General features: G+C 35.2%; 221 protein-coding genes and 4 tRNA genes (1 of these 225 only partly in view). 125 read left to right on the top strand and 100 right to left on the bottom strand.

The features are described 5' to 3' along the window. The first annotated feature begins 19 nt into the window (after positions 1-19). Positions 20-1,372: an acetyl-CoA carboxylase biotin carboxylase subunit gene (gene accC / locus NCE97_RS01815; RefSeq protein WP_353777162.1), complete on the top strand. Its 1,353-nt coding sequence runs from the start codon at positions 20-22 to the stop codon at positions 1,370-1,372. A gap of 50 nt (positions 1,373-1,422) precedes the next feature. On the opposite strand, the gene NCE97_RS01810 is transcribed toward accC, so the two are convergent. From NCE97_RS01810 to NCE97_RS01760, 11 genes are all read right to left on the bottom strand, one after another. Then, positions 1,423-2,016: a hypothetical protein gene (locus NCE97_RS01810; RefSeq protein WP_353777161.1), complete on the bottom strand. Its 594-nt coding sequence runs from the start codon at positions 2,014-2,016 to the stop codon at positions 1,423-1,425. Positions 2,017-2,153: 137 nt separating this feature from the next. After that, positions 2,154-2,582 carry a phage holin family protein gene (locus NCE97_RS01805; RefSeq protein ID WP_353777160.1) on the bottom strand — a complete coding sequence of 143 codons (429 nt, stop codon included), beginning with the start codon at positions 2,580-2,582 and terminating at the stop codon, positions 2,154-2,156. After that, positions 2,567-3,004 carry a TIGR02594 family protein gene (locus NCE97_RS01800; RefSeq protein WP_353777159.1) on the bottom strand — a complete coding sequence of 146 codons (438 nt, stop codon included), beginning with the start codon at positions 3,002-3,004 and terminating at the stop codon, positions 2,567-2,569. Before NCE97_RS01800 ends, NCE97_RS01805 begins: the two co-directional genes overlap by 16 nt. A 486-nt stretch (positions 3,005-3,490) precedes the next feature. Further along, positions 3,491-3,991 carry an endonuclease V gene (locus NCE97_RS01795; RefSeq protein WP_353777158.1) on the bottom strand — a complete coding sequence of 167 codons (501 nt, stop codon included), beginning with the start codon at positions 3,989-3,991 and terminating at the stop codon, positions 3,491-3,493. A 17-nt stretch (positions 3,992-4,008) separates the two neighbouring features. Continuing rightward, on the bottom strand, positions 4,009-4,374 hold the full coding sequence (locus NCE97_RS01790) for an immunity 22 family protein (RefSeq protein ID WP_353777157.1): 366 nt from the start codon (positions 4,372-4,374) through the stop codon (positions 4,009-4,011). A 4-nt stretch (positions 4,375-4,378) separates the two neighbouring features. Beyond that, complete coding sequence (locus NCE97_RS01785; protein WP_353777156.1) at positions 4,379-4,591, bottom strand: hypothetical protein; 213 nt, start codon at positions 4,589-4,591, stop codon at positions 4,379-4,381. A gap of 129 nt (positions 4,592-4,720) precedes the next feature. Continuing rightward, the gene (locus NCE97_RS01780) at positions 4,721-5,164 is read right to left on the bottom strand and encodes a hypothetical protein (RefSeq protein WP_353777155.1); all 444 of its coding nucleotides are present in this window, start codon (positions 5,162-5,164) and stop codon (positions 4,721-4,723) included. Positions 5,165-5,327: 163 nt separating this feature from the next. After that, positions 5,328-5,591, bottom strand: coding sequence for a hypothetical protein (locus tag NCE97_RS01775; protein ID WP_353777154.1), 264 nt, complete (start codon positions 5,589-5,591; stop codon positions 5,328-5,330). 227 nt (positions 5,592-5,818) lie between these two features. Continuing rightward, positions 5,819-6,124 (bottom strand): hypothetical protein, encoded by a 306-nt coding sequence (locus tag NCE97_RS01770; protein WP_353777153.1) that lies wholly within the window; start codon positions 6,122-6,124, stop codon positions 5,819-5,821. Position 6,125: 1 nt separating this feature from the next. Beyond that, positions 6,126-8,828, bottom strand: a complete 2,703-nt coding sequence (locus NCE97_RS01765) for an ADP-ribosyltransferase (protein ID WP_353777152.1) — start codon at positions 8,826-8,828, stop codon at positions 6,126-6,128. Positions 8,829-8,887: 59 nt separating this feature from the next. Next, entirely contained in the window at positions 8,888-12,547 is a 3,660-nt protein-coding gene (locus NCE97_RS01760; RefSeq protein ID WP_353777151.1) for a hypothetical protein, read from the bottom strand. Between the two features lie 346 nt (positions 12,548-12,893). Between NCE97_RS01760 and NCE97_RS01755 the strand changes: the two genes are divergently transcribed. The 4 genes from NCE97_RS01755 to NCE97_RS01740 are packed head-to-tail and all read left to right on the top strand — an operon-like array spanning position 12,894 to position 16,617. Beyond that, on the top strand, positions 12,894-13,703 hold the full coding sequence (locus NCE97_RS01755; protein ID WP_353777150.1) for a S24 family peptidase: 810 nt from the start codon (positions 12,894-12,896) through the stop codon (positions 13,701-13,703). Positions 13,704-13,718: 15 nt separating this feature from the next. After that, on the top strand, positions 13,719-14,096 hold the full coding sequence (gene rnpA, locus NCE97_RS01750) for a ribonuclease P protein component (RefSeq protein ID WP_353777149.1): 378 nt from the start codon (positions 13,719-13,721) through the stop codon (positions 14,094-14,096). Between the two features lie 10 nt (positions 14,097-14,106). Next, the gene (locus NCE97_RS01745) at positions 14,107-15,741 is read left to right on the top strand and encodes a S41 family peptidase (protein WP_353777148.1); all 1,635 of its coding nucleotides are present in this window, start codon (positions 14,107-14,109) and stop codon (positions 15,739-15,741) included. A 42-nt stretch (positions 15,742-15,783) separates the two neighbouring features. Beyond that, positions 15,784-16,617, top strand: coding sequence for an OmpA family protein (locus NCE97_RS01740; RefSeq protein WP_353777147.1), 834 nt, complete (start codon positions 15,784-15,786; stop codon positions 16,615-16,617). Here NCE97_RS01740 and NCE97_RS01735 read toward each other — a convergent pair. The 4 genes from NCE97_RS01735 to rpiB are packed head-to-tail and all read right to left on the bottom strand — an operon-like array spanning position 16,614 to position 18,810. Beyond that, positions 16,614-17,018 carry a VOC family protein gene (locus tag NCE97_RS01735; RefSeq protein WP_353777146.1) on the bottom strand — a complete coding sequence of 135 codons (405 nt, stop codon included), beginning with the start codon at positions 17,016-17,018 and terminating at the stop codon, positions 16,614-16,616. The genes NCE97_RS01740 and NCE97_RS01735 overlap by 4 nt on opposite strands. A gap of 2 nt (positions 17,019-17,020) precedes the next feature. Then, on the bottom strand, positions 17,021-17,467 hold the full coding sequence (locus tag NCE97_RS01730) for a GNAT family N-acetyltransferase (protein ID WP_353777145.1): 447 nt from the start codon (positions 17,465-17,467) through the stop codon (positions 17,021-17,023). After that, positions 17,467-18,375 (bottom strand): cation diffusion facilitator family transporter, encoded by a 909-nt coding sequence (locus tag NCE97_RS01725; RefSeq protein WP_353777144.1) that lies wholly within the window; start codon positions 18,373-18,375, stop codon positions 17,467-17,469. Before NCE97_RS01725 ends, NCE97_RS01730 begins: the two co-directional genes overlap by 1 nt. Next, complete coding sequence (gene rpiB / locus NCE97_RS01720) at positions 18,376-18,810, bottom strand: ribose 5-phosphate isomerase B (protein WP_353777143.1); 435 nt, start codon at positions 18,808-18,810, stop codon at positions 18,376-18,378. It lies immediately after the preceding gene. Positions 18,811-19,364: 554 nt separating this feature from the next. On the opposite strand from rpiB, the gene rnr reads away from it, so the two are divergent. From rnr to NCE97_RS01695, 5 genes are read left to right on the top strand one after another with little or no spacing between them, the layout of a single operon-like run. Further along, positions 19,365-21,590, top strand: coding sequence for a ribonuclease R (rnr, locus tag NCE97_RS01715; protein ID WP_353777142.1), 2,226 nt, complete (start codon positions 19,365-19,367; stop codon positions 21,588-21,590). 21 nt (positions 21,591-21,611) lie between these two features. Further along, positions 21,612-21,911, top strand: a complete 300-nt coding sequence (locus NCE97_RS01710) for a heavy metal-binding domain-containing protein (RefSeq protein WP_353777141.1) — start codon at positions 21,612-21,614, stop codon at positions 21,909-21,911. A gap of 56 nt (positions 21,912-21,967) precedes the next feature. After that, positions 21,968-22,639, top strand: a complete 672-nt coding sequence (locus NCE97_RS01705; RefSeq protein WP_353777140.1) for a head GIN domain-containing protein — start codon at positions 21,968-21,970, stop codon at positions 22,637-22,639. 24 nt (positions 22,640-22,663) lie between these two features. Further along, positions 22,664-23,224 carry a hypothetical protein gene (locus NCE97_RS01700; protein ID WP_353777139.1) on the top strand — a complete coding sequence of 187 codons (561 nt, stop codon included), beginning with the start codon at positions 22,664-22,666 and terminating at the stop codon, positions 23,222-23,224. Positions 23,225-23,257: 33 nt separating this feature from the next. Beyond that, positions 23,258-23,962, top strand: a complete 705-nt coding sequence (locus NCE97_RS01695) for a LysE family translocator (protein ID WP_353777138.1) — start codon at positions 23,258-23,260, stop codon at positions 23,960-23,962. Positions 23,963-23,992: 30 nt separating this feature from the next. On the opposite strand, the gene NCE97_RS01690 is transcribed toward NCE97_RS01695, so the two are convergent. The 3 genes from NCE97_RS01690 to NCE97_RS01680 form a co-directional block, all read right to left on the bottom strand. Beyond that, positions 23,993-24,066, bottom strand: a tRNA-Cys gene (locus tag NCE97_RS01690). Positions 24,067-24,119: 53 nt separating this feature from the next. Then, complete coding sequence (gene folB, locus NCE97_RS01685) at positions 24,120-24,482, bottom strand: dihydroneopterin aldolase (protein WP_353777137.1); 363 nt, start codon at positions 24,480-24,482, stop codon at positions 24,120-24,122. Between the two features lie 180 nt (positions 24,483-24,662). Then, entirely contained in the window at positions 24,663-24,872 is a 210-nt protein-coding gene (locus NCE97_RS01680; RefSeq protein ID WP_353777136.1) for a zinc ribbon domain-containing protein, read from the bottom strand. A 95-nt stretch (positions 24,873-24,967) separates the two neighbouring features. Here NCE97_RS01680 and NCE97_RS01675 point away from each other — a divergent pair, with 95 nt between their 5' ends. Beyond that, positions 24,968-26,995 (top strand): glutamine--tRNA ligase/YqeY domain fusion protein, encoded by a 2,028-nt coding sequence (locus NCE97_RS01675; RefSeq protein WP_353777135.1) that lies wholly within the window; start codon positions 24,968-24,970, stop codon positions 26,993-26,995. A 7-nt stretch (positions 26,996-27,002) separates the two neighbouring features. After that, positions 27,003-28,307, top strand: coding sequence for a hypothetical protein (locus NCE97_RS01670; RefSeq protein ID WP_353777134.1), 1,305 nt, complete (start codon positions 27,003-27,005; stop codon positions 28,305-28,307). 62 nt (positions 28,308-28,369) lie between these two features. Here the strand turns inward: NCE97_RS01670 and NCE97_RS01665 are convergent, their stop codons facing one another. After that, on the bottom strand, positions 28,370-29,302 hold the full coding sequence (locus NCE97_RS01665; RefSeq protein ID WP_353777133.1) for an SPFH domain-containing protein: 933 nt from the start codon (positions 29,300-29,302) through the stop codon (positions 28,370-28,372). A gap of 74 nt (positions 29,303-29,376) precedes the next feature. On the opposite strand from NCE97_RS01665, the gene NCE97_RS01660 reads away from it, so the two are divergent. The 3 genes from NCE97_RS01660 to NCE97_RS01650 all read left to right on the top strand — a co-directional run bounded on the left by NCE97_RS01660 (position 29,377) and on the right by NCE97_RS01650 (position 32,713). Then, a complete protein-coding gene (locus tag NCE97_RS01660; protein WP_353777132.1) occupies positions 29,377-30,060 on the top strand; it encodes a hypothetical protein in 684 nt (227 codons plus the stop codon). Between the two features lie 84 nt (positions 30,061-30,144). After that, entirely contained in the window at positions 30,145-31,383 is a 1,239-nt protein-coding gene (locus NCE97_RS01655; protein ID WP_353777131.1) for a choice-of-anchor B family protein, read from the top strand. 4 nt (positions 31,384-31,387) lie between these two features. Then, the gene (locus NCE97_RS01650) at positions 31,388-32,713 is read left to right on the top strand and encodes a hypothetical protein (RefSeq protein ID WP_353777130.1); all 1,326 of its coding nucleotides are present in this window, start codon (positions 31,388-31,390) and stop codon (positions 32,711-32,713) included. Between the two features lie 14 nt (positions 32,714-32,727). Here NCE97_RS01650 and gltX read toward each other — a convergent pair whose 3' ends face one another. Both gltX and NCE97_RS01640 read right to left on the bottom strand, forming a co-directional pair. Continuing rightward, positions 32,728-34,473, bottom strand: coding sequence for a glutamate--tRNA ligase (gltX, locus tag NCE97_RS01645; RefSeq protein ID WP_353777129.1), 1,746 nt, complete (start codon positions 34,471-34,473; stop codon positions 32,728-32,730). Between the two features lie 119 nt (positions 34,474-34,592). Next, positions 34,593-35,636 (bottom strand): alkane 1-monooxygenase, encoded by a 1,044-nt coding sequence (locus NCE97_RS01640; RefSeq protein ID WP_353777128.1) that lies wholly within the window; start codon positions 35,634-35,636, stop codon positions 34,593-34,595. 127 nt (positions 35,637-35,763) lie between these two features. Between NCE97_RS01640 and NCE97_RS01635 the strand changes: the two genes are divergently transcribed. The 5 genes from NCE97_RS01635 to NCE97_RS01615 all read left to right on the top strand — a co-directional run bounded on the left by NCE97_RS01635 (position 35,764) and on the right by NCE97_RS01615 (position 43,136). Continuing rightward, positions 35,764-39,195 (top strand): DUF4175 family protein, encoded by a 3,432-nt coding sequence (locus NCE97_RS01635; protein WP_353777127.1) that lies wholly within the window; start codon positions 35,764-35,766, stop codon positions 39,193-39,195. After that, positions 39,188-39,598, top strand: a complete 411-nt coding sequence (ybeY, locus tag NCE97_RS01630) for an rRNA maturation RNase YbeY (protein WP_353777126.1) — start codon at positions 39,188-39,190, stop codon at positions 39,596-39,598. Before NCE97_RS01635 ends, ybeY begins: the two co-directional genes overlap by 8 nt. Positions 39,599-39,682: 84 nt before the next feature. Further along, positions 39,683-41,554: a tRNA uridine-5-carboxymethylaminomethyl(34) synthesis enzyme MnmG gene (gene mnmG, locus NCE97_RS01625; protein ID WP_353777125.1), complete on the top strand. Its 1,872-nt coding sequence runs from the start codon at positions 39,683-39,685 to the stop codon at positions 41,552-41,554. A 12-nt stretch (positions 41,555-41,566) separates the two neighbouring features. Further along, positions 41,567-42,418 (top strand): class I SAM-dependent methyltransferase, encoded by an 852-nt coding sequence (locus tag NCE97_RS01620; protein ID WP_353777124.1) that lies wholly within the window; start codon positions 41,567-41,569, stop codon positions 42,416-42,418. Positions 42,419-42,620: 202 nt separating this feature from the next. Beyond that, positions 42,621-43,136, top strand: a complete 516-nt coding sequence (locus tag NCE97_RS01615) for an OmpH/Skp family outer membrane protein (RefSeq protein WP_353777123.1) — start codon at positions 42,621-42,623, stop codon at positions 43,134-43,136. 27 nt (positions 43,137-43,163) lie between these two features. Here the strand turns inward: NCE97_RS01615 and NCE97_RS01610 are convergent, their stop codons facing one another. Further along, on the bottom strand, positions 43,164-44,327 hold the full coding sequence (locus tag NCE97_RS01610) for a DNA polymerase III subunit (protein ID WP_353777122.1): 1,164 nt from the start codon (positions 44,325-44,327) through the stop codon (positions 43,164-43,166). Positions 44,328-44,425: 98 nt separating this feature from the next. Between NCE97_RS01610 and NCE97_RS01605 the strand changes: the two genes are divergently transcribed. Genes NCE97_RS01605 through NCE97_RS01590 form a run of 4 tightly spaced genes read left to right on the top strand, consistent with a single transcriptional unit; the run spans position 44,426 to position 49,276 of the window. Beyond that, positions 44,426-45,490, top strand: a complete 1,065-nt coding sequence (locus NCE97_RS01605; protein WP_353777121.1) for a DUF2652 domain-containing protein — start codon at positions 44,426-44,428, stop codon at positions 45,488-45,490. 6 nt (positions 45,491-45,496) lie between these two features. Further along, the gene (locus NCE97_RS01600; protein WP_353777120.1) at positions 45,497-46,684 is read left to right on the top strand and encodes a phosphoglycerate kinase; all 1,188 of its coding nucleotides are present in this window, start codon (positions 45,497-45,499) and stop codon (positions 46,682-46,684) included. 48 nt (positions 46,685-46,732) lie between these two features. Continuing rightward, complete coding sequence (locus tag NCE97_RS01595) at positions 46,733-48,274, top strand: lytic transglycosylase domain-containing protein (protein WP_353777119.1); 1,542 nt, start codon at positions 46,733-46,735, stop codon at positions 48,272-48,274. Positions 48,275-48,295: 21 nt separating this feature from the next. After that, positions 48,296-49,276 (top strand): DUF4837 family protein, encoded by a 981-nt coding sequence (locus NCE97_RS01590; RefSeq protein WP_353777118.1) that lies wholly within the window; start codon positions 48,296-48,298, stop codon positions 49,274-49,276. Between the two features lie 49 nt (positions 49,277-49,325). On the opposite strand, the gene tatA is transcribed toward NCE97_RS01590, so the two are convergent. Next, on the bottom strand, positions 49,326-49,505 hold the full coding sequence (gene tatA / locus NCE97_RS01585; protein ID WP_353777117.1) for a twin-arginine translocase TatA/TatE family subunit: 180 nt from the start codon (positions 49,503-49,505) through the stop codon (positions 49,326-49,328). Positions 49,506-49,620: 115 nt separating this feature from the next. Here tatA and NCE97_RS01580 point away from each other — a divergent pair, with 115 nt between their 5' ends. The 33 genes from NCE97_RS01580 to NCE97_RS01420 all read left to right on the top strand — a co-directional run bounded on the left by NCE97_RS01580 (position 49,621) and on the right by NCE97_RS01420 (position 85,062). Beyond that, the gene (locus NCE97_RS01580) at positions 49,621-50,484 is read left to right on the top strand and encodes a M23 family metallopeptidase (protein WP_353777116.1); all 864 of its coding nucleotides are present in this window, start codon (positions 49,621-49,623) and stop codon (positions 50,482-50,484) included. Continuing rightward, a complete protein-coding gene (locus NCE97_RS01575) occupies positions 50,485-51,987 on the top strand; it encodes a GH3 auxin-responsive promoter family protein (RefSeq protein WP_353777115.1) in 1,503 nt (500 codons plus the stop codon). Positions 51,988-52,015: 28 nt separating this feature from the next. Beyond that, positions 52,016-53,704, top strand: coding sequence for a DUF6909 family protein (locus tag NCE97_RS01570; protein WP_353777114.1), 1,689 nt, complete (start codon positions 52,016-52,018; stop codon positions 53,702-53,704). A gap of 8 nt (positions 53,705-53,712) precedes the next feature. Next, positions 53,713-54,771, top strand: coding sequence for a hypothetical protein (locus NCE97_RS01565; RefSeq protein ID WP_353777113.1), 1,059 nt, complete (start codon positions 53,713-53,715; stop codon positions 54,769-54,771). Continuing rightward, positions 54,761-55,813 carry a dTDP-glucose 4,6-dehydratase gene (rfbB, locus tag NCE97_RS01560; protein WP_353777112.1) on the top strand — a complete coding sequence of 351 codons (1,053 nt, stop codon included), beginning with the start codon at positions 54,761-54,763 and terminating at the stop codon, positions 55,811-55,813. Before NCE97_RS01565 ends, rfbB begins: the two co-directional genes overlap by 11 nt. A 6-nt stretch (positions 55,814-55,819) precedes the next feature. After that, positions 55,820-56,677, top strand: a complete 858-nt coding sequence (gene rfbA, locus NCE97_RS01555) for a glucose-1-phosphate thymidylyltransferase RfbA (protein ID WP_353777111.1) — start codon at positions 55,820-55,822, stop codon at positions 56,675-56,677. A gap of 7 nt (positions 56,678-56,684) precedes the next feature. Beyond that, positions 56,685-57,230: a dTDP-4-dehydrorhamnose 3,5-epimerase gene (gene rfbC / locus NCE97_RS01550; RefSeq protein WP_353777110.1), complete on the top strand. Its 546-nt coding sequence runs from the start codon at positions 56,685-56,687 to the stop codon at positions 57,228-57,230. After that, complete coding sequence (rfbD, locus tag NCE97_RS01545; RefSeq protein WP_353777109.1) at positions 57,227-58,099, top strand: dTDP-4-dehydrorhamnose reductase; 873 nt, start codon at positions 57,227-57,229, stop codon at positions 58,097-58,099. Before rfbC ends, rfbD begins: the two co-directional genes overlap by 4 nt. Continuing rightward, a complete protein-coding gene (gene gmd, locus NCE97_RS01540) occupies positions 58,100-59,218 on the top strand; it encodes a GDP-mannose 4,6-dehydratase (RefSeq protein ID WP_353777108.1) in 1,119 nt (372 codons plus the stop codon). Between the two features lie 202 nt (positions 59,219-59,420). Further along, entirely contained in the window at positions 59,421-60,587 is a 1,167-nt protein-coding gene (locus NCE97_RS01535) for an SGNH/GDSL hydrolase family protein (RefSeq protein ID WP_353777107.1), read from the top strand. A gap of 4 nt (positions 60,588-60,591) precedes the next feature. Next, a complete protein-coding gene (locus NCE97_RS01530; RefSeq protein WP_353777106.1) occupies positions 60,592-61,635 on the top strand; it encodes a GDP-L-fucose synthase family protein in 1,044 nt (347 codons plus the stop codon). Beyond that, positions 61,628-62,419 carry a 3'(2'),5'-bisphosphate nucleotidase CysQ gene (gene cysQ / locus NCE97_RS01525; RefSeq protein WP_503065163.1) on the top strand — a complete coding sequence of 264 codons (792 nt, stop codon included), beginning with the start codon at positions 61,628-61,630 and terminating at the stop codon, positions 62,417-62,419. Before NCE97_RS01530 ends, cysQ begins: the two co-directional genes overlap by 8 nt. A gap of 5 nt (positions 62,420-62,424) precedes the next feature. Further along, the gene (locus NCE97_RS01520; RefSeq protein WP_353777104.1) at positions 62,425-62,877 is read left to right on the top strand and encodes a DUF2061 domain-containing protein; all 453 of its coding nucleotides are present in this window, start codon (positions 62,425-62,427) and stop codon (positions 62,875-62,877) included. Beyond that, entirely contained in the window at positions 62,874-63,476 is a 603-nt protein-coding gene (gene cysC, locus NCE97_RS01515; protein ID WP_353777103.1) for an adenylyl-sulfate kinase, read from the top strand. The genes NCE97_RS01520 and cysC overlap by 4 nt, the downstream gene beginning before the upstream one ends. Continuing rightward, on the top strand, positions 63,469-64,374 hold the full coding sequence (gene cysD / locus NCE97_RS01510) for a sulfate adenylyltransferase subunit CysD (protein WP_353777102.1): 906 nt from the start codon (positions 63,469-63,471) through the stop codon (positions 64,372-64,374). Before cysC ends, cysD begins: the two co-directional genes overlap by 8 nt. Positions 64,375-64,407: 33 nt before the next feature. Continuing rightward, the gene (cysN, locus tag NCE97_RS01505) at positions 64,408-65,661 is read left to right on the top strand and encodes a sulfate adenylyltransferase subunit CysN (protein ID WP_353777101.1); all 1,254 of its coding nucleotides are present in this window, start codon (positions 64,408-64,410) and stop codon (positions 65,659-65,661) included. A gap of 27 nt (positions 65,662-65,688) precedes the next feature. Next, complete coding sequence (locus tag NCE97_RS01500) at positions 65,689-66,213, top strand: hypothetical protein (protein WP_353777100.1); 525 nt, start codon at positions 65,689-65,691, stop codon at positions 66,211-66,213. Continuing rightward, positions 66,197-66,823: an inorganic diphosphatase gene (locus NCE97_RS01495; protein ID WP_353777099.1), complete on the top strand. Its 627-nt coding sequence runs from the start codon at positions 66,197-66,199 to the stop codon at positions 66,821-66,823. The genes NCE97_RS01500 and NCE97_RS01495 overlap by 17 nt, the downstream gene beginning before the upstream one ends. Beyond that, positions 66,820-67,704: a metallophosphoesterase family protein gene (locus NCE97_RS01490; RefSeq protein WP_353777098.1), complete on the top strand. Its 885-nt coding sequence runs from the start codon at positions 66,820-66,822 to the stop codon at positions 67,702-67,704. Before NCE97_RS01495 ends, NCE97_RS01490 begins: the two co-directional genes overlap by 4 nt. 53 nt (positions 67,705-67,757) lie before the next feature. Further along, positions 67,758-70,364 carry a hypothetical protein gene (locus tag NCE97_RS01485; protein WP_353777097.1) on the top strand — a complete coding sequence of 869 codons (2,607 nt, stop codon included), beginning with the start codon at positions 67,758-67,760 and terminating at the stop codon, positions 70,362-70,364. After that, positions 70,361-71,083, top strand: a complete 723-nt coding sequence (locus NCE97_RS01480; protein WP_353777096.1) for a VTC domain-containing protein — start codon at positions 70,361-70,363, stop codon at positions 71,081-71,083. Before NCE97_RS01485 ends, NCE97_RS01480 begins: the two co-directional genes overlap by 4 nt. Positions 71,084-71,097: 14 nt before the next feature. After that, entirely contained in the window at positions 71,098-71,778 is a 681-nt protein-coding gene (locus NCE97_RS01475) for a DUF4956 domain-containing protein (RefSeq protein WP_353777095.1), read from the top strand. Between the two features lie 9 nt (positions 71,779-71,787). Further along, the gene (locus tag NCE97_RS01470) at positions 71,788-73,617 is read left to right on the top strand and encodes a phage head spike fiber domain-containing protein (protein ID WP_353777094.1); all 1,830 of its coding nucleotides are present in this window, start codon (positions 71,788-71,790) and stop codon (positions 73,615-73,617) included. Positions 73,618-73,627: 10 nt separating this feature from the next. Then, the gene (locus tag NCE97_RS01465) at positions 73,628-74,452 is read left to right on the top strand and encodes a sulfotransferase domain-containing protein (RefSeq protein ID WP_353777093.1); all 825 of its coding nucleotides are present in this window, start codon (positions 73,628-73,630) and stop codon (positions 74,450-74,452) included. 10 nt (positions 74,453-74,462) lie between these two features. Beyond that, positions 74,463-75,794: an MATE family efflux transporter gene (locus NCE97_RS01460; protein WP_353777092.1), complete on the top strand. Its 1,332-nt coding sequence runs from the start codon at positions 74,463-74,465 to the stop codon at positions 75,792-75,794. Positions 75,795-75,974: 180 nt separating this feature from the next. Further along, a complete protein-coding gene (locus NCE97_RS01455) occupies positions 75,975-77,255 on the top strand; it encodes an O-antigen polymerase (protein ID WP_503065108.1) in 1,281 nt (426 codons plus the stop codon). Positions 77,256-77,742: 487 nt separating this feature from the next. Then, the gene (locus NCE97_RS01450; protein WP_353777090.1) at positions 77,743-78,483 is read left to right on the top strand and encodes an O-antigen ligase family protein; all 741 of its coding nucleotides are present in this window, start codon (positions 77,743-77,745) and stop codon (positions 78,481-78,483) included. After that, the gene (locus NCE97_RS01445) at positions 78,476-79,576 is read left to right on the top strand and encodes a glycosyltransferase family 4 protein (protein WP_353777089.1); all 1,101 of its coding nucleotides are present in this window, start codon (positions 78,476-78,478) and stop codon (positions 79,574-79,576) included. The genes NCE97_RS01450 and NCE97_RS01445 overlap by 8 nt, the downstream gene beginning before the upstream one ends. 2 nt (positions 79,577-79,578) lie before the next feature. Beyond that, complete coding sequence (locus NCE97_RS01440) at positions 79,579-80,142, top strand: putative colanic acid biosynthesis acetyltransferase (protein WP_353777088.1); 564 nt, start codon at positions 79,579-79,581, stop codon at positions 80,140-80,142. 3 nt (positions 80,143-80,145) lie between these two features. Then, complete coding sequence (locus NCE97_RS01435; protein WP_353777087.1) at positions 80,146-81,351, top strand: glycosyltransferase family 4 protein; 1,206 nt, start codon at positions 80,146-80,148, stop codon at positions 81,349-81,351. Positions 81,352-81,420: 69 nt separating this feature from the next. Then, positions 81,421-82,719, top strand: a complete 1,299-nt coding sequence (locus NCE97_RS01430) for a UDP-glucose dehydrogenase family protein (RefSeq protein WP_353777086.1) — start codon at positions 81,421-81,423, stop codon at positions 82,717-82,719. Beyond that, a complete protein-coding gene (locus NCE97_RS01425) occupies positions 82,719-83,705 on the top strand; it encodes a UDP-glucuronic acid decarboxylase family protein (protein ID WP_353777085.1) in 987 nt (328 codons plus the stop codon). Before NCE97_RS01430 ends, NCE97_RS01425 begins: the two co-directional genes overlap by 1 nt. Position 83,706: 1 nt before the next feature. Further along, positions 83,707-85,062, top strand: a complete 1,356-nt coding sequence (locus tag NCE97_RS01420) for an undecaprenyl-phosphate glucose phosphotransferase (RefSeq protein ID WP_353777084.1) — start codon at positions 83,707-83,709, stop codon at positions 85,060-85,062. On the opposite strand, the gene NCE97_RS01415 is transcribed toward NCE97_RS01420, so the two are convergent. Both NCE97_RS01415 and NCE97_RS01410 read right to left on the bottom strand, forming a co-directional pair. Continuing rightward, positions 85,059-86,222, bottom strand: coding sequence for a glycosyltransferase family 4 protein (locus NCE97_RS01415; protein ID WP_353777083.1), 1,164 nt, complete (start codon positions 86,220-86,222; stop codon positions 85,059-85,061). The two genes, NCE97_RS01420 and NCE97_RS01415, sit on opposite strands and share 4 nt — an antisense overlap. Next, positions 86,223-87,566, bottom strand: a complete 1,344-nt coding sequence (locus NCE97_RS01410) for a phenylacetate--CoA ligase family protein (protein ID WP_353777082.1) — start codon at positions 87,564-87,566, stop codon at positions 86,223-86,225. A gap of 69 nt (positions 87,567-87,635) precedes the next feature. Between NCE97_RS01410 and purD the strand changes: the two genes are divergently transcribed. After that, positions 87,636-88,907 (top strand): phosphoribosylamine--glycine ligase, encoded by a 1,272-nt coding sequence (gene purD / locus NCE97_RS01405; RefSeq protein WP_353777081.1) that lies wholly within the window; start codon positions 87,636-87,638, stop codon positions 88,905-88,907. Here the strand turns inward: purD and NCE97_RS01400 are convergent. After that, positions 88,902-89,129 carry a DUF6341 family protein gene (locus tag NCE97_RS01400; RefSeq protein WP_353777080.1) on the bottom strand — a complete coding sequence of 76 codons (228 nt, stop codon included), beginning with the start codon at positions 89,127-89,129 and terminating at the stop codon, positions 88,902-88,904. The genes purD and NCE97_RS01400 overlap by 6 nt on opposite strands. 38 nt (positions 89,130-89,167) lie before the next feature. Here NCE97_RS01400 and NCE97_RS01395 point away from each other — a divergent pair, with 38 nt between their 5' ends. After that, the gene (locus tag NCE97_RS01395) at positions 89,168-90,091 is read left to right on the top strand and encodes an LTA synthase family protein (RefSeq protein ID WP_353777079.1); all 924 of its coding nucleotides are present in this window, start codon (positions 89,168-89,170) and stop codon (positions 90,089-90,091) included. Here NCE97_RS01395 and upp read toward each other — a convergent pair. Further along, positions 90,080-90,739, bottom strand: a complete 660-nt coding sequence (upp, locus tag NCE97_RS01390) for a uracil phosphoribosyltransferase (protein WP_353777078.1) — start codon at positions 90,737-90,739, stop codon at positions 90,080-90,082. The two genes, NCE97_RS01395 and upp, sit on opposite strands and share 12 nt — an antisense overlap. Before the next feature lie 70 nt (positions 90,740-90,809). Here upp and NCE97_RS01385 point away from each other — a divergent pair, with 70 nt between their 5' ends. The 7 genes from NCE97_RS01385 to NCE97_RS01355 all read left to right on the top strand — a co-directional run bounded on the left by NCE97_RS01385 (position 90,810) and on the right by NCE97_RS01355 (position 98,115). Beyond that, on the top strand, positions 90,810-91,418 hold the full coding sequence (locus tag NCE97_RS01385; protein WP_353777077.1) for a DUF4254 domain-containing protein: 609 nt from the start codon (positions 90,810-90,812) through the stop codon (positions 91,416-91,418). Positions 91,419-91,496: 78 nt separating this feature from the next. Further along, positions 91,497-92,522, top strand: coding sequence for a glycosyltransferase family 9 protein (locus tag NCE97_RS01380; protein ID WP_353777076.1), 1,026 nt, complete (start codon positions 91,497-91,499; stop codon positions 92,520-92,522). Between the two features lie 64 nt (positions 92,523-92,586). Then, positions 92,587-94,062 carry a DUF5687 family protein gene (locus tag NCE97_RS01375; RefSeq protein ID WP_353777075.1) on the top strand — a complete coding sequence of 492 codons (1,476 nt, stop codon included), beginning with the start codon at positions 92,587-92,589 and terminating at the stop codon, positions 94,060-94,062. Between the two features lie 18 nt (positions 94,063-94,080). Beyond that, positions 94,081-94,788, top strand: coding sequence for an ABC transporter ATP-binding protein (locus NCE97_RS01370; protein ID WP_353777074.1), 708 nt, complete (start codon positions 94,081-94,083; stop codon positions 94,786-94,788). A gap of 104 nt (positions 94,789-94,892) precedes the next feature. Then, the gene (gene porW, locus NCE97_RS01365; protein ID WP_503065162.1) at positions 94,893-97,451 is read left to right on the top strand and encodes a type IX secretion system periplasmic lipoprotein PorW/SprE; all 2,559 of its coding nucleotides are present in this window, start codon (positions 94,893-94,895) and stop codon (positions 97,449-97,451) included. 21 nt (positions 97,452-97,472) lie between these two features. Beyond that, positions 97,473-97,916 carry a bactofilin family protein gene (locus NCE97_RS01360; RefSeq protein ID WP_353777072.1) on the top strand — a complete coding sequence of 148 codons (444 nt, stop codon included), beginning with the start codon at positions 97,473-97,475 and terminating at the stop codon, positions 97,914-97,916. Then, a complete protein-coding gene (locus NCE97_RS01355) occupies positions 97,852-98,115 on the top strand; it encodes an AtpZ/AtpI family protein (RefSeq protein ID WP_353777071.1) in 264 nt (87 codons plus the stop codon). The genes NCE97_RS01360 and NCE97_RS01355 overlap by 65 nt, the downstream gene beginning before the upstream one ends. A gap of 189 nt (positions 98,116-98,304) precedes the next feature. On the opposite strand, the gene NCE97_RS01350 is transcribed toward NCE97_RS01355, so the two are convergent. Next, a complete protein-coding gene (locus NCE97_RS01350) occupies positions 98,305-98,451 on the bottom strand; it encodes a hypothetical protein (RefSeq protein WP_353777070.1) in 147 nt (48 codons plus the stop codon). Between the two features lie 178 nt (positions 98,452-98,629). Here NCE97_RS01350 and atpB point away from each other — a divergent pair, with 178 nt between their 5' ends. The 14 genes from atpB (at position 98,630) to NCE97_RS01280 (ending at position 112,361) form a co-directional block, all read left to right on the top strand. After that, entirely contained in the window at positions 98,630-99,730 is a 1,101-nt protein-coding gene (gene atpB / locus NCE97_RS01345) for a F0F1 ATP synthase subunit A (protein ID WP_353777069.1), read from the top strand. Between the two features lie 23 nt (positions 99,731-99,753). Further along, positions 99,754-99,960 (top strand): ATP synthase F0 subunit C, encoded by a 207-nt coding sequence (gene atpE / locus NCE97_RS01340; protein ID WP_103050608.1) that lies wholly within the window; start codon positions 99,754-99,756, stop codon positions 99,958-99,960. A gap of 78 nt (positions 99,961-100,038) precedes the next feature. Next, positions 100,039-100,533, top strand: a complete 495-nt coding sequence (locus NCE97_RS01335; protein ID WP_353777068.1) for a F0F1 ATP synthase subunit B — start codon at positions 100,039-100,041, stop codon at positions 100,531-100,533. A gap of 7 nt (positions 100,534-100,540) precedes the next feature. Then, a complete protein-coding gene (gene atpH / locus NCE97_RS01330; RefSeq protein WP_353777067.1) occupies positions 100,541-101,080 on the top strand; it encodes an ATP synthase F1 subunit delta in 540 nt (179 codons plus the stop codon). Positions 101,081-101,139: 59 nt separating this feature from the next. Beyond that, positions 101,140-102,717, top strand: coding sequence for a F0F1 ATP synthase subunit alpha (atpA, locus tag NCE97_RS01325; protein WP_353777066.1), 1,578 nt, complete (start codon positions 101,140-101,142; stop codon positions 102,715-102,717). A gap of 12 nt (positions 102,718-102,729) precedes the next feature. Continuing rightward, on the top strand, positions 102,730-103,590 hold the full coding sequence (gene atpG, locus NCE97_RS01320) for an ATP synthase F1 subunit gamma (protein ID WP_353777065.1): 861 nt from the start codon (positions 102,730-102,732) through the stop codon (positions 103,588-103,590). Between the two features lie 157 nt (positions 103,591-103,747). After that, positions 103,748-104,266 carry a hypothetical protein gene (locus NCE97_RS01315; protein WP_353777064.1) on the top strand — a complete coding sequence of 173 codons (519 nt, stop codon included), beginning with the start codon at positions 103,748-103,750 and terminating at the stop codon, positions 104,264-104,266. A gap of 48 nt (positions 104,267-104,314) precedes the next feature. Next, on the top strand, positions 104,315-105,958 hold the full coding sequence (locus NCE97_RS01310; protein WP_353777063.1) for a hypothetical protein: 1,644 nt from the start codon (positions 104,315-104,317) through the stop codon (positions 105,956-105,958). A 32-nt stretch (positions 105,959-105,990) separates the two neighbouring features. Beyond that, positions 105,991-107,445, top strand: coding sequence for an oligosaccharide flippase family protein (locus tag NCE97_RS01305; RefSeq protein ID WP_353777062.1), 1,455 nt, complete (start codon positions 105,991-105,993; stop codon positions 107,443-107,445). Between the two features lies 1 nt (position 107,446). Continuing rightward, positions 107,447-107,881 carry a dUTP diphosphatase gene (dut, locus tag NCE97_RS01300; RefSeq protein WP_353777061.1) on the top strand — a complete coding sequence of 145 codons (435 nt, stop codon included), beginning with the start codon at positions 107,447-107,449 and terminating at the stop codon, positions 107,879-107,881. Positions 107,882-107,925: 44 nt separating this feature from the next. Continuing rightward, positions 107,926-108,945, top strand: coding sequence for a sugar nucleotidyltransferase (locus NCE97_RS01295; protein ID WP_353777060.1), 1,020 nt, complete (start codon positions 107,926-107,928; stop codon positions 108,943-108,945). A gap of 40 nt (positions 108,946-108,985) precedes the next feature. Beyond that, positions 108,986-110,350 carry a tetratricopeptide repeat protein gene (locus NCE97_RS01290; protein ID WP_353777059.1) on the top strand — a complete coding sequence of 455 codons (1,365 nt, stop codon included), beginning with the start codon at positions 108,986-108,988 and terminating at the stop codon, positions 110,348-110,350. A gap of 5 nt (positions 110,351-110,355) precedes the next feature. Further along, the gene (lolB1, locus tag NCE97_RS01285; RefSeq protein ID WP_353777058.1) at positions 110,356-111,138 is read left to right on the top strand and encodes a lipoprotein insertase outer membrane protein LolB1; all 783 of its coding nucleotides are present in this window, start codon (positions 110,356-110,358) and stop codon (positions 111,136-111,138) included. Then, entirely contained in the window at positions 111,138-112,361 is a 1,224-nt protein-coding gene (locus NCE97_RS01280) for a murein hydrolase activator EnvC family protein (protein WP_353777057.1), read from the top strand. The genes lolB1 and NCE97_RS01280 overlap by 1 nt, the downstream gene beginning before the upstream one ends. Here NCE97_RS01280 and NCE97_RS01275 read toward each other — a convergent pair whose 3' ends face one another. Together NCE97_RS01275 and NCE97_RS01270 are read right to left on the bottom strand one after the other, a co-directional pair. Continuing rightward, positions 112,362-112,574, bottom strand: coding sequence for a DUF6515 family protein (locus tag NCE97_RS01275; RefSeq protein ID WP_353777056.1), 213 nt, complete (start codon positions 112,572-112,574; stop codon positions 112,362-112,364). A gap of 49 nt (positions 112,575-112,623) precedes the next feature. Next, the gene (locus NCE97_RS01270) at positions 112,624-113,139 is read right to left on the bottom strand and encodes an acyl-CoA thioesterase (RefSeq protein WP_353777055.1); all 516 of its coding nucleotides are present in this window, start codon (positions 113,137-113,139) and stop codon (positions 112,624-112,626) included. Between the two features lie 155 nt (positions 113,140-113,294). On the opposite strand from NCE97_RS01270, the gene NCE97_RS01265 reads away from it, so the two are divergent. Next, a complete protein-coding gene (locus NCE97_RS01265; RefSeq protein ID WP_353777054.1) occupies positions 113,295-113,990 on the top strand; it encodes a hypothetical protein in 696 nt (231 codons plus the stop codon). A 15-nt stretch (positions 113,991-114,005) separates the two neighbouring features. After that, entirely contained in the window at positions 114,006-114,395 is a 390-nt protein-coding gene (locus tag NCE97_RS01260; protein ID WP_353777053.1) for a hypothetical protein, read from the top strand. A 60-nt stretch (positions 114,396-114,455) separates the two neighbouring features. Here NCE97_RS01260 and NCE97_RS01255 read toward each other — a convergent pair whose 3' ends face one another. Continuing rightward, positions 114,456-115,394 (bottom strand): HU domain-containing protein, encoded by a 939-nt coding sequence (locus tag NCE97_RS01255; protein ID WP_353777052.1) that lies wholly within the window; start codon positions 115,392-115,394, stop codon positions 114,456-114,458. Between the two features lie 100 nt (positions 115,395-115,494). Here NCE97_RS01255 and dprA point away from each other — a divergent pair, with 100 nt between their 5' ends. Beyond that, on the top strand, positions 115,495-116,598 hold the full coding sequence (dprA, locus tag NCE97_RS01250) for a DNA-processing protein DprA (protein ID WP_353777051.1): 1,104 nt from the start codon (positions 115,495-115,497) through the stop codon (positions 116,596-116,598). Here the strand turns inward: dprA and trpS are convergent. Beyond that, positions 116,595-117,566 (bottom strand): tryptophan--tRNA ligase, encoded by a 972-nt coding sequence (gene trpS, locus NCE97_RS01245; RefSeq protein ID WP_353777050.1) that lies wholly within the window; start codon positions 117,564-117,566, stop codon positions 116,595-116,597. The two genes, dprA and trpS, sit on opposite strands and share 4 nt — an antisense overlap. 119 nt (positions 117,567-117,685) lie before the next feature. Between trpS and NCE97_RS01240 the strand changes: the two genes are divergently transcribed. Continuing rightward, a complete protein-coding gene (locus tag NCE97_RS01240; RefSeq protein WP_353777049.1) occupies positions 117,686-118,426 on the top strand; it encodes a lysophospholipid acyltransferase family protein in 741 nt (246 codons plus the stop codon). An 81-nt stretch (positions 118,427-118,507) separates the two neighbouring features. Here the strand turns inward: NCE97_RS01240 and NCE97_RS01235 are convergent, their stop codons facing one another. The 4 genes from NCE97_RS01235 to recA all read right to left on the bottom strand — a co-directional run bounded on the left by NCE97_RS01235 (position 118,508) and on the right by recA (position 122,176). After that, positions 118,508-120,088, bottom strand: coding sequence for a hypothetical protein (locus NCE97_RS01235; RefSeq protein ID WP_353777048.1), 1,581 nt, complete (start codon positions 120,086-120,088; stop codon positions 118,508-118,510). Next, the gene (locus NCE97_RS01230; protein ID WP_353777047.1) at positions 120,088-120,630 is read right to left on the bottom strand and encodes an RNA polymerase sigma factor; all 543 of its coding nucleotides are present in this window, start codon (positions 120,628-120,630) and stop codon (positions 120,088-120,090) included. Before NCE97_RS01230 ends, NCE97_RS01235 begins: the two co-directional genes overlap by 1 nt. Before the next feature lie 20 nt (positions 120,631-120,650). Continuing rightward, positions 120,651-121,061 (bottom strand): hypothetical protein, encoded by a 411-nt coding sequence (locus tag NCE97_RS01225; RefSeq protein ID WP_353777046.1) that lies wholly within the window; start codon positions 121,059-121,061, stop codon positions 120,651-120,653. A 116-nt stretch (positions 121,062-121,177) separates the two neighbouring features. Then, the gene (gene recA, locus NCE97_RS01220; RefSeq protein ID WP_353777045.1) at positions 121,178-122,176 is read right to left on the bottom strand and encodes a recombinase RecA; all 999 of its coding nucleotides are present in this window, start codon (positions 122,174-122,176) and stop codon (positions 121,178-121,180) included. A gap of 409 nt (positions 122,177-122,585) precedes the next feature. Here recA and trhO point away from each other — a divergent pair, with 409 nt between their 5' ends. The 10 genes from trhO to NCE97_RS01170 all read left to right on the top strand — a co-directional run bounded on the left by trhO (position 122,586) and on the right by NCE97_RS01170 (position 134,740). Next, positions 122,586-123,659, top strand: a complete 1,074-nt coding sequence (gene trhO / locus NCE97_RS01215) for an oxygen-dependent tRNA uridine(34) hydroxylase TrhO (RefSeq protein WP_353777044.1) — start codon at positions 122,586-122,588, stop codon at positions 123,657-123,659. Beyond that, complete coding sequence (locus NCE97_RS01210; RefSeq protein ID WP_353777043.1) at positions 123,659-124,663, top strand: radical SAM protein; 1,005 nt, start codon at positions 123,659-123,661, stop codon at positions 124,661-124,663. The genes trhO and NCE97_RS01210 overlap by 1 nt, the downstream gene beginning before the upstream one ends. A gap of 145 nt (positions 124,664-124,808) precedes the next feature. After that, complete coding sequence (locus tag NCE97_RS01205) at positions 124,809-125,984, top strand: PSP1 domain-containing protein (RefSeq protein ID WP_353777042.1); 1,176 nt, start codon at positions 124,809-124,811, stop codon at positions 125,982-125,984. Then, positions 125,968-126,465, top strand: a complete 498-nt coding sequence (locus tag NCE97_RS01200) for a gliding motility lipoprotein GldH (RefSeq protein WP_353777041.1) — start codon at positions 125,968-125,970, stop codon at positions 126,463-126,465. Before NCE97_RS01205 ends, NCE97_RS01200 begins: the two co-directional genes overlap by 17 nt. 2 nt (positions 126,466-126,467) lie before the next feature. Continuing rightward, positions 126,468-128,804 (top strand): penicillin-binding protein 1A, encoded by a 2,337-nt coding sequence (locus tag NCE97_RS01195; RefSeq protein WP_353777040.1) that lies wholly within the window; start codon positions 126,468-126,470, stop codon positions 128,802-128,804. Positions 128,805-128,876: 72 nt separating this feature from the next. Continuing rightward, positions 128,877-129,578 carry a CoA transferase subunit A gene (locus NCE97_RS01190; protein WP_353777039.1) on the top strand — a complete coding sequence of 234 codons (702 nt, stop codon included), beginning with the start codon at positions 128,877-128,879 and terminating at the stop codon, positions 129,576-129,578. A 2-nt stretch (positions 129,579-129,580) separates the two neighbouring features. Continuing rightward, a complete protein-coding gene (locus NCE97_RS01185) occupies positions 129,581-130,234 on the top strand; it encodes a 3-oxoacid CoA-transferase subunit B (protein WP_353777038.1) in 654 nt (217 codons plus the stop codon). Positions 130,235-130,309: 75 nt separating this feature from the next. After that, complete coding sequence (locus NCE97_RS01180; RefSeq protein ID WP_353777037.1) at positions 130,310-131,653, top strand: deoxyguanosinetriphosphate triphosphohydrolase; 1,344 nt, start codon at positions 130,310-130,312, stop codon at positions 131,651-131,653. A 15-nt stretch (positions 131,654-131,668) separates the two neighbouring features. Continuing rightward, positions 131,669-134,437 (top strand): T9SS type A sorting domain-containing protein, encoded by a 2,769-nt coding sequence (locus NCE97_RS01175; protein WP_353777036.1) that lies wholly within the window; start codon positions 131,669-131,671, stop codon positions 134,435-134,437. Between the two features lie 126 nt (positions 134,438-134,563). Further along, the gene (locus tag NCE97_RS01170) at positions 134,564-134,740 is read left to right on the top strand and encodes a hypothetical protein (RefSeq protein ID WP_353777035.1); all 177 of its coding nucleotides are present in this window, start codon (positions 134,564-134,566) and stop codon (positions 134,738-134,740) included. Here NCE97_RS01170 and dxs read toward each other — a convergent pair. Both dxs and NCE97_RS01160 read right to left on the bottom strand, forming a co-directional pair. Continuing rightward, positions 134,737-136,503 carry a 1-deoxy-D-xylulose-5-phosphate synthase gene (gene dxs / locus NCE97_RS01165; protein ID WP_353777034.1) on the bottom strand — a complete coding sequence of 589 codons (1,767 nt, stop codon included), beginning with the start codon at positions 136,501-136,503 and terminating at the stop codon, positions 134,737-134,739. The two genes, NCE97_RS01170 and dxs, sit on opposite strands and share 4 nt — an antisense overlap. Before the next feature lie 18 nt (positions 136,504-136,521). Then, entirely contained in the window at positions 136,522-137,475 is a 954-nt protein-coding gene (locus NCE97_RS01160) for an energy transducer TonB (protein WP_353777033.1), read from the bottom strand. 78 nt (positions 137,476-137,553) lie between these two features. Here NCE97_RS01160 and NCE97_RS01155 point away from each other — a divergent pair, with 78 nt between their 5' ends. Further along, positions 137,554-138,003 carry a nucleoside deaminase gene (locus NCE97_RS01155; protein WP_353777032.1) on the top strand — a complete coding sequence of 150 codons (450 nt, stop codon included), beginning with the start codon at positions 137,554-137,556 and terminating at the stop codon, positions 138,001-138,003. A gap of 153 nt (positions 138,004-138,156) precedes the next feature. On the opposite strand, the gene NCE97_RS01150 is transcribed toward NCE97_RS01155, so the two are convergent. Beyond that, a complete protein-coding gene (locus tag NCE97_RS01150) occupies positions 138,157-138,450 on the bottom strand; it encodes a F0F1 ATP synthase subunit delta/epsilon (protein ID WP_353777031.1) in 294 nt (97 codons plus the stop codon). 43 nt (positions 138,451-138,493) lie between these two features. Then, positions 138,494-140,002 carry a F0F1 ATP synthase subunit beta gene (gene atpD, locus NCE97_RS01145; RefSeq protein WP_353777030.1) on the bottom strand — a complete coding sequence of 503 codons (1,509 nt, stop codon included), beginning with the start codon at positions 140,000-140,002 and terminating at the stop codon, positions 138,494-138,496. A 145-nt stretch (positions 140,003-140,147) separates the two neighbouring features. Here atpD and NCE97_RS01140 point away from each other — a divergent pair, with 145 nt between their 5' ends. Both NCE97_RS01140 and NCE97_RS01135 read left to right on the top strand, forming a co-directional pair. Beyond that, positions 140,148-141,257 carry an NAD(P)/FAD-dependent oxidoreductase gene (locus NCE97_RS01140; protein WP_353777029.1) on the top strand — a complete coding sequence of 370 codons (1,110 nt, stop codon included), beginning with the start codon at positions 140,148-140,150 and terminating at the stop codon, positions 141,255-141,257. A gap of 2 nt (positions 141,258-141,259) precedes the next feature. Next, positions 141,260-141,709: a 3-oxoacyl-ACP synthase gene (locus NCE97_RS01135; protein ID WP_353777028.1), complete on the top strand. Its 450-nt coding sequence runs from the start codon at positions 141,260-141,262 to the stop codon at positions 141,707-141,709. Here NCE97_RS01135 and NCE97_RS01130 read toward each other — a convergent pair. From NCE97_RS01130 to NCE97_RS01090, 9 genes are all read right to left on the bottom strand, one after another. Next, a complete protein-coding gene (locus NCE97_RS01130; RefSeq protein ID WP_353777027.1) occupies positions 141,693-142,397 on the bottom strand; it encodes a DUF434 domain-containing protein in 705 nt (234 codons plus the stop codon). The genes NCE97_RS01135 and NCE97_RS01130 overlap by 17 nt on opposite strands. Continuing rightward, complete coding sequence (locus tag NCE97_RS01125; protein WP_353777026.1) at positions 142,397-143,131, bottom strand: ATP-grasp domain-containing protein; 735 nt, start codon at positions 143,129-143,131, stop codon at positions 142,397-142,399. Before NCE97_RS01125 ends, NCE97_RS01130 begins: the two co-directional genes overlap by 1 nt. Before the next feature lie 15 nt (positions 143,132-143,146). Next, positions 143,147-143,218: transfer RNA gene (locus NCE97_RS01120), tRNA-Gly, on the bottom strand. An 18-nt stretch (positions 143,219-143,236) separates the two neighbouring features. Continuing rightward, positions 143,237-143,309 (bottom strand) — tRNA-Asp (locus NCE97_RS01115). Between the two features lie 12 nt (positions 143,310-143,321). Continuing rightward, positions 143,322-144,677: an SDR family NAD(P)-dependent oxidoreductase gene (locus NCE97_RS01110; RefSeq protein ID WP_353777025.1), complete on the bottom strand. Its 1,356-nt coding sequence runs from the start codon at positions 144,675-144,677 to the stop codon at positions 143,322-143,324. A gap of 8 nt (positions 144,678-144,685) precedes the next feature. After that, a complete protein-coding gene (locus NCE97_RS01105; RefSeq protein WP_353777024.1) occupies positions 144,686-145,387 on the bottom strand; it encodes a tRNase toxin domain-containing protein in 702 nt (233 codons plus the stop codon). Continuing rightward, positions 145,377-146,051 (bottom strand): hypothetical protein, encoded by a 675-nt coding sequence (locus tag NCE97_RS01100; RefSeq protein WP_353777023.1) that lies wholly within the window; start codon positions 146,049-146,051, stop codon positions 145,377-145,379. Before NCE97_RS01100 ends, NCE97_RS01105 begins: the two co-directional genes overlap by 11 nt. Before the next feature lie 131 nt (positions 146,052-146,182). Beyond that, positions 146,183-146,740: a metallophosphoesterase family protein gene (locus tag NCE97_RS01095; RefSeq protein ID WP_353777022.1), complete on the bottom strand. Its 558-nt coding sequence runs from the start codon at positions 146,738-146,740 to the stop codon at positions 146,183-146,185. Positions 146,741-146,777: 37 nt separating this feature from the next. Further along, positions 146,778-147,338, bottom strand: a complete 561-nt coding sequence (locus NCE97_RS01090; protein WP_353777021.1) for a tetratricopeptide repeat protein — start codon at positions 147,336-147,338, stop codon at positions 146,778-146,780. A gap of 496 nt (positions 147,339-147,834) precedes the next feature. Between NCE97_RS01090 and NCE97_RS01085 the strand changes: the two genes are divergently transcribed. After that, complete coding sequence (locus NCE97_RS01085) at positions 147,835-148,863, top strand: helix-turn-helix transcriptional regulator (protein ID WP_353777020.1); 1,029 nt, start codon at positions 147,835-147,837, stop codon at positions 148,861-148,863. Between the two features lie 38 nt (positions 148,864-148,901). On the opposite strand, the gene NCE97_RS01080 is transcribed toward NCE97_RS01085, so the two are convergent. The 7 genes from NCE97_RS01080 to NCE97_RS01050 all read right to left on the bottom strand — a co-directional run bounded on the left by NCE97_RS01080 (position 148,902) and on the right by NCE97_RS01050 (position 160,304). Then, positions 148,902-149,198 (bottom strand): S26 family signal peptidase, encoded by a 297-nt coding sequence (locus tag NCE97_RS01080; protein ID WP_353777019.1) that lies wholly within the window; start codon positions 149,196-149,198, stop codon positions 148,902-148,904. Positions 149,199-149,297: 99 nt separating this feature from the next. Continuing rightward, positions 149,298-150,212, bottom strand: coding sequence for an ABC transporter ATP-binding protein (locus NCE97_RS01075; RefSeq protein WP_353777018.1), 915 nt, complete (start codon positions 150,210-150,212; stop codon positions 149,298-149,300). Between the two features lie 64 nt (positions 150,213-150,276). After that, complete coding sequence (locus NCE97_RS01070; protein WP_353777017.1) at positions 150,277-152,730, bottom strand: FG-GAP-like repeat-containing protein; 2,454 nt, start codon at positions 152,728-152,730, stop codon at positions 150,277-150,279. A 79-nt stretch (positions 152,731-152,809) separates the two neighbouring features. Further along, positions 152,810-154,882: a T9SS type A sorting domain-containing protein gene (locus NCE97_RS01065; protein WP_353777016.1), complete on the bottom strand. Its 2,073-nt coding sequence runs from the start codon at positions 154,880-154,882 to the stop codon at positions 152,810-152,812. 68 nt (positions 154,883-154,950) lie between these two features. After that, positions 154,951-157,119 carry a prolyl oligopeptidase family serine peptidase gene (locus NCE97_RS01060; RefSeq protein WP_353777015.1) on the bottom strand — a complete coding sequence of 723 codons (2,169 nt, stop codon included), beginning with the start codon at positions 157,117-157,119 and terminating at the stop codon, positions 154,951-154,953. A gap of 109 nt (positions 157,120-157,228) precedes the next feature. Further along, entirely contained in the window at positions 157,229-157,939 is a 711-nt protein-coding gene (locus NCE97_RS01055; RefSeq protein ID WP_353777014.1) for a DUF6503 family protein, read from the bottom strand. Between the two features lie 67 nt (positions 157,940-158,006). After that, a complete protein-coding gene (locus NCE97_RS01050) occupies positions 158,007-160,304 on the bottom strand; it encodes an inorganic phosphate transporter (protein WP_353777013.1) in 2,298 nt (765 codons plus the stop codon). A 288-nt stretch (positions 160,305-160,592) separates the two neighbouring features. Here NCE97_RS01050 and NCE97_RS01045 point away from each other — a divergent pair, with 288 nt between their 5' ends. After that, the gene (locus tag NCE97_RS01045; protein ID WP_353777012.1) at positions 160,593-160,949 is read left to right on the top strand and encodes a toxin-antitoxin system YwqK family antitoxin; all 357 of its coding nucleotides are present in this window, start codon (positions 160,593-160,595) and stop codon (positions 160,947-160,949) included. 71 nt (positions 160,950-161,020) lie between these two features. Here NCE97_RS01045 and NCE97_RS01040 read toward each other — a convergent pair whose 3' ends face one another. The 6 genes from NCE97_RS01040 to NCE97_RS01015 all read right to left on the bottom strand — a co-directional run bounded on the left by NCE97_RS01040 (position 161,021) and on the right by NCE97_RS01015 (position 171,530). Beyond that, positions 161,021-163,906 carry a TonB-dependent receptor gene (locus NCE97_RS01040; protein ID WP_353777011.1) on the bottom strand — a complete coding sequence of 962 codons (2,886 nt, stop codon included), beginning with the start codon at positions 163,904-163,906 and terminating at the stop codon, positions 161,021-161,023. 84 nt (positions 163,907-163,990) lie between these two features. Then, positions 163,991-165,304 carry a beta-helix domain-containing protein gene (locus NCE97_RS01035; protein WP_353777010.1) on the bottom strand — a complete coding sequence of 438 codons (1,314 nt, stop codon included), beginning with the start codon at positions 165,302-165,304 and terminating at the stop codon, positions 163,991-163,993. Between the two features lie 253 nt (positions 165,305-165,557). After that, positions 165,558-166,862 (bottom strand): TlpA family protein disulfide reductase, encoded by a 1,305-nt coding sequence (locus NCE97_RS01030; protein WP_353777009.1) that lies wholly within the window; start codon positions 166,860-166,862, stop codon positions 165,558-165,560. Between the two features lie 32 nt (positions 166,863-166,894). Further along, on the bottom strand, positions 166,895-170,314 hold the full coding sequence (gene mfd, locus NCE97_RS01025; protein ID WP_353777008.1) for a transcription-repair coupling factor: 3,420 nt from the start codon (positions 170,312-170,314) through the stop codon (positions 166,895-166,897). An 81-nt stretch (positions 170,315-170,395) separates the two neighbouring features. Continuing rightward, complete coding sequence (locus NCE97_RS01020; protein WP_353777007.1) at positions 170,396-170,932, bottom strand: redoxin domain-containing protein; 537 nt, start codon at positions 170,930-170,932, stop codon at positions 170,396-170,398. A 4-nt stretch (positions 170,933-170,936) separates the two neighbouring features. After that, complete coding sequence (locus tag NCE97_RS01015; protein ID WP_353777006.1) at positions 170,937-171,530, bottom strand: NAD(P)H-dependent oxidoreductase; 594 nt, start codon at positions 171,528-171,530, stop codon at positions 170,937-170,939. A 106-nt stretch (positions 171,531-171,636) separates the two neighbouring features. Between NCE97_RS01015 and NCE97_RS01010 the strand changes: the two genes are divergently transcribed. Then, entirely contained in the window at positions 171,637-171,996 is a 360-nt protein-coding gene (locus NCE97_RS01010; protein ID WP_353777005.1) for a winged helix-turn-helix transcriptional regulator, read from the top strand. A gap of 6 nt (positions 171,997-172,002) precedes the next feature. Here NCE97_RS01010 and NCE97_RS01005 read toward each other — a convergent pair whose 3' ends face one another. The 5 genes from NCE97_RS01005 to NCE97_RS00985 all read right to left on the bottom strand — a co-directional run bounded on the left by NCE97_RS01005 (position 172,003) and on the right by NCE97_RS00985 (position 176,546). Beyond that, positions 172,003-172,770, bottom strand: coding sequence for an MBL fold metallo-hydrolase (locus tag NCE97_RS01005; RefSeq protein ID WP_353777004.1), 768 nt, complete (start codon positions 172,768-172,770; stop codon positions 172,003-172,005). A gap of 77 nt (positions 172,771-172,847) precedes the next feature. Next, complete coding sequence (locus tag NCE97_RS01000; RefSeq protein WP_353777003.1) at positions 172,848-173,660, bottom strand: SDR family NAD(P)-dependent oxidoreductase; 813 nt, start codon at positions 173,658-173,660, stop codon at positions 172,848-172,850. A gap of 4 nt (positions 173,661-173,664) precedes the next feature. After that, entirely contained in the window at positions 173,665-174,630 is a 966-nt protein-coding gene (locus NCE97_RS00995) for an LLM class oxidoreductase (RefSeq protein WP_353777002.1), read from the bottom strand. Positions 174,631-174,667: 37 nt separating this feature from the next. Next, positions 174,668-175,540 (bottom strand): DUF4437 domain-containing protein, encoded by an 873-nt coding sequence (locus NCE97_RS00990; protein WP_353777001.1) that lies wholly within the window; start codon positions 175,538-175,540, stop codon positions 174,668-174,670. Between the two features lie 19 nt (positions 175,541-175,559). Further along, the gene (locus NCE97_RS00985; RefSeq protein WP_353777000.1) at positions 175,560-176,546 is read right to left on the bottom strand and encodes a zinc-dependent alcohol dehydrogenase family protein; all 987 of its coding nucleotides are present in this window, start codon (positions 176,544-176,546) and stop codon (positions 175,560-175,562) included. A 114-nt stretch (positions 176,547-176,660) separates the two neighbouring features. On the opposite strand from NCE97_RS00985, the gene NCE97_RS00980 reads away from it, so the two are divergent. Then, on the top strand, positions 176,661-176,990 hold the full coding sequence (locus tag NCE97_RS00980; RefSeq protein ID WP_353776999.1) for a winged helix-turn-helix transcriptional regulator: 330 nt from the start codon (positions 176,661-176,663) through the stop codon (positions 176,988-176,990). 33 nt (positions 176,991-177,023) lie between these two features. On the opposite strand, the gene NCE97_RS00975 is transcribed toward NCE97_RS00980, so the two are convergent. The 3 genes from NCE97_RS00975 to NCE97_RS00965 form a co-directional block, all read right to left on the bottom strand. Continuing rightward, on the bottom strand, positions 177,024-177,512 hold the full coding sequence (locus NCE97_RS00975; RefSeq protein ID WP_353776998.1) for a VOC family protein: 489 nt from the start codon (positions 177,510-177,512) through the stop codon (positions 177,024-177,026). Positions 177,513-177,575: 63 nt separating this feature from the next. Beyond that, positions 177,576-178,709 carry a hypothetical protein gene (locus NCE97_RS00970; protein ID WP_353776997.1) on the bottom strand — a complete coding sequence of 378 codons (1,134 nt, stop codon included), beginning with the start codon at positions 178,707-178,709 and terminating at the stop codon, positions 177,576-177,578. Between the two features lie 137 nt (positions 178,710-178,846). Then, a complete protein-coding gene (locus NCE97_RS00965) occupies positions 178,847-179,191 on the bottom strand; it encodes a winged helix-turn-helix transcriptional regulator (RefSeq protein ID WP_353776996.1) in 345 nt (114 codons plus the stop codon). Between the two features lie 94 nt (positions 179,192-179,285). Between NCE97_RS00965 and NCE97_RS00960 the strand changes: the two genes are divergently transcribed. Together NCE97_RS00960 and NCE97_RS00955 are read left to right on the top strand one after the other, a co-directional pair. Further along, positions 179,286-180,047 carry a type 1 glutamine amidotransferase domain-containing protein gene (locus tag NCE97_RS00960; protein ID WP_353776995.1) on the top strand — a complete coding sequence of 254 codons (762 nt, stop codon included), beginning with the start codon at positions 179,286-179,288 and terminating at the stop codon, positions 180,045-180,047. Between the two features lie 3 nt (positions 180,048-180,050). Beyond that, on the top strand, positions 180,051-180,680 hold the full coding sequence (locus NCE97_RS00955) for an NADPH-dependent F420 reductase (RefSeq protein WP_353776994.1): 630 nt from the start codon (positions 180,051-180,053) through the stop codon (positions 180,678-180,680). Between the two features lie 49 nt (positions 180,681-180,729). Here the strand turns inward: NCE97_RS00955 and NCE97_RS00950 are convergent, their stop codons facing one another. The 10 genes from NCE97_RS00950 to NCE97_RS00905 form a co-directional block, all read right to left on the bottom strand. Next, positions 180,730-180,972, bottom strand: coding sequence for a DUF2798 domain-containing protein (locus tag NCE97_RS00950; protein ID WP_353776993.1), 243 nt, complete (start codon positions 180,970-180,972; stop codon positions 180,730-180,732). Positions 180,973-181,040: 68 nt separating this feature from the next. Next, positions 181,041-182,441, bottom strand: coding sequence for an aldehyde dehydrogenase (locus tag NCE97_RS00945; RefSeq protein WP_353776992.1), 1,401 nt, complete (start codon positions 182,439-182,441; stop codon positions 181,041-181,043). Between the two features lie 43 nt (positions 182,442-182,484). Continuing rightward, positions 182,485-183,264, bottom strand: coding sequence for an SDR family NAD(P)-dependent oxidoreductase (locus NCE97_RS00940; RefSeq protein WP_353776991.1), 780 nt, complete (start codon positions 183,262-183,264; stop codon positions 182,485-182,487). A gap of 86 nt (positions 183,265-183,350) precedes the next feature. Beyond that, the gene (locus tag NCE97_RS00935; protein WP_353776990.1) at positions 183,351-183,908 is read right to left on the bottom strand and encodes a Crp/Fnr family transcriptional regulator; all 558 of its coding nucleotides are present in this window, start codon (positions 183,906-183,908) and stop codon (positions 183,351-183,353) included. A gap of 131 nt (positions 183,909-184,039) precedes the next feature. Then, a complete protein-coding gene (locus tag NCE97_RS00930) occupies positions 184,040-185,062 on the bottom strand; it encodes an alpha/beta hydrolase (RefSeq protein WP_353776989.1) in 1,023 nt (340 codons plus the stop codon). Between the two features lies 1 nt (position 185,063). Then, entirely contained in the window at positions 185,064-185,552 is a 489-nt protein-coding gene (locus NCE97_RS00925) for a nuclear transport factor 2 family protein (RefSeq protein ID WP_353776988.1), read from the bottom strand. Between the two features lies 1 nt (position 185,553). Then, positions 185,554-186,066, bottom strand: coding sequence for a nuclear transport factor 2 family protein (locus NCE97_RS00920; protein ID WP_353776987.1), 513 nt, complete (start codon positions 186,064-186,066; stop codon positions 185,554-185,556). A gap of 87 nt (positions 186,067-186,153) precedes the next feature. Then, the gene (locus NCE97_RS00915) at positions 186,154-187,056 is read right to left on the bottom strand and encodes a helix-turn-helix domain-containing protein (RefSeq protein ID WP_353776986.1); all 903 of its coding nucleotides are present in this window, start codon (positions 187,054-187,056) and stop codon (positions 186,154-186,156) included. An 88-nt stretch (positions 187,057-187,144) separates the two neighbouring features. Next, entirely contained in the window at positions 187,145-188,050 is a 906-nt protein-coding gene (locus NCE97_RS00910) for a nuclear transport factor 2 family protein (protein WP_353776985.1), read from the bottom strand. A gap of 95 nt (positions 188,051-188,145) precedes the next feature. Next, on the bottom strand, positions 188,146-188,964 hold the full coding sequence (locus NCE97_RS00905; RefSeq protein ID WP_353776984.1) for a helix-turn-helix domain-containing protein: 819 nt from the start codon (positions 188,962-188,964) through the stop codon (positions 188,146-188,148). A gap of 146 nt (positions 188,965-189,110) precedes the next feature. Between NCE97_RS00905 and NCE97_RS00900 the strand changes: the two genes are divergently transcribed. Beyond that, positions 189,111-189,542, top strand: a complete 432-nt coding sequence (locus tag NCE97_RS00900) for a tellurite resistance TerB family protein (RefSeq protein WP_353776983.1) — start codon at positions 189,111-189,113, stop codon at positions 189,540-189,542. A 52-nt stretch (positions 189,543-189,594) separates the two neighbouring features. Here the strand turns inward: NCE97_RS00900 and NCE97_RS00895 are convergent, their stop codons facing one another. The 4 genes from NCE97_RS00895 to fbp all read right to left on the bottom strand — a co-directional run bounded on the left by NCE97_RS00895 (position 189,595) and on the right by fbp (position 192,743). After that, on the bottom strand, positions 189,595-190,518 hold the full coding sequence (locus NCE97_RS00895; protein WP_353776982.1) for a TolB family protein: 924 nt from the start codon (positions 190,516-190,518) through the stop codon (positions 189,595-189,597). Positions 190,519-190,586: 68 nt separating this feature from the next. Next, the gene (locus NCE97_RS00890) at positions 190,587-191,366 is read right to left on the bottom strand and encodes a helix-turn-helix domain-containing protein (RefSeq protein ID WP_353776981.1); all 780 of its coding nucleotides are present in this window, start codon (positions 191,364-191,366) and stop codon (positions 190,587-190,589) included. 40 nt (positions 191,367-191,406) lie between these two features. Beyond that, complete coding sequence (locus NCE97_RS00885) at positions 191,407-191,703, bottom strand: hypothetical protein (RefSeq protein WP_353776980.1); 297 nt, start codon at positions 191,701-191,703, stop codon at positions 191,407-191,409. A 35-nt stretch (positions 191,704-191,738) separates the two neighbouring features. Further along, positions 191,739-192,743, bottom strand: a complete 1,005-nt coding sequence (gene fbp, locus NCE97_RS00880) for a class 1 fructose-bisphosphatase (protein WP_353776979.1) — start codon at positions 192,741-192,743, stop codon at positions 191,739-191,741. Positions 192,744-192,865: 122 nt separating this feature from the next. Between fbp and NCE97_RS00875 the strand changes: the two genes are divergently transcribed. The 5 genes from NCE97_RS00875 to NCE97_RS00855 are packed head-to-tail and all read left to right on the top strand — an operon-like array spanning position 192,866 to position 198,126. Continuing rightward, positions 192,866-193,345 (top strand): GNAT family N-acetyltransferase, encoded by a 480-nt coding sequence (locus tag NCE97_RS00875; RefSeq protein ID WP_353776978.1) that lies wholly within the window; start codon positions 192,866-192,868, stop codon positions 193,343-193,345. Continuing rightward, positions 193,346-194,596, top strand: coding sequence for an aspartate kinase (locus NCE97_RS00870; RefSeq protein WP_353776977.1), 1,251 nt, complete (start codon positions 193,346-193,348; stop codon positions 194,594-194,596). A gap of 21 nt (positions 194,597-194,617) precedes the next feature. Then, the gene (locus NCE97_RS00865; protein WP_353776976.1) at positions 194,618-196,447 is read left to right on the top strand and encodes a GNAT family N-acyltransferase; all 1,830 of its coding nucleotides are present in this window, start codon (positions 194,618-194,620) and stop codon (positions 196,445-196,447) included. Next, positions 196,437-197,447, top strand: a complete 1,011-nt coding sequence (locus NCE97_RS00860) for a carboxypeptidase-like regulatory domain-containing protein (RefSeq protein ID WP_353776975.1) — start codon at positions 196,437-196,439, stop codon at positions 197,445-197,447. The genes NCE97_RS00865 and NCE97_RS00860 overlap by 11 nt, the downstream gene beginning before the upstream one ends. Positions 197,448-197,466: 19 nt before the next feature. Then, positions 197,467-198,126: a lipoprotein signal peptidase gene (locus NCE97_RS00855; RefSeq protein ID WP_353776974.1), complete on the top strand. Its 660-nt coding sequence runs from the start codon at positions 197,467-197,469 to the stop codon at positions 198,124-198,126. Here NCE97_RS00855 and NCE97_RS00850 read toward each other — a convergent pair. The 3 genes from NCE97_RS00850 to rimK are packed head-to-tail and all read right to left on the bottom strand — an operon-like array spanning position 198,095 to position 200,502. Further along, the gene (locus tag NCE97_RS00850) at positions 198,095-198,661 is read right to left on the bottom strand and encodes a 5-formyltetrahydrofolate cyclo-ligase (protein WP_353776973.1); all 567 of its coding nucleotides are present in this window, start codon (positions 198,659-198,661) and stop codon (positions 198,095-198,097) included. The genes NCE97_RS00855 and NCE97_RS00850 overlap by 32 nt on opposite strands. After that, positions 198,658-199,626, bottom strand: coding sequence for a succinylglutamate desuccinylase/aspartoacylase family protein (locus NCE97_RS00845; protein WP_353776972.1), 969 nt, complete (start codon positions 199,624-199,626; stop codon positions 198,658-198,660). The genes NCE97_RS00850 and NCE97_RS00845 overlap by 4 nt, the downstream gene beginning before the upstream one ends. Next, a complete protein-coding gene (rimK, locus tag NCE97_RS00840; RefSeq protein ID WP_353776971.1) occupies positions 199,627-200,502 on the bottom strand; it encodes a 30S ribosomal protein S6--L-glutamate ligase in 876 nt (291 codons plus the stop codon). Between the two features lie 113 nt (positions 200,503-200,615). On the opposite strand from rimK, the gene uvrC reads away from it, so the two are divergent. The 4 genes from uvrC to hppD all read left to right on the top strand — a co-directional run bounded on the left by uvrC (position 200,616) and on the right by hppD (position 207,179). Continuing rightward, entirely contained in the window at positions 200,616-202,409 is a 1,794-nt protein-coding gene (gene uvrC, locus NCE97_RS00835) for an excinuclease ABC subunit UvrC (RefSeq protein ID WP_353776970.1), read from the top strand. A 4-nt stretch (positions 202,410-202,413) separates the two neighbouring features. After that, positions 202,414-204,645, top strand: coding sequence for a patatin-like phospholipase family protein (locus NCE97_RS00830; protein ID WP_353776969.1), 2,232 nt, complete (start codon positions 202,414-202,416; stop codon positions 204,643-204,645). Positions 204,646-204,816: 171 nt separating this feature from the next. After that, entirely contained in the window at positions 204,817-205,974 is a 1,158-nt protein-coding gene (locus NCE97_RS00825; RefSeq protein WP_353776968.1) for a homogentisate 1,2-dioxygenase, read from the top strand. 44 nt (positions 205,975-206,018) lie between these two features. Continuing rightward, positions 206,019-207,179: a 4-hydroxyphenylpyruvate dioxygenase gene (hppD, locus tag NCE97_RS00820; RefSeq protein WP_353776967.1), complete on the top strand. Its 1,161-nt coding sequence runs from the start codon at positions 206,019-206,021 to the stop codon at positions 207,177-207,179. 59 nt (positions 207,180-207,238) lie between these two features. Here the strand turns inward: hppD and NCE97_RS00815 are convergent, their stop codons facing one another. Both NCE97_RS00815 and NCE97_RS00810 read right to left on the bottom strand, forming a co-directional pair. After that, the gene (locus NCE97_RS00815) at positions 207,239-207,886 is read right to left on the bottom strand and encodes a 50S ribosomal protein L25/general stress protein Ctc (protein ID WP_353776966.1); all 648 of its coding nucleotides are present in this window, start codon (positions 207,884-207,886) and stop codon (positions 207,239-207,241) included. A gap of 27 nt (positions 207,887-207,913) precedes the next feature. Continuing rightward, a complete protein-coding gene (locus NCE97_RS00810) occupies positions 207,914-208,852 on the bottom strand; it encodes a ribose-phosphate pyrophosphokinase (protein ID WP_353776965.1) in 939 nt (312 codons plus the stop codon). Positions 208,853-208,996: 144 nt separating this feature from the next. Between NCE97_RS00810 and NCE97_RS00805 the strand changes: the two genes are divergently transcribed. Continuing rightward, positions 208,997-209,078, top strand: a tRNA-Leu gene (locus tag NCE97_RS00805). A 73-nt stretch (positions 209,079-209,151) separates the two neighbouring features. On the opposite strand, the gene NCE97_RS00800 is transcribed toward NCE97_RS00805, so the two are convergent. Then, positions 209,152-210,126 (bottom strand): hypothetical protein, encoded by a 975-nt coding sequence (locus NCE97_RS00800; RefSeq protein ID WP_353776964.1) that lies wholly within the window; start codon positions 210,124-210,126, stop codon positions 209,152-209,154. Between the two features lie 9 nt (positions 210,127-210,135). Further along, complete coding sequence (locus NCE97_RS00795) at positions 210,136-211,305, bottom strand: tetratricopeptide repeat protein (RefSeq protein WP_353776963.1); 1,170 nt, start codon at positions 211,303-211,305, stop codon at positions 210,136-210,138. A 711-nt stretch (positions 211,306-212,016) separates the two neighbouring features. Here NCE97_RS00795 and NCE97_RS00790 point away from each other — a divergent pair. From NCE97_RS00790 to NCE97_RS00780, 3 genes are all read left to right on the top strand, one after another. Continuing rightward, a complete protein-coding gene (locus tag NCE97_RS00790) occupies positions 212,017-212,400 on the top strand; it encodes a hypothetical protein (protein WP_353776962.1) in 384 nt (127 codons plus the stop codon). Between the two features lie 14 nt (positions 212,401-212,414). Then, positions 212,415-212,744: a pYEATS domain-containing protein gene (locus NCE97_RS00785; RefSeq protein ID WP_353776961.1), complete on the top strand. Its 330-nt coding sequence runs from the start codon at positions 212,415-212,417 to the stop codon at positions 212,742-212,744. Between the two features lie 82 nt (positions 212,745-212,826). Beyond that, the gene (locus tag NCE97_RS00780) at positions 212,827-213,954 is read left to right on the top strand and encodes a glycoside hydrolase family 26 protein (protein ID WP_353776960.1); all 1,128 of its coding nucleotides are present in this window, start codon (positions 212,827-212,829) and stop codon (positions 213,952-213,954) included. Between the two features lie 69 nt (positions 213,955-214,023). Here the strand turns inward: NCE97_RS00780 and NCE97_RS00775 are convergent, their stop codons facing one another. Next, the gene (locus tag NCE97_RS00775; protein ID WP_353776959.1) at positions 214,024-215,238 is read right to left on the bottom strand and encodes an ARPP-1 family domain-containing protein; all 1,215 of its coding nucleotides are present in this window, start codon (positions 215,236-215,238) and stop codon (positions 214,024-214,026) included. A 241-nt stretch (positions 215,239-215,479) separates the two neighbouring features. On the opposite strand from NCE97_RS00775, the gene NCE97_RS00770 reads away from it, so the two are divergent. After that, a complete protein-coding gene (locus NCE97_RS00770) occupies positions 215,480-216,706 on the top strand; it encodes a tetratricopeptide repeat protein (protein ID WP_353776958.1) in 1,227 nt (408 codons plus the stop codon). A gap of 9 nt (positions 216,707-216,715) precedes the next feature. Here NCE97_RS00770 and NCE97_RS00765 read toward each other — a convergent pair whose 3' ends face one another. The 3 genes from NCE97_RS00765 to NCE97_RS00755 form a co-directional block, all read right to left on the bottom strand. Beyond that, complete coding sequence (locus NCE97_RS00765) at positions 216,716-217,090, bottom strand: hypothetical protein (protein WP_353776957.1); 375 nt, start codon at positions 217,088-217,090, stop codon at positions 216,716-216,718. 2 nt (positions 217,091-217,092) lie between these two features. Further along, positions 217,093-217,860 (bottom strand): T9SS type A sorting domain-containing protein, encoded by a 768-nt coding sequence (locus tag NCE97_RS00760; protein ID WP_353776956.1) that lies wholly within the window; start codon positions 217,858-217,860, stop codon positions 217,093-217,095. A 127-nt stretch (positions 217,861-217,987) separates the two neighbouring features. Then, positions 217,988-219,424 (bottom strand): hypothetical protein, encoded by a 1,437-nt coding sequence (locus NCE97_RS00755; protein ID WP_353776955.1) that lies wholly within the window; start codon positions 219,422-219,424, stop codon positions 217,988-217,990. A gap of 107 nt (positions 219,425-219,531) precedes the next feature. Between NCE97_RS00755 and NCE97_RS00750 the strand changes: the two genes are divergently transcribed. The 6 genes from NCE97_RS00750 to NCE97_RS00725 all read left to right on the top strand — a co-directional run bounded on the left by NCE97_RS00750 (position 219,532) and on the right by NCE97_RS00725 (position 226,266). Next, positions 219,532-220,056, top strand: a complete 525-nt coding sequence (locus NCE97_RS00750) for an RNA polymerase sigma factor (RefSeq protein ID WP_353776954.1) — start codon at positions 219,532-219,534, stop codon at positions 220,054-220,056. Positions 220,057-220,097: 41 nt separating this feature from the next. Beyond that, positions 220,098-221,012 (top strand): FecR family protein, encoded by a 915-nt coding sequence (locus NCE97_RS00745; protein ID WP_353776953.1) that lies wholly within the window; start codon positions 220,098-220,100, stop codon positions 221,010-221,012. Beyond that, positions 220,996-223,509 (top strand): TonB-dependent receptor, encoded by a 2,514-nt coding sequence (locus tag NCE97_RS00740; RefSeq protein ID WP_353776952.1) that lies wholly within the window; start codon positions 220,996-220,998, stop codon positions 223,507-223,509. The genes NCE97_RS00745 and NCE97_RS00740 overlap by 17 nt, the downstream gene beginning before the upstream one ends. Before the next feature lie 47 nt (positions 223,510-223,556). Then, positions 223,557-224,144, top strand: a complete 588-nt coding sequence (locus NCE97_RS00735) for a HupE/UreJ family protein (protein WP_353776951.1) — start codon at positions 223,557-223,559, stop codon at positions 224,142-224,144. Positions 224,145-224,242: 98 nt separating this feature from the next. After that, positions 224,243-224,674: a deoxycytidylate deaminase gene (locus tag NCE97_RS00730; protein ID WP_353776950.1), complete on the top strand. Its 432-nt coding sequence runs from the start codon at positions 224,243-224,245 to the stop codon at positions 224,672-224,674. Beyond that, positions 224,674-226,266, top strand: a complete 1,593-nt coding sequence (locus NCE97_RS00725) for a S41 family peptidase (protein ID WP_353776949.1) — start codon at positions 224,674-224,676, stop codon at positions 226,264-226,266. The genes NCE97_RS00730 and NCE97_RS00725 overlap by 1 nt, the downstream gene beginning before the upstream one ends. Here NCE97_RS00725 and NCE97_RS00720 read toward each other — a convergent pair whose 3' ends face one another. The 3 genes from NCE97_RS00720 to NCE97_RS00710 are packed head-to-tail and all read right to left on the bottom strand — an operon-like array spanning position 226,267 to position 227,658. After that, on the bottom strand, positions 226,267-226,872 hold the full coding sequence (locus NCE97_RS00720) for an FAD-dependent oxidoreductase (RefSeq protein ID WP_353776948.1): 606 nt from the start codon (positions 226,870-226,872) through the stop codon (positions 226,267-226,269). It abuts the gene before it with no gap. Then, on the bottom strand, positions 226,865-227,074 hold the full coding sequence (locus NCE97_RS00715; protein WP_353776947.1) for a hypothetical protein: 210 nt from the start codon (positions 227,072-227,074) through the stop codon (positions 226,865-226,867). The genes NCE97_RS00720 and NCE97_RS00715 overlap by 8 nt, the downstream gene beginning before the upstream one ends. 2 nt (positions 227,075-227,076) lie before the next feature. Next, positions 227,077-227,658, bottom strand: coding sequence for a MarC family protein (locus tag NCE97_RS00710; RefSeq protein WP_353776946.1), 582 nt, complete (start codon positions 227,656-227,658; stop codon positions 227,077-227,079). A gap of 90 nt (positions 227,659-227,748) precedes the next feature. On the opposite strand from NCE97_RS00710, the gene NCE97_RS00705 reads away from it, so the two are divergent. Continuing rightward, a complete protein-coding gene (locus NCE97_RS00705) occupies positions 227,749-228,312 on the top strand; it encodes a DUF3109 family protein (protein ID WP_353776945.1) in 564 nt (187 codons plus the stop codon). Positions 228,313-228,314: 2 nt separating this feature from the next. Here the strand turns inward: NCE97_RS00705 and NCE97_RS00700 are convergent, their stop codons facing one another. Then, a complete protein-coding gene (locus NCE97_RS00700; protein WP_353776944.1) occupies positions 228,315-230,294 on the bottom strand; it encodes a tetratricopeptide repeat-containing sensor histidine kinase in 1,980 nt (659 codons plus the stop codon). 1 nt (position 230,295) lies between these two features. Then, positions 230,296-230,686, bottom strand: the 3' portion of a protein-coding gene (locus NCE97_RS00695) for a LytR/AlgR family response regulator transcription factor (protein WP_353776943.1). 344 nt of this gene lie beyond the right edge of the window; 391 of the gene's 735 nt are visible here — the last part of the coding sequence; its start codon lies beyond the right edge, outside the window; its stop codon occupies positions 230,296-230,298.

The raw sequence follows: 230,686 nt of genomic DNA, 5'->3' as shown, positions 1-230,686 counted from the left end.
AATTTTTAAAGCAAAAGTTATGTTCAAAAAAATACTGATTGCCAATAGAGGTGAGATTGCACTACGTGTTATCAGAACCTGTAAAGAAATGGGAATAAAGACGGTTGCCGTTTATTCTACTGCAGATGCAGAAAGCCTTCATGTGAAATTTGCTGACGAAGCTGTTTGTATTGGTCCTGCTCCTAGTCCAGAATCTTATTTGAAAATGTCCAATATTATTGCTGCTGCAGAAATTACAAATGCAGATGCAATTCACCCAGGATATGGTTTCCTATCGGAAAATGCCAAGTTCTCTAAAATCTGTGAAGAGCACGATATCAAATTTATTGGTGCTTCTCCGGAGATGATAGATAAAATGGGAGATAAGGCTAACGCTAAAGCTACTATGAAAGCAGCTGGCGTACCTTGTGTACCTGGAAGTGAGGGTGTGATTGAAGACTATGAAGAGTGCGAAAAGCTAGCTGAAGAAGTTGGTTATCCTGTAATGCTTAAAGCTTCTGCTGGTGGTGGTGGAAAAGGAATGCGTGCCGTTTGGAAAAAAGAAGACCTAAAACCAGCTTGGGAATCTGCAAGACAAGAATCTAAAGCGGCGTTTGGAAATGATGACATGTACATGGAGAAGCTTATTGAGGAGCCTCGCCATATCGAAATACAAGTGGTTGGTGATTCTAGAGGAAAAGCTTGTCACTTATCTGAGCGTGATTGCTCTGTGCAACGTCGTCACCAGAAACTAACAGAAGAAGTACCTTCTCCTTTTATGACAGATAAGTTGCGTAAAGACATGGGAGAAGCTGCGGTTCGTGCTGCAGAGTACATCAACTATGAAGGTGCTGGTACAGTAGAATTCTTGGTAGATAAGCATCGTAATTTCTACTTCATGGAAATGAACACACGTATTCAGGTTGAGCACCCAATTACTGAACAAGTAATTGATTTTGACTTGATCCGTGAGCAAATCTTAGTCGCTGCTGGTGTACCAATTTCTGGTAAAAACTATACACCAAACCTGCATTCTATAGAGTGTCGTATCAATGCTGAGGATCCATTTAATGATTTTAGACCATCTCCAGGTAGAATTACAACACTTCATGCTCCTGGTGGTCATGGTGTGCGTTTAGATACGCATGTCTATGCTGGTTATATCATTCCGCCAAACTACGATTCTATGATCGCCAAGTTGATTACAACTGCTCAAACTAGAGAAGAAGCGATCAATAAAATGAAGCGTGCTTTGGATGAATTCGTTATTGAAGGTATCAAGACAACGATTCCGTTCCACAGACAGCTTATGGAGCATCCAGATTATTTAGCTGGTAATTACACCACTAAGTTTATGGAAGATTTCGAAATGCAAGACGTGGATGAAGATTAGATAATAATAAATCTATATAAGCAAAAACCTCATCGTAATGATGAGGTTTTTTATTTAAACAATCTCACGCCAAGTCCAATATTGTGTGTTGGTTGTTGTATGGTATTGAAGTTAATGCGATAACTCGCAAACCATTTTCCTTTTCGGTTGTACTGAAGCCCAAGACTTATGTTATCAAACATTGCAGTGTTTCCGCCTACCTCTCCAAATACATACAATCCGCTTCGATATGTTTTAGGATATTCAATGGTCTTGGTAGTAGTGATCTCTCGAGGTACTTTCAGCTTATAAGTTAATTCACTGTCTAGCAATCGTCCTTTAATCAAACTATAGGTAAAAATGTCTATATCGTCATTACTTAGTGTATCTCTATAGACTTTAGCTTCAATATAGTGCTCAGGAATTTCAGAAGCAGTCGTATCTTCAATAATTTCTGAAACATCATTAGTGTCTACATAAACAGTTTTGTATTGTGTGGTTTGAATCTTGAAGGTGTCAATTTTCGTTTGCCAAACCGTATCTCTTATTATGGTTACTTTAGGCTCCACTGTTTCTCCCTTACTTGAGCATTGCTTATTGAGAAGATTTAGTAGCAATAAGGTGAGGATGATTAGTAGTAATATCTTTTGTGTGCTTATTTTCATGAGTTCTTTTTTTAGTTTTTTGAGATTTATCAACTACGCTCCAAATGGCAATAGGTTTAAGAAAGCCTCCTTCTCCAGCGGTTTTCGCTTCCTGAAATACCATTGGAGAAGTCATAGGCTCTGAATGTTTTCTTGGATTACTTATTAGGCTCTTCTTTGTCCGAATCTTCGTCTGTAAGAGACTCTAAAGTGTCCTTAAGTGGTGTTAACTTTATGAGGTTTATTAATGCTTTAAAAGGATTGATACCGTAAATCGCATTATAATTCTCCAAGATGGATTTTATCTCCGCAATGGCTATAAAGCCTGCAATAATTTTTAGAAAAGGTACTTCGTTGACGATGTGTTTTTCTAAAAAGAATGCTGCCAAAATCACCAAATTGTAGATAAAGAACTTAGAGATGGTATGCCCTATTCTAGATCCTCTAATTGGGATGTTTTTTTTGAATGAGGCATAAGACCCTGTAATAAAGTCGACAACTATTAAAAACACCATGGTCACCATAACACCATTGACAGGCGACAGTAACGTAAGTAACCAGAACATGAATTTTATGAGTTTTTCCATTGCTTTCTTAGTTTTTTATAGTCCAACACTCTGTTTTTTGGATATGCTTTGATACATACCATATTGCGTTGGTTACCTCCTAAGACATAGACATAGCCCTTGGTTTGCTTTATGAAAAACCCAACGTGGCCTTTCCAGCTTTGTGGCGATTCTCGCCAAAGGACTACAATGCTTCCTACTCTTGGGTTAATGATCGATTCGCCTACCGAAAGCCAGCTTCGTGCTGTGAGCTTGCCAGAATATTCGTAACCACAGGTTTTTGCTACCCAATTGGCAAAGGCACTACACCAGGCTGTTTCGTCTTTGAGTTTTGCACCGTCAAAACCCAGGTCTGTAAAATATTTTATAATTCTTTGGTTGTCTTTGGAGCCAACAATTTCCTTAACGCCATACTCAGATAGCGCTTTATTAATAATGTTCATCTTAACTATTGTTTAAAAGATTACTGATTTTGGAATGGGATTAACAACGCTTGATGTAGATTGTGTATAAGGTTTTGACTGCACTTCGACTTCGCTCAGTGTCCAAACTAGAACTGATTACAAAACCTTCCTTATTATTCATCAAATCTATTGTTAGATCATTCCTTAGAACATGATGTGATTTTCACATATGTTTAATTAAAAGATTTAAGCAGACCAAACCTGTACCAAAGGTTACTTTAGTTATTGTTTTCTCAACCAGAATAGGGTTTAACCTAGGTTTCTTAGTTTCTACTTAACACGAAATTTATTGTACAAACGGATAGCCGTTGTTAGAAAAGCGAGTTCAAATATACACATTTTACAAAGAACATACAAACATTTTGCAAATTATTTTAATGTTTTTTGTAATTTGTTTAACGCTTGTCGTCTCCTTAACGAGGCTTTGACTGCGCTCAGCCAGACGGTGGAAAACAAGACAAAAAATCAAGGCGTTTTAGTAAGGCGGTCTAGGGTTCTAAGTAAGGTTGGTGTTCTGTGTGGTCCGTGCATAAATTTAATAAAATCCACAGCATTTTGAAGGTCAATGCCAATTGAAGAAATGTATAATGGTGTTTGGCTTTCGCCTCTTAGTAATGACTCGGTGGTATTGTCATTAGTGTGAAATGCTTTTTTAGCAACGCCTATTATTGGAATTTGTTTGTCTAAGGCGTTATATAGATGTCCGCCTAAACCTAGAGATAAATTATTGTCAATGTACACATGACCGTCGACTATAATGGCATCAATAGTATTAAGATCTACTTCATTTATAGCTTGTAATAAGCACGGCAGCTCCCGTTTGTAGAATTGCCCAGGAATATATTCGTCTACATCCTTGGTATATGTTGTAATAACTCGCAGAGGTTCTTTATCTCTTGCTAGAAACAACACACCAACAGTTTTGGCGTATGATGCTTTGTAATGGACGTCTAGGGCTAACAACATGTTGTAAAAGTAACCGTTTACTGGTCTTCAGAAAAATTGAATACGCCTATAAATTCTAAACCTAATCCTGATTTTGTATTACCATCGTACTCAAAATTGTAAAGTAAGATAAGGCTGTTTTTCTCAGCCCAATTGGTTTCTTGGATATGGTTTATAAAGGATTCTGAATATGAAAAACCATTAAATGCCTCTTCTTTTGAGGCAAGGTTTTCGTAAAAGTAAACCTCCTGAAATTGATTATCGATATAATCTATCTTGAAGACTTCCATAAATTGTGACGATACATCGCCTTCGTCATCGTAAACCTCTTGCATGATCTCGTTTAATCGAGATCTCGAGGCTACTGTGCCTACCCAGAGTGATACTTTGTTTTGTTGTTCCATGGTTTTAGGAATAGTGTTGTGGATTTTTTCTAATGGCTTCGGCTATTTCGTCTAGCATAGATTCACCTTTTGATTTATACGCTTCTACCTGGTTTGCAGTTAGTATCACCTCTACTTCATACAACCCAACTGTTCCGCAAACTACTGATAGTATATGTTCATTGGACGAATTTACCGACAATCTATAGTTCCACTGCTTTGTTATTAATTCTTTCATTTATAGCCATCAAGTGTTATAAGGCCTCTAAAAATACAAAAGCCACAGAGTTTCTGTGGCTTAATCTAGTCTTTAATTAGGATATTTTATTACTATCGACAAACTTGTAAAAACTCTCTTTATAAAAGGTTATTGGGTTATGACATTTCCCTTATAATAAGTTTTGCTTATAGTTTTGAGCGTGTCTTTATTGATGAAAAAAGTGAGAGAATCTTTTTTTATTACTTTAAATTGGTTTTCTCCTGGTTCATAATGTGCATTTATATATATATGATTTTCATCTTCAAAATATGTGTCAGGAGCTATGATTTTATATGCTTTAATATCAATTATATCTTTTAACGGAACAACAGAATCAATACTCTCATATCTAAAGTGAGATTGATAGATGGTATCTTTCCATTTATTGTCTTTAGATGGGTGATTAACATTTTTATTCAAGAATTTCATAACAATTTGATCGTCTGTTGTCTCATATAGATTTTCTTTAATTAAGGTATATTCATCCTTCTGATTACATGACGCCAATGTGGCAATGAATAATGCTAAAATTATTTTCTTTGTATTTTCCATAATTTAGTTTCTGTCGAATCATGATGTTCGGTAACAGCTTTCATTTCTTGATCTGTTGACATGATTTTCATTTTTTTAAAAATAGGAAAAATACTACAATCTATAAAAAGAAAAGCACACATGTTTTCATGTGTGCTTATAATTTATATATGATAGAGCCTATCTATTCTATAGGGTATTTGTTTTTTGTGTAATGAATAGTTTCATCTACCGTCTCAAATATTATCTTCGAAGCAATTTGTTTATCTATATCTATGAAAACAATTTCATTATTTTCTATTAAAACATTTATGTGTATTGATAGGTTTTTTTCAATGTCGTCTCCTGTATACCCTCCTTTCAATACTTTTTGACTATTGTCCTCTTCGATATAAACACTATACCCTAATTGGTTGAGTTTTTTCTTTATTAAATTTAATCTATTCATTGATGATCCTTAAATCTAAAAGCTACAATATCAACATTGTAGCTTTTAGGGGTTCAAATTAAGTTTTCATTTAAAATCATATCTTTCTTCATCTGGGGTACCAATAGCGAGTTAATGTTGGCTCTAACGTTCCTTTCTCATGATCTTCAAAATAATATTCAGGAAGATAATCTGTTCCAAAGGTAACTTTAACTCTCCAATAATTATTATCACATTAAACACATGAGTTATAACCCACCCTCTTTTTCAATTTTATCACGAATTATTTCTAATATTTCTGCTTGACTATTGGAACCCTTTTTTGTCAATATTTTACGGACTGTCTCTATTCTTTTAGCTTGTTCTTCTGGTGTCATTAATTCCCATGTTAATTTTTTAATTTTTGGCAGATTCCCATAATACTCTTCTCTTTCTGCTTTAATTGTATTAGTGTATTCCTCTAATTCTTTACTAGTTTTAAATCCTACAAAAATGATTGGACTTAACTCTTCATTTCTTTTTATTAATTGATCTAATTGTTCTTTTTTAGTCATGTTATTTTTCTTTTAAAATTATTTCGTATACTTCTTTTGTGTTATCTAAGGGGTTCTTGATTTTTTCAACATTTAATATATCAAACTTAGTATTAGATTTAAAAAGCACCTCGGCTTCACCTTCAATATCAGAGATAGCATCTATCAATTTACCATTCTTACCCTGTATTTTAAAAATTACATTGTGGTTAGGGTACCACTGAAACCAATTGTTTAAGAATTTATTCCAATCATATGCTGTTGAGAGAAATGCTTTTTCTATATATTCTGTTTTGCCTATAAATAGACTTTGTATTAATTCTTCCGACATTTCTACTGAACGATATAAAGTATGCTCTGCACTGTTATAGATACTATTTGGTAATTTGTCTAATGCTTTATTTAATAGTCTTTCAAAGCTTTTATACTCTGTTTTTAAATTAATTATCCCTCTTAAAGCTTTATTTAGATCACTATAAGCAGATGTTGTATAAAACATGATTATAGCTTCTTCATATATGCTTAAAACATTTTTTAAAACCCTATTTTTAGTTACATATATAACTGTATCTAAAAACTTTTTATTTCTAAATGTTAATATACATACATCTAATAAATCCTGTAAATAAGATATTAATTTTTTACCGTTTAATTTTAAGGCGATACCCAGTTGTTCTGCAACCTCAATAGCTCTTCCAACAGCAATGGGAACTCCTTTATAAATAGCTGCTATTGTATTCTCTCCTCCTTTTACAAAAACCACGCCTAATTTTTGCAACCTCTTGGCTCCTGCTCCTGCAAGCTCTGGAATAGAGGTAAAACCAACCTTAAGGATTTTTAAACCAGTTTTATTAAAATTAGGTATTTCAAGACTACGTATGGCTTTTTCTGTAAGGTCTTTTACTTTCTTATAGGTTTGAGGATTGGTGATGGTTTTTCCTGTAACCTGTAATAAATCTGCTCCAGAATTTATAAGCTTTGGTCCATAAGTGGCTGCTGCTTTTATAAATACAGGAGCACCTGTAGCTATTGTGCCAACATCATATATCTTATTCCAACTGTCTAAAAATTCTTTCCCTGGTCCTTTTTTAAAGTATGGACTGTCTTTTTCACTTTGTATAACAATATCTGCAGAAGCTAAACCTATTTCTGTTATCGTTGCATATAACATTAATGAGCCTAGGCCTGTATGTAGCGTAGCTACACCAACAACAATCATAAGTACATTTGTGCCAAAACGAATACCTTCATAAATACGTTTCCAATCTTCTACATAATCTGCATGATATATCAATATGATAGGAACATTCATGGTTATGGCCTCTCCCTTGTCGTTGTATTGCGTAAACTTTACAATATCTAAAGGGTTATAATACCCTTCAAAATATATATTGACATAGTCATAAATAGTACTTGTGCCATGATTAGTAAAAGTAAGCCCTCTTCCTATTTTACCTCGTTTTCGGTTTTTGATATAAATTTTATCTCTTTCCGTATCTGACTCTAGCCAGTATTTTATGTCAGAGTCTCTTCCGTTAAAACTGTGTCCCTTTATTACGTGTCCTTGATGAAAATGTGCACCACTAGGCTCAAAAACAGCAACACTAGAGTCATTTTCGTGCAATTGTATATAGGAATTAAGAAGTGTTACAAAAACATCTTTATTACTAATTTCTAGAGTCTTTTCGCCTATATCAAACGTTTTAGAATATTTGTAATTACCAACCAGCCTATCGAAGGCGTTTCTATCATCTAATCCATCATATATTTTTACAACTAAGCTTTGATCTTCCTTGAGCTTTTTTAAACAATACTTTGGAGTCATAAGCGTCATGATATAAAGTATATAATAACTCGCATCACTTCCTCTATCAAAATTCACAAAAAACATAAAATTTTTCCAAAGCAATTCATCTGGAAGTTTATATGGTTTCTCTCCTGTATTCTCATCTACATCGTATGCATATCTTATGTAATGTGGTAAATTTTCGTGTAAAAAAACGATCGTTTCTATAGATTTGGCTTTTTCCAGTTTTTCTACCAAGACATCATATATCTCCTTGCGCAATTTATCTGCTTCTATATCTCCATACGCTTTTTCTACAAAGAAAAATAACGTTTCAGGACTGCTTGTGTTTATTAATATTGCTTTGTTTCTACCATTGGATTGTTCTGATGATTTATAGTAGATACAATAGTCATAACTAATGGAGTTGCCAGATACATCTATATGAACATTGTGTTCATTTTTGTTTACATCATTATCTATATAACCCACTGTTGTATTTAATGATAAACTGCTGGATAAAAGACTATAGCTTATGCTTTCTGCTTCTTGATCTGTAAACGGCTTGTATTCTGTTTTCAGTTTGGGCTGTAATCTAGATTTATCTACTAAAGTTTTGTCTATTTTTTGTCCAATAAGCTCTTCAAGTTTTTTGTTTTCTCGTTTTTCTCTGGCTTTTGCAGATTCTTCTATGGCTCTTTCAATAGCTCCATGATCAATATAATTTTTTGCATCAAACTTGTGGTTTTCAAAATGGTTACGGCGTAAATCCTTGATGAGTTTTTTGACATTGATTGGAACATTAGAAATGTATGTGTTCTCATAATCATCTTGTGAAATGTGAAATGGAATCCCTAACCTGGAAGCGTAGTGGGTGCCTGTATCCCCATATGATTCTTCTCCTAAAGCTGATACTTTATGAAATTTTTTACCTCTCATTTTTCGAAATTTTAGAAAAAGGTGATGATGAATTCACCACCACCTTTTTTGTTAATTAATTAGCTAGAATACAGTGTTGTATCGCTTGTACTAGGTGATGTTAATTGTGCATCGTCTAGCTTAAAGGCGCTTGTGTTTTCTAACTGCTCTGGGTTCTCACAGTTTTCTGGTTCTGCCTCTGGGAAGATTGGTAAGGCTTGTTCAACCTCTAGACCTGCAGATTTTGCTTGTAAGATGGTCAAAGATGTTGGGATCGTTGTAATCCAGTACTTGCCTTGTGGTTCTCCTGTTGGTTCGTTGATTTCCTCAACAATACTCATGTACAATGGATCGCCAATAACAGGTGTTTCGCCACCCATCCATACGCGTCCGGTTTCTAAGAAGTATTGTACGGCTTCTTCGAACCCAGGTTTTACGGTTACAATCACTCTCGCCATACCTGCCTGCAAGAAGCTTCTGAATAGTGGATCTGTATTTTGAGTTAAATACATTTCTTGCCACTCTTTGCGATCTGCCCAGAAGTATGGGTAGAAGGTATAGTCCATAATGCTCCACTCAAAAGCTTGTTCTAGGAACTTCGCAGTAGCTGTGTACTTATCTAAATCTTCAGTAAGATTTACTTTAAAGTTTTGCATTTTATCACCTTCAGTAAAATCTTGCCCCAAAGTGGTCAAATAATTTTGTAACAGATAGGCTACACAGTTGTGCTTAAGGATATCGCCTTCTATGATACGATAGAAGTTTCCAAGAGCTTCTCTTTTCTCAGCATCTTCAGCGGCTCTTGCATCTTGCTCTGCCTCGAATTCTGCTACTTTATCATTGTGTACTTGCAGTGCTGCTTCGTAAGCTTCTATAATAACATTAAAGTTTTCTAGCTTCCAAGCATTTTTCAATGATGCTGAAGGCTCACAGTTTAGATCTAAAGTAATATCGAAGCTGCTAATGTTTCGTCCGCTAGCTGTATATGTAAAGGTGTCTGATAAATTCAGCCCAGATACAGTATTGGTACCACCTTTAGAGCGTTCGCTTCTGTGTCCACTAAAGCTAAAGTTTCCTCCTTTAAGGTTCGAGAAATTGCCCGAGAAGGGTCTGCGTCGTCCGTTTCTACCTCTTCTGTGTTCTTTTTTTCTAAACATCCATTGGACACTTCCAGATTTAGCCACATAGTCTTGTTCTATTTGAAGCGGCTCACTACTATATGTCCAATTGTGTTTGCTTTGTGGATTTCCATTAACCTGTATGATCTGCTTTTTGTTTTCTGGCTTGGCGGTTAATTGTACATTGTACATGTCTGCCCAATATTGTAACAATTGATCTGTAGCCAAAGTTGCATTCTTCATGGTATGTGGAGAAGGGGCTGTTCTTGGGTCTACTGGAGCGGTGAACGTATGCTCTGCCTTAGTAGTCGCAACCGCTAGTCTATGCAACTTAGCAGGCTCAGGAATCATAAACTCAAACATAGAACGCTTGCCGTAGTTGTATATTTGATTCTTCATTTTCTTATCTACCCATCTATAAACACCCGTGATATGTTGTGGACGCTCAGCATTTTCTCCTATACCGCCTCTATTATCATATTCGTGTACATTAGTTAATGAAACTTCTTGTATGATCTTATTGATACGCTCTTCGCTAATCTTGGATTGTACTCGCTCCATAGCTCTTTCCGTAATCTCCTTAGACTTAGTCACGGCTTGTATGTTGCTAGTTTGCTGTGCGTTATTGCTGGCAAAAGCAGTACCAACATCAATTTTCATTATTTTGGTGTCTCTTGTGAAATTGGCATGTGCATTGAAACTCTTTTGCTTGTCAATCACCTTTGCAACTTCAGTTTGCATTTCTGCGCGATTGACCTTGGTAGTATCAGATACTTTTTCAACTTCTTGAGTTTCAGAAGTAGTTATTGTTTCTTCTGTACGTGTTAATTCATTAATAGACTTGTGACGCAATTCGCTTGCCATCACGTTTTCTATATTAGAAACTTCACCTGGTACGTAAGCATGTGTACTTTGTACTACTTTCATGTATTCTGCCACACCCAATCGTTTTAGCCCAAAGTGTTTGCCTAAGGTCACTGCTGATTCTGTTCCATCATTCGTAGTATCCTCTTTTGGATCTTGATCGGTAACTACAGGAACAAGCCTAAGCATACCTGTGTAGTATCTATTGACAGTAATCGCACTCAACTGTAGCGTGGTTGATCTGCCATTAGAAAAGAAGATCTGAATACTCAAACTAGAGATGTCTGAAATCTTATTTCTTAAGAAGTTTGGAAAGACAATCTTATTATCCACCACGGCAATATTGCCAATGTTTTCGGTAACATTACCCGAACTTCTTGTTGCGTTAATGATCGCACTGCTAACAGACCAAGAAGTATTTTCCACATTGATTTGAAGCGTAACATATCCTCTTGAAGGTCCAAAAAACCCTCTTCTTTTCGCTCTTAAAATATAAGAAAGATGAGGTGTCGAAGGGGTTGGCGATGTTGAAACCGGTACAACTGCCCCTCCGATATTAATAAATTCGTCTTGTGGAAGATTGGTTTCGCTCAAGATATCACTTTCTGCCGAAAATGCTCTGGCGTTAATGTCTGAAATAACATCATCATAACTATTGTGCTTGAATGAAAGTGTTCTCGTATCTACAGTTAAATCTCCTTTTTCCGAAACTGCAACGGTAGCTCTCTTTAGGTCTACTTCACCATCAATAAATTCATCTGCAATAGCGAAATTATCCAAGAAAAACTCTAAGGATTCTTCACTCAACTGTCCATAAACATCATCCCAGTTGAGCTCATCTTTATACTTAAATGTAAACTCAGGATAATCAAGGAGATCCAACTGATCGTAAGCAGCTTTTATATCTTCTTCAGAAGCATTGGATTCTTCTAATTCATCAATATAATCTTCTTGATCGATATAGGCTGCTATGGCAGCACCATTAGTAGCATCATAGGCGTCCTTTGCTGTTTTATATGCCTTTTCATAATCCGCCCAATATTTTTCTTTTATGGCTTCAATTTCTGACTTTAGTTTTTCAAGATTTTCTTTTTCGGATAGCGCATCTTTTCCTCTTTGCAGATTTTCAAAGTCAACTTCTAATCGTCCAGCATCTTTTTCAGTTAAAATCACCTCTTCTGTAGTCGAGCTTTCTTTTTCTGAAATGGCGATGGGAATAATTATTTTAGCTCCAAATGCTCTTTTCACAAAATCATCTCCATTGATTTTTTTGAGCTTTTCATCTTTTGTATCTAAAGTCGACGCGTAACCTATATGTAGTGCCTTGATAACCTGTGCTAAGCCTTCTTTTAAATAAAAATCTTTTTGTGTTACAAATTGGTAAACTAAATTATCCCAAAGTATTCTTATAGATTCATTGCTCAACCTTTCGTATTCAGACTTGCAAAGTTCCAAGTCACTTGAGGAAAGGTCTTCTCCTTTATTTATAGACTCTCCAACCTTTTGTAAGCCATCCAAGCCCGCCTTTTCTATGTCACCTACGGATCTATAAGCACTAGACGCAAACTCTCCAGCTTTAGCCAATAAGGCCTGAAATCTGGTTTTTGTGTCAGAAGCGCTAGCTTCATCAAATACACCTGTTACATCTAATGGTCTGTGGATAAAAGCTAAGTTCTCTTTTTTTGTTTCTGTTAGATTTGGGTTTCTTAAACTCACAAACCTAAATAAGGTTTGTTTGTTCTTATTTTCTGTACTCATTTTTTAATTTTAAAGTTTATACATTCGTTTAAGTTCTTTACTTAGAACTGTTTAATTTTTCGCTTTTCTAACAGGTTCTTCGTGTACAATCGCCTTAATACAAGGCATAAACTTTAAATGCGCTGTAAATCTTAACTTATTGATTTACAGCCCAAAATTTAGATTTCAAAAAGACGTCTTGGAAAAAATCTAATCAAAAAACATTTATAATTATTACAAATGTTTGAATTCACTGCTATTTTCACTATATTAGCAACAAATCTGAGTACAAATATACATCATTTTACAAATTAATACAAACATATTTATAATTATTTTGTAAAAAGTTTTACCTGTTTTTTTACTTATGGAAGCAATAGACGATAAAATAAAAGCGATCATCAATCATTTCAATTTGAATAATTTTTCGTTTTCTAAACGTATTGGCGTTACAGGAACAACAATAGACAGTATTGTTAATGGAAGACCACAGTCTGATGGGTCTCGTAAAAAAACCAAACCTGGCTATGACGTGCTTACGGCAATTATAAAAGAGTTTGATATCAACCCAGATTACCTCTTTAACAGGAGTGACATTATGCTTAAGTCTGAAGCTGGTCAAATTCAAACATATTCAGGAATTCCTCAAGTCGTTGCTGTTAATGAAACTGGTGATGAGAATGTGGTGTATGTTCCTGTTCAAGCAAGGGCTGGTTATTTGAATGGTTATGGTGATCCGGAATATATAGAATCTTTACCTTCTTTCCATATGCCTCACCTTACTAATGGTACGTATCGTTGTTTCGAAGTAAAAGGAAATTCAATGGTTCGTACGTTTTTTGATGGCGACCTAGTTTTTGGTAAATATGTCGAAGACCTAAGAGACATAAAGGATGGTCGTGTTTATGTCATTGTTAGTAAAGCTGAAGGTGTTGTGCTAAAGCGTGTTATCAATAGAGTTGAGGAACGTCAAAAATTGATTCTAAAAAGCGACAATAAAGATGGTAACTATCCAACTTATACTATAAACGCAGAAGACATTGAAGAAATGTGGTATGTTACCATGTACGCATCCAAACAAATGCCAGAGCCCGTGGATATCTATGATAGACTTCACGATCTGGAAAGTAAAATTGTAGACCTCGAAACTGCTTTGCATCGTCGTTCTCTAAACTAGAGTTATTATAATCTAATGGATGCATCTTTCCCTAAAAAAGAAAAGCTGAAGAGCAAAATCTTGATCGATCTTTTATTTAAAGAAGGGCAATCGGTTAGTGCCTTTCCGCTAAAGCTAATCTATCTTCAGACCACGCACGATGATGAAGCTGTTATAAAAACTGGTGTGTCTGTATCTAAGCGTTACTTTAAAAACGCCGTAGATCGGAACAGAATAAAGCGCTTGATGCGTGAAGCTTATCGCCTAAATAAAGCTGATTTTTTTAACAATAGTTCAACATCTTATGCGTTTATGATTTTGTACCTTAGTAAAGATGGTACAACTTTTGAAGCCCTCAATGCCAAAATGAAGCAATTGTTTGAAAAGTTCTTGGCTACTACTTCAAATACTTAAAAAAATAATCATGAAACATCTATTACAAAAGCGAATAGTAATTCCTGTTGTTGCTGTTGTAGTTTTTATCTCTACTACTGCATTTAAAAACGATTTCTTCGAAATTGCTAAACAAATCGAAATCTTCACAACACTCTATAAAGAAGTAAACATGAATTATGTGGATGATACCAATCCTGCTGATTTAATGGATACTGCTATAAAAAGTATGTTAGACGACCTCGATCCGTATACCCAGTTCTTTAACGAGCAAGATGTGCAAGACGCAAGAATAAATAATGCTGGAGATTATACTGGAATTGGTGCTAACGTACTAACCCTAAAAGACAAACTGGTCATTGTGGAACCATACAAAGGTTATGCTGCTGATAAAGCTGGTTTAAAAGCTGGCGATGAAATTATTAAGGTGGATAATGTGTCTGTTGCAGATTTTAAAGACGACGCAGGTAACTTATTGCAAGGTGCAGCTGGAAGCAATGTAACGCTAACTTACATAAGAAACGGCCAGACTAATACGGCTTCTATACAAAGAGAATCTGTAGATATTCATGCGGTCCCTCATTATTCAATGATCGATGGTAAAACCGGATATATTGTTCTTAGAAAATTCAATGAAAAGGCTGCTTCGGAAACATTAACTGCTATGCGAGCGCTCAAAAACCAAGGCGCTCAACAATTGGTTTTAGACCTTAGGGGTAATCTTGGTGGTTTGCTTAGAGAGGCAATTAAAATTGTTAATTTCTATGTGCCTCAAAATCAATTGGTGGTAACTACAAAATCTAAAGTAAAGAAGTATAATAAAACATATTACACACCTAAGCCACCTGAAGACCTTGATATTCCTTTGGTTGTGCTTATTAATGGTCGAAGCGCTTCTGCTAGTGAGATTGTTGCTGGCGCATTACAAGACCTAGATAGAGCAGTGGTTATTGGTTCTCGTAGCTTTGGGAAAGGTTTGGTACAACGCCCAAAGCAATTAATCTATGGGACCCAAATGAAGGTTACCATTTCTAGATATTACACACCTTCTGGAAGATGTATACAGGCTCTAGATTATTGGAACAGGGATGAGGATGGTAATGCTACCAGAGTCAAAAAAGAAAACTATAACACTTTTAAAACCAAAAATGGTCGCAATGTCTTTGATGGTGGTGGTATAGAACCAGATGTGAAAATTGATTTGTCTAACCACTCACCTATCACTAAAGCGATAATGGATGAATTTTTAATCTTCAATTATGCTACTAGTTATCTGCACAAGAACTCGATTAACGATTTGGGTACATTCAAGTTAAACGATAGTGATTTTAGAGATTTCAAAGCATTTTTGAATTCTAAAAACTTCAGTTTTGAGACCAAAACTGAGAAAGCGTTTAATAATGTGTTATCTGTTGCAGATGAAGAAGGCCTCAGTTCTGAAATTCAATCCGATTTTAATGCTGTAATCAACACTATTAATTCATATAAGGCTAAAGCTGTAGACCAAAACAAGGCTCAAATAATGGCTTTACTTACAGATGAAATTATTAAACAGAACTTCTATAGCGAAGGTTTATACGATTATTATACAATCAATAATCCTGAAATAAAAAAGGCTACAGAAATACTAAATGACCCCGCTGCTTATCGTAATTATTTGCGTTAACAATTGAAAAATAGTTATATTTAAAAAGATTAATAGCCATCAATGAAGCGAATTTTCCTTACCATATTGATATTTTCGCAGTTATTGTCTGCCCAAGAGGAACGTAGGCACGAAGTGTATTTTGAGACAGATAAATATGATATTGTTTCTACCGAATACAGCCGCTTATTGTTATTTCTTTCTCAAATAGAAAACCTTGATATTGAAAAAATCTCTATTTACGGTTTCTGTGATGATAGAGGTAGTGATAATTATAATCTAGTCCTTTCTCAAAACCGTGCAGATGCTATAAAAGAAGTATTCTCTAACAACGAATTTGATGAATCTTTGATCACCAATGTTGATGGTAAAGGCGAAATACTACTAAAAATTGTTCATGAGGATGATCTTGAAAAAATCAGAGGTCTAAACCGAAAAGTAGAGATTATTGTAAAAGAGGTCTTTCCTCCTAGACCTAAAGAGATAAAAGAACCTGAAGCTGCGGATAAACTGCAAGGAGAACTTAAGGTTGGTGACAAAATACTACTCGATAATTTATTGTTTAGAACTGGTTATAGTTACTTGGTTCCTGAATCTAAAAAAACGATTGAAGAAATAGGTGATATTCTAGTAAAACGAAAAGATATTCATTTTACTATTCAGGGTCATGTTTGCTGCACTTATGGTACCCGAGATGCTATGGATCGTAAAACACGAAAGCGTAATCTGTCCGTTGCTAGAGCTAAGTTTGTATATGATTACTTAGCTAAAAAAGGAGTGAGTCGTTCTCGCATGAATTATGAAGGTTTACGTCGAAGATTCCCATTAGGTGGTGATCCAAAATTTGATAGGCGTGTTGAAATCCTTGTTACTAAGGTTGAAGGCACTTCGGATTAATCTAATATTTGTCCAAAACACAGGACGTATCCATTTATATCTTCAATTTCAAAATCTAAGTTTCCATATTCTGATTTCGATAATGGTTTCAATACAGAGACTTCTTTATTGATAAGCTCTTCATACAATGCTTTTGCATCTTCAACCCAAATGTAAACGTCCCATGCTTCCTTGCCATCACTATGATGCCACCCTGAAGCTACAAAAGGAACTTTATTAGGCCTTACATGCCCTTCTTCTTGTAACTCTCTAAGCATTAGCGTTACACCTTCTCTGCTAATTATAGTAAACTTTGGATTATGCTCATGAATCCATTCGACCTTAAAACCTAGCTTTTTGGTATAATATTCTACAGATTCTGGTACACTGTTTACGATAAGTTGAGGTGCGACGTGTTTCATATTTATTCTCTGTAAAGCATTGCCACATGAGGAATGTTATCTTCGAGGTACTCCTCTCCTACTTTATTGAATCCTAGATTATTATAAAAACGTTTTAGGTATGTCTGCGCGGAGATCTTTATTAGGTTGGTGTTGTAATGTGTCTTGATAGCTTCAACAGAAGCTCGCATAATATCATAACCGTATTTAAATTTCCGTTCTTTTTCTCTAACCACTACTCTACCTATGCTTGACTCCTCAAAGTAATCTCCTGGTTTAAAGATTCTGGTGTAAGCAACCAATTCATTGTTTTTATAACCCAAAACATGAAGTGCTTTTTTATCTTTTCCGTCTATATCCTGATACACACAATCTTGCTCTACAACAAATACTTCTGATCGTAATTGAAACATATCATATAGATTGTCTTTCGTAAGTTCTGAATATGTTTTTACTGTAATCTCTATCATTAATCTTGAACTATAATATCCTTAGGATCTTCTTTATTGAATTCTGGTTGAAGCGTAACATGATTCACCGAAAATTCGTTATAAACTAGTGTTTCTATTTGTTTTGATATATCATTAAAATCTTCAATAGTAATATTATTGTTTAAATCGACATGAGCTTCAAGATGAAGTTCATCATCATTGAGACACCACAAATGTACATGATGAATTTTTTTAACACCATCAATTGTATTAACCCTATCTACCAAAGTTTCAACATTAATATGCTCTGGTGCAAATAGCATCAATATTTTAGTGGATTTGATCAATAAATCATAACCAACCCAGATAAGATATATGGCAATAGCCAAGGTTAGTATACTATCTACAATATAAATCCCATAAAATTTCATGAACAAACCACCAATCAACACCGCTATACTTGCCATCATATCTGTAAATAGGTGTACATAAGCAGATCTCATGTTGAGGTTATTATGAGATTGTTTTCTCAGTAATAAAACACTAAATCCATTACCTAAAATTGCAATTAATGACAGCCATATTACCAGATTGGATTCTATTTCGACAGGATTAGAGAAACGCTCTATAGCCTCAATAATTAACAATACAGCTACGATAACCAAAGTGGCTGCATTAATGAACGCAGCTAAAATTTCGGCTCGTTTATATCCAAATGTTTTGGTGTAAGAAGCTTTTCGTTTAGCAAGCTTTGAAGCGATATAGCTAATTACCAATGATAATACATCGCTAAAATTATGGAGCGCATCACTAAGTAGGGAAAGGCTTCCAGATACAATACCACCTATAGCTTGAGCTATGGTAATAGCAATATTGAGGATAATAGAAATGAGGAGGTTTCTTCCTTTTAGATCATGGTGGTGATTATGATCGTGATGGTGACCCATTTAGCATGAAATCGCAATTTTATCTACACGTCTTTCGTGACGGCCTCCTTCAAAATCTGTAATTAAAAAAGTTTCTACCATTTCTATAGCCTGTTGTTGAGCAGTAAATCGTGCCGGAATACTTAAGATGTTAGCATTATTATGTTGTCTCGCTAAAGCTACAATTTCTTTAGTCCAGCAAAGTGCTGAACGCACTTTTTGGTGTTTGTTAGCAGTCATGTTTGCACCATTTCCACTTCCACAAATAATAATCCCAAAATCTACATTACCATCTTCAACATCTTGAGCTACAGGATGAACAAAATCTGGATAATCCACACTATCACTAGTATTGGTTCCATAATTGGTAACTGTAATTCCTTTAGCTTCTAAATATGCTACGATTACTTTCTTATAATCGGTTCCTGCATGGTCATTTCCTATGGCAATTTTCATAACTTTTTAGGTGATTTGTTTAAAATGTAAAGTTACAAATTATAAAACCTGTTCATGACTTTTTCATAGTAATGTTAATAAGTGTTCACAATTATTAAAAATTATTTTTTTTATTTCTGAAGATAATTTCTAATTGATAAAAGAATCTATATTTCCAAAAAAATAGATCCTTTTTTAAATGAAAGTTTTACACAACAAATTCAATAATATCAACAGTAAAACTGAAAGAATTTAATCAACAAATATTATTAACAAGTGTTATTAACAGCTGTGTGTAAAAAATCGTTTTTACGCTATTAATAAGATAGTTATATAGTTTATTAATGTTAATTAAACATTGATTGATTGTAAATTATATATAATCAAAATTTATTCTGAAAAAGTTATATCCACAATTCACAAGCTATAATAATTACCATTTTATTTAAATTTTAAAAAAGAAAAAAATATGATAATGTTATTATGTGTTGAAAACATATTGTTTTATAAAAATTTAATACTAAAGAAATGGCTATTAATTTTTTAACCGTAGTTTTGTTGGTATAGAATGAATTATGCCAAGAAAGAAAAAAAAGCGATCCTCTAAAAGGATTACTAATCTAACCAACACAATCCTTAATATTTTAAAAAAAGAACGTAACAAGACGTTCAACTACAAACAAATATCAGCGAAGCTAGGTGTTAATGATGCAAGTAGTCGTAATCAGATTATAAAGACATTAGCAAAACTTCATGCTAAGCAAGAAATAGAACAAGTAGATAGAGGAAAATATAAGGCCATTGTTACAGCTGAATATCATACAGGTATTTTAGACCTTAATGCCAAAGGAAATGGATACGTAATTACTGATGATTTTGATGAAGATATCTTTATTGCATCCAATAATATTAACAAAGCTCTAGATGGAGATGAGGTAGAATTCTATGCTTATAAACGTAGAAAGCGAGGTAAAATAGAAGGGGAAATAACTCAGATTCTAAAACGAGAAAAAACAGAATATGTTGGTGTTATTCAGGTTAACGAACGCTATGCTTTTGTAATACCAGATTCACCAAAAATGTACAAAGACATCTTTGTACCTATCAATAAGACTAACAAAGCAGAGGAGGGAGATAAGGTACTTGTTAGACTCGAAGATTGGCCAGATAAAGCGGATTCACCTTATGGAAAGGTTTTAAAAGTTTTAGGAAAACCAGGCGAACATAACACAGAGATCCATTCCATTTTATCAGAGTATGGATTACCTTATGAATTTCCTTACGATGTTCAAAAATATGCTGACGATCTAGATACTTCAATTACAGCTAAAGAGATCGCAAACCGAAGAGATATGCGCGAGGTCTTAACATTTACGATAGACCCTAAAGATGCAAAAGACTTTGATGATGCCTTATCATTTCAAGTTTTAGAAGATGGTTTATACGAAGTAGGAATTCACATTGCAGACGTATCGCATTATGTAAAACCAAATACTATTCTAGATGATGAAGCTTACAATAGAGCAACCTCAGTCTATTTGGTAGATAGAGTAGTGCCAATGCTTCCAGAAATATTATCCAACAATGCTTGTTCTCTGAGACCGCATGAAGAAAAATACACATTCTCTGCAGTCTTTAAACTCAATGATAAAGCAGAAATAAAGGACCAATGGTTTGGAAGAACAGTAACCTATAGTGACGCACGTTTTGCTTATGAAGAAGCACAGTCTATTATAGAGAATAACATGGTCACTGAGCGGAGTCGAAACCACCACATAAATACTAATATTCCAAAGGAAGTATCCTTAACAGGAAAAGCTTATGATACAAAACCAGAAATAGCAGAAGCAGTTTTGGTTTTGGATAGATTAGCAAAAAAAATGCGCTTAAAACGCATGTCTTCAGGAGCCGTATCTTTTGATAAAATAGAGGTGAAGTTTAATCTAGACGATGACAACAATCCAACTGGAGTCTTCTTTAAAGAAAGCAAAGATGCTAATAAGCTTATCGAAGAATTCATGCTGTTAGCCAATAAAAAAGTCGCTGAATTCATCGGAAAGCAAAACCCTAAGAAAACCTTTGTCTATCGTGTCCATGATGAACCAGATGATAGTAAACTAGCTGCGCTTCAGAATATAGTCTCTCGTTTTGGTTACAAATTAGATTTTAGAGATAGAAAAACGACTACAGCTTCACTGAATAAATTACTGAAAGATGTAAAAGGGCAGAAGGAGCAGAATATGGTCGATACCTTAGCTGTTCGCTCAATGAGTAAAGCTGAGTATACAACTCAAAATATAGGTCATTACGGTTTAGCATTCGATTATTATAGTCATTTTACTTCACCAATTCGACGCTATCCAGATGTCATGGCGCATCGATTGTTACAGCTATATTTAGATGGTGGAAAATCTGCAAATGAAGAAGTTTATGAAGAAAAGTGCCAGCACTCTAGCAATATGGAATACTTAGCCACAAAAGCAGAGCGCGATTCAATAAAGTATATGCAGATAAAGTTTATGCAAGATCACAAAGACGAAGAGTTCCTTGGAGTAATTTCTGGCGTAACTGAATGGGGAATTTATGTAGAGATTATTAATAATAAGTGTGAAGGCATGGTAAGGTTGAAAGACATAGAAGACGATCATTATGAATTTGTGGAAAAAGAGTTTGCTATTATAGGCAGAACAAGCAAAAATGTATACCAGCTAGGCGATGAGGTTTTGGTAAAAGTTAAAGAAACAGATTTAGTAAAAAAACATCTCGATTTTCACCTTTTAGGAAAGCCAGAGGATTCTTAAATTAGCTCAAAATTTTTCAATATGATATTAACAACAACACATACTATAGAACACCACAAGATTGTAGATTACCTGGGTATAGTAACTGGAGTAAACATGAAAATGCGTGATATGACTGCATTTGGAAGTAAAACAAGACAAGCTAAGGATATGGAAAAAGCCTTAGATGAACTCAAAGAAGAATCTTTTCAAGAACTAAGAAATAATGCCAAAGCATTAGGAGCAAATGCAGTAGTAGGAATTCATATTGATTTTGAACCTGTTGGCCAAGGATATTATTTTGGCGTTTCTGTTACAGGAACAGCAGTAAAAGTAGCCTAACAATAATCTTCGGAATACTATTTGATAATAAAGCAAAAAACAATTAATCCTTAATCATGAAAAAAACATTAGTTATGCTGTTGTTATGCTTATCAACAAGTATAATAGCACAAAACACAAGAGAGAAAACTGTAGGAGAATTTTCAACTTTAAAAGTATACGATCTTATAGAAGTAAAAATGGTAAAATCGGATATAGATAAAGTAGTTATATCTGGAAAAAATACCGAAGATGTAAAGATTGTGAACAAAAACGGAAAGCTGAAAATCAAGATGAAGCTTGAAGAGATTTTCGATGGTAATAATACTTCAGTTACACTTTACTATACCAACATAGAAGTCATTGATGCTAATGAAGGTGCTTATGTAATGGTAGACGATACTATTGAGCAATTCGAAATCGAACTAAAAACACAAGAAGGCGGTAAAATAAAAGCAGATGTTAATGTTACCTATGCAGATATAAGATCAGTAACAGGAGGATCTATAGAATTATCTGGAACCGCAAAAAACCAAGACATTTCACTATATACAGGAGGAATTTATAAAGGAGAAACCTGTAAATCTGAAAATTCTGAAGTTGCCATCAGAGCTGCGGGAGTAGCACATATCAATGCATCAGAATTGCTTAAAATAAAAATTAGAGCAGGAGGAGACGTATACATTTACGGAGACCCAAAACGTGTTGATGAAAGCAGGGTCTTTGGAGGACGTATAAAACGCATGTAAAACATATAAATTAGCATTAATCCCATGAAACAACTACTTATTTCTTTAGCTTTACTATTATCTTTTCAATTTAGTTTTTCTCAGATAACAGTAGAGCCACCATCAGAAGGTAAATCTGTAATTTATTTTATAAGAACAGCTTCACCTGGACCACTGATGAATTTTAAGTTTTTTGATAAAGACGAGTATTTAGGAAGATTTAACGGTGTAAATTACTTTAGATACGAATGTGAGCCAGGAAAACATTTGTTTTGGGTAAAGTCAGAGAATTTTGATTTTGTAGAAGCAGATCTAAAAGCAGGAGGCGTATATTTTCTAGAAGTTAAAGGAAGGCTAGGAGCTATTTCAGCTGCATCAAAGTTCTTCTTAGTAGACTATGAAGATGAGAAGCAAATGAAGCGAATCACCAAAGTTTTTAATAAAGCTGAAGGTGTAGTAATGGATCAAGAAGAATTAAATGAAAAGTACGATAAAATAAAAGATCGTTTACCGCAAACAATGCGACAAATCCAAGTGAGTAGAACCAAAAGGCCTAATAAGGTAAAACGAATCACTCAAGATATGACGTATAGTATTAAAGAATAAATAGTATCTTTTTAACGATAAATAATCTATACAATGCTAGATGACATCTTAGCAGCAATACCATTCGGAATAATACTGGCCTTTACTATAGGACCAGTATTTTTTGTATTACTAGAAACTAGTGCTACAAAAGGATTTCGTTGTGCTATTGTCTTTGATATGGGTGTCATCTTAGCAGATATAGTATTTATTCTTTTAGCATTTTCTAGTATCAATAATTTACTAGATAAGATAAAAGACGATCCTAACTTCCTAGTCTTTGGAGGCGTGTTATTGATTACTTACGGCATCATTTCATTTATAAAAACCTCTAAATCTTTTCGATCCATAGTACGAGAACACCAAAAAGTAGAAATTAACAACAAAGACTACGGAAAGTTATTTCTAAAAGGATTTTTGCTGAACTTCATCAATATTGGTGTACTATTAGGCTGGCTTGGCTTTATTGTCATAGGCAGTACAATTACCAGTTCGGAAAACGGAGTAATGGTCTTTGTGGTAACTATGCTGGTGGTTTATTTCCTAGTAGATTTAATAAAGATTTTCCTAGCCAAACGTTTAAAAAGCAGGCTTACACCACGTTTAATTTTCAAGACGAAGAAGATTGTTGCACTTGTAATATTAGGTTTTGGAATTCTATTATTTGTTCAAGGCTTATTTCCGGAAGCCTATCAAAAGAATAAAGAACGTCTAGAGAATATTAATCCAATAAAAGACAAACTACCCAACGGACATTAAAAAAACCCCTAAGCATAGCCTAGAGGTTTTTGGAGGCGTCTAGCGGATTCGAACCGCTGTAAAAGGTTTTGCAGACCTCTGCCTAGCCACTCGGCCAAGACGCCATTTATAACGGACGACAAATATATAAAAACTATACAGTTTACACCATTAGGCGCTATTTTTTTCGCCTTTCGGTCATTTTTATCGTTACGCTTTGCACATCACCACCAATTGGCGGATTTAGTTTACTCACAGAAACAGTAGCTTTTTTAACCATCTCATGCTCAGATATAATACGACCTAGAATACGCTTAGCAACAGTTTCCAATAACTTAGAAGTTATAGCCATTTCTTCAGCAATAACCCTATTTAAGAACACATAATCGATTGTATCTTCTAGAGCATCAGATTTAGAAGAAAGTCCTAAGTCGCCTTTAACCTCAAGATCAACTCTGTAATCACTACCTATTTTAGTTTCTTCAGGCAAACAGCCATGATAAGCATAGAGTCGTATGTTTTCTAAGATAATCGTTCCCATACCACAAAAGTAATACTACGCTTTCTCACTTCGTGTGAATTTCTGAAAGAAATTTTAAATTGGTGTAAACTATAACATTTGTCATTCAGAATGGACATTGAGCGGAGTCGAAATGGGAATGAAGAATCTCTTGATTTCGTATACTTAGATTCTTCGTCTCACTTCATTTACTCAGAATAACTAGTTGGTAAAGAAGTCAAAAACGTTGCTAATAGCGCTGGTTTTAGTTTTGTAGAATTCAGTGTAGGAACAACGATCACAAGTAACGCTGGTAAACTTTTTATTCTGTATATCAAATATTTTGGACAATGTACCACCTGTGGCACGCATTTGACTTACAGTATATTCTCTATTGCTACATTTTGGACACTTATAATTTCTATGTTGCATAATAATTTGGTTTAAAATATAAGTGTCTAACTACCGCTGTTTGTTACAACAGTCTTACTTATTTTGTCTAATTTTGCAGACGAAATTTTTGTTAAATGTCAGAATACAAATCACTCAATTTTATTGAGCAAATTATAGAAGAAGATCTAGCCAATGGTTTATCAAAAGATAAGCTGAGGTTTCGTTTCCCGCCAGAACCTAATGGATATTTACATATTGGTCACACCAAAGCTATTGGGATTAGTTTTGGACTGGGAGAGCACTACAATGCACCCGTAAACCTTAGATTCGATGATACCAACCCAGCAAAGGAAGAGCAAGAATACGTAGATGCTATAAAGCGAGACATACAATGGCTTGGTTACCAATGGGAAAATGAACTGTATTCTTCAGACTATTTCCAAAAACTATACGATTGGGCAATTCAGTTGATTAAAGACGGAAAAGCGTATGTAGATAGCCAAACTTCTGAAGTAATGGCTGAACAAAAAGGCACACCAACACAAGTTGGAACAAACAGCCCATACAGAGACCGAAGTATAGAAGAGAACCTCGATTTATTCACCAGAATGAAGAATGGTGAGTTCGAAGCAGGTACACATGTACTTCGTGCTAAAATCGATATGGAAGACCCAAATATGCTGATGCGCGATCCAATCATGTATCGCATCATGTATGCACATCACCATAGAACAGGAGATGAGTGGTGTATCTACCCTATGTACGACTGGACACACGGTGAAAGCGACTATATAGAACAGATATCACATTCGCTTTGCTCTTTAGAATTTAAGCCGCATAGAAAGTTGTATAACTGGTTTAGAGACAATGTCTATGAATATGACAAAGAATCATTGCCATTACCACCAAAACAGCGTGAATTTGCGCGACTGAATTTGAGTTATACCATCATGAGTAAACGTAAGTTATTGCGCTTGGTTAATGAAGGTGTTGTGACTGGCTGGGATGACCCTAGAATGCCAACAATTTCTGGTTTAAGACGAAGAGGCTACACACCGAAATCGATTCGTCATTTTATTGAAAGAGTAGGAGTCGCGAAGCGCGATAATGTTATAGACGTATCACTGCTGGAGTTTTGTGTTAGAGAAGATCTCAACAAAACCACCAACCGTGTTATGGCCGTTTTGGATCCTGTGAAGCTGGTTATCACTAATTATCCTGAAGATAAAGAAGAATGGTTAGAAGCAGAAAACAATCAGGAAGATGAAAGCGCAGGGTTTAGGAAAGTACCATTCTCTCGGGAGCTTTATATAGAGCGTGAAGATTTCAAGGAAGAAGCAGGTAATAAGTTTTTCAGATTGAAACTTGGAGGCGAGGTAAGACTTAAGAATGCATATATCATTAAAGCAGAAAGCGTCGTCAAAGATTCAGAAGGAAATATTACAGAAATTCATTGTACTTACGATACAGATACATCCCGAAGAGTTAAAGGCACACTGCATTGGGTATCTATAAAACACGCTATTAAAGCAGAAGTAAGAGAATACGATCGCTTGTTTATGGACGAAGCTCCAGATGGTCATGGAGACAAGGACTTCATGGAGTTTATAAACCCTAATTCGTTAAGAGTTAGAGAAGCGTTTATAGAACCAAGCTTGGCTAATGTTGAAGTAGGAGAGCGATTCCAGTTCCAGAGGCTAGGATATTTTAATGTTGATGACGATTCAACTTCCGAACATCTAGTATTCAACAAAACAGTTGGACTTAGAGATACTTGGGCAAAGCAGACTAGTGCTGAGCGTAGTCGAAGTAAACCGAAACAGAACACCAACCAAAACCAACCAAAACCTCAGCAGCAATCACAGCGCAAGCCTATCGACGTGATTAAGCAACTAGGAAAGAAATACACCAATCTTCCTGAAGAAAAGCAACAAAAAGTCAAAGTAGAGATACAAGAGCTTGCCAAGAATGTCGCTTATGAAGATTTAGAGCCTTTATTTGGCACCGCTGCAAAAAAAGTAGGCACACGTATCGCTACAACGATAACGCTTAATGTAATGCTTCAAAATGGCTTAGAACGCAACGATGCAATTAATGATTTCATAGCAAAGGCATTAGAAGATAAGAATGAGTTATTGGTTGCGGAAGCTAAAACCATATAGTTTGATAATGAATATCAAAAAGATAACTCTAATTATAGTGGCCTTTCTCGCGTTTGGCTGCTCCATGCTAGAAAAGGAAGAAGATAAATCTGTATTGATTGAAGAAGATAGAAAAGCATTAGAATCGAAAATCAATACGCTTCCAACACTGCTATATAAGTACATTAAAGTCAATAAAAAAATCTCTGAGATGGACAGCTTACAACTAGCTAAGCTAAAAAAGGAACATCCAGAGATAGAAGATATTATTGAAACAAATTCAGAGTTTAAAAAGCTTTACAATAAGGATCGAAATAGTGAATTAACCGCTTTAGATTACATTAGATTCTATAGAACATTCAAGACATCAAAAGATATCATAGAAGATTTTGATGAAGATATTTTACCGTCTTTTTTTGAGAATAATTCAACTGGGCGCAACCTAACAGCTGAAGAAATAAAACAACAAAAAGCAGGAGAGCATATAGCTTTTGCCGCATTTGGTTTAGTGTTAAGAGACTTCGGAAAATGGTCATTTTCTTATGAATTGTCTATGGTCGATCCAGAAATAATTCCAGATGGTGAATTCAAGGCTGTTTTCATGATATTTAGAAACCTTATGCTGTTTCAAAAGGAACTCTATTATTTATCAGAGCACGAGTTAACACAGAATATCGATTGGATTGAAAAGCATCCTGAAGCCAACTTTTACACGTCATTTAATATTTCAGGATTTGGTTTTGAAACCAAGGAGAATGCAAGAGAATATATTCTGGTTTTAAATTATCTTTTGAGAGGCTTAGATCGACTCAAAATGGACAATGAGGTTTCTGAAAAAGAAGCCATGAAAGATTTTGAAACCGCTATAGAAATTGCGGACGAGTCGGGAGCTAATAATGAAATTATACAAGCAGTAAAAGTTTATTTCTATACCAAAAAAGAAAACCCAGAAAAAGCAATAGCAGCTCTACAAGAGCTAAAAACAAGCGATATACTTTCCGATGCAGAAAAGAAATCTATTGACGAAGCCATATCTTATATAGAAAAAAGAGAGACAGACAAGGTTCTCAATGGAGTTTATGACAAAATATTTTTGAGTAAAATTGTTGCAAGCTATATGTATGCACAAGCAAAACAAGTCGATTGGGAACGTGTTTTAAAAGCCAATAATATCAATGCTCCTGAAGAACTAAAAAGCAGTTTAGACTTTATTACAGACTTGCAAAAGAACATTAATAAATACTCCTCAGAAGAATCTATAGATGCAGCTCAGAAAGAAATAAAAGAAAAGGGACTGGAGCTATTTGAGAAATCCAAAAACGTTTTTAATTAACCAAAAAAAACCCTCGACATTACATCGAGGGTTCTGTTATTTGAAAGGAAGTCGAGAATTCTTTATTCCTCTTCCTTCTTTTTGTTATTCTGTTGCTTCATAGCCTCTCCAATTTGGTTACTTGCTGTAAAACTAGCTACCATATTGTTTAGCATATCGCTACCAGCCTGTGGAGAGTTTGGCAATAAGATGAGGTTACTATTAGTTTCCTCACCAATAGACTGAAGTGTATCATAGTGCTGCGTTACAACGATAAGGGCAGATGCCTCTTGTGAGTTGATACCAACACCATTTAGTACTTCTACGGATTCCTCTAAACCACGAGCAATTTCACGACGTTGATCAGCAATACCTTGACCTTGTAAGCGCTTGCTTTCAGCTTCAGCTTTAGCCTTTTCAACAATAAGAATACGTTGTGCATCACCTTCAAACTGTGCAGCAATCTTTTCGCGCTCAGCAGCATTAATTCTATTCATTGCAGCCTTAACTTGAGAATCAGGATCGATATCTGTCACTAAAGTTTTAATGATGTCATAGCCATAATCTTGCATGGCGTCATTCAATTCAGACTTAACAGCAATAGCAATATCATCTTTCTTTACAAAGACATCATCCAATTTCATCTTTGGTACTTCGGCACGCACCACATCAAAAACGTAAGACGTAATTTGATCGTGAGGATAATCTAGCTTATAGAAAGCCTCGTAAACCTTATCCTTAATTACTTTATACTGAACGGAAACCTTCAAACGTACAAATACGTCGTCTAAGGTTTTTGTTTCTACAATAACATCCAATTGCTGGATTTTCAAACTCAATTTTCCTGCAATTCTATCAACAAGAGGGATTTTGATATGTAATCCTGAATGTCTTATGCTATGGAATCTACCAAAGCGTTCAATAACAGCTGCAGTTTGCTGCTTTACAATGAAGAATGCAGAGATTAGAATAATAAGACCGAAAAAAATAACAGGAATGAAAATAAATTGACCCATAACAGTGTTTTAATGGTTAGACAAAATAATTGATGCTAAATTAAGTTATATTTATGCCCTTTGATACCAAGAACATGAAAATTAAGCAACTTTCCTTATTAGTAGTCTTTTGTATAGGTTTTGTTACAGTCTGTTTCTCGCAGCATCGCAGATATCGCATCCAAAACAATGTTGGAATTATGGGAGGTCTCACCCAATACGATATCATTACAGACAACTTTGAAACCAAAAAAGGAACAGGATGGATGCTTGGTGCTTCTGCAACTGTTGATTTGCCAAACAAATGGTATAATCTCAGTTATATGATTCAGCTTACCCAGAATCCTTTTGAGATTGAAACCAGGACAACTGGCGCAAGCACAGAAACTACGCTTACCGAATACAAAGTATTTACTGTACAGGCTGGATTGATTGGCCACTTGAAGCTTGTAGGCAACAACATTACCATTGATGCGGGCCCAATGCTACAATACAATAGCAATTTAGAGCTTCAGGATGGAAGCCATGAAAACTATTTTATTCAAAACTATACCAACCTCCAAGCAAAAGACATCGAAGATGTTTCCAATTTTAACGTAAATGGAATGGTTGGTGCAACTGCTGGTTTTGATCATTTCAAAGTCTCTGCACATTATGTATACAGCTTCTTAAATACTCTAGAGAAACTCAATGACCAAAACCTCGATACCACTGGTGGAGAGAGCAACTTTAAAGGCAATCAAAGCATGTTGATTTTTGGTGTTGCTGTGTTTTTTTAGTTTCATAACTAAAAATGTCTTTGATACTTTAAGACAAAGAGTCACATTTTATGGTTAACTTTAAGACTTAAAAAAATTGTCCCTATGAAAAGATTAATCATTGGCACCAAACTTTTTGTGCCTTTATTTTGCTTCATTTTTTTAATTAGTTGTTCTGATGATAATGATGGTGGAGGTCAAAACAACGATCCAGACCCTGCTCAGGTTATAGGAGAGCCATGCACCAATGGTTTGGCAGCAGGAATATATCCCTGTAACGGATTTGATTTTATGAGTCACGTGTCACTGTCTGATTTAGGTGCAGTAGAAGCTAATGATTCTTGGGGCTGGGTAGACCCAAGTAATTCTAAAGAATACGCATTGGTAGGATTAAACTCAGGAACTGCTTTTGTAGACATCTCTGATCCTATAAACCCTATTATGTTAGGGACTTTACCAACACAAACCCAAAATAGCCCTTGGAGAGATGTTAAGGTATATAATAATCATGCCTTTATAGTTAGTGAAGCGCCCAATCATGGAATGCAGGTTTTTGATCTTACAAGACTAAGAGATGTTACCAACCCACCAGTTACCTTTAGTGTAGATGGACATTACTCAGGATTTGGTAATGCGCATAATATAGTTATTAATGAGTCTTCAGGATTTGCTTATGCTGTTGGAACAACAACATTTAATGGAGGACCTCATTTTGTGAATATTCAAAACCCAACCTTTCCTGAAGCCGCAGGCGGGTACTCAGAAGGCGCTTACACACACGATGCACAAGTGATTAATTATACAGGACCAGATGCAGATTATATAGGGAAAGAAATTTTAATAGGAAGTAATGAAGACGAAGTTGTTATTGTTGATGTATCCGATAAGGATAACCCAACATCCATATCAACGATAAGCTATAGCAATATAGGTTATACACACCAAGGATGGTTTACTGAGGATATGCGTTATTTTATCTTAGGTGATGAAACCGATGAACAAACATTTGGATTTAATACCAGAACCCTTGTTTTTGATTTTACCGATTTAGACAACCCGCAATTTCATTTCCAATATCTTGGGCCAACAGCTGCTATTGATCATAACGGTTATGTACTTGGGAATACATATTACATGGCTAGTTATACTGCGGGAATGAGAGCATTAAGCCTCAATGCTGTTGGAACACAGACAATGACCGAGTCGGGATTTTTTGATACATATCCACAAGATAATGATACAGCTTTTAGCGGAGCATGGAATGTATATCCATATTTTCCTAGCGGTAACATTATTGTAAGTGATATTAATGGAGGATTATTTGTAATAAGAAGCAGTAATTAAAATAATGAAAAAGATAGCGGCAATATTAGGATTAGCCCTGTGCTTTGCTTGTGCTAATGACGATGATAACACACAAACAAGCTTCAATGGTGATGTTCAATGGGCAAGAACTTTTGGAGGATCCAATGAAGATATAGCATATTCTGTGATTGAGACTCAAGATGGAAATATTGCTGTCTTAGGATATACGAATAGTACGGATGGAGATCTCTCAAACAAAACCTTAGAAGTAAACGATTATTGGTTTTTGAAACTAGATCAAGAAGGAAACATACTTTTAAATAAAACGTATGGAGGATCTGGAGATGATAGAGGTCAAAAAATAATACAAACACCGGATGGTGGCTATGCTATAGTTGGGTATAGTATGAGCAGTGATGGAGATGGAAGCAACAACGAAGGATTTCATGATAACTGGATATTGAAGCTTGACAATTCTGGGAATATTATTTGGGAAAAAAGCTATGGTTTCTCAGGACATGACCACGCTTATGGCTTAATAGCAACTAATGACGGAGGGTTTTTCATGACTGGTTTTTTAGACGTAACAGCTTCGGGTGGGGAAGGTAATGATACAGCATCAAGATCAACAAATCGTCATGGTGTAGGGGAGTTTTGGTGTCACAAACTAGACGCTAACGGTGATTTACAATGGAGAAGATATTTTGGAGGCACTAACAATGATCGTTCGTTTTCTGTAGTCCAAGCTAATGATGGAGGCTATGTTATTGCTGGTTTCTCAGAAAGTACGGATTTTGATATTACAGGCAATCAAGGATCTTACGATTACTGGGTGATAAAATTAGATATTGAAGGAAATTTAGTTTGGCAAAAAACATTAGGAGGCTCAGGAATTGATCAATCCAGAAGCATTGTTAGAACTAACGATAATGGTTACATTATTGCTGGAAACAGTTTTAGTTCAGATGGAGATGTAGATAATAACAAAGGCAGTTCGGATTTTTGGTTAGCCAAGATAAACGATAATGGTAATGTAGTATGGAAGAAAAACTATGGAGGCTCTGACTTTGACTTTGCATCCTCGATCAGAAAAGGACAGACAGGCTATATTGTTTCAGGATATACCAAAAGCTTGGATGGGGATCTGACCAACAACAAAGGAGATAATGATTATTGGGTAATTAAGATTAACGAATCTGGCGATTTGTTATGGCAAAAAAACTATGGCGGTTCAGGATTAGACCTTGCTCACGATGCCATAGAAATGACCGACAGAAGCATTATTCTAGTTGGTGATACCGAAAGCTTAGATGGCGATATTATAGAGAATAAAGGACTGAAAGACGCCTTAATTGTTAAGGTAAATTAATCTTAATAGAAATTTTACGCTTTATTCACTAAGCTCTTAATTCGTCTTAAGCTTTCCGCTTTACCAATCATAAACATAATATCGAACACATCAGGACCTTGTAAAGCACCAACTAAAGCCAAACGCAACGGCATCATTACTTTTCCAAAACCGATCTCTTTTGAGGTAATCCAGCCTTTTACTGTATCTTGAAGTGTATCTTTTGAAGAATCATCAGCTTGCTCAACTACAGTAACCAATTCCTCCAAAATAGATTTAGTGTCTTCTTTTATAGCTTTATTAAACGCATTTTCATCATAGCTTGAAGGTGCTTCAAAAAAGAAGCTGGTTAAGCTCCAATAATCTGAAACAAATGTTGCACGTTCCTTAACCAATCCGACAACCAATTCTATATAGTTGCTGTCGATATCAGCAAGCTCAGGCCTAGAGCGTTTCAAACTTTCAGCTAAATCATTATTGTTTTGCTCTTGCATATAATGATGATTGAACCACTTGGTTTTATCTGGGTCGAATCGCGCGCCTGCTTTATTCACCTTAGCTAAATCAAAAGCATTGATGAGTTCCTCCAAGCTAAAAATCTCCTGCTCAGTACCAGGATTCCAACCTAGAAATGCCAGGAAATTAATCACAGCCTCAGGGAAGAAACCGTCTTCTTTGTAACCTCTTGCGACATCACCTGTTTTTGGATCTATCCATTCCAAAGGGAATACAGGGAAACCAATTTTATCACCATCACGCTTACTCAACTTGCCATACATTCCTTTTTTCAGAGTCGTTTTGATGTCTTTTTTAAGATTAGAATCTTTGTTCTCGTTTATTTTTAGTTGCTGAGAAAGGTTTTTGAAATTCTCGAGGATGCCTCTTATAATTTTTCTCGACTCAACAGCATCATAATCAAATTTCCCAAGGAATTCATCACAATAAATATCTGTAAACTTATCAATGGAGTTTTTGTTCAAGTACTTAGAAGGATCTGGCTTTAAGATTAAAGGCAAATGTGCAAATTGTGGGGCTTCCCAGCCAAATGCATCATATAGCTGATAATGTAACGCCAAAGAAGGTAACCATTCTTCACCGCGAATCACATGTGTAATTTCCATGAGATGGTCATCCACAATATTAGCAAGATGATAAGTAGGCATGCCATCACTTTTGAATAATACCTTATCATCCAAAATATTGGTATCTATAGTGATTTCGCCACGAATAATATCCTGTAACACCAAAGTTTCGTCTTGTGGAGATTTAAATCGAATCACATAATCTTCACCAGCATCTATTTTAGCCTGTACTTCATCTTCAGACAACACTAAAGAGTTAACCAAACGCCCTTTTTCTCTGTTGTGCCAATTATAGATAAAGGTTTTGCCTTTAGCGTCATGGTCTTTTCTATGAGCATCCAGCTGTTCTGAAGTGTCAAAAGCATAATAAGCCTTACCCTCATCTACTAAACGATCCGCATATTGCTTATATAAATGCTTGCGCTCACTTTGTCTATAAGGCCCATATTTTTGCTGGAGGCTGAGCGGAGTCGAAGCCGGGCTTTCATCAAAAGGAATGTTAAGCCATTCCATGGCTTTAACAATGTAATCTTCGGCACCTTCAACAAAACGGTTTTGATCTGTGTCTTCGACACGCAACACAAATGTGCCGTTATGTTTTTTAGCAAACAGATAATTAAACAAGGCAGTACGAACACCACCAATATGTAATGGTCCTGTAGGACTTGGCGCAAAGCGCACACGAACGTTTTGACTCATAGTTTAAAAACTCTTTTTTTAGCGCTTTGCGCTAAATATCATTCAGTATTATCATCCTGAACTTAAATCAGGATATAATTGAAGGGCAAAGATAAAATGATATTTAAAAAAAGACCTAGTTAAGCAGTAATCATTTCCTTAGGAATACGCTTATTCATAACGCTAAACCATAAAGGAGGCACTAAAGACATAACCATAGATGTTGGATACCCAAAAGGCATCTGCGGACTATCCTCGTGACAATCTAGGATTTGATACTTTTTAGAGGATTTGTAGTGGTGATCGCTATGCCTAGTTAATTCATACAAAACAATTCTTCCAATCACATGATTGGAGTTCCAGGAATGGATTTCACGAACACGTTCGTAACGACCTTTTTCAGTCTTTAAACGCAGTAAACCATAATGCTCTATATAGTTTACAGTTTCCAGAAGCAAGAACCCAACTACACCTGCGGCAAAGGCAAATAATAAGCCATTCAAACCAAATACTGTAAAGATAATTGCTAAATACCCTGTCTGGAATATGATATACCAGAGCATATCATTGTATCGCGATAAGAATGGCAGTTTATAATTTTCTAATAATCGCTTCTGAATCTTCCAAGCGCTAAAGTATTGTCGTATTGTTGAGGTAAACCAAAAGGAATATACCGTTTGATTATACCTTGCTGTTGCAGGATCTTCTTTGGTAGCAGCGTGCAAGTGATGCCCAAAATTATGCTCAATATAAAAGTGCATATATAGCGACGGCATCAGCAGAGCCTTACCAAGAAAACGTTCTTTAGACGCTTGCCTGTGACCCAACTCATGAGCTACATTGATACCATTAACACCGAGAACGATACCAACAGTGAAAATCAAGCCAATAAACTCAAAAGTTTCAATCGGTTGCGTTGTAACCGTAAATAATGCATAAGCTATAATTCCAAAAACAATAGGAAGATTCAAATAGAGCAACCAATCGAATAGCTTTTTCTTCAAGTTGCTTTCAATTTCCGACTCTTCTAAATTACTATCATCAACAGGAAACGACATTTCCAAGATTGGAAGCAGCACAAAAGCATAGATAATAGTTGCATAACTCCAATAACCCCTTAGGAAGATTCCCAAAATCGCTACCAGTGGAATAGAATAAGCCGCTAAATACTTAAGATCTTTCATCAGAATGATTCATTATAGATTCCATTCATCCAAATTTTAACAGAAATGCTCGATATTAACAGAATCTTACCAAATTTAGGGACTTTTCAATTAAAATAAAATTGTAGATTAGTCTGTTATTAAAGCAATGAGCAATTTCAAAGCCATACAAGAGAAGTTAGAACAGTTCATTAAAAAGTACTATACCAATGAACTGATAAAGGGAACAATTCTGTTTTTTGCCATAGGATTGTTGTACTTCATCATTACGTTATTGATAGAGTATTTTTTATGGCTGAATCCTACTGCGCGTACAATTTTATTCTGGTTGTTTGTTGCTGTTGAGGTAGGATTGTTTGTGAGATTTATAGCATTTCCACTCGGGAAACTATTCAAACTTCAAAAAGGAATAGATTACGAAGGTGCTTCAAAGATTATCGGAAATCACTTCCCAGAAGTAAACGATAAGCTTCTTAATGTATTGCAACTAAACAAAAACAAATCAGAATCAGAATTACTCATTGCCAGCATAGAGCAGAAATCGAGCGAGCTGAAGCCAGTGCCTTTTAAGCTAGCCGTAAATTTTAAGGACAATGTAAAGTACCTTAAGTATGCGGCAATCCCTATTCTTATCATTTTAGTATCGTATATATCTGGTAAAATAGATTGGTTTAGTGATAGTTACGAACGTGTTGTTAACTACCAAACCGCTTACGAACCGCCGGCGCCGTTTCAGTTTTTTGTAACTAACGAGTCTCTGCAGGCCATTGAAAACAAAGATTTTAAAATCAATATTTCAACAGCAGGTGAGGTATTGCCAGATAACGCTCAAATTCATTTCAATGAGCAGTCGTATTTCCTTCAACAAGTTGAACCAGGTCAGTTTCAGTTTGTGGTTACGCAACCAAAAAACGATATTAGTTTTAGTCTATCAGCCAATGGTGTTACTTCAAAGCCTTATATGCTTGAGGTGATCCAAGTACCAACGCTTATCAATTTTGAGATGGTGCTAGATTATCCTGGGTATACCAAAAAACAAGATGAAACTTTAAAGAACACAGGAAGCGCTACAATACCGGAAGGGACCAAAATCACTTGGAATGCGGTTGCCAAAACAACTAATGAAATTAACCTGTATGGTAAGGACACGTTGAATCTTGTTAAAACTGACGATAATTTTTCAGCTTCGAAAAGAGTATATAATAAGTTCGATTACAGCATCAACACGAGCAATGATGAGCTTAAAGATTATGAAAGTTTAGCGTTTTCTATTAACGTAATTAAAGATGCCTATCCAGAGCTTAATCTCAAGGTTGAAAAGGACTCACTAGATCAACAAAGTCTTTATTTCTATGGACAGGTAAGTGATGATTACGGTTTGAGTAAACTACAAATGGTATACTATCCTTCAGGTCAGGAAGAGCAAAAATCTATTGAACCAATAGCAATCTCTAAATCCAATTTTGATGAGTTTGTGAGCGCATTCCCTAATCAATTGAATTTAGAAGAAGGCGTCGATTACGAGTTATACTTTCAGGTTTTTGATAATGATGCGCTGCACAATTATAAAAGCGTAAAAAGCAGTGTCTTCTCATATAGAAAGCTTACCAAGGATGAAGAAGAACAGAAGCAGCTTCAAGAGCAAAACGAGACTATTGAGGATATGAATAGTTCTTTTGAAAAGCTTCAGCAACAAGACAAGGATCTTGAAGAATTTTCAAAAACACAAAAGGAAAAAGAGCAGCTTAGCTTTAATGATAAGAAGAAGTTTGAAAACTTCCTGAAACGACAAAAGCAACAAGAGCAACTGATGCAAAACTTCAATAAGAGATTGCAAGAAAATCTTGAGGAGTTCCAAAATGAAAATGAAGAAAAAGACCAGTATAAGGAAGATTTGCAGCAACGATTGAAGGAAAATGAAGAACAGCTTAAGCAAGATGAAAAACTTCTCGAAGAGCTCGAAAAACTCAAGGATAAGATCAATAAAGAAGAGTTTACAGAAAAACTAGAACAACTTGCAAAGCAAAACAAGAACAAGAAGCGCAGTATGGAGCAGTTGCTAGAAAATACGAAGCGTTATTATGTATCTAAGAAGGCTGAAAAGTTGATGAAGGAGCTCGAAGATTTAGCCAAGAAGCAAGAAGAGCTTTCTGAGAAATCAGATGAAGAAAACACTAAGGAGGAGCAAGAAAAATTAAATAAAGCCTTTGAAGAGTTTCAAAAGGAAATGGATGAACTACAAAAGGACAACCAAGACCTTAAGAAACCAATGGACATTCCTCAAGATAAGCCAACCGAGGAAAGCATAAAAGGTGACCAAAAGAAAGCCACAGAAGAACTAGACAAAAAGGAGCAACAAGAAGGGCAAAAGCCACAGGAGTCTCAAACGCCTCAAGAGCAGCAGCAAATGCAAGAACAAATGCAAAATGCTAAGAAGAACCAGAAAAAAGCTGCTCAAAAGATGAAGCAAATGAGTCAGCAAATGGGCCAGATGCTACAAATGGGAGGTGGTGAACAAATGGCAGAAGATGCCGCAATGTTGCGACAGATTTTGGATAATCTGGTGCTATTCTCTTTTGATCAAGAAGATTTGATGGATCAGTTCAAGAGTATAGATATTGGCCATAACCAATACGGAAAGTTTATCATTGAACAGAGTAATCTTAGAGAACATTTTGAGCATATTGACGATAGTCTTTTTGCTCTGTCGCTAAGACAGCCAATGCTATCCGAAGCTGTTAACAAGCAGATTACAGATGTATATTTCAATATTGATAAATCCTTAGATCAACTATCCGAAAACAGGTTATACCAAGGCGTTTCATCACAACAATACACCATTACAGCTACCAATACACTTGCAAGCTTCTTGAGTGATATTTTAGACAATATGGAATCTCAAATGAACTCAGGTATGGGTCAAGGTGGTTCGCAAGACATGCAATTGCCAGACATCATCATGAGCCAAGAGGAGCTGAATAAACAGATGCAAGAAGGCATGGAGAAGCAGCAGAGTAAAGGACAAGGAAAGGAAGGAGAAGAGCAACAAGAAGGTGGAGAAAATGAACAGGAAGGCGAAGAAGGAGAAAAGAAAGAAGGTGATAAAGGCAAACAGGAAGGCGAAGAAGGAGAGAACATGGGTGAAGGTGAAGGCTCTAGCGATGAAGAAATAAATGGAGAATTATATCGCATTTATCAAGAGCAACAAAAACTTAGACAAGCTTTACAAGACAAGATTGGTAAAGATGGAAATAGAGGAGAAGTAGGTGACCTAATAAAGAAAATGGAAGAGGTGGAGCTGGATTTACTGAACAAAGGATTCACTAATCAAACGCTTCAAAAGATGATGGAACTTCAGCATCAATTATTGAAATTAGAGAATGCCACCTTTATGCAAGGGCAGGATAATAAGCGTAAGTCTGAAACAAACTTTAAGCAGTACGATCAAAAATCTACGAATCAAATCCCTACCGCGAAACAATACTTCAATACTACTGAGATATTAAATCGTCAAGCATTACCTTTGCGCCAGCACTACAAACAAAAAGTGCAAAAGTATTTCAAGACTTCAGATGATTAATTACCATTACGAAACAGAGTTTCAACTAAAAGACGAGCAAAGTTTTTCAGACTGGATTTCAAGAGTTATAAGCGACGAAGAATGTTCAGAAGGAGAAATCAATTACATCTTTTGTGATGATGATTATTTGCTGAAAATTAATCAAGATTATTTAAATCACGACACGTATACAGACATAATTAGCTTTGATTATTCGGTAGGAAAAACACTACAGGGAGATGTCTTTATTTCTGTAGAAAGAGTTAAGGAAAACTCAGGCAAATTCAATACAGATTTTGACAAAGAACTACAGCGTGTTATGGTTCATGGCATACTTCATTATTGCGGATATAAGGACAAAGATTCAGAAGACCAAAAAATAATGCGAAGCAAGGAAGATCACTATATCAGCCTTATGGGTTGAGTTTTAGATATTCAACGTATCTTTGCATCCCAAAATTAAAGTATCGGTAGATGTTCCACGTGGAACATTATAAAAAATAAGACAATGTTTAACGAGGTTTATGATGTTATAGTAGTAGGTGGTGGCCACGCTGGAAGCGAGGCTGCAGCTGCAGCTGCCAATATGGGAAGCAAGACATTGTTGGTGACAATGAACCTCCAGAATATTGCTCAGATGTCTTGTAATCCTGCTATGGGAGGAATTGCAAAAGGGCAAATCGTAAGAGAGATTGATGCTTTAGGAGGATACAGTGGAATTGTCAGTGATACCTCTGCGATTCAATTTAAGATGCTCAACAAATCCAAAGGGCCAGCAATGTGGAGTCCGAGAGTACAGAGTGATAGAATGCGTTTTGCTGAAGATTGGAGAATGCTTTTAGAAAATACGCTTAATCTCGACTTTTACCAAGAGATGGTAAATGGTCTATTGATTGAGGGTGAAAAAGTTGTTGGGGTAACAACATCCTTAGGGATTCAAATCAAAGCAAAAACAGTTGTGTTGACCAATGGAACATTTCTGAATGGTTTGATCCATATTGGTGAAAAACAATTTGGAGGTGGTAGAGCAGGTGAACGCGCTGCAACAGGAATCACAGAACAACTTGTGGATCTAGGATTTGATTCTGGAAGAATGAAAACTGGAACACCGCCTAGAGTCGATGGAAGATCTTTAGATTATTCTAAAATGATTGAACAACCCGGAGATGATAATCCAGAAAAGTTTTCATATTTAGACATTACAAAACCACTTGCAGAACAACGTTCTTGTCACATGACATATACAAGTCAAGAAGTGCACGATTTGTTGCGAGAAGGTTTTGATAGATCACCAATGTTCAATGGAAGAATTAAAAGCATTGGCCCAAGATATTGTCCATCTATTGAAGATAAGATCAATCGTTTTGCAGATAAAGACCGACACCAATTATTTGTTGAGCCAGAAGGCTGGAATACTGTTGAGGTTTATGTAAACGGGTTTTCTACATCACTACCAGAAGATGTTCAGTTTAAAGCATTGCGTTCTGTAGTAGGATTTGAAAACGTGAAGTTTTTCAGACCAGGCTATGCTATAGAATACGATTATTTCCCACCTACGCAATTGAAGCATACTTTAGAAACTAAGCTTGTAGACGGTTTATATTTTGCAGGCCAGATTAATGGGACTACAGGATACGAAGAAGCTGCTTCGCAAGGTTTAATGGCAGGAATAAATGCTAGCTTAAAAGTTCAAGAAAAAGATGCGTTTACACTCAAAAGAGATGAAGCATACATAGGTGTTCTTATTGATGATTTAATCACAAAAGGAACAGAAGAGCCATATAGAATGTTTACATCGAGAGCTGAATATCGAACGCTTTTACGACAAGATAATGCTGACTTTAGATTAACACCAAAAGGCTATGAACTTGGAATCGCTTCTGAAAAACGTATGAAACGTATGGAGCAAAAGCAAAAACAATCCGATGCTTTTGTTCAGTTTTTTAGAGATACGAGTGTAAAACCAGAAGAAGCTAATCCGGTTTTAGAGACCAAAAATTCGTCTCCGATGAGACAGTCAGATAAGATGTTCAAGATATTTGCCAGACCTAATATTGATATTAATGATGTTAGAAAATTTAAGGCTGTTGAAGATTATATTACTACAAATGAACTAGACAGGGAAGTAATAGAACAGGCAGAAATACAAGTAAAATATTCTGGATATATAGAAAAGGAAAAGAACAATGCGGATAAATTGAATCGCTTAGAGAATATAAAAATTCCAAAAAATTTCGATTATTCTGTGTTGAAATCCATGAGCATGGAAGCCAGAGAAAAGCTTAACACAATACAGCCAGTTACGATATCTCAAGCGTCGAGAGTCTCTGGAGTTTCGCCTAGCGATATTTCTGTTTTATTAGTTTATTTGGGTCGATAAATAGTGTTCCACGTGAAACAAAATCTATTTTTAACAGTAAAAGATCATTCAGTTTCAGGAGAAAAATTTGAGCTTATTCATAACGATGAGCTTCAAATGCTGGAAACCTACCCTCAACCTTCTACAGAGAAATTACCAGAATATTACCAAAGCGAAGACTACATTTCTCACACAGATTCTAAACGGAATTTGTTTGAGAACGCATATCATTTTATAAGATCAATAGCGCTCAATAAGAAATTAAAATTGATTAATGCTTTCAACACATCTAGTAAAACACTTCTCGATGTTGGATGTGGTACAGGTGATTTTTTGCTTAAGGCTAAAGAGAATGATTGGAAGGTTACTGGTATTGAACCAAACGAAAATGCCAGGGCAATTACTGCAGAAAAAATTGGGCCATCTGCTTTTGATGTTGAACATTTGGCAAAATTAGAACCAAGCTCTTTTGATGTTATTACACTTTGGCATGTTTTAGAACATCTTCCAAATTTAGAAATGCATGTTGCGGTTTTTGAAAGATTATTAAAAGAGGATGGGAGATTGGTGATTGCCGTTCCAAACTTTAATAGTTACGATGCAAAATACTATAATGAGTTTTGGGCTGCATATGATGTGCCGAGACACCTTTGGCATTTTTCTCAAAAGAGTATCCAGATACTTTTTTCAAAAGTTAATATGACAGTTGAAAAAGTTCGTCCAATGAAATTCGATTCATTTTATGTGAGTTTACTTTCAGAAAAATATAAAAATGGAAAGATGAATTTTTTCAAAGCATTTGTAACAGGATTGCGTTCAAATTTGAAAGCAAAATCTTCAGGAGAGTATTCTTCATTAATTTATGTGCTCAAAAAGTCTAATTAAGCCAATAGAAAGATAGCCTAGCCTTAAAACTATTTATAAAGGAATTTATATTGACCAAAAAATAAAGCGGCTTAAAACGCTTTATTTTAAGTTGTTTTTCATAGATTATTTTTATTGTGTTATTTTTTCACATAAATTTTATCTATTAAGGAAATATTTTGATATAGATTGGTACATTTGCCAAAATTTACAATACGAAACAATGAAAAGACTGATTATACTTTCGGCATTAATTTTAACAGTAACATCTTGTCAAGAACAAGCAAAAATTGGTTTTGTTGACAACGGAAAAGTAATTAACGATTATCAGGCAAAAATTGATATCGAAGAAAAATACAAAGTCAAAGAAGAAGCTTACAAAAGAAAAACCGACAGTGTTGGTCAAGCTTATAATTTAGATTTACAGGCAATGCAAGTAAAGCTAAAAAATGCTTCAGCTAGAAAACAGCAAGAAGAATCACAGCAGTTCAGCCAAAAATGGCAAATCGTTCAACAACAACTTCAGTTTGAGCAACAACAAATGCAACAAGCGTTTAATGTTGAAATAGATTCAGCAATAATTAAAATGAACGACTTTGTAAAAGACTATGGAAAGAAAAATGGTTTCACCTATATTCTTGGAAGTAATCAAGCAGGAAGCGTTTTATATGGAGATGACACTAACGATCTTACCCAAGTCATTACAGATGCGCTAAATGAAGCTTACAAAAAAGAGTAACCTTTATTTTAATACAATAGAATTAAGTCAGGCGAGAGTCTGACTTTTTTTATGCAGTAATCGAGTCAGTTTAATCGATAAATCAGTAAGGATGATTTTTGAATTGCCATTGCGCTCAATATGGTAAATAGCGTTTTGCAATTCTTCGGAGATTTCAAGAATATTTCCCTCATGTACAAAAGGCGCAAACTTTTCTAGCTTAAAATCTTTCGATTTCGTTTCTAAATAAATCAAGTCTTCAGCACCATAATTCAAAAGTAAAGCCTGCCTGAAAAAGACAATACAAAAATGTAAAAACTGCTTTTGAGTTTCGCGACCAGTCTTGGCAATTTCCTCGCTCCAGGAAATAAGATCATGGATGGCACTCTTATTGCCTCTTGCTTTAAATGCAGAACGAACCCAATAGACAAACCACTCTTCAAACTGTAAATCCTCACTATCCTGATAGACCAAATCACAAGCCTTATTGTAATTCCCATTGGCTTGATGTGCAATTTTTGCAGCTACAGATTCCTCTAAGTCGTATTGTTTCATAAGACCTTTGGCAATATCTGCTTCAGCTAAAGGAGGAAAATGTAAAGCTTGGCATCGAGAACGGATAGTACCAATAATCTGTTCTTCATCTTCAGCAATGAGAATGAAAATCGTTTTTTCTGGCGGTTCTTCAATAAGTTTTAAAAGCTTGTTTGCAGAAGCAATGTTCATTTTTTCTGCCATCCAAATGAGCATTACTTTATAACCACCTTCATAAGATTTTAAAGACAAAGCCTTTACAATATCATGAGCTTCATCGACACCGATCTGCCCTTGTTTATTGTCTACACCAAGGAGTTGATACCAGTCAAATAAGTTTCCATAAGGCTGTTGGTCAAGGAGTTGGCGCCATTCTTCCAAAAAATGACTAGAGACAGGATGCTTCTTCACTTTATCATTTGTAGTTACCGGAAAAGCAAAATGTAAATCGGGATGCGAAAACGTTTTGAACTTAATATTGCACGCTTCATTCCCAGAATTATTCTCACCATTGGTATTGCTACAAAGAATATATTGAGCATATGCTATAGCCATTGGCAGTGTTCCTGAACCTTCGGGACCAACAAACAATTGAGCATGAGGAATACGCCCTAATTCAACACTCTTTACTAGGTGTTTTTTGATATGTTCTTGTCCTAAAATTTCCGAAAATAGCATTCAACAAATATAGTTCATGTTTTTAACATTGTATTGTTATTTTGTAACTTCAAATCCATGTATTTTTATAGTACAATGTATTAACCTTTAGAACCAGAATGGCTAAAAATGCGCTTCTTTTTATACCAGATATTTCTGGATTTACAGAATTTGTACATCATACAGCAATAAACCATAGTCAGCATATTATTTCTGAATTGCTAGAGTTGCTCTTAGATCAGAACAACACAGGATTGGAGCTTGCCGAAATCGAAGGCGATGCGCTTTTCTTCTACAAGCTTATTGATAAACCTAATGAAGCAGAAATAAGACAACAGGTAGAAGATATGTATCTGGCATTTCATAAACATTTAAAACGGTACGAATACGAACGTATTTGTCAATGTGGCGCTTGTTCTTCAGCATATAACCTGAGTCTAAAGTTCGTTGTGCATCACGGAGAGATAGAGTTCATTAATGTGAAAGACACAAGTAAACCGTATGGCAGTAGTGTAATTCAGGTACACAGACTTCTTAAGAATGACATCAAAGTAAAAGAATATGCACTGTTGACGGAAAACGTCTCTTCAATCAAGGAAGGCGCAAAGACCTTAACGGCAACTTATGATTTTGGAAATATTACATTTACGTATTCTAATTTGGATTCGCTTAAACTAAAACTTCCTGAAGTGCCTCCGATTCCAGATGATGTACCAAAGCATAAGGTTTTTGATCAGACAGAAGTCATTGAACTTCCAATACTCGACTTGTATGAAGTTATTAGCAATTTCGATTATCGACTGCTTTGGACAAAAGGAATTGATAGGCTAGAATATGAGAAAAATAAAGTGAACAGAGCAGGACAAAAGCATAAGTGTCTTATCAATAAAAATCAAGAAGTCCTGCAAACGACTGTAAAAAAGAAAGTAGAGAAAAACCAAATGGTTTATGGCGAATCTACACAAGAAATTCCGTTTACTAAAAGAGTGAATATATATTACGTTCTAGAAGAATTAGATAATGGCAAAACGAAAATTAATATTGAAATTTTTGCAGATCTAAAACCGATAGGATTTATTATGAAGCCCTTCATGAAAAAAAACTTTAGAAAAGTTATTTCAGAAAACATTAAAGAACTTATTTTGCTAATCGATTCAGGATTTAGTTTAGACCAAAAAAATTAACCGCAAATGCAAACGATTGACAATTTCAATTTTGAAAATAAAAAAGCCCTAATTCGAGTAGATTTTAATGTTCCTTTAGACGATAATTATAAGGTTACAGACAACACAAGAATTGTTGCAGCTAAGCCTACGATTATCAAGATTCTTGAAGATGGAGGCAGCTGTGTACTAATGTCGCATCTAGGTAGGCCAAAAGGTGTACAAGAAGAGTTTTCTCTTCGTCATATTGTCAATGCAGTAGAAGATGTATTGGGTGTTGAGGTCTTATTTTCGGGCAATTGTATAGGTTCGGAAGCAGAGCAAATGGCTGAAAACCTAAAACCAGGTCAGATTTTATTGCTCGAAAACCTTCGTTTTCATGAGGAAGAAAAGCAAGGCGATGAGGCCTTCTCCGAAAAGCTATCACGACTTGGTGATATCTATGTGAATGATGCCTTTGGGACAGCACACAGAGCGCATGCGTCAACCACAGTAGTTGCTAAATTCTTTGATAGCAACAAATGTTTCGGCTATCTATTAGCAAAAGAAATAGAGAGCATTAAAAAAGTAATGGAGTCTGGCGAAAAGCCGGTAACGGCAATACTTGGAGGCGCCAAAGTATCTTCAAAAATTACCATAATCGATAATATTCTAGACGCTATTGACCACTTAATCATTGGTGGCGGAATGGCATATACGTTTATTAAAGCCCAAGGTGGAAGCATTGGTAATTCCCTGGTTGAAGACGATAAACAACAATTAGCCTTAGATATTTTGGAGCAAGCAAAGGCTAAAAATGTTCAAGTGCATTTACCTGTAGATGTCATTATAGCAGATGCTTTTAGTAATGATGCACATACAGATACTTCAGATATAAATGCTATTCCAGATGGTTGGATGGGGTTAGACGTAGGACCAAACTCAGAAGGCTTATTTGCACAAGTGATTTCTGACTCTAAGACGATATTATGGAATGGACCTTTAGGCGTTTTTGAGATGGATAACTTCGCTAAAGGTACAATAGCATTAGGCTATGCTATTGCAAATGCGACTGAAGATGGTGCATTTTCTTTAGTTGGAGGAGGAGACTCAGTAGCTGCCGTTAAGCAATTTGGGTTTCAGGATAAAGTAAGTTATGTAAGTACTGGAGGTGGTGCTATGTTAGAAAGCTTGGAAGGAAAGACCTTGCCTGGAATTGCAGCTATTTTAGAATAGATATAATGATTTTGGTGTTTAGACCGTTGTTAGATAAATAATAAAGAGATGATTCATAAAAACTTCATTTTTATTTTTGCTTTGTGTTTTTCTTTCATGGTTGGTCTTGCCCAAGAAAAATCTACAGACACTATTCTTGATGGTAAAAAAGTAGTTCCAAAAGTGATAGAACCTGTTAAGGATTCAACCAAATTAAAATCATTAGAAGATCATCCTTTAGCTAAAGAGATTGATGAAAAATGGCTCGAAGAACTTTATAGCACTTCGCTATTTGATACCATTTACAAGGAAGTTACCGAACTAAAATACGATGAGGTTTACCTGCCGGAATTGCCTACAGATACTCTAAAAGCAAGACTTGCTGAACTCAATGCGAGAACCCCTTTTAATGTTGAATACAATCCTTCTTTAGAAAGCGTAATAAAACGCTTTTTGAAACATCGCAGGAAGTATTTTGAAAAGATGATGGGATTGAGTCATTACTACTTTCCTATGTTTGAAAGAGAGTTTGACAACTACAACATTCCTCTAGAAATGAAGTATTTGGCTATTGTAGAATCAGCCTTAAAACCAAGAGCAAGATCTAGAGTAGGCGCAACAGGACTCTGGCAATTCATGTTTACAACAGGGAAGATGTACGATTTGGGTGTGAGTAGTTATGTAGACGAAAGAAGTGACCCGATTCGATCGACAGAATCCGCAGCCAAATACCTAGCGAAGCTCTATGAAATTTTTGGCGACTGGGACCTCGCCTTGGCTGCATATAACTCAGGGCCAGGGAATGTAAGTAAAGCCATTCGAAGATCGGGAGGCTATCAAAATTATTGGAACATAAGACATAACCTACCAAGAGAGACAGCAGGATATGTGCCAGCATTCTTAGCCACTATGTATATTTTTGAATTTGCTGAAGAGCACGGTTTTAGACCCGAAAAACCACAATTCAATTATATAGAAACAGATACCGTTTTGGTTAAACAAATGATCACGCTCGATCAGGTTTCAGAAGCTACAGGAGTTAAGATTGAAGAACTTCAGTTTTTAAACCCGTCATACAAACTAGATATTATTCCTAAAATAAAGGACAAAAAATACACATTACGTTTACCAAGAGAAGCGATTGGTCTTTTTGTAAATAACGAGGATTCCATCTATGCGTTTGCTAAAGCAGAATTTGATAAACGAGAAAAACCACTTCCGCAATTTTTTGACACAGATTCTAGAATTAGATACAGAGTTAAAAGTGGCGATTATCTTGGGAAAATAGCCAGACGTTATGGTGTAAGAGTAAGCCAGATAAAACGCTGGAATGGACTTAGAAGTAATAAACTTAGAATAGGACAACGCCTTACCATTTACCCAAGAAACCCTTCAGCAGCAAAGCCAAAACCTGCTACAACCAAGACGACCAAAACAAAGAAAAAGCCTGTAGATCCAACAGGAAAGAAAACCTATATCGTGCAAAAAGGAGACTCACTTTGGAGCATTTCTCAAAAATTTCCAGGAGTTTCTGTTCAAAATATCAGAGATTGGAACGATATTAGTGGTAATAAGCTTAAAATAGGAATGACCTTGATCGTTTCAAATTAAGTTAAACCAACAATAAAACTCATGAAAACAATAAAAACAGCAGTATTAGCTATTACGTTTTTGGCTTTTGGGTGTGGAGACGGCTCAACAGGACAACGCGTGCTACCGAGTTCATCAGGTAATATCAACAGCCTCAATGTAGTTATTGATAATTTACTTTGGGAAAACCAAGTAGGGGAAACCATCCGAAATGTTTTAGGCGCTCCAGTGGAAGGACTACCACAAAACGAACCGCTTTATTCTATGCGACAAATGCCACCTCAAGTATTTAGTGGCTTTGCAAGAAATAATAGAACCGTCTTAAAGGTAGAAAAAGGGAAGCCTGCTTCAATTTCTGTTGAGAACGATGTATATGCTAGACCACAATTAGTAATTACAGTATCAGGAAATACTAATGCTGAAATCATAGACCAAATAAATACCAATGCGAATAAGCTTATAGATGCTTTTGAAAAAGAAGAGCTCAAAGAAAAGCAGCGTAGAATAGGATTGTCTGTAAAGAATGATAAGGATATTGAAGACGCTTTAGGTATTAGTCTTAGAATTCCTTCAGCATATAGAATAGCAAAACAAGATGATAAGTTCTTCTGGATAAGAAAAACTACTTCCAAAAAAGGCACTATAGATATTATGCTTTATGAGCTTCCGCTAGATGCCATTAGAAAAGGTGATAGTGCGGTTGTCGATATTGTTAAAGCAAGAAATGCAATGGGCGAAGCACATATACATGGCGAAAATGAAGGATCTTATATGATTACCGAGACGGCATATGCACCATATATTTATGAAACCATATTGGACAATAAACCGACTTTAGAAACCAAAGGTATTTGGGACATGAAAAAGGATTGGATGTCTGGACCGTTCATAAACTATGCTATTGAAGATAAAATAAACAACAGATATGTTGTACTAGAAGGGTATGCATACGCACCTTCAGTAAAAAAGCGAGACTACATGTTTGAGCTAGAAGCCATACTCAAATCGGTAAAAGTCAAATAAAAAAAGCCAACATTTAATGTTGGCTTTTTTGTTATAAGTTTTTGAACTTTTATTCTTTTTCTTCAGGCTTGTTGTCGTCCTTGCTGGCATCTTTAAATTCTTTGATACCACTTCCTAATCCACGCATTAATTCAGGAATTTTTTTACCTCCAAAAAGTAATAAGATTGCAACAACAATCAATACAATTTGCCAAGGTCCCATAGCCAAAAATATACTCAATGAAATCATAACATCTAATTTGAGCGACAAAGTTAATAATTAAAGCTGAATAAAAGCGTTTTCAAGTAAACTTTAGGATTCTTCCACTAGGATGTACATACATTTTGGTTAATTTTGTTGGGCAATGTCAAATAAGAAAAAAGAACGAAAATTAGCAAAAAAGCTGCTCCACAAGTATCGTTTGGTGATCCTCAATGAAGATACTTTTGAAGAACGGTTTGCTATAAAACTAACACGATTAAATGTGTTTGTGCTGACATCAATTTCGGCAATCTTATTGATCATATTAACGACATTGCTCATTGCATTTACACCATTACGAGAATACATACCTGGATACGCCTCCACCTCATTAAAGAGAAAAGCAAACGAGCTAAATACAAAAACCGATTCGTTGCAAAAAGCCATGCTAATGAATGAGCGTTATTTAGCATCAATTAAAAGCGTGCTTACTGGAGAGGTAAAAACAGAAGACTTCAATAGAGACTCTATTTTAAAAGCTGCTAGGCAAGACATAGATTTTAGTCAGGTACTTCCAAATCGACAAGATTCGCTTCTAAGAGAGAAGGTTGATAAAGAAGACAAATACAATCTGTTTGAAGACAATAATACAGCCAATTTTGTTTTGTTTCCACCAGTAAATGGAGCCATATCCGAGGCTTACAATTTAGAGGAAAAACACTATGCCGTAGATATCGTTGTGCCTGTAGATACACCTGTTAAAGCTACGGCAGACGGTACTGTAATTTTTGCCGAATGGACCATGGAAACAGGTTATGTAATGATTATAGAGCATAGCCAGGAATTAATATCGGTTTACAAACACAATGCTTCCCTTACTAAAACACAAGGAGATTTGGTAAAAGCAGGAGAAGTTATAGCCATGGCTGGCAATTCTGGGCAGTTTAGCACGGGACCACACCTTCACTTCGAATTATGGAGCAAAGGTTATCCTGTAAATCCAACCAACTTTATAGATTTTGAATAAATGTTTTCAATAAAATCTGCACTAGCCAAACCTTTCGCTAAACGCGTTTATAAGAAAATTCAAAAATGGGCAAAACATCCTGTAAAAACCCAGGAGAAAGTTTTTCAAGAACTTATTAGTAGTGCAGCCGTTACACAGTTTGGAAAAGATCACGATTTTGTTAGCATTAACAATCATGATGATTTTGTGAAAAGAGTTCCCGTAAGAGATTATGAAGCATTAAGACCATATGTAGATAAAGTTGTAAAAGGAGAAGACGATATACTCTGGAAAGGCAAGCCGATATATTTTGCAAAAACCTCTGGAACAACCTCAGGGGCAAAATATATTCCTATTACTAAAGAAAGCATGCCTAGTCATATTGAAGCAGCTAGAAATGCTATCCTGATGTATATCTATGAAACAGGAAATGTAAAGTTTGTAGATGGTAAGATGATTTTTTTACAAGGAAGCCCAATTCTAGAATCGCAGAATGGCGTGAAACTTGGCAGACTATCAGGGATTGTTGCGCATTATGTCCCAAAGTATTTGCAAAAAAATAGAATGCCTTCATGGGAAACGAATTGTATTGAAGATTGGGAGACCAAAGTAGATGCTATTGTTGAAGAGACCCTACCAGAAAACATGACTATAATTTCTGGAATTCCCTCTTGGGTTCAAATGTATTTTGAACGCTTACAGCAAAAAACTGGGAAAAATGTAGGCGATATCTTTAAAAACTTTAAGCTATTTATTTTTGGAGGTGTAAACTACGAACCCTACAGGGCAAAGTTTGAAAACCTTATTGGAAGAAAGGTAGATAGTATAGAATTATATCCAGCTAGCGAAGGCTTTTTTGCGTTTCAGGATAAGCAAAACGAAAAAGGAATGCTGCTGCAATTGAATTCAGGAATATTCTATGAGTTCATCAAAGCAGAAGAGTTCTTTGAGGAGAATCCAAAACGAATAACTATAAAAGATGTTGAGGTAGGAGTTAATTATGTCATGATTATTTCTACTAATGCTGGGCTTTGGGCTTATAATATTGGAGATACAGTTGAGTTTACGTGTACAGACCCCTATAGAGTGATCGTCTCTGGACGTATAAAACACTTTATTTCTGCATTTGGAGAACACGTTATTGGAAAAGAAGTAGAACAAGCTTTAAAAGAAGCGACAGAAGGATCGAAGATTAGTATAAACGAGTTTACAGTAGCACCTCAAATCAATCCCGGAGAAGGATTGCCTTATCATGAATGGTTAATAGAGTTTTCTGAAGAGCCAGAAGACATTTCAACACTAGCGACGAAAATCGATGAATCGTTACAAAAACAAAACAGCTATTACTATGACCTTATTGAAGGCAAAGTTTTGCAGCAGTTAAAGATTACGTCAATCAAAGAAAAAGGATTTCAAGATTATATGAAATCAATAGGTAAGCTTGGCGGTCAAAATAAGATTCCACGATTATCCAATGACAGGAAGATTGCGGACATTCTGTATCAAAAAAATTTAATCAAATAATAGTATATTTGCTGGCTAAAGACTGAAAATGAGTTATTCTAAACATCGAGGAAGAACGAGAGCACAAGAGAGCTCAAATGCTATTGAGAGAATGTACGTTACGATGAGACACCTGTTCAACAGAGGGTTTTATAAACCCATGGGTGTTTCAGGAGAAACTCTTAGAGAAGCACTCTTATTACTACGTCCAGAAATTTACGGATCTATTGCTGAGGAAAAAGCAGAGCTAGAAGGACTACTTTATGTTATAGACAGATTACCAGACGGCATCGAAGAATGTAGTTTCATTAACCTTACTAGCGATGAAGGCTATTCAGATTCTCACTTCAAACCCATTATTCCGCCAAAGCGTCGCCGTAATTGTTATCGTATAGATGACGAACAGATGAATATTGAGATTACACGCGGACGTTCAGAAATCTATGATATCCTTACTCACCTCACCTTTTTATTTGTTGAATCCCATAAAATAGCCAACAAGGTTGTTATTAATGAAAATGGTGAAACAACTAGAGATTGGGTAAAATTGGAGGAAGCTGTTAACACCAAAAAGCTAACTCAACAACAGAGAGAGGTGGCTATAACTCACACGGCAAATATTCTTGGCAGAACGTTTAATGAGTTAAAGGAAGCATATCCAAATTTTGCAACCAAGGAAAAGCCAGAACGATTACTGCATATTATTTATTGGCTTGGAAAATTAGCGATAGCTGAAGTCACAAATAAAGACAAAAGGACCATTACATTTAGTCCAGTACTTAGAGAGCGACTAGGGCATCATATTCATGGCGAGATTTGGGCTGACCATATCAAAAAACAATTGAGCGACAATGAACTGTTGAACCGCCCTATTCATATTATTAGTGCTAATATGCACAGTGTAATGAATACGCTTTTTGCACCATCAATATCCTCACCTCAAACCAAGAGCAAAGACATTTTTGAAGTTTATGAAGCCATTAGCAAACCAGAAAATGATACGCTACGCAATAAAGTGAACAAAGAAGCGTTGCAAAGAGGAATGCTTTACATAAAAGACACTTCAGGAACCAACATAAATGTTCAAATTTTTGATACTTCCAAAGTCGATTTTTCAAGAACCGATATCAAAGCCGATACCAAGTTTATTGAAGAAGAGAAACCAGTAATCATTGTTATGGATTACGCTTTTGGAGAGCAAGCTTACGAAACTATTGATGAGCTTTTAAAACCGGTTACTGTAAAAGGGAAGAAAGTCTACTTAAATGTAGGTTCAATTTCCATAATGGGTAAAGCAGGTATTTTAGAAGGAGGTAAAGGAGACATTATGATTCCTTCAGCACATATTTTTGAAGGTACAGCAGACAACTATCCTTTCAAAAATGAGTTGAATAAGGAAGATTTAGAAGGCAAAGGTGTGGATGTATACGAAGGATCAATGATAACCGTATTGGGTACCTCATTGCAGAATAAAGATATCTTGAAGTTTTTCTATGATTCTACATGGAATGTGATAGGATTAGAAATGGAAGGGGCGCATTATCAAAAAGCAATCCAAGCAGCTTCTAAAGTGAGAGGGAGTATTAATGAAGACGTAAAAGTAAGGTATGCCTATTATGCTAGTGATAATCCTTTAGAGACAGGAAGCACATTAGCATCGGGAGGTTTAGGAACCTCTGGTGTAAGACCTACATATTTAATAACAAGAACAATTCTAGAACAAATATTTAATAACTAACCATAGCTATGAGTGAAAATTTATCCCCTAACCAAAACAATAATGAAGAAGTAGATTTAGGGCAATTATTTAGTGCAATAGGAAACCTATTCGAGAGATTATTTAGGTTTATAGGAGGAATTTTTAAATCTCTTTTTTCTGCGCTTATTTATGTGCTTAAGACTATAATAATAAATACCAAATTAATTGTTATTGTATTAGCCATTGCTGCAATTGGTGGGTATGCTTTAGACAAAATAAAACCAGATGTTTATAGTTCTAAAATGGTAGTTAGACCATATTTCGACACTAAATATCAGTTGATTGATAACATAGAATATTTTAATGCTTTAATTGATGGGGAAAACTACGGGGCTTTATCCAAAATATTCTCTATTTCTGAAGAAGATGTCGAAAAAATAAAAACCTTTGAAATTGAAATAGGTCCTGAAACAGAAAATGATCAAATTGTTAAGTACGATCAGTTTATAAAATCTATTGATAGCACTAGAGGGGCGGAAATTTCTTTTGATGATTTTATAGAAAACAGAAACTTATACTCAGGAGATATTTTTGAAATTTTAGTTGAATCAACCAAGAGCGATATATTCAGAGACTTAGAAGGGGGGCTCAATTCTGCTTTTGCCAATGAATATTCAGAAACCAAGATGCGAAAAAGAGACTCTTTAATCGCAATCCAAAAGGAGAATATTTTAGAGTCTATTGAAGAAGTTGAAAGACTACAAGAATTTTATATTAATGTTCTCGAGGAGGAATCGAAATCTGGTGATTCAAAGTATACATTTGGAGAAAACCTTTCACTTGTGCCTGAGAGCTCAGAAACTAAAGAATACGAATTGCTGAATGAAGAAATTCGATTAAGAAATGAGCTTAGAAAACTAGACGAACGAAAAATTCAAGACGATGTGTTTTTTGATGTCATATCTAGTTTTCAGCAAGTAGGAAATAAGAGTAGTGATATTTTGAAAAGCTACATTTTTCTTATTCCCGTAGCTGCATTAGCCTTGCTAAGTCTTATTTTCCTATTAGGTAGATTAACACACTACGTAAAGAATTATGAAGCGTAAACCAATATTGGTTACAGGAGGAGCTGGTTTTATTGGCTCTCATTTAATAAGGTTGTTAGTTAAAAGCTATCCAGAATATCAAATCTTCAATTTAGATAATCTTACTTATGCAGGTAATCTCGAAAACCTGTCAGACATACAAGGCGAAGCAAATTATACCTTTATTAAGGGCGATATTACCGATGACGTTTTTATAAACAAATTGTTTGAACAATATAAGTTTGAAAGTGTAATTCACTTAGCAGCGGAGTCTCATGTAGACCGTTCTATAGAAGACCCGTTAGCTTTTGTTAAAACAAACATATTAGGCACCTTGAACCTTCTCAATGCTTTCAAATTCCTTTGGAAAGAAGGTTTTAACAACAAACTTTTTTATCATATTTCTACAGATGAGGTATACGGATCTTTAGGTGATGTCGGACTATTTACGGAAGAGACTTCCTATGACCCAAATTCCCCATATTCAGCATCAAAAGCAAGTTCAGACCATTTTGTTAGAGCTTTCGGTGAAACTTATGGGATACCATATGTGATTTCTAATTGCTCAAATAATTATGGGCCAAATCAATTTCCTGAAAAGCTGATTCCATTATTTATCAATAACATTATCAACGAAAAACCTTTACCTGTTTACGGAGATGGAAACTATACTCGGGATTGGCTCTATGTTATTGATCATGCGAGAGCCATAGATTTAGTTTTTCATAACGCCAAAAGAGGAGAAACATACAATATAGGAGGGTTTAATGAATGGAAAAACATTAAATTAGTAGAGCTGCTGTGTGATATAATGGATAAAAAACTGAACAGGACCAGCGGCAGTTCGCAAAAGCTAATTACTTTTGTTAAAGATAGGCCAGGCCATGATTATCGATATGCAATCGACGCCTCCAAAATAAAAGAAGAGCTAGGCTGGACACCATCAGTGAACTTTGAGCAAGGTCTTGAGAAAACAGTTGATTGGTATTTGAGCAATAAAGAATGGTTAGATAATGTTACGTCTGGCGAATACCGAGAATATTATAAAAAACAATATCATTAGATATACATGAAGGGAATAATTTTAGCTGGTGGTTCAGGAACACGCCTGCATCCACTTACATTAGCTGTAAGTAAGCAGCTTATGCCTGTTTTTGACAAACCAATGATTTATTACCCCCTATCTACACTACTATACGCAGGTATAAGAGAGGTTTTAATAATTTCCACACCACAAGACCTTCCGCTTTTCAAAAAATTATTAGGAGACGGAGAAGATTTAGGATGTAAATTCAGCTACGCCACTCAAGAGAATCCCAATGGATTAGCCGAAGCTTTTATCATAGGAGAGGATTTCATAGGCGATGATAAAGTTGCATTAATACTAGGTGATAATATCTTTTATGGTTCAGGATTAGCAAAAATTCTTCAAGAAAATAACAACCCAGAAGGAGGGGTAGTTTATGCATATCATGTTCATGATCCTGAACGCTATGGGGTTGTAGAGTTTAATAGTGAAGGTAAAGTAACATCAATTGAAGAGAAGCCTCAAAACCCGAAATCTAACTTTGCTGTCCCAGGAATATATTTTTATGATAATGAAGTGGTAAGTATAGCAAAGAATATAGAACCTAGCTCTAGAGGAGAACTAGAAATCACCGATGTGAACAAAGAATATTTAAGAAAAGGGCGATTAAAAGTGAGTATCTTAGATAGAGGTACCGCATGGTTAGATACAGGCACATTTGATTCGCTAATGAAAGCCTCTCAGTTTGTTCAAGTAATTGAAGAGCGTCAAGGATTAAAAATAGGAGCAATAGAAGAGGCTGCTTATAAAATGGGATATATATCAAAAGAGCAACTACACAACTTGGCTAAACCTTTTTTAAAAAGCGGGTACGGAAAGCATTTAATGGATTTAAACTAACCTAGGTTTGATAGTAAAAGAAACATATTTAGAAGGATGTTGTGTTATTCAGCCAGATGTAATTAAAGACAAAAGAGGATATTTTTTTGAAAGCTTTAATCAAAAAAAATTTGAAGACAATCTCGGGTTTAAAGTTAATTTTGTCCAAGACAATCAATCAAAATCCTCAAAGGGAGTTTTAAGAGGATTACATTATCAAATAGGAGAATTTGCCCAAGCCAAACTTGTCAAGGTTACCAAAGGAAGAGTATTAGATGTTGCGGTGGATATTAGACCACAGTCAAAGACCTTTGGTAAGTATTTTTCTATAATTTTAGATGATATAGAAAACAAACAGCTATTTGTTCCTAGAGGTTTTGCTCATGGTTTTTTGGTACTAGAAGATGACACTATTTTTTCTTATAAGTGCGATAACTTTTACAATAAAGGTTCAGAAAGAGGAATAATTTATAATGATAAAGAGCTAAGCATTGACTGGGAGTTTAATCATCACGATCTAATATTATCTGAAAAAGATAAATTATTACCCACTTTACAACAAGCAGTGTTATGAAAACTGTTCTGGTAACAGGAGCTGGAGGTCAACTAGGGCAGAGTATAAAAGCTATATCCGATCAATATGGTGTGCTAAATTTCATCTATAGATCTTCAACAGATTTAGATATTACAAATTATGACGAAGTTTCAAGCTTTTTCGATGAAAATGCAATAGACTGGTGTGTAAACTGTGCTGCTTACACAGCTGTAGACAAAGCAGAAACCCAAATTGAGCAAGCATTAAAAATTAATGAGAAGGCGGTAGAGAATCTTGCTCTTACATGCAAAAAGGCTAATTCGAGACTTATTCATATTTCCACAGATTTTGTGTTTGATGGAAGCACCTCAACACCATATTTAGAAAACGATAATGTCAACCCTATAAACAAATACGGAGAGACAAAGTTAAAAGGGGAAGAAGTAATAAGAAAGATATTGTCTCAACATTATATCATAAGAACATCATGGTTATATTCTGAGTTTGGTTCCAACTTTATGAAAACCATGATAAAGTTATCAAGACAAAACAAAACAATTAATGTTGTAAATGATCAGATAGGTACACCCACATATGCCAATAATCTTGCTCAAGTTATTTGTAAGTTCATGATTGAGGATAAGCAAGGGTGGGGCACTTACCACTATAGTAACTTAGGTTCTGTAAGTTGGTATGGTTTTGCCAAAGAAATTTTTTCTTTAACAGGCACTGACATTCAAATAGCACCTGTCTCAACCGAAGAATTCAACACAGCCGCAATTCGACCAAAATATAGCGTTTTGGATAAAACAAAAATTAAAAGATATTTGCAAATTGACATTCCCCACTGGAGAGAAAGCCTTAAGGAATGCATTAGTAATTATTCTCTCATAGAAAACAATAAATAGATGAAAAACAAAGTAGCACTAATAACAGGAGTAACAGGACAAGATGGTGCTTACCTAAGCGAGTTTCTTTTAAAGAAAGATTACATTGTACATGGAATAAAAAGAAGATCGTCGCTTTTTAATACAGATAGAATAGATCACCTGTATCAAGACCCACATGTAGAAAACCAAAACTTCTTTCTGCACTATGGCGACCTTACTGATAGTACTAATTTAATAAGGATAATCCAAGAAGTTAAGCCAGATGAAATTTATAATCTAGCGGCAATGAGCCATGTTCATGTGTCCTTTCAAACACCGGAGTATACAGCAAATGCAGATGGTATTGGGACATTGAGAATATTAGAAGCTGTAAGAATGCTTGGACTAGAAAGTAAGACAAAAATATATCAAGCATCAACATCGGAGCTCTATGGAAAAGTACAAGAAGTGCCACAATCTGAAACAACACCTTTTTACCCTAGAAGCCCATACGGTGTAGCAAAAATATATGCATATTGGATTACTGTCAATTATAGAGAAGCGTACAACATGTTTGCCTGTAATGGCATACTGTTTAATCATGAATCCCCGATAAGAGGAGAAACTTTTGTAACAAGAAAAATTACTAGAGCCACTTCTAGAATAGCCCTTGGTTTACAAGATAAAATGTACTTAGGAAACCTAGATGCAAGGCGAGATTGGGGACATGCAAAGGACTATGTGAGAATGATGTGGATGATATTGCAAGCAGATGAACCCGAAGATTGGGTTATCGCTACAGGGAAAACCACTTCAGTGAGAGATTTTATCAGGATGTGTTTTGATCACATTGGTATTGAACTAGAGTTTAAGGGAGAAGCTGAAAACGAAAAGGCTTATGTAAAGGCGTGCAACAATTCAGAGTATCAATTAGAGACTGGCAAAGAGGTTGTAGCTGTAGATCCAAAATATTATAGACCTACAGAAGTTGACTTACTAATTGGAGACGCTACAAAAGCTAGAGAAAAGCTAGGTTGGATCCCAGAGTATGACCTAGAAGGTTTGGTGGAAGATATGATGAGTGGCGACCTTAAGTTAATGCAGAAGCAACAATACTTAAAGGATGGTGGCTATCAAATAAAGAACTATTTTGAATAAAAGCATTAGATATTATAAGTTTGGCTATATAATACCACTTCTATTTTGCGTCGTTTTTTGTTATTGTCAAAAACCTTCCAATGATATTAAGGCAATAAAATATAAAGGCATTGATAGAACTTTGTCAATATTACAACAGAGTAATAAGGACAACCCTCAAGCTATCAGTATATTATTTTATGGTCAATCCATAATTGGGGGAATGAAAACAGACAGTTTGGTAATTACATTAAGAGAAAAATTTCCTCACACAAACATTTCCTATAAACACAAACCCATAGGAGGGTTTCAAATACCAGACTTAAGCAGAACCGTCTTGCATGATGTTTATCAAGAAAACCCTGATTTAATCATATTTCATGCATATGGAGGTATAGAAGAAGGATTATACGACCAGTTTATAAAAAATATCAGGAATCGATTATCATCAGATATTTTACTACTAGACCACCATTATGTTTGGAATGTGCCTCAAAGAAAGCTGGATAAAATAAATCAAAGCCATGATGAAGATTCAAGGGCCATTAAAGAAATTGCGAAAAAATATTCTTGTGGTTTTGTAAATGTGCGTGAGCAATGGAGAGCTTATATGATAGCCAATAACATAGAGGCAAATGAATTAATGGGAAACACAAAAGACCCAAACGTTCATCCAAATGATAAAGGAAATGAATTACTTAGGAAAATTGTTTTATCTGCATTTGATAACAAACCAAAACAGCTTTACACAATAAGAAAAGATAGCCTAAGAGAATCTTTTTTTATGAATGCCTCAACGTTAAAAGAGAAATTTAAAGTTAATGCCAATTTAGTTGAAATTAAAGGAAAGGGTCAAATAGACACCCCAGTTTTTGAAGTGCTAATTGATGGAAAAAAACCTTCAACAATCAAATCATCATACCATATTAGCAGACCATCGAAGGGATTTCAAAGTTGGATGCCAGCTATCAAGAACATCTCTTTAGGAACAAAATTCCCTCAGGATGAGCAGTGGACAATCACAATTTTCAACATTAATAGAGAAACAAAGACTTACGATTTTAAACTTGAAGGCAGTAAAACAGGTTTTGACGGAAAAGGAAATTCTCGAGAAGACTTCATTTCCAATTCTCAAAGAATAGTTATTAAAAGACAAGACCATAACATATTTAATATCGAAAGAATATTAAAAAACAAGACTCCCGAAGACTATAAAGTTTATTTTGGGGTTGAACAAATAGTAAAGGACACAATCAAGATGCGCAACAGCAAGCAAAAGCATTTAGTACTTAGGACCGATTATTTAGGGAAACATGAAATTTCCCTGAATCTTATAACTGGGAGCTTTCAAGATTTAGAAATTATGACCTTTAAACCGTTTATAAACTGATGTAATGAATAAAGACTCTAAGATTTATGTAGCAGGGCACAGAGGTTTAGTAGGAAGTGCTATTCTAAAAAACCTAAAAGCTAAAGGATATAAAAATATTATTACTAGAACACACAATGAGTTAGATTTGGCTAACCAGTCAGAGGTTGAGTCTTTTTTTTCAATAGAAAAGCCCGACTATGTGTTTTTGGCAGCAGCAAAAGTTGGGGGGATAGTTGCAAACAACACTTACAGAGGAGACTTTATTTATGAAAACATGATGATTCAAAATAATGTCATTCATAATAGCTATCTCAACAAGGTTAAAAAGCTACTTTTTTTGGGAAGCACTTGTATTTACCCAAAAGAATCGCCACAACCAATGAAGGAGGATTACCTGCTTACAGATACTCTAGAATATACCAACGAACCTTATGCTATTGCAAAAATTGCTGGGATAAAGATGTGCGAGAGTTACAACTTACAATATGGCACAAATTTCATTTCGGTGATGCCCACCAACCTTTATGGACCTAATGATAATTTCGATCTCGAAAAATCTCATGTTTTACCAGCGTTAGTTAGAAAAATACACTTAGCAAATTTACTATCGCAAGGCAAAGAGGAGCTAGTACTTGAAGATCTAGAAATGTCAACAATAGAAGAGGCAAAAGATTATCTAAAGTCTTTTGGAGTAACAGAAAAATCGGTTGAAATTTGGGGGACAGGAAATCCTAAAAGAGAATTCTTATGGTCCGAAGATATGGCAGATGCTTGTGTGTTTATTATGGAGCATAGAGATTTTGATGACACGTATTCAAAAGGAGATAAAGAGATTAGAAATACACATATCAATATCGGAACAGGAAAAGAAATTTCAATAAAGCAACTTGCAGAAACTATTAAAGAGGAAATAGGCTTTAAGGGAAATCTTGTCTTTAACACAGATAAACCCGACGGCACAATGAGAAAACTTACAGATGTCACAAAGCTTAATGCTCTTGGGTGGAAACATAAAATTGAATTAGAAGAAGGAATCAAAAAAATTTACAAGTGGTATGTTGAATGATAACTTAGAACTGGCTATCAAGGCCGCAATAGAAGCAGGGCAAGCCATTATGGACATTTATGAAGCTCCATTTGACGTTGAGTACAAGGAGGATGATTCTCCGCTGACCAAGGCAGATAAAGAGTCTAACACCATAATAAATACATATTTAAAACCAACAACTATTCCCATAATTAGTGAAGAAAACAAACAGATTGATTTTGACATAAGAAAAGAATGGAAAACGTGTTGGATAGTTGACCCTGTTGACGGAACCAAAGAATTCATAAAACGGAATGGGGAATTTACTGTTAATATAGCTTTGGTTAAAGAAGGGAATCCACTACTGGGAGTTATTTATGTTCCTGCCACAAAGGAACTTTATTATGCAGATGTTTCTAACAAGCTGGCTAATAAAGTAGTTTTAGAAAACCACGTATTTAATAAAGAAAACATCGTAAAAGCATCTTTACCACTAGAGCCCAGGTCTAATGAAGACATCATTAAGGTAGTTGGAAGTCGCTCGCATATGAACAGCGAAACAAAAGATTTTGTAGATACTTTAAAAGCAAAAGGCTCTGAGGTGGAAATTGTTTCAAAAGGAAGTTCTCTAAAGTTTTGTCTGGTTGCTGAAGGTAAGGCAGATATTTACCCACGATATGCACCAACAATGGAATGGGATACAGCTGCAGGACAAGCTATATGTAACGCTGTAGGTATAAATGTCATATCTAAAGCAACAAACGAGCAATTAACCTACAACAAAGAAAACCTATTAAACCCTTGGTTTTTGGTGTCTAATTAAAGACTATGGCTAAGCTAAAGAAGTCCTCACATATTAGAAGTGTCCTAAAAGGAATTTCTTGGCGTATTATAGCCACGTTAGACACTGTACTGGTTGTACTTTTTATTACCTGTTTAACAGGAGGGTGTAGTCTAGAAAATGCTATTAAGATTGGGGCTTCAGAGTTCTTAATTAAGCTTTTTATTTATTATTTACATGAACGTTTATGGCTACAGATTCTCGGAGGAAGGGCAGTAAGTAATAAGCAAATACTATACAAGACTATTTCATGGAGAGTTATTGCTACCACCACTACCTTTATAATTTCAGGAGTCATTTTAGAAGCATTTGATGAAATAGCATTATATATTGCTCTTACAGAATTATTTACCAAATTTGTATTGTATTACCTGCATGAAAAATTATGGCTCAAACTACCGTTAGGGCGAATAAGGAATTTCATTAAAAAGATGTTATGAGCAAAAACATTATTCCACATTCTTACCAAGTATCAAAAGAAGACAGGCAAATAAAGAATAACCACAATTCTTTTTTATTGTGGTTCACAGGTCTTTCAGGGTCTGGCAAATCAACAATAGCAAATATTGTTGAGCAAAAGCTGTTCGAACAAGGAGTTAAAACGTATTCTTTGGATGGTGATAATATAAGAAAAGGGATAAATCAAGATTTATCTTTTTCACCCGAGGATAGAACAGAAAACATAAGGCGCATTGCTGAAATAGCAAACCTAATGGTAGATGCAGGAATAGTGGTGCTTGCAGCCTTTGTTTCGCCATACAAAAAAGACAGAGATAACATTCGTAGTATTGTTAAAGATGTTAACTTTGTCGAAATTTTTATTAACACAAGCTTGGAAGAATGTGAAAGACGAGATGTAAAAGGTCTTTACAAAAAAGCTAGAGCAGGTGAGATTAAAAATATGACAGGAATTTCTGCGCCATACGAAGTCCCAGAAAACCCTGATATTGAAATTAGAACTGAAGAATATACTGCTGAAGGAGCAGCAAACAATATTGTACAGTTTATACAAGAAAAATTAAAACTCAATAATGAGTAAATACTATTTAAACTACTTAGACGAGCTAGAAAGCGAGGCGATTTTTGTCCTTAGAGAAGTTTGGGCTCAGTTTCAGAATCCTGTAATATTATTTTCAGGAGGAAAAGATTCTATTGTAGTAACACATTTGGCTCGAAAAGCATTCCACCCTTGTAAAATACCTTTTTCATTGATGCATGTCGATACGGGACACAATTTTCCTGAAACAATAGCGTTCAGAGACAACTTGATAAATGAATTGGGCGTTAACCTTATTGTGGGTTCAGTCCAAGAATCTATTGATGAAGGTCGAGTTGCAGAAGAAAAAGGAAAGAATGCTACTAGAAATGCGTTGCAAATTACTACACTTTTAGATGCTATTGAAACTCATAGGGTGGATTGTGCAATTGGAGGAGGTAGAAGAGATGAAGAAAAAGCGAGAGCTAAAGAACGCTTCTTTTCGCATAGAGATGATTTTGGTCAATGGGATCCGAAAAACCAACGCCCAGAACTGTGGAATATTTTCAACGGGAAACATTTCGAAGGAGAACACTTTAGAGCATTTCCTATCAGTAACTGGACAGAAATGGATGTCTGGAACTATATAAACAGAGAGAACATACAAATCCCATCCCTATACTTTGCTCATGAGAGAGAAGTTGTGTGGAGACAAAACTCATGGATTCCAAATTCTGAATTTTTGAACTTAGAGGAGAATGAAGAAGTGCAGGTTAAGAAAATCCGATTTAGAACACTGGGAGATATTACCATTACAGGAGGAATAGAATCAGAAGCAGATACTGTGGAAAAGATTGCTAATGAAGTTTCGGCAATGAGGCAAACAGAACGCGGTAATAGAAGCGATGATAAGCGCTCCGAAACAGCAATGGAAGACCGTAAACGACAAGGGTATTTTTAATCTATTAAACCTCAAATTAAAAGAAAGAGATTTATGCTAGATAATAATCAGCTGTTAAGATTCACCACAGCAGGAAGTGTTGATGACGGAAAGAGCACATTGATAGGGCGTTTGCTATACGATTCAAAATCTATATTTGAAGACCAGCTTGAAGCAATAGAGAATACAAGTAAAAGAAAAGGCCATGATGGTGTTGACCTGGCTCTATTTACTGACGGATTAAGAGATGAACGAGAACAAGGCATTACCATAGATGTAGCATATAGGTACTTTACTACCCCAAAAAGAAAGTTCATTATAGCAGATACACCGGGACATATTCAATACACCAGAAATATGGTTACTGGCGCATCAACAGCAAATGCAGCAATAATTTTAGTTGACGCTAGGCACGGAGTAATAGAACAAACCAAAAGACATTCGTTTATTGCTTCTTTGCTTCAAATTCCGCATGTCATAGTTTGTATCAATAAAATGGATTTGGTTGGTCATTCTGAAGAAGCCTACAATCGAGTTATAGATCAGTTCGAAGAATTTTCTTCTAAGTTATTGGTAAAAGACATTAGATTCATTCCTATTAGCGCATTAAATGGAGATAATGTGGTTAATAGATCTGAAAACATGACCTGGTATCAAGGAGCGCCATTGTTGCACACTTTGGAAACGCTTCATATAAGTAGTGATATCAACAAAGTAGACGCACGTTTTCCAGTACAGACAGTATTGAGACCACAAAGTGAAGATCATAGAGATTATAGAGGATATGCAGGGAGAATGGCTAGTGGAGTTTTAAGACCAGGAGATGAAATTACAGTAATGCCTTCTGGTTTCACATCTCAAATCAAAACAATAGACACCTTCAAAGGACAAGTAAACGAAGCCTTTGCGCCTATGTCTGTTACTATAACTTTAGAAGACGATATAGATGTTGGTCGAGGAGATATGATTGTAAGGTCAAATAATAAGCCAGAAGCATCTCAAGATATTGAAGTAATGCTGTGTTGGTTACACAATGATGCTGCTAAACCTAGGGCAAAGTATAGCATAAGGCATACTTCAAATGACCAAAAGGCAATGATAAAAGAAGTGGTTTATAAGTATGATATCAATACTTTAGAAAGACAATCTGATGACAAGGAGCTTAAGATGAACGATATCTCTAAAGTTAGAATAAGAACAACAAAACCATTAATGATTGATTCTTATAGAGAAAACAGAACAACAGGAAGTATTATTTTAGTTGACGATACAACTAATGAAACTGTTGCTGCCGGGATGATTGTTTAATTTGTGCCAATTTAAAAAACTAAGTTGATGAGAAATACTATAATCCTATTTTTAATCTTTAGCCTATTGGGTTGTAAAGGAGAACCAAAGGAAAGCGCTCAGAAATCTGCACAAGAAAACACACCTCCTGAAATAAGCTTAAAAGCTACAATAGTTTTTAAAACAAATACTGAAGACGAGTTTAAGGTAATGATGAACAATATAGAAATAGATGAGTTTCAAAAGAAAAGCATTCATTTTACTGAATCTGTGTTACCCAATTCTAAATATGAAACTATTTCTGTTGATTTTGGAGCTAATAATATTTCTAGAAATATAAACATCAATTTTGGAAGAAAGAATTTAAAGCAAATTCAAATACAATCTATCACGCTTAGTTATGGAGGTAACGAATTATTAATTGAAGGCTCTAATCTTGAAGAACATTTTACGATTAATAAATATATTTCTTATGACAAAGAGACCTTCACGCTTACTACCCAAAAAGTGGAAGGGAGATATAATCCTGCTATAATCCTGAAACAAAAAACGATAAATGGTCTTGTTAGGTAATGGAGGATACAAGATAACCCCAATCCTTTTAATTATTGTCATCTTATTTAGTGCATGCAAGAACAATAATAGTATAGACTATTACTCTTATCAAACATTTTCAGATGAAGGAAACCCATATGCAATAATTGAAATCCCAGCAGGAACCAATAAAAAATTAGAGTATAATTCAGAAGCGAATTCATTTGATGTTGATAAAGAAAATGGAAAAGAAAGGATTATAGATTTTTTGCCATACCCAGGTAATTATGGCTTTATACCATCCACTTATTCCAATACAGATACTGGTGGAGACGGTGATGCTTTAGATGTATTGGTATTATGTGAAAGCCTTAAAACAGGTGCCATTGTTAAAATAATTCCACTAGGAGTGTTAAAATTAATCGATAATGGAGAAATTGACTCAAAGATAATAGCCATCCCTTTTGATGAGTCTAATCAGGTTTTGAGTGCGGAAAACTATTTAGAGTTTTCAAAAAAGTACCCAGAAGTAAAAACCATTATAGAATTATGGTTTTTAAACTACAATCCCAATGACCCTTCTACAATAAGTGGTTGGGGAGATGAAATAGAGGCCTTATCAGAAATTAAGAATAACTTGAAAAGATGAAGAACTGGCAGATTTTTTTTCTAATTAGCTTTTTTATTAGTTGTGACGATTCAAAACAATTAAGCAACTCCTTTTTTATTGCAGGGCATACCTATGGTAGCCCCGAATTAAGATCAAATGAAGATAATACTGATAAAGGATTGTATAAACCGTTCATTGATAAATTTCAATTTTTAGAAGATCAACCAAAAATGGATTTTGGGTTTTTACTTGGGGACTGTGTATGGAAACCAAATGAATGGCCTATTGTTATGGAACAAATGAAAGAGCTTGAAATTCCTACCCATATAGCCAGGGGAAATCATGATGGAGGGCTCAAGCTATTTAAGAAGAATTTTGGAGATTCTTATAAAAAGTTTGTACATAAAGACAATCTTTATATCGTATTGGACAGCAATATTGATAGTTGGAATATAAGTGACGATCAATTAGTATTTTTAATGAACGCCTTAAGAAACGAAGGATCGTCAGTAAACAATATTTTTATTTTTTCCCACCACTTGTTATGGTATTCCAAAACTAAATTTTCCAAACCATTTCCAAATTCCTTGAGCGGTAGACCTGAGACAACCAATTTCTGGTCAAAAATTGAACCCTTGCTTAAAAACCAAACTACACCAGTGTATATTTTTGCAGGTGATGTCGGCGCTTTTTCTAAAGAAAAAAGAAAAAAAGATCATATAATTGAATACTATTACCACAACTACGATAATATTACTTTTGTGGCTTCTGGTATGGGAGGAGGAGTTAGAGACAATTTGATTGTAGTTGATGTTCTAAAGGATGGAACAGTAGACTTTCGATTAATTCATCTTAATGGTACAGACATTAATGGGTTAGGAAAACTTCAAGACTACGTAGATCCTAATTTTACTAATTAAAGATTTACAAAATACTTTTATATTTGCTAACTTTTTAATTTAGCAAAAAGGAAATGAAAACGAAGCTCTATTTAGATAAAAAAACAGTATTTCTATTTTTAGGGGTTCCTTTTCTATGCCTAATATTTATGACCATTTTAGGTGTTAAAAATAAAGGGTTAGTTATTCAAAATGAAGCAAACAAATATCTTGCAGAATTACCTCAAAAGTACGCCTCTAAAGTAGATAGCATTTTCGATCCTGAGGCAGCTTCTATTACAGATACAAAAACCAATAAACTAGGTTTAGAATCCTTTGTTTTGGACAACCAAATACATAGAGAACTAGTAATTATCAAAGAATCTCCTGGCAGTATAGAATTAAATCAGGATTTTAAGAATGGGTTCAATTTAGAGATCTTCCCAGACAACAAAATTTCAGGGAACAAAAGCTCTTTAAAAGAAAAAGTAAATATACTGCCAACCCTCTATAAATATAACGGAAAAGAATATGCCTTATTTAGTATAGAACTACCTCTTATAAATATTGATAAGTTAAAAGTAAGCTACACCCCAAGAGCTAACAAAAAACAAGGCTGGGAGAGAATATTTAATAAAGCATTTAAAGAATTAAAATTTAATGCCTCTGCTTTAAATCAGGCCAAGGATAACCTAACCAATCGATCTAAGCCAAATATTTATTATCCTCTAGCAAAGAAGCTTTTCGATGATTTTGACATAAAATACTTAGAGCACAGATACGATATAAAAGGAGATAGTCTTTTTGAAATAGCGGAATCATTTGAGTCATTTTTGAAGAAAAATACACTTGCGTCTTTGATAGTAAAAACCCCTAGAGCGTTTTTCAGCAGTATAGAAAGTAATAGAAATATTGAAAGCAGTTTATATTCAATAAAAGGAGAAAATTTTCAGGAGATTGAGTCATTAGTAAAGCAACTAAATGACAACGAAATAGAGAATGTTATCGATTTAAAAAAAATAGCTGCCTATTATTCAATATTGTCTTTTCTTTCAGACGGCTGTACCAATCTAGAGCTTCGACTTATATTGAGCGATAATACAGGACTATTAGAGCCTATTTTTGTTGACTCTAATAGTTTAGGAAAAGCTTACAGACATTTACAGAAACCAATACTTCATAACGCAAATTTTTTACAGGAGTATTTAGAAAACTTAAAAAACTTATCCGAGCTAGATATTACTTCAAATGTTATTAACTCTACGGATATAATCAATACTATTTACTCGATAAACGCATATGATGTACGTAATCCCTTTTCTTTAAATTACCTTGAGCTAAATCAGTATAAAATAAAAAAGAACTTATTGCAATCAACTATGATTAAACCAAGATTGATTTCAATAGATAAAAACAAAGTGGTTATAAGTGTTCAAAATATTTCTCATTACCCTGTCACAATAGTAGGATTAAACCACAAGCAAAAAAAAGAAATAGTAAATATTAACCCAAGCATTACACTTTTAGAAAATCAACTGGACACTATTCAAATTGAATTACCAAGAAGCTTCGAGAATTTATTTGTTAGTAAGAAGAAAAAAGCAACGGGGTTTTTATTGCACAAACATATTTATGAACTTTTTGTTTCCTTTCGACCTATGGCAGGAGATAAAAACTTATATGCTTCAATTATACCTTATCAAGAACAGGAGGAAGTAAGTTCTGACTTGTTTAGAGATAAATCACTAATCAATAACCATGAACATATTGTTGTAAAAGAAGCAGAAAAGCTAATTACTTTTCGAAAAGACTCAATAGTAATCAATGAACCTTTAATAGTTCCTGAAGGCTATACATTTAGACTACGACCAGGTATGGTCGTTGACATAGTTAAAGGCGGTAAAATTATTTCGTATTCACCATTGAGGTTTATTGGCAATAAGAAAAAAGGTATAAAAATATATTCTTCAGATAAGAAAGGACAAGGATTATTAGTACTTAGTGCTGAAAAAGAATCCACTCTTAACTATGTTGTTTTTGACGAGCTGTCAAATCCAAAACATGGTTCCTGGAGTGTTACGGGAGCAATAACGTTTTATGAATCACCGGTAAAACTCACGAATACCATTTTTAGTAATAACCATTCGGAAGACGCTCTCAATATTGTAAGAACCAACTTTAGAATTAATAGATGTGAAATTAACAATACTCAGTCAGATGCTTTTGATGGTGATTTTGTTAAAGGGAGAGTAACAAACTCTATCTTCAACAATTTAGGAAATGATGCTATTGATGTATCTGGCTCGGATATAACAGTAAAGAGTGTGTCAATTAAGAATGCTGGAGATAAGGGATTGAGCGCCGGAGAAGATAGTATAATGACTATTATAGACACAGAGGTTGACAATAGTGAAATAGCAGTTGCAGGCAAGGACTTATCTCGAGTTACAGTAGATAATATAAAAATGAGCAACACAAAACTTGGAATCACTGCATTTCAAAAAAAGCCAGAATTTGGCCCATCTAGTATTATCGTTAAAGGAATACAAACAAATAACATAGAAACAGATTATTTGATAGAGAGCTCTTCTACATTATTTGTAGATGGTAAAAAGATTGAGACCACCCAAAATGTAAAAGACCGAATGTATGGAGTCGAATTTGGTAGGAGTAGTGCCGAAACTAGAAACGTAAGTCAATGAAAAAGGAAGAAGCAATAATACTACTAGATAAGGATCATAATTATAGGTATGAACGGAAATTTACTGTTCCAAGAAGCTTTAAAACCAACGAAATTGAACAGGTTATAAAGCAAAACACATTTTTGTTCAATGAAATTTTTGAACAAAGGCAGGTTAATAATATTTATTTTGACACTGTTGGATATAATGATTATTTTGATAATGTATTAGGAGTTTCTGACAGAAAAAAGATTAGAATAAGGTGGTATGGGAGTACATTTGGTTTGATAGAAAAACCCGTACTAGAGATAAAGATTAAAAAAGGATTAGTTGGGGATAAATGGTCTTATAAATTAAACCCGTTTATGTTAGACGAAACTTTTGATTCTAAAAGTATTCAAAATACATTTGAACAATCTAATTTGCCAATACCAATTTTACAATCGTTAAAAATGGTATATCCCGCCCTTTTGAATTCGTACAATCGAAAATATTTTATGTCAGCAAATAATAAATTCAGAATTACATTAGACTTTGATTTGCTTTATTATAAAATTGATCGAAGAATTAACAATTTTAGAAGGCCCCCCTCTAAAGACAAGAATATCATTGTAGAGTTAAAATATGCCCTACAAGAAGATATGCTCTCCTACCATGTTTCCAATCAATTTCCTTTTAGGTTGAATAAGAATTCTAAATATGTTAATGGAGTTAATACAATTAAACAATTTCCTCAATAAAATAAAACTATAAAATGCAAGAACAATCTTTTTTAAACGATTTAACAAATCAATTCACATCAGGAGATTCATCAATCCTAGATTTCCTAATTAATGTCTTAATGACGATAATATTATCATACATTATTGGGTTGATTTATTCAAAATATGGAAATTCCTTATCTAATAGAAAAAAGCTTGCCCAAACCTTTGTTTTGATAGCTGTAACAGTTATGCTTGTAATATCTATTGTAAAATCTTCTTTAGCCCTTTCTCTTGGGCTTGTAGGAGCTTTATCCATAGTCCGTTTTAGAACAGCAATAAAAGAACCAGAGGAATTAGTATACTTCTTTATAGCTATAGCCTTGGGATTGGGTATGGGAGCAAATCAACGTATTGTTACTTTAATTGGGGCTATTATTATTATTCTATATATAGTAATACACAATTCAAGAGCTGTTAAGAGTGTTATGCAGCAAAATTTGGTATTAACCATATCCAATATTTCGAGAGATAAAACACTTGATGAAGCAGAGATAATGAAAATACTCGAAAAGTATTGTTCAAAGATTGATTTAAAACGACTAGATGAAGTTAATGACACTACCGAATTATCATTGAGTGTTGATTTTAATGATTTTGATGCTATAATGAATGCTAAAAATGAATTAAAAGCAATAGGAGGTGTACAGTTTAGTTTTATAGAAAACTACTAGATATTATTTATGAAGCTCAAATCTTCTTCTCGATTTACAATTGTTTTCTTAGCGGGACTTATATTAGTTACCGCTCTTTTAGCAATGTCTCAAATCGAAGACAAAAAAGAAGATAAATACCCATCTGCACCAAGTAAAATAGAACAAGCAACAACGTTAGACTTTGTTCAAATAACCGTTTCTGAAAAATCATACAAGAAGCTCAAGAAAAAACGAGATAAAGCAGTTAGTGTTGGTATATTAGAAACAAATGATAAAGATTATGTACCGGCTACAATTACCTTTAATGGACAGCAGTACAATGCAGAAATTAGATTAAAAGGCGATTGGACCACACACTTAGAAGGGAGTAAGTGGTCATTTAGGGTAAAACTCAAGAATGATAAAACAATAATGGGCATGCGAAAATTTTCGCTGCACCACCCAGCCGCCAGAAATTATCTAGGAGAATGGCTGTACCATAAGGCTATAAAAAAAGAAGGACTTATGGGGCTGAGATATAATTTTGTTGAAGGGAAACTACATGTAAAATCAGGTAAAAATAAATACATAAACATTGATACAGGTATTTATGCCATCGAAGAAACATTCGATAAACGTACAATAGAAAGCAATAAGCGAAAGGAAAGTGTTATTCTGAAGTTTTCTGAAGACTACTGGTGGAATGAAGTAAAGAAAAGTAAAGTTGCAGCAAATAAGTACGGTCTTAAATACAGTGACCTTATGAATTATGATATTGTTACTACTGCAAAAATGCCAATATCAGTATTTTCTGAAGGAAACATTTTAAAAGACAGCGTATTAGGGCATTACTTTAAGCTTTCAAAAAATTTACTTGAAGATTTAATGCAAAACAAAAACAATATTAGCGATGTTTTTGATGTCAAAAAGTTAGCGATGGACAACGCTCTCACAAATTTGTTTGGAGCAGAACATGGCACCTATTTGATTAATATAAGATATTATTATAACCCAATTACTTCTAAGCTTGAGCCCGTAGCTTTTGATGGTAATTCAGGAATTAAGCTTAAAAATTACATTCCATTTAACTTCAAAGGTAAAACTAGAGACTCAGTTTATTTAAAGCACCTGGCTTTTGCTTTACAGAAAGTTAGCCAACCTGAATATATTGAAAATCTTCTCCTCGAAAACAAATCAGAACTAGAAGATTTGCAAAAAGCGCTCAAAACAGAATTTAAGAATAGACTTATATACCCAAAAAATTTAGAATACAATCAAGGTATAATATATCAAGAACTCGAAAATTTAAAGAATGAGTTTAACATCGAGGGCATTGAGATAAAGAAAAGAGAACCAGCATCTAACTTAAAACCAGTTATTAATAATCTTAAAACTTGGGAACTGAAAAACGTTACATTAGCAAAGAATAAACAGAAGTACAAGAATGATGAGATATATCTAATAAAAAGATCAGATGATGATGCTCCAGCTTTTATAAGAAAAAGCTCTATTTCTATAAACAATGGGGGAGAACACGAAATTTCAATAGTTGCTAAGAAAGCTTCAGGAGATGTGCTAGGCTTTAGGATACAAGGAGTTTATCCCAATAGAGTAGATGCATTATTTAACCTTGAAACAGGAAAGGTAATAGATACCTTTAAGCAGGGTTATTTTGAAGGCTTTAATCCATCAATAGAACCATTAGGGGCTGGATGGTATAAATGTACCATGAAAGTTAAAATCAACACTAATAAAGTAAGCGTGATTTTTGGGACAACACTTAAAGAAAAACAAGTATCTGGCTGGGAAGGAGCATTAAGCAATACAGGAGATGTTTTTATTGTGCCAAAAACACTGACTATTAACGAATCAAAATAAATAAAGATTTATGAAGCTTAAACAAACATTAGATAAGTTTGAACATGCTACTAGATTAATTTATATAAACTCAATTACGCTATTAAACAAATCTGTCTTAGTTGTAGAGTATCCCAAATCTGGAGGAACATGGTTGGCTCAGCTCTTATCGGGAAGTTTAGACCTGCCTTTTCCTAGAAATCAATACCCAGTTCTTCAACGAGCGGTATACCATAGTCATTATCAGCCGAAGTATTTAATAGGTAAAAATGAACATATTGTTTGGCTCCTAAGAGATGGCAGAGACATTATGGTATCATCTTATTTTTACCATTTGATATGGAATGACAAGAACAGAAAAGACCCTAAACTGGTTAACTATTACAGAGATAATTTAAAATTCAAAGACTATTCTGATATAAAAACAAACTTATCTGAATACATAGAATTTTTATTTACTGATAAACCCTCCAAACTCAAGTTCTTTAATCACCCAGGTAACTGGACAGATTATAATAATAAATGGTTAAAAGCAACAAAAGACCATAAAAATATTTATTCTATAAAGTATGAAGATATGCTAAATGATACTTCTGAAGCATTAACGAACTTACATACAAAAATGTTCCCCGATAAGGAAGTTGACCAAAATATTATAAAGCAAGTTGTAGATAAATATTCATTCGAAAATCAAACCAAGCGCAGTAGAGGAGAAGAAAACACTAATAGCTTTCTAAGAAAAGGAATATCTGGGGATTGGAAGAATTATTTTGATGAGAATAGCAAAGCCGTCTTTAAAAAGCATGCTGGAGACATGTTAATTAAGCTTGGCTATGCTCAAGACAACAATTGGTAAATAGTCCTTGATGCTAGTCTCTAAGACAATACAAAACCTAAAAGACAATCTAGTAAGAAAAAGTATCAATGTACTTATTCTGAGAGTTCTTGGAGCCACATTACAAATAGCAGTTTTATTGCTAATAACCAATTTTGCAGAAGAAGAGCTAGTTGGTAAATACAACTATTTTAATTCTATCATTATTCTATTAGGAGCTGTCATCCTATTAGGGATGAATACAGCTTTTCTTCAATTTTCGGGGAAGCTAGAAGCAATAGGAGATTTTAAAGAAATAGTTTTTTTATATAGAAAAAAAATAATAATCCTTATTTCAACCTTCTCGTTATCTCTGCTAATATACTTAGCTTTAGCCTACTTATTTAATATACCATACTTACAAGATCCAGAAATTAAGTTTGTACTAGACAAGGTGTTTTGTGCATTATTGCCTTACACATTAACGCTATTGAATATAGAAGTTTTGAGAGCTTTAGACTTCCTCTACCTTTCCGAATTATTACGAAATATTGGAAGATTTGGCTTGCTACTTTTATTTGTTTTAGTACTTATTCTAAAGGATAATATAATCTACATACTAGATGCCTTTATTTTATCTTTTGTTGTATTGGCTTTAATTTCGACGTTTGTTATTATATATAGATTTTGGAGTTTTAAACCCTTAAAGGCTAGTAAGAAAATAGGATTTAGAGAGATTATAAAAACATCATTTCCGATGTCTTTTGGTCTGCTTTCGCTATTAATAATGCAGAGTGTTGATGTCTATGTGCTAGAATTATATTACTCTTTTACAGTTGTAGCATATTATGGGGTAGCAATAAAGATATCATCCGTTGTAGCTATTATTCTCAGTTCAATTAATGCCACAATTGCACCAAAGATTTCCAAGCTTTTTTTTGGAGAAAACATGCAAGAGTTAAGAAAAGTAATTTTAAAGGCTACTACGCTCAATATGATTTTGACAGTCCCTTTAATTTTATTTATCATTTTGTTTTCTGATTTGATTTTGTCTTTTTTTGGTGAAAGCTATGTAATAGCAAAGCAAGCACTGTATATTATACTTTTTGGACAAACAATAAATGCGTTTTGTGGTCCAGTTGGCTTATATTTGAACATGACAGGAAAGCAAGTATTATTTCAAAAAATATTAATTTTTGCATTGATTATAAATTTGGGGATGAACTTTATTTTGATTCCAAAATATGAAATGATTGGAGCATCCATTAGTACAGCTTTTTCGTTTATATTTTGGAATATTGGGGGATTAATATTGGTGTATAAAAAGGATAAGGTTAATCTATCTCTTTTCAATTTTAACAAAATTAGATCCTTTAGAAGGTAATTGATTATTTAAATGAAGCTCAATAATTTTATAATCGGTTTGTATTTATTAGTAAGTGCACTCTTGTTTATTTCTTTTTTTGAAAACTTATTTGTGTGGGGGTCTTTCTTTGCCAATTGGTTGTTTCTTACCATTATGTTTATTTATCATTTAAAGATTGAAAAGACATATTCACCCTTCTTGTCAGCATATATAACGTTCAATTTTCTGTTTTTTATTTTAGCTCCAATGGTGCAGATAGGCTCTTTCGATGAACAGAGCCATGCGTTTCCTAACTATTTTCCATATTCCGAATCTAAAGTTGTTTATGCCAATGTTTTAATCCTATGCTTCCATTTTTGCTTTTTCATGAGTTACTTGTTCTTCAAAAAAAGACACTTAAAGAAGCCAAGTACGATAACAGTAAAGGATATAAACAGTAAATACACACCCTTAACGGTACTTATTATACTATTGGCTGGGATTATGACATTATACTTAAGTAGAAGCTATATAATTAACCTATTTACTGAGTCCCATTGGATAACTAATGCTAGGTATAATATTTCGGTTTCTGGACAGCTAATTCTAAAGAAGGTACTTTATATGATGCCTTTAGGAGCAATTGTATTGATAAAAAGCTACTTTCAAAACAACAGAAAGATTACAAACAACGCGATCATCCTTTTTTTAGTATATATATTACTGATTACACTTTTATTGGTTTTTAAAAACCCTTTGACTGAAAAGAGAAATGCAATAGGACCAATTTATATAACATTATTATTCCTATTTGCACCCAAAACGTTGAATAGTAATTCTAAATCTTTTCTTTTCTTATTTTTCTCATTAGTTATTTTATTTCCCTTAGTTGCTGGATTAACACATCTAGATGCTACTATAATGGAAATAATAAATAATCCAAGCCTTATTACTGAACATTATGAAAAAGAAGGCATTGTATCTAGTTTTTTCACCCTACACTATGATGCATTTGCCAATGTAATGGCAACAGCTGAATATGTTAGCAAACATGGTATGTCATTTGGTTTTCAGCTATTAAGCGGCTTATTGTTTTTTGTGCCTCGAAGCATTTGGGCATCTAAACCAACATCTACTGGAGAGTTAATAGGGAATTATGTCATAGATGAATATGATTTTGTATATCATAACCTATCTAACCCCATGGTTTCTGAGGGCTATATTAATTTTGGATTTATAGGAATTATTTTAATGGCAACAGCCCTTGCTTATTTTGTAGTTAAATTGCTAAACTGGTTATTTAGTAATGATCCCTTAAAGAGAATCATGGCGTTTTATTTTTCTGTTCACTTATTGTTTTTCCTAAGAGGTGATTTTACTAATGGTTTCTCATACTTTATTGGAACACTTATAGGAGTTATGTTGATACCAAAAGCAATAAATGTCTTTTTAGCTTGGTCTTTCAAGAAGAAGAAAAGAGTAAATGAATCAAATGCTTAATCTACAAAAACAACATATCAGGTTTTTTTTTGAGTCTGGCTTTTTGTTTTTTGGAGTTTCATTATTATTCACAGAAAACCTAAGAAATATAGCCCTGTTTTTTTTAATCCTGTTTGTAGTGTTAACGGTATTGTTCAATAACTTCAAGTCATTACCAAGCCTAAAAAACAAAACCCTAATAATAAATACGATTTACTTTTTTGTCATTGCAATTAGTCTACTTTATACAGACAATTTTAATTATGGACTAAAAAGAGTTATGGTTTCTTTTGGGATACTGATACTCCCCATAAGTGTATATCTTTACAAATCATTATATATTTCCGATTTTAGAGCATTAAAGAATAGACTATACTTGCTCATTTTTTTCTCGTGTATAATTTTCTTTATAGGGGTTTTTATCCACAATTATTTCAATGACCATATTAACTGGCTCATATTTCGCGATTACAGCGAGAGATTAAACTCAAAGTATGGGAAATACTCAATGCATCCAATATATGCTTCATTGTATCTAAGCATTTCTTTGGTGTTTGCTGTGCATATTTACAAACTTATTACCACCAAGTTAAAAAAAGTAGTCTTCTTAATTTGTGTTGTTTTTCTAGCAATAATTTTAGCAATACTTACACGTAAAGGAATAATTGCAACGTCATTTTTAATCTTTTTGATCCACTTTTCAAAAAATCAAAAAAGGCGAAACCTTATATGGTTTTTGATTATAACATTTGGACTGTTGATAATTGGATATAACATACCACCAATAAAGAATAGATTTTCAGAATTATTAGAGGCTTTTTTAAATTCTAACAACAGCAAGTTGGGATCCACAACAATAAGGATGATGATATATGACTGTAGTTTGAGTTTAATTGGAGATAATCCATTATTAGGATACGGAGTTGGCGATACAAAGGCAGTCCTATCTGAGTGTTATTTTACAAACTCAAACATAACAATAAAAGAATACTATAATTCTCACAATCAATTTTTAAGTGCTTGGTTAGCTGCTGGAGTTATTGGGGTAGCTTCATTATTAGGGATGGTTTTATACAATCTTAAATTGGCAATCAAATCTTCAAGCTTTGTGCATATTTCAGTTATTATTTTGTTTTTTGTGTCCATGTTGACTGAAAATATTTTAGAAAGACAGAACGGAGTGCTGCTTTTTTCGTTTATTATTAATTTATTTGCATTCGAAGCGTACAAAAAAACTGTAAATGAATAAGAAGCAAACAGATGTGTTGTTAATTGGACCACTACCAGACCCAATAACAGGCGCATCTTTAGGGAACAAAATTGTTGTTGATAATTTAGGTAATTCAGGAGATTATAAGATGGATTCTATTAACATGTCTTATAATAAATTTGATGAAAACATTGGGGTTTTTTCCTGGTCCAAGCTTCTGTTCTATCTCAAATTTAATTTTTTGGCCTACAAGATTTTTAAGTCAGATAAAATTTATATGGTTCCTGGTCAAACATTTCTTGGAATATCAAAATATACTATTTTTATCTTTCTTAGCAAGTTACTAGGGAAAGAACTCATCGTACATATTCATGGAAATTTTGTTGGCAGACAGTATAAGCTTCTCAAAGGCTTCAAAAAAAAATATTTTAAAGCATTGCTAAGCAAAAGCAACAAAGGGATAGTTTCTTCGGAGTCCTTAACACACAATATGGATTCTTTTATCGATAATGACAAAATCCATGTTTTATATAATTTTTTGGAAGACTATCTGTTTTTAGACCAAGAACAAGTAGAACAAAAACTTCAAGAAAAATCTTTGAGAATAGTATATTTAAGTAATCTTATGGAAGAAAAAGGGATTTTCGACCTACTAGAGGCTTTAACATTATTGGAAAAAAATGGCATTGAATATAAAGCAAAGATTGCAGGCAATATAGATGAAAGGCATAGAACTAGAATAGAGAGTTATTTTAATAAATTAAGAAACGCAGAATACTGCGGCATTGTATCTGGTCAAAGCAAGAAAGAACTTTTTGCTTGGGCAAATGTGTTTGTTTTACCAACTTTTTATACTATGGAAGCACAACCATTTGCTATTATAGAAGCTATGGGGACGGGTAGTTTAATTATAACTACAAGGCATGCAGGAATTCCTGATATTTTTGAAGATAAAATAAACGGCTTTTATGTAGATAAGCAAAGTGCGTCAAGTATTTTTGATAAGCTTGTAAAAGTAAAGGAAAACCCAGAGGATAGTACAAACATCAGAAGACATAACATAGAGTATGCTCAGTCTAAATATAGTGTGCAAAATTATATTGATAATTTGACACAAATACTCGAAGCCTAAAAATGGATACAAAAGAGAAATACAATTTTCAAAACCTTAATCTATATAGGACCCCTAAAGGTTTTAGAGGAAGGTCTAAGGTTGTAGTTCAATTATGGCGAATAGTATATGTTGTGTTTTTTAGAACTTCTCCTCAATTTATGTACTCATGGAGACGGTTTTTATTAAATTCCTTTGGAGCCAAAATAGGTAAAGGAGTAATTATAAGACCAAGTGCCCAAGTCACTTATCCCTGGAAAATTACAATTGGTGATTATAGTTGGATTGGAGATGATGTTGTATTATATTCACTTGGTGAAATTGAAATAGGAGCTAATACGGTTATCTCTCAAAAGTGCTATATATGTACAGGTTCTCATGAATATAATTCTGAGGATTTTAGTATTTTTTCTAAGAAGATTACAATTGGAAACAAATGTTGGTTAGCCACAGATGTGTACGTTGCACCAAATATAAGCATCGAGGATAATACGGTCGTAGGAGCAAGAAGTAGTGTTTTTAAAAACCTACCAAAAGGAAAAGTTTGTGTTGGGAATCCAGCCAAGCCAATTAAAGATCGATTTTGAGATTTGGAAAGAAAAAATATTACGCTAATTAGCCTAAATTATGCCCCTGAGGATTCTGCTATAGGTTTGTACTCTACCCAATGGGCAGAATTTTTATCAAAACAAGGATATAATATATCAGTACTAACTGCTTTTCCTTATTATCCTCAATGGAGGATAAATAATGACTATAGACAAAAATCTACATTCCTTAAGGAAGAGGAAAATGGAATCAAGATATACAGGTATAAACAATATGTACCCAGTAAACCAACTTTTTTCAAGAGGGTCGTGCACATGTTGGATTTTACTTTTGGGACTTTTATTAACTCCTATAAAATAAAAAAATCTGATTTAGTAATTGCCGTTGTTCCATTTACCACATCAACATTAATAGGATACATTTTAAAGAAAAGACTAAAGGCTAAGTTATGGATACATATTCAAGACTTTGAGTTCGATGCAGCAATTCAAACAGGCTTGGGTAACAAAAAATCTATTTTGTTTTCCTTTCTTTTTAGAATAGAAAAATGGTTGTTTTCTAAAGCAGATATAGCAAGCACCATAAGTAAAAGTATGATTAAGAAATTGTCGAACAAGACAAGCTCAGATAAGTTTTACTTCCCAAATTGGATTGACGAGAATTTTGTAAACCCAAAGAGATCAAATACTCATAAATATTTATCTTCTCAGAAGATAAAACTACTATACTCAGGAAATATTGGAGATAAACAAGACTGGAGCACTTTTGTAAAATTTTGCAATGAATTAAACCCGGATATATATGATATCATTATAGTAGGAGATGGCTCCATGAAAAAATGGCTACAGGAAGAACTAAGAGACAATAATAATGTTACAATTCATCCACCAGTACCTTATCAAGAATTATCCGATCTACTTTGTAGTTGTGATGCTCATTTATTATTCCTAAAACAAGATGTTATAGATACAGTCATGCCGTCTAAAGTGCTAGGAATGATGGCAAGTGAAAAGCCATCAATTGTTATAGGACATGGTAAATCCGAAGTTAAATCAATAATTGATGAATCAAAAGGAGGGCTCTATTTTACAGAATACTCCGATGCTATAATTGAAATGGTTAACGACTTATTCCAAAACGAAAATGATTATCTAAATATGGGCAAAAATGCAAGGGCCTACATACTAGACCATTTCTCCAAAGAACAAATAATGTCTAGCTTCATAGAAAAGCTTTCAGAGATTTAAAAATCAATTATTAAATAGATCAGAATAGTTAATTATACTTAATTACATTTGCATAAATAAAAAAATAATATGAAAATAACAGTTGTCGGAACTGGTTACGTAGGTTTAGTAACGGGTACATGCTTAGCAGAGACAGGAAATGAAGTTTTATGTATTGATATAGATGAACAAAAAGTTGAGAAAATGAAAAATGGAGAGGTTCCAATTTACGAGCCTCATCTAGATGTAATCTTTGAAAGAAACTTAAAAGCAGAACGGTTAAAATTTTCTACATCATTAAAAGAAGGTCTAGATCATGGTTCTGTTATTTTTTTAGCCCTACCAACTCCTGAAGATGAAGACGGATCAGCAGACTTAAAATATATTCTAGGCGTAGCACACGATATAGGCAAGCTAATCAAAGATTATAAGGTAATCGTTGATAAAAGTACTGTGCCAGTTGGGACATCAAAAAAAGTAGAAGAAGCAATTAGAGAACATACAGATGTAGAATTTGATGTGGTTTCTAATCCTGAATTTTTAAGAGAAGGTTTTGCTGTTGATGATTTTCTAAAACCGGAACGTATTGTTGTAGGCTCTGATTCACAAAGAGCCTTAGAAATAATGAAAAAGATTTACAAGCCTTACGTTAGATCCGGGAACCCAATCATTACAATGGATGAAAAATCCGCTGAACTTACTAAATATGCTGCAAACTCATTTTTGGCTACAAAAATCACGTTCATGAATGAAATAGCCAACTTTTGCGAAAAAGTAGGAGCAGATGTAGACAAGGTAAGAATTGGAATGGGGACTGATTCCAGAATTGGAAAAAGATTCTTATTTCCAGGAATAGGATACGGAGGGTCTTGTTTCCCAAAAGATGTAAAAGCACTTAATAAATCAGGGAAAGACATTGGGTATGATTTTAAAATATTAGATGCTGTTATCGACATTAATAGTAAGCAAAAGACTATCTTAATCCCAAGAATAAAAGATTATTTCAATAACAACTTAGAAGGAAGAAAAATAGCTATTTGGGGATTGGCATTCAAGCCAGAAACAGATGACATTAGAGAAGCCCCTTCACTCTATATGATTGAAGAGCTTCTTGCTTCAGGAGCAACTATCAATGCATTTGACCCTGAAGCAATGCCTAACGTTCAACGGAAGCTAGGTGATAGAATTTCATTTGCTAACACTATGTACGATGCCCTAGATAATGCTGATGCGCTGGTTATTTGTACAGAATGGAGTATTTTTAGAACACCAGATTTCTCCAAAATTAGAAATAGAATGAAAGACTCAGTTATTTTTGATGGGAGAAATTTGTATGATTTAAACGAAATTAAAAAAGAAGTAGAATATTATAGTTCAATTGGTAGATAATGAAGAGAATTCTTATTACAGGAGCTGCGGGGTTTTTAGGGTCTCATTTGTGTGACAAATTCATTAATGAAGGATTCTATGTTATAGGGATGGACAACCTAATTACAGGAGACCTCAAAAACATAGCTCACCTTTTCCCGAATGAAAACTTTGAATTTCATAATCACGATGTTACAAGATTTGTGCATGTTTCTGGGAAATTAGATTACATCTTACACTTCGCTTCTCCAGCCAGCCCAATAGATTATTTAAAAATACCAATTCAGACCTTAAAAGTAGGTGCGCTTGGCACACACAATTTATTAGGACTAGCAAAAGAAAAAAAATCCAGAATACTCATAGCATCTACCTCCGAAATTTATGGTGATCCTTTAGTTCACCCTCAAACCGAAGATTACTATGGTAATGTAAATACAATTGGTCCCAGAGGGGTTTACGATGAAGCAAAGCGTTTTCAAGAATCTATTACTATGGCATATAATAGATTTCATGGTTTGGAAACTAGAATAGTAAGGATCTTTAATACCTATGGCCCAAGAATGCGATTAAATGATGGTAGAGTAATTCCTGCATTTATGGGACAAGCGTTAAGAGGAGAAGATCTTACAGTTTTTGGAGATGGATCTCAGACCAGATCTTTTTGTTATGTAGATGATCAAGTAGATGGGATTTACCGTTTGCTATTTAGTGATTATGATTTACCAGTAAACATTGGAAACCCAAACGAAATAAGTATTCTTGATTTTGCGAAAGAGATTATAAAGCTAACGGATTCTGATCAAAAAATAATATTTAAACCTTTACCCAAGGATGATCCCTTACAAAGGCAACCAAATATTGATTTAGCAAAAAAAATATTAAATTGGAAACCTAAAGTTGATAGAGAGGAAGGGATGAAGAAGACATACCAATACTTCAAAGAACTACCACAAGAAGAACTATATAAAAGAGAACATAAAGATTTTACCAAGCATATAAAACGATAATTTGAGTTTATTTAAACAAGGAAGATACTCTGGTTACCTCAGACCAATTTCTTATCTCATTGATCTAAGTATTATCAATGGATTGGCAATTAAGTATTATTTTTCCGAAATAGACCCAGTAGTTTATTTGGGCTTTATGGCTATTGCGTGGATCGTTTTATCCATTACCTCTAAGTTTTATGAAGTATATCGTTATACTAAGGTAGTTACTATTCTGACATTAATATTAAGACAGGCAATTTTATTTACGCTAATAGTTTTCGCCTTTTTCGGATTCTATCCAGAGTTAGATATAGAGCCCTTTAGAGTTTTAAAATATGTGTTGATTTCCTTTTCATTGATAGCGTTAATGAAGATCACAATCTATTATCTTCTACAGAAATATAGAGCCGATTTTGGAGGTAACTTTAGAAAAACAGCAATATTTGGCGCCAGTAAAAATGCATTGGCATTAGAAAACTTTTTCAATACAAGTCCAGAATATGGTTATATGCACCTGAAGACTTTCGATTTAAAAAACAACAAAGAAAATTTAAACACCCATTTCGATTATATAAAGGAACAAGATGTAGATGAAATATATTGTTCAATTTCTGAATTAAGTAATTCTCAAATAAGTGCCATTGTAGATTTTGCGGACAATAATCTAAAAATTTTAAAATTCATTCCAGATAATAAAGAAATCTACTCCAAGCGATTAAGATATGAATACTACGATTATATACCAATATTAAGTCTTAGAAACATACCTCTAGAAGACTCGTTTAATATGATTGTAAAGAGAGTGTTTGATATAGCTTTTTCGAGCTTGGTTATTGTATTCGTTTTGTCGTGGTTAACACCTGTTATAGCATTGTTTATTAAGCTAGAATCAAGAGGTCCTGTTTTTTTCAAACAATCCAGAAACGGATTTAATTACAAGGAGTTTGATTGTTATAAGTTTAGATCAATGACCCCAAATAAAGACGCTCACTTACATCAGGCAACAAGAGGCGATCAACGAGTCACAAGAGTTGGGAAATTCATAAGAAAGACGAGTATTGACGAACTACCACAATTTTTCAATGTCCTTTTCGGTGACATGTCAGTAGTAGGACCAAGACCACATATGGTAAGCCATACAAATATGTATGCAAAAAAGATTGACAAATTCATGGTACGTCATTTTGTTAAACCAGGTATTACAGGATTGGCACAAATCAGTGGATTTAGAGGAGAAGTAGAATCAGATAAAGATATTATTGGTAGAGTAAAATACGATATCTTTTATATTGAAAACTGGTCTCTGCTTTTAGATCTGAAAATCGTTTTTCAAACCTTTATCAATGCAATAAAAGGAGAAGAAAAAGCGTATTAAACCATTGCCGAAAATTCCTTAAGTTGCCTATCAAAGTTGAATTTATTTTGAGCTGTATTTTGAATCTCATACCTAAAACTATTCGATAACTTACCCCTTTCAAGAGTAGCAATCAAATCGTTCAAGGCCTTGTAATTACCTACGTCAGCAACCCAACCCAAGTTATTTTCAGTAATAATATTTTCACCTTCACCACCACCAAAATAGATCATGGGCAAACCTAAATAGGCATATTCAAATATCTTTGAAGGCACAGAGCCGTAAATTCTATTTAGTAAAGGAATAATAGTAGCATCATAGTTTGTAAGCACTTTATGCAGTTCTTGTCTGCTGACCTCACCATGATAAATTATAGTCTTCTCTGGAGTTTCAGAAATATAGCGTTCTATTAATGCTCGTTCAGCGCCATTTCCATAAATATGAAACTCTACATCTTTCAGTTCTAGTTCTTGAATCAACTTATAAATACCTTGAGCAATACCAAGTAAGCCAGCATAAACGATTTTTAGCTCTTGTTGAGTATCATCTGGTTCTTGAAGAGGGCTAATACCAATCTTTGGGAAGTTTCGATATAGGAAAACCTCTTTTTCAGGATATAGAGAAGTAACATGCGTTAATATCTCATTGCTTTGACCTAAAACCAGATTTGCATTTTTGTAGTTAAAACGTTCAATGTTTTCAAGAAGCTTATAAGACCAGTTTTTTTTGAAAGCACCAAGCTCCAGCCCTGCAATTGGCCAAAGATCACTGACATTGAGGATTAATTTTCTTCTTTTTGATCTTAAAAACAGAACAGCAGTAAAAGCCACTAACAAAGGAGGCGATTGAACAATAACAGTCTTTGGAATCCTATTCCACATAAAAAACCAGACAAGGCTAAAGCTATAAGACAGCATTGCTAAAAGCCTTAGAAGTTTATTTTTGGAATTATTGGCATATATCCACAACCGATGGATAGTGACATTGTTTTCAACCGTTGGGTTTTCTATACGACCTTTATAAGCTTTAAATATTTTACCAGTAGGATAATTAGGAAGAGGAGTAAGGACTCTGACTTTAAAGCCTTGATTCGAAAGCCCTTCAGCCAGATGATTAATCCTATTAGAAGCTGCTCCAGTTTCAGGAGGATAATAGTTGGTAATAATTAGGACATCTTTCATCTAAACTTTAGGCAAATTTGACTCAATTATCTGTGGCTTTCCAGACTTGCTAGAAGCAATCTGGTTTACTTCTTCAAACAAGATATGCAATCCGCTTTTAGTAAGGTCATCGAGTTTCGTTTTTATGTCATCCAAAGTCTTTACATCAAAATCATAATTAGCATCAACAATATACTGAATGGTAATTTGCTCTAAACTATCTTGAATGACCTTATATTGCTTTATATTTTCATAGTATTCCATCACTCCCGTAAAACTATGAACATTGAGGACAACACCGGTTTTAGATTTTATGACATCAGTTTCCCGACCAACAATCTTTTGTAGTAAGGGGTAATTCAGTAATCGACCATCAGGATATCGTTCTTTAGGGAGCTTTATTGCCAGGTCTCCCAGTTTGTAACGGATCAAAGGCATGGCTTCATTGGTTAAGCATGTAATTAAAACATTACCCATAACCCCATCTTCAACGGCGTTTCCGTTATCATCAACTATTTCTATATGAACATGAGGAGACATAATATAATAATAAGGCGTATCGTATTTGCAAGCCATGAGCAATCCCTCAGCACAGCCATAAGTATCGACTAAACTCAAGTCTTCACCGAAGCTGTCTTTCATATTGACTTTATGATGATCAAATAGCTTGTCTCCAAAGCAAACAATACCCTTCACATTAGGGCTAAGTTGATGTGCTTTGACAGAAAGCGCAATCTGATTGATGACAGAAGGATACCCTGCGATATAATTAATGTCCGAATTTGTTAACTTTTCAGAAACCGTTTTCAATTCAGATTCAGACAAACCAAAAGCTTTCACATAAAAGCATCTGTAGAAAACATCTTTAAGCTTTTTCACAAACGTTCGTTGCTGTGAAATTCCAAACTGTAGTATAGGATCACCAATACTATACGAACTCCAATTCCACCAATGTGTCTGTAATGCACGCAGATAGAACTTATGGTCTTTAGTCATATACGTAAAAGACTGTTGACCACTGCTTCCGCTACTATGGTTTTTATCTAAATCCTGAATATCATAATCTACAGAAATTAAGTTGTTCAGTTCATTTCTAAGAATGTCTTTAGTAAGTATAGGAAACGATTTTAAGGTGTCGTAAGGACTATCTTCTGTAGATATAGCCAAGCTTTTATAGTATGGCACTTTATCTATTGCCAGTCTAAGAATATCATCTAGATTTTTATGCTGAATTTGTTTGAGGTCATCTTCCGATTTCTGGTCATTTTGTTTCCATGCCTTGAGGTATTTTAGGTAAGAACCACCAAAAAAACGATTGCCAATTGGTAAAATGACAGATTGAAGTATGAAATTATACAAGGACATAGATAATTTTTCAAATCTAGTTATTTTTTGAGCTTAAAAGCAATTATTTTTGCGCCAAACTAATAACTGATGAACATACTTATCTTAGGTTCTGGAGGTCGCGAACATACTATAGCCTGGAAGCTTGCCCAAAGTACAGAATGCGAAAATCTTTATGTAGCCCCAGGAAACTCTGGAACAACTCAAATAGCAGAGAACCTAAACATAAAAGTCACTGATTTTGAAGCCATAAAAGATGCGACACTTTCCAAAGAGATAGATATGGTCGTTGTTGGCCCAGAAGATCCTTTAGTACAAGGAGTTCATGACTTTTTCATCAATGATAAGAGCTTACAACATGTAGCAGTTATTGGACCTCAAAAAGCAGCGGCTCAGCTAGAAGGCAGTAAGGAGTTTGCAAAAGAATTTATGATGCGCCACAATATTCCTACTGCGGCCTATCAGAGTTTTACTTCTGAAAATTTGGAAGAAGGCTATGCTTTTTTGGAAACACTTAATCCACCCTATGTACTAAAAGCGGATGGATTAGCTGCAGGTAAAGGAGTGTTGATCATTAATGATATTGAAGAAGCTAAAGTCGAATTGAAAAACATGTTGGTTGATGCTAAGTTTGGAAATGCTAGTGCAACAGTAGTCATTGAAGAGTTTTTGGACGGTATAGAACTGAGTTGTTTTGTGCTTACTGATGGAGAAAACTATAAAATCCTTCCAACTGCAAAAGATTATAAGCGTATTGGAGAAGGAGATACAGGGTTAAATACAGGCGGAATGGGAGCAGTGTCACCAGTTCCCTTTGCAGATTCAAGCTTCATGGAGAAGATTGAAGAGCAGATAGTAAAACCAACAGTTAAAGGACTAAAAGAAGACAACTTACCATATAAAGGATTCATCTTTATTGGATTGATAAAAGTTGGAGATCAACCAAAAGTAATAGAATACAACGTAAGACTTGGAGACCCAGAAACTGAAGTAGTTTTACCAAGACTTAAAAACGATCTTGGACAATTATTTAAAGCCGTTGCTGATGAGAGCCTTGGCTCAATAAATATTGATATTGACGAAAGAGCAGCCACAACAGTAATGTTAGTATCGGGAGGATATCCAGAAGCTTACGAAAAAGGCAAGCGTATTTCAGGAACAGATGAGGTAGAGAATAGTATACTGTTTCATGCAGGTGCACAAGAACAAGACGGAGCAGTTTTAACTTCCGGAGGACGAGTTATGGCAGTGACCAGCTATGGTAACACATACCAAGAGGCACTAAAAAAATCTTACCAAAGTATTGAAAACATCAACTTTGATAAGATGTATTATCGTAAGGATATAGGATTCGATCTATAAATAAGAGTGTGCAGTAACAGTCTTATCTTCTTCACCATTATTGTTGAAGATTCGTAATTCTTTCATCCAATAAAGGAAAGCAACAAACCCAACTACTAAGAACAACCAAGAAACAATATTGGCTGACCACCAGTTTTCTAACTCTAGTTCTCTAAAGTAATCGTAAGGTGCAAAAAGATAATTTACAAACAAATCTTGTATAGCGTAGAAGAAATCTTTCATAATTTTATATTTACCGAGCAAATATACAAACTCTATAAATGATTTCAAGATTTTTTAGCAAATCAAAACCAATACACAGTATAATTATTATTGTACTTATCTGTTTGGTGTTTTTTTATGTTAGAAGTCAGTACATCTTAGAACATTTATTGACACTCGAAGCGCTCAAACAACTAGGGGTTTTACTAGTGGCAGTTTTTTCGGTTTTTGTGTTAGACTTCATAATTGGTAAGAATAGTTTAACGCAAAAAAACAGTTATACTATTTTAATCTATGGTCTCTTTATAGCGCTTGTCCCCAATAGTCTCAGCAATACTTCAATTTTGTTAGCCAATGTGTTTATTCTATTTGCATTACGAAGATTGATAAGCCTTCATTCAAAATTAAGTATCAAAAAGAAGTTTTTTGACGCCACCTTTTGGATTGCTATGGCTTCGCTTTGCTATTTCTGGGCAATTCTATTTTTTGCTCTAATACCTGTAGCATTATTGTATTATTCCCAAAACGATATCAAAAACTGGATGGTTCCTTTCGTAACATTGATTGGAGTAGCGATTATCGTTGTGGCATTCAATATTTTGGTTTATGATAATTTTTTAAGTGATCTACTAATAACGCCAAGTATAAGTTTCGATTTCTCTAACTATAATGCAATAGCGTTCATTGTTGCTTTTACTATGATTTTCACAATCCTTATGTGGACGTTAGTATTCTACATTAAGCTTATTAGGGAAGTAAAAGGAAAACTAAAACCCTCGTATGTGTTAATAGGAACTTCCGTACTAGTGGCTTTAGCCATCATTATAGTTTCACCGTTAAAAATCGGTAGTGAATTTCTATTTCTATTTGCACCTTTGGCCATTATTATGACCAATTATTTAGAAAGGATTAGTGATTTACGATTCAAAGAAGTATTACTTGCACTGTTAATGATTACGCCAATAGTTGTGCTATTGCTGTAACTTTTCTCCAAATGCTAAATCACCAGCATCACCTAGACCAGGAACAATATAGCCTTTATCATTCAAAGTCTCATCGATAGCAGCAATCCATAAATGCACAGAATCATCAAACTGCTTTTCAACATATTCAACACCCTCCTTAGCACCAATGACACTAACCAAGTGAACAGACTTTGGTTTTCCAAAAGGGAGTAAAGCTTCATAAGTAGCAACCATAGACTGACCAGTTGCAAGCATAGGATCTGCTAAAATAAGCGTCTTATTCTCTAGCGAAGGACAAGCAAGGTACTCAACCACAATCTCAAAAGTTTCAGGATTTTCTTTATGATGCCGATAAGCCGAAATGAATGCGTTCTCCGCCATATCAAAATAGTTTAGCAAACCATTATGTAACGGAACACCAGCTCTTAATATAGAGCACAATACGATATCATTATTTGGAACCTGTATTTCAGAAACACCCAAAGGCGTTTGAGTTGTTTTTGTGCGATAATCGAGAGATTTGCTCAATTCATAACTAAGAATTTCGCCGATACGTTCTATATTTCTTCTGAATCGCATCCTGTCCGTTTGTACATTGACATCTCGTATTTCAGCAATAAAATTATTTAAGATAGAATTGTCCTGTGATATATGGTGAACTGTCATTTAGCTTTAAAATTTATAAGCGTTTAAAGTTAATAATATCAAGTATATTTGTAACCTAAATTTTATAACAATGTTCTCAGAAAAGGCCAATACAATTTTTCAAGATGCAATTAAAACATACAAAGTTTTAAACACCATTGACCAACCTTTTACAAATAAGCACAATAAGGATGAAGACCTTATAGGTCACTTATTGTATAGAAAGTGTTGGATAGATACTGTACAATGGGCTTATGAGGACATTATTAGAGATCCAAACATTGATCCAGTAGGAGCTTTAAAGCTAAAGCGAATGATTGATGCTTCAAATCAAGACAGAACAGATACAGTTGAATTTATTGATAGTTATTTTCTTGATAAATACAAGGATGTTCAGGTGAAATCTGATGCTAAAATAAATTCCGAAAGTCCAGCTTGGGCAATCGATAGATTATCTATTCTGGCATTGAAGATTTATCATATGAATGTAGAAGCTACTCGCGAAGACGCCACTCAAGAGCATCGCGATGCTTGCCAAAAGAAGCTCAATGTATTACTAGAACAACGCGTAGATCTTAGCACTGCTATTGACGACTTACTTACGGATATTGAAAGCGGCGACAAATACATGAAAGTCTATAAGCAGATGAAAATGTATAATGACGACGAGCTCAATCCAGTATTAAGAGCACAGAAGTAAAATGTCATTCTGAACGAAGTGAAGAATCTCACTTTTGAAGATGTTTTGACTACGCTCAATATGACATGAATAGGTTTTATGTCTCCTTTACCTAAACATATCTTAGTTATTCGCCTCTCTGCAATGGGAGATGTGGCAATGACTATCCCAGTATTAAGAGCATTAACACAACAATATCCTGAAGTAAAACTTACCGTACTCACCAGAGCACATTTCGCACCATTCTTTGGAGACTTAACAAACGTATCTGTATTTGAAGCTGAGGTCAAAGGGAAGCACAAAGGCATTATTGGACTTTGGAAGCTTTCACGCGCAATAAAAAAACTCAACATTGACGCCGTAGCAGATTTACACAATGTGCTTCGCAGTAATGTTTTGAAAACGTTCTTATCTAAACCATGTATTCAAATTGATAAAGGAAGAGCAGAAAAAAAAGCACTCACATCTGGACAACAATTCAAGCAACTAAAAACGACGCACCAACGCTATGCCGATGTTTTTGCAAAACTTGGGTTCAAGTTAGACTTATCACAGCCTAGTTTTAGGAACAAACTTCCTATCCCAGAAAGGATGGAATATATTATAGAAGCTACCGAACGCAAAACTAAAAAGTGGGTTGGCGTGGCGCCCTTTGCTGCACACGAAAGCAAAATGTATCCTTTGGACAAGATGAAGGAAGTCATAAAAAATCTGTCCAAAAACCATAAAGTTTTCCTTTTTGGAGGGGGAGAAAAAGAAGTTTCAATCTTAGACACTATAGCTGAAAACAATAAAAATGTTGTAAACCTTGCTGGAAAGTTGAGTTTAGATAACGAGCTTAGAGTAATTTCTAATTTAGACCTAATGCTTTCTATGGATTCAGGGAATGGGCATTTGGCGGCTATGTTTGGTGTTAAGGTAGTTACGATTTGGGGAGTTACACATCCTTATGCTGGTTTTGCACCTTTCAATCAACCGACGGATTATGCTTTGACTGCAAACAGAGAAGAATTTCCTTTGATTCCAACGTCGATTTACGGGAATAAATATCCAGAAGATTACAAAGACTGCGCAGGAAGTATACCAGTAGAGCACATTATAGATAAAGTACAATCGGTGTTATAAATCAACACAAAATTTGTAACAAATCATAGACTTAATATACTAACGGTTTAAACACAACCAAAACATGATCAAAAAATTCTTAAGCTTTGAATGGAAACAGTTTACTAGAGCATCATATTTTCAGAAAGGCTTAGCTATTAAGATTCTACTCATTCTTGCAGCACTTTATTTTGGAGGTATAGCCATTGTCATGGGAGGCGCTTTATTTTTTATTCTGAAGAAGAGCATTCCAGAAGTAGACCCAATTATTATCGTAAACAACTTCCTTATCTATTGGTTTCTTTTTGAAATTGTCATAAGGTATTTCATGCAGCAATTACCTGTAATGAATGTTAAACCTTTGATGATTATTCCAATAAAGAAGAATAAGGTTATAAACTATTTGTTGGGTAAAACAGCGCTCTCATTTTTCAATTTTTTATCGCTGTTTTTGTTTTTACCATTTACAGTAGTGCTATTAGCAAAAGGATATCCTGTTCTTAACGTTCTTTGCTGGTTTGGCTCTGTAGTACTACTAACATTATCAATCAATTTCCTGAACTTTTTAATAAACAAGAGCAATACATACTTCTATATTATTGCACCACTATTATTGATTTTGATTGCTTTAGAGTACTTTCAGATATTTAGTACATCAGAACTCGCAGGAGTTGCATTTAATGCAATATATAATCAGCCTTACTTAATTGTAGTTTGCGCTTTAATTCTTTATGGACTGTATCGTTTAAACTTTAACTTCATTAAAAAAGGGTTTTATCTAGATGACACTGTCTCTAAAAAAGTAAAAGAAGTTAATGCAGTAGACCTAACATGGATGAATCGTTTTGGAAGTATTGCTCCATTTTTGAAGAATGACCTCAAACTCATTTGGAGAAATGCACGACCAAAGCAAGTGCTTATGATGTCTTTCTTGTTTCTGTTTTATGGTCTAATATTTTACACGCAAGAAATCTATAGAGAGACACCAGCATTCCTGGCATTTGCATCAATGTTTGTAACAGGAGGATTTTTATTAACGTTTGGGCAGCTGGTACCTTCCTGGGATAGTGAATACTATAAGCTACTCATGAGTCAAAATATTCCATACCGAAAATACCTAGAATCAAAGTGGTATTTGATGGTTGTGGCTGTAGCCATTTCATTTATCCTAAGTACACCATACCTGTATTTTGGTTGGGAAATCTTTGGAATGATCGCAGCAGGAGCAGTTTTCAATATAGGTCTCAATTCATTCATCACACTCTTTGGAGGTGCGCTAAATAGAGTGCCTGTTGAACTTAATGTAAAAGCCAAAGCATTCAGTAACACTAATGGTTTCAATCCGACACAGATGCTTATAGCGTTGCCTAAGTTTATATTGCCAATGCTTCTATTTTATGTGCCGTATAAGATTTTTAACTGGGAAGCAGGTCTTATTGTTCTTGCATTGAGCGGTGTTATGGGGATTATATTAAAAAACTTCTTTTTAAGCAAAATAGAACAAGTATACCAGAAAGGAAAATATAAAACAGTATCAGCTTTTGGAGAAAAAGCAAGCTAATTCAAAAAGACAATACCAATGATAACTACATCAAATTTATCTAAACAATATAATAGCGTTACAGTACTTAATATCGAAGAACTCAATATCCCCAAAGGGCAGAGTTTTGGTTTAGTAGGTAACAACGGAGCTGGTAAAACGACATACTTCAGTCTTTTATTGGACTTAATACAGCCATCATCTGGAAGCATAACAAATAATGACGTGGTAGTTAGCGAAAGTGAAGATTGGAAACCATTTACCTCTGCTTTTATAGATGAAAGCTTTTTAATTGGCTACCTCACCGCAGAAGAATACTTTTACTTTATAGGAGAGTTAAGAGGACAAAACAAATCCGATGTAGATGCCCTAGTGTCTAAGTTCGAAGATTTCTTCCATGGTGAAATATTGGGACAAAAAAAATATCTGAGAGATCTAAGTAAAGGAAACCAAAAGAAGGCAGGAATTGTTGCTGCGCTTATAGGTAACCCTGAAGTAATCATATTAGATGAACCATTTGCGAATCTAGACCCTACAACTCAGATTCGATTAAAATCAATTATAAAGGATTTAGCAGAAAAACAAGGTGTAACAGTTTTAGTCTCTAGCCACGACCTACTTCATGTAACAGATGTATGCGAACGCATTGTGGTATTAGAAAAAGGCGAAATCGTAAAAGATTTGGTAACTAGTGAAGCTACACTAAAAGAGCTGGAAGCGCATTTCGCAGGCACAGAAAGGGTCTAAAATCCTTGTTTTTGGTTCTATAATTCAAAAAGATGCTTATTTTTACCATCCAGCATAATATATGCTGTGGATTACAGTTATCTATTAACCAAATAGAACCAACATTGAAGTCGTCTTTAAAACTTATATTATCTGTCCTTGGTGTGGTTTTACTTTTCACCAGTTGTTCTCGAAAAAAGGACACCTTCCTGAATCGTAATTTTCATGCCCTAGGCACTAAATACAATGTGCTTTATAATGGTAACCTAGCCTTGGAACAAGGAAAGGCGTCAATCAACGATGCATTTACAGAAAACTTCTGGGAATTATTACCAGTAGAGCGAATGCAGGTTACAGATGAAATCATCTTACCAGGACAATCCAAGAATCAAGATTTTGAACGTGCCGAAGAAAAAGCCATCAAAGCTGTTCAGGTACATGGAATGAATATCCAAGGGAAAGAAAGAAACCCTCAAATTGATGAAGCATATTTATTGCTTGGTAAAGCGAGATACTATGACCAACGATTCATACCAGCTTTAGAAGCATTCAATTATATCCTTTTTAAATATCCTGCAAGTGACAAGATCAATACAGCTAAAGTTTGGAGAGAAAAGACAAACATTAGACTCGAAAACAATGAGCTTGCAATTAAAAACCTAAAGCGCCTTATTGAGCAAGAAGAGCTAAATCAACAGGATTTAGCTGATGCCACATCGATTCTGGCTCAAGCCTATGTAAATATCAAAGCAAAAGACAGTGCTTTAGCACAACTGAAAATAGCTGAAGCAAATACCAAGAATAAAAATGAAATAGCCAGATATAATTATATCCAAGGGCAGCTATACAATGAATTTGGTCATAGAGATAGCGCCAACATAGCGTTTGACAAAATCATTGAACTACATAGAAAGATACCACGAGCATATTATATAAATGCACATCTTGAAAAGATTAGAAATTTTGACTATGCTCAAGGCGATAAAGTCACCCAATTAGAATATCTAACAGATTTAGAAGAAGATAGAGAGAACAGACCGTTCTTAGATAAAATCTATAGAGAAATTGCGGAATTCCATCTTACTAATGAGAAAGATAGTTTAGCTGAAGTATACTATAATAAATCACTAAGAAAGAATCAAGGTGATAAGTACCTGAATGCGCTCAATTATACGACGCTCGGAGACATGAGTTTTGATAATGCCAAGTATAAAAATGCTGGAGCTTATTACGATAGCACAATGACTAACCTTAAGCTCAACTCAAGACCGTATCGACTCATAAAAAAGAAGCGAGACAACCTGGAAGATGTAATCTATTACGAAGATATAGCTCAGAGAAATGATAGCATACTAAACTTGGTATCACTTTCAGAAGAAGATAGACTAGCAGTGTTTTCAGACTTTGTGAAGGACTTAAAGAGAAAAGCTACAGAAGCAAGAGAAAAAGAAGAAGCTGCTAAAAGACAAAACTCTGGTTTGGTTACATCAGATAAAGTTAAATCCTCAACACAATTAACTGCACGTGCTAATCCTAAAGGGAAAACACAAAAAAGCGATTTCTATTTTTACAATCAAACTACAGTATCGTTTGGTAAAAATGAATTTGTAAAGATTTGGGGTGACAGAAAATTACAAGAGAATTGGAGACTTTCCGATAAGAGAACATCTAGCGAATCTGATAGTACAGAAGAGTTAACCGCTGGTGCTTCAGAAGATGAGTTGTACGATCCACAATTTTACATGGCTAAGATACCATCAGATCAAAAAGTTATCGATAGCCTCATTAAGGATAGAAACTTTGCATACTATCAATTAGGAATTATTTATAAAGAAAAATTTAAAGAGTACGATCTGTCAAAAGACAAGTTCAAAAAATTACTAGATAATAATCCTGAAGAACGATTAGTACTACCTTCAAAATATAATCTATATAAGATTTATACACTCTTAAACGATAACACACAGGCAGAGATATACAAAAGCGATATCATAACCAATCATGCAGACTCTCGCTATGCTGAAATACTCAGAAATCCTGCATCAGCATTAGCAAGTGATGAAAATAGTCCTGAAAGTTTATACGAGAAGTCATTTGAGAATTTCGAAAACCAAGAATATGCTAAAGTAATCGAAGATTGTGAGAAGCATATTTATCAGTTTGAAGGAGACCCAATGGTTCCTAAATTCGAAATCCTTAAAGCTTCGGCTAAAGGAAGATTGTATGGTTTTGAGCAATACAAGAATGCTTTAAACTATATCGCCCTAACATATCCAAACTCTCCAGAAGGGAAAAGAGCAGAACAATTAATCCAGACGGCAGTACCAGCACTTTCAAGAAAAGATTGGTACAAAGATGATGATGCTACAAATTTCAATGTAATATACCAGTTCCAGAATAACTCAGAAGAAGATATAGATGCCTTTATGGAACGACTCAACAAAAAGGTAGAAAAGAATACCTATTTCGATTTATCGACATCAAAGGATGTCTATAATGAAGATATCACCTTTGTAGTTGTTCATGGACTAAAAAGTATTGGAGGAGCAGCAGGATTTGCAGAGATCATATCAGATAAAGAAGATAAAGACCCAATAGTAAGATCATTCTTTGCTATTTCGTCGCCAAACTATGCTATTATTCAACGTCATAAAAACTTAGAAGCCTATTTAGAATCACAATAACTAAAACTAAAACCTACATCAATGTTTTCTACAGGCAGCAAAAAAAACAAAACAACCATGGAAACATCAACACAACAAAACATTATTGCGCAAGGCACCAAGATTGTAGGTGACATCAATAGTAGCGGAGCTTTTAGAATCGATGGTACTATCGAAGGAAACGTTAAAACATCTGGCAAAGTAGTCGTTGGAAAAATGGGGTTTATCAAAGGCACCTTACAAGGCGAGAATGCTGACTTTGAAGGTAAATTTTCTGGTAAGCTGCAACTTTCAGGAACGCTCACACTAAAATCTACAGCACATATAGAAGGCGAAGTTGTTATCGGTAAACTAGCCGTAGAGCCAGGAGCAACCTTTAATGCGACTTGTAGTATGAAAGGCGCTGTAAAACCACTTGGCAATGGAACAACACAAGCCACAAGACCAAAACAACAAACCATTCCGGGAACAGAAAAAACAGCTTAATACATACGCGCGTTTTTCTGGAATTGCAATACAAATGTTTGCCATTATAGGCATAGGAACCTTTATTGGCGTTAAATTAGACGAAAAATTTCCCAACGATCACAAGCTATATACAGTAATACTATCATTATTATCTGTTATTTTGGCTGTAGTTTTTGTAATAAGACGTATTATTGCAGCCTCAAAGGATGATGAGTAATATGAATTCAGAATTCAGAAAAAACCAAACTACGTTTTTAATTCAAGCGATACTATTAACGCTGTCATTATTTGCAATTCACTTTTATCTGCTGCATCATTTTGCTAAAGACTTAGTCTTATTTTTTCCAATTTGGCAAATCTATGCCTTTCATTTTGTGGTAACTACGATCTTGTTTTCAGTAATAAATTATCGATATAGTTCTGGGAAGACAGATATCTTTAATGCCTTCATGATTGTCACCTTTGTTAAGATGGCACTGTCGATAATATTCCTATTGCCATTGATTTTATCGGATTTTGAGAACAAACAACCAGACGTTTTTAACTTCTTCATCCCTTATTTTTTATTCTTGTTTTTCGAGGTTTTTTCATTGACCAAATTCCTTCAAAAAAAGTAGCTTTTTTAAGCCAAAAAATCCTTTAAAAATATACTCTAAATATAGTTTGCCAATTCATTTAATGTATGTACATTTGCACCGAATTTAGAGCAAGGTATTTTTAATACATAAGAAATGACATTAAACACCTTAAAAACAGCCATATTTTCTGTTTTATTTTTAGCTTTTTCTACAGTAGCTTTTGCGAGCTCTACAGAAGAAGGAGGCGACGGTAAAGAATTCAATGCCAAAGAGATGATTATGCACCACGTTAAGGATGCTTACGGAATGCATATCGTTACATTCAATGAAGGGAAAGAAAATGAAAAGCATATTTCAATCCCACTTCCTGTAATCTTATGGACAGATAATGGATTGACAACATTTATGTCTTCCGATTTTCACCACGATTATAACGGGAAGGTTATCGTAGAAAAGAATGGTGGTCGTTTTGTAAATGTTCATGAAAAAATATATCAGTTAAACGCAGGAGAGACTGAAGTAGCGTTTGATGAAGCTCATCATCCAACAAATGCAGTTAAGCCTTTAGACTTCTCAATTACAAGAAACGTTTTCATGATGTGGGTTTCTGTAGTTGTATTATTATTAATCTTCATTTCAGCAGCAAGACGTTACAGAAAATCAGAAGATAATGTCCCAACAGGGATTGCAGGATTTGTTGAGCCTTTGGTAGTGTTTGTAAGAGATGAGATTGCAAGACCTATGATTGGTGAGCACAAGTACAAAAGATACATGCCATATTTATTAACGGTATTCTTCTTTATTTGGGTTAATAATATCTTTGGATTAATACCAATATTAAATGGTGCTAACTTAAGTGGTAACATTGCGTTTACAATGACACTAGCACTGTTTACATTTATCATTACTACTTTGAGTGGTAACTCTAACTATTGGAAACATATTTTCTGGATGCCTGGAGTACCAGTGCCAATGAAAATATTCTTAATGCCAATAGAACTAATCGGAATTTTCACAAAGCCAATTTCGCTAATGATACGTCTCTTTGCTAACATTACAGCAGGACACATTATCATATTAGCGTTAATGTCTTTGATATTTATATTTAAAACCATTGCAGTTGCACCTGTTTCTGTAGCCTTTTCATTATTTATAGGTATTATAGAGATTGTAGTAACAGCAATACAAGCATATATTTTTACAGTATTGTCTGCCTTATATTTTGGTATGGCAACTGAAGAAGCACATCATTAATAATTAATTTAAATTTTATAGTTATGACTATTACTGGAATTGCGGCAATTGGAGCTGGTTTAGCAGCTATCGGAGCTGGTGTAGGTATTGGTAAGATTGGTGGATCTGCTATGGAAGCTATGGCACGTCAACCTGAAATGCACGGAAAGATTCAATCTTCTGCGTTAATCTTAGCAGCCTTCGTAGAAGCGGTAGCGCTTTTTGGCGTTGTAGCAGCATTAATCGTGTAATGATTTACAACAAGCACAGAAGTAACGGTTGGTTGCTTCTGTGTTTTTTAAAAATTTAAATTAAAAAAACACAAAGAAATGGATTTAATTACACCTGGATTAGGCTTAGTATTTTGGACGGTAATTACCTTCTTATTTTTACTTTTTATATTAAGAAAATTTGCTTGGAAACCAATTCTTGGCGCAGTTAGCGATAGAGAAGAAGGAATCAAGAAAGCCTTAGCTTCTGCTGAAGATGCTCGTAAAGAGATGGAGAATCTACAAGCAGATAATGAGCGTATTCTTAAAGAAGCTCGTGCAGAAAGAGAAGCGATGCTTAAGGAAGCTCGTGAGATGAAGAACAAGATGATTGCTGATGCTAAAGAAGAAGCTCAAGAACAAGCAAGTAAAATGATTGAGCAAGCTCAAGCTGCTATTGATAGCGAAAAGAAAGCTGCAATGGCTGAGTTGAAAAATCATGTTGCCGGATTGTCAATGGAGATTGCAGAAAAAGTAGTTAAAACAGAATTAGCCAATAAAGACAAGCAATTAGAATTGGTTGAATCTATGTTGGGAGAAGCAACATTAAACTAAGAGTATAATGGCAGGAACAAGAGCAGCAATACGTTACGCAAAAGCAGTTTTAGATTTAGCACAAGAAAACAATGTCGCTGAAGCTGTTAATGCAGATATGAAAGCGATTGCTAACACTATTTCTGAAAGTGCAGACTTAAGCCAGATGCTACAAAGCTCAGTGATTAAGTCTGAGACTAAAAAGGAAGCGCTGTTAAAAGTGTTTACAGGCCTTAATGGAACAACTAAAGGATTATTAGATGTTCTTATTACAAACAAGCGTATTGATATTATTGGGGCAATTGCTGTTAAATATCAAGAGTTGTTTGACAAAACACAAGGTATCGTTGAAGCTACAGTAACTACAGCGTTACCATTAACAGATGATTTAAAAGCAAAAGTCTTAGCTAAGGTTAAAGACTTAACAGATAGCGATAAAGTAGAAATTACCAATATTGTGAATGAAGACATTTTAGGAGGCTTCATTTTAAGAGTTGGTGACAAAGAGTATAACGCTAGCATCGCTAATCAGTTAAACAAACTAAAAAGAGAATTTACATTAAACTAAAATAGCTGGTCGCTGAGGTTCTCGAAGCGACATTAAAGCAAAATCTAATATCTAAAAAGATGGCAGAAGTAAAACCAGCTGAAGTATCAGCAATTTTAAAACAACAACTTTCAGGTTTTGAAGCAAGTGCTTCATTAGATGAAGTAGGAACAGTATTAACTGTTGGTGATGGTATTGCACGTGTTTACGGATTATCTAACGCTCAATATGGAGAGTTAGTAGAGTTTGAAAACGGTTTAGAAGGAATCGTTCTTAACCTTGAAGAAGACAATGTTGGTGTTGTATTATTAGGACCTTCAAAAGAAATCAAAGAAGGTGCTACAGTAAAGCGTACTGAGCGTATCGCTTCTATTAAAGTAGGAGAAGAGATGGTTGGACGTGTTGTTGATACACTTGGTAACCCAATCGACGGTAAAGGACCAATAGGTGGAGACCTTTACGAAATGCCTTTAGAGCGTAAAGCTCCAGGTGTTATCTATCGTCAACCAGTTGATGAGCCAATGCAAACAGGAATTAAGTCTATCGACGCTATGATTCCAGTAGGTAGAGGTCAGCGTGAGTTGGTAATTGGAGACCGTCAGACTGGTAAGACTACAGTATGTATTGATACCATCTTAAATCAAAAAGAATTTTACGATGCAGGTGAGCCTGTATTCTGTGTATACGTAGCTGTAGGTCAAAAGGCATCTACTGTTGCAGGAATCGCTAAAACTTTAGAAGAAAAAGGAGCTTTAGCATATACAGTAATCGTAGCTGCTAACGCATCAGATCCAGCACCAATGCAAGTATATGCACCATTCGCAGGAGCTGCAATTGGTGAGTACTTTAGAGATACTGGTCGTCCAGCATTAATCGTATATGATGACTTATCTAAGCAAGCAGTTGCTTACCGTGAGGTATCATTATTATTACGTAGACCTCCAGGACGTGAAGCATATCCTGGTGACGTATTCTACTTACACTCAAGATTATTAGAGCGTGCTGCAAAAGTTATTGCAGATGATGATATTGCTAAGAACATGAACGACCTTCCAGAGTCTTTAAGACCAATGGTAAAAGGAGGCGGTTCGTTAACAGCATTACCAATTATCGAAACTCAAGCAGGTGACGTATCAGCATATATCCCAACAAACGTAATCTCGATTACAGATGGTCAGATATTCTTAGAATCAGATTTATTTAACTCTGGTGTACGTCCAGCAATTAACGTAGGTATTTCTGTATCGCGTGTAGGTGGTTCGGCTCAGATTAAATCAATGAAGAAAGTAGCAGGTACATTGAAGTTAGACCAGGCGCAGTTCCGTGAACTAGAAGCATTTGCTAAGTTCGGATCAGACCTTGATGCTGCAACACTAAACGTAATTGAAAAAGGTAAGCGTAACGTTGAGATCTTAAAGCAAGCTCAAAACGACCCTTACACAGTAGAAGATCAGGTAGCAATTATTTATGCTGGATCTAAAAACTTACTAAGAGACGTTCCTGTAGAGAAAGTAAAAGAATTCGAAAGAGATTATATCGAATTCCTTAACGCTAAGCACAGAGACGTTTTAGATACTTTAAAAGCAGGTAAATTAACTGATGAGGTAACAGATACCTTAACTAACGTTTGTAAAGATTTAGCTGCTAAATACGCTTAATTCTAAAAGAGAATGGCAAACTTAAAAGAAATACGTAACAGAATATCATCGGTATCTTCTACGATGCAGATTACCAGTGCCATGAAAATGGTATCTGCTGCAAAGTTAAAGAAGGCACAAGATGCTATTACTGCTATGCGTCCTTATGCAGATAAGCTTACAGAATTATTGCAAAGCCTTAGTGCTACTTTAGATGCAGATTCTGGAAGTAAATTTGCAGAGCAACGCGACGTAAACAAAGTACTTATTGTTGCAATTACTTCTAATAGAGGATTGTGTGGTGCGTTTAACTCTAACATCATTAAAGAAGTTAGTAGATTGACAAATGACACTTACGCAAACCAAGAAGTATCGTACTTAGCAATTGGTAAAAAAGCGAATGACGCATTGTCTAAAGCGGGTAATGTCATTGCTAATAATAGCGAAGTATTTGACGACTTAACGTTCGATAATGTTGCTGAAATTGCTGAAATGATTATGAACAAATTTGTTGAAGGTGAATTCGATAAAATCGAATTGGTTTACAACAAGTTCAAGAATGCTGCAACTCAAATCGTAATGACTGAACAGTTTTTGCCTATAGTGCCTGTTGAAGGAGAAGCAAATGTAAACCTAGATTACATCTTCGAACCTTCTAAAGAGGAAATTGTAGAGCAATTGATTCCAAAGTCATTAAAAACACAATTGTTTAAGGCTATTAGAGATAGTTTTGCTTCAGAACATGGTGCGCGTATGACTGCAATGCACAAAGCAACAGACAACGCAACCGAATTGAGAGATCAATTGAAGCTGACTTATAACAAAGCACGTCAGGCTGCAATTACTAACGAAATCCTTGAAATTGTTGGTGGAGCAGAAGCATTGAACAATTAGGCGCAAGCCAAATGTTCAAAAAAACGAAGCTTTGAATAACTAAAAAAGTTACATAATATTTAAAACCTCACTGGTTCCTGAGCGAAGTCGAAGGATGAGTGAGGTTTTTTATGGAATAACTTTTGTTCTATATCTTTAAAACACTAATTTCAAGCAGATGAAACAAGTAAAAAAAATAGCCTTTTTAATAATTGGTTTTATAGTTATGACAAGCTTTTCACAATGTTCTAGTTCTAAAAACCTTCAAAAGCAAGCCCCTCTTAGCTTTGGAGAAGTGTATTGCCAAGCATGGGCAGGTGGCGTGGAAGCTGCAGGAACAGGACTAAACATTTTCATACCTGCAGAAGTAAAGCAAACAAACAACATAGCACTAGATTCTGTTTACTTTAGAGGAAAAGCAGTTAAGCTTGAGGCCAAAGAGTTTAACGGAACAGTGACCTATATAGGGCGATTTGTTTCAAAACCAAATACGACAAAAGATATCATCATAAGTAATGATCCAAAAGAGGAATCGGAGAACAAAATAGAACTACCAAAACCTATTCCTTTTGAGCTTCAGGATAACGAATGTGTTGTGAGTTATATTGAGAATGATGAGGTAAAATATTTTAAGATTAATAATGTTGTTGAACGTCAGCAAATAAACTATCCAGCTGTACGTCAGAATAAGCGATAAAAATCTATATTTACGCTTCTATAATCAATTCAACTCAACAACAACATTATGAAAAAAATTACAGCTCTATTTTTACTATTGCTTACTGTAAACTTAACCAACGCCCAACTCCAAGTTGGAAATGTGTCACTAGACTTTGGAGAAACAATAACCAACACTGATGGTAGTATCGTGCAAATAGCAGGCGTTGTGGACAATACTATTTATGTCTTAGCGAATAAGAAGAAAAAGTATTTCCTGCAATCCTTTGACAACACCACAAAGAAATTCAAGAAGAGTATTCCATTAAAATTTGATAAAATCAATGGCAACAAGGTCTTTTTAGAAGATCTTACAGTTGTTGAAGATAAGGTCTATTTGATGGCATCTTATTACGATAAGAAAAACAAGAAAAACAATTTTGTTGCTAAAGAAGTTTCAAAAGACTTAAAGCTAGGAAAGTTTAAAACAATTCTATCGGTCAAAGTACCTAAGAAAAAGTACAAAGGAGGCTTTGTATTCGATAGGTCTTATGATGATATCAATTACATTGTGTCGCACGTAGGAGTTATAGAAAAGAAAGAAACCCTAACCTATAGTTTTGTGCTTTTAGACAAAAATATGTCTGTTGTACTAGAAGACAACTATGAATCTGTTTTTGAAGATAGAAAAGACCTTACGTTCGATTTCTCAAGCTTTGCAGTAAATGAGCATGGCGATGTATTTATTACAACAACTGAAAGCTACAGAGATAAGAAACAAAAAACGACTCACAACAATATTACGCTTCACTCTTACCTAGCTAACAAAGGTTATGAAAAACAAGAATTGAAAGTCAACCTTTCTGGGAAAAGAGCAATTAACTGTTCCATACTAGAAACAAAAGACAATAGCCTACATATGATTGGCTTTTATTCTGACCTAAAGCGAAGCGGAAAAGCTAGATTTGGACTTGAAGGTATTTTTGATGTCACTGCAGATTATCAAGCAAACAAAGTTATCAAAGAGACATTCAATGAGTTTACTGTAGAAACTAGATCTAAAATCATAGGAGAGCGTCGTGCAAAAAAGGGTAAAGACCTAAATCCTTACTACAGAAACACGCACTTTTTTGAAAAAGACAATGGTGGAATCCTGATACTTTCAGATTATTTTTTATCCATAGTTGGAAGACCATCAGGGATTGGACCACTACAATTCACACCAATAACCTATATTTCTAATGAAGTTATTGTAACGTCATTAAACCCAGACGGGACATTGCAATGGAGCAATGTAGTTCCAAAAGAACAACAAGTAACTGTGCAACAGTTGAGCCTTGGACTAGGCGGTTGGGGAAGTAGCGGTAACGTTACTGTATCTGCATCTGTAATGTTCCCATTAGCAATACTCGGAAGAGGGCCAGAATACCTAAGTTCTCTGCCATTATACAAAGACGGGAAACTGACTATTATTGTGAATGACGACCCAAAGAATATTGGAACCACAGATATTGACGATGTAAAAAAAGTTAGAAATGTTAATAAAATGATTCCAGTAGCGTTTATCTTTGATGAGAATACTGGTGAAATGGAACGTATAGATCCAAAAGATTTCGAGAAAAGACAAATCGTTGTACAGCCAGTAACTAATTTTAGAGTAAGTGGCGACGAAGCTATTATTTACGGATCCAATAAAAAAGGAGCTAGGCTGGGAACACTTAAACTAAAATAGTAAAGTGTTAAAAACAAAGTGTTTGTTTCATATTGACAGCGTTTTCAAAACTTTTTAAACAGACTTTTATTTATGGTTTAGCAACGGTTCTACCTAGAATGCTAACCTTTTTACTAACGCCATTATATACCGATGTAATGGCTGTTGGTGTTTATGGTAAAGTCTCCATAATATTTGCTTGGTTCGCTATTTTCAATGTGATATTAGCTTATGGTATGGAGACTGCCTTTTTTCGTTTTTTCAATAAAGAAGAAGACAAAGAAAAAGTTGTAGGAACCTCAACATTGTCAATCATAATTACATCTGTAATTATATTTCTAACAGCATTTTTACTAAAAAATCAGATTGCTGTCATTACGGATATTGAAGTTCAGCATATCAATTTCGTGATTTGGATTTTACTATTGGACGCCTTAGTCATTATTCCATTTACATGGCTTAGGGCAAAAGAAAAACCAGTAAAATATGCTGCTATAAAGATTACCAATGTCGCTATCAATATTGGTCTCAATTTGTTTTTCTTCTTATTACTTGCCAACCTTGCGACGCAAAGTAGCTTTTTCGAATCCATTTATAAACCCGATTTCGAGATTACCTATGTCCTTATAGCCAATGTCATAGCCAGTGCAATTACACTTTTACTAATGTTCCCGTTTTATAGTAAAGTGAAATATAGATTCGACTCTAAATTGTGGAAGCAAATGCTGCGCTATGCATTTCCAGTATTAATTGCTGGCTTAGCTTACACTGTCAACGAAACGTTTAATAGAATTCTGTTAGATAGTAGTCTTTCGAGAGCCGAAGACCCAGAAGCAGAAGTTGGGATGTTTTCAGCCTGTTATAAACTTGCTTTGTTTATGACGTTGTTTGCAACAGCATTTCGCTTGGGAATAGAACCATACTTCTTTAGTCATGCTAAAAGTGACAATCCACAAAAAAACTATGCTAGAATCTTAGAGTATTTTGTGGCGTTTGGTTCTGTTATCCTTTTAGTTGTAGTTGTGTTTTCAGATTTAATAAAAGTGTTGATTATAAGAGACGAAGCGTTTTGGGAAGCGATGTGGATAGTCCCAATAATCCTTGTAGCAAGTTTCTGTTTAGGCATTTACCATAACTTATCAGTTTGGTATAAGATTACAGATCGCACAAAGTTCGGAGCATATATTTCTGTATTTGGAGCCATCATAACACTAGGGTTAAATTTTTGGCTGATACCAATAATTGGATATAAGGGTTCAGCTATAGCAACCTTAGCCGCCTATGGCAGCATGGTATTGCTATCCTACTTTTATGGAAGAAAGTATTATCCTATACCATATAACCTTAAAAAGATAGGCTTATACTTATTCTTTTCGATAGGGTTTTCAGTAGTATATTTTTACCAATTTAGAGAGAATTATATTGTTGGAATTACACTCTTAATCGTATTTTTATCCTTTGTTTATATATCTGAAATAAAGCAGCTGAAAAAGCTATTAAAAGGTTAGAATGCAAGTAAAAATCATTAACAAATCTAGTCACGCGTTACCACATTATGAAACTGTAGCCTCTGCAGGTATGGATTTAAGGGCAAACATCAATGAATCCATTACACTAAAACCCTTAGAAAGAACCATAGTGAAAACAGGATTATTTATGGAGCTACCTATTGGCTATGAAGCACAGGTAAGACCAAGGAGTGGATTAGCAGCAAAGAAAGGAATTACGGTTCTGAATGCACCAGGAACCATTGACGCAGATTATAGAGGTGAAGTCGGTGTTATTTTAGTCAATTTATCCAGTGAAGACTTTACAATCGAAAACGGAGAACGCATTGCGCAACTCGTAATCGCAAAACACGAAAGAGCAGAATGGGTTGAAGTCGTCGAACTAACCGAAACCAGTAGAGGAGAAGGTGGATTTGGTAGTACAGGAACACGTTAGAAACCTATCAACGATTAAACTAAAAAACGAATCAACATTAAACAATGAAAATAATAGTCCCAATGGCCGGACGCGGCTCGCGTCTTAGACCACATACATTAACAGTACCAAAGCCATTAATCCCTGTTGCTGGGCAACCAATAGTACACAGGCTTGTTAAAGACATTGCCAAAATACTCAACGAACCCATCGAAGAAGTAGCTTTTGTGTTGGGGGATCCAGCTTTCTTCGGAGATGATGTTGTAGAGAGCCTTACGAACTTAGCAGAAGGTCTTGGAGCGAAAGCATCAATATACAGACAGGACCAACCATTGGGAACAGGACATGCGATTATGTCTGCAAAAGAGTCTTTATCTGGCCCAGCTGTAATTGCCTATGCAGATACACTGATTAGAGCAGACTTTGTGCTCGACCCAGAAGCAGATAGTGTCATCTGGACCAAAAAAGTGGCTAATCCTGAAGCATTTGGCGTTGTTAAACTCAATGAGCGTAATGAAATTATAGAGCTTGTCGAAAAGCCGGAAGCGTTTGTCAGCGATCAAGCCGTTATAGGAATTTATTACTTTAAAGACGTGGCTGTGCTTAAGTCTAAACTTCAAGAAGTACTAGATGAAAACCTTATGCATGGTGGCGAATATCAGATTAATGATGGTATTAAGAAAATGATGGCAGAAGGTAGAATTTTCAAAACAGGAACAGTAGACGAATGGATGGACTGTGGTAATAAAGCAGTAACTGTAGAGACCAACACCAAGATGCTTCACTTTTTGCAGTCAGATGGAGAAGAACAAATGATTTCCGATTCAGTAGTTTTAGATAATGCTCAGATTATTGAACCTTGCGTTATAGGAGAAGGCGTAGTAATCATGGACTCTAGCGTAGGACCAAACGTTTCTATAGGAAATAACTGTATTATAGAGAGTTCAAGCGTTAAAAATAGCCTAATACAATCGCACACTACCATAAAAAACGCTAATTTAGACGATGCTATGGTTGGTAATCACGTTAAGTATGATGGAAGTTTTACCAAGATTAGCATTGGAGATTACTCTACTTTGGAATAAAAGTTGATTGTCATTCAGAGCGTAGCGAAGAATCTACAAAATGAAGAAATCATTATACATAGCGTTAATTCTATTCGGAATAGTTCTTATTCCGCAGATTGCTGTTGCACAAGTAGACTTCAATAAGACTCCAGATGATGACCTTGGAAATGTAGAAGATCAATTTCAGGAATTGTTTTTTGAGGCACTAAAGCAAAAAGGAATAGAAAACTATGACAGAGCTGTAGATGCCTTATTGAAATGTGTCAAACTAGACGACTCTAGACCTGTAGTTTACTACGAACTAGGTAAAAACTATAATCTCCTCAAAAATTTTGGTGAGGCAGAAGACGCTTTAAAGAAAGCGATTGATATGCAGCCAGAAAATGAATGGTTTTTAGATGAATTGTATCATGTCTATGTACAACAAGACGATATGGACAGGGCAATAAAAACTGTAAAACAACTCGTTAAGTACCATCCAGATTATAAGCAAGATTTAGCGACCCTATATTTCAAAGAAAAGAAATACAAACAAGCATTGTCATTACTCGATGAGCTCGATGCATCCTATGGAATTACTGATAGCAGAGACTATTTACGCAATCAAATTTATAATGCTACAGGGAAGAGCAAGGATAGAATTGAAAACCTTGAAGACCGTGTTGCTTCCGATCCGAATAATGAATTAAATCAGCTAAAATTGATTTACCGATACAGCGAAGCAGGCAACAAAAAGAAAGCATTTAAAGCTGCTAAAGAACTACTAGAACACAAGCCAGAATCTAAACTAGTTCATTTGGCCTTATACAAGTTTTATCTAGAAGACGACGACGCTAAAGCTGCTGTGGAGTCAATGAAAGTGGTTTTTACTACAGACGAGATCAATGCTGAAGCCAAGGCAAAAGTATTGAAAGACTTCGTTAACTATGTGAAGGCAAATCCTGAGTATGAGAAAGACCTTGTTGAGATAACAACGCTAGCAGATAATACCAATGACCCTAAAACACTTGAAAACTTAGGGCAATACTATCTAAAGTCGGGAGACAAAGCCAAAGCATTAAAAAACTTTGAAGAAGCATTGCTCCAAAAGCCAAATGACTTTGCACTGCTAAAGAATATACTCCTACTTCAGGTGGATCTTGGAAACAATGAAGATGTCGTCAAACGCAGTAATGAAGCTATTGAATTGTACCCTGCACAACCACTTTTATATTTGGTTAATGGTGTAGCTCAGAATAAGCTAAACCAATCAGACAAAGCCATAGAAATGCTAGAAACAGGTTTGGATTTTATTATTGATGATATTAAAATGGAAGCCGATTTCTATCAACAGTTAAGTCTAGCCTACAAGCAAAACAACAATAATGCTAAATCCCAAGCGTTTGCTAAAAAGGCAGAAAACCTATTAAAAACTCAGCAATAGCCTCAATGATTAAATCCTTTAAATATCTTTTAGCACTATCAATAGTGTTGCTGGCTTTTGGCTGTAAGTCATCGAAGCGCATTGTTGAGAGTGGTGAGCTAAACGAAAAACTTTCCGCAAAGCAAATTATAAAGCAGCACGAGAAGGGCCAACTAGACTTCAAAACGTTACAAGCAAAGGTTAAGATAGAATATACCGAAGTCGGGAAAGATAAATCTCAAAACTACACACTGAATTTACGTCTAGAAAAAGGTAAAACCATTTGGCTTAGTGCAACACTTGGATTAGCCAGAGCCAAGATTACGCCAGATAAAGTTCAGTTTTATGATAAGATAAACAACCAGTTTTTTGATGGTAATTATGCACTCTTAAGTGACTTCTTAGGCGTAGAGCTCAATTATGAAAAGGTTGAAAACCTGCTATTAGGATCATCAATTTTTGAATTGGATAGCAAGACGTACAAAGCATCAACTCACGAAAAGTCATATATGCTTAGTCCTAAAGACCAGGATGCCCTTTTTGAAGTGTTTTTACTACTCAACCCTGGGCATTTCAAGATGGATTCACAGCAAATCTTTCAACCAAGAGAAAAGCGTTTCCTTCAGGTTGACTACAAAAGTTATCAGGATGTAGAAAAGCAGATATTACCAGAAACATTTGAAATTATTGCTGTTGAAGATGAAGATCAGGTGACTATCGCTTTAGAGTACAAATCTGTGACATTGAATTCAGAACTTAGATTTCCATTCAGAATCCCTTCAGGATACAAAGAAATTATCATTCAATAATGAGTAAAAAATGGTATTACATATTAATCATTGTTTTTGTGGTTGGGACTTTCCAATCATATGCTCAAAAGAATGATAAAATAAAACAACTCGAAGCCAAACGAGAGCGTTTCGAGCGAGAGCTCAAGCAGATTAATACCTTATTGTTTTCAAACAAGAAAAAGGAAAAATCTGTGATTACTCTGGTTGAAGACCTCAATTATAAAGTTAGTGTTCGCCGAAACCTTATTAAGATTACTAATGAGCAGGCCAATCTATTAACAAGAAGAATAAACGCCAATCAAAAAGAAATCACCGAACTAAGAGCTCAGCTAAAACAGCTTAAGGAAGACTATGCAAACATGATTGTAAAATCATACAAGAGCAAGTCAGAGCAAAGTAAAGTGATGTTTTTACTGTCTTCCGATAATTTTAAGCAAGCTTATAAAAGACTGCAATACATAAAGCAATACGCTTCTTATCAGAAAGAACAAGGCGAAGAGATAAAAGCGAAAACCAAAAAGCTTCAAGATTTAAACACAGAACTTCTTGCGCAAAAAGAAGAAAAACAGAAACTGATTGAAGCCAATAGAATAGCTAAGAAGCAATTGGAGTCTGAATTGAAAGAACAAAATACATTGATGGCTTCCATCCAGAGAGACCTATCAAAGTATACCAGTCAAGTAAAGAAGAAACGACAAGAGATTGACAAGATTGATAGAGAAATAGATCGATTAATTGAATTGGCAATTGCAGAGTCCAACAAAAAAGCTGGAAAATCTACATCTTCAAAAACCTTTGCACTAACACCAGCAGCTAAGAAGCTTGCAGCAAACTTTGAAGCAAACAAAGGCAAACTGCCTTGGCCAGTGGAACGCGGTGTTGTAAAGGTAAAATTCGGAAAACAAAGATCTACGATAGACAAAACAGTAACTATTAATAGCAAGGGCATAAGAATAGCTACTGAAAAGAATGCCAAAGTCAAAGCCATTTTTGAAGGTAAAGTTATTGGTGTAGTCACCAAGAAAAACCTAAACCCAGCCATAATGATTCAGCATGGTAATTATCTATCCATGTACATGAACCTCTCTAAGGTGTATGTAAAGAATGGTGATAGGATAAGCACTGGTCAGGAAATAGGTGAGGTGTTTACCAGTAGAAGTTCAGGAGAATCTATACTTATGTTTAGAATCGCAAAGAACGCTACCAACCTTAACCCATCTTACTGGCTTGCCAAGCAGTAATTACACTCTAACTACCACGTAACCATTTCTTGTCTTTCTGTAATGTCTTCCGTTCCAGAAGTAGTAACGTTTTCCTTTTACGCGAACAACTTTATAGTGTTTCGGTAGTGTTTTTATAACAGTAACATTTGCAGGAGCTGCTTTAGTTCTTACCACACAAGACGTTGAGGTCATCATTAAGAATGCAGCGCAAAGAATGAATAAAGTTCTCATAGTGTCAAAAATTTGGTTCTACTATAAGACCTTAAGCTATTAAAAAGGTTTAATCAACCTTAAAAAGCGCTTTTAATTCAGAAGCATCAGAAGGCTTCATTTTGCCAGCAAGGACAAGGCTTAGCTGTTTTCTTCTCAATGCAGCATTGTAGCGCTCTATTTCTAAATCAGATTCTGGAGTAATTTCAGGAATTTTAACTGGGCGACCTCTTTCATCTACAGCTACAAAGGTGTAAATCGCTTCGTTGGCTTTAATACACTCACCAGATTCTCTGTCTTCGATCCACACATCCAAATAGACTTCCATAGAAGTTCTAAACGCTCTAGACACCTTAGCTTCGATAGTCACCACACTTCCCAAAGGAATGGCACTATTAAACGCTACATGGTTTACAGAAGCCGTAACCACAATACGTCTGGAGTGGCGCCTTGCGGAAATACTTGCAGCTCTATCCATACGCGCAAGCAATTCGCCACCAAAGAGGTTATTAATAGGATTTGTTTCACTTGGTAAGACCAAGTCTGTCATTATCGTTTTTGATGCAGTAGGAGTCTTTGCAGCCATAGTTAATAGATGAGTTGCAAAGGTAAGGTGTAATCTGCTCTAAAAAAAGAAATCTTACTGTAATGCTTTTAGGTAATAAACAAAAATAAGCACATAAACTTGCACACAATAATTTGTAAGAATACATTTACATTTTTAATTTTAAATATCTAATAATGAAAGAAAAAGATTTAAGAAGAATTCTCTCAAAAGCTATTAAACTATTCAATCTTACCCTTATTTTATCTATTTCTATTTCTTGTTCAAATGATGGGCTTAACGAAGATGAAACATTAAACCTCAAAGAAGATTTTAATGGGTTTATGTCAAAATTTAATTATAGCGAAAGTTATGGAGAGCCTGTTCTTGGTCTTTTTGAAAGATTGGATCATGACAATAGTTATGAGGAAGCAATATTTGAATTGATCTTGCAAAAGAAAAACTCAAATAATCTCCCAATTAGTGATGATATTAATAAAGTTGATGAGTTCAATCAGTATTTTGTTAATGAAATTATGGTTGCACTACTTCAAGACGGCATTAATGATTATTTCAACAAATTAGAGTACTACCAACTATTTGTCAATTCAAATATTGAAGACTTATCAAGAAAGAAGTATTTAAATACTACTATTGAACAGTTTAAGTGGGTTAAGTTTAGTGTTTATTATAAACAAACAAGTCAAGAAGGTATTAGTTTTAGAGATTTTGATCCAGAGGATTATAATTCTTTTGATCCATGTTTTGACGATTGTATGGAGTATAAAATAGATGAAAGTTTACAAAATGTAGTAGATTGGGCTTGGTTTTTGGCAAATCCAGGTTCAAATGTTGCTCAATGGGCTAGTAGTTGTGCTTGGGACTGTTTTTAATCATAAACTTACCTTATGAAACTAAAATATATTAGACTAGACATAACAGTAATAATTTTAGGAATTATTCTAGTTTTTTTATCTGGTAAAGATGTTATTCCATCTGCTATTGCTACATTTTATTTGATTTTAGCATCATTTTACTTCTTTCCTTTAAAATTAGTTAAGGGTAAAAGAGAAACATTTCAAATATTATCTGATGTTCTAATTTGTATCACATTAATAGTTGCTATTTTGCTTACTTACAAGGAAATTAAATTCTTAGGAGCTAGTTTTGGAATATTAAATTTTGCATACATTATTTATCTGGCTTTCTTCATCTTGAACAAAAGAAAAGATTTAGGAAATGACTATAGATTAATGATACTACTACATTTTTTAGCACCACTAATACTGATAAACTAGATTATAGTAAAAAAGGCAGTATATCAATACTGCCTTTTCTTATTTTGAATAAATTTTATCTTACTGTAATGCTTTTACTAAAAGCCAAGCATCAGGATTGTGTTCGCGACGAATTTTTCTAAGTGCTTGTTGCGCCTCAGTTCGGGTTTCGTAGCTAGAATACACTACTTCGTGTAGCCCGTAGCGATTCATACCAATAATTCTGGCTTTGTAACCTCTATCTTGAAGTTGTTTTACCTTTTTATCAGAATTGGCTTTAACCCTAAAAGCACCTGCAACCACATGAAAGCGACCACTTTGCTTTTCCACAGTTAAGGTTACAGCAGGTAGAGGATTGTTGATGACAAAAGTCGCCTCTTGCACTTTAGTGTCTAACTCCTCATTGGCAGCCTCTTGAGCCATTTGATTGTGCGTCTCAATCTGGTTGTTATAGTATTGCGAGGCGCCAAAACCTCCCAAAGTTAGCATTAACAAACCAACAGCAGCATACTGTAAATAAGGTTTTCTACGACGTCTTTCTGGAGTTATTGCAATTGGAGCAACTTCTTCGATAGCTTCAGCTTCTTCTTTGTAAACTTCACGTTTAATATCTCCTGAGGTAAATTGAGACAGCCCAAAAGCATCCGTTAAGTAATTGATACTGTACGACGGTTCAAAAACAATATTCCCTTCAGTATTCAGCATTAAATCACCAATGTTATCATAGCTAACCGTTTCTCCCTGGATGAGGTAGCCCTTAATAGCTTTGACATGCTTAGCAACTTTTTTGATAGCACTCTCAAAAGGAATCTTCTCTACTTCAGCAATATAGTTCGCCAAAAGCCCATCGTTATTTTGAATCTGCTCATTAAAAGACAGTACTTTTTTTGGAGGATAAAACGCATTTGTAGTTTCGTGAACTTTGGCAGAAATGCGCTGCGTTAAAAACGCACCAAAGTCAGGAACCGTAACACAATCGTATCTATATAGTAAATCGCTGATGTAAGTATCTAATTGCATAAAAACAAAGATAAAAATATTTGAATCGGAATAAAACACACCTTTGGTTAGTTATTAACAGCTTATTTTTACGAAATTGAGCTACATTTTATAAAGCTCCATGACCGAAACCTACCTACAATCAGTCCTAGCACTACAACACGTACCCAAAATTGGGTCTATTATAGCCAAGAAATTAATTGCACATTGTGGTTCAGCCGAAGCCGTTTTTAAAGAAAAACCATCCAACTTGCTCAAGATTGATGGCATTGGTAAGCTTACTGTTGAAAGCCTTAAAGACGCATCAAATTTTAGAGATGCCGAAGAAGAATTAAAGTTTATCAAAGACAATGACATTGCTTGTTTGTATTTTGAAGAAGAATCGTATCCAGAACGGTTAAAGCATTGTATTGATAGCCCAATTCTTCTATTTCAAAGAGGTGACGTCAACCTGAAACAGCAGCATATTATTAGCATTGTAGGCACTCGAAAGATCACAACCAGCGGCATTGCTTTTTGTGAACGACTCGTTGAAGCGCTCTCACCATTTAACCCAGTTATTGTCTCAGGATTTGCTTACGGCACTGACATTACTGCGCATAAAGCTGCAATGCAAAACAACCTACAGACGATTGGCTGTTTGGCGCATGGCTTTAATCAAATCTATCCTAAGGTGCACAAAAAATATGTTGCAGATATGGAAACGCATGGAGGGTTTTTTACGGACTTCTGGAGTACAGACACATTTGATCGCAACAATTTTTTGAAGCGAAATAGGATCATTGCTGGATTAAGCGAAGCAACTATTGTTATCGAGTCAGCCGAAAAAGGAGGGAGCTTAGTCACAGCTGATATAGCAAACTCCTACAATAGAGATGTATTTGCAGTTCCTGGAAGAGTTACAGATAGTCAAAGTATAGGTTGCAATAATTTGATTAAATACCAGAAAGCACATTTATTATCCAACCCTATGGATGTGCCGTACTTACTGAATTGGCAATTAGAATCCAAAGCCAAACCAGTTGTGCAAAAGCAGCTATTTGTAGAGTTAGACGCTGATGAAAAGCTAGTATACAATTACCTAAAAAACAATGGCAAAGCATTATTGGATATTATCGCTCTAGACTGTAGTCTTCCGAGTTTTAAGGTCGCAAGTATGCTTTTAAACATGGAACTCAAAGGCGTCATCAGACCCTTGCCAGGGAAGTTGTTTGAGGTGATCTAGTACCCAACCTTATCTCGTACACGTTTTAGCACAGCATCGGCAACAACTTTTGCTTTTTGAGCACCAACAGCCAAAGCATCATCCACCTCGTTGAGGTTGTTCATATAATGATTGTAGCGTTCGCGTTGCGTTGCAAAGGTTTCAAGAATAAGCTCATACAGCGCTTGCTTAGCATGACCATAACCATAACCACCACGTTCGTAATTGGCTTTCATCTCAGTAATCTGCGTTTCAGAAGCTAATAAACTATAAAGCGCAAAACAGTTACAGGTTTTCCAGTCTTTTGGTTCTTCTAGAGGTGTACTGTCTGTAACGATAGACATTATGGTTTTGCGTAGTTTCTTTTCTGGTAAAAAGATATCGATAGTATTGCCTTTACTTTTACTCATTTTATCGCCATCGGTACCAGGCACCAATTTGGTAGCTTCTTGTACTTGTGCTTCTGGTAGCACAAAAGTTTCGCCTCCCATTTTACCATGAAAACGAGACGCTACATCTCTGGTCATCTCTATATGCTGTAGTTGGTCTTTTCCAACGGGGATAATATTGGCATCATACAATAAAATATCTGCAGCCATAAGCATAGGATAAGTAAACAAGCCAGCATTGACATCTTCTAAGCGATCCGCTTTGTCCTTAAAACTATGCGCTAAGGTTAAACGTTGAAATGGAAAAAAGCAACTAAGGTACCAAGCCAGTTCAGTCACTTGTGGCACATCGCTTTGTCTGTAGAATACAGTTTTATTAATATCTAAACCAAAGGCCAACCAGGTAGAAGCCGTAGAATAGGTGTTTTGCCTAAGGGTTTCTGCATCTTTTATTTGTGTTAGAGAATGCAAATCTGCAATGAATAAGTAAGAATCGTTATCGTCCTTGGTAGACATTTCTATAGCAGGCATTATAGCGCCTAAAATATTACCAAGGTGAGGTGTTCCTGTACTTTGTATTCCGGTTAGAATTCTTGCCATAATAATTCCCCTTGAAAAAGGGGATAATTTTAATTAATACCTGGTTTTAAATAAAGTCGTTGACAAAGGTAATTGTTTTGATAGAATTGTTAGATTAATTTGAGTAGTTTTGAGGCGTTTTGATAGTCCTTAAATATATATTCTGGCCATTATACCGTATTTGGTTTTACATTCTTGTAGCCATACCGATTATAGTGCTTTTTCCTATCCTTATTGTTCTTATCTCAAAGGAGTCTTGGTATCCTTCGTTTTTTAGGGTAGCGCGGATTTGGGCAAAGTTTATTTTGATAGGTATGGGCTTTGCTTGGAAGATAGATAGGGAACAAACTCCCGAAAAGGACAAGAGTTACATGTTCGTTGCCAATCATACTTCTATGACTGATATTATGCTGATGTTGGTAGCGACAAAGAATCCTTTTGTATTTGTTGGTAAAAAAGAACTGGCCAAGATTCCATTGTTTGGATTCTTTTACAAGCGCACAAGTATTTTGGTAGATAGGAGTAGTGCAAAAAGTAGACAGGCAGTATTTCTTAGAGCGCAGAGACGTTTGAAGCAAGGTCTTAGTGTTTGTATTTTTCCTGAAGGCGGCGTGCCAGATGAGTCCGTAATGCTCGATGAGTTTAAAGATGGTGCATTTAGGATGGCAATCAATCACAAAATACCTGTCGTGCCTTTGACATTTGCGGATAATAAAAAACGATTTTCATACACATTTTTTAGCGGAGGACCAGGGCAAATGCGTGTAAAGATCCATAAGTTTTTTAATACTGAAACATTAACGATTGAAGACACAAAAAGTCTTAACAAGGACTGTAGAAATTTAATTCTGGAGCAATTACAATCGTATCAGAATAATTAAAAGCTGCTCTGGCACAGAGCAGCTTTTAACGTTTCATCATTGCTAGGTTTGCAATAACTAATCTAACCAACTAAAAAAAACCTAAAACTTAAAACTTAAGCCTGTATATACGCCAATAAAGTATGGTTGAAAATCACCAGAAGTATTATTGAACGTATTTATTTGATACTTGAACATAGGTTCAAGATTAATATTTAATTTTTCTGTAACGCCGTAATTAAGCCCAACGCCAAAGTTGGCACTATAGCTTACTTCATTTATATTATTAGCCTCACCAATAAGTGTTCTATTGCCTTCTGAAACAGCATAAATTTCATTATCACTAAGGAACATAGTACTGAACCCACCTATTATATTTACACCTAGTTTTTTGTCAACTACTTTGTATTCAAGTTCAACAGGAACCTCAATAAACCCAAACTGCTGTTCTAGTGATGTGTTTGGATTTGTTTTAATAATCTCTGGGGCATTTTCAAGACTTATGATAGGAGCACTTAAATACGAGGTGTTTAAAGTGTCATTTTTAAAGGAAATATTTTCTATCTGATTATTTACTGGTTGGAAAGCCTGCGGTGCTACAGTTGTATTTGCTGCTGTAGGTAATGTTGAGTATGCAATTACATTATCTGTACTGTATCCAAGTGTAACTCTATTAACACCTGCGCGAACTTTCAGCTTTTTATTGACGGCATATCCTCCGCTAATACCATAACTCATGTTAATGTCCCCGCTTTTAGCATTGCTATTAAATTGACTATGAATAGAAGACCCTTCACCTAAAGTGTTGAAATAAACAGGCGCAACGTTGGGCGATACGCTCCACCTGTTGAATTTATCTTCTTCTTTTTCATCTGTTGTATCGTCTTCGTTCTTATTCTCCGCAATAGCATCCTCTATAGCATTCTTTTGAGCAGTTAATTCTTCTGCAGCATCTTCTTTAATAGCATTCTCGGTATTGTTCAAAGAATCTTGTGCTTTGGTATTAGACTCTGTCTCAGTAATAGCAGTATCATCTTTCTTGGATGCATTGATTAAGGCATCTAATTCAGAATTCGTTTTAATAGCATTCTTCGTTTCCGAATTATTCTCATTGTTTTCCTTTTGAGAATCTACTTTTGCAATCGCATTAGTAGTGTTCTTAGAAGATGATTGGTCTTCTTTATTGTATTGCGCTAAACTGTTCTGTTTTTTGATTGATGAATTATTATTGAGTTTGTTTGGTTGAGGATTATTTGTGTAATTAGTCTTGTCATTGTTTTCAGAACTATTATCAGCAACCTGAGTATCATCTACCATACTTTCGAAAGAATCTATATTAGACTCGGAAGTATCTTCGTTTGTTAATTGTGTTGAATTAGAATTATTGTTAGCGTCGTCTATTGTTGTTTTAGAATTTGATTCGTCTTTTTTCTCAGTTTGATTGTCTACTATCGGAAGCGTTGGATCGGTATCATTACCATTGAAAACACCACCAACAGTCAGCATTAAAAGTAGTATAGCCGCAACACCGCCTAATTGCCACCAAATAGGAATTACTCTACGTTTACGTTTTTTATTGTGAAGCTTGTCGTGGATATTATCCCAAACGGCATCACTCGGCATAGGTTCAAAATCTTTGAACTTTTCCTGAAAAACTCTGTCTATGTTCTTCTTGTCACTCATTATAAACTTTGCGAGTTTGACATCGCTTTGTGTTGTTCTATTTTTTCTTTTAAAATCAATCTTGCTCTCGCCAGATTGGATTTTGAGGTTCCGGTAGAAATGGATAACATTTCTGAAATTTCTTTATGCGAATAACCATCTAAAGCATACAAATTGAAAACCAATCTGTAGCGGTCTGGCAACTCTTGAATAATCTTTAACAAGAAATCGATAGTTACATCTTCATCATCAATCTCAACAGAGACATCTTCTATCTGATCCTCATTGATAATGTCAAAAACACCAGCGCTTCTATACCTTAACAATGCTGTGTTAATGGCAATCCGCTTCATCCAACCTTCTAAAGAACCTGAGCTTTTGTACTGATTTATTTTACTAAATATGGTTACAAAAGCATCTTGCAGATTATCTTCTGCTTCACTATAATTTCTTGAATACTTAAGGCATAGCGAAAACAACTTGCTCGCATAGAGCTTGTAGATTTGACTTTGCGCTTTAGCATCATTATTCTTACAACTTTTTATGAGTTGTTCTAAACTCACATTGAAATATTATTAATTGGTTAATTAGGCACCACCGGAATTTCAACTATATAATAAGTATCTTCTCCATTGTCATCTTCACCTTGCCAAAACCTAAAAACATAGCTATCAAAACTCTCTAATGGTAAAAAGTTAAAACTTACCTCTACTTCTTGGTTTAGTCCAGCTGGACAGTCTCCAGTTACTACAGTGTTTACGACTGCAATTGTTCTCTGATTTTCTTCAGGGACATAGTAAAAATCGTTGAATGTATGACATGCAGTAGGTCTAATATATGTAATAACAATCTGTTCTGCTTGTCCAACAACGAACTCGTCTGGTAAAACTACACCTTCGACAGGTAAAATTTCAAAATAAAAATTTTGACCATCGTCAACACTACAAGATTGCAATGCAACAATAACAAAAAGTAGGGCAAATAACTTCTTCATTTAAACTCAATTAACCAATATTCATTAGTATAGATACAGTAGATGTCAAAAGGTTGCGTCAAAAAATGAAAAAATCCTGAAATTTTTCAGGATTTAGTTTTTTAAGACAAGGAATATTAGTTTGAAACCACTTGGCGAACTTTTTCTTCAAGCTCATCCATGAGGTCTGGATTATCCTTTATCAAAGCCTTAACGGCATCTCTTCCTTGCCCAAGTTTGGTGTCTTCATAGCTAAACCAGGAGCCACTTTTCTTAATAATTTCATTATCTACAGCAATGTCTAAAACTTCACCTACTTTAGAAACACCTTCACCATACATAATATCAAACTCTGCTGTTCTAAAAGGAGGTGCTACCTTGTTTTTAACAACCTTAACTCTGGTTTTGTTTCCAATGACATTACTATTACTGTCCTTTATTTGAGTAGAACGTCTGATATCTAATCGAACAGAAGCATAAAATTTTAAGGCGTTACCACCAGTAGTAGTTTCAGGATTACCAAACATAACACCAATCTTTTCACGCAATTGGTTGATAAAAATCATAGTACAATTGGTCTTACTGATAGAAGCAGTAAGTTTTCTTAATGCTTGGGACATTAATCGAGCATGTAATCCCATTTTGGAATCTCCCATTTCGCCTTCGATCTCACTTTTTGGAGTCAACGCAGCAACGGAATCAACAACAATAACATCAATAGCACCAGAACGAACCAAGTTGTCAGCAATTTCCAAAGCTTGCTCACCATGGTCTGGCTGAGAAATAATTAAATTATCGATATCCACACCAAGCTTTTCAGCATAAAAACGATCAAAAGCATGTTCAGCATCAATAAATGCCGCGATACCTCCAGCTTTTTGAGCTTCGGCAATAGCATGAAGTGTTAACGTGGTTTTACCAGAAGATTCCGGGCCATAAATTTCAATAACACGACCTCTTGGATAACCACCTACTCCCAATGCAATATCCAGACCTAAAGACCCTGAAGAAATCGCATCAACATCCTCTACAGCTGCATCGCTCATCTTCATTACAGTCCCTTTTCCGTATGCTTTGTCTAGTTTATCTAAGGTAAGCTTTAGTGCTTTTAATTTGGCTTCTTTTTCACTACTCATTATCTAACGTTTTTTATTCGAAAATTGAATGCTAAAATACTATAAGTTTTAACGTTCTACAATTTACGACGCAACCTTTTCTAACTTTCTGCATCTACTAAACAAGAGTTGGGAATTCTTGCTATGAAGTTTTTAAGAAAAATTATTTTTAACACGACATTAGGTGTTTCAGTTGCGATACGTATAAATGGCAGCTGTAAAGCCGATGGTGGCTAGCTCGTTATATAATTTTTAAGCAAAAATTAAAAAATTAATAATAACGAGTTAGTCTAAAAAGCACTTTGATAACACCAAAGTGCTTTTTTATTTCTACGAGCGTTAAATAGTTTTAAAATACTACCTTTGCCCAGCAAAGATCGATAACAAAAGATCTTACGTAATAAACCTTTAACCTTAAAATTAGTATAGCATGCAACTGTACAATACATTAAGCGCTAAGGAAAGAGCAGAATTAATCGAAAAAGCTGGAAAAGATCGATTAACCATTTCCTTCTACCAATACGCGCATATCAAAAATCCTAAAGAATTTAGAGATCAATTATTCATTACCTGGAACGCATTAGATGTTTTGGGAAGAATTTATGTTGCTAAAGAAGGGATTAATGCTCAATTATCGCTTCCTGCGGAGAATTTCGAAGACTTCAAGAATCATCTATATTCTATTGATTTTCTAGATGGTATTAGACTCAACATTGCCATTGAGCAAGACAACATGTCTTTCCTTAAACTGAAAGTTAAAGTTAGAGACAAGATCGTAGCAGATGGTTTGGAAGATGATACTTTTGATGTTACTGATAAAGGAGTTCATGTAAAGGCTGAACGCTTCAACGAACTTATAGAAGACGAGAACACCATTCTTGTAGATATGCGTAACCATTACGAAAGTGAAATAGGACATTTTAAGAATGCAATTACTCCAGACGTAGATACCTTCAGAGAATCATTACCAATTATCGAAGATGATTTAAAAGAGCACAAGGAAGACAAGAACTTAGTGATGTACTGCACAGGAGGAATTAGATGTGAGAAGGCAAGTGCTTACTTTAAACACAAAGGATTTAAAAATGTATTTCAGCTCGAAGGCGGAATTATTGAATACACAAGACAAGTAAACGATAAAAATCTAGAGAATAAATTTATTGGAAAAAACTTTGTCTTTGACGAAAGAAGATCCGAGCGTATTAGTGAAGATATTATAGCACAATGCCATCAATGTGGAGCGCCTTGCGACACACATACAAATTGTGCTAATGATGCATGCCATTTGTTGTTCATTCAGTGTGAAAAGTGTAAAGAAGAGATGAATAATTGCTGTTCTACAAATTGTAAAGAGATTCATGAATTACCTTATGAAGAACAAAAAGCACTAAGAAAAGGGCAAGGCAATAGCAATGATATCTTTAAGAAAGGAAGAGCAGATCATTTACCCTACAAGAAGGACTTAAGGAATATATTTGAAACACTAAAACACAAAGCGGATTAGTGAACGTTTATAGGCTCTTACAACTCAACAGGCTCATTAAAAACCATAGAATTAAGTTCTTTGGTATGTACCTGTTACACAAATTCAACAAGCGTTATCTCGCGGTGAATTTAGACCCTGTATTGGCCTGTAATCTGCGATGCAAAATGTGCTATTTTACAGATGCTGATTTTGTAAAAACCCTCAAGGGGCAGTTCAAAGAAGAAGAATTGGACCAAGTAGCAAAAGCAATTTTCAAACGCGCTTTAAAACTACAAGTGGGCTGTGGTACAGAACCAACACTCTATAAAAAACTACCACAAATTATTGCTTTAGGGAAGCAGTACAAAGTGCCTTACATTTCCATGACGACTAATGCCAATTTACTTACCGAGGACAAGGTAAGAGAGTTATTAGAAGCAGGATTGAATGAGTTCACCATTTCCCTACATGGTGTTACCAAAGAGACTTATGAAAACTTCATGAAAAAAGCGTCTTATGAAAAGTTTCATGCAACACTGGATGCTTTTGCAAAGCTTAAAAATGAATTTGATTTTAAGGTAAGAATCAATTACACGTTCAATAAAGACAATTTCCATGAGCTATCAGACTTCTTTACGTTTTTCAAAGGCGATAGTTTTGATATTCTTCAACTGAGACCAATTCAAAAAATTGGAAATACAGAATACAATGATTTTGACCTTTCAACATTATATGAAGATTACGAAGCATTAATTCCGAAAATAAAGCAAAACTGTAAGGAGAATAATATTACGCTTTTGGCGCCTAACAGCATTTCTAATCTTAAGGCTGAAAACAAATCGGGTTACGTTTACGAATATGCCTTTTGCTATGTGTCTCCACAACATTTTTGGAAAGACGGTTTTGATTACAAAACCCAAACGTTCAATAGCTTTGCAAAACAAATAGGCTGGGGAAAATTATTGTTCAGTAATATCTTTAAGTCCCAACGAAACTTACCAACAACGTCCAATAATTTGAATTATGAAATTGAGTTGAATTAAAAAAGATTCATGCTCAAACAGGAAGTCTCATTTCAATAAAAATTCATAAATCATAAGTCCCTAAATAATTTTATCTTTACCAATCGATAAATTATGAACAAGAGTCGAAAAACCGAGAGGTTTTCGAGCTAATGATATATATTACATGAGTTGTAACAGTTGCGCAACTGGTAAAGACGGAACACCAAAAGGATGTAGAAATAATGGGACTTGCGGATCGGACAGTTGTAATAAACTTACTGTTTTTGATTGGCTGTCTAACATGTCGCTTCCAAATGGTGAAGAGCCATTCAAGGGGATAGAAGTTCGTTTCAAAAACGGAAGAAAACAATACTACAAGAATAACGAGAATCTTAGTCTAAGCATAGGCGATATCGTAGCAACCCAAGCCAAAGCAGGCCACGACGTCGGAATGGTTACCCTTGCTGGGGAACTGGTTCGTGTGCAGATGAAGCGCAAAGGCATTGACATTGACGATTCCGAAAAAGTACTTAAAATTTACCGAAAAGCTTCTCAACGAGATATTGACGTTTGGTCTACTTCTAGAGATAAAGAAGAACCAATGAAGGTCAAAGCACGTCAGTTTGCAATCGATTTGAATCTCGAAATGAAGATTTCAGACATCGAATATCAAGGAGATGGTAGTAAGGCGACCTTTTATTATACCGCAGAAGAGCGTGTCGATTTTAGAGAGCTTATAAAAGTATTTGCAAGAGAGTTTAAGACCAGGATTGAAATGAAACAAGTTGGTTTTAGACAAGAAGCAGCTAGACTTGGAGGCATTGGATCTTGTGGTAGAGAACTATGTTGCTCAACATGGCTTACAGATTTTAGATCGGTAAGTACATCGGCAGCAAGATATCAGCAATTATCATTAAATCCTTTGAAACTTGCTGGACAATGTGGTAAGCTAAAATGTTGTTTAAACTATGAGCTAGACACTTATCTAGATGCACTTCAAGACTTTCCAAAAACAGATATAAAGCTTAAAACAGAGAAAGGCATAGCAGTTTGTCAAAAGACAGATATTTTTAAAGGTGTGATGTGGTATGCTTATGAAGGCGAATGGATGAATTGGCATAAAATTACTAAAGATCAAGCCAACGAAATCATTGATTGTAATAACAATAACGAGCCCGTAGCTAGCCTCGAAGAATACGCTTCAGAACTCATAGAAGATAATAAAGCAGAATTCGAAAACGTTGTTGGACAAGACAGTTTAACAAGATTTGATAGTCCAAAACGTAAGAATAAACGTAGAAATAATAGAGGGAAACAACGAAGAAACAGAAAGCCTAGAAACAATGCTCAAAAAAAATAGCTGGATCATATCATTACTTTTAGTGTGTTTTGCGTGTGACTCCAATCAGATTTTTGATGCATATGAATCGTTTCCAAACAAATGGCACAAAGATGAGGTTGTTTCGTTCTCTATGACACCACCAGACTCTACCCAAGCCTATAATTTGTACGTGAATATTAGAAACAATAATGATTACAGATTCAATAATCTGTTTCTTATTGTAGAGCTCAATTACCCAAATGGTAAAGCAATAAAAGACACTTTGAAATACAAAATGGCTGCACCAGATGGGACACTTCTTGGAACTGGTTTTTCTGATGTTAAAGAAAATAAATTGTGGTACAAAGGGTACGAATCTCCATTTGTGTTTAACGAAACTGGAGAATATACCATTAACATACAACATGCCATGAGAGAGAATGGAAAAGTAGATGGCGTAGAAAATCTCGAAGGCATTACAGATGTAGGATTTAGAGTAGAATCTATAAAAAGTAACTAATTATGGCGAAGAAAAGCACCAAATCAAAAAAGACTGAGTCATTAGATTTTTCAAAACACATTCGTTGGTTTTGGATTACATTCAGCAGTGGAATTTTAGGATTATTGCTTTTGTTTTTATTAGCATCTTGGGGGCTTTTAGGAGAAATGCCAGATCATACTGTATTGGAAAACCCAAGAACAAACTTAGCTTCGGAAGTTATTTCTTCTGATGGGAAATTGATTTCTAAATTCTATTTCAATGACAATAGAACTCCTATAGCTTATGAAGATTTGCCAGAAAACTTGGTCAATGCGTTAATCGCCACAGAGGATATTCGATATCATGACCACGCTGGTGTTGATGCAAGAGGAACGCTAAGAGCATTATTCAAAATGGGTCGAGGTGGAGGAGCCAGTACTATTTCTCAGCAATTAGCAAAACAACTATTTACCGTTCAAGTATCCAGAAGTAAAGTTGCGAGAGCATTACAAAAAGTAAGAGAATGGATTATAGCCATTAGGTTAGAACGCCAATATACCAAAGAAGAAATCATCGCTATGTATTTCAACATCTATGATTTTGGTAATAATGCCGATGGTATTCGTTCGGCTTCAAACATTTATTTCAATAAAGAACCAAAAGATTTAGATGTTAAAGAATCTGCAATGTTAGTTGGAATGTTCAAAAACTCTTCGTTATTCAACCCTCGAAGAAGACCAGAAATGACAAAGGACAGGCGAAATGTGGTGTTTAGTCAAATGGAGAAGTACGAGTACATTACTGAAGAAGTAAAAGACTCACTACAAAACACGGAATTAGATTTAAGATACACGCCACAGTCGCATAGAGAAGGTCTCGCAACATACTTTAGAGCTTACTTGGATGGCTTTATGAAAGAATGGATTAAGGAGAATCCTAAACCAGATGGTGAAAAATACAACCTCTATAATGATGGGTTAAAGATATACACCACTATCGATTCTCGTATGCAACAGTATGCGGAAGATGCGGTGCAACAGCACATGCCAAGATTACAAGCTGAGTTTGATCACCAGAATACACCTAAGCGAAATCCAACAGCACCATTTTTAGAGCTAGATAGAAATGAAATAGAATCTTTAATGCGTCGCAGCATGAGGCAATCTGAGCGTTGGCGCAAGATGAAATACGACCTTAAAAAATCTGATGAAGAGATTGTCAAGTCTTTCGATAAAGCGATTCCAATGACTATTTTTTCGTGGAAAGGAGAGATTGATACGATTATGACGCCAAGAGACTCTATGCGCTATTATAAATCATTCTTGCATCCAGGTTTAATGTCTATGGATCCAATAACAGGTCATGTTAAGGCTTGGGTTGGCGGTATGAACTATAAGCACTTTCAATACGATCATGTGAAACAAGGAAAACGTCAAGTAGGCTCTACCTTTAAGCCATTTGTATATGCAGCAGCCATTAGTGAATTACAATATTCGCCATGCGATACGATGCCAAATACCCAGATAACTATTGAAGCCAACAAGTATGGCAACCCAGAACCTTGGACTCCGAAAAACTCAGACGGTAAGTATGGTGGTTTTAAGACGTTAAAAAATGCGCTTGCAAATTCTACCAATACCATTACGGCCAGACTGATGAATGAAATCGGTCCACAACCTGTTGTCGATTTAGCAAAAGATTTAGGAGTGGAGCAAGATATACTACCAACACCAGCTATAGCACTCGGAACACCGGATTTGAGCGTATACGAAATGGTAGCAGCCTATTCTACTTTTGCTAATAAAGGCGTGTACAACAAACCAGTAATGGTGACGCGTATAGAAGATAAGAATGGTACTGTATTATTTCAGGTAACACCAGAAAGTAAAGACGTGTTGAGTGAAGAAGTAGCTTATGTCACTGTAAACTTAATGCAAGGTGTTACTGAAGGAGGATCAGGCACAAGGCTAAGACATAGTTGGGCAACAAAGACGCCTGTGTATAAAGAAATTATTACTGGCTATCCTTATGAGTTCAAAAATCCTATCGCTGGGAAAACAGGAACCACACAAAATCAAAGTGATGGTTGGTTTATGGGGATGGTACCAAACTTGGTTACAGGAGTTTGGGTTGGTGCAGAAGACAGGGCTGCACATTTTAGCAATCTGACTTATGGACAAGGTGCTTCTATGGCATTGCCAATTTGGGGATTATACATGAAAGCTTGTTACGAAGACGAAAGCTTAAATATCTCCAAAGATAAGTTTGAAGAACCTTTAGATCTATCCATAGAAGTCGATTGCGCAGAGTTTATTTCTAACAGGAAAAAGAAGGACAACGACGATCTCGGTGATGAAATAAATGATATTGATTTTTAAGAAATATTTTGAAAGCCATTCACTTTAGAATGGCTTTTTTATTTTGTACTTTTCGGGTATAAAATTTTATTCATGATTAATAAAACAGTTGCTAATGTTTCTGAGGCTTTAGAAGGCGTTTCAGATAACATGACGTTTATGTTTGGTGGCTTCGGACTCAGTGGAATTCCAGAAAATAGTATAGCAAAATTAGTTGAGCTTGGTATCACAGGATTGACCTGTGTTTCCAATAATGCAGGTGTGGACGATTTTGGTTTAGGGCTGTTGTTACAACAGAAACAAATCAAGAAGATGATCTCCTCTTATGTAGGTGAAAATGATGAGTTCGAAAGACAAATGCTAAGTGGAGAGTTGGAAGTTGAGCTCATACCTCAAGGCACATTGGCAGAACGTTGTAGAGCGGCACAAGCTGGCTTCCCAGCATTTTATACCCCAGCAGGTTATGGAACCGAAGTTGCAGAAGGCAAAGAAACCAGAGAATTCAATGGTAAAATGTATGTTCTGGAAAAAGCGTTTGAAGCTGATTATGGTTTTGTAAAGGCTTGGAAAGGCGATGAAGCAGGTAATCTAATATTCAAAGGGACGGCTCGGAACTTTAACCCTAACATGTGTGGTGCAGCAAAGATTACAGTTGCTGAGGTTGAAGAATTATTGCCTGTAGGTAGCCTAGATCCAAACCAGATTCATATTCCTGGAATATTTGTGCAACGAATATTCAAAGGCGCACATTACGAAAAACGCATTGAACAACGAACTGTAAGACAAAGAGATTAGGTATGTTAGACAAGAATGGAATAGCTAAACGTATAGCACGCGAAGTAAAAGATGGATACTATGTAAACTTAGGCATAGGAATTCCCACCCTTGTAGCAAACTTTGTAAGAAATGATATCGAGGTTGAGTTTCAGAGTGAGAATGGTGTGCTTGGAATGGGACCTTTTCCTTTTGAAGGCGAAGAAGACGCAGATGTGATCAACGCAGGAAAGCAAACCATAACAACATTACCTGGAGCTTCCTTTTTTGATTCCGCAACGAGTTTCTCAATGATACGTGGGCAACATGTAGATCTTACTATTTTGGGTGCAATGGAAGTAGCAGAAAATGGAGACATTGCCAACTGGAAAATTCCTGGTAAAATGGTAAAAGGAATGGGAGGCGCCATGGATTTGGTTGCTAGTGCCGAAAATATCATTGTGGCCATGATGCATACTAACAAGCGAGGTGAATCAAAACTTTTGAAGCGCTGCTCATTACCTTTAACAGGTGTTGGCTGTGTAAAAAAAATAGTAACAAACTTAGCAGTGATTGAAGTTACAGATGCTGGATTCAAGTTGGTAGAACGCGCTCCAGGAGTTTCGGTAGAAGCCATTCAAGAAGCTACGGAAGGTGCACTCATAGTTGAAGGCGAAATACCAGAAATGGCACTTTAGAATATTTTAAACAAGAAATTATTTAGACGTTTTTATCCGAAGACGTCTTTTTCTTTACAATGTAAAGGTTGAATTATGAATTGGGAACAATTACTTTCTCTAAAAAGATACGGAGACACAAATAAACGATTGAGGAAAGAACAAGATGAAACACGTCTTGGTTTTGAAGTTGATTATGATCGTATTATTTTTTCTTCGGAATTTAGAAGCCTTCAAGATAAAACTCAAGTAATACCACTATCGAAGACCGATTTTGTACATACACGCCTAACACACAGTTTAGAAGTTAGTGTTGTTGGAAGGTCTCTCGGAAGGAAAGTCGGTCAGAAAATATTAGAAAAGCATCCTCACCTTAGAGATACACATGGTTATCAGGCAAACGATTTTGGAGCTATTGTGGCCGCAGCGGCTTTAGCTCACGATATAGGAAACCCACCTTTTGGGCATTCTGGAGAAAAAGCTATTGGTGACTTTTTTAAAACAGGAGAAGGGCAACGATTCCAATCGCAATTGACAGAAAAAGAGTATCAAGATTTATGTGATTTTGAAGGGAATGCCAATGGGTTCAAAATTCTTACCGAAAGTAGAGCAGGTAGAGAAGGAGGTCTGCGTCTCAGCTATGCAACACTAGGAGCATTCACAAAATACCCAAAGGAATCCTTACCAAAAAAGCCTACTAGCTATGTAGGCGATAAGAAATACGGCTATTTTCAGAGTGAGAGAGAAGCTTTTTTGGAAGTTGCAGAAGAATTAGGATTGACGAAAAAAAACTATGACAATGGCTTTGGGTTTTCAAGACACCCATTAACCTTTCTTGTAGAAGCTGCTGATGATATATGTTATACCATCATTGATTTTGAAGATGGGATTAACCACGGATACATTCAGGAAGATTATGCTTTAGAGTATCTCATTAAGCTAGTTAAAGGCACAATTAATAATCAAAAATATAATTCTTTAAAGAACACTCAGGATAGAATAAGTTACTTACGAGCTTTAGCTGTAAACACATTGATTGAAGAAGCCGTAAATATCTTTATTGACAATGAGGAAGAAATTTTACAAGGGACTTTTTCTAAATCCTTATTGAGTGTGAGTCAGTATAAGGCACAAATGGAAGATATTATTAATATTAGTGTGCACAATATATATCAATCGGATAATGTAATCAACAAGGAAATAGCTGGTTTTAGGATAATTAACCAGTTATTGAGTATCTTTACAAAAGCTATGGAAAATCATTATTATGATAGAAAGTCTAGTTATGACAAGTTAATAATGAAAGTTTTTCCTGAGACTTTAGACTTAAACCACAAATCTTTGTATACGAACATCTTAAATATTACTAATTATATATCAAAGCAATCAGATTCAAGAGCCTTACTTATGTACAATAAATTATTAGGCCAAGTATTATGAATTAAACATTAAACTATGAAAAAGAAACTAGCTATTTCAATCTTAACCTTAACCTTTTCTATTGCCATTACCAGCTTTTTCTTTCTTAATGAAGAAGAGACCAACCCAATCGAAACGTTAAGAGCAAAACATCAAAAATTTCTAGATAACAGTCCTTACAAGGCGACTCAAAACCTCACTAGACTAGAACGTTTGGAGCGAGGATTACCTCCTAATGCATATTACGAGCAAATGTGGGAGTTATCCATGGATCCTAATACAGGAAGACCAATGCCTGAGCGATTAATTCAAATTCAGGGAGAATTAAATGAACAACGCCAATTGAGTAGAGGTGTTGGAGGCGATAATGCTAATCCTTGGGTAGATAGAGGTCCAAACGATCAAGGAGGAAGAACACGAGGTGTTATGTTTGACCCTAATGATATTAATAACGCCAATCCAAATGATGATTACACAAGAGTTTTTGCAGGAGGTGTTTCAGGTGGATTATGGGTTAATGATGATATTACAGATGGCAATTCTTCGTGGAGCCTAGTAACTGGAGCACCTGGAAATATTTCTGTAACATGTATTATTTCTGACCCTAATGATTCTGATGTATTCTATGTAGGATCTGGAGAGTCTTACACTAGTGGAGATGCTGTAGGTAGAGGTATCTGGAAGTCTGAAGACGGCGGTGTTACTTGGACAAATATTTTTGGAGGCTATGATAGCTTTGTTGTAAATAGTGGAACTGGCTTTGTGAATGGGATTTTCTATATCAATGATATTATCGCAAGAGATAACGGAGGTTCTACTGAGCTTTACGCAGCGGTATCCAGTGCGGCTTACGATCTAGCGAATGCACCAGATAACTTTAATGGACTTGCAGAAATGGGAGTCTATAAATCAACAGATGGAGGTGCTAACTGGACACGATTTAATATTACACACAACGACGGAAGCTTTAAAAATCCAAACGATTTAGAATTAGATATAGATAACAACATCTGGTTTAGTACTACAAGTAATGCTTTTGGTAATGCTGGAGGTGATATTTATAAGTCTACAGACGGTGTTTCTTTTACATTAGAAAATACAATTCCTGGAGCTTCTAGAACAGAGATCGAACCATCTGCAACCAATGCCGATACATTTTGGGTTGCAGCTAATGTTGGAGGACAAGCAAACTTGTATACAACGACTAATGGCTTTACTAGTTTTACGACAATCAACGAGCCAAATGATGTTGACCTTGGGATTTCACCTGCAGATTATGCAAGAAACCAAGCGTTTTATAATTTACCAATAGAGTCAGATCAAAATGGATTTCTTTATGTTGGAGGAATCGATTTATTTAGATCTACAACAGGAGGAATTACTTGGGGACAGATTTCAAAATGGTCTAACAACAATAATCTTGCAGGGCTTAATGTATCTCTAGTACATGCAGATCAACACGCAATAGTATTCAGACCTGGAAGCAATGATAATGAAGCTGTTTTTGCAAATGATGGAGGAGTATACTACGCTTCAGATTTAACGAATACAGGAAACGGCACAGCAATTCAAGCTAGAAATAGAGACTATAACACAGTTCAGTTTTATTATGGTACTATCGATGAAGTAGATGGAGCTGATGGTGATGATATCTCTGGCGGAACTCAAGATAATGGTACTCAATTTACAATAGATGCAGGACCTGGAGCAAATGCTTATTTTGATCCTGTCTCTGGAGATGGTGGTTTCACTGAGATAGATGATAGTGGAGCATATGTTATCGCTACTTTACCAGGAAACAATAGTATTTTTATAAACTATCCAGTCTTCAACAATTTTTTCGGAATTACTACACTTGGTGGCGGAAGCTTTATTAATGAGGCTGAGTTGGATAAAAACTTAGATATACTTTATGCCAATGCTTCTGGAGGAGCTACCAATAGAATAGAGCGTGTTACAGAGTTCCTCCCTGGAGGAGCAGCTCAAACTAACACTGCTATGACCAATGCACTTATGAACTCTCGGCCAAGTGCCCTAAAAGTATCTCCTTATACAACTTCTGTAACTACACTTTTTGTAGGTTTAAGAAATGGAAGATTACTTAGAGTAAACTTTGCAAACTTAGCACCATCTTGGACCAATATTACTGGACCAGGATTTGTTGGAAGTATCTCGGATATTGAGTTAGGACAGTCTGAGCAAGAAATATTTGTAACCATGCATAATTATGGTGTTACAAGCGTATGGGCGAGTACTGATGGAGGAAACAACTGGACAAATATAGAAGGTAATTTACCAGACATACCAGTACAGTGTATTTTACAAAACCCACTTATCCCAGAAGAGTTAATTATCGGAACTGATTTAGGAGTTTGGGCAACGCCAGATTATACAGATCCTAACCCAACTTGGGTACAGGCTTATAATGGTATGAGTGACGTAACAGTAGTAGATTTAGACTTAAGGGCTTCAGACAATACTATTTTAGCAGCTACGCACGGAAGAGGAATGTTTACAAGCCAGTTTACAGATACACCACTTAGTATTTTAGAAAATCAGTTCAGCGATAGAGATATTACATTATATCCTACAGTATCTAATGGAGACATCAAGATTTCTTCAAATTCATTTGTTGGAGTGGCAAATATGAACATCTATAATATCAACGGACAAGAAGTACACAAGGCCAAATTAAACATCTCTTCAGTAGAGGAGAATGTCAAGCTAAATCTAGGTTCTGGGATGTACTTTGTTAATATAGCTGGTGATAACTTTTCTGTAACAAAGAAGATTATCATTAAGTAAATACTTACATTTAAAACTAGAAAAGGGCTTCACGGCCCTTTTTTAGTATTAGTGTATTTCGTCGATAAAATTTGTATTTCAACGATAAATGATTATATTTGACAACGTAACCCTAAGTCTATTAAGATGAAAAAGAATATTCTAGGAGCATTAGTGATATTGTTTGTTACTGTGGCATTATTCCTCATGATGGACGATATCTCTAAAAGTAAAAACCCTGAGCCGCAAATTAATAAGGTAGAAGTAAAGGATCCAGATGCCCAGCAAGATTTAGCTACTACTGATTCTGAAGAAGAAAGCTAGGATAATAATTGTGTCACTAAGCTTTCAGGATTCAAACCGACTAAATTTTGTAGTTCCTCAATAGAGGCATGCTCAATAAACTTATCCGGAATTCCAATTGTATTTACTGGAGTTTTATAATTCCATCTTGAAGCAAATTCGAGGATAGCACTTCCAAAACCTCCATTTACAGCACCATCTTCTATAGTAAAGATTTTGTGATATTTTTTGAATATCTCATGTAATAAGCCTTCATCTAATGGCTTCACAAATCGCATATCGTAATGTGAAAAGGCTTCACGATCATCAGAAGACATTAATGTTAGTGCTTCAGAGACATTTCTCGAAATAGTTCCTATCGTTAGAATGGCCATTGAGCTACCTTCTTTTACACATTGCCCTTTCCCGATAGCGATTTTATTGAAAGGCTTTTTCCAATCTAGTGTAATACCTCTTCCTCTTGGATATCGTATAGCAATTGGACTTTCTAGACCTAATTGAGCAGTATACATTATGTTTCTTAAGGTTTCTTCATTACTTGGCGCAAAAACAATAAGATTAGGAATGCACCTCAAGTAAGCCAAATCAAAAGCGCCATGATGCGTTGCACCATCTTGTCCAACCAAGCCAGCTCTGTCCAAACAAAATATAACTGGGAGTTTCTGTAGAGCCACATCGTGGATTACTTGATCATAAGCGCGTTGCAAAAACGTTGAATATATATTGCAAAACGGAATTAACCTTTGGGTAGCCATACCAGCTGCAAGAGTCACAGCATGCTGTTCTGCAATACCAACATCGAAAGCGCGATCTGGGAACGCTTCCATCATATATTTTAAGGAGCTACCAGTTGGCATAGCTGGTGTAATACCCACAATCTTTTCATTTTGTTGTGCTAGTTCAACAATAGTATGCCCAAAAACATCTTGATATTTTGGGGGTTGATGTCCATTGCTCTTTGGAGTCAACTCACCAGTTTTAGCATCAAATTTACCAGGTGCATGGTACTTTACTTGGTTCTCTTCAGCTTGCTTTAAGCCCTTACCTTTAGTTGTAATAACATGAAGAAACTTAGGACCTTTAATGGTTTTCAATCTCTGTAATTCTGAAATCAATGTTGGTAAATCATGACCATCGATAGGACCAGAATAGTCAAAATTCAACGCTTCAAAAATATTGTCTTGCTTTTGAGTTCCTTTTTTAACGTTTGTCAAATATTGCTTTAGTGCACCAACACTAGGATCGATACCTATAGCATTATCATTAAGAATAACTAAAAGATTAGCGTCCGTAACTCCAGCATGATTGAGTCCTTCAAATGCCATTCCGCCGGCAATAGAAGCGTCTCCAATAACCGCTACATGGTGTTTGTCTTCACCTCTTAGTTGAGATGCAATGGCCATACCTAAAGTTGCAGAAATGGAAGTAGAGGAGTGGCCAACACCAAATGTGTCGTATTCACTTTCGCTTCGTTTTGGAAATCCACTAACACCATCGAGTTGCCTATTGGTATGGAAGATGTCTTTTCGTCCTGTTAATATCTTATGACCATAAGCTTGATGCCCAACATCCCAGACTAACAGATCTTCAGGCGTATTGAAGACATAGTGCAAAGCAATGGTCAATTCCACCACACCAAGACTAGCACCTAAATGTCCCTCTTTGGTGGCTACAATATTAATGATGAACTCACGCAATTCTTGAGCTAGCTGAGGTAAAGATTCAGCATCAAGTTGTCGTAAATCTTCAGGTAAGTTGATATGGTCTAATAATGGCTTTTGCACTAGGCAAAAATAGTGCAATTAATCTTCAACCTTAAACTTAATAGGAAGATTATATATCACCTTTACAGGTGTTCCTATGTGGCGTCCAGGTATAAACTGTGGGAGTAATTTTATAACACGTTTTGCCTCTTTTTCTAACTTCGGATGGGGTGCTCTTACTTTAATGACATTCACCAATCCCGTTTTATTAATTTCAAATTGTACATAAATACGCTGAATACCTTCTACTTCTAAACAGACATTTGTGTTAAAATGACTAGTAACAAACGCATTCATTTTTTCAGAAAAATAGGCTTTAGCTTCTTCTTCAGATAAGTTTTCAGGAGTGTTTTTAAATTTAGGTGTATCCTCAATCATATAATATCCTAAAACAGGATCTTCAGAATCTTTAGTATATTTTTCTTCTACTACAATGAGACCATCTAACTCTACTTTAGGAGGTGGAGGTATTACTTCTCCAATAAGTATAGGAGGATGTTCTTGTTTTGGAATAACAACGTCCCTTTTTTGAGTATAAGTAGAATCTGATTTGCTGCAATCTAGCTTAGGAATACCACCAAGAATATTATATATGGTGTCTTTGTCAATTGTTTTTTGTGAAATACTGTCAACGACTTCAACACTATCTATCTTTTTGGTGTCGTTGGTATTTGTCGTGCAACTAAATAGAGAGGTTCCCATGACTATTAATAATAAGAGCGTAAACAAATGGATTGCATTATGCTCTTTTTGAATAACATCTGAAGGAATTCTTAGGTTAATGCTTTGTAATTGAGATTGCTTGAAGTGACCACAGAGTTGTTTGTGTCTATTCGCCTCAATGAAATCCTGAATTTCATAGTCGCTAAGTTTGGTAAAATCAATGACAACCTTATCACAAGAGGAGCAAAAGCGTCCCTTATCCTTAGGAGTCATGGCATTCCAATCTTCATGACATGGATTGGGAATAGATAATTTATAAAATGAATTCATAGTTAACAGCTTTATAGAAAGACATCAACTTTCTTGCCGAACTTTAGAAGATATGATTCGAAATAGTATTTTTGCGTTATGCTAAACCCATATGACGATAACTATTTTATGAAAAAAGCCTTGGAAGAGGCTGAGATTGCTTTTGAAAAAGGAGAAGTTCCTGTAGGTGCAATTGTGGTTATCAATGATCGTATTATAGCCAGAGCGCATAATCTTACGGAACTGCTAAATGACGTTACAGCACATGCTGAGATGCAAGCTATTACAGCTGCTGCAAATTTTCTGGGAGGGAAATATCTTCATAACTGTACGCTGTATGTCACCCTAGAGCCTTGCCAAATGTGTGCTGGAGCCTTGTATTGGAGTCAAATCTCAAAGATTGTATATGGAGCAAGAGACGAAGAGCGGGGTTATATAAAAATGGACACCAAATTACATCCAAAAACTAAAGTGGTTGGAGGAATAATGGCTGAAGAAGCTTCAGATATTTTGAAGCGGTTCTTTATTAGAAAACGAAACCTCAATTAAATCTAGATGTCATTTCGAACGCAGTCGAGAAGTATTCAAAACTCGATCTCGTAGAGCCTGTATTGAGTATTGTCGAAATGTCTTTCAGAATTATTAATAAAAAAACCGCCTTTATTAAAAGACGGTTTTTCAATATTATAAAAGGAATTGTGATTAGTCAGCTAATACAATAACCTTGTTATCTTTCATTTCGATTGTACCAGAATTGATCTTTACAGTTAAGACCTTGTCATCATCATTATGAGGAATCACTTCTGCATGAAGTTCATCAAAAACTAAATGGCTTTGTGTATGTGTATGAATTTGCACGGTTCCTTCAGTTAATAAAGAAACAATAGGTGCGTGATCTTTCAACATTTGAAATTCACCATTAATTCCAGGAACTACTACAGAATCAACTTCTGAACTAAACAATGTGGCTTCTGGTGATACAATTTCTAAGTACATAGTCTCTTAATTGATAATTAATAATTGACAATTGTCAATTGAATTAAGCTTCAGCTAACATTTTCTCTCCAGCTTCAATAGCTTCTTCGATAGATCCTTTAAGGTTGAACGCTGCTTCTGGTAAGTGATCTAATTCACCATCCATAATCATGTTAAATCCTTTGATCGTTTCTTTAATGTCTACTAATACACCTGGGATACCTGTAAACTGCTCCGCTACGTGGAATGGTTGAGATAAGAAACGTTGTACACGACGTGCACGTCCTACAGCCATCTTATCTTCTTCAGATAATTCTTCCATACCAAGGATAGCAATAATATCTTGTAACTCTTTGTAACGTTGTAATAACTCCTTAACACGTTGTGCACAATCATAGTGATCGTCACCTAAGATTTCTGGTGTTAAGATACGAGAAGTAGAATCTAATGGATCCACCGCTGGGTAAATACCAAGCTCAGCAATCTTACGAGATAATACTGTTGTTGCATCTAAGTGAGCAAACGTTGTTGCAGGAGCAGGGTCAGTTAAGTCATCCGCAGGTACGTATACCGCTTGTACAGATGTAATCGATCCTTTCTTAGTTGAAGTAATACGCTCTTGCATCGCACCCATCTCTGTTGCTAATGTTGGTTGATAACCTACCGCAGAAGGCATACGACCAAGAAGTGCAGATACCTCAGAACCAGCTTGTGTAAAACGGAAAATGTTATCTACGAAGAATAATACATCTTTTCCTTGTCCATCTCCAGCACCATCACGGAAGTACTCAGCAATAGTTAAACCAGATAATGCCACACGAGCACGTGCTCCAGGAGGCTCATTCATCTGACCAAATACGAAAGTTGCTTTGGATTCTTTCATAGTAGCTTTATCTACTTTTTGAAGATCCCAACCACCTTCTTCCATAGAATGCATAAAGTCGTCACCATATTTAATAATGCCAGACTCTAACATTTCACGAAGTAAATCGTTTCCTTCACGAGTTCTTTCACCTACACCAGCAAATACAGATAAACCACCGTGTCCTTTTGCAATGTTGTTAATTAACTCCTGAATCAATACTGTTTTACCTACACCAGCACCACCAAATAATCCAATCTTACCACCTTTTGCATAAGGCTCAATAAGGTCGATTACTTTAATACCAGTAAATAATACTTCAGTAGACGTAGATAATTCTTCGAACTTTGGTGCTTGTCTGTGAATTGGTAAACCATCATCACCAGCTTTTGGTAAGTCACCAAGACCATCGATAGCATCTCCAATTACATTAAAAAGACGACCGTAAACATCTTCTCCAATTGGCATCTGGATAGGAACTCCAGTAGCAATTACTTCAGTACCTCTACTCAAACCATCTGAAGAGTCCATCGCAATAGTACGTACTGTATCTTCACCAATGTGAGACTGTACTTCTAGTACTAGTGTAGAACCGTCTGGTCTATTAATTTCTAATGAATCGTAAATCTTTGGAAGTTCTGCTCCTGAACCGAATTCTACATCGATAACAGGACCAACAATTTGTGCAACTTTACCTGTAACTTTTGACATTACTTTTATGTTTATTGTTTTGCTTAAAATTTATGCGAAAGAACCCTAGGTTTTTCGCGCTGCAAAGATAAAAGTTTTGTTTTAATAATTAAGCTATTTTTTATTTATTATTCAAGCTATTTTTAGAGTCTATTTTTAAGAGGAAATGAATCTATCATATTGGGAATTAAAATCATGGCTAACTAACATAGATTTTGCTATTGTTGGGAGTGGGATTGTTGGTTTAAACTGTGCACTACAATTGCGACATCGATTCCCTGAATCCAAGATTTTAGTACTAGAAAAAGGATATTTACCACAAGGTGCAAGTACTAAAAATGCTGGCTTTGCCTGCTTTGGGAGTTTGAGTGAGTTACTGAACGATTTAAAAACACATTCTGAAGAAGAAGTCTTGGGACTAGTAAAAGATCGCGTACAAGGATTAAAAGTGCTGAGAGAAACCTTAGGAGATGCAATTATCGATTACAAAGCCTATGGTGGTTATGAAGTTTTTCTTTCTGAAGATGAACTCTTTCAGGAATGCGTCTCTAATAAAGACAAGATTAACACACTATTGAAGCCACTATTTGATGATGAGGTATTTAGTTTGAAACCAAATCTGTTTGATTTCAGTAATGTGGAAACACAATATATCTTTAATCAGTTTGAAGGACAGCTAGATACAGGCAAGATGATGCAAGCATTATTGAACAAGGTAAGGCAAGCAGACATCAACATCCTGAATAATATTACTATGGAATCCTTTTCAGAAGAAAATGATAGGGTTTTTATTAGTACGAATCAATTTGAATTCTCAGCCTCTAAATTATTGATTGCGAATAATGGTTTTGCGGCTCAACTTTTAAATGAAAATGTAAAACCGGCAAGAGCACAAGTATTAATTACGAAGCCGATTAAAGATCTTCATATAAAGGGGGCATTTCATCTGGATAAAGGCTATTACTATTTTAGGAATATTGATGATAGAGTCTTGTTTGGTGGTGGGCGGAATCTGGATTTTAAGGCTGAAGAAACTACAGATTTTGGACAAACTCAACTAGTACAAGAGAAGCTTGAAGATATTTTAAAAACTACAATTTTACCTAGTACACCATTTGAAATAGAGCATAGATGGAGCGGAATCATGGGGGTGGGGGTTCAAAAGAAGCCAATCGTAAAGCAGTTGTCCAATAATGTGTTTTGCGGAGTAAGGCTAGGTGGAATGGGTGTTGCGATTGGTAGTTTGGTAGGGAAAGACTTAGCCAGTTTGGTATAAACATGACTGTAAAAGAATCGTTATATAAACAATGCTCGGATTTTGTTGAGTCTAGACTTCAAACAGTTCAAAGGACTATAAACGAAATTCAAGAAGCATTAACAACTGAAACCAAAAGCACTGCAGGAGACAAGCATGAAACTGGCAGAGCAATGCTTCAATTGGAACGTGAAAAAGCAGGAAATCAGTTGGCAGAAATTCAAAAACTAAAAGAAATACTTTCTAAAATTGATATCACAAAACAATCTAATCATATTGGCTTGGGAAGTGTTGTGTATACAACCAAAGCGAATTATTTTTTAGCCGTTAGTGCTGGAGAGATTGTGTATAATAACCAACATTTTTTTGCCATTTCTCCTAATACGCCAATTGGCAAATTACTACTTGGCAATACAGTAGGTGCGACTGTAAAATTCAGAACACAAGAGTTTGAAATTACTGAGATTCTATAATTTCGGGAGTATCAATATGATTTTCAATAATGTGCTTTCCTAAATTGAGCCAACGCTCAGCTCTGTCTAATATCCAGGCGTCTGAACTTACAACAATAGATTTGCTGTTAACTAAGAATTTATCAGGATTGTTTTCTAGAATAACCTCCCAATGAAAGCCATGCTTTTTGGCAATTTCCCTAAGCAATATTTTTAGTCGACCACTATTGGAAACAGGCTTGTCAAAGACCCAAAGCACATTATTCTCTTTGAGAATGTTACCAACCAAAAGCAATGCACGTTCTGTTTGTTGTACGCGCTTATAAGTGCCATGAACTCCCGAAAGGTCTCTATAAGCATCATCGAGACCTCTAAACACATAGGCACCAGACAAGGCACTTTCTAAAATGATTAGCAAATTGAAACCATCTATGGCTATGGGTTGATTAGAGATATTATTCAAAGCAACACAACTAGTGGTTCTTTGCCGAATTTGTTGTTGTGAAGCACTCATGCCTTGTACAGCTTGTTGCTGTCGCACATTGAGCCTATGTTTGTTGCCAACTAATTGCAGTGATGACTTTTCTGCATAGCCTCTAGTGAGCAGGTATGTCATATCTGCTATAGCGTCTTTGAGCTTTTGTTGAATTTTTTCTGCCCCAAACAGAACATCGTCATTACTATTTTTTCCTCGGTTCCTGGTAGTCATTAATCTTTATGTTGGCAACTTTCAACAATAGCATCGATTACTTTTATTGGATCACAGGCATATACTCCTGAGCTCCAAACGGGATTGGCTTCAATCAAAGCCCAGCCTTTATTCGGAATAAAACCTATATCAATTACAACAGATTTTGGTAGCTTGATATTTGAATCGGATAAGAAGGTTGACAAGAAATCCATCATTCCTTTTTCTTCTGAATCTTTAATTTGATTTGTCAAATGAATCTTTCCATCATAAATATATGTAGACCATGTAACCATAGTTCTATTCACGATAAAGCAACGAATCTCTATGCTCCAATCAACCACATCAGAGACAAAGACTTCAATGCAGTTGTCAATAGTTTTAAAACCTTGAATATCACTAACCTCTTTGTAAACACCTGCTGGGAAAAACTTAAAATCTACAGGCTTTATGAATTTGTTTATTGAGGTTTTAATATTGCCAAATGTATCATACTGAATGTTTCGCAAAGTATAATCATAAGCAATATGAGCAAGCCAATCATTATTGGGTTTCAATAACTCAAAACCGCATTGGTCTGCAACAACAGTTGTAAAAAGATCTTCACCATAAACTGCAATTACATTTTCTCGTTCAGTCTCAGGAATAGTCCAGCTTCCAAAGCGCATAGTTCTGTAAGATGAATGTATTGCAGCATTGTTAATTATTAATGAATCTTCAGAGAAGTTGGGTGATAATACTATTATGTTTTTCATTAAATTTAATAATGTTTGGGTGCATGAGACTTGAACCCATACCTCCTGCTTGGTGGGCAGGCGCTCTTCCAGTTGAGCTAGCACCCAAAATATTTTAAAACAGTAGAGAACGTGTGAGATTCGAACCCACAACTTCAGGAGTGACGGTCCTGCGTTCTTCCAGTTGAACTAACGTTCCCTACCTTTAGATTTACCAGTCTTCGATTTTATAATTTTTCAATAGTTTACCAACAAATGTATGCTTTTGGGTTAAGGTTTCTAGAATAGGCTGAAAAACTCTAGAGGCACCATCTACAGGATCCAAAGGTGGAATATAACCACGATCATATTGTTTTTTCCTTAAGCTTTCAATGGCACCTGTAGACACCCAACCAACATCTACTGCATTCATGTAAATATGATGCTTTTCATATTCTTTAGCAGAAGTTCGGGTCAGCATGTTTAAAGCTGCTTTGGTCATATTGGTATGTGGATGAAAAATCGTCTTATTATCGTAGCTAAACTGTCCCTCGGATGAGGTGACATTAATAATGAACTTTTCTTCAAATGCTGATGCTTTCATTAAAGGCGTCAGTTCTTTAATCAAGAAGTATGGTGAGATTTGATTAATCAAATTCACCTCGACCAATTCATACATCGAAACATCCTCCAAAGTAGAGTTCCAACTATTTTTAGAACTCAAATCTATAGGTTGCCCAAAACGGTTCAACTTCAATTCTAAATCATTTACCGAGACCAATGCTTTTACATGTTGCGCTACAGGTGTTTGGTTTGCTACAAGCTTTTGAGAATTGTCATATCCCAATAACAATTGTTCCTCTTTTTCGATGATAGGTTGATAATATTGATCGGAATATTTAATGGTCTGCGCTGCATTATTGATTAAGATATCCAGCGTGTTATAATTGGATTTATAATAAGTGATGAAATCTTCTACAGATTTTAAATGTTTAAGATCTAAACCATATACTGTAAGATTATCACACCATTGCTCATAATCGTCTTCTTGTTGAAACAGGCTTAATGCTGAAGCAGGAAAACGTGTTGTTACCAACACATTGGCATTGCATCTTAAAAAGCGTAATGCCGTAGCATAACCTATTTTTACGCGACCACCAGTGACAATTACATTTCTGGAGGTGAGATCAACCATTTTAAAACGATTGTCATAATTCAGCTCCGCACAAGTTGGGCATAAGCGATTATAATATGAGTGTATTTGATTGTAAGATGCATTACACGAATAGCAGTTTTTAGGAATATTTATAGTTTCATAAGACTGTTCTTCCTTATGCAGTCCATTATACTCAGTAATATTATTGATAGCATTCTGTGCAATTTTTGAGCTCTTGAGTACATTCAAATCATGAGTGCGTTTGGCTTTATAACTTACTGATCGGTTTTGTTTTTTAGCACTTTTATGAATCTTAGAAATCAATGTGCCAAAGGTTTGATTATCTGGATTGTCTAATGGATTGTCCTTAAGTTCGGATAAGACCTTAAGACAAGATTCCCATTCTTTTGCTGAAAAATTATATTGATCCATGACTCAATTTATAAAAATGGTTCTAAAAATCCGATTAATAATTGATCTGGATACGACCATCGCATCCCATGACCACTTTCTATTCTTATTTCATATACAATACCATGCTTATAATGATGAAAAGTATTCCACCATGTATAATTATTCATAATATTAGTAATAATTGCTTTTACATTCTCTTGTTTTTCTTGGGGAGATCCTTTTACATCTCCCCAAAAGGTATCTTCTGTTCTGTCTGTATGTTTTTCCCAAGCTCTTACGCCTACACTAATTTGGTTATTGAAAGGCTTAAAACAACCTTCTAATAACGCATCCTTTTTTAATGGTAATCCTTCAACTGTTTTTATGGTTGAAGGTGTTTGCCGTTGCCCCATGATTACAAGTATATGTTCAAACGCTACTTCTTGAATAGTTTTTGAAACCAAACTTCTATTGGTATTATCATCAGTAAAACCTCGTTGCTGCAATGCTTCAATCATAGGTTCAAATACTAAAAAAGAATCCATCACATCTGGGGTTACTTCTTCAGAAAAATTGGGAAGTGGTAACACCTTAGAAGCGCCGTGTTCATAGTAATACATCAACCGTTTTGCAAACAATAATATGTGTTCATCCTGAAAAAATGCAGCATTAATAGCTAACCAGTCTTTAGAACACAGAGATTCTGATTCCTTGATGAGTTGAATTAGTTTATGGACTTTAAGCGTCATCGTTTTTGTTTTCTAGTATTGAATATGCAATAGATATTCTATTGGCTTCATCTTTATTTTTTGCATTTAAGAATAGATGTTCAATTTTGTCTAATATTCTTCTGTCTGAATATATGTTTGCTAACCTTTCATCTATTCTATTATTACCAATATTTAAGGCATAGTCAATAATATTCTGAATCAATCTTTCACTATCAGACTCTAAAAGCGTTTCTGATAGAGAGTCTTCATTATAAATTAAATTAAGCAAGATATAATCATCCATATTTTTAGAATTGGTTTCCAGAGCATTTTTTAAAAGCGTCGTGAAAAACAATTTAATTGCGAAAACTTCCTCTTCTTTCCATGATAACCAATTACCATAATTAAGCTTTTCAAAATCGATAAAATCATCTTTAACCTCTGATGATAGTGCAACAAGCTCTAATATTCTAGGCAAAAAATGTTTGTAATCATTAACGGAACCCAAAGTTGTGATTGCTTTTCTCATGTAGAATCCCAAATCATCTTCAGAAAGTTCTCTAAGAGGTTTAGAAAAAAGTGCTTTTCTGTCCAAACGATCTATACAACAAGGGCAACTTCTATCGGACAAATCACCTATAACAGTGTAAGGACTAAAGACCTTATAAAGATTATTTATTGTATCTAATTCTTGATTATTCATCTTCTCTTTTCTTTTACCAAGGTGTATTACAACCAAAGCCTCTTTTAAGATTACTGCGCAAATATTTTAACGATTTACGCAATCTTTTTGCGCAGTAAAAATAATTTACAATTTATTTGGGAATACTACCCCTAAAAAGGCGGTTCCCATTTCTTATGACTCATAATTTGCTTGACCTCCTCGTAAGTAATAGGGTAGAAGTCGTGGCAATCTACTCCGACATCAAAACTGTTCATGGTTTCATCGTCGGGTAAGCTTCCATGCGAATGACCGTAAAGGTGCCATGTTCCTCTAAAACTCGATCGCCAAACTCTCATCGCGTAGTGCAAGAGTATGATCTTGCGCTTGCCATTTGGAGCGTCTGCATCATTAACATTGAGTTCAAAGTAATCCTTAATCCATTCGAACCTATTGGGATTCGCTAGGGCCGCACCTTCATGATTGCCTCGTATTAAGAATATTTGACCATTGAGCTGATCGAGTATTTCTTTCATGCGATGGGCTTTGCATAGGCCAAAATCACCTAGGTGATACACCTTATCGTGTTTATTGACCCTGCTATTCCAGCGCCTTATGAGTTCCTGGTCCATTTCTTCTACACTACCAAATGGACGGTTGGTGAACTTAATGATGTTCTCATGACCAAAGTGATGGTCTGAAGTGAAATATATGTTTCTTGTTAAATTCATTTTATTATGTTTTTATATGCTTTGAAGCATTAATTTTTTAATCATTTTTTTTGGCCTTCTTTTTATTTTTTGAAGGCTTTTTTTTCTTCTTTTTCTTGGGTTTTTCTAACTCCATTTTTTTCTTGATGCGTTTTTCTTCGTTGCTCATGAAGTTGAAATATCCATCATTGTAACAGTTTTGTTTTGCTTCTTTCAAGAGCTTTAAACTGTTTTCGTATTGCCCTTTTACATCTTCGAGGTAAGCAGACAGCCATAGTATGTATGCTTTGTCCATAGCTTTGATGCTTGATGCAAAAGTGATGAGCTTTTCGGCACGCTCAACCTCATTTGCCCAGATGAGGTATCTGGCATATTTACCATAAACTTCGATGTTGTTTGGGTCTATAGCTATAACCTTATCAAAACATCTGAAAGCATCTTCATACATAGACAACTGTGCTGCATAGATATCTCCAAGAAGCATTAAGGAAGCGCAATGATTTTCATCGTAGGATAATGCATAGTTTAATGCTTCACACACTTCTTCCCAGTCGCTAAAAAAACCACACGATGCACCTTTTGCTTTTAAATAGTATGCATCTGCAATTGTTAATCCCATTTTAAATTTTGTTCGAATTTCTGTTGTAGAAATTCATAATTAAACTTTTTAATCACACCTCAAGACGTGTTGAGGGTTTACTACTCTTTCTAATTTCGGGGGAATCTTTAGACGATATGCTAATGATTGAAAATAAAAAACCCGAAACTGTTTCTATACGGCTTCGGGTTCTTCATTTATGTTTTGAAGGTATAACTAACTATACAACCGAAGCCTCACAAAAGAATCATCTCCTTCTGGACTTTTTAGATATGCCGTAAAATCTTGCATGACTTCGATATTAGTTAAACTTAATTTTTTGCTCTAATGCAGCACAAAGATTTAAATTAATTTTTCAATTTTCAAAATAAAATTTTTCCGATTCAGAAAATTTGAAGGCTTAATACGTAGTATTAACTTTTTTTGAAAAAAGCAAAAAAATATTTCATTTTGATTATTGCGCAATTCTTCTGCGTAGCTTTTTTATCTTTAAAATCTATTCAAAATTTTAAATAAAATGGCTTCAAATAAAAACGCATTAATTCGATATAAAACCATAGACAATTGTCTTCAGAATACATTCAGAAGATGGACTCTAGATGATCTCATTGATGCTTGTTCTGAAGCACTTTACGAATACGAAGGAAAGGATACCTATGTGAGTAAAAGAACGGTTCAGTTGGACATCCAAATGATGCGAAGCGATAAGTTGGGTTATAATGCACCAATAGAAGTTTATGATAGAAAATACTATCGTTATGCTGAGGATGATTATAGTATAAAAAACATTCCTGTTACGGACAAGGATATAAAAATAATGAACGAAGCTATAGAGATGCTTCGACAGTTCAAGGATTTCTCATTGTTCAAGGAAATGGATGGTGTGCTACAACGGTTAGAGGATTCGGTGTATTCTTCACAAAAGCAAAAACGTGCCATTATTCATCTGGATAAAAATGAGCAGCTAAAGGGATTGGAGTTCATTGATCCGATTTATCAAGCTATTCAGAATAAGAAAGTTATTAAAGTTACTTATCAGTCTTTTAAGGCTAAAACGTCAAATACGATGACTATACATCCTCAATTGCTCAAGGAGTTCAATAATCGTTGGTTTGTATTGGCATTGCACAAAGGGAAGGATATTAGTTTGGCATTGGATCGTATTTCGAAAATCGTCGAAGATGAGAAAGCTTTGTATAAAGATTTAGAGGTAGATGGTGATGAATATTACAGTGAAGTTGTTGGTGTAACAGTTGCTAAAACCAGAGCTCAACGTGTACAATTTTGGATAGATAAATCCAATGCGCCGTATGTGATTACAAAGCCGTTTCACAAGTCTCAACGCATTATTGAAGAACGAGAGGATGGTGTTGTTTTTGACATTCTTGTGCAGGTAAATTTTGAACTAGAACGCTTGATTCTTGGTTTTGGAGATAGTATCGAAGTCATAAAACCACAAAAATTAAGGGATCGAATGTTAGATAAGTTAAATAACGCTATTAGTAATTACCATAGAGCGGCTGACTCAGTTGAGGAAGCTTTGTAAATTATAAATGTTGATTGTAATGTTTTTAAAGATAATGCCTATGGCATTGGTAATATTTCTATCACTTTTCCATAAACATTTTTTGTCCATCCATTAATTCTTCCGTGGTTATTGCCGATAAGCAAACCACGTTTGTTATTCTTCCCTTTTACAAGGTGCGTATAACAATTACCTCTGACTTTGCAATACACAATATCTCCTACGTTGCAGTCTTCCCAAGTAATGGGTTTTAGCTTTACAGGTTGCTTTGATTTTAACAGAGGTAACATAGAATTACCTGGCTCTTTTGAAATAATGGTCTCGCCATTTTGAAGTTTTTGAATTTTCCAATTCATAATATTAAATTTTAAAGTTTATGTAAGACACTATTGCCTTACAGATCCTTCAAAATTTGAAAAAAGAGCTTTCAATGAACTGGTTCAAAGATATATAAATTATTGAATATGCTTTAAGTAAACCGTGTTTCCTGGGTTTATCTCGGATTGATGACGGAACAGAAGTGTTTGGTTATCCAATTCGGCTTCGATTAAATAATAATCGCCTTTGAAAAAGGATCGAATTACAGTTGCTTTTATTTCTGAGAGCATTACAACTTTTAACTGATGGGCATATACAATACCATGCGGTTCTATAACATTGAAATCTCCAAAAAAGGCTGCAACTAGAGGGTCTTTGGGATTGTTATATAATGTTTCTGGTGAGTCGTATGCCAATTGTTCTCCTTTGTGCAAAACAATAACATTGTCTGCATATCCAAGAACATCATCCTTATCGTGAGTCGCAACAATACAGGTAATATTTCTGGTTTTTAGATGGTGAAATAAGTTACGTCTCAGAGACTGTTTTTTGAAATTATCAATGTGACTAAAAGGTTCATCGAGGAGTAATATTTCTGGTTCTTTGGCCAAAGCTTTAGCCAGTGCTACACGTTGTTTTTGTCCACCGCTTAAGTACTGTACTTTGGTATTAGAAAAGTCTCCTAATTCAACTACAGATAATAGTTCGTTGATGCGTTTCTGTTTTTCTTCTGGATAGAAATTAGATAAAAACTGACCTATATTTTCTTCAACAGTGATGTAAGGCATAAGGTCGAATTCTTGTGCGACATACTTCATAAAATCGTAACCTATAACCAAGTTATATGAAGGCCCTAGAATTTGAGTGTCTTTCCAAAAGATCTCTCCTTTTTGCAAGTCATGTTCACCATAAATTAACTTCAACAATGTACTTTTTCCTGATCCGCTTTCTCCAATTATTGCCAATGTTTCGCCAACCGAAACGGAAAGCTCTCGAAGCTCTACAGTTTTGTCTTTTTTATAGCTGAAAGAAATATCTTTTAGTTGAAGCATAGATCAAAAATAGCACAAAAAAACCGCTCAGACTTGAGCGGTTTAATATTATATAAAGAGAACTTTATTGTTTAATAAACTTTCGTTTGATAGATCTTCCCTCGGACTCTAATCTTAAGAAATAGATTCCTGTTTGTAGCTCGTTTACATTAAGCGTATTTGAGCTCAATTTATGGTTCATGATGCGCTTTCCGTTGATATCAAAAACAGTAGCAACATAATCTGTTAGTTGAGCACTAGTGGTAATGGTTAAAACATCTTTTACAGGGTTTGGATAAATCTTCACGTCTGCTAATGCTTCATCCTCAATACTCAATGTATCACCTTCAATCACAGTTGTTGTTGAGTTGATCGTTGGATTAACCACAACATCAACAACACCAGAAGGCCAATAAATCACAATACTGTTTACTGTAGTTTCTGTACCAAGACCGAAGTGAGTGTTTAGAGAACTCATGTATCTAAATCCATCACCACTTCTTACATCTCTAATCTGAGTTCCGGAAGGTGTATGTATTTCAACACGAGCACCAATACCATTTCTATTACTTCTCTCAGGTGTATCGTAAGCTTTACCAATGGTGTTTATCTTAATCCAGTTGTTAGCGTTTCCGTCGCTCATGTATAACGTCCCATTGAAGCGATCTATGAATCCGTCATTATTGAGGTCACCATAACTACCACTGCCTGGGAAAATGTTTTCATAAACGGTGAATGTAAGGTCTCCATTTCCAAATAACACATTACCTCCAGAGATGACATCTAAATTTCCATCATTATCTAGATCGTGAGTAACTGTTTCTATTGAAGTTGCGGATAATGTACTAATTCCTGAACCACTAGTCGCATCAACAAAACTATTATTATCATTTCTCATTAACTTGTGAGATCCACTACTTGCTCCAACAAAAACATCCATGTCTCCGTCATTATCGAAGTCTCCCCAAGCTGAAGACCATGTTTGCATTGGGTCGTCCAGACCTATAGCAGCAGCATTCTCTGTGTAGTTTCCAGAACCATTATTGGTATGCATCTGATTAGTTCTACGTGCTGTTTCACCACCACATTTAGCGATGAACATATCTAAGTCTCTATCATTATCATAATCAATCCAAATTGATCCATAATTTCCTCCCGAAGGGTATACACCCAATGAAACAGGAGCACTAGGATCGTCGGATTGGTAAAAAGTTAGATTACCACTGGCATCACTAATGTAATACACATTTGGTGCTACATCATGACAAACAAAAGCGTCTAGATTACCGTCATTATTAATATCTGCAAAATTTGAACGTTGCGAGAATACATATTCAGATGTAGATAATTCCGTAAATCCAGAGACATCGTCATAAGGGTCGCCATTACCAACATTTCCAGGCTCAACAATAGTTCTCATAAAAGTTACTCCAGAACCAGCTCCATAAAGAAGGTCGTTGTAACCATCGGCATTAAAATCTCCAGCAGCCAAACTCCAACTTGGTGTAAAATCGGCATTGGTCGTCGTAATGTTTCTTTCTGTAAACCCACCAGAACTTTGCTGGAAGTTAATGTTTACATTAGTCGCACTAATTGAAACAATATCATCTAAGAAATCCCCATTCATGTCCACAACAGCTCTATTTGTACCAGAAGTTGATACAGATTGAGTAGAATAAGTAATTGGCAAATCAAGATCGGTAGTAAAACTCACACTTGTCCAAACACTATAACCATCACCATCGCAATTAGCTCTAACATAGAATATATAGTCTGTTCCAAAATTTAAACCGGATAAGTTTTGTGACGTAGCTGTAGTATTAGTACCAGATGTCGGTGGTCCTTCACCAGCCAATTGTAAGGCATATTGCCATGAGGTTTCTGTGCTACCTGTACTCCAAGTTATCATAGCCTCAGAAGCAGTAACACCATTAGCCTCTAGATTAGCAACACTTGGACAAGCTGGGGGTTGTTGTGAAATTATAGAAGGTTGTTCTATGCAAAACCCAAAACCCCAAGAGGTATTATCATCGTAAAAGATACGGTACCTAAAGTTTTGTAATTGATTGTTGCTGAAACCAATAATATTTAACGGAGTACTTGTATGTGTAGAAAAAGCATCATCACAAAAACCAGATGCGCTACCAGAGTTTTCCTCAAGAGGGCTATCCCAATCAATCCATTGGGAAGCATCTGAATCCCAATATTGTAACTTAAGTGTTTCAGTCTGGAAAAGATTCAACACGTATTGAAAAGTTACTATAATACTGGTTTCAGAAGCATTAAATGCAGGTGTTAAATTAATAATAGGTGATTCAACAGCAATATTGTTTATTGATGCTGAAGTTGCATCATCATCATCAAATGAAAACGAAGCAGAACCGCTAACAACGGTTGGGTTTTCATATAAGAATGTAGGGTCATAATTTCCAGAAAGTGACCAATCAGTATTAGGCCAGTTACCAGATTGATTAATTACTTGCGAGAATATTGCCAAAGGGGCAATAAGCATTAATATAAATAGTAGTTTTTTAATCATCTTTACAAATTTTATGTATTAATAATTAAGTAGAAATAGTTGTCAAAAAAGCCACTCTAATTGTGAGCGGCTTTTTTAATTATTGTTTAATAAACTTTCGTTTGATAGATCTTCCTTCGGACTCTAATCTTAAGAAATAGATTCCTGTTTGTAGCTCGTTTACATTAAGCGTATTTGAGCTCAATTTATGGTTCATGATGCGCTTTCCGTTGATATCAAAAACAGTAGCAACATAATCTGTTAGTTGAGCACTAGTCGTAATGGTTAAAACATCTTTTACAGGGTTTGGATAAATCTCCACGTCTGCTAATGCTTCATCTTCAATACTAAGTGTGTCGCCTTCAATCACAGTAATTGTAGTGTTAACATCTGGATCCAATACGGTATCAACAATACCAGAAGGCCAATAAATTACAACACTATTGATTGTAGCATCAGTTCCTAAACCAACATGAGTGTTTAATGAGCTCATATATTCAAAGCCTTCGCCACTTCTTACATCTCTGATACGTACACCAGAATCTGTATGAACCTCTACACGAGCACCAATACCATTTCTGTTACTTCTGTCTGGTGTATCGTAAGCTTTACCTATTGTGTTTATCTTAATCCAGTTATTAGAGTTACCGTCGTTTAAGTAAATATTACCATTAAAGCTATCAATAAAACCATCGTTATTAACATCTCCATATGCACTACCTCCTAGAGGGAGTAATCCTTCATATACAGTAAATGTTAAGTCTCCATTACCGATTAGCACATTACCTCCTGAGATAACATCTAAGTTACCATCGTTATCAAGATCATAAGTAACAGTTTCAATAGATGTAGCTGTTAATACACTTATCCCAGATCCTGATGTTTTGTCAACAAACGTATTGTTGTCATTTTCCATAAGTTTGTGCGAGCCACTACTTGCTCCAACAAAAACATCCATGTCTCCGTCATTATCAAAATCTCCCCATGCTGAAGACCATGTTTGCATTGGATCAGCTAGACCTAAAGCAGCTGCATTCTCTGCGTAGTTTCCAGAACCATCATTGGTATGCATCTGATTGGTTCTGCGTGCTGTTTCACCACCACATTTAGCGATGAACATATCTAAGTCTCTATCGTTATCATAATCAATCCAAATTGATCCATAATTTCCTCCTGAAGGATATACCCCCAAAGAAACAGGAGCATCAGGATCATCAGATTGGTAAAAGGTTAGATCTCCAGAACCATTATTCAAATAGTATACATTTGGTGCAACATCGTGACATACGAAGCCGTCTAAGTGTCCATCGTTATTGATGTCAGCAAAGTTTGAACGTTGAGAGAATACGTATTCTGATGTAGATAATTCTGTAAACCCTGATACATCATCAAAAGCATCGCCGTTATCAACATTTGCAGGCTCAACAATAGTTCTCATAAAAGTCACTCCACTTCCGTTTCCGTATAAAAGATCGTTATATCCATCAGCATTAAAATCTCCAGCAGCTAAACTCCAGGTTGGTGTAAAATCTGCTGTAGGCGTAGAAATATTTCTAACTGTAAAACCTCCAGAACTAAGTTGATAGTTAATATTGACGTTAGTTGAGGTAACTGCTACGATATCATCTAAGAAGTCTCCATTCATATCTACAACAGCTAAATCAGCTCCAGTAGTAGTTATGCTTTGTGTTGTAAATGTTACAGGTGGAGGAGGTGGAGGCGTAACAGTTGCGTTTTCGATTAATTCGAAATCAAATCCACCATCATTCCAATTATCATCAAAAGCAATGTAATACGTTGTACCACCAATTACATTGATAGCTTCATAAGAAAGGTAACCATTTCCGATGTCACCACCATCATCATCTCCTGCAAAACAAGTTAGTGCTCCACAGCTTCCTGTATAAACATGAAAGCGAGTGTCTCCACCACTATTTTGCTGTAAATCTGTTGTAATAGTTAGGTTTAAATCTTCTGATGGGGTATATGTATACCATTCACCGTCAGTGGCGTTATCGCCATTTTCAGCACAGATGGGAGTAGGTTTTTCACCATCAATACCATTTACGGTGTATAGGCCAGCAGTAACAGGGATAGCTGAGGCGCAATCATCCTGAGAAAACATTGAGATAGGGGCAAGCAGTACTAAGGTTAGTAGTAGTTTTTTAATCATAGTCAGGTTTTATTTTTTTAGAATAGCCCTAAATATACTAAAAATCAGGCAACAATGTGTTAATACTGTTAGCCTTTTACCTTTCCTTGAGTCTTAGAAGGCAATACATCAAAGCCCATATTGTATAAAGTAAACCCAAAAATGTCTGCGTATTGCTCAATGGTCTTGCTTACTGGAGTTCCAGCACCATGACCAGCATCAGTTTCAATTCTAATCAATGTTGGGTTGTTTCCAGTCTGTTTTGCTTGCAATTCCGCAGCAAACTTAAAGCTATGTGCAGGTACTACACGATCATCGTGATCTCCAGTAGTTACCAATGTTGCTGGGTATTCAATTCCGTTTTTGACATTATGAACTGGAGAGTATCCTTTAAGATAATCGAACATCTCTTTGCTTTGTTCTGCAGTTCCATAATCGTAAGCCCAACCTGCTCCTGCAGTAAATGTATGGTAACGCAACATGTCTAGTACGCCTACAGCAGGTAATGCTACTTTCATAAGGTCTGGTCGTTGCGTCATGGTAGCACCTACTAATAAACCTCCATTTGATCCTCCTCTAATAGCCAAATATTCTGAAGAAGTATATTTATTTTCGATGAGGTATTCAGCTGCAGCTATAAAATCATCGAACACATTTTGCTTTTGCATTTGTGTACCAGCTTTGTGCCATTCTTTACCATATTCTCCACCACCTCTTAGGTTAGGAACAGCATAAACACCACCTTGCTCCATCCAAACAGAGTTGGGGATGCTGAAAGAAGGATTCAAACTAATATTGAAACCACCGTAACCATATAAGATAGTTGGGTTTTTACCATTGAGTTCTAATCCTTTTTTATGTGTAATGATCATAGGAACTTTTGTGCCATCTTTCGAGTTATAAAACACCTGCTTACTTTCATAATCATCACTATTGAAGTCTATTGATGGTTTCCAGTATAATTCTGATTCACCAGTATCTACATTGTATTTATAAATGCTACTTGGTGTATTGTAATTGGTGAAGGAGTAATAGTCTGTTTTTTCTTCTTTTTTGCCTCCAAAACCACCAGCATTTCCAACGCCAGGCAACTCTACATCTCTTATAAACTTACCATCATAATCGTATTGTTTTACTTTTGAAACGGCATCAACCATATATTCAGCAAAGAAATAACCTCCTCCAGTGGAAGGGCTGAGTACATTCTCTGTTTCAGCAATAAAATCTTGCCATTGGTCTGGAGATGGGTTAGAAGCATCTACAGTGACGATCTTTTGATTTGGAGCATCTAGGTTTGTAACCAAATAAAGTTTGCTGCCTACGTTGTCTATCACATATGTATCGCTATCTACATTGTCTATGATAGGTACAAGTTGACCATCTGGATTCGTTAGATCTTTCATGAAAAGTTTGTTCCCAGAAGTAGAAATACTAGCGCTTACAAAAAGATATTTGTCGTCTTCTGATAGGTAACCATATACATAGCGATGTTTTTCTTCTGGAGTACCTCCAAAGACTAATTTATCGTCTTTCTGAGAAGTTCCTAACTTGTGATAATACAGTTTGTGCTGATCTGTTTTTGCTGAAAGTTCACTGCCTTCAGGCTTATCGTAACTTGAATAGTAGAAACCTTCATTTTTGTACCATGAAATACCACTAAACTTCACATCAATCAGAGTATCTTCTTTGATTTCTTTTGTCTCAGCATCCATCACTATGATTTTTCTCCAATCACTTCCGCCTTCAGAAATAGAATATGCGGCAATTTTACCATTTTTTGAGAACGTCATACTTCCCAATGAGGTAGTTCCATCGTCGCTAAACGTATTTGGGTCTAAGAACACTTCTTCTGTGTCTGAATCATTCTTTTTTCTATACAATACATATTGGTTTTGCAAACCATCATTTTTGTAGTAATATGTGTAACCTCCTTCTTTGAATGGTGATCCTACTTTTTCGTAGTTCCACATTTTTTCAAGGCGCTCTTTAAGCTCTTTTCTATATGGGATATTGTCTAGATATCCGAATGTAGCTTCATTTTGAGTTTTCACCCAGTCTTCGGTTTCTTTACTACGATCGTCTTCTAACCAACGGTATGGGTCTTTTACTTCTGTTTCAAAGTATACATCGACAGTATCTACTTTCTTTGTTTCAGGATAATTTACTGTAATATCACGCTCCACAATGCTATTGTTTTCGGTTTTTTTGCATGCAACAAATATTAAACTTAGTAATAGAAAAGGCACTAATTTTTTCATGAGTATTAGATTTTAAAAAGATAGTTGTTGGTGAGGGGTATTTTTGGCGAAGCCTAAAATAATAATAAATATTTGAGATTCTAAGGCATAGCCTTGTTTTAACACATCATTATACTTTGTTAAGAATATCTGTGCCTAAGTACTTATCACCTTTGTTGTAATACCATTTTCTGACTTTTGGCATTTTAATACCGTTAATGGTTTCTATTTCTGAAAGCAAAATATATTCACCACTATCTTTTTTGACCTTGCCTTTATCATCGGTTTTATAAAACTGATAGACTTCCATAGCGAAGGTATCTGGGTCGAAATAGAAGTTCCAAACATCTGTCCCAATATGTTGTTTGTAAGAGGCACTTAGCACTAAGTATGTTTTGCCTTTAAAGACCTTTTTTTCAATGTTGGGATTGATGATAGTGCCAGGATCTTTTAGTTTCATTGGCAGACCATAGAGGTATGTATAGTAATCTCTATATCGTCTTACTTTTTTACAGGTTTCTCTAAGCGAAGTTGAGCCTTGGGTTTTAGCTGCAGCAGCATTGAGAGACGAACTACACTTGTCTTTGTCTAGTGTATATTCATACTCGATAGAATCTTGTACTGCTTTGATATAAAAATATTCTAAAGGTAAATTGATATGAATTTTACTATCTCTGTTTGGCTTATCTGGTGTTTCCATGATAATTTTTAGAACACCATTGAAATTAGACCAATTTCCCTGAGGGTCGTGATATTGAATCGCTTTATCTAGAAGTTGAGAGCTTGTTATAGTTTGAGCAAAACCTACGGTGCAAAAAAGCAAAAAAGCAACTATTCTCATATAGAGTTTTATTTTCACTAAGGTACAAGGTTTTTGTAATACTGAAAACTTAGCAGCAGCTATAAGCCTATTCCTCGCTATCTATTGCATTATCATTCTCAACATTGATAGTTGCTGGCTCTATCTCACTATCGTGAGAATTGTAGTATTCCTCTAATAAGTTCATGGTCTCAGTCAGCAAGTCTCTTGTTTCAGAAAGGATACCAAAATAAAGGGTAGTGTTTTTTGGACTAGATTCTTCATCTCTAGTTCGCTCTACTTGTTTTTGAATTTTGAGCATTACTAAATCGAAGAGTTCATTCTTTCGTGCAATGACATCGCCAATTTGCTCAAAAGACCTAGATAAAAACGCTTGTTTCACATCTTCAAAAACTGCCTCTAGTTCGCTGTCTAATTCTTTTAGCTCTCTAATCTGGCTGAATTTTAATCGTTTATGATTATTGTTAACGTGTTTGTGACTTACTTTAGAAATGTATTCTAATGATTGCGCAAAATCTTGAAGGTAACTCAAGATATTGATGTAGAAGTTACTTGCCGATAGACTTGGTTCTTCCAGGTTTTTAATAAAATAGAAGATGTTATCTCTTAAGTCATCGATCTCATTGGAAAGTTTTTCTACCTGCTTTTTGTTCTTTTTGAGAACTGCCAGATTTTGTGTTGCTAAACCATTAATGGCTTGAGAGTAAATTTTATTTCCTCTCTTTACAACATTTGCAATATTGTCTGCACTCTCATGTATAACCCCTTGAATAGAACTACTTTCAGATTTTTTCAGGCTGTCTTCAGCTCTTAGGATTTTTGATTTTTTTCTATGACTTAAATAGTTTCGTATCAATAAAACAATAGCTAATACCAGTAAGCCAACTAACGCATACCCTTTACCATAATAAAGTATATAAGCCATTATAGCTGCGGCAACAAAGGCGCTAATTGCGGTAAAGAACCATCCACCGATTACATTAAGTACTCCGGCAACACGATACACAGCACTTTCACTTCCCCATGCTCTATCGGCTAGTGAAGTACCCATGGCTACCATAAAGGTTACATAAGTAGTAGATAGTGGTAATTTCATTGATGTTGCTATAGAAATAAGTACACTCGCTACCATAAGATTCACGGATGCTCTTACAAGGTCGAATGCAGGAACATCTTGAGCTTTTATAGTTGGTGGAATAGGTATTTTTTTGAATTGGCGCTCTATGGCAGCTTTTCCTTTTTCTGAAAGCAAATTATTGAAGGAATCAGACAGACCTATAGAGAGGCGAACAATGTTTCTAGAAAGGAAATTAGGTTCAAAACGTTCTTTAATATCATCTTGCCTAGAAAGATCTACCGAAGTTTTTACAACAGCTTTAGCCTTACTGGAAAACCATAAGGTTAATACCATAACCAAACCAGCTAAAAGCAATAAATAAGGTTGAGTTCTAACCTTGGCAGCCAGAATTTCCATACTAAAATTATCTGGTAGGACTCCACTAATAGACCATGCTTCATATGAATTATATGCCGCAATAGGAACTCCAATAAAGTTAACTAAGTCATTACCAGCAAAGGCTACTGCCAATGCAAATGTACCAACGATAATGATGAGCTTATAGATATTACTTTTTGTAGCAGTAATTATTACATAAGATAGAATAGTCCAGAATGCAAAGCTCACAGCAATAACGGCGTATGTATTTGATGTAAGATTATCTAACAAATCTGAGCTTAAAAATGTTGCATTTTTTAATCCCTTTATAAGGATAAAATACATAATAGAAGTTACTGCAAAACCACTAAAAATGGCACCATACCAAGATGGTTTGGATTCGAATTTAAATGACAGTAAAAGTCTAGATACAAACTGTATCAGCGCACCTATAGTGAAAGCTACAACGACCGAGAGTAATATACCCAGTATAATCTCTATAGCCTTTTCGTTGTTTATGTAATTGGTAATATCGAATAATGTCTGCGAATTATCGGCAGAGATCTTTATTAAGGCAACACAAACGGAAGCTCCTAAAAGCTCAAATACAATAGAAACAGTTGTTGAGGTTGGTAGGCCTAAGGTGTTAAAAAAATCAAGGAGAAGAATGTCTGTAAGCATTACAGCTGTGAATATGACCATAATCTCACTGAACATAAACTGTCCGGGATTAAATATTCCTTTCCGGGCGACTTCCATCATACCACTAGATGATAGTGCCCCAACTGCAACACCAATACTAGCTACGATCATTATGGTTCTGAAAGAAACGGCTTTAGAACCGATTGCGGAATTCAAAAAGTTAACCGCATCGTTACTCACTCCAACCACTAAATCTGCTATTGCTAAAAAGGCAAGAGCGGCCAGCATGTACACATAAATATTCTCCATGAATTATAAGTAGAATAATAATTGGCAAATTTCAAATTTTCTTATGAACGCAATGTTATGTAAATGTTATGTTCTCGATACGAAAAAAATAATATACTTGTTTAAGGTGCATTAGATTTTAGCTCTACAGCCAGATAACTTATGATTTGCATACTTCTGTTAACATTTAAATGACTGTTAATTAAGCATATACAGCTTTAATGTTAATTTAATGTTATGTAAATATGTCTAAAATGTAAATTTATTGTTATATTTGTTACATAAATATTAATAAAACCCATTCGAATCATGAAAAAGATAGTAGTATTTGCCTTGATGTTTAGCGTTCTAAGTATATATGGTCAAGAAACCATTAAGCCTAAAGTAGAAAAGAAAGGAGATATGACCGAAGTAACGTATTACCATGACAATGGTACTATAGAGCAACAAGGGACTTTTAATGCAGATGGTAAACTTCATGGTGTTTGGAAAAGTTATGACTTAGACGGAAACAAAACTGCTGTCGGTAATTATGATAATGGGAAGAAAGTTGGCAAGTGGTTCTTTTGGAGTGAAGATACTTTGAAAGAAGTAGACTATATAGACTCTCGTGTTGTGAGTGTTAATCAATGGTCTAACAGTACTAAGCTGGCAACGAGTAATTAGTTAAGAAAAATACTATATAGAAAAAGGCTGCGGATTCCGCAGCCTTTTTTATTTATAAATAAATATTCTAATTAAAATTTATAGGAGTAACCAAGTGAAAACTCAGTTCCTGGGCTTCTCAATGAGAAAATTTGATCTTGTGCTCCAAAAGACTGATATACACTTTCTCTATCATCTCCCAAGATGTTATTGATTTTAAGATCGATAGATGATCTCTTATCCGAGCCAAAAGTTTTATTGAATGTAAAATTCAAACTATTGAATGGTAGTGTGTATACATCTGGAGTGTTACCAGCACCAACAATTTCTAATGTCTCTCCTTGTACATTAAAGAATAAACCAGCTCTGAACCCTTTGTCATTATCTCCATAATCTAACCCTACATTGACTAGGTAAGGAGATTGTCCTTGTAACTCACGTTCTCTATCTACTGTTTCACCATCTCTTAATACACCCGGAGCAGTTCTTGAGTTAAACTCGTCATCAGACATTGTAAGTCTAGATTCTATAATAGAAGCATTGATATTTAACTTAAGGTTTCTAAGACTCTCTAAGATGAATCCAAAGTTTTGTCTAAATTCTACTTCAGCACCAAATACTTCAGCATTACCTAAATTATCTGGAGTGAAACTTAATGCACCACTACCAACAGTAGATTCAACGAATTTTAACTCTATAGGATCGGTAAAATCTTTATAGAAACCACTTACTGCAATCATTTGTCCTTCTTCTCTGAAGATTTCATAACGAATATCAAAGTTGTTGATGTATGTAGGTCTTAAAGGACCACCGCGTTCATCATTGAAGTTTAATGCTCCAATAAACGTTACATTAGTAATAGGATCAAAAATCCTTGAAAACGATTGCTCTTTAAATGAAGGCCTTGCTGTACTTCTAGAGAATGACGCACGTAAGTTAGATTGATCATTCAAGGCATAGATGAAGTTAGCCGAAGGATAAAAATCAAACTCATCAATTACTTTTAAATCCTCAAAAGTTTCTGTACCAGAACCTGCTCTAGCTCCAGTATAGAACAATTGGAAATCCTCGATACGTAGTCCTAAGATGGCCTTAAGCTTTTCTGTAACATTGAACTCATTAGACACATAAGCCGCAGCTACTCTTGCTTCACCTTCGTAAGCATTAGCAGGCTCAAATCTATTTGTAGATAATAAGAATGTTCCTTCACCTGTATCTGGTGACCAAATATTAGCATCGGTAAGCAAATTGTTAGAGTTACCTCCAGGCACAGTTAAGTCTGTTGCACTAAACAAGAATTCATCAATACTAAAATCTCTGAACTTATAGGTATATGCGCCTCCAAATTTAACCTTGGCAGGTCTTTCAAATAAATTATACTTTTTAGAAAAATCTGTTTTGGTAACCCAGTTTTCTTCGAGCAACCAACGCCATAATCTTACAGGGAAGGAAGATGTACTTGGACTAATGATAAAGTCATCATCCTGTGTTACCTCCAAAGGTGTAATTCTATGATCTTTATCTTCAACCTTAGAGAATGAAGGTGAGAATGTCCAGTCGAACTTCCAATCTGCCTCAGTATCTAACTGATGACTACCGGTTAAAGCGATATTTGTAATCGATCTTTCAGTATATAATAATCCATCTTTAACCACATCTTCAAAGGCTCCACCACCAGCATCTTGAGACAATCTTTGTGTAAATAAACCAGCAGAAGACTCTCCGTTTTGTATGTGCATTAAAGTAAACTTATATTTAGATTGCTTTGTTTTGTAGGTGACACCACCCAAAGCACTAACTAATATCTCATTGGTTCCTTCTGCACCAACTGTTCTTCTAGTTAACTGTAGTTGATTGTTTGATGTATTCTGATTATCTCTCTGGAAGTTTCCATCAATTCTTTCTTCGAAAAATCTCGTGTTATTCTTGTAAGATATAGATGCTAAATACCCAAGCTTTTGATCTTCTCCTACTTCATATTGATTTCCAGCAGTGAAACCAATACTATAGTTAAGATTACTAGTTTCTTGGTCTGCTCGTAATTGTCTATTGAATCTGCCAGTAAGGGTATTTAATAACTGTTTGTTTTCGAATGTACCAGGTATTTGCTGATATCTATTAATTGGTAAGTTTCTTTCACCATCATCAAAACCAAAGAAATCGGTATCACTCCCTTCGTAGCTTAAGTATTGGTCATTGAAGTGCATATCTGGATTGTAGCCAGCACCCAATGAAATTCCGTACTCTGCCTTAGTTGGAAAATCTTTGGTAACTATGTTTACGATACCACCAGTAAAATCAGCTGGATACTCAGCCGCAGCAGATTTCAAAACAATTACATTATCAATAAGATTAGTTGGAAAGATATCCATCGGAATAGTGTTTCTATCTGGGTCTAAACCAGGAATATCTACACCATTCAAAATCGATTTTGTATAACGATCTCCAAGACCTCTTACATAGACGTATTTCCCTCCTTGAACTGATACCCCTGGAACACTCTTTACAGCCGTAGCAATATTGCTCGCTCCTGTCTTTTTAATGCTTTGAGCAGAAAGCCCATCTAAAAGCGTGACAGATCTTTTCTGAAGATTTAAAAGTGAACTTTCTGTATTTCTCTTTACAGTTGTTGTAATTACAACTTGCTCTAAGGCATTAGTTGAAAGTGTAACATCCAGTTGAAAAACCTGATCAGCTGAAATCACTACATCACTGATTTCCTTGGTTTCATAACCAACAAAAGAAAACACAAGAGTATAAGTCCCTGGATCTAATTCTAATTCATACTTTCCATCAAAATCTGATGTCGTTCCTGTTGTAGTTCCTTTTACAAGAATATTTGCAAAAGCCAGAGGCTCATTGTTGTAATCACCATCGATTACATTACCAGCCACTTTACCAGTTTGAGCGACTACTGAAGAAGCAGTTATTAGAAGTGAGAAGAAAAATAAACTAAATAGTCGTTTTGTATTTTTCATATTCTTTTATATAAGCAACCGCTCACCTAGTGAGCAGTCGCTATATTGTTATAGTTTTTGTTAATCTAAAGACCAGAGGTTGACTTAGAAACCTAACCCTCCAGCAGTATTAGCATATGTCCAAGCTAAGTTAGACGTAGTAGCTCCAACAGTGTTAGCGTCTTGAGCCACAGTAGTAGTCCAAGCTGCTGCATCGTCAGTAAATGTTGTAATGATTGGCTCATCAACATCGTTACCTTCGTCTTCATCGTCACAGTTTTCAACACAAGCTACTTTTTCAACAAAGATTGTATTGTCGTCACCTGTAATTTGCCAGTCACTGAATGTTAAGAAACCATCTAAGTAGTTTTGAGATACTGCATTGTTATCTAACTCAACATCAGAGTTGTCTTTGAAACCATAAGCATATACATTACTAGTAGTTCCTCTTGCTTTACTTCTGTAATCTGCATATTCACCTTTTTCAGTATCTAAGTTCCCGATAAGCGTTACATTTTGTAACGTGAAAGATCCAAGTGCAGTTCCTTCTGGGCCGTCGATTTCTAAAGCGTGGTCAGAAGCATCTCCAAGTACTACAACAGCGTTGTCAATAGTACCAGAGTAAGCTTGGTCGATATCTAAACCGTCATCGCCTTGAGCCCATACTAATAAGTTGGTAGCGTTTACAGTTCCTCCGAAGAATTCGATTCCGTCATCTACGTTAGCAACAACTTCGATATTATCTAACACAGTTCCAGAACCAACACCACCTAGTGTAAGTCCGTTGATTTCGTTTCCTTCACCGATTAATGCACCACCATGACGAATAGAAACATATCTCATAGTTCCTGAGCTATCAGTTTCGTCAGTACCTCCGTAAAGACCGAACGTATCATCAGCAGGAATTCCTTCAATTTGTAATTCAGTAACATCACCAGAGAAAGAACAAGGTGCGTTTCCTAATAAAAGAACACCACCCCAAAGACCTCTGTCACCTGAAGATAAGTTTGTTCCTGAAGTTTCACCTACTTGAATATTATCACTAGTAGATGTGAAGATGATTGGACTCTCTGGAGTACCAACCGCATTGATTTGTCCACCTCTAGCTACAATTAATGCAGAAGCTAAAGAACCTGTACCTGGAGAACCTTTAATGATAGTCCCTGGGTTAATAGTAAGTGTTACACCACTTTCTACTACTACTTTTTGATTTAATTGATAAATATTATCGTTGGTCCAAGTCGTGTTAGTGGAAATAGCACCAGTAACTGCTACTATGTTATCTTCGCCTCCGCCACCGCCAGAGTTATTATTGATTATTGTAACTTCTTCAATGATAATAGGAGTGTCATCATCTTTAAAACATCCTGTAAATACTAAAGTTGAAGCAACTAATACAGTAAGAATTAATTTTTTCATGAGTGTAATTTTAATAGAATAATCAGTTTAATAGTTTTATGGCGCAAAGAAACTGCTGAAGTGTAAACTTTAGGTTAGTGTCAAGTTAAACATTGGTAATAAAAATGTTAGTAGAATGTTACCTAAACATAAAATCAATGCTGTTTGAAAACATTAGCTTAACATTGCTGCTCTTGTTTGCTTGTAACACAAGGACTTAATGTCTTGTTTAGGGAAGAATAAAAGAGTAAGGTTTACTCTCAATAAATGTGTATTATTTTAGAGCTTTTTGCAAATCCGCTAATAAATGAGGTTTAGCAATAATAGTTTTGTTTCTGTCTAGCAAAAAGTATGAAGGCGTAGCAGAAATATTGTATTGCTTTGCAGTTGGGTTCTCCCATTTTTGTAAGCCTATAACATGTGTAAAATCAGGGAAATTTGCAATCTCTTTTTTCCAATTGTCGGCATCATCTTCCAGGCCAAATGCTATAACTTTTAGGTTTGCTTTTTCTTTTGCAAGCTTCATCACCTCTGGGAGTTCATTAAGGCAATGTCCACAAGTACTGCTCCAAAAAACGACTAAATACTGCTCAGCGCTATCAATATTGTGTAGGCTAGTCGTCTTTTTGACTCCTTGTTCCGTGGTTTCAATTTCAAAATCTGGAGCTTTTACACCAACCGCTGAGTTTTTGTAGGCCGATAATCGTTCCTCGAGATATATTTTTCCAGTTTTTTTAGCGAGATCAAGTAAGTATTTGTCAATAATATATAAGGCCAATTCGTCATTACCAAGAGCATTAAATTGGCTCCAAACCACATCCAGAAGCGATACCTTTACAAGGTCATTGTCGCCAATGTAATTGGCTAAATCATCTACAAGGGTTTTATACGATGCATTATCTACGTTGTTAGAAATACCAAACACATATGTCAGTACTCTATCCAGTAAAAAATCTGAACTCTGTAATAACTCGCTACTAAAATCGATATGTTTTAGATAATTACTTTTTAGATTTTGAGAGTATGTGTTGATGTCTTCAAAACCTTCAGGAATATATGGCTGATTAGCTTTTATTAATTCTGAAATTAGTAACCCTTCGGTATGGTCTAAATACGTGTTCTGAGTATCGTTTAGCGTTTTGAAAATATCTAGATAAGCCTTTTCATCAGTACTTTCTTTTTGATAAAAGTTACTAATGGTCATGTTTACCATTTCCATGCTTTTTGTGTAAGATTTCCAAAGCTTATTCTCGCTAGATTCTGTGAACTCCAATCCTTTGTTAAGATCGTAAGTAAAGCTTATGCTTTCTTTACCATCGTAGATAAAATCAAAATTGTTTTCTTCGGCAGGTAATGCATAGACAATTTTATAAATCCCTATTGAGGTTGAATCTAGAGGGATAGAAAATGCTCCTTCTTCGTTTAACTCAGCTCTGCCAACATAACTTGCGCCATCTGGAGCAGATTTGTATAAGAAAGCATAGGTAAATTCTTTTGCTGGAGAAAATGTTCCGCTAATGGTATGCTGCGAAAACACCATTAAAGGGAATAGGAAAATAAAGTAGATGCTTTTCTTCATTGGTAAATCTATTTATAGAAAGTAAACAATTATTAAGCCAAAATAGGTTGTAATCTCTTTAAAGCTTCTTCAACCGAATTTACTTGCTCAAAGGTAAGTAATAAACGCAATCCATTACGTGTTTGTTTTTCCTTCATTTTACAAGCTCTTGGATTGCTTTGAACAAATTGTAACACTTTGGTAAACCATGGGCTCTGATAAAATGCACTTTGCTGATCACTAATAAAATAACCAACGAGTTTATTCTGTTTCATGATCACTTTTTCCAAACCTATTTTTGTGGCAATCCATTTAATGCGAACACTATTAATAAGATCAACAACCTGACTAGGCATTTCACCAAATCGATCTGTAATATCACTTTCAAATTTTAACAACTCACCTTCAGTTTTCAGATTATTGAGCAGCGTGTAAAGGTTCAAACGTTCAGTAATATTATTGACATAGTCATCAGGGAACAATAGCTCAAAGTCCGTATCTATAGTTATGTCCTTTACATAAGTTTTATCCTTCCCATCGTCATTATAAAGTTCTCTAAACTCATTTTCTTTGAGTTCTTCAATGGCTTCGTTCAAAATCTTCTGATAAGTATCGAAACCAATTTCATTTATAAAACCACTTTGCTCACCACCAAGTAAATCTCCTGCACCACGAATCTCTAAATCTTTCATGGCAATATTGAATCCGCTACCAAGTTCGGTGAATTGCTCTAGAGCTGTAATTCGTTTTCTGGCATCGTTGGTCATTGCAGAATATTCTGGAGTAATGAAGTAGCAGAACGCTTTTTTGTTGCTTCGGCCCACACGACCTCGCATTTGGTGCAAGTCACTCAGCCCGAAATTGTTAGCATTATTGATAAAGATGGTATTTGCATTTGGTACATCGAGACCACTTTCAACAATAGTGGTACTGACTAGAACATCAAATTCACCATTCATAAAGGCTAGCATTAACTGTTCAAGTTTTTTACCTTCCATCTGTCCATGACCAATACCAATTTTAGCATCAGGAACCAGACGCTGAATCATTCCAGCGACTTCTTTGATGTTTTCAATTCGATTATGAATAAAGAAAATTTGTCCTCCCCGTTGAATTTCATAAGTCACAGCATCGCGAATCGTTTCTTCATTAAATCGAATCACATGACTTTCTATAGGATAACGGTTTGGAGGTGGTGTAGTAATGACCGACAAATCCCTTGCAGCCATTAAACTAAATTGCAATGTTCTAGGTATTGGTGTTGCAGTAAGCGTAAGAACATCTACATTGTCCTTAATGGTTTTTAGCTTTTCTTTTACAGCTACACCAAACTTCTGTTCTTCGTCAACAATCAATAACCCAAGATCCTTGAATTTCACATTTTTATTGACCAGTTGGTGTGTCCCAATAATGATATCAACACTACCTTTTTCTAGACCTTCAAGCGTTTCTCGTTTTTGTTTGGCAGTTCTAAATCGATTGACATAATCTACAGTTACAGGAAAATCTTTCAAGCGCTCGGTAAATGTTTTGAAATGCTGAAACGCCAATATAGTAGTCGGTACCAAAACGGCGACCTGCTTACCATTATCCACAGCTTTAAAAGCAGCTCTTATAGCAACCTCCGTTTTTCCAAAGCCAACATCACCACAAACCAAACGGTCCATAGGCTGTTCACTTTCCATGTCTGCTTTAATGTCTGCGGTAGAGGTGATTTGATCTGGGGTATCTTCATATATAAATGAGGCTTCCAACTCATGCTGCATATAACTATCTGGAGCGTATTGAAACCCTTTTCTAAGTTTTCGCTTTGCGTAGAGCTTTATCAAGCTAAAAGCAATCTCTTTAACTCTACTCTTCGTTTTTTGCTTTAAGTTTTTCCAGGCTTTGCTACCAAGTTTGTAGATTTTTGGAGGTTTACCATCTTTACCATTAAACTTGGTGATTTTATGAAGCGAATGTATGCTGAGGTAAAGAATATCGCGCTCGCCATATACCAGTTTAATAGCTTCTTGCTGCTTTCCTTCTACATCTATTTTTTGAAGTCCTCCAAACCTCCCAATTCCATGATCAATGTGAGTTACATAATCACCAACATCGAGATTGGTTAATTCTTTTAGCGTAATGGCTTGCTTCTTAGCATAGCCATTCTTAAGGTGGAACTTATGGTAACGTTCAAATATTTGATGGTCAGTATAACAAACCAGCTTATTGTTATCATCAACAAATCCTTGGTATAGAGAAAGCACAATGGTTTTGTAATGGACCTCTTGCTCAACATCTTCAAAAATATCATGAAAGCGTTTTGCCTGTTGCTCACTTGCACATGCAATATAGTTGGTGTATCCTTTTTCGTGATTAACGTTGAGGTTGTCAATTAGTAATTCGAACTGCTTATTAAAGGAAGGTTGAGGCTTTGTGTTGAATGTTATGACGTTGTCATTCTGAACCTGATTCAGAATCTCATCAGAGGATGTCTCGACTGCGCTCGACATAACATCAGAAAATATTGAACTTGTTCCAAATTCAACTAAGTTATAATCCAAAAGTTGGCGTTTGAGTAATTCTGAATTACAAAACAATTCCTTTGGTTCTGAATGTTTTATGTCTTTTGAAAGGGTTTCGAATGTTTCTGAAGCTTTTTCAAAGAGTTTATCAACTCTAGAAAATAGCAGCTCAGCATTTTTGGTAAACACCACAGTCTTTTGCGCAATATATTTTAAGAAGCTCTGCCTGCTTTCTTCAAGGAATTTATTGGCTACATTTGGTATGATACTAATCTTCTTGATTTGTTCTGTGGAAAGCTGAGTCTCGACGTCAAAAGTTCTGATACTATCGACTTCATCTCCAAAAAACTCTATACGATAAGGTTCGTCATGAGAAAACGAAAATACATCAACGATACCTCCACGAACCGAAAATTCGCCGGGTTCAGTCACAAAATCAACACGTTTGAAGTTGTATTCAAACAAAACTTCGTTCACAAAATCTATAGACAGATTATCGTTTACTGAAACCTTCAGTGTATTGCGCTCTAGCTCTCTTCTAGTGACTACTTTTTCAAAAAGCGCATCAGGATAAGTCACGATGACTGCGGGTTTCTTTCGCGAGTTGATTCTGTTCAAAACTTCAGCACGAAGCAGTACATTGGCATTATCCGTTTCTTCTATCTGATAGGGTCTGCGGTAACTACCAGGATAGAATAATACATTCTTGGCATCTAGTAGTTGCTCAAGGTCATTGAGATAATAAGCAGCTTCTTCCTTGTCGTTTAAAATCAACAAGAAGGGTTTGTCAGTGTTTTTAAAAACACTTGAAATCACAAAAGACAGGGATGATCCTACGAGTCCTTTTAGATGTGTTTTAGTCTTGCTTTGAGCGGAGTCTAAAGGTTGAGTTTGGGCAATAGTATTCTGCAGATTTTGCAGTTGCAAAGTCTGTACATACGTTTGCGAGATAAGGGCTTTGCTCACGTACTTAGAAAATTAGTGATGCAAATATAATAGGTTATTTAATACAAATAGAGACTTTATTATTAAGTATTATTAAAGTGGTTATAATTCAATGATCTCACCTCTTGCAGGATAACCACTAGTATTAATATAGTCAATAACCTTTACGAAAGTTGCTAAATGCGGTCGCCCCCATGGTGTAGAATTGAGTGTTACAAAGTAAATAGAGTTATCGGGTTTTATTAAGAATAATCCTGGTTCACTAAAGACATCAGGTTCATAATCTTTAATGGCTTTACTTAAATACAATCCCCAATTATTAGCAGTTTCGGCATCTACACCATATCCTATTTTGAGGTCTTCAGAAAGCTCCCATTTCATTCTTGCTTTTCTTGCTCTTGCTTCTCCATCCATACTAATCGCAATGACATCTACACCTTTGTCGGCATAAGTATCCAGAAGACCGTTAAGTGTTTTGAGATACTTTTCACAAACGGGACAGTGTAACCCTCTATAGAACACTAACATTGTAAAGTTTTCAGGGTTTTGATCTTCTAGTTTCCAAGTGTCTCCGCCCAAAAGGTTGACTTCAAGTTTTGGAGCTTGAGTTTGTGGCGTTATTTTTTGTTGTGTATTCATATTGTTAGGCTTTAATAATATGTTTTTGAATGTGAGCATCGAAACGCACAAAGTCGTTTTCAATATCTGGATTTTTCATCACATCATAGGCTGCAAATGTTGGCAATGCCTCCATTCCGAAGAATCTAAAATTCATGTGTGTTGGAAAAAACAAATCATCGACACTCTTTCCTTCAAATAAGTATTGATTACCGTCATTAAACGCATCTTTAGGAGCATTGAAAGTTAAGGATAGCATATACTTTTTACCTTCTAGTGTGCCTCCAGTTCCGTATTGTTTTGTAGCATCTTGGCGTGTACGACCATCTCCAGCACATAAGCGACCATCCATGCCAAAAGAATACACATAATCTTGATATCTCTTGAAGCTCCAAGGCGTCGCCATCCAATTTACAGGCATTTGTACTAGAATAATATCAGCCCATTGGTGCTTAGCAATTTCCTCATCAATGTTGTAGTCGTCTTTCATTGTGGTAGTCTTAATCTCAAAATCCTCTTTTGGTAATAGGTTTTTAATGCGTTCTACTAAGCTTTTGTTGAGCGTCCCTTTAGAGAATTCGTATTCTTCGTGACCGTTTATGATAAATATGTTTTTCATTTTTGTTTGATTTTTATTTAAAAGTTTCACAAAGATACCATTAATAGTCTATTTTTGATACTATTAAAATAATTTCACCTAAATTTGTGGTAACAAAAAGGTAACCATGGCACGAAAAATTATTGATAACCCTAACCACTGTTCCTTAGTTTATGCAATGAATATTATAGGAGGGAAGTGGAAGCCCATCATTGTATATTTATTGGCTAATGGTAGTTTGCGTTTTGGGAAACTGCTGATATTTATTCCTAATATTTCTAAAAAAGTGCTTACAGAGCAGTTGAGAGAATTGGAGCAAGACGGTTTGATTATACGAGAGCGTTTCGCAGAAACACCTCCAAGAGTAGATTATTCACTTTCTAAAACAGGTGAAAATTTATTGCCAATATTGAGGCAATTAAGTGAATGGACAGCTAACAGTTTTGATGATGTGCCTTTCGAAGCTTGTAAAATTGTTGATGTGTAATCCTTGCTAAACAAGGATTAATTCTCCATCTTCTGGAATAAAGGTCTTATCTGAAAGTCCTTCTTGCTCAAAACGAGCTTTTAAATACGATCGCTTTGTTGGGCAGTGATTCACAGCTTCCAAATGATTGGCAATGACTTTACCTGGCGCCGTTTTTGCAAACTTTACAATATCATCTATACGCATTAATAGAGGTTGAAAAACATCTAATTGAGCTGTACCAGACGCCACTACAGAAATGTCGGGTTTATAATCTCTAAGCACTTTATCTACGTCATCAGTATAAATGGTATCGCTACTTAAATATAAGCTTGGTTCATTTTCAAACTCAAAATAAAATCCCATTACATTTCCCATTGGTTTCGCCACAAAACCATAACCATGTCGCGCAGGAATCCCTTCTATTTTACCACCTAAAAAACCATCACGTTTCCAATAGTTAGCGACTTGTACCACATTGAGTCCTTTTTTCTTAAAAAACGACTCATCTAGAGCGCTGCATGTAACAGGTATGTTTTTTTCTTTCAAAAAAGATTCAGCTGCTTTATCGATATGATCGGGATGCTTGTGAGTGATTAGGCAATGTGTAACCTTGTTTAGAATCGGTTGACAATTATCTGGTAAATCCACAATAGGATTGCGCTTTGGTTTAAACCTGAACAGCGTAAATGGGGGCCCTGCGGTTCCTCTGGCTCCAAGCATTGGATCAACCAAAATAACATGCTCGCCAGTTTCAATAATCATTGTAGCATTACGAATGTGGTGTATCTCCATACTTTAAGACTTTCGCTTAACACTATAAAAATAATAAAAGCAGCCATTACTGCTTTTATTAACTTTAGATAATAGGACTAATTAATTCTTAAATTATTCAAAATAAAATTGGTCTCATGTATGAGCTTTTCAATCAAATCATCATTGTAAGCATCTGAATGTGCAGTCCCAAAATTTCCTTTATCATTATCGAAGTATTTACCAGTGATGCCTTTATAGTCGTCAGAAACTCCTAATTCATATAAGATATTAGCGCCTTTGTCAGCGGGAGCCCAATGTTGCCCATAAGCTTCGGCAACCATCCGTGTATTTAACAATGATCCTGGATTTACGGCAATTATTGCGACTGTGTTTTGTTGTTTAGCTAAATCGAAACTCCACATAGTTAAGGCCAATTTACTTTGCGCATAAGCTTCACTTACATTAACGGCAGCATGGCCATTTAAAGCGCCCGTTCTCACAGTAGATTGAGCTGCTGAACTTAAATTAATCACACGTGTATTTGCTCTTTTTTCTAATAAAGGGAATAAGGCATTAGTGAGTACATATGGAGCAAAATAATTCACCGCAAATCTAATGTCCAGACCATCTTTAGTTTTATCTACAGGGCTTTTAAAAATACCTGCATTATTAATGAGAACATCAATTTTTGAAAGTTTAGCTTTAATATTATTAGCCATTTTTTTAACCTCTTGTATATCAGAAAAATCAGCTACAAAACCATCAATATTGTCGTTGCCTGATGCTTCTTTTACTTCTAAAATAACATTGGCTAGTTTTTCAGGATTTCGCCCATGTAAATAGATATTGTGCCCTTCTTTAGCCAATTTCATAGCAGTTAATTTTCCAATACCGTCTGTGCTTCCTGTGATTACTGTCGTCTTACTCATGTAATTACTGTTCTTTTATTTCTGTATGAAAATAAGGCAATACGTTTTTGGCCAAATCTTCTAAAGTTTGTTCTATATGTTGCGTATTGAAGCGTAAGTTAATTGCAACATGATTCACACCTATATCTTTTAGAAGTTGAAAATAGTTTACCAAATGTTTCACTCCAATTTTAAACCCTAAATGAATCGGTTGTGGTCTAAAGTCAGCATCATCTTGTAAATCTATATACAAGGGTTGCAAATAGGGTTTGCCAAATTCTCCATGCTTTTCCACTAAATCTCTCCATTCCTTAATCTGATATTGTTGTTGGTATAAGTTTCTTGGATAATACATCCAACCGTCACCATATTCAGCATTCCACTCTAAAGATTGTTGGCTATAGCCCGTAATCATCATGGGAATTTTATGCGATGTAGCTTTAGGCAAGATGTCTATGTGTTTTTTTAAATTTCCAAAGTGGTTGTTTTGTAAAGAGGGAAAATTGTCTTGCGATTTTCTAATGTAATAAAAGGCTTCACGAAACAGCTCACTTCGATTTTCATAATTGATATTCATCGCTGGGTACTCATCATAACGATCACCCGAAGCCACACCAAGAATTAATCGCCCATCAGATAGTTGGTCTATAGTGGCTGCCGATTTGGCGATATGAACTGGATGATGTAATGGCAACGCAATACTGGCGACACCCAAAGCTATTTTGCTTGTTTGCCCTGTTAGATATCCTAAATAGGTAAAAGGGTCAAAGGTCTGTCCGGCATCTCCAAACGATGGCACTTGAAATGGCACATCTCTTACCCATAAGGCTTTAAAACCAAGGTTCTCTATGAGTTTTACTCGCTCCAAATGGTGTTGCATCGTTGGAATAGGATTGTCGCCATAGTTTTCTATAGGAACTACTACACCAATGCTCAATTTTTCTGATTGAAAGACGTTATTGTATGCCTTGTTTATGGTTTCGAATAGCATAATTTATAAGGAAATATAAGACAGGAAATCCTAGAATTTAATTTGTTATTTTAACGTTGCCATTGGTTCTTATGTATATGAGAATATCTTCTTCATTACTAGAAATAGTATGAATGGCTATATGTTTTGAAGTGAAATAGCTCCCAGCATCTAATTGTTTTCTATCTTCAGTCTTTGGCATTTTGTAGTTTGCTTTACCTTGTATGACAACTGCATGAAAGATGTCGCCATAACTTTTCAACTGTCCACTAAATCCTTTCGGAAGTTTTACAAAAAGTCCTTTTAGCCCCTTGATTTTTTTGTGTTTCCAGAGGAAACTTATTTTTGCATTGCTTTTGGAATCTATCCAGTTAGTTTTAGTACCATCTAACCAAACGATGTTAGAAACATCTATATTTACAGGACTTTCATCATTATCAAAAGCTTGATCTATAGGCTTCACTAAATAAGGGCCATGATCTATTTCAACATAAGCAATATTTTCCTTTCCTTTAGCAGAAGTTATATGCGATTCTCCTTTGGGTTGTGTCCAAAAGGAACCTGGTTTCATCCACATAGTTTCAGCATTTGGGTCATCGTTATGAACCAGACCTTTAATTACCACAGCTCTGTAAGTAACATTGTGAATGTGTGGAGGCGATGAAAAACCATCTACAAACTTTGCCAGAAAACCTGTTGCCACTGCTCCTTTTCTGTCTCCCCAAATCGTTCCAGCTTGTGGGCTTTTATCTCCTCTTGCTGGATTTAATTTTTCCCATACAATTTCAGAGCTTAAAACAACTTTATTGGTTGGAGATTGAATCTCCTCCGCTACTTCAGAATCTTTTTTTTCTGTTTTCTCTTTAGAGTTGGTACAAGAGAATAGGATTCCGACTATTGCAAGAGAACATATTATTTTTATGACTGTCATGACGTGTATCAATGTACTTTTAGTTTTCAATCACTATTTTACCCATAGCCTGCCCACTTTCTAAACGTGCATGAGCTTTGCCAATATCCTCAAGAGAGAATCGTTGATGATCAAGAATTGGTTTTAAATTGTCTGATTCAACAATCTTGGCAACATTCTTTAAAATTTGTGAATGATCTTCACGTCTATAGTTGTGTAACATAGGGATTAGCATAAATACAACGTGAAGCGATAAACCTTTAAAGTGCGCTACTGAAAGATCTAACTCTACCAATGAAACAGTAGTAGCTACATGCCCATTCAGTGCAGCTGCATTAAACGAGTTAATTAAATTTCGCGCACCAACTGAATCATAAACGATATCAAAACCTTTTCCGTTAGTGTGTTTTTTTACATAATTTTCAACAGGTTCAGTTTTATAATTAATAGCTGTGGCACCTAGTTGTTCAATAAGTTCAAGTTGCTTTTCACCACCACCTGTAGAGTAAACATCCGCACCAAAATGTTTTGCCAATTGCAAAGCGATATGACCAACACCACCTGAGCCACCATGAACTAATACTTTTTGACCCGCTTTAATACCAGCACGCACTAATCCTTCGTAAGCAGTAATGGCAACTAATGGTAAAGCAGCGGCTTCTTTCATAGAAAGGTTTTTAGGTTTGTGAGCTATCAAATCACTATCTGCAGCAATATATTCAGCAAGTGTTCCTGGTAAATCAGCTAACCCTCCCGAGCAACCATACACTTCGTCTCCTACAGCATATTCATTTACATCCTCTGAAACAGCTTCAATTGTGCCAGCAAAGTCCATGCCTAGTATTGCAGGATTATCGGGAGACAATGGTAAACCTTTTCCCATTTTACGTATCATGGTATCCACTGTATTGACACTTGAAGCTGCTATTTTCACCAATACCTCACCACTTTTAAGAGTCGGTTTGGCTATCTCACTTGCTTTAAAAACAGCATCTTCTCCATATTTATTAATAAGCATTGCTTTCATAATCTTTAATTTATTTATACTATAATTTTTATAGTAGCAAAATTAAGTATAGTTTTGTAATCATACAATAACGGTCAAAAAGTATAGTATCCTTTTGATCTAAATTTTAATATAATGCTAACCTTTAATGGGAAAGAATATCCTTGCTGCACAAGTCTCACAATGGGTGTCATTGGCGGCAAATGGAAGACTGTAATTCTCTATCATTTAATAGAGGGCACAAAGCGATACAACGAATTGCGAAAAGATATGCCCACTGTGACTGAACGTACGTTGAGTTTGCAACTAAAAAAGTTGGAGGAGGATGGAGTTGTAAGTAGAAAGGTATATACTAAAAAACCACCTCTAAAGGTAGAATACCAACTAACAGATTTAGGAAAAACACTTATTCCGTTAATTCAATCAATTGCAGATTGGGGTGATTCAGTTATTGAGAATGAATAAGTAAATTTTGGTTGATCTATTTGCTTTTTGATACTATTTCAGCTCAGATAGTAGTTCAATTAAATTCAAAGGTCTGGTATACATATCAAGGTTACCATTATGATCTAAAGGCCATTCACTTTTAGGCTTATCCCAATACAATTCTACACCATTACCATCTGGATCATCCAAGTACAAAGCTTCAGAAACACCATGGTCTGCAAACCCCGTAAAGGGGTAATCATGTTCTTTTAAGCGCTTATAGATTTTTGCCAAATCCTTGCGAGTTGGATATAAAATAGCCGTATGAAACAGTCCAACTTGTTGTTTTGGAGCATTAGGTTGCCCTTTACTGTACCATGTATTTAGACCAATATGATGATGATAACCACCAGCAGAAATAAATGCAGCTTGTTCACCCATACGTGACATGAGTTCAAACCCAAGCAAATCACAATAAAAGTCTAAGGCGCGTTGTAAATCGGACACTTTTAGGTGCACATGACCTATCCGAGTGTGTGTTGGGATTTCATAGTTTTTCATAGCTCTAATTTACGGCTAATAAAACTATTCTAAATTTCTACAATTAGGGATTTAATTATGTTGTCAGTTTCTGCAATTTGCCCAAGCCGTAGCACATTTTTGCATACACTTCATGTTTATTTCTGGCATGTTGTTCGGATCAATGTCTTTTTTCTTTTTCTTGCTCAATGCCATAAGTTCTTTATACCTCTCACAACTGCAATCACAGCCTTTTGGTTTGTCTGGCTCTTTTGCCCCTTCTCTCCCTTTTGTCTGTTTAGCACTATATGACTCTGAAGACCTAGTCTGCTTTACTTTTATATCATTGGTTTTAACACTATTTATTTTTGTTTTTGCATAATAATCTTGAATAATATCAACTCCTGCTTTTTTTTCTTGCTCTAGAGTATAAGTTATAATTTCCCAAATTTCTACAGGCATTCCGACATCTAAAAAATAACCCATATGAGCCATTATACTTCCTGTTTCGGAACCACCAAAATCATAGCCATTCTCTAGTACTTTTTGGTAAAATTCATATAATGCTTCTGTTCCTTCTACATTTTGAGCCAGTTTAATATAGCTTTTGTCTATCCTTTTTATTTTTACTTTTGAATCATCCTTGTTATTGCCTTTATTAGAAGATACTAGAATAGAATCTTTAATTTCCGTTTCCCCTTCATAAGCATATCCTATTACAGAATGACCTTGCCAAGATCCAGCATTATAGCTTTCAGATTGAAGTAAATCCTTTAAACGTTTAGATACCGTAAATTTATCCGATTTTGGAACTTCCTCACTTATGAGAAGGTTTCTTGTTTTTTTGCCGTCATCATCTTCGGATATTAAATATATCCCCATGTTAAGTTTAGAGCCGTAATCATCAAAACTAAACACTACAGAAATCTCATTTTCTTCCTTAAGATTCTCCTTAGCGTCATTAGGACTTTTTACACTTTCAAATTTTACTTCATAAACAGATTCCTTAGCATCCATCCGCATTTCATTAGCGGTACAATAAACTGTAAAATCTTGTACCCTCTTTTCATCTATCCTTTCAGCATAAAAATGTAATAATGCCTCAATTTTATCTCCAACTTTATTTGAAACTATAGTTTGGGTTCCCGTGATAATAACTTGTTTCTCAGTTTGACTTAAACCATTTTGAGTTGTGCATAATAATGCAAAAAGCGTAAGAAGAGTGAATGCTTGTTTCATGACATTTTGATTTATTCGGTAAAGTCATGAATTTGAAGTACTTAAAAGTACAAAAAAGGTATAAACTTTTGATGTGCTTTTTTCAACCAATAGATTTGACCACTTTGAATTTTCATCAGTTTACGACGAAGGCTTAATCAATCACTAATTCCATCCTCTTGCATTAGCTGAAACCCATAATTTCGTAAGCTGACAATAATTGGAATGGCACGTTTACCTTTTTCAGTAATTGTATATTCTGTTTTTACAGGCACTTCAGGGATGATTGCTTTAGTCGCAAAACCATCATCCACTAATTCTTTTAAATTTTTGCTAAGCATTCTGTCAGAGATATGAGAAATGCTTCGTTTCAATTCCGAAAAGCGCCACGATTTATCCTTTAATCGCCATAAAATGGGCATTTTATAAGTACCTCCAATTTTGTCTAGGACATATTCTACAGGCGTATAATAACGTTTGTTGTTCTTCAGAAAATCAGGCATACTTACACAGATGTTAGTTACTAACAAAGATAGCAAAATGTTGAACCAAATTGAATTCACAATAATTTTGAATAGCATTAAAAAACAACATATTATGAATATTATAGAACAAAACGAATATGTGCATTTTCATGGTGCACCAACAAAAGGAAAAATTTTAATGGTAGCTAGTAGCCCAACTGTTTCTGAGCAAACGGGTTGGCCAATCGGCTTTTGGGCAGCAGAACTAACACATCCATTACAAGTCTTTCAGGAAGCAGGATACGAGGTGGATTTGGTCTCTACCGAAGGCGGACAATTAGAAATGGATGGGTACTCCAATCCAAATGACGAAAGTGGGTATTCGGCACACGATGTCATATCCTTAGGCTTTATGCAACAAGATGGTTTTAATCAGATGTTAGCAAATACCAAGAAACTTACTGAGGTGTCTTCAGAACAATATGATGCCATCTTTTTAGTAGGCGGACAAGGCCCTATGTATACCTTTAGAGGCAATGCAGATTTGGAGAAACTGTTCGCTTCTTTTTATGAATCTGGAAAACCTAGTGCAGCCGTTTGTCATTCCACTACACTTTTGTTGGAAGCCAAAACATCTAGTGGTGAGTTATTAGTCAAAGGAAAGACTTGGACAGGTTTTGCAGATGCTGAAGAGCAATTTGCCGATGATGCAGTAGGGATGCAAATTCAACCTTACCGAATTGAGACCGAGGCTCGAAAACTTGAAAACACTACTTTTAAAGTTGCTGCTCCTTTTTCTAGCTATGCGATTGCAGATGGAAACCTGATTACAGGACAGCAACAAAACTCTGGTGCTGCCACAGCAAAAATGGTAGTTCAACAATTAAATCGTTAAACGATGACATTAGCATTTATAGGTATAGGGAATGTTGGTTTTGCGTTAGCCAATAACTTACAGGGAAAGGGTTACGATATTATTGTAGCTAATGATAATCCCGAATCGGAAAGTGTTCAAAACGCTTTGAAAAAGAATTCAAACTTTAAGGCATTACCTGTTCAAGAAGCTATTGATGTTTCTGAAATCACGTTTTTAGCAACGCCTTTTAAGGTCAACGAAGCCCTTTTAAAAGGCTTGGATTTTCAAGGGAAACCTTTAGTTGATTGTACTAATCCTGTTGGCCCAGGCATCTCCCACGGACTGGAAAGTAAAATTTCAGGATCAGAGAAGATTCAAGAATGGGCGCCTTCTGCCAATGTAGTGAAGGCCTTTACGATTTATGGCTTTGAAAACTTTAGTAATCCAGCGTACTTAAATTCAGAAGAAAAACCTGCAATGCTTTATGCAGGGAATAATGCTGTTGCTAAAGAAAAAGTAGCTAACATTATTAATAGTAGTGGATTTTTTGCCAAAGATGTAGGTGCATTAGATCAAGCGTTGCACTTGGAGCACATGACATTGCTCTGGGTAAAGATGGTACGACGCGATGGACACCATCCTAATTTTATGTGGAGTTATTTGGAAAAGTAAAAAGCGAGAATCATTGACTCTCGCTTTAAAAACCGCTTTATATTTTTAATTAATCATTTTTAACCAAAGAATTTACTAGACGCTCTATTGGTGGTGCAATAAATAATATAGCTGGAATTACAAATACATAAGCTAACAACCACGATTTTAACCATGCTCTTAGGAAATTTTTTGTAAAACCTAAATTGATAACTATTAGAGAAAAAGAAATAATGCCAGTAGTTATTATTCCCATAACTAACGCAAAAATTAGTTTTCTTTTAAGCTCATTTTTATTGATGTCAGTCTTCATTTATTTAAGTTTATAGCTTACATCTTCTTTTATAAGATAGTAAGCTGTATTATACTTATCGAGAAATTTTAACTCAATGCTTTCATGATTTTCATGCGCTTTTCGCTGTAACCATAGTATTTTAAATTGGTTTCTATAACGGTTGGTTTGTCTAAAACTCCTTTTAGATGGGAAAAGCACTCAAAACTGTACTTGCCATGATAACGACCCATACCACTATGACCTACACCACCAAATGGAATATTTGGGTTAGAGACTTGCATGACACAATCATTTATGCCACCGCTACCAAACGGTATTTCAGCCAAAAAGCGATCTTTGATAGCGCTACTATCAGAGAATAAATATGCAGCCAAGGGTTTTTCAAAACGTTTAATAATTTCAAAGGCTTCATCAATAGTTTCGTATTCTATGACTGGTAAAATAGGACCAAAGATTTCTTCTTGCATAACTTTATCATTAAGGCTTACATCAGTTAATATGGTAGGTTGAATTCTTCTATCTTCCCTATTATAGTTTCCGCCATAGTAAACCTTGTCTGGATTAATTAGATTAATTACTCGGTCAAAATTTCTTTCATTTATGATCTGTACATAGTTGTGATTTTCTTTAGAGAAATTCCCTTTTTCAATTTCTTGAACCGCTAACTTTAAAAATTCATCTTTAATGTCTTTATGCACTAAAGCATAATCTGTAGTTATACAAAACTGACCAGAATTAACAAACTTTGCCCAAATCATACGCTTAACACCAACCTTTAATGCTGCATCTTTATGGAAGATAGAGGGGTTTTTCCCGCCTAATTCTAAAGTGACATTTGTTAAATGTTCTGCAGCAGCCTTGTTGACAATTTTACCCACCATCGGACTTCCTGTAAAGAAAATCTTATCATAACGCTGTTTTAGTAGTGCCGTAGTTTCTGGAATAGCACCTTCTACAACCCTTAAATAATTTGGATCAAAATTCTCATTAATGATTTTAGTCATAATTTTACTAGTTTCGGCTGGAAGCTCACTAGGTTTTAAAATTGTGGTGTTACCTGCTGCCATAGAGCCAACCAAAGGTGTTAAAGACAGATTGTACGGAAAATTCCAGGCACCAATTACCAGAGTAACACCTAAGGGTTCTGGTACTAGATAACTTTTTGCAGGAAAGTTCAATAAATTAGTTCTCACATTCTTATGTTGCATCCACTTCTTAAGGTTTTTTATGGTAATGTTGATTTCATCAATCAGTGGGAAAAACTCTGTTAGTTGATTTTCATATTTTGACTTTCCAAAGTCTTTAAAGATGGCTTTATGCATATCTTCCTCGTGTTCCAATAACAAGGTTTTTAATTTTTTTAATTGCCTAAGCCTAAATTCTGCAGGTCGTGTAGCATTGCTTTTAAAATAGTCTCTTTGGCTATTTACCAATTTTCTTACCTGCAATTCAAAAGTGTCTGTGTTATTTTCTACTATTGTATTCATGATTTCTATGTGTTTGATGTGTATAATTATTTGATGTGTATAATTAATTAACTGCTGATTCTTTTTTAATTCTATTAATTAGAGATTTTGCCGATAAAAAAGGTACAAGCTTAAGTTCTAGTCTTTGGTTAAAATTTAGTCCAGCGATAACTTCCACTTCTCCTTTTTCCATAGCATTATATCCTTGTAAAGCTACTTCGGCAGCACTAGCAGGTTTTTTGTAAATGGCTGTTTTATTCATTCCAGAGTGGTCGCCAAATGCAGTTTTTGTAGCACCTGGAAGCACTGCGGTAGAGGAAACATTAGTGTCGCTTAATTCACCGTGAATTGATCTATTAAAAGAGGTGACAAATGCCTTAGTTGCAAAATATACTGCCTGAAAAGGACCAGGGATTAAACTAACCGTAGATGATACATTGAGGATTTTCCCAGAATCGCGAGCAATAAAATCTGGTAAAAATTGTCTTGTTAATGCAGTGAGTGCTAAAACATTTACCTGAATCATGGCTAAATCTATATCCCAATCTCTCTCATGAAAAGCACCTACACCACCAAAACCTGCGTTGTTAATTAGGTAATTAACTTCTATACCCTGATTTTTTACTTCATCATAGATTTCTTTTGGTGCAGATAACTGGGTAAGATTTTTAACAATAATATAAACTTCTATACCATGTTCTTTTTCTAATTCGCTTTTTAGGCTTTTTAAACCTTCAGCGTTCATGTCAACGGCAACAATGTTGCCACCTTTTGAAGCGTGAATTCTAGAAAATTCTTTTCCTATACCGCTTGCTGCTCCTGTAATTAATGCTGTTGTTTTCATTGTGATATGATTATGTTTAAAAACTATACCACAAAATTATTAGGCGAGAATGATGAAAAATTTACCCTATGGTAAAAAACGATGTATCAAATATTTTTTCTAATTCTACTCAAACTCTGTTGAGTAATTCCCAGGAAAGATGCAATATGTGAAAGTTTGGCTTTTTGAAAAATGGCTGGATAGTCAGTCATTAGTTTTAAGTATCTAGATTCTGCAGTTTTAGTATGAATATCCATTATTCTCCTACTAAATGTCATTGCAAATTCTGCAAGTAATACTCTTGCTTCTTTACTAGCAGATGGCACATTTTCAATAATAGTATTTAACTGATTAGCAGAAATAAGTAAGACATCAGTATCTTCTAATGCCTCGATAAAAAGAATATTCTCTTCCTTTTTAAAGTAACTAAAAGGTGAGGTGACAGTAGATTCTTTTGAAGAAAACCAGTGAGTGATTTCATTACCTTCAATGTCAAGATAGTAAACACGTAGAAAGCCCTTTAAGACAAAATAAAAATAATCACATCGCTGACCTGCCTCTAGTAATAATTCTCCCTTTTTTAGAGATGCATTATTTAAATCAAGATTGTATTGAATATTCCAGTTTAATAAATTTTTTGAAGAAAAGAATTTTGTCTGGAACATTATTGATCTATTGGTTTAGTTAATAACACAGTTCTAGTTGTAGGTTTATCAAAGATAATCTTATCTAAACAAAATGTATTAGATTAAATAAAGAAGGAGAATCATTGATTCTCCTTCTTTATTTTCAAGTTCTATAAATTCTTATGGAAAAACGAACTGGTTTTTTCGACTGCTAAATCCACTTCATCTTTTTGGTCATAGAAAGCGAATTGATGCATAGGCGATGCCAAATCCGTATCTACCCAAACCAATTCCTTCTTCTTAGAGGGAACAGCTTCAAAATATTTTTTGGTGTAGTCTGGTAACACACAACCATCACTGTGTACCATAAATAATGGCTTGTCTAATTTTGCAGCTGAAGGAAATGGGTCTAGATTTAACCAATCTTCCCACGTCGCTACAGCAAATTGATCGGCACTCCATTGTGGAATAGCACCGCGCTCTGGATTGAGATAATAATCAAAGTTACCATACATAGCTGCTGTTGGGTCGTCCGTTGAAATTGTTTTGATATAGGTAAATTCACCAGTCTCGGCATATTTCTTTTTTGCAGCTTGGGCTGCATCCTTGCGTTGTTGTACACCTTCTTCACCACCATAAAATAGTTTTACAGCTTCGGCATCGTGTAACCAAGAAGCAGTCGTGGCTACTGCTTTAATATCGTTGTCTTCTGAAGCTGCCATTAAAGTATACATAGATCCTGCACAGACACCAAAGGCACCAATGTTATTACCATCAACCTCAGGAAGTGATTTTAAATAGGCTACTGCATTTTTGATATCCTGAATCTTCATCATTGGGTTTTCCCAAGCTCTTGGTACGCCTTCACTGTCGCCATAATTTCTAAAATCGAATGCCAAAGTGATAAATCCATTTTCAGCAAATCGTTTGGCATATAAGCCAGCCATTTGTTCTTTCACTGTGGTCCAACTTCCGGAGCATACTATTGTTGGATATGCCTTGCCTTCTTCAAAATTTGGCGGATAATAGAGATTACCGACAAGGTTAAGGCCTTCACTTTTAAAGTTTACTGTTTTCATGATTGCTTCTGTATTTTTAGGTTCTTTTTGCTGTGTTTGTTCTTCTTTCTTTTTTTCTGAATTTCCGCAAGCACTCATCAGTACAATTGCAGAGAGGATAAATAGTTTTTTCATATTACTTGATTTTATCTAATAGTCCAAAGCCGCGAGCAGCTGTAATCGGGTTGAATAGTTCTACGTATTCTATAATTTTCCCATTGTCATCAAACTTAAAAGTAGAGTAGTAGTTATTGCTATAAGTCCCTGCGCCATCTTTTAATTTGATGTGTCCTGAATATTTCACAAAAACTAGGCTTGGATCCTCCATAGCATAGAGTTCTTCAATAGGGAAAGACATCCCATCAAAGTTTGGAAATACTGGAGCCCAATAGGCTCTAATCGCCTCCTTGCCTTCTGCTCCTTCAGGAAAAATACCTGAATGATAAGGGTTGATGTGTTTTGCATCATCAGCAAACAATTGAAGTAAATTGTCTACATTCTCTTCCTCTAAGGCTTTAAAAAAAGAGGTAACCGAGGCTTTGTTTTGAGTTGCTATTGTAGTGTTCATAGTGTTATTACATGAATATGTTAATCCTATACAAAGGAGGATTATTAGTTGTTTCATTTTAATTAGTTTTTACGTTTTCTATCGCTTTTTCAATCAACTTGGCATTACCATCCTGGTATTTGTAGTTGAAGGTCATTGTGGTAATTTTCCAATCGTTTCCAGATTGTTCTAACTCAAAATCATAACTTCCAACCACAGTCCAGATATTGCCCTTATCGTCTTCTAAATAATGAGTCGCTGTTCCGTAGCAAAAACTATGTGCTTTAACACCACTCACTTCTGTAATAAAGTTCCCAATTTGATGATGTGTGAATGTAAAGCCTGGTAATACAGTTTTCCATGCATTAGTGATGTCTTTTGGAGTTACTGTTGTAGCTGGGTTTCCTGTCATTGATGAGTAGTCTAGCATTACATTTTTTGCAAATTGTGCTTCTACGTCTTCCCAGTTTCTTTGGTCCGAATTGACAAACATCTTGCTTATGGTTTCTTGGATGCTGATCTTGTCTTTCATGTTCTGTCCATTTACTATTAATGAAGTGGTCATTAATACGGTTATAAATAAAGTTTTCATCGTCTACCGTGTTTTATAATACAAAGATGCGATAGCTTAAGCGCGAAAAGTTTATGGAATCAAATCAAGAAGTATAAAAATCAAAGGTTATTTGTTTTTTCTAAAGGAATTAGGCGTTTGCCCTGTTTGTTTTTTGAAGAAACTACTGAAGTTATTCGGAGAATCAAACTGTAAGGAATACGCAATTTCCTTGATGCTCATTTCCGTTTGAAGCAAGTGAGACTTAGCCATTCTAACAAGATGATTATGTATATGTGCTTTGGCTGTATGCCCTGTAATTTGCTTTACGATAGCATTCAAATGATTGGGATGTACGGCCAATTGTTGAGCATAATAGCTTGGCGAATGTGTTTTATTGGAGTTCGCGGTATAGAAGCTGGTCTCAATTAATGTTTGAAATCTAGACAATAAAGAAATGTCTGCTTTTCGGAATTCTGCGGTAGCATCTTCCTTGCTGACCTGAGCTTCAAAAAAGCGCTTCACAAAATTGAGTAGTACTAAAACATGTGCTTCTATAATTGCAATGGAGTCTTTTTTGAGATTTTGTTGTTCTTCATAAATGGATTCGTAAATCTGCAGAAGTTTAGAAACTTCGTGAGGTTGCACCTCAAAAGGTATGGCTTTATCAATTTTTAAGTACGGAAAGTCTTGTAATAAATGCGTAAGATACTTGGACTGAGAAATAAACTCTTTGGAAAATATGATGTAATATCCTTCCCAATCTGGCAAAATATCCCAGGAAATAATTTGAAAAGGAGAATTGAAAAACACTGTTGCGCCTTCTGGGAAATTGGAGTGATGTCCGGAAATAGCCTTGCCAGAACCTTCAACTTTTATAGCCACAGCAAAGAACTCATGCTTAAAAGGTTCCATGTTGTGTACCACAGTAGGCATGTTTTCTTCAAAAGAGCGAATATCAAAGTAAGGATGCTTTGAGTTTGGGATATTTATAGCCTTGCAATAGGCCTCTATAGTTTTGAAGTGCTGCATTATTTTTCTAAACCTGAGTTCTTAAAAATACAAAAGCCATCTTTAAAAAGGCGGCTTTTATATTAGTATGTTGACCTTGTTTAGTTAATTAAAACTTGCCATTGTCATGAGCCATTTCTGAAGGAATCTCTTGGATAACATCCCAGTGTTCTACAATTTTTCCATTTTCAACTCTAAATAAATCATAGAATGCTGTTGGTTTTTGGTTCCATTCTCCTTCACTCATCGTCAATACAAAATTGCCTTCTCCTAAAACTTTATGAACTTTCTTATAGATGAAAGGGTTGTTAGCTTCTGCCAAAGCCATTAGTGCTTCATTCAAACCACTTAAACCGTCTTTAACCATAGGATTGTGCTGATCGTACTGTTCTATGCTTATGTATTCTGTAATCTTTTCTGGAGCTTTTCCGAAGAATACATCGTCCATTAAGTTTTGTACGAGTGTTTTGTTAGCTTCTGTTTTATCTAGATCTTTAATTTCCGTTGGACCATCTACTTGTGAACGACCGCTTGCAGTTTCATTTACTTTTGGAGTAATATTATCCCAATGCTCAGCAACTTTGCCGTCTTCCATTCGCCAAACATCGAAAGCTACGATTTCTTTTGCACCAAAGGCTTCAGCATTGTCATAAGTATTATGAAAAATAATGTAATTACCATCTTGTAGTAAGCGGTGCGTTTTGTAGGTAGTATTAGCTTCCTTTAATGCAGGTAAAAAACCAAGTACAGGCTCTATACCAGTAGGGACATGTGGGTTATGTTGAATGTAATCTTGAGCGAAATATTTGTTTACGCCTTCTTCACTGTAAGCCTTAAAGAATGCATCTTGTGCCTTTATGGCAATCTCTTTGTAATCAGGTGTTTTTGCTTCTGTTGTCATTTCTTTAGTGTTTTGTGATTCTATTGGAGTGTTTTCTTTTGTTTCGTTTTTACAAGCCATTATTACTAAGCTTGTGATAAGACCAAGTGTGATTTTTTTGAATATTGATTTCATATGTATTGTCTTTGAGTTAGTTATTCTCTGCGAGTAAATTTTATAATGCAAAGGAATTACTAAAACAGTAAGGAGGAGTTATCAAAACAAAGTGATTAACTATCAATTTGATAAGACAGTCTAAATTGAGCAGGAGAAGAGTTAGTTTTATTTTTGAACAATCGAATCATGTTGTTCGGTTCAGAAAAGTTTAGCTCATAAGCTATTTCTGAAATGGTCTTTGTAGAATATAGCAACTCGTTTTTTATTTCAGAAACAATACGTTCCTTAATCATATCTGTAGCAGTAATACCAAATTGTTTTTTGACGGAGTTGTTCAGTGTTATCCGGCTGATTTTCAATAACGATGCATAATCATTGACTTGCTGATGTGTTTTGTAGTTCTGCTCAAGAGATTCCTTAAATAAATAGGCGTGATTGTTGAGGTGTGTTTCATTTTCTAGAGTGTGAAATTCACAAAAATGCCTATTCAATTTGATAAGGATATAATACAAAAGTGACCGTAGGATGTGTGAAGAATCATTTTGATAATTGTTGATTTCGCTTAGTAGCTCTTCAAAAATGTCATGTTCAAAAGAAAACAACCTTTCTCTGGTCGTTAAAATTGGGCTTACAGTATTATTATAAAAGTATTGAAGACGGTATACAAACAATTCATCTGAAAAGAAATGACCAAGGAAATCTTTTTCAAAAATTAGCGCGTAGCCTTCAGTTTTTTCTAAATCTACAAACCATTGCCTTCTTTGATAAGGCGAAGTGAATATAAAAGTACCAGAGGCGAGATTTATGTTTTTATCACCAACTAAAACGTGGCCTTCGGCTTCAAAAAAAATTAAAACTTCGAAGAAATTTGTTGTGTATAGTTCTTTGGTGAATAATTGCGCTTTAAAATCTTCTAAATTGAAGAAATCCATCAGTAAAGGATGGTTATATTTTTGTTTATTAAAGAGGACTGTTTTCACACCCTTAATATATGCTTAATTAAGTAAAAAAAAGACAGATTTTCATTTTATAAAGCTTAGCTTTAAACTATATTTGCGCCACTAAAAACAAACAACTTATGTCAATTTCAGATTTATTTGATAGCGGGTTTAAAAAACGTAACCAAGATCACTTTGCAGCTATTGTAAGAGTGGCAATGGATGATGGTAAGATTTCTGATGAAGAGAAAACATTTTTGGACCGTTTAGCTAGAAATTTAGATATTACAGAAGACGATTATAAACAAATTCTAAAGGATTATAATTCACATCCTATCAACCCACCAATTATGTACAATAGAAGACTAGAACGTCTGTACGATTTGGCAAGAATGGTTTATGTAGATCACATTAAAGGCGATCATGAAGAATTTGTATTGCGTAAGATTGCAATAGGTCTTGGGTTTACTCCAGAAAATGTAAAGTATGTTGTAGATAAAGCCTTGACTCTAGTAAGTCATGGTGTAGACATTGATACTTTTATAGAAGAAATCAAGAATATGAATCGCTAACCTAGTTTAGCGTTACAATATAAAAGCGAATCTATTTCTAGATTCGCTTTTTTTATTTCATTTCAAACCAAGCAGGTCTTCCATGATATGCTTTACCAGAGGTGAGCTTTATCTGATTGCTACCATCTGGACGCATTAAGTAGATATTATTGCTTTCATCACCTCGGCCGCTTTCGAAAACGATCCAATTACCATCTGGTGAAATGTCTGGGTGTATGTTTCCTTTACTGGGATCGTTTGTTAACTGCTTAAAGTTGGACCCATCAAGATTAATCCCGAATAATTCGTAACTAAACTCATTGCGTCTTGCTATATTAATGACAAAAGAGCTATTGTCTTTTAACCAAACCAGTCCAGCAAACATGAATCCTTTAGGTGTCACTGTTGTCGTTTTTTGAGATGTTAGGTTGTATACCCTTAAGTATAAATTGTAATAGTCTTTTCCGCTTAAATAGGCCACTTGATTTCCATCAAAAGACCAAAAAGACATTTCTATTTGGGCAGGATTGTTGTTTGCCTTGTTCTGGCTTACCTGGACATGTTTTTTGGTGCTAATATCATAAACAAACAATTCCCTAAAATTGTCAACCTCTTTTGTATAGGCAATATGCGTACCTTGTTTGTTTTTGCGTTCTTGCTTTGCATTCGTAGTTATTGGACTTGGGTTATAAGGCGTTTCTACCTTGCTAAAAATATTTAGCGTGTAGAGCTTACCACCAGCACCATTACCTGTCTTTGATTTTGTAAATAAAAGTGTTTGACCATCACCAAAATCTTGCGGAAAACTATTGCTCATTTCAGAATCTGTTAGTTGGGCTGATTTCATAACATTTGGATTCATCATAAAGATGTCTGGTGTTTCGCCAGAGTATGAAATATATGCTATACGATAGTTATCTGGAATTGGAGGATTGAATTGTTGTGCAATACATTGAGACACAAAAAAGACAAGGATAACAAAGACTTTTACATTCATGACTAAAATTTTGATTGCAATGTATATCGGTAAGTCTATGTAAATCAAATGAAAAGACTCCTAAAGTATCATTTGAGATACTCTTTTGGTGTAACTCCAGCTACTTTTTTGAAGATTCTGTAGAATGAAGATTCAGAATTAAAACCAGACTCTTTTGCAATGCCTGCAAGGTTTTTCTTTTCCAAATCTCCAGCCTCTAGTCGCTCTTTTACGTGAAGAACTCTAAGCTTATTTATATAATCATTAAAAGAGTTTTTAAGCCCCTTATTTATAGCATAAGAGAGGGTTTGTACAGTAATACCAAGCTTATCGGACACATCTTTTGACCTGAGATCTCCTTTCAAGTAAAGCTTTTCTTCTCTCATTAACCTATCAAGATTATCCAGAACAGTTTTTGTCTTTTCTTCTGAGATAAGAGCTTTAGAGGTAGTTTTTTGAAAATGAATAGGAATTCTTTTCCTGCTTAGGTGATCTAAAGAAAAGCTAATAAAATAGCCAATGAAAGCAATGAAAAGATAGTAAGGGTAAAAATAAATGTAACCCAAGCTATATCCCATAATAAATACATCGACTATCGTTAGGATTCCCCAAATAATGGTAAATATTATAAGAATGATCAACAACTTTTTTAACCATTCGTATTTCTCGATTGTTGTGTCCGAATAATTTTGATCGATCTCTAACTTATATTTCTTTAAAGCCTTCAAACTGAAATATAAATACGTAATGAAACTTATTAAGGCAATTACCTCTAGAGTAGGTTCAATGTAGTTCCAGTGAATGCCATAAAACTCTTGGCGCCAAGATAAAGATTGAACATATACAGCTATAAAATAAATGAATTCCAAAAATCCTGGTACAAGGTGAAGCCATTGAAGTTTAGAAATTTTATAGTTGAGTGGTATTCTTCTTTATATAAATCCAAATCAAAGGACCATAAAAAAGATTGAACGTCAGCGGTAGAAACAATGTAAACGATTGCCCAAAAACTTTATATAATTGAGATGAATTGATGACAATCTGAAGGTTTGCCATTGCAAACAACAATATCCAAAACCCTAAAATGACATTGGTTTTTAAGATTGGTTTTTTTGTAAAAAGAAAACCTGAAAGAATAATGCCATGGATGATACCCACAAACAAAAAGATGTTCAAGATGTTTATTGTGCTAAGCTCAAAAGACATAACACAAATCTAAGGCAGAATTTCTTAACTTGGTGTTAAGCTTTTTGCATAAACTCTTCAGCCTTTTCTACCATCTTTCGGCTTCCACAAAAGAACGGCACACGTTGATGAAGTTCCGAAGGCTGTATATCTAGGATTCTTGTAAATCCATTACTCGCCTTTCCGTTAGCTTGTTCAGCAAGAAAAGCCATTGGATTACATTCGTAAAGCAGTCTCAATTTACCTTCAGAGTTTTTAGAACTCTTAGGATACATATAGATGCCTCCCTTTATCATATTACGATGAAAGTCTGATACCAAGGACCCAATGTAACGACTTGTGTACGGTCTGTCACCCTCTTCCATTTGGCAATACTTAATGTAATCTTTTACACCTTGCGGAAAGTGAATGTAATTTCCTTCGTTAACAGAATAGATTTTACCAGTTTCAGGGAACTGCATATTTGGATGCGATAAATAGAATGTTCCAATAGCAGGGTTTAGCGTAAACCCATTAACACCATCACCAGTAGTATACACCAACATTGTTGATGTTCCATAAACCACATAACCTGCTGCAACTTGCTGATTTCCTTTCTGAAGAAAGTCCGCCATAGTCACAGGAGTTCCGACAGGAGTGATACGCCTGTAAACCGAAAAAATAGTTCCCACAGAAACATTGACATCGATGTTTGATGAACCATCCAAAGGATCAATTAAGACAACATATTTGTTTTGGTGGTTTTCATCCTGACTATTTATGGCAATAAAATCATCTTCTTCCTCACTAGCTATTCCACAAACAATATTCCTATTGGTTAAGGTTTGAATAAATTTATCGTTAGCATATACATCTAACTTTTGTTGATCTTCACCTTGGATGTTAGTGTCACCAGCCGCTCCAATAATATCTACCAAACCAGCTTTGTTAACCTCATGGTTTACAACCTTTGCAGCTAAACGAATAGAATTAATAAGTCGAGAAAGTTCACCAGAAGTATATTTGAAAGACGATTGGTTTTCAATGATAAACTCTCCTAGAGTTTGATTTTTTTGCGACATAGAAAGTAAGGTTATGGTGGCACAAATATCGCATTTTTTAACAAACTATAACGTTTTCGTAACGATAATAAATAGTGTTTTTTAAACAACTTTTCGACTATCTTTGGGTTTTCTTATTTTTCATGAAACCACATATTCGCTTAGCAACAATAGAAGATATGCCTAGAGTTCTAGAACTCATTAAGGCCTTGGCAGAATTTGAGAAAGAACCTCATGAAGCCGAACTTATTTTAGAAGACTTAGAACGCGATGGTTTTGGGGCGCAACCAAAGTTTGTCTGTTTTGTTGCTGAAGTAGACAACAAGGTAGAAGGTATAGCCTTGGTGTATGGAAGGTACTCTACCTGGAAAGGTGAAACATTACATTTAGAAGACCTTATAGTAAGCGAGGAGCGAAGAGGCTTAGGCATAGGGTCTTTATTGCTGGATGAGGTTGTTAAGTATGGTCATAGTTTAAAGGTTAAACGCATAAGTTGGGAAGTTCTGGATTGGAATGAACCAGCAATTCAGTTTTACGAAAATAAGGGCGCAAAAGTAATGCGAGATTGGGATGTGGTACAGCTCAACGAAAAAGGAATAGAAACGTATTTATCAAAACTATAAATGCAGGTATTTAAATTTGGTGGTGCATCTGTAAAAGATGCCGAAGGTGTAAAAAACTTAGCAAAAGTGCTCAAGCAAGTTGGGTATGAAGAAACTTTGGTTGTTGTCTCTGCTATGGGCAAAATGACCAATGCTTTTGAACATGTCATCAAAAATTATTTTGAAAATAAAGCAGAGCTGAAGAGTTCAATTCAAGATATCCTTAAGTATCATAATCAAATCCTTTTAGATCTTTTTGAGAATGAAAGCCACGTCGTGTTCAAAAAAGTCCGAGAATTATTCTTAGAGTTAGAAAGCTTTTTGAACCGAAACAAATCACCAGATTACAATTTTGTTTACGACCAGACCATTTCTTATGGAGAGTTAGTATCTACAACCATAGTGAGTGAATACCTCAATCATATTGGATTAACTAATAATTGGGTAGATGTTAGAGAATATATCAAAACAGATAATTATTACCGAACAGCAAATGTCGACTGGGAGACAACTCAATCTTTGATAAGCAAAAATCTAAACAAGAATACACTAAATATCACTCAAGGATTTATAGGTAGTGATGCCAACAACTTTACCACAACCCTTGGTAGAGAAGGAAGTGATTACACTGCAGCAATCTTTGCCTATTGTCTCAATGCCCAGAGTGTTACCATTTGGAAAGACGTAGAAGGTGTTCTCAATGCCGACCCACGTTATTTTGAACACGCGCAACTAATACATCAAATCTCATATAGAGAAGCTATAGAATTAGCGTTTTATGGAGCTTCGGTAATTCACCCAAAAACATTGCAGCCCTTACAGCGAAAGGAAATTCCGTTGTATGTAAAGTCGTTTGTAAATCCTGAAGGGAAAGGCACATCCGTTAGCAAAGGCAAAGCAATAGAACCAGAAATGCCTTGCTTTATAGTGAAGAAGAATCAGGTGCTTATCTCATTATCATCCTTGGATTTTTCATACATCGTAGAAGAAAACATCAGTGATATTTTTAATCTATTGCATCATTATAAGATGAAGGTTGATGTAATTCAAAACTCAGCGATTAGTTTTTCAGTTTGTATAGACAATGTATATAATAATCTTGAACAATTAGTTCAGCATTTAAAAGCGAAATTTAAAGTAACAATTCACGAAAATGTGAGTCTATATACAATAAGACATTATAACGAAAAAGCGATAGATACAATTGAAACTGGTAAAACAGTGTTACTGAAACAATTAACACAGGAAACAGTACAAATCGTTACCCAATAAACAATTTACTACATTTGTTAAATGCCAAAAAAGGAGGACATAGGTCTAGTATCAGCAAAAGAAGTAGCTAAAGCCATTAATGCTGACAAGTATGGGTTTTTAGGAACATTCTTTGGATGGTTACTAATGAAGGTTTTAAAGATTTCGACAATCAATAAGATATATAAGCGAAACAAACACCTTTCTGATCTCGACTTTTTGAATGCGCTTTTAGATGATTTTCAAATCAAGTTTGAAATTCCAGAAGAAGACCTTAAGCGCTTACCAAAAGATGGCGCCTATATTACGATATCCAACCATCCATTAGGTGGAATTGACGGAATTTTACTTTTGAAATTAATGCTCGAGCAGCGAGCGGATTTTAAGATTATAGCAAATTTCCTTCTGCATCGTATTGAACCTCTGAAACCTTACGTAATGCCTGTAAATCCTTTTGAAGACAGAAAGGATGTAAAATCGAGCATTGCTGGATTTAAAAACTCATTGCTTCATCTTAAAGACGGTCATCCGCTTGGTGTGTTTCCGGCAGGTGAAGTATCTACATACAAAGACGGTAAGTTAGTAGTTGATAAACCTTGGGAGCAAGCTGCAATCAAGCTCATCAAGAAGGCAGAAGTTCCAGTAGTTCCAATTTATTTTCATGCAAAAAATAGCCGACTGTTTTACAGGCTTTCTAAGGTTAGTGATACATTAAGAACGGCTAAATTACCTTCAGAATTATTGACCCAAAAGCGTAGAACGATTAAAGTAAGGATTGGTAGACCAATCACTGTAAAAGATCAGCAAGAACACAAAGACCTTCAGGATTTTTCTTCATTCTTAAGGCAGAAAACCTATATGCTGTCTCATGCTTTTGAGCCTAAAGAAAAAATTCTTAAGAATATACAATCGTCTTTAAAAACCCCTAAGATTCCTAAAAAAATAGTTACGCCTGTTGATACAGGCTTAATGGTTAAGGAGGTTGAAGCCTTGCGTAATGAGGATTTTAGACTGTTAAAGAGTAAGAACTACGAGGTTTATTTAGCACCTGCGGCAAATATCCCGAATATTCTTAGAGAGATTGGGCGACTTAGGGAGATAACCTTCAGAGAAGTTGGAGAAGGCACCAATGAGGCGATAGATTTAGACAAGTTCGATACCTACTATCACCACATGTTCCTTTGGGACGATGATAAAAAAGTATTGGCAGGGGCTTATAGAATGGGACTCGGTTCCAAAATATACGAGCGTTACGGAATCAATGGGTTTTACTTGCAAGATCTATTCAGGTTTGAGCCCGAGTTGTATACCATGATGAGTCGATCCATAGAGATGGGAAGAGCTTTTATCATTAGTGAATATCAACAAAAGCCAATGCCGCTATTTTTGCTTTGGAAAGGGATTGTACATACGACACTAAGATTCCCAGAACATCGATACCTTATAGGCGGTGTGAGTATAAGCAACCAGTTTTCGAACTTCTCTAAGAGTTTGATGATTGAGTTCATGAAATCACATTATTATGATCCTTATGTGGCGCAGTATGTTCATCCGAAAAAGGAATTTAAGGTAAAGCTAAAAGATGCTGATAAGGATTTTGTGTTCGACGAAACCGAAGCAGATCTTAATAAATTCGATAAGATTATTGATGAGGTAGAGCCAGGAGCTTTGCGACTACCTGTGCTTCTAAAGAAATACATCAAGCAAAACGCTAAGCTTGTAGCGTTTAATGTAGATCCACTATTCAATAATGCAGTGGATGGTTTGATGTATATAAAGATTGCGGATCTTCCCGAAAGTACCGTTAGACCTGTTATGGAAGAGTTCCAAGCTGAGTTAGAACGCAAATTCTCTAACAATAATGGGAATTAGACTTTCGCTTTTTTTCTTCTTTTTAGTTCAGATTAGTATTGCCCAAAATATTACAGGAACCGTTGTAGATCATAAAACAGGATTGCCTATAGAAAGTGCATCTATTTATTTTGATAATACCACAGTCGGAACCACGACTGACGAAACAGGTCGATTTTCAATACCATATTTAGATGAGATAAGATCGCCGTTAATTATATCATTCTTGGGTTACGAAGATGTCATCATTAGCGATTATAACTCAGGACAGGAGTTTAAGATAACGCTCAAGGAAGCTTTTGACAAACTAGATGAGGTGGTCATTAATTATGACGATGGTCTTACACGAAAGCAAAAACTGCGACTGTTTAAAAAGGAGTTTTTGGGAGAATCTCAGTTTGGGGAATCTTGTAAAATACTCAATGAAGATGATATAATTCTGAGATACGATGCTGAGAAAAAAGTGCTTTACGCTAGTGTAAAGCGACCGCTCGAAATAGAGAATAATAAGTTGCAATACCTTGTAAAATATGACCTTGTAGAGTTTGAATTAAGTTTTAGGTATGTCAATCCCAACAAGAATATATTCAATACAAGATCGATGTATTACACAGGCACTACATTTTATAAAGACTTAGGTAATCTAAAGAAGAGGACTATAAAACTACGGAAGAAAGTCTATACAGGGTCTGTACACCACTTTATGAGAAGCCTATATTACAACACACTGTCAGAAGAGAAGTATCAAATTTTTTATAAAAAACGCAAAATAGATAAGCTAGAGGAAGCGTTTGAAATAAGTGATGTGGAGGGAGCGGAATGGAAAAAAGTGAAACTGCTGAAAAACATAGTTACAATCCTATTTGATAATAAATTACAGTCTAATATGGAGGTGAAGTCAGACTATTTTTATATCGATAAGTATGGTAACCATAGCCCAATCCCGAAAGTATTTTTTGGAGGCGATATGGCTAGTCTGCGTTTAGGAGATGCACTCCCTTTAGATTATAAACCTGAATAAATGAAGCTTTGAACCGCTTATGTCATTAAAGAAAACAATCATTTTCATCGTTGTTATTTTATTGATTGATCAAATCAGCAAAATATACATCAAGACAAACTTTATCTTAGGAGAAAGTGAGCTGGTTTTTAACTGGTTTCAAATTCACTTTGTAGAAAATGATGGTATGGCTTGGGGCACCAAGATCAGTGATTTTGTTTCTTTTATTTCGGACAGAACAGCTAAGCTTTTACTTACCTTATTTAGAATTGTTGCCGTAACCGGAATCGGATATTGGTTATACAAGAGTATAGGAGAAAAGCGATCCAGACTCATGATACTTTCCATAGCGTTGATTTTTGCTGGCGCTTTGGGTAATATTATTGATTCTGTTTTTTATGGCGTGTTATTTAGTCATAGTGATGGAATGGTTGCTGAAGTTTTACCACAAGGAGGCGGCTACGATAGTGTGTTTCATGGTAAGGTAGTAGACATGTTATATTTCCCAATCTGGGATGGCGTGTTACCTGAATGGATACCGTTTGTTGGAGGTGAATACTTCAGTTTTTTCGATCCGGTTTTTAATGTGGCAGATGTTGCTATAAGCACAGGAATAGGCATCCTTATTTTCTTCAACAAGAAAGTATTTCAAAAGCCTGAAGAGCGTATTATTCAAACGTATATAGGCGAAGAGGAGTAATACAATAATCCAATCGGATATCACTTTTTTCGACACCCTCAATTTCGGTATCAGCTTCAAAAAAAGACAATCCAATTTTTAAGGTTTCAGGCTTGCACTGTTGTAAGAAGCGATCGTAAAATCCTTTTCCATAACCAACACGGTTTCCAGAGTTGTCAAATGCAAGCAATGGCACAAACACAACTTGTAGCTGCTGACTGTCTATTGGAATACCATCTACCGGTTCAGGGATATTATACTCGTTTGTTGTGAGGATAGTATTGTCAGTCAACAAGTAATGACTCATTGACAAGGTTTCAAAATTACTTTTAGACACCACAATATGTTTGTCTTTTCCGTTTAGAATATTCAGAATATATTCAGTATTCACTTCTTTATGTTCAACAATTGGAAGATAAATATGATAGTAGTTGTAACTCCAAATAGGGAGTTCTAATAAACGATTGGAGATAGCAATGCTAAGGTCTTCAATGTCTTCCGAAGAGAATTCTTTTCGTAGCGCCTTATATTTTTTTCTGAGCTCACTTTTGGTCATGCCTCAACTGCTGTAGAAATATGAAAAATGGCATCGCCTTGATACACAATAGGTGATTCATTAATATTGAAGATATAGCCATCATTTGGTGCCTTTACAGGAAAGCTTGGACTACCATAAGGATCTGTAATATTACCAATAGGATCTCCCTTTTTTACTCTAGAATTTATCTTGACGGATGGCTTGAACATCCCAGAACGGTTGGCTCTAATCCATTTACTGCTCGAGATAAAAACACATTTCTTTTTTGGTTTTGACACCTTGAACTTATTGCTCAGCATGTCTAAATGATTGAGAACACGCTTGGCACCATTCACACCAGTATTGGTTACATTTGGGTCTATGTGAAAAGATTTCCCGCCTTCAAACAATAACATCGGAATACCTAGTTTATAGCATGTATTCCTGAAAGATTTATTTAGGTTTTTTGAGTAAAGCACAAAAGGAGCACCAAACACTTCAGCCAACTCATCTAGAATAACTTCGCCTTTAATAATGCGAATCTGAGCAGCGTTAAAACGATCAGCACCACCAGTATGGAAATCCATTATCAAATCTACATGAGGTACTATTTCTTTTATGAGCTTATGGGCAACTCGACTAGCCAAAGAACCTTCTTTACTTCCTGGGAAAACCCTGTTGAGGTCACGACCATCTGGAAATTCGCGATCCATTTGTATAAACCCAAAAACATTAATTACAGGAATACAAATAATGGTACCTCTTTTAGGTTTATTAATTCCCTTAGCAATAATTTGTCGTACAATTTCTATTCCGTTGACTTCATCTCCGTGAATACCAGCAGTAATCAATACTGTAGGTCCAGGCTTCTTTGATCGTTCTATAATTACAGGAACATCAATAGTGTTTTGTGTGTGTAATTTTGCAACATTAAAACTGACAGTCTTCCGTTCTCCAAGAGCAACTTTTTCTCCTAAAATTTCTAGAATTTCTTTCTCACTCATCTAGCGTCTGTTTCGTTCAATAAAAGTAATAATAGCCCTTGCAATATTTTTTTGTGTAGCCTTTTCTATACCTTCTAAACCAGGAGTAGAGTTAACTTCCATTAGTAGTGGGCCACGATTAGATTGCAACATATCAACACCACAAACAGGAAGCTTTAAGGCTCGAGAGGCTTTTATGGCAAGCTTTAATTCAGCTTCAGAAAGCTTGATGTAATTTGCAGAGCCTCCTCTGTGTAAGTTAGACCTAAACTCACCTTCTTTTCCTTGGCGTTTCATAGCACCAACTACTTGTCCATCGACAATTAGAGCTCTAAGGTCAGACCCTTTAGCTTCTGCGATATACTCTTGTACCAATGCTCTGGCTTGTAATCCGTTGAAAGCTTCCAAAACAGATTCCGCTGCGTTCCTGGTTTCAGCTAAGACAACACCAAGTCCTTGAGTACCTTCAAGAAGTTTAATGATTACAGGAGTGCCACCAACACGCTCAATCACTTCCTCAACATCTCTAGAGTAATTAGTGAAAACGGTTTTAGGCATGCCAATACCAGCCTTAGAAAGACGCTGAAAACTTCTCAGTTTATCTCTAGATCGAATGATTGCATCCGAAGTTACCGTTGTAAAGACATTCATCATTTCGAACTGTCTAACCACTGCACATCCAAAAAAGGTTACTGAGGCACCAATTCTCGGAATGATCGCATCAACGTAGTCTAAATATCGATCTTTATAATAAATGGTTGGCTTTTCTTTCTCGATAATTAAGTCACACTTTAAAGGGTCAATAACTTCAATATCATGACCTCGGCTTTCACCTTCTTCAATAAGTCTTCTGGTGGAATATAAATGCTCGTTGCGAGAAAGAATAACAATATTCATCTAAGTACTTATATGTATAATGTTTGTGTGCTAAAGTTAGCAAAATAAGTTAAAGAAGAGAGAAGCGATTAAAACTTTAGCGCAGGTAAAACTTTTAATTTACCTTTGATTTAGTGAGCGATTCAAGTCTAGATATTCAAATAAAAACCCTGCCCAATCAACCTGGTGTTTATCAGTATTACGATAAAGACGATAAAATCCTTTATGTAGGGAAGGCAAAGAACTTAAAAAAGCGTGTTAGTTCATACTTTACAAAACAGCACGAATATGGAAAAACTCGAGTTTTAGTTAAGAAAATAGCATCGATAAAACATATTGTTGTCGATACTGAAACCGATGCCTTATTGCTTGAAAACAATCTAATTAAAAAGTATCAGCCACGGTATAATGTGATGCTCAAAGATGACAAATCCTATCCTTGGATTTGCATCAAGAAAGAACGATTCCCAAGAGTGTTTTCTACCCGTCGTGTTATTAAAGATGGATCTGAATATTTTGGACCTTATACAAGTGTAAAGACTGTAAAGACACTTTTAGATCTAATCAAAGGGCTATACCAGTTAAGGACATGCAATTATGACCTTTCGGAAGAAAAGATAAAAGCAGGAAAATACAAAGTTTGTTTAGAGTACCATTTAGGAAACTGCAAAGGACCATGTGAAGGACTTCAAACTGAAACTGACTATCATGAAAACATCAAATCGATAAAGGACATCTTGAAGGGGAACTTCAAAAATTCACTGCAACAGTTCAAGAACCAAATGAAAATGTTTGCAGAAGAGATGCAGTTTGAAGATGCTCAGAAAGTAAAGGAAAAGATTGAGATTCTTGAAAATTATCAGGCTAAGTCCACTATAGTAAATCCTAAAATCAGCAACGTAGATGTGTTTTCTATTACGAGCGATGAAAGCTATGGTTATGTGAACTTTTTACAATTGTCTTATGGCTCTATCATCAGATCACATACGATGGAGATTAAGAAAAAGCTTCAAGAATCTGATGAAGAATTATTACAATTGGCAATTACCGAAATACGACAGCGATTTCAATCTAATTCAAAAGAAATCTATGTGCCTTTCGAAGTCGATTTAGGCGATACAATTAAAGTGACTGTGCCTAAGTTGGGCGATAAAAAACGAATTGTAGAACTGTCTCATCGAAATGCGATTTATTACAGAATGGATCGTTTGAAGCAAATAAAAATCACTGATCCAGATCGTCATGCAAACCGAATAATGGCACAGATGAAAGCCGATTTGCGTCTTTCGGAAGAACCAAGGCATATAGAGTGTTTTGATAATTCCAACATTCAGGGAACCAATCCTGTAGCAGCCTGTGTGGTATTTAAGAATGGAAAACCAAGCAAGCGAGACTATAGACATTTCAATATTAAAACTGTTGAAGGTCCAGACGATTTTGCGTCGATGGAAGAAGTGGTTTACAGACGTTACAAACGTCTTCTTGATGAAGAGCAGCCATTGCCTCAACTCATTATTATTGATGGAGGAAAGGGACAATTATCTTCAGCATTAAAAAGCTTGGACGCTTTAGAACTTAGAGGTAAGATTGCCATTGTCGGAATTGCGAAACGTTTAGAAGAATTATTTTATCCAGATGATCCAATTCCATTATATTTAGACAAAAAAAGCGAAACCCTCAAAATTATCCAACAATTAAGAAACGAAGCGCATCGTTTTGGTATAGAACATCATAGGAATCGTAGAAGCAAAGGCGCATTAACAACTGAGCTTGAAACTATTCCTGGAATTGGCGAGCAAAGCATTGTGGAGTTGATGAAACGTTTTAAATCCGTTAAGCGAATTACGCAAGCATCGTTAGACGAATTGTCTGAAGTTGTAGGACAATCTAGAGCAAAAAAAGTATTTGACTATTATCATAAGAAATAGAATATTGAAAGTTAAGTTACTCATTATACTACTGTTGTTGGTTTTTATTGGTAAGATTGAAGCACAAGACTACCCAAAAGAGCCAAAAGTAGGCTTGGTATTGAGTGGTGGAGGCGCTAAAGGATTTGCCCACATAGGCGCGTTGAAGGTTATCGATAGCTTAGGGATTAAAGTCGATTACATAGCTGGTACAAGTATGGGAGCTATCGTCGGATCGCTTTATGCTTCTGGTTATTCTGGTAAAGAACTAGACTCTATTTTCAAGAATGCCAATTTTGAAGAGATCATCAATGATAAGCTGCCTAGAGAAGCAAAGACATTCTATGAAAAGGATCAGTCCGAAAAGTATGCGGTATCCATTCCATTTGATAATTTCGAAATTCAAGTACCAAGATCTTTATCCAGAGGGCAGAATGTCTTCAATCTATTAACTAAAGTTTTGCTTCACGTCAATGATGTAAAGGACTTTAGTAAATTACCAATCCCGTTCTTTTGTATCGCAACGAATATAGAAACAGGTGAAGAAGTTATTTTAGATTCTGGGAATCTACCCAAAGCAGTTTCAGCAAGTGGTGCCTTTCCGTCACTATTTCAGCCTGTAATTATCGACGGAAAAGTCCTTATCGATGGAGGCGTTGTCAATAATTATCCTATAGATAAGCTGAAAGAAAAAGGTATGGATATTATCATAGGTGTTGATGTGCAAGATGGACTTAGAGATAGAGAAGCACTTCAATCTGCAACAGATGTTTTGTTGCAAGTGAATAACTTCAGGACTATCAATGACATGAAAGAAAAGTCCAAGATTACTGATATCTATATAAAACCAGATATTACGGAGTATACAGTCATTTCCTTTGGAGACGTTAATGAGATTATCGAAAACGGAAGACTAGGTGCAATTGAGAAAGCAGAAGCTTTAAAAGCGCTTGCAAATAAACAAATTACACCACCTATTGAGCGGCCAAAAATCCAATCTGTAGATAGTATAAAGCTCAATGCATTTACGATTAAAGGCAACGAAAATTATACCTACTCTTATATCACTGGAAAGCTAAAGCTCAAAAAAGGTGAAACCATGGATTATTACGATTTCAACAAAGGCATCAATAATCTTATGGCTACAAACAACTTTGAACGTTTCGATTATACACTAGAGCCATTAGGTGATGGTTATGAGCTTACAGCAGAAGTAGAGGAGACCCAAAACAAAACGTTTTTGAAGCTTGGTGTACACTATGATGACTTATACAAGAGCGCAGCTTTGATTAACCTTACTCGGAAGCATGTGTTATTTAATAATGATGTTGCAACGTTTGATTTTATTGTAGGAGATAATGTGCGCTATAACTTTGAATATTACATTGATAAAGGATTTCATTGGAGTGTAGGGCTCACATCTCGATACAATCACTTTGATAAGAACATCAATGCGAGTACAATATTGAGTGACGAACAGCTTCTAAGCACACCAGTCAATAAAGTTGATACCGAACTAAGTGATATTACCAATCGCTTTTTCCTTCAAACATTACTACAAAAAGATTTATTACTCACCTTAGGAGCAGAACACAAACGATTAAAAATATCTACCGAGACCATTTTGGATGACGATGCAGAAGAAGGAGAAACTATATTTGAAAAGTCGGACTTCCTGAGTGTTTTTGGGCAATTAAAGTTAGATTCTTTCACGGACAAGTATTTTCCAAAGCGAGGGTTTTTTGTGGATTGTGATTTTCATTTGTACCTATCATCTTCAGATTTCAATAATACGTTTTCGCAGTTCTCAATTGCAAAAGGTGATTTTGCTTTTGCGTTTAAGCTTGCCAATAAACTGCATACAACTATTGGAACCCAAGGAGGGTTTAAGATTGGTAATGATGATACACAGTCCTTGGACTTTGTTCTGGGAGGCTACGGTAATAACCTCATTAATAATTTTATTCCTTTTTATGGCTACGATTTTCTGTCGTTACCAGGCAATAGCTTTGTAAAGGCCTACACAAATATTGATTTTGAAATATTTAAAAAACACCACCTTATAGCAAGTGTTAATCTGGCTAATATTGATCGCGATATTTTTGAAACAGGCGAGTGGATTACCACACCAGATTATACAGGCTATGCCTTGGGATATTCTATAGAAACGTTTTTAGGACCATTGGAAGCCAAATGGACTTTTTCTGGCGAAACCAAACAAAGCATTTGGTTTTTTAATCTTGGGTTTTGGTTTTAAACAAATTGCTTAACTTTGAAGCATGATGAGTTTCTGGAAATATTTAAAACTTCTATTACATTTTCTTCTGAAGAGAAATCCGGAATAATAGGCATTATTGTATCTTTATAGGACTTTATAGTTCTGAGTATAGAAAAACTCTTTTACGTATCAACTTAAAACATAAAGAAAATGCCATTTTATCATAAATTAGGACAAATACCCCCTAAACGTCACACACAGTTTAGAAAACCAGATGGAAGCTTGTATTACGAGCAATTATTTGGCACCATTGGTTTTGATGGGATGTCCTCCAACTTATATCACGAGCAACGACCAACACAGGTTAAAGAAATAAGAGGAAGTTATAATGTTGCTCCGAAGGTTGCTATAGGCAACAACATGAAATCGTATCGCTTTAGAGGATTTCAGGTTAAACCAGAACAAGATTATTTAAAAAGTAGAAAAGTAGTGCTTACCAATAGTGATTGTAATATCATCTTGGCTGCACCACAACAATCTACTGAAGATTATTTCTTCAAAAATACAGATGCGGACGAATTAATTTTCATCCATAAAGGTTCAGGGAAGCTAAGAACGCTACTGGGAAACTTAGATTTCAAATATGGAGATTATCTCTTAGTACCTAGAGGTATCATCTATAAAATAGATTTCGATACAGAAGATAATCGCCTGTTTATTGTAGAATCGTACAGACCTATTTACACACCGAAGCGTTACCGCAATTGGTTTGGACAATTGTTAGAGCATTCACCATTTTGTGAGCGTGATATTCGCCAACCACAAGAGTTAGAGACTTACAATGAGTCTGGAGAGTTCTTAATGAAAGTGAAAAAGCAAGATGAAATCTTTGATATGGTCTATGCTTCACATCCTTTTGATGTAGTAGGTTATGATGGATTCAATTATCCTTATGCTTTTTCTATTCATGATTTTGAGCCCATAACAGGACGTGTACATCAACCGCCTCCAGTACATCAAACTTTTGAAACGGATGCCTTTGTAGTATGCAGTTTTGTGCCAAGGTTGTACGATTATCATCCGCAAGCAATTCCAGCACCTTATAACCATAGTAACATCGATAGTGATGAGGTACTGTATTATGTTGATGGAGACTTTATGAGCCGAAACGATATCGACGCAGGGCATATTTCATTGCATCCAGCAGGAATACCTCACGGACCACATCCAGGTGCTACAGAACGTAGTATCGGGCAAGTAAAAACAGATGAATTGGCTGTGATGGTAGATACGTTCAAACCACTTAAGGTTACAGAAGATGCTCTAGAAATAGCAGATGATACTTACCACCAATCGTGGTTGGAATAATTAATTAAATCAAACTAACAAACAATTAAATAAAATAATAAATCATGGCAAAAGAAGTAAAAAGTGTAGACTATGGTTTAGAAAAAATCTTTGAAGGCGCTCAAGATTTTTTACCACTTTTAGGAACAGATTATGTAGAATTCTATGTAGGGAATGCCAAACAGGCAGCGCATTTTTATAAAACTGCATTCGGATTTCAATCCTATGCATACAAAGGACTAGAAACAGGAAGTAAAGAGACTGTTTCTTATGTAGTTAAGCAAGACAAAATTAGAATAGTGCTTACGACACCACTAAACTCCAAACATCCAATCAATGATCATATTGTAAAACATGGAGATGGTGTAAAAGTCATAGCACTTTGGGTAGATGATGCACGTAGTGCTTATGAAGAAACAACCAGTAGAGGTGCTAAATCCTACATGGAACCAACTGTAGAAACAGATGAACATGGTGAAGTAGTACGAGCTGGGATTTATACCTATGGCGAAACCGTTCATATGTTTGTTGAGCGCAAAAATTATGAAGGTGTGTTTATGCCTGGTTTTGTGAAATGGGAATCAGATTATAACCCAGAACCACTTGGCTTAAAGTATGTAGACCACATGGTAGGTAATGTAGGTTGGGGAGAAATGAATACTTGGGTAAAGTGGTACGAGGACGTGATGGGCTTTGAGAACTTCCTGTCTTTTGATGATAAGCAAATCCATACGGAGTACTCAGCCTTAATGAGTAAGGTAATGAGTAACGGTAACGGACGTATTAAATTTCCAATCAACGAGCCAGCAGAGGGTAAAAAGAAATCTCAAATTGAAGAGTATCTAGATTTTTACGAAAGCCCAGGAGTGCAGCACATTGCTGTAGCTACTGATGATATTATCAAAACTGTTGAAGGCATGCGCTCTAGAGGTGTTGAGTTCTTAACAACACCACCAGACGCATATTATGAAGCAGTACCAAAGCGTTTGCTCGAACATGATCATGAGTTGAAAGAGGATATAGAAACCTTAAAAGGATTGGGAATTATGATCGATGCAGATGAAGAAGGTTATTTACTTCAAATATTCACAAGACCAGTTGAAGACAGACCAACACTGTTCTTTGAGATCATACAGAGAATGGGAGCAAGAGGATTTGGAGCAGGAAACTTTAAAGCACTGTTCGAATCTATTGAACGCGAGCAGCAACTGAGAGGAACACTATAAAATAAAAAAGACCTGAATGAAAATTCAGGTCTTTTTTTATAAAACTATGTTTTACTCAACTATTCTTGAGCAGCTTCTGCAGCTGGTGCTGCACCTTCAGCTGGTGCTGCTGCTTCTGTAGTTTCATCTTCATCTTCTTCCTCATCTTCAACATTCATTGCAGCTCTAGAACGTCTTACTTGACATACTACAGTGTTGTCTGGATGCATGAACTTGTAAGCATCATTTTCTAATTCAGTAATATAAAGCTTACCACCAATTTTAAGTTTAGTGATATCAGCTTCTACAAAATCAGGAAGATTAGCTGGTAATGCTTTAATTCTTAATTTACGTTTGTTACGTCTTAGAACACCTCCGTTAAGAACACCTTTAGATGTTCCTATAACGTGTACAGGAATATCCATAGTAATTTCTTTGTCTTCGAATAACTGGTAGAAATCTACGTGTAGAATTCTATCCGTTACAGGGTGAAACTGAAGGTCTTGCATAATTGCATTGAAAGACGTTCCGTTATCTAAGGCAATCACAACTGTATGCGCATTTGGCGTATAAACCAGTTTAGAGAAAGCCAACTCTGGTGCAGAGAAATGTACTGGCTTGTCTCCTCCGTATAATACGCAAGGAACCTGTCCAGCATTACGTAAGGCTTTTGTTGACTTTTTGCCCACGCTTTCTCTTTGAGATCCATTGATTGTAATTGATTTCATTACGTGTTTATATTAATTATTAATTATTTACATAATAAATTTTGAACTGATCGATTCGTTGTGATGCACATTGTACATTACACTAGCAAATAAATCAGCACAACTTAAAACTCTAATCTTACTCGATGGTTTAGACGGAATCGAATCCGTAACGATCAACTCTTCAAGCTTAGAATTTTCTAATCTTTCGTATGCACTACCCGATAATACAGGATGCGTACAAATGGCACGTACACTCAAAGCACCGCGTTCTATCATAAGGTCAGCAGCTTTGGTTAGTGTGCCAGCGGTGTCAACCATATCATCGACTAAGACTACATTTTTTCCCTGAACATCACCAATCAATTCCATGTGCGAAATCACATTGGCTTTTGCACGTTGCTTGTAACAGATTACTACATCGCTTTGTAAAGCTTTAGAGTACGCATAAGCACGTTTAGAACCTCCCATATCTGGTGACGCAATTGTTAAATTATCTAAGTTTAACGATTGCAGGTATGGTAAAAATATAGTCGACGCAAATAAATGGTCAACAGGTTTTTCAAAGAACCCTTGGATTTGATCGGCATGTAAATCCATAGTTATAATTCTGGTTGCTCCTGCCGATTCTAGCATTTTAGCAACCAATTTCGCAGCAATAGGTACTCTAGGTTTGTCTTTACGATCTTGTCTCGCCCAACCGAAGTATGGCATTACTGCCGTAATATGCCTTGCTGAAGCACGTTTTGCTGCATCAATCATCAACAATAGTTCCATGAGATTACGAGGCTCTGGATTTGTAGATCCAATGATAAAAATTCGTCGCCCACGTATCGACTCTTCATAGGATGGTTGAAACTCTCCATCGCTATACGTCGATGTAATCACATTACCTAGCGGTACACCATAAGCCGAGGCTATTTTATCGGCCAAAGCTTTGCTTTGGGAACATGTAAAAATCTTCGCTTCGGTAATAGAACTAGACATGGTTAATCTATTGTTTTGTAGCACTTAGTACTACCTGATTTTTAATGAGGTGCAAATTTAGGAATTTATTTCAACTGGGAAAGCAAAAACCCTTTATTTTTAGTTGTTTGAAGTGAATATTTTTATACTTTTGCTGTCCAATTTGCTCAAGTGGCGGAATTGGTAGACGCGCTGGATTCAAAATCCAGTTCCTTCGGGAGTGTGGGTTCGATTCCCACCTTGAGTACAGATAAAATCCGTAATCATTTAATATTAATGAATTACGGATTTTTATTTTTAATGTTTGTACGATTGAAAAATCAATTAACGTCTTCTAAAACTTGAATAAACGAATCAGTATAAAATCGTCTACCACTTATACCTTTGTTAAATAATACATTAACAGAAATACAAACCACTTGAGCACGATTCAACTTAACATAATAAATAGGAGAGATGTTCATTCTTTCATCAGGTTTGTATAAACCTGTTCCTAAGCCGTTAAAAGTAAAAATATTATTAGTCAGATATTCTTTAATTATTGAGTTATCATCCAATCTTAAAAAGTAATCAGGGTCACTTATAATATTAGAATCATATCCAATTTTTTCCCATTTAGAAGTTGGAATCGAAAGGTTTTTAATTGCTAGAGCAACTCTGGAGTTTTGTTCAAAAAAAATGTTCGGTGGATTATCTAACATAATAAGAGAAACAACACCATCTTCTAGATGTCTATAACTTAAGTTATTATAAAATATCTCAAAAACCACAGCAGAAATTTCCATATCATTAATAGAATTATTAATTATTTCAAGTTTTGGCTTAATAATATATACTAAGGAATCATTAAATACTTGACCTTTCTTTTCAATTTCTACATGAAATTTGGTCTCGTATTTTTCATTCAAATTAGATTTTAACTTAATTTCATTTAATTGTGTTTCTACTTCAACTGATTTTATCCCTAATTTAGTTTCTATTTCTCTGTATTTATATTGAATATCATTATTCAGATTCTGTAACTCAAGTGCCTTTAATTCAGAATCTTTCAAACTGTTCATGTACTTTAGTTCTATTGATTTTATGCTATCTTCTTGTTGAGCTAATTTTAATTCTTGTTTATTTTTAACAATCTCTTGATTACCTAAAATAGTGTCAAGAACAGCTCTTTTATTATCTAGTTGCTTAATTTGTGCATCATGCTCAAAATATTGGAAAGCCACCCAACAACCCCCTATAACCATAGCAATCAACTTACTCAAATCTAAAAAAATGTCCAATTTACTTTTACTCATAATTATCAATTATTTTTTCTTTGAATATAATTCGGAACATTTTTTACTATTGTTAAACCCGTTTATCAAGTATCTAAGATTAGGTCCATTGAGTTGAATTTCTTTTGCTCTTTTAAAATCACCATTGGCGGCATAAGCACAAGAGTGAGTAATTGCATATTCTAATTTGTTTGGCAGTACACTATAAGCCTTTTTTGAGAGTTTAAGTGCTAACATATTGTCAGAAGGGTTATCAAATTTATCAACTGATACTAAGACCCAGGCTAAATTATTCATACACATTGGGGAATCAGGATAACTACTTAAAGATTTTTCAAGCATTTCTCTGGCCTCTAAAAACTTATTTTTTTCATAAAGTTGCTGATAAAGGAACGAAAGATGATAGCCGATTACTTCGGTGTCAGATAAATTTTTCAAATATTTTCCTTGAACTAGCTCTCTATCTTTAAGTCTCGTACTGCTAGTATAAGTTAGTCCATTTTGTATTTCTATATTTTCAAAATATTCGGCTGTATTATTATCCCAATTAACAAATTTATTTTTTCCATAATATAGACGAACTAAGGAATGAGATGGAACTTGAATTAAATGCATTTCTAGGTTATTAACCTCAGCTATAGCTAGATATAAATATGCTCCTAAATCACAATCAATTGGGTAAAAATAATCTGACGGATTAATATCAAAATACTCTTTTTGTCTTTCAGTTTCATAGATAGTAACACGTTTATCATTGATATAAGTGGAATATTTATAATATTTTGAGTCATTATTACGTCTTTTATCCTTATAGGCATAAGTAGGGGAAACTCTGTCAATTTTAACAGGTTCTAATGCTTGAAAGAGATACTCTGTTCTAACAGCTGTTTTAAAAGACATTTCACTTAGGGTTATATCTATATGATTTAAAATATTCATTGACTTTTTTCTTGAGTTTAAAGGCTTCCCTTTTAAAACTTTTTGAATCTTAATTGAAGCATTATCAATAAGACTATCTATTAGTCTATATTTAACATCAAATTCTTCAGAAGGTAAATCAGAAATAATTTGCTCTTGTTGAAGTAATTTATGTGCAATTGTTACATATTTCCACTCGTATGGTGAATTTTCTATATTTTGAGAATAAGAGCATTCAAATAAAGAAAAAGAATAGAGGGAAATAAAAAATATCCATTTCATTTTTATGTTTATTTATCCAATTTTGTGTTGACTATTAAATATCATTAATGCCTAACATAAAGTCTACTTTAGTTAACCCATTCCGGAAAGTTGATAAAAGGACTTCTATTGCTTTGTAATTCAAAGAAGGCTTATTTCTATTTTATTAGAACTTAAATAATTAAAAGTTATATAAAATCAAGTACAGCATACTAGCCATACAATAGAATCATATGACAAGTTATTATGTGCTGAATTAATTGCGCAACTCAACTATTAATAAGCTATAGGGGGGGGGGAGGATAACCAATTGACACTTGGTTTTTTACATAATTAAAAGTAGTAAAATATTTTTTAATATTACAGCTACTTCTAATCTTTTCTTTGACAAAACTGAAGGCTTTAGCTATTTAATAATATCTTAAATATAAGCGTAGTATGTAATATATAATGCTGTCTTATATGGTCTAAATAAATAAATTTCGAAATTAGGTATTTTACGAAAAACAGGAAACCTCAACTATTTAATTATTAATAGATTGAGGTTTTTTTATTCGCACTTCGGTTAAAAACATTTTCTATAAGTCGTATATGTTTAGCTAAAAATATTGCTTAGTACTTTCTCAATAACCTAATTAATTTTAATATATTTATTCGGGTAACTGTTTAGCAAACAGGTATTTATTAATTCAATATGTTTATATAATAGATTCATTTTAATCTTCGAAACTAATGGACAAGAAAGCTAAAACCTCACTTCAGGAACAACTGGCCAAAAGCATTAATCGCCTAACAATAAGAATAACATATATTGTATTGATAAGTTTTATAATAATTTTAGCTTTTGTTCTTGGAAAAGCGTGGGCTGAATATAAGGTTGACAAGAGCATAGAAACAGCTGAAGTTTGGTTAAATATTTTTAAAGATGGATTTTTAATCCTAAGTGGAGTGTTAACGACGTTAATAGGGTATTACTTTGGAAGTAAAGGGAGTGAAGTTGTTCTCGATCAATATAAAGAGGTGAGTAAAAAGGCTGAGACATTAGAAGAAAACCTTGAGCGTTCTAGTCCGTCGGATGAAGATCAAACACAAGGAATGGAGTCATTTCCACAATAATTTAATTCATCATTATGAATAATTACAAATTAATTACAATACTTAATACAAAGTTTAAGCCAATTCACTTTAGGCTTAGTGGCAAAGCTCATTATCAAATTTTTCTTAGTATAGAATCAACCGGAAACAATTCTCTCAATGATGTAAAAAGAGTTGAATATTATTTGCATCCATCGTTTAAGAAAAGGCTAAGATCTAGTGTTAATAGAAGTAATAATTTTAGAATTGAAATTAAAGCATGGGGGGTATTTGATGTGAAAGTGACCATTTTTAAAAACGATGGAACAAAAGAAGAATTCACTCAAAGCATGAAGGAAAATTTTAAAAGAGAGGCTATAATTTAATAACTGATTTACTGCTTATAAATGCCAATTTCTAAATACATCACCTGATATAAAAATTAAAAAAGAGATCAATTTTAACACGATGATTTGTAAAACAACAATTCATAATGGAATTATTTTTTTAGCCACTGGGCTATTATTTTTTTCATCACCATTCGTTTGGTCACAAGAAAAAACAAATAAAGATTCAGTATCTACCGAACTATCCATTGAAGAAATGGTATCACAAATCAATACAGAAGTTGATCCTAATTTTGTTTATGATTACGAACAAGCAAAGTTTGTTCCTCCACAAGGAAAAACCCTGCTTATTATGGGACAAACCGTTGAAGGTATTTCAGAATATCTTGAGAATTTCCCTGATCAAAATATCCCAGGTGGCTGGTCAGCGTATTGGGCAGTATCACAATTTAAGGGTGTTACAAAACCCTATAAGAATGACACTGGTAGCTCACAAAATCATCAAATGTTAATTGATAAGTTTCCCAATACAGTTATACAAAGTGGTATGTGGATGGTTGGCAAATGGGATGTTGCTAAGAAAGCTGGTAAAGGTGATTATGATAAGGTCATCAAGAAATATGGTGCTTGGGCAAAATCTACAAATCGACCTATATATCTGAGGATAGGTTATGAATTTGATGGGCCACATAACGAGCTAGAGCCCAAGAAGTATGTAAAGGCATACAGGCGTATCGTTGATCTGTTGAGGAAAGAAGGTGCAAACAATATTGCATTTGTTTGGCATTCACATGCTTCCAAACCGTTCAAGGATTACAAGTTGTCTGCATGGTATCCTGGTGATGACTACGTGGACTGGGTAGGGATCTCCGTTTTTGGTCATGCGTATGGCGGGGCTAATTTCGGCACTTATTGTGATGATGTTTTGGATTTTGCAAAGGCACACAAAAAACCAATAATGATTGCAGAGTCTAGCCCAATAAAAGGCATTGATAAAGAAAACACTGAAGTGTGGGAGCAATGGTTCGTCAATTTTTTCGACTTCATCTATAACAAGAATATCAAAGCAGTTAGTTTCATAAACGAAGACTGGCAAAGACTATATATTCAAGGAATTTCGCACTGGAAAGACGCTCGTCTTTATAATAATGAAAACATATCAAAAGCATGGTTCCAAGAAACGAACAAAAATCGTTATTTAAAGCAATCACCAGAGCTCTTTAAACAGTTGGGATATTCCAAGAACTAATGAGTTAAACTACTGAGAAAGGCGCTAACAAAGTCTACGTATTCATTATGTTGGCTTAAGATGCCAACATTAATTACCATTACTCAACCTGTTGTTCTCATACTGCATTTCATTCTTTTTTGGCGTCGAAGTATCGACAGTCATATAGCTTTTATGAATCCAATTTTGCTTTTCTAAGTCTTCAGTTATAAAAACAATATTTCCTTTATCGTTTTTAATAGTTTTTAGATTCGTGATTTTATTGAGTTTTTTGTCGGTCTTTTTATCATTTTGCTTTACAGCGTTCATGTAGGTTGCAACATCTTTTTTTGAAGCCTCCGTAGTTAGGTCTTCACCTTCTTTACTAATGGCCTCCACGATTACAGATTCCAATAGTTTATCCCATAAATCTGTAAAAAGAGACTTGTTGTTATACACTTCAATACCATAAATTTCTCCATTTATTGTGTAAGCAAAACCAATGGCATCAGGTGTCTTAATTAAAGGTTTCAGCTTTTCAAAAATAGAATCTCTACTTTTTTTGAGTTCTTTACTCTCTAAAGCCAATTGCAAACTACTGTCCGATTCGTTGTCAGTAACATCAACAGCATATCCGCTTTTGTCTGATAAATTTTTATTTAAAGAAGTGCTCTGTTCCGAAACTTTTTGCCATACTACCCCTTGATTATTCGCATGCTTTGCCGCTAACTTTAAATCTTTAGAGGACAACATTTTTGTGTTGGCACTAAAGGTAGAAACGTTTTCGTTGGATCGTTGTCGCCATCTGCCTTGTTCTACACAAAAACTTTCTAAAGGAATATTTTTTGTTTTTGGTGGGATAATAATATCAAAGGCTATTGTGCGATCTTGCTTGCCTCCTTTTACAATATCACCAGAATGAATGAAGACATAGAATTGGCTATCGTTATCTATTGAAAGCTGATTTACAGAGCCAGTTTCTTTCACCGTCACCTCTTTTGCTTCCATAGCTTCAGATAGGGTCTTGTAGGGTTTACCGTCTATCTCTTCCTTTCCTGAAAGGATAAAGATGCTGAGATTTGCTTCTGTCTTCGGATCATTAATAGTGATGCCGTTGATAGTGATGACTTCTTCAGGGCTGGATATCGCAATGTCGATTTTTGCAGGCTTCTCTTGGCATCCAGTTATAACCAAAAAAAGGACTAAAAGTAACGAGGTTCTCATATCATTGATTTGTTTGAAAGTAGTAATGAAAACATCAATAATTAAGCCATAATTAGTGAAGTATCTCTTTTGTGAGGTAAAGTGGTCGTTCCAATGAGTCATTGAGTTTTTCACTTAATTAAGCATAGGGCTTTGGTATGTTTTTTGTGGTTTCGTGTGTATTAACTAACTGCAAGTCAACTGCCTTATGATAAGAAATTCAATCCTTTTTTGCACTAGTTTGCTAATAGGCATAAGTTTAGCAAACGCTCAAAAAGAAGCAGAGTGCAATACAAAACTTTCACTTTTTCATGAATCTGTTAAAGCAAAAAAATATGATGTAGCCTATGAACCATGGTTGTACGTGAAAACAAATTGCCCGGATCTTAGTTTGGCAATTTATGCTGATGGAGAAAAAATACTAAAACATAAAATTAAAGCTAGTACAGTTGAAGAAAAGAAAACACTTATTGAAGACTTAATTGCTTTATGGAAAGACCGTGACCAATATTTTGCCAACAAAACACCCAAAGGTGAATACCTTGCTAAAAGTTGTCAATTACAATATGACCATAAAGGTGAACTAGGCAAGAGCAAAGAAGAATTGTATAAATGTTTTGATAAAGTATTTAAAACGGACAAAACAACGTTTACGCATCCCAAAAGTTTGTACTCGTATTTTTCTTTATCTGTACACATGTACGAAGAAGGAAAAAAACCAGCTGCTGAGCTGTTCAATACATATGACGAAGTCAGTGAAAAGATAGAGGTTGAAATTCAAAATTATTCAGAAAAGCTAAATGAAATACTATCAAAGCAAGAAAGTGGTAAAACACTCAATAGGAAAGAGGTAAAGGCTAAAGATGTTTGCGAGAGTTATTTAAAAAACTACAAACTCATTCAACAAAATATTGAAGCCTTATCAGTTTCAAAATCTACTTGTAATATTTTAATTCCATTGTATTCAAAAAGCTTCGAAACTCATCAAAACGATTCTATTTGGTTAAAGCGATCCGTAAATAGAATGTATCATAAAGAATGTACCGAAGATGTACTCTATGAGCAACTCGTAAAGCAATATGATAAGGTATCGCCATCTGCGGACACTAAAATTTTCGTCGCTACAATTTTATTCAAAAAAGGAAAAGATGCGGAAGCATATAAGTATTTAAAGGAGGCCTATGAGTTAGAAAAGGATGCTTACGAAAAATCAAATTTGGCATATCGAATTGGGGTTATTCTTAAAAAGAAAGGACAATACAGCCAAGCAAGAACCTATTTTTTAAATGCTTTAAAATTAAATCCATCAAACGGAAAACCTCATTTAGCAATCGCAGATATGTATGACGATAGTGCTAAGAATTGCGGTAAGGATAATTTTTATAAAAGGGCTGTATATTGGTTAGCAGCGAAAGAAGCAAAAAAGGCATCTGTTAAAGACCCAACACTACAAAAGAGAGTTAATCAATCTGTGGATTATTACGAGGCTAAAGCACCAACAAGAAAAGAAATATTTCAAATGGATATGTCCGGGAAAAGAATAGATATTGGCTGTTGGATCCAATCATATATTATCGTTCCAAAGCTTTAGTAGTTTATTTTATTCCTCAAGCAATCCATCTTCCTGCCATTGCACAACCTGATCGATAAGAGGTTGAGGTAGTCTGGATCCTCCAAAAGGCATTAAAAACCCAGGGTCAGTTGACGAAATGCGATCAATTAATCCTCTGTTTTCTATAGCCTCCCTTACCTGTTCGAAGGTAAGTAGAGGCATAGGGGCGCCATTTTCAGGCGGTTCAGTATGGCAAACAATACAATTGTTATCAATAATGGATTTTACAGTATTGTCATAGGTAATGACTACGGTTTGTTGAACAGGCTCAATAAGATCATCTTCGGTTACTGTTGTACAACCAACTATAAATACAGCACCAATGAGGATAAAAGCGATGATCTTTATTGAACCTATTTTCATAATTATTGTTTTATAAAACGTTTAGTTTCAGATTGTCCTTCACTGCTAATTCTGATCAGGTATAGCCCTTGAGCCAAATCTGAAATATTAAGACTATCGGAATTAGCATTATTAATGTCTTTAGAAAACACTTGCTTTCCTAGTATGTTAAATACCTCGATAGAACCACTAGCAATATTCGAATTGAAAGTGATGTTTAGCTCAGAGTCTGTAGGATTAGGGTATAACTTTAAACTACTAATAGTAAAGTCACTAACACTAAGTAAGCTATCCCAAAAAGTTACACCATTTTGAGAACCATCTCCTGTATATTGAAATGGCGCATCGGTATCATCTAGAAAAGTACCAGCTGACCAAATACCTTTACTAACGGCAACACTTTCTCTACCGTTTCCACTGCTTCCCCATTGTACAAAATCAACCATGGCAGAAGGCGAACCAAAGCTACCAGAACCTAAGTACAAGCAAAAATCTGCAGCAGTATCATTCATGGCTGCTGCACTAGTAAATTCTACTTCGGCATTTGGCTCTAGATTGAAATCACCACTCAAAAGTGTCATACTACTCAACGGTGCACTTCCAGCGTAGTTAAATAGCGTACATACTCTATAACTACTTATATCCACTGTTGTTCCTCCAAAGTTCTTAACCTTAACACGCTCTGTGCTTGGGTCTACTTCGATCATTCGGATCTGCGAAAAACTAAATGACGTAAAGACAAAAGCAAATGCTAATGTGAATAGGATTTTAAAATTGTAACTCTTTCTCATAATATTTGGTTTTAAAGTTTAATTCTGTGTTTAAATTCGGCTCGATGCTTCAGGCTATGCCTGAAGCAATAAAGCCTAGTTAATTAAAACCTTGTTTAGTAGAATCTTTCTTTTTCATATCTAGGTTTTAATTCTTTTCTAATATCAATTCATCTATAGTGCCATCGCCACTACTCATATCTCTTAGCACAATCATGTCCGAAGTTACACTTACAACATCCCAGTCTTCAACCATATTATCAAGAGGTAACACGTCAGCAAGAAAATTGAGGTTTAATTCTATATCGGTTTCATCGCCAGCGAGTGTTAGCCAATAACCACCAGTATTTTCAGATGATCCTGTAGCAAGTATCCAATTGTTGTTAGTGGAAAAATTAAAGGTGTATCCATTGAATGTATTGGTAAGGTCGGTATCATCAAAGTAATAAGACACAAACCATACTCCTGAGGTAATCGAATTAACCAATGCTGTGTCGTCAATGCTTTCAAAATCACAATTGCTTATGTAGCGTAATTTTTCATTGGCAAGATTGAGATCGCATTCCATATCGCCATTGCTTTCTGTAATCTCGTGTAATCTCCAACTATTATTACAATCTGGGAGTTCGGGGACATCTATCTCTACAGTAATGTCATTTCCAGAACCATTGGCTGACCAGGTACCATAATAGTTCCAAATACCATACTCTGCCATCACAGTACCATCAGCAAAAAACTCAAACCTATATGCAACATAAATGTCTTCGGTATTATTAGAATCGCGTTCTAAATTTTCAACCGTCCAAGCAGGACAACTCGTTAAGAGTTGCGTTAGCTGCTCAACCGTACAATCATTACAGTCATCATCATTGTAATCGTAATCATCATCTTCGTTACAAGCACTGATATTCGCAGAAATAATAGTTTCTAATTCCGAAAGTGAATTAACCACAGTCTCTGTATCATTATATAATTTGGTAGTTATGGGGAAATCGATATTAATAATATCATTGGTGTCTATAGCTTCGATAAAGCTGAACAGCTCTTTATCGTTAGTAAGTGTTTCAGTTCCTATAAGCTCACTATTCGTATTAAAGATTGAAGCAGAAATAGGATATTGAAAATCCAAACATTCAATATCAGTATCAGCTACATTTTCGCCAGCACAATTTGATGCTATGGTTGTTAACTCTGAATTACTAGTAACTTCAATTTCTTCAAAATCATCTTTTATTATTGTAATAGGGAACTGAATCGTAAGGGCGTCCGGGTCATCATCATAGCGATCAAAAACTGCTTCAACATTATCCAATTCCAAAGCATTGGTGACCGTAATATTTTCAGAGTTTGCAGTAACCGTTACAGGGTATTTTATGGTAAAACAATTTGCTCTGTCGAGAATATTATCGACAGAACCATCATTGATAGCAACACGCTGCATTAAGCTTGCAATAGAAGAATTTGAACCTAGAATATTATCGTCTGGAGTATTAATTAACTCCATTTCTTCTTTTCTACAAGAAGAAAATAATATTAGAGTTCCAAGCAAAACCAATGCTGTTGTCTTTAATGTATTCTTAATCATTTCTAAAGTTTTACCTTAAGATACATTACTAAAACAACTTCATCTTTGAAATTCCTGAAAAATTGTAAAAAATATTTCTATACTTTTAGGCTAACAAAATAATTAGCTTGTCAAAAGAACTACACGAACATATTTGTAGCGAATCAGTTTTTGAAGGTGTTTACAATAAATACGCTAAGGATCTGCACGACTTTTTGTACTATAAATACGGTGCAGAATCCAATCCCAATGACATCACCCAAGATGCCTTTGTGAAGCTTTGGGATAATTGTAAGAATGTATCCTTTTCAAAAGCAAAATCATATCTGTTTACTGTGGCTAATAATATGGTTCTAAATGCTATTAAGCATAAGAAAGTAGTATTAAAGTTTCAGCAAACAAAACCTAAGAGCAGTACCACAGAAACACCCGAACATGTGCTGGAACAAAAAGAGTTTTTAAAGCGATATCAAGTTGCATTGAGTAAGCTCACTGAAGACCAAAGAGTTGCGTTTTTAATGAATAAGGCAGAAGGCAAGAAACATGCAGAAATTGCAGAATTTTTGGGAGTTACCCGAAAGGTAGTAGAATATAGAATTTACACAGCTTTTGATAAACTAAAGCAAGAGCTAGGAGATTTTAAATTGAAATAATCAGGAAAAAAAAAGATTAGGTTGTTATATAATAAATAGAGATGGCAGTGGATAAGGATCAATTAATAGAAAAATGGCTAAGAGATGATCTCTCAGAATCAGAAAAGCTAGCGTTTTCTCAGTTAGAAGACGCAGACTTTAATGAGAAGATTGTTGAAGCAGCCAAGGCTTTCAGAGCCTCTAATCAAAGTAAGACTGAAAGCTTTCAGTCTTTCAAGGATGCTTATGCCGTAAAGTCAAACAAAAAAACATTTAGGCTCAATACATTTTTAAAGATAGCAGGTGTTTTTGTTGTTGGGATAGGTCTATACCTCCTTACGCTAATCTCTAATGGTGATACAACATTTGAAACCAGTATTGCTGAGAAACTGAATTTTAAACTACCAGACAATTCCGAAGTTGCTTTAAACGCTCAATCGCAAGTAACATTCAATGAAAATACTTGGAATGATAAAAGGTTGGTAAACCTTATAGGAGAAGCTTATTTTAAAGTGGAAAAAGGTGCGACATTCGATGTACTTACCGAAAGCGGAACTGTGACAGTAGTTGGTACAGAATTCAATGTAAAGCAGCGAAATAAGATGTTTCTGGTTGAATGTTTTGAAGGAAAAGTTAGAGTTCTGGCATCAGGTGAGGATGAGTTGCTAGAAGCAGGAGATTCTTTTAGGTTAATTAATGGGGAAATTTCTAAAGATACGACTGTAAACACTCAACCCGACTGGACAACTAATAAAAGTAATTTTGAACGTATTCCATTCTCTGAAGTCATTGATGAATTAGAACGACAGTATGAGATCGAAATACGTTTACAAGACGTTGAAAACAGTCGTTTATTTACTGGTGGTTTTCCACACGAAAATATTGAAAGCGCATTAATTGCCATTACAAAACCCATGAACCTAACCTACAAAATACTTGAAACCAACCAAGTAGTTATTCATGGGCAAGACCAATAAGTATTACACCATCTTTTTAGGACTCTTTCTGCTGCTCAATATCAGTGGGTATTCACAGCAGGCCCAAAAACCATCGCTTGTTGAAGTCTTGAAGCAAGTTGAAACACGATACAACATTCAATTTAATTATGCTCAAGATGTTGTAGAGAATATATTCCTCGATTTCCCTGATGAAACCCTTGGTTTGGCTGATGCTCTAAATTATTTACGACAACAAACAAGACTCAATTTTAACGTACTAGATAATGCATTTGTAATCATCAGCAGGCCAGATGATTTAATGTTATGCGGATTTCTTAAGGATGAAAGTACGCAAGCTCCAGTAGCCTACGCAACCATTCAATCTGGAAACGATTCTGAAGTTAGTGATGAGAGTGGATTTTTCAATATAAAGATAGAACGGCCAACGGATTCAATAGAGATAAGGCACATTGGATATAAACCCGTAAAAGTTCAGGTTAGTCAATTTCAAAATTCAACTTGCGAAGACATAGTTCTAAGTCAAAATATCGAAGCCTTATCAGAAGTTTTGCTATCTAGCTATATTGTCCCTGGAATAAGCAAATTGAATAATGGAACATTCCAAATAGACGTTTCAAAATTCGACATTTTACCAGGTCTGATAGATACCGATATTCTTCAAGCTGTACAAGCATTTCCCGGGATACAAAGTGTCAACGAAACCGTTTCTAATATTAATATCAGAGGAGGAACCCATGATCAAAATTTAATACTTTGGGATGGTATAAAGATGTATCAGTCAGGACACTTTTTTGGATTAATATCTATGTACAATCCTCAAATTACCCAAAAAGTATCGCTTCAAAAAAGCGGATCAGATGTATCACTTACAGATGGCGTTTCCGGGACTATTGCAATGAATACAGGTAGCGAATTGAACCAGGATTTTACCGCTAGTGTTGGCGTTAACTTTACAGATGTAAATGCTTTTGCAGATATCCCTATCGGAAAAAAATCGTCAATACAAGTAGCCGCTAGAAAGTCGCTAAGCGATTGGGTAAAGACACCAACATACAATACGTTTTTTGATCGCATTGTCCAAGATACTGAAGTGACTAATAATGTCGATGAGGTGATTAATTCTAATCAGGATTTTGACTTCTACGATACGTCATTTCGTTGGTTGTATCATATAAGTGAAAAGGATCAACTACGATTGAATTTCATCAACACTAATAATGAATTGATGTTCGATGAGGTTGCTGTAGACAATTCTGAAGAAATTTCAAGACGAAGCAGCCTGAAGCAAAACAGTATTGCTGGAGGGTTGTCTTATGAACGCACTTGGAGCAGTAAGCTAAGTACTTCGTTTGAAGTTTATGAAACAGATTACAAACTCGAAGCAATCAATGCAAACGTTTTGGATTCGCAACGATTTCTTCAGGAAAATAAAGTATCGGAAACCAGTGTAAGATTAAAGGCAGACCACAAGATTAGTCCTCAAATAAGTTTAACCAATGGATACCATTTTGTAGAGACCAAGGTTACTAATTTAGATGATGTCGATGTGCCTATTTTTAGAGCATTGATTTCTGAAGTGGTCAGAACCCACGGTGTGTTTTCTCAGATAAACTGGAGCTCCAAAGACAAAAACACTTTTGCCAAAGGAGGGCTGAGGTTTAATTATATAGATAAGTTCGAAAAAATCATAGTAGAGCCACGAATTAGCTTTAACCATCGCTTAGGGAAGTATTTTACCTTGGAAGTTTTAGGTGAATTCAAACATCAATATACGTCTCAGATTATCAACTTTCAAAATGATTTTTTGGGAATCGAAAAAAGACGATGGCAATTGTCCAATGATAACACAATACCAATTCTGAGGAGTAAACAAGCCTCAGTTGGTATTCATTACAATAAAAAAGGCTGGTTAGCGAGCCTGGAAAGCTTTTATAAGAATGTCGATGGCATTACAACCCAAAGTCAAGGGTTTCAAAATCAATACGAATTTGTACGAACCAGTGGCAGTTATGATGCATTTGGGTTTGATGTTTTGTTGCGAAAGCGCTTCAAAAAAACAAACATTTGGATGAGCTATACCTTTCTAAACAATGACTACGAATTTGATGCTTTGCCAGAACAGAATTTCCCAAGTAATTTTGATATTACACATGCAATTACTCTTGGTTCGACATACACGACAAAGTCTTTAAAACTATCAGCTGGCTTGAACTGGCACTCCGGAACTCCTGCAACACCAATCAATACTGGTCAACCTATAATTGATGAACAAGTAAATTTTGGAGCTGCTAATAGTACTGAGCTTAATGATTACTTTAGAGTTGACCTCTCTGCAATCTATAAATTTAATTTAGGGCCAAAAACAAAAGCTCAGTTTGGGCTATCCATCTGGAATGTTTTAGATAGAAATAACAAGATCAACCGCTTTTTTAGGATCGATGAAAATAATGTCGACAGGATTATCCAAAACTCTCTCGGGTTTACACCAAACGCTACATTTAGAGCATATTTTTAAATATTGGGCATAAATTGTACTTTTGAGCACAACCCTAATATTTCACTATGCTTGACGAATTTTGGTTCAACGTAAAATATGGGATTAACCATGTGTTAGATATCAATGGTTATGACCATGTCCTTTTTTTAATGGTACTTACAGTACCCTACCTTTTTAAAGATTGGAAACGTGTTTTACTTTTGGTTTCCACATTTACACTTGGACACACCTTGTCTTTGGTGCTTGCAGCCTATGATGTTGTTAGTGTTAATGCAGCTTTGGTGGAGTTTTTAATCCCAGTTACCATACTTATTGTAGCCTTGTATAATGTATTTACAGCAGGCAAAACCAAGAATGAAAAAGTAGGCGTTTTGTTCCTTTCCACACTGTTTTTTGGATTAGTCCATGGGCTTGGTTTTGCGAGAGAATTCCTGTTGTTTTCAGGACAATCAGAAAATAAATTGGTGTTGCTCTTAGAGTTTGCATTAGGAATCGAAATTGCCCAACTCATCATAGTATTCGTCGTGTTGTTCTTAGGCTTTTTGGGTCAAACCATATTTAGGTTTTCAAAACGCGATTGGGTTATGGTAATGTCTGCAATAGTAGTAGGCTTAGTAATACCTATGATTTTAAATAGCGATTTATTGTCTTAAAATATTTAGAAACAGGCCGAAGTTTTGGTAAAACTTTAACTTCGCTTTTATTGTAAAAGCAACACTTACCAAGTATATTCGTTAATACAAAAGATAGAATGCCAGAAGAAAAACAACTGCGATACGATAAGGCTTATTTGAGAATAGCAAGAGAATGGGGAAAGTTATCGCATTGTAAGCGTAAACAAGTTGGAGCCATAATTGTGAAAGACCGAATGATAATTTCAGACGGTTACAATGGTACACCAACAGGTTTTGAAAACTATTGCGAAGATGAAGAAGGCTACACAAAGTGGTATGTATTGCATGCAGAGGCCAATGCTATTTTAAAAGTAGCTGCGTCGACACAATCTTGTAAGGGAGCAACCTTGTACATTACATTATCGCCTTGTAGAGAGTGTAGTAAACTAATTCATCAGGCAGGAATTGTAAGAGTAGTATATAGTGAAGCTTACAAAGATGATTCTGGCTTACGTTTTTTGGAAAAAGCAGGCATTGAGTTACAACATATAGAAGATCTAAAAGCCTAATGGCAGAACACAAAAAATACATCCCGCTTATTATTGGTATTGCAGTTGCTGCTGGAGTCCTCATAGGAGGCAAGCTAAACTTCACGGATAAGTCCGATCGCTTGTTTACAACCAATAGTAAGAAGGACAAACTCAACAGGCTTATCGATTATATAGATTATGAGTATGTAGATGAAGTGAATACGGATAGTATTGTCGATGTTACTGTAAATGGTATTTTGGATAACCTTGATCCGCATTCAACCTATATTCCCAAAGAAGAATTACAACGCGTTACCGAAAACATGAAAGGTGACTTCGTAGGTATTGGAGTTAATTTCTACACCTACAGAGATACCGTTGTGGTGATTCGTCCAACTGAAGGAGGGCCAAGTGAAAAAGTTGGTATCAAATCGGGCGATAGAATTATAATGGCTGATGGAGATTCTATCTATGGAAGAGATTGGTCCAATGATGATATTGTAAAAAAGCTGAAAGGAGAGAAGAACACCAAAGTCAAGCTAAAAGTGCTTAGAAAAGGTGAAGATGAGTTGTTGGACTTTACAGTAAAGCGGTCAGATATTCCAATTAAGAGTGTTGATGCAGCGTACATGTTGACAAACAACTTGGGCTATATAAAGTTGAATCGATTTGCAGAATCTTCATATAAAGAGTTCAAAACTGCGCTAGATAAGTTACAAGACCAAGGCGCAACAAAGCTAGCCTTAGATTTAAGAGATAACTTAGGAGGTTTTATTGGTATTGCAGAGCAGATAGTAGATGAATTCTTAGAAGATGATAAGCTAATTTTATTTACAAAGAACAAAAGAGGAAAAGTAGAGAAGAGCTTTGCAACACGACGTGGCGATTTTGAAGAAGGTGATATCTATGTGATGATGAATGAAAGTTCAGCATCAGCCAGTGAAATTGTTGCAGGCGCATTACAAGACAATGATAAAGGAACGATAGTTGGAAGACGTTCTTATGGTAAAGGATTAGTACAACGCGAAATGGCATTGGGAGATGGTAGTGCTGTACGTCTTACAGTATCTCGTTATTACACACCAACAGGAAGGTCAATACAACGCCCTTACGAGAATGGTAGTAGCAAGCGTTACTATCAAGATTACTACAAAAGACTTCGTACAGGGGAACTTAGCAATAGTGAAAATATTCAGGTTGCTGATTCCTTACGTTTCGTAACGCCAGGCGGAAAGGTGGTTTATGGAGGCGGAGGTATCATTCCTGATGTGTTTGTGCCATTAGATACCAGCGTACAAAATGAAACTCTAACGTATATCGAGCAACGCGGATACATAAGCTATTTCGTATTCGAAGAATTAGATAAAGATAGAAGTCTTTACAAAGGTGTTACTAAAGAAGACTTCATGAACAATTTTGATGTGAGCGATGATGTTGTCGTTCGATTTCAAGACTATCTAAACTTTAGAGAACGTACCAGAATTACGTTTGTAGCTTATCATGACCAAATAAAACGTATGATAAAAGCCGCATTAGGCCAGCAATTGTATGGTGATAATACTTACCATCAAATTCTCAATGAAGATGATAGTATGGTCGAAGAAGTGATTCTACTTAGTCGAGGACAGTAATTACTTTACCTTATCATGAATTTTGGCATGCTTACCGCCATTCCAAAGTGTAAGAATATCTGTAGCAACTTGCGCACCACTACCCGAAGCAATAGCAAATTGGCTACGCCATCCTGCTAAAGTCCCAGCGACATAAAGATGTTCCTCAATAAGGTGATCCGTGTTTTTAAGCCAAATTCTATTCTTTTCTGCGTTAGCTTTTGGATGGGCTTCAATATAATCCTCAAGGCCTTTTATAGTCAATAGATCGGTGTATCCAACAGCAACCACGACGAGTTTGCTTAGATAAGTGCCTTTGTTTGTAGTTACTATAAAACCATTTTCACTTTTTAGAATTTCAAAGACTTTTTCATTAGCAATTTGCTCTACATGCGGATATAGATCAGCTAATTGTTGTTTACCACTTTCTAGAATTGAAGCTCCTGTTGTTCCTGGTTCCAAACCGAGAACATTATTAAAAAGCGCATTCTGAAGATGCGATGCCTTCTGGTGAACAATAATTCCAACACGCTTATCTTCAGCAAAAGGCTTAGGTTTAGCAGATCCAAGTACTAAAGCACAAGACATCCCAGCTGCACCGCCTCCAATAATTAAAGCATCAAACATTAGGCTTTCCTTTTGAGAGTTTTTGTATTTGCTTTGAGATGTTTAAAATCCAAACAAGTGCCAGGGCACAAAGTGCTGCCAATATGGTAATGCAAGCCACTAGGCTTTCACCTTCAAAAAGCCCATCAAAGTTTAGTTTGGTAGCGTTTAACACAATAATCCCTATGGCAATTATTGTAAATACGATTGAAAAGGTTCTCATAATTAGATAAGTAAAGCTTTAATATTTGCTGCAAATAACTTTACAGCTATGGCTAGCAAAATTACGCCAAAAACTTTACGAATAATGTTAATACCGTTTTTACCAATAAACCGCTCTATTCTCGCTGAAGTTTTCAGTACAAGATAAATGAAGAGTACATTGAATATTACAGCAATGATTATATTTTCTATTGCAAACTCAGCTCTGAGCGATAACAAAGTTGTTAAACTACCAGGCCCAGCAATTAACGGAAACGCTAGTGGAAATACTGAAGCAGTTATCGCGCCATCACCATCATCTTTGTAAAGCGTTATGCCTAAGATCATTTCCAAAGCAATGAAGAAAAGAATAAATGCACCAGCGACCGCAAAAGAGTTTACATCGATTCCTATTAAGGACAACAGACTTTGTCCAACAAACAAGAATACGATCATAATAACACCAGCAATCAGCGATGCCTTTTCACTTTGAATATGACCAACTTTTTTCCTTAGGTCAATAATAATTGGGATGTTTCCGATGATATCTATCACAGCAAACAACACCATAAAAGCCGTAAAAATTTCTTTAAAACTAAGTTGCATTTGAGTATAGATTTATATTCGCCGCAAAGGTCGTTATTTAATTATGATTTCTACTATTAAATAAACGTAAACTTTAATTACTTTTGAGACATGTTTCAACTAGGAAAAACAATAGTTTCGGAGGATATCATTGAGCGCGATTTTGTATGCAATCTGTCTGCATGCAAAGGTGCTTGTTGTATTGATGGAGATGCAGGAGCACCATTAGAAAAGGAGGAAACAGAAATTCTGAAAGAAATATATCCTAAAGTGAAGCCATTCCTAAGGCAAGAAGGTATTGATACTATTGAAAAACTAGGTGTTTTTGTAACTTCTGAAGAAGGAGAGCTAGAAACACCATTAATCAATAATGCAGAGTGTGCTTACGTCATTTTTGATGATAAAGATGTTGCGCTTTGTGGTATTGAAGAAGCCTATAATAAAGGAGAAATTGATTGGAAGAAACCTGTGTCTTGTCATCTGTATCCAATACGCGTTAAGGATTACTCAGAGTTTTCTTCTGTGAATTACCACAAATGGCAACTTTGTGATGATGCCTGTACACTAGGTAAAGAACTGCAAGTGCCTGTTTACAAATTTGTAAAAGAAGCTTTGATTAGAAAGTTTGGAGAGGATTGGTATACCGAATTAGAGAAAGTAGCCAAAGATATGTAGCATTAAGCGGTCTTTAACGTGTGTTGTTGTATCGGAATGATAACAACTACTTTTGTGCCACACGCCTTGCCATTACCATCAAAAAGATCTTCAATGTTTAGCTTATAGTCGCCAGCATAATCCTTTGAGAAATTAGCTAATCTTGCCTTAGTAAGGTCAATACCAACCGACTTCCGCTTCAGAAGTTTAGCTTGATTAATTCGCTCAGATTCCTGCCTTCCAATGCCATTGTCAGTAATACTTATAGAAATATATTCTTGGTCTGGTTTAGAGACGTGTAACGCTATACGCTTGTCTTCTGCTTTAGAAGACAAACCATGCCAAAGCGCATTTTCCAAGAAAGGTTGAAGGATCAACGAAGGCACTTTTATGGTTGCCGTTTGTATATTTTCATCTATAACAACATTAAAATCAATAGCGTTAGAAAACCTGATGTTTTCAATATTCATATAGAGTTGCATGGTTTCAAGCTCTTCCTCAAGGCTGATATCTTTTTCTGTCGTAGCCACCAAGATTTTTCTAATCAGCTTAGCAAACTTATTAAGATAGTAGACGGCATTCTCCTTTTCATTATTAATGATGTATAGCTTTATCGAATTGAGCGAGTTAAAGATGAAGTGCGGATTCATCTGGTTGCGCAACATGTCTTGTTCTAACGTAAGAATTTGTTTTTCTTTTTGAAGTTTTTCATTCCTATTGAAGACAATAATCAAGGTAGCAATGAGTATCAAACCAAGCATTGCAAACAAGAATATACGTTTGTTTTTTTCGAGCTTGGACCGTACAATCTCATTCTCATCAGCAAGCGCTTTAATCTCTCTATTCTTAGATTCATTTTGATATTCAATAATCACATCATTTGCATATTGAAGATTTCGCTCGTTGGTAATGGTATTATCCATTTCGGTAGCAAGCTTGTAGTGATGCATAGCCAATTTATGATCACCTTGCATGGTATATAAATCTGAAAGATGTTGATTGGCTAGTACGATAGAACTTCTTAGGTTGAAGTTAGTTGCGGTTTCCATACCTAAGCTGAGGTGTTCCTTGGCACCATTGAGCAAACCTAATTCTTTCTCGAGCCATCCCAAATTGATGTAGGATGAGGCAATGTAAAACTTGTCTCCAATTTTTAAAGCTTTCTCTAAAGCTTCCTCAATGAGTGGTCTTGCCTCTTCATACTTTTCTTGCTTTATGTAGACTTTACCAATACTATTATCACATATCACTCGTCCCAGATCAGAATCAATAATATTATTGTAGCCTAGAGAGCGTCTATAATTGGTCAGTGCTTTCTCTAAGTTGCCTTTAGCTTCTTCAGCATAACCAATATTATGATAATTTATGGCTAACCCAAGCTTATTATCCTCTTCTAATTCGATGGCAAGGGATTTATCGAACTGAGATATTGCCAAATCCCATTGCTTTAAAGCAAGGTAGATATTACCCATGCTGTTCTGAGACACGGCAATGCTTCGCTTTAAATTTTTAGTTCTGTCTTTTGTTGATTCCGCAAGATTAAGTGCTTTGGTGTGGTAATCGAGAGCAGGTTTAATAACATCCATACGTCTGTACACAACACCGATCATGTTTAATGAAATGACTTGTAGCTCTATATTGTCAACACTTTTAGCTAGTGATTCTGCTTGTTTGTGGAAATCGATAGCAGTTTCGTAATTAGAAATATCTCTATTGATGATCCCAAGAGCATTTGAAGCATAACCTTCTCCTAGCGCATAGTTTTCTTGTTTGGATTTATCTTTTAAAGAAAACATCTTAAGGCTATCTTTCTGATATGACCATAATACCGAATCTAAAGCCACATAATTATCAGGCTTGAGCTTTAGTATTTGGTCTACTTTAGAAATAAATATAGAGTCATTAGCATTCTGGCTATAGGTAAATTGCAAGCAGAGTAATAGCAAAAAGGACAATGCCTTAAAGGAAGAAGAATTAGTAAATCTTAGGGGAGTTACTGACATGTCATAGTTTTTCTAAAAAATCGGATTTACGTTGCCTAGCCACAGGAACCTTATGGTTACTGGTCATTACGACATAGCCTTCATTCTTAATAAATTCTTTAATCTTATTTAAGTTTATGATGTACGAGTTATGGATTCTGAAAAAATAATTATCAGGCAGTATGCTATTAACTTCCTTTAGTTTTTTGGTGACAACAAGCTTCTGTCCACCTTCCATAAATATGGTACTGTAGTTTCCGTCAGACTCAGCCATAATGATATCATCCACATCAACAAAAATTAATTTTCCATCTGTATTGATCGTGATTTTCTTTTTGTTGTGATGACTATTAAAGTTTCTCAGAGCCTCTTCAATTTTGGTAGAGTTCACCAAGCGACTATTAAATTTTCTG

This window comes from Winogradskyella sp. 3972H.M.0a.05 (genome assembly GCF_040493455.1).
Classification (GTDB): domain Bacteria; phylum Bacteroidota; class Bacteroidia; order Flavobacteriales; family Flavobacteriaceae; genus Microcosmobacter.
This window is presented reverse-complemented; position numbering and strand designations above follow the sequence as displayed.

Coding starts and splice junctions, on each gene's coding strand:
- NCE97_RS01475 (WP_353777095.1), top strand. CDS start 71,098: ATGCAAGAACAATCTTTTTTAAACGATTTAACAAATCAATTCACATCA.
- tatA (WP_353777117.1), bottom strand. CDS start 49,505: ATGATTTCATTGAGTATATTTTTGGCTATGGGACCTTGGCAAATTGTA.
- NCE97_RS01000 (WP_353777003.1), bottom strand. CDS start 173,660: ATGAGTAAGACGACAGTAATCACAGGAAGCACAGACGGTATTGGAAAA.
- NCE97_RS01385 (WP_353777077.1), top strand. CDS start 90,810: ATGTTCTCAGAAAAGGCCAATACAATTTTTCAAGATGCAATTAAAACA.
- NCE97_RS01050 (WP_353777013.1), bottom strand. CDS start 160,304: ATGGAGAATATTTATGTGTACATGCTGGCCGCTCTTGCCTTTTTAGCA.
- NCE97_RS01700 (WP_353777139.1), top strand. CDS start 22,664: ATGAAACAACTACTTATTTCTTTAGCTTTACTATTATCTTTTCAATTT.
- NCE97_RS01795 (WP_353777158.1), bottom strand. CDS start 3,991: ATGTTGTTAGCCCTAGACGTCCATTACAAAGCATCATACGCCAAAACT.
- NCE97_RS01735 (WP_353777146.1), bottom strand. CDS start 17,018: ATGAAACACGTCGCACCTCAACTTATCGTAAACAGTGTACCAGAATCT.
- NCE97_RS01770 (WP_353777153.1), bottom strand. CDS start 6,124: ATGACTAAAAAAGAACAATTAGATCAATTAATAAAAAGAAATGAAGAG.
- NCE97_RS00935 (WP_353776990.1), bottom strand. CDS start 183,908: ATGTTCCAGACAAAATTCTTTTCTTCAAAAAATTTATTAAACTGGAAT.
- NCE97_RS01095 (WP_353777022.1), bottom strand. CDS start 146,740: ATGAATTTAACAAGAAACATATATTTCACTTCAGACCATCACTTTGGT.
- NCE97_RS01060 (WP_353777015.1), bottom strand. CDS start 157,119: ATGAAAAAATTAGTGCCTTTTCTATTACTAAGTTTAATATTTGTTGCA.
- NCE97_RS01580 (WP_353777116.1), top strand. CDS start 49,621: ATGTCAAATAAGAAAAAAGAACGAAAATTAGCAAAAAAGCTGCTCCAC.
- NCE97_RS01160 (WP_353777033.1), bottom strand. CDS start 137,475: ATGAATTCATTTTATAAATTATCTATTCCCAATCCATGTCATGAAGAT.
- NCE97_RS01270 (WP_353777055.1), bottom strand. CDS start 113,139: ATGGCTGCAAAGACTCCTACTGCATCAAAAACGATAATGACAGACTTG.
- NCE97_RS01530 (WP_353777106.1), top strand. CDS start 60,592: ATGAATAAAGACTCTAAGATTTATGTAGCAGGGCACAGAGGTTTAGTA.
- NCE97_RS01440 (WP_353777088.1), top strand. CDS start 79,579: ATGGATACAAAAGAGAAATACAATTTTCAAAACCTTAATCTATATAGG.
- NCE97_RS01640 (WP_353777128.1), bottom strand. CDS start 35,636: ATGAAAGATCTTAAGTATTTAGCGGCTTATTCTATTCCACTGGTAGCG.
- NCE97_RS01800 (WP_353777159.1), bottom strand. CDS start 3,004: ATGAACATTATTAATAAAGCGCTATCTGAGTATGGCGTTAAGGAAATT.
- NCE97_RS01190 (WP_353777039.1), top strand. CDS start 128,877: ATGATTAATAAAACAGTTGCTAATGTTTCTGAGGCTTTAGAAGGCGTT.
- cysC (WP_353777103.1), top strand. CDS start 62,874: ATGAGCAAAAACATTATTCCACATTCTTACCAAGTATCAAAAGAAGAC.
- NCE97_RS01575 (WP_353777115.1), top strand. CDS start 50,485: ATGTTTTCAATAAAATCTGCACTAGCCAAACCTTTCGCTAAACGCGTT.
- NCE97_RS00950 (WP_353776993.1), bottom strand. CDS start 180,972: ATGAAGACTGACATCAATAAAAATGAGCTTAAAAGAAAACTAATTTTT.
- NCE97_RS01275 (WP_353777056.1), bottom strand. CDS start 112,574: ATGAGAACTTTATTCATTCTTTGCGCTGCATTCTTAATGATGACCTCA.
- NCE97_RS01075 (WP_353777018.1), bottom strand. CDS start 150,212: ATGCTTCAACTAAAAGATATTTCTTTCAGCTATAAAAAAGACAAAACT.
- NCE97_RS00960 (WP_353776995.1), top strand. CDS start 179,286: ATGAATATTATAGAACAAAACGAATATGTGCATTTTCATGGTGCACCA.
- NCE97_RS01520 (WP_353777104.1), top strand. CDS start 62,425: ATGGCTAAGCTAAAGAAGTCCTCACATATTAGAAGTGTCCTAAAAGGA.
- recA (WP_353777045.1), bottom strand. CDS start 122,176: ATGAGTAGTGAAAAAGAAGCCAAATTAAAAGCACTAAAGCTTACCTTA.
- ybeY (WP_353777126.1), top strand. CDS start 39,188: ATGATTAATTACCATTACGAAACAGAGTTTCAACTAAAAGACGAGCAA.
- NCE97_RS00995 (WP_353777002.1), bottom strand. CDS start 174,630: ATGCTATTCGAAACCATAAACAAGGCATACAATAACGTCTTTCAATCA.
- NCE97_RS01225 (WP_353777046.1), bottom strand. CDS start 121,061: ATGAAGAAGTTATTTGCCCTACTTTTTGTTATTGTTGCATTGCAATCT.
- NCE97_RS01470 (WP_353777094.1), top strand. CDS start 71,788: ATGAAGCTCAAATCTTCTTCTCGATTTACAATTGTTTTCTTAGCGGGA.
- NCE97_RS01445 (WP_353777089.1), top strand. CDS start 78,476: ATGAATAAGAAGCAAACAGATGTGTTGTTAATTGGACCACTACCAGAC.
- NCE97_RS01105 (WP_353777024.1), bottom strand. CDS start 145,387: ATGACGCTTAAAGTCCATAAACTAATTCAACTCATCAAGGAATCAGAA.
- NCE97_RS00915 (WP_353776986.1), bottom strand. CDS start 187,056: ATGCAGCACTTCAAAACTATAGAGGCCTATTGCAAGGCTATAAATATC.
- NCE97_RS01745 (WP_353777148.1), top strand. CDS start 14,107: ATGAAACATCTATTACAAAAGCGAATAGTAATTCCTGTTGTTGCTGTT.
- upp (WP_353777078.1), bottom strand. CDS start 90,739: ATGACAGTTCACCATATATCACAGGACAATTCTATCTTAAATAATTTT.
- NCE97_RS00870 (WP_353776977.1), top strand. CDS start 193,346: ATGCAGGTATTTAAATTTGGTGGTGCATCTGTAAAAGATGCCGAAGGT.
- NCE97_RS00740 (WP_353776952.1), top strand. CDS start 220,996: ATGGGCAAGACCAATAAGTATTACACCATCTTTTTAGGACTCTTTCTG.
- NCE97_RS01130 (WP_353777027.1), bottom strand. CDS start 142,397: ATGACTACCAGGAACCGAGGAAAAAATAGTAATGACGATGTTCTGTTT.
- NCE97_RS00905 (WP_353776984.1), bottom strand. CDS start 188,964: ATGGATTTCTTCAATTTAGAAGATTTTAAAGCGCAATTATTCACCAAA.
- NCE97_RS01085 (WP_353777020.1), top strand. CDS start 147,835: ATGGCTTCAAATAAAAACGCATTAATTCGATATAAAACCATAGACAAT.
- NCE97_RS01080 (WP_353777019.1), bottom strand. CDS start 149,198: ATGAATTGGAAAATTCAAAAACTTCAAAATGGCGAGACCATTATTTCA.
- NCE97_RS00730 (WP_353776950.1), top strand. CDS start 224,243: ATGCCAGAAGAAAAACAACTGCGATACGATAAGGCTTATTTGAGAATA.
- atpD (WP_353777030.1), bottom strand. CDS start 140,002: ATGTCAAAAGTTACAGGTAAAGTTGCACAAATTGTTGGTCCTGTTATC.
- cysN (WP_353777101.1), top strand. CDS start 64,408: ATGCTAGATAATAATCAGCTGTTAAGATTCACCACAGCAGGAAGTGTT.
- NCE97_RS01590 (WP_353777118.1), top strand. CDS start 48,296: ATGAAAACAATAAAAACAGCAGTATTAGCTATTACGTTTTTGGCTTTT.
- trpS (WP_353777050.1), bottom strand. CDS start 117,566: ATGGCAAGAATTCTAACCGGAATACAAAGTACAGGAACACCTCACCTT.
- NCE97_RS01500 (WP_353777100.1), top strand. CDS start 65,689: ATGAGAAATACTATAATCCTATTTTTAATCTTTAGCCTATTGGGTTGT.
- NCE97_RS01730 (WP_353777145.1), bottom strand. CDS start 17,467: ATGATAGAGATTACAGTAAAAACATATTCAGAACTTACGAAAGACAAT.
- NCE97_RS01595 (WP_353777119.1), top strand. CDS start 46,733: ATGATTCATAAAAACTTCATTTTTATTTTTGCTTTGTGTTTTTCTTTC.
- NCE97_RS00900 (WP_353776983.1), top strand. CDS start 189,111: ATGTCAATTTCAGATTTATTTGATAGCGGGTTTAAAAAACGTAACCAA.
- atpG (WP_353777065.1), top strand. CDS start 102,730: ATGGCAAACTTAAAAGAAATACGTAACAGAATATCATCGGTATCTTCT.
- NCE97_RS00865 (WP_353776976.1), top strand. CDS start 194,618: ATGCCAAAAAAGGAGGACATAGGTCTAGTATCAGCAAAAGAAGTAGCT.
- trhO (WP_353777044.1), top strand. CDS start 122,586: ATGCAACTGTACAATACATTAAGCGCTAAGGAAAGAGCAGAATTAATC.
- NCE97_RS01765 (WP_353777152.1), bottom strand. CDS start 8,828: ATGAGAGGTAAAAAATTTCATAAAGTATCAGCTTTAGGAGAAGAATCA.
- NCE97_RS00955 (WP_353776994.1), top strand. CDS start 180,051: ATGACATTAGCATTTATAGGTATAGGGAATGTTGGTTTTGCGTTAGCC.
- hppD (WP_353776967.1), top strand. CDS start 206,019: ATGGCAAAAGAAGTAAAAAGTGTAGACTATGGTTTAGAAAAAATCTTT.
- NCE97_RS01810 (WP_353777161.1), bottom strand. CDS start 2,016: ATGAAAATAAGCACACAAAAGATATTACTACTAATCATCCTCACCTTA.
- NCE97_RS00910 (WP_353776985.1), bottom strand. CDS start 188,050: ATGAAATCAATATTCAAAAAAATCACACTTGGTCTTATCACAAGCTTA.
- rfbA (WP_353777111.1), top strand. CDS start 55,820: ATGAAGGGAATAATTTTAGCTGGTGGTTCAGGAACACGCCTGCATCCA.
- NCE97_RS01725 (WP_353777144.1), bottom strand. CDS start 18,375: ATGGGTCACCATCACGATCATAATCACCACCATGATCTAAAAGGAAGA.
- NCE97_RS01360 (WP_353777072.1), top strand. CDS start 97,473: ATGTTTTCTACAGGCAGCAAAAAAAACAAAACAACCATGGAAACATCA.
- atpE (WP_103050608.1), top strand. CDS start 99,754: ATGACTATTACTGGAATTGCGGCAATTGGAGCTGGTTTAGCAGCTATC.
- NCE97_RS01090 (WP_353777021.1), bottom strand. CDS start 147,338: ATGGGATTAACAATTGCAGATGCATACTATTTAAAAGCAAAAGGTGCA.
- NCE97_RS00925 (WP_353776988.1), bottom strand. CDS start 185,552: ATGAAACAACTAATAATCCTCCTTTGTATAGGATTAACATATTCATGT.
- NCE97_RS00980 (WP_353776999.1), top strand. CDS start 176,661: ATGCTAACCTTTAATGGGAAAGAATATCCTTGCTGCACAAGTCTCACA.
- NCE97_RS01380 (WP_353777076.1), top strand. CDS start 91,497: ATGTCTCCTTTACCTAAACATATCTTAGTTATTCGCCTCTCTGCAATG.
- NCE97_RS01670 (WP_353777134.1), top strand. CDS start 27,003: ATGAATATCAAAAAGATAACTCTAATTATAGTGGCCTTTCTCGCGTTT.
- NCE97_RS01675 (WP_353777135.1), top strand. CDS start 24,968: ATGTCAGAATACAAATCACTCAATTTTATTGAGCAAATTATAGAAGAA.
- mnmG (WP_353777125.1), top strand. CDS start 39,683: ATGTTTAACGAGGTTTATGATGTTATAGTAGTAGGTGGTGGCCACGCT.
- NCE97_RS01755 (WP_353777150.1), top strand. CDS start 12,894: ATGGAAGCAATAGACGATAAAATAAAAGCGATCATCAATCATTTCAAT.
- NCE97_RS01040 (WP_353777011.1), bottom strand. CDS start 163,906: ATGAAAAATACAAAACGACTATTTAGTTTATTTTTCTTCTCACTTCTA.
- NCE97_RS01705 (WP_353777140.1), top strand. CDS start 21,968: ATGAAAAAAACATTAGTTATGCTGTTGTTATGCTTATCAACAAGTATA.
- NCE97_RS01660 (WP_353777132.1), top strand. CDS start 29,377: ATGAAAATTAAGCAACTTTCCTTATTAGTAGTCTTTTGTATAGGTTTT.
- NCE97_RS00785 (WP_353776961.1), top strand. CDS start 212,415: ATGAATAATTACAAATTAATTACAATACTTAATACAAAGTTTAAGCCA.
- dut (WP_353777061.1), top strand. CDS start 107,447: ATGCAAGTAAAAATCATTAACAAATCTAGTCACGCGTTACCACATTAT.
- NCE97_RS00825 (WP_353776968.1), top strand. CDS start 204,817: ATGCCATTTTATCATAAATTAGGACAAATACCCCCTAAACGTCACACA.
- accC (WP_353777162.1), top strand. CDS start 20: ATGTTCAAAAAAATACTGATTGCCAATAGAGGTGAGATTGCACTACGT.
- NCE97_RS01655 (WP_353777131.1), top strand. CDS start 30,145: ATGAAAAGATTAATCATTGGCACCAAACTTTTTGTGCCTTTATTTTGC.
- NCE97_RS00985 (WP_353777000.1), bottom strand. CDS start 176,546: ATGAAAGCAATGCTTATTAATAAATATGGAGAAGATGCTGTTTTTAAA.
- NCE97_RS01020 (WP_353777007.1), bottom strand. CDS start 170,932: ATGAATACACAACAAAAAATAACGCCACAAACTCAAGCTCCAAAACTT.
- NCE97_RS01100 (WP_353777023.1), bottom strand. CDS start 146,051: ATGAATAATCAAGAATTAGATACAATAAATAATCTTTATAAGGTCTTT.
- NCE97_RS01030 (WP_353777009.1), bottom strand. CDS start 166,862: ATGAAGAAAAGCATCTACTTTATTTTCCTATTCCCTTTAATGGTGTTT.
- NCE97_RS01125 (WP_353777026.1), bottom strand. CDS start 143,131: ATGAAAAACATAATAGTATTATCACCCAACTTCTCTGAAGATTCATTA.
- NCE97_RS01460 (WP_353777092.1), top strand. CDS start 74,463: ATGCTAGTCTCTAAGACAATACAAAACCTAAAAGACAATCTAGTAAGA.
- NCE97_RS01310 (WP_353777063.1), top strand. CDS start 104,315: ATGAAAAAAATTACAGCTCTATTTTTACTATTGCTTACTGTAAACTTA.
- NCE97_RS01135 (WP_353777028.1), top strand. CDS start 141,260: ATGACTGTAAAAGAATCGTTATATAAACAATGCTCGGATTTTGTTGAG.
- NCE97_RS01005 (WP_353777004.1), bottom strand. CDS start 172,770: ATGGAGATACACCACATTCGTAATGCTACAATGATTATTGAAACTGGC.
- NCE97_RS00725 (WP_353776949.1), top strand. CDS start 224,674: ATGGCAGAACACAAAAAATACATCCCGCTTATTATTGGTATTGCAGTT.
- NCE97_RS00930 (WP_353776989.1), bottom strand. CDS start 185,062: ATGAAAAAACTATTTATCCTCTCTGCAATTGTACTGATGAGTGCTTGC.
- NCE97_RS00885 (WP_353776980.1), bottom strand. CDS start 191,703: ATGTCTTTTGAGCTTAGCACAATAAACATCTTGAACATCTTTTTGTTT.
- NCE97_RS01570 (WP_353777114.1), top strand. CDS start 52,016: ATGAGTTATTCTAAACATCGAGGAAGAACGAGAGCACAAGAGAGCTCA.
- NCE97_RS00800 (WP_353776964.1), bottom strand. CDS start 210,126: ATGAGTAAAAGTAAATTGGACATTTTTTTAGATTTGAGTAAGTTGATT.
- NCE97_RS01200 (WP_353777041.1), top strand. CDS start 125,968: ATGCTCAAAAAAAATAGCTGGATCATATCATTACTTTTAGTGTGTTTT.
- NCE97_RS01110 (WP_353777025.1), bottom strand. CDS start 144,677: ATGGATCAATATAATTTTTCAGCAAAAGAATGGGAATCTTGTCTTAAG.
- NCE97_RS00760 (WP_353776956.1), bottom strand. CDS start 217,860: ATGAGAAAGAGTTACAATTTTAAAATCCTATTCACATTAGCATTTGCT.
- NCE97_RS00855 (WP_353776974.1), top strand. CDS start 197,467: ATGTCATTAAAGAAAACAATCATTTTCATCGTTGTTATTTTATTGATT.
- NCE97_RS01495 (WP_353777099.1), top strand. CDS start 66,197: ATGGTCTTGTTAGGTAATGGAGGATACAAGATAACCCCAATCCTTTTA.
- NCE97_RS00795 (WP_353776963.1), bottom strand. CDS start 211,305: ATGAAATGGATATTTTTTATTTCCCTCTATTCTTTTTCTTTATTTGAA.
- NCE97_RS01430 (WP_353777086.1), top strand. CDS start 81,421: ATGAAAATAACAGTTGTCGGAACTGGTTACGTAGGTTTAGTAACGGGT.
- NCE97_RS01140 (WP_353777029.1), top strand. CDS start 140,148: ATGAATCTATCATATTGGGAATTAAAATCATGGCTAACTAACATAGAT.
- NCE97_RS00990 (WP_353777001.1), bottom strand. CDS start 175,540: ATGACAGTCATAAAAATAATATGTTCTCTTGCAATAGTCGGAATCCTA.
- fbp (WP_353776979.1), bottom strand. CDS start 192,743: ATGTCGCAAAAAAATCAAACTCTAGGAGAGTTTATCATTGAAAACCAA.
- NCE97_RS01035 (WP_353777010.1), bottom strand. CDS start 165,304: ATGAAAAAATTAATTCTTACTGTATTAGTTGCTTCAACTTTAGTATTT.
- rnr (WP_353777142.1), top strand. CDS start 19,365: ATGCCAAGAAAGAAAAAAAAGCGATCCTCTAAAAGGATTACTAATCTA.
- NCE97_RS01195 (WP_353777040.1), top strand. CDS start 126,468: ATGGCGAAGAAAAGCACCAAATCAAAAAAGACTGAGTCATTAGATTTT.
- NCE97_RS01400 (WP_353777080.1), bottom strand. CDS start 89,129: ATGAAAGATTTCTTCTACGCTATACAAGATTTGTTTGTAAATTATCTT.
- NCE97_RS01610 (WP_353777122.1), bottom strand. CDS start 44,327: ATGCTATTTTCGGAAATTTTAGGACAAGAACATATCAAAAAACACCTA.
- purD (WP_353777081.1), top strand. CDS start 87,636: ATGAACATACTTATCTTAGGTTCTGGAGGTCGCGAACATACTATAGCC.
- NCE97_RS00790 (WP_353776962.1), top strand. CDS start 212,017: ATGGACAAGAAAGCTAAAACCTCACTTCAGGAACAACTGGCCAAAAGC.
- NCE97_RS00780 (WP_353776960.1), top strand. CDS start 212,827: ATGATTTGTAAAACAACAATTCATAATGGAATTATTTTTTTAGCCACT.
- rimK (WP_353776971.1), bottom strand. CDS start 200,502: ATGAATATTGTTATTCTTTCTCGCAACGAGCATTTATATTCCACCAGA.
- NCE97_RS01070 (WP_353777017.1), bottom strand. CDS start 152,730: ATGATTAAAAAACTACTATTTATATTAATGCTTATTGCCCCTTTGGCA.
- NCE97_RS00850 (WP_353776973.1), bottom strand. CDS start 198,661: ATGACCAAAAGTGAGCTCAGAAAAAAATATAAGGCGCTACGAAAAGAA.
- NCE97_RS01665 (WP_353777133.1), bottom strand. CDS start 29,302: ATGGGTCAATTTATTTTCATTCCTGTTATTTTTTTCGGTCTTATTATT.
- NCE97_RS01055 (WP_353777014.1), bottom strand. CDS start 157,939: ATGAGAATAGTTGCTTTTTTGCTTTTTTGCACCGTAGGTTTTGCTCAA.
- folB (WP_353777137.1), bottom strand. CDS start 24,482: ATGGGAACGATTATCTTAGAAAACATACGACTCTATGCTTATCATGGC.
- NCE97_RS01180 (WP_353777037.1), top strand. CDS start 130,310: ATGAATTGGGAACAATTACTTTCTCTAAAAAGATACGGAGACACAAAT.
- NCE97_RS00945 (WP_353776992.1), bottom strand. CDS start 182,441: ATGAATACAATAGTAGAAAATAACACAGACACTTTTGAATTGCAGGTA.
- NCE97_RS01335 (WP_353777068.1), top strand. CDS start 100,039: ATGGATTTAATTACACCTGGATTAGGCTTAGTATTTTGGACGGTAATT.
- dprA (WP_353777051.1), top strand. CDS start 115,495: ATGACCGAAACCTACCTACAATCAGTCCTAGCACTACAACACGTACCC.
- NCE97_RS00975 (WP_353776998.1), bottom strand. CDS start 177,512: ATGAAAAACTATGAAATCCCAACACACACTCGGATAGGTCATGTGCAC.
- NCE97_RS01695 (WP_353777138.1), top strand. CDS start 23,258: ATGCTAGATGACATCTTAGCAGCAATACCATTCGGAATAATACTGGCC.
- rfbB (WP_353777112.1), top strand. CDS start 54,761: ATGAAGCGTAAACCAATATTGGTTACAGGAGGAGCTGGTTTTATTGGC.
- NCE97_RS01450 (WP_353777090.1), top strand. CDS start 77,743: ATGCATCCAATATATGCTTCATTGTATCTAAGCATTTCTTTGGTGTTT.
- NCE97_RS00860 (WP_353776975.1), top strand. CDS start 196,437: ATGGGAATTAGACTTTCGCTTTTTTTCTTCTTTTTAGTTCAGATTAGT.
- NCE97_RS01425 (WP_353777085.1), top strand. CDS start 82,719: ATGAAGAGAATTCTTATTACAGGAGCTGCGGGGTTTTTAGGGTCTCAT.
- NCE97_RS01680 (WP_353777136.1), bottom strand. CDS start 24,872: ATGCAACATAGAAATTATAAGTGTCCAAAATGTAGCAATAGAGAATAT.
- NCE97_RS01185 (WP_353777038.1), top strand. CDS start 129,581: ATGTTAGACAAGAATGGAATAGCTAAACGTATAGCACGCGAAGTAAAA.
- NCE97_RS00715 (WP_353776947.1), bottom strand. CDS start 227,074: ATGAGAACCTTTTCAATCGTATTTACAATAATTGCCATAGGGATTATT.
- NCE97_RS01290 (WP_353777059.1), top strand. CDS start 108,986: ATGAAGAAATCATTATACATAGCGTTAATTCTATTCGGAATAGTTCTT.
- NCE97_RS01255 (WP_353777052.1), bottom strand. CDS start 115,394: ATGCAATTAGATACTTACATCAGCGATTTACTATATAGATACGATTGT.
- NCE97_RS00875 (WP_353776978.1), top strand. CDS start 192,866: ATGAAACCACATATTCGCTTAGCAACAATAGAAGATATGCCTAGAGTT.
- NCE97_RS00710 (WP_353776946.1), bottom strand. CDS start 227,658: ATGCAACTTAGTTTTAAAGAAATTTTTACGGCTTTTATGGTGTTGTTT.
- NCE97_RS01170 (WP_353777035.1), top strand. CDS start 134,564: ATGAAAAAGAATATTCTAGGAGCATTAGTGATATTGTTTGTTACTGTG.
- NCE97_RS00920 (WP_353776987.1), bottom strand. CDS start 186,066: ATGAAAACTTTATTTATAACCGTATTAATGACCACTTCATTAATAGTA.
- NCE97_RS00765 (WP_353776957.1), bottom strand. CDS start 217,090: ATGAAAATAGGTTCAATAAAGATCATCGCTTTTATCCTCATTGGTGCT.
- NCE97_RS00845 (WP_353776972.1), bottom strand. CDS start 199,626: ATGAGTGAGAAAGAAATTCTAGAAATTTTAGGAGAAAAAGTTGCTCTT.
- NCE97_RS01370 (WP_353777074.1), top strand. CDS start 94,081: ATGATAACTACATCAAATTTATCTAAACAATATAATAGCGTTACAGTA.
- NCE97_RS00745 (WP_353776953.1), top strand. CDS start 220,098: ATGGCAGTGGATAAGGATCAATTAATAGAAAAATGGCTAAGAGATGAT.
- NCE97_RS01615 (WP_353777123.1), top strand. CDS start 42,621: ATGAAAAGACTGATTATACTTTCGGCATTAATTTTAACAGTAACATCT.
- cysD (WP_353777102.1), top strand. CDS start 63,469: ATGAGTAAATACTATTTAAACTACTTAGACGAGCTAGAAAGCGAGGCG.
- rnpA (WP_353777149.1), top strand. CDS start 13,719: ATGGATGCATCTTTCCCTAAAAAAGAAAAGCTGAAGAGCAAAATCTTG.
- NCE97_RS01650 (WP_353777130.1), top strand. CDS start 31,388: ATGAAAAAGATAGCGGCAATATTAGGATTAGCCCTGTGCTTTGCTTGT.
- NCE97_RS01605 (WP_353777121.1), top strand. CDS start 44,426: ATGGCTAAAAATGCGCTTCTTTTTATACCAGATATTTCTGGATTTACA.
- NCE97_RS01785 (WP_353777156.1), bottom strand. CDS start 4,591: ATGAAAGAATTAATAACAAAGCAGTGGAACTATAGATTGTCGGTAAAT.
- atpB (WP_353777069.1), top strand. CDS start 98,630: ATGACATTAAACACCTTAAAAACAGCCATATTTTCTGTTTTATTTTTA.
- NCE97_RS01315 (WP_353777064.1), top strand. CDS start 103,748: ATGAAACAAGTAAAAAAAATAGCCTTTTTAATAATTGGTTTTATAGTT.
- NCE97_RS00775 (WP_353776959.1), bottom strand. CDS start 215,238: ATGACTCATTGGAACGACCACTTTACCTCACAAAAGAGATACTTCACT.
- NCE97_RS01775 (WP_353777154.1), bottom strand. CDS start 5,591: ATGAATAGATTAAATTTAATAAAGAAAAAACTCAACCAATTAGGGTAT.
- NCE97_RS01350 (WP_353777070.1), bottom strand. CDS start 98,451: ATGAAGAAGTTAAAAACGTCTGGTTGTTTGTTCTCAAAATCCGATAAA.
- NCE97_RS00735 (WP_353776951.1), top strand. CDS start 223,557: ATGCTTGACGAATTTTGGTTCAACGTAAAATATGGGATTAACCATGTG.
- NCE97_RS01805 (WP_353777160.1), bottom strand. CDS start 2,582: ATGGAAAAACTCATAAAATTCATGTTCTGGTTACTTACGTTACTGTCG.
- gltX (WP_353777129.1), bottom strand. CDS start 34,473: ATGAGTCAAAACGTTCGTGTGCGCTTTGCGCCAAGTCCTACAGGACCA.
- NCE97_RS00965 (WP_353776996.1), bottom strand. CDS start 179,191: ATGCCTGATTTTCTGAAGAACAACAAACGTTATTATACGCCTGTAGAA.
- NCE97_RS01150 (WP_353777031.1), bottom strand. CDS start 138,450: ATGTACTTAGAAATTGTATCACCAGAAGCCACATTGTTTAGTTCAGAA.
- NCE97_RS00895 (WP_353776982.1), bottom strand. CDS start 190,518: ATGAATGTAAAAGTCTTTGTTATCCTTGTCTTTTTTGTGTCTCAATGT.
- NCE97_RS01235 (WP_353777048.1), bottom strand. CDS start 120,088: ATGAGTGACAAGAAGAACATAGACAGAGTTTTTCAGGAAAAGTTCAAA.
- gmd (WP_353777108.1), top strand. CDS start 58,100: ATGAAAAACAAAGTAGCACTAATAACAGGAGTAACAGGACAAGATGGT.
- NCE97_RS01480 (WP_353777096.1), top strand. CDS start 70,361: ATGAAAAAGGAAGAAGCAATAATACTACTAGATAAGGATCATAATTAT.
- NCE97_RS01490 (WP_353777098.1), top strand. CDS start 66,820: ATGAAGAACTGGCAGATTTTTTTTCTAATTAGCTTTTTTATTAGTTGT.
- NCE97_RS01780 (WP_353777155.1), bottom strand. CDS start 5,164: ATGGAAAATACAAAGAAAATAATTTTAGCATTATTCATTGCCACATTG.
- NCE97_RS01565 (WP_353777113.1), top strand. CDS start 53,713: ATGAGTGAAAATTTATCCCCTAACCAAAACAATAATGAAGAAGTAGAT.
- NCE97_RS01790 (WP_353777157.1), bottom strand. CDS start 4,374: ATGGAACAACAAAACAAAGTATCACTCTGGGTAGGCACAGTAGCCTCG.
- NCE97_RS00720 (WP_353776948.1), bottom strand. CDS start 226,872: ATGTTTGATGCTTTAATTATTGGAGGCGGTGCAGCTGGGATGTCTTGT.
- NCE97_RS01485 (WP_353777097.1), top strand. CDS start 67,758: ATGAAAACGAAGCTCTATTTAGATAAAAAAACAGTATTTCTATTTTTA.
- atpH (WP_353777067.1), top strand. CDS start 100,541: ATGGCAGGAACAAGAGCAGCAATACGTTACGCAAAAGCAGTTTTAGAT.
- NCE97_RS00705 (WP_353776945.1), top strand. CDS start 227,749: ATGTTTCAACTAGGAAAAACAATAGTTTCGGAGGATATCATTGAGCGC.
- NCE97_RS01600 (WP_353777120.1), top strand. CDS start 45,497: ATGCAAACGATTGACAATTTCAATTTTGAAAATAAAAAAGCCCTAATT.
- NCE97_RS01205 (WP_353777042.1), top strand. CDS start 124,809: ATGAGTTGTAACAGTTGCGCAACTGGTAAAGACGGAACACCAAAAGGA.
- NCE97_RS01155 (WP_353777032.1), top strand. CDS start 137,554: ATGCTAAACCCATATGACGATAACTATTTTATGAAAAAAGCCTTGGAA.
- NCE97_RS01355 (WP_353777071.1), top strand. CDS start 97,852: ATGGAACAACACAAGCCACAAGACCAAAACAACAAACCATTCCGGGAA.
- NCE97_RS00940 (WP_353776991.1), bottom strand. CDS start 183,264: ATGAAAACAACAGCATTAATTACAGGAGCAGCAAGCGGTATAGGAAAA.
- NCE97_RS01065 (WP_353777016.1), bottom strand. CDS start 154,882: ATGATTAAAAAACTACTACTAACCTTAGTACTGCTTGCCCCTATCTCA.
- NCE97_RS01395 (WP_353777079.1), top strand. CDS start 89,168: ATGATTTCAAGATTTTTTAGCAAATCAAAACCAATACACAGTATAATT.
- atpA (WP_353777066.1), top strand. CDS start 101,140: ATGGCAGAAGTAAAACCAGCTGAAGTATCAGCAATTTTAAAACAACAA.
- rpiB (WP_353777143.1), bottom strand. CDS start 18,810: ATGAAAATTGCCATAGGAAATGACCATGCAGGAACCGATTATAAGAAA.
- NCE97_RS01015 (WP_353777006.1), bottom strand. CDS start 171,530: ATGAAAAACATATTTATCATAAACGGTCACGAAGAATACGAATTCTCT.
- NCE97_RS01465 (WP_353777093.1), top strand. CDS start 73,628: ATGAAGCTTAAACAAACATTAGATAAGTTTGAACATGCTACTAGATTA.
- NCE97_RS01535 (WP_353777107.1), top strand. CDS start 59,421: ATGAAAACAGACAGTTTGGTAATTACATTAAGAGAAAAATTTCCTCAC.
- NCE97_RS01045 (WP_353777012.1), top strand. CDS start 160,593: ATGAAAAAGATAGTAGTATTTGCCTTGATGTTTAGCGTTCTAAGTATA.
- NCE97_RS01710 (WP_353777141.1), top strand. CDS start 21,612: ATGATATTAACAACAACACATACTATAGAACACCACAAGATTGTAGAT.
- NCE97_RS01375 (WP_353777075.1), top strand. CDS start 92,587: ATGATCAAAAAATTCTTAAGCTTTGAATGGAAACAGTTTACTAGAGCA.
- rfbD (WP_353777109.1), top strand. CDS start 57,227: ATGAAAACTGTTCTGGTAACAGGAGCTGGAGGTCAACTAGGGCAGAGT.
- NCE97_RS01175 (WP_353777036.1), top strand. CDS start 131,669: ATGAAAAAGAAACTAGCTATTTCAATCTTAACCTTAACCTTTTCTATT.
- NCE97_RS01010 (WP_353777005.1), top strand. CDS start 171,637: ATGGCACGAAAAATTATTGATAACCCTAACCACTGTTCCTTAGTTTAT.
- NCE97_RS00755 (WP_353776955.1), bottom strand. CDS start 219,424: ATGATTAAGAATACATTAAAGACAACAGCATTGGTTTTGCTTGGAACT.
- NCE97_RS01415 (WP_353777083.1), bottom strand. CDS start 86,222: ATGAAAGATGTCCTAATTATTACCAACTATTATCCTCCTGAAACTGGA.
- NCE97_RS01265 (WP_353777054.1), top strand. CDS start 113,295: ATGAAAGAAAAAGATTTAAGAAGAATTCTCTCAAAAGCTATTAAACTA.
- NCE97_RS01260 (WP_353777053.1), top strand. CDS start 114,006: ATGAAACTAAAATATATTAGACTAGACATAACAGTAATAATTTTAGGA.
- NCE97_RS00815 (WP_353776966.1), bottom strand. CDS start 207,886: ATGAAATCAATTACAATCAATGGATCTCAAAGAGAAAGCGTGGGCAAA.
- lolB1 (WP_353777058.1), top strand. CDS start 110,356: ATGATTAAATCCTTTAAATATCTTTTAGCACTATCAATAGTGTTGCTG.
- NCE97_RS01280 (WP_353777057.1), top strand. CDS start 111,138: ATGAGTAAAAAATGGTATTACATATTAATCATTGTTTTTGTGGTTGGG.
- NCE97_RS01635 (WP_353777127.1), top strand. CDS start 35,764: ATGAGCAATTTCAAAGCCATACAAGAGAAGTTAGAACAGTTCATTAAA.
- NCE97_RS00700 (WP_353776944.1), bottom strand. CDS start 230,294: ATGTCAGTAACTCCCCTAAGATTTACTAATTCTTCTTCCTTTAAGGCA.
- NCE97_RS00810 (WP_353776965.1), bottom strand. CDS start 208,852: ATGTCTAGTTCTATTACCGAAGCGAAGATTTTTACATGTTCCCAAAGC.
- NCE97_RS01740 (WP_353777147.1), top strand. CDS start 15,784: ATGAAGCGAATTTTCCTTACCATATTGATATTTTCGCAGTTATTGTCT.
- NCE97_RS01410 (WP_353777082.1), bottom strand. CDS start 87,566: ATGTCCTTGTATAATTTCATACTTCAATCTGTCATTTTACCAATTGGC.
- NCE97_RS01760 (WP_353777151.1), bottom strand. CDS start 12,547: ATGAGTACAGAAAATAAGAACAAACAAACCTTATTTAGGTTTGTGAGT.
- NCE97_RS01295 (WP_353777060.1), top strand. CDS start 107,926: ATGAAAATAATAGTCCCAATGGCCGGACGCGGCTCGCGTCTTAGACCA.
- NCE97_RS00970 (WP_353776997.1), bottom strand. CDS start 178,709: ATGAAACAAGCATTCACTCTTCTTACGCTTTTTGCATTATTATGCACA.